Genomic DNA, 229005 nt, shown 5'->3' on the forward strand with positions numbered 1-229005 from the left:
ACCACCGGGTCACGGCTCGCCGCGCGGAGGCACCGGTTCCGGGACGGAGAGGCCGTAGGTCTGTACCGGATATTCCCTCCATGACTACGGTGCCGGTCGTTCTTCAGGCATCGTCGTGGACCCAGAGCCCAAGGTGACGCCCGGGTCCCGGTGGCCGTCGTCAGTAGTAGTCCTCCTGCTTCCGCATGTGCCCCGTGGGCTCGATCTCGTCGCGGAGGAAGGTGTACACCTCCTCCGCTCCGTCGAGCAGCACCGCGTAGGCGGGCGGAGTCGACGCGTCGGGTGGCTCGGTGATGCCGAGGATTCCTCCGACCCTGCCTTCCAGATGGGGTCTGTCGGAGGCCCGGAGCACGCGCACTTCTGCGTAGAAAGGGAGGGGGTCGGGCACCGTGCGGTCAGTCCTTTCTCATCACTTGTGGGTGATCTCGCCGTCGAGTGACACATTAAGGTGGCTGCCGTCCCTGCTGAGCCACCCCAGCTTGGCCTTGCCCAGCTTGCTCAGCTGGACGTCCCACTCGAACGGCTGCCCGGCGGTCCTGGAAGGTCCCTTGATCCATTCGTTACCGAACCGGTCGATGTAGCCCTTCCGGGGGCCGCGCGGCAGGCCCGCACTGATCGACACGCGCTTGTCCGGGACGAAGCGGATGCGTCCCGAGTGGGGAAGCTGTGCGTCCTTGAGGAGTCCCTTGACCCCCGTCCGCGGCGTGCCGACGACCTCTTCGCATTTCAGGCCCAGCGGGTCGACCAGCAGCAGCGGCGCGTCCACGTAGGCGTGGTGGTCGGGAGCGGCGTCGAGCCCGAGCGGGTCCGGGCTGACGTACCGGGCGACTTCCGGGTCGTAGTAGCGGAAGTAGTTGTAGTTCAGGCCTGTCTCGGTGTCGGCGTACTGGCCCGGGAAGCGCAGCGGACAGGTGGCGGTTTCCGGCTCGTCGGTCCCGGCCGGGACGTGGGTGCCCCACAACGTGTTGCGTCGCTGCCACACCACCTCGCCCTCGCCGGTGACCAGCTCCATGGGGGAACCGGCGTTGTCGGTGATGACGGCGAGGAAACGTGAGGTGTTCTCGGGCGCCGTCTGCTCCGCGAGCCGCGCGATGAAGGAGCCTGCTTCGGGGACATGCGACGGTGTGTGGTGGGTCTGGGTGAGCGGACGGTGCGTGTCCGGTTCGTAGTCCCACGTGGTCACGCTGCCGTCCGGACCGGTCTGTTCTGCCAGACGGGTACCGTCCCAGGAGAACTCGACGCGGTCGGCCGGTGATCCGTCGCCCGTCACCCGGTGCTTGGAGATGCGCCGGCCCAGCGGGTCGTAGGCGTATTTCCACCGGTCACCGCTCGGCGTGACCACCTCGGTCAGGCGGTCCTCCGCGTTCCAGGCGTAGGACCACGTGTGCGTCTTCCCACTGAGGAGTTTGCGCGTTCGGCGGACGAGCCGGCCCTGGGCGTCGTGCTCATACGTCGTCCGGCCCGCCCGGCGGACGAGTGTGCCCTCGAAGGCACGCTCGCCGGGGGTGTCGTGGCCGGGGGCCGACGTCTGTCGGACTTTGCCGGTGATGTCGTAGGCGTAGGTCTCGGTCCAGCCGTGCGCCCGTACTTCTGTGACCCGGCCCGTGCCGTCCAGGTGGAAGCGACGTGTGCCCGAGGTCAGCTCCCGGATCTCCGTAAGGTGGCCGTCGACCCGGTAGGCGTACGTGCGGTGCTGGAGGAGGCGGTGCGGGGCGCCGGCGGAGGTCAGGGACTGGGCGGTCATCTGCCCGTTCGGGTTCCAGCTCTGCGTGAGCGTGATTCCTTCTCCGAACCGGCGCTCGATCTCCCGCCCCGCGGCATCGTGCGAGAAGTCCAGCGAGCCCGCCGCCGAGCGCAGGTGCACCGGTCGTCCGGCCGCGTCGTACGTCCAGTCCGAAGCCAGGCCGGATGGTGCGACACGGCGCGTGCGACGTCCGAGGGCGTCGTACTGGAAGACAGACGTGCGATCGTTGACCGTCTCCGACAGGATCCGGCCCAGCGCGTCACGTTCCATGACCATCTCGGCGTCCGCGTTGGCCGCGCGGCACAGACCGCCATCCGGCGTGTACGCGTACGTCGTGCTCTCGCCGTCGTCGGTTTCCTGGACCACGACCCTGCCGCATGCGTCACGGGTGAAGCGCAGGATCTCGCCGGCGCCGTTGGTCCGGGCGGTGAGCCTGCCCGCGGCATCGAGCGCGTACGTCAGTGTGCGGCCGTTGAAATCGGTCTCCGCGATGAGCCGGCCGGCCTCGTCGTAGAGGTAGGACCAGGTTCGGCCCTCGGGGTTGGTGACGCCTGTCAGCCGCAACTCGGTGTCGTACGTGAACGCGTACCGCGTGCCGTCCGGGTCTGTTCGGGTCGCCGGGAGGTCGAAGGGTGCGACGGTCTGCCGGGTCGTGCTCCCGGCGAGGTCGGTGTGTTCGACCAGGTTGCCTTCGCCGTCCCAGGTCCAGGATTCGCGCGTTCCGTCGGCGAACTCGCGCCACTTCGGCTTGCCCTCGACGGTCCATCCCATGCGTGTGGTGTGACCGAAGGGGTCGGTCACCGCGACGATCCGGCCGAACGCGTCGCGGCTCACGGTCGTCTCGTGACCCAACTCGTCGCTGAGCGCGATCGGCAGGCCGGCCGCGTTCGGCACGATCCTCCGTGTGTGGCCGAGCGCGTCCGTGACGGCGACCAGGTGTCCCGAACCGTCATAGGCGTAGCGGGTCTCGGCGCCGGTCGGGTCCACGGTGACCCGCACATTGCCACGGTCGTCGTAGGTGTGCCGCCAGGTCGCGCCGCCCGGCTCCACGACCTTTACCGGCAGGCCGAGCCCGTTGTACTCCGCCCGCGCCTCCGCGCCATCGGGCAGGGCGACTCCGGTGAGGTGGCCGGCGTCGTCGTACGTGTACCGCGTGGCGTGGCCCAGCGGGTCCGTCACCGTGAGCGGCCAGGCCCCGTATTCGTCCCACTCGGTGCGCGTCACGTGACCCAGCGGGTCGGTCTCCTCCACCACCAGACCCTCGGCGTTGCAGCGGTGGACCGAGACATGGCCCTGGGAGTCGGTGTACGTCGTCGTGCGGGTGGTGTCGTCGTACGTCAGGGTGCCGGACAGAATGCCGTCGACGCCTTCGGTGCGCGTGACGCGGCCCCGGGAGTCGTAGACGTAACCGAACCATGTGCCGTTGCGGTCGGTCCAGCGGGTGACGCGGCCTTCGGTGTCATAGGTGAAGCGCAGGGGCTCGCCGCTGGAGTTGATGACCTCGGTGAGGTTGCCGGAGGGGTCGTAGGCGTACCGCATGATGACCGTGCCCTCGTCGGGCACGGTGTCCGGGCGGTAGCGGGACGGGGGTTCGTCCAGCAGGCGCAGGGCCGTGACGCGCGGGCCCCGGGTGTCGACGGCGACGTAGTAGCCGCCGGAGTGGCGGATGCCGGAGGGGATGCCCTGCTCGTTGCGTTCGATGTCGATGCGGTTGCCGTTGCGGTCGGCCTTTGAGTCCAGGGCCAGGTGGAAGACGCCGAAGGTCGGCGAGGGGACGGGGGCCGCGAAGGTGCGGGTCACGCCGGTGGCGGGGTCGGTGACCGTCATCGCGCCGTCCGGCGTGCCGTCCCATTCCAGGGGCCAACGCGGTCCCTTGACCGGGAGGGTCGGTACGCCCGGTTCCGGTACCGGGTACACCAGGCGCATACCGTCGGCCGCCGCGAAGACGACGCCTTCACCGTCGATCTGGAGACACTCGTCCAGGGTCGAGATCCAGGTCGGGCCGAAGCAGACGCCGCCCCGGTAGGAGGAGAGGTGGGTGCGGGTGAACTCGAAGGGGAGAGCGGCCGGCAGAGACAGGTCCGTCTGTGTCATCAGCATCGCGCCGGTCGCCACGTCGATCGGTTCGCCCACGCACGGCGTGCGCTCTGCATTGCGGGCCGCCGGGCCCAGTTCGACCAGGTCGGGACGGAGCGAGGGCGGACGCAGCAGCAACGGGGTGGTGTCGGCGAGCCCGCCTTCCATGCCGGCCTTCAACAGGCCGCCGCCCGCTCCCAGCGCGCCGCCGAAGATCATGCCGTCCTTGGCGGCCTGGTTGACCTCGTCCAGGCTGAAGCCGTCTTGCAGGCCGGTCGCGATCTTCAGCGGCTGGGCCACGGCCAGATCGACCGTGACCGACTCGATTCCGCCGAAAGCGGCGGCGACCAGGGTGCCCGCGGCGATCTCGGCCACGGTCGTGGTGACCGCGACGCCCATGGTGGCGCCGAACTCGATGACCGCCTCGGCTGCCGCGGCGGCGGCCCCGGACGCGATACCCGCGGTGAGGATGGCCAGCGTCACGCCGCCCGCGATCACCGCCGCGTCGATACCGATCTGGGTCCAGAGCTTGTTGATCGCGTCGTCGATGGCGTCGGCGAACTTGTCCAGCGCCTTGGCCATCTCCCGGGAGGACTTCGCGAGATCGCTCAGCCAGCCCCCGTCCTGGTCCTTGGCGTAGCGGTCCCAGAACTTGCGGAACGCCTCGATCGACTCACCGGTGTTGTTGTGGATGATCGACGACGCGCTGCGGTGGACGGGAGCGCGGACATCGTCCACCGAATCGGCGAAGGCGCGCCAGGCCCTTGCCGCGTCCCGCAGTTTCCCGGCGTCGGCCTCCGGCCACCACAGGCCCATCTTGAGAAGGATGTGGCGCGCCTTGTCCTCAACGCTCACCGGCACCGTCGCTCTGCTTGTCGGTCTTCACTTCCGTGAACATCCCGGCGATCAGCTGGTCGTTGTCCACATGTCCGTCCGCCAGGTCTGCCATGGCCTCGTGGATGCTCGTCAGCCCGAGCACCAGGACACCCGCCGCGCTCTCGATCTTCTTCTGCTGCGGCTTGTAGGCGTTGCCGAACTTGTCGCCCTGTTCGTCGTGACCCCAGGGCTCACCGAGCCCGTCCAAGGTCTGGATGAGGGTGGTCAGCGCCTTGCTGAGATCGATGGCCCCCTGCTGGAAGGCCGGTGCCGCCGCCTTGATGTCGGCGGTCTTGATGTCCAGGACCTTGCCGGGGACCTTGCCGTCACCCATCGCTGTTGTCTCCCCCGGTTCGCAACCGTTGCCGCCGACCCTAGGGGAAGCCGGTCAAGAGGAGGTCATGGCCAAGGAACGGCCCGGCAATGCGACGGTGGAGGAAGAATGTGTGGCGTCACGTGACGCCAGGCGGAGCCAAAGTGGCACTTCTTGGCGCGACCGCTCGGCCGCTGACACCGTTCTGGCTTCGGCATGCGCCACTGAGAGTTATCCCGACCAGCAGCCTGACCTGCGCCTCTTAGGACCTGTCGCCCATCCGTGCCACCTGCGTGGCGCCACAAGGTTGCCAATGGCGCCACGATGGTGCCATGATGGCGTCATGGACCTCACGCCCTATGTAGAAACCCTTCGCCGTGAACTCGCGGTGGCCGCTGAAGCCGGTGGCGAGGATGCTCGGGAGCTGGCCGAGAGGCTGACCGCTCCGTTGGAGTCGGCGGCTCGGCTGACCATGCTCAACGTGTTGTCCGCCGCGATGGACGAGGTCACCCGGGAGCTGGCGCCGGGGTCGGTGGACGTGCGGCTGCGCGGGCTCGATCCCGATTTCGTGGTGACCCTGCCGGCCGCCGAGGCGGGCGGTCCGGCCGAGCCGGCTTTGGCCGTCGAGGCCTTCAAGGGGGCGGCCGAAGGGGACGAGGGCGGGACCGCCCGGGTCAATCTGCGGCTGCCCGCCCAGCTCAAGGCCCGGGCCGAGGAGGCCGCGAGCCGCGAGGGGCTGTCGGTCAACGCGTGGCTGGTCCGGGCCGTGTCGGCCGCGGTCGACGGCGGCTCCCGGCCGCGCACGGCGGAGAAGAGCCAGACCGTCGGACAGCGTTTCACGGGCTGGGTGCGCTAGCCGCTCCCCGCCCGGCCCACTTCACTCACACCACGTCCCACCAGCGGGGACGCTCCCAAGACTCACGAGGACGGGACAGCCATGCCTTCTTTCGACACTCCCGCACCGATCTCGGTCACCGCACGTGTGGAGGCCGGTTCCATCCAGTTCGCCGCGGGCGACCGGCTCGACACCGTCGTCGAGGTGCGGCCCCGCAACCCCAAGAAGGACCTGGACGTACGCACCGCCGACCAGACCGAGGTCTCGTACACCGGCGGCACGCTCGTCATCACGACGCCCAAGTCCAACCTGTTCGGCCGCACCGGCGTCGTGGACGTCACCGTGGAGCTGCCCGCGGGCTCACGCGTCGACACCACCGGGGCCTGGACCCAGGTGCTCGGCGAGGGCCGGCTCGGCGAGGTCCGGGTGAAGACCTCGTCCGGTGATGTGCGCCTCGACGCGACCGGGCCGCTGGATGTGACCGCCTCGCACGGCTCGATCACCGTGGACCGGGTCGAGGGCCGGGCCGAGATCAGCACCAGCACCGGCAGCCTGCGCGTCGGCCTCCTCGACGGCCCGGCCGTGCTGAAGAACTCGCACGGCGGCACGACCGTCGACGCCGTGACCGGCGCGCTGCGGGTGAGCAACGCCAACGGCGACATCGAGGTGCGGCGCGCCGAGGACTCGGTCACCGCCACCACCGCCCACGGCACCGTGCGCGTCGGCGACGTGGCCCGCGGCACCGTCCAGCTGGAGACCTCCTACGGCGCCATCGACATCGGCATCCGCGAGGGCACCGCCGCCTGGCTCGACGTCAGTTCCGGTGCGGGGCAGGTGCGCAACGCGCTCACCGCCTCGGGCAGCCCGGACACGGCCGAGGACACCGTCCAGGTCCGTGCCCGCACCCGCTTCGGCAACATCGACATCCGCCGCGCCCGGGCCTGAGCGCCGGGCCTGAGCACCGGGCCCGGCGCCTCCGGCTCCTCGCGCCGCTTCCGCCGCGGTCGCCACTGTCACGTCGGTCAGCACAGTCACCACTGTCACCACTCGCACGGGAGGGTTCCGTCGCCATGTCTGTCATGTCCACATCAATCACAGAGCGGCCGGTCGCCATATCCGCCGCCGGGCTGCGCAAGTCCTACGGCGACAAGACCGTCCTCGACGGCATCGACCTGCACATTCCCGCCGGCTCCGTCTTCGCGCTGCTCGGCCCGAACGGCGCCGGCAAGACCACCACCGTGAAGATCCTGTCCACGCTCGTCGGCGCCGACGGCGGACAGGCCCGGGTCGCGGGACACGACCTCGCCGCCGCGCCGCAGGCCGTGCGCGCCGCGATCGGGGTCACCGGTCAGTTCTCCGCCGTCGACGGGCTGATCACCGGCGAGGAGAACATGCTCCTCATGGCGGATCTGCATCATCTGTCCAGACGCGAGGGGCGGCGCGTCGCCACCGGGCTGCTGGAGCGGTTCGGCCTCGCCGACGCCGCCCGGAAGCCCGCCCAGAGCTACTCCGGCGGCATGAAGCGCCGCCTGGACATCGCCATGACCCTCGTCGGCTCCCCGCGGCTCATCTTCCTCGACGAGCCGACCACCGGCCTCGACCCCCGCTCCCGGCACACCATGTGGCAGATCGTCCGCGAGCTGGTCACGGACGGCGTGACCGTCTTCCTCACCACCCAGTACCTGGAGGAGGCCGACCAGCTCGCCGACCGTATCGCCGTGCTCGACGACGGGAGGATCGCCGCCGAGGGCACCGCCGACGACCTCAAGCGCCTCGTCCCCGGCGGACATGTGCGGCTCCGCTTCTCCGACCCGTCCGCGTACCGGTCCGCCGCCGCCGCGCTGCGCGAGGTCACGCCGGACGACGAGGCGCTGGTGCTGCGCGTCCCCAGCGACGGCAGCCAGCGCGAACTGCGCTCCCTGCTCGACCGGCTGGACGCCGTCGGCATCGAGGCGGACGAGCTGACCGTGCACACCCCCGACCTGGACGACGTGTTCTTCGCCCTGACCGGCGGCACCGGCCGGCCGGCCGCCGCCAAGGAGGATGTCCGATGAGTTCCCTGTCCCTCGCCCTGCGCGACTCCTCCACGATGCTGCGGCGCAATCTGCTGCACGCCCGCCGCTACCCGTCCATGACCCTGAACCTGCTGCTCACGCCGGTCATGCTGCTGCTGCTCTTCGTCTACATCTTCGGCGACGTGATGAGCGCGGGCATCGGGGACGGCGGCGCGGACCGGTCCGCCTACCTCGCGTATCTCGTCCCGGGCATCCTGATGCTGACCATCGGCGGCACCACCATCGGCAGCGCGGTGTCCGTCGCCTCGGACATGACCGAGGGCATCATCGCCCGCTTCCGTACGATGGCGATCCACCGCGGATCGGTGCTGATCGGGCACGTCGTCGGCAGCGTGCTCCAGTGCGTGATGAGCGTGGTGCTCGTCGGGGCGGTCGCGGTGGCCATCGGGTTCCGGGCCACGGACGCCACCGCCCTGGACTGGCTCCTGGCCGTCGGACTGCTGACGCTCGTCTCCGTGGCGCTCACCTGGATCGCGGTCGGGATGGGCCTGTCCAGCCCCAACGCCGAGGCGGCCGGCAACAACGCCCTGCCGCTGATGGTCCTGCCGTTGCTGTCCAGCGCCTTCGTGCCGGTCGACGCGATGCCGGGCTGGTTCCGGCCGGTCGCCGAGTACCAGCCGTTCACGCCGGCCATCGAGACCCTGCGCGGGCTGCTGCTCGGCACCGAGATCGGAAACAACGGGTGGCTGGCCGTCGCCTGGTGCCTCGGGCTGGCCGTGCTCGGCTACCTCTGGTCCACCTCGCTCTTCGCCCGCGAACCGAAGTAGCGTCCGGGGCGCGTTCTCTCACTCGGCCCGCTCCGGGGCGGCGTACGTCCGGCATCGCGCCGGCGTACGCCGCCCCAAAGCCGTTCGGCGTTCCTCGTCGGTCCGGTCCCGGTCCCGCCGCGCCGAAGGGCCGCATGCGAGCGTCAGGGCCGCGTCATGGTTCCCGGCGCCGGCTTGCCCGCGGTGTGCGGGGCGGCTTCGATGGACGGCGTGAACAGCGCCCGGCCCCTCCCCGACCGGCCACCGGGCCCGTCCGGCCACCGAGTCCGCTCGGCCGCCGGCCGCCGTCCGGCCGCCGCGTCATGGCCGGCGCCGACCGGAAGCGTCCGCACCGGACGGACACCGGGTCCCGCCGCCGTGTTCCGTCGGCGCGTCCCGTCCGCCGGTGCCGCGTCCCCGCGACGCCGGCTTCCGTGACCCGAGGGGCGCCGAGCGGCTCCGGCGCCCCTCGGCCTTCACCTCGGGACGTGCGTCAGGCGGTCTTGGTGCCCGTCATGAGGATGGACACCGTCTCGGTCCCGCCGTCGTCGAAGACGCGCTTCGTCAGGCCGCACGCCGTGAAGGCGGTCGGCGACGTCAGGACGCCGTCCAGCTCGACGTAGGCCGTACCGGTGCGCGTGCCCGGCAGCGGGTGGGTGAACTCGTAGTGGAGCGTGCCGCCGTATCCGCTCTCCCACTCGCCCGTGCCGATGAACACCGGCTTGCCGTCGGGGCCGTTGTGCGCTTCCAGCCGCAGGGTGTGGTCGGCGTGGAAGTAGAGGGTGCCCGTTGAGGCCGGGTGGTCGGACTCCTGGGTGGTCACCGACCAGGTGCCCACCGGTGAAGGAGCGGTCGTTACCGTCGCGCTCGTCGCGGCCGGCTCGGCGGCCAGGGCCGCCGCGGGCTGGGGCACGGCCACGGCCAGCGTCAGGAACCCGGCGGCCAGGGCCACGCCCGCGGCGCGCCGTGCGGCCGTTCTGGCTGTGGTGCTCTGCTTCTGCGGCATGTGCGTCCGTCCTTTCGGATCGTTGTCTGCTACACCACGTGGAAATTGGCCATCATCGCCATGTCCTCGTGTTCGAGGTTGTGGCAGTGGAGCATGTAGCGCCCCCGGTATCCGTCGAACCGCACGAGGATCTCCACGACCTCGTACGGGCGCAGGTCGACCGTGTCCTTCCAGCCGCGGTCGCCGGGATCGGGCGCCCCGCCGGCCCGTGACAGCACCTGGAAGTGCGCCAGGTGCAGATGGACGGGATGGTGGAAGTCGCTGGTCAGCAGCCATCGTTCGACGGTGCCCAGGCGAGGTGTCGCCCAGGTGCTCGCCGGGTCGAAGGCGCGGCCGTTGACGGTCCACATGCCGTCCGAGCGGAGCCGGAAGTCGAAGTGTCGGGTGGTCACGGCCTGCCCGGCGCGCAGCGTCCGCGGACGCGACAGGCGCGCGGGGATCCTGCTGTCGTCGCGGCCGCGGCCCCGGCTGGTGACGTGGAAGCGCATGACGTCGCGCATGGCCCCGTCGGCCAGGGTGTTGACGAGGGTGACGGTGGTGTCCGGCGGACACGACGAGAGGTCGACCACGACGTCGTGGCGCTCGGCCGGGGCCATGGTGAGCGTGTCGAGGGTCTGCGGGCGGCCCAGCAGGCCCTGGTCGCTGCCGATCCGTACGAAGGGCAGGCGGCGGCCGTCGGAAGCGGTGAGCGCCAGCCGGTAGCGGCGCGCGTTGGCGGCGTTCAGCAGCCGCAGCCGGTAGCGGGCCGCGCTCACCTCCAGGTACGGCCACGGGCGGCCGTTGACCAGCTGGACGTCGCCGAGCACGCCGTCCATGTAGCCGGACCGGACGCCGGGGGTGCGGGTGAGGGTGGGGTCGAGCGAGGGGTAGCGGAAGGCGCCGTCGGCGTCGAAGGAGCGGTCGCAGAGCAGCAGCGGGATGTCGCGGTCGCCCTTCGGCAGCGGCAGCGCGTCCTCCTCGTCGTCGTCCACCAGGAAGAACCCGGCGAGCCCGCGCCAGACCTGCGGACCGGAGAAGTCCATGCGGTGGTCGTGGTACCAGAGGGTGGCGGCCCGCTGCCGGAGCGGGTACGTGTACGTGCGCGTGCCACTGACGGAGGCGCCCTCGGACATCGTGCCGCCGTGCATGCCCGGCATCGTGGCGGAGTCGCCCCGGTGTCCCGCCGGGTGCAGCAGGTCGGTCGGGTAGCCGTCGGAGCCGGGCGGGGTGACACCGCCGTGCAGGTGGGTCGCGGTCGGCGTGGGCAGGGTGTTGGTCATCCGGAGCCGGACCGGGCGGCCGGAGCGGGCGCGGAAGGTCGGGCCGGGGAACGTGCCGTCGTACGACCAGATCTCGGTGCGGGTGCCGGGCAGGATCTCCACGGAGGCGCGCCGCTGCGTCACCTCGTACACGTCCGTGCCGTGCGCGGGCCGTGCCACGGCGGGCACGGTCAGCGGCAGGGTGAACGGGCGCGGCAGCTCCACCTCGGGGTCGCTGGCGAGCAGCGCGCCGGTCGACGGGCGGTCCGTGCCGCAGCCGGCCAGTCCGCCGAGCGCGACCGCGCCGGCGCCGCCCGCGGCCAGGCGCAGGAAGCCGCGGCGGGAGGAAGCGGGGGCGGTCATCGGCGCAGCGCCTTGAGCGTGCGGACGGGTCGGGTGAGGGTGAACGCCCAGACCGTCATCGTGCACGCGCCGCCGAACAGCGCGACGCCGAGCGGGATGTGCAGCAGCAGGTTGCGCGAGTATCCCGCGATCTGCTGGACGACGATCAGGACGAGGAGGACGGCGCCGAGGGCCGTGGGCCAGACCCGGTTCGCGCGGACGCGCCAGGCGACGGTGGCGGCGGCCGTCTCGGCCACGAGCATCATCGTCAGCACGTGCGCGTTGACGTCGTGCGCGGTGAGGAGCCCCACGTCGCCGTTGACGAACAGCCCGGCCAGCGCGGCCTGGACGAGGGTGTTGACGGTGAAGAGCACGGAGACGACCCGGAAGGCGATCACCGGCCGGTGCGCCCAGCGGGCGGGCGGGCGCTCGCCGGCCGGGCCGGGCCGTGGCGGGTCCCCGGGGCCGGTTCCGCCCGAGTCGGAGGTGGGGGGCGCGGTCTGCGCCGCGGCTTCGGAGGAGGATCGCTGCATCACGTGTTCCGGTGCGGTACGGGCTGACGGGTGGGGGGAGGCATGCGCCGAGGGCACGCGGACCGGGAGGGGCGCGCGAGTGTGGGACGCGGGTCGGAGGGACGCGCGTCCAGGGCAACGCGCGGGCGCGAACGGCGCGCGGGCGCGAACGGCGCACGGGCGCGAACGGCGCACGGGCGCGAACGGGCGTATGAGCGGTGACGGGCGTACGGGCGGTGACGGGCGTACGGGTACCGGGTCGCCGGTGCTAACGGTGTGACGGCGGAAGGGGCGTGCAGGCGCGTACGGCGCGCAAGCCGGAGTGGCACGCGGACGGAAAGCGAGACCGCGCCCGCCGCACACCCCGGAGACGGACCCACGCCCGGCACGCGCCCTTCCGCACGGCGCGGAAGCGCGCCGGTGTCAGTGACCGCGGACGCGGGACAGGTTCAGCGGGTAGTTCAGGCCGCCGGTCACGGGCAGGGTGGTTCCGTTGATCCACTCCGAGGCGGGGCTCGTCAGCAGGGACACGGCGTTGGCGATGTCCTGCGGGGTACCGAGCCGTCCGGCCGGCGTCGCGTTGGCCAGCGCTTCGCGCGCGGGCTGCGGGACCACCGAGGAGGCGTCCGTGAGGACGAAGCCCAGGGCCAGGCCGTTGACGGTCACGCCGTCGGCGCCGAACTCGTCGGCCGCGTACCGTACATAGCCTTCCAGCGCGGCCTTCGTCACGCCGTGCGCGGCGAGACCGGGCGCGGTCGGGCCCCAGGACGAGCCGCTGGAGATGACGACGAGCCGGCCGTATCCGCGCTCCCGCATCGCCGGCACGAAGGCGGTGGTGAGCCGGTGCAGCAGGACGACGTCGTTGCGGACCTTGTCGCCGAGCGCGGTCGGGTCCATGTCGGCCAGCGGCACGCGCGGGTACGAGGCGCACGCGTTGCTGACGACGATGTCGAGGTGGTCCACGCGCTCGCGCACGGCGGTGACCAGTTCCTCGGCGCCGTCGGCCGCGTCCAGGTCGGCCCGCAGTAATGTGGCCTTTACACCTTTTTCCTCACACGTAGCCGCCACGGCCTCGGCCTCGGCCAGCGAACTTCGGTAGGTGAGCACGACATCGGCTCCGAGCCCGGCGAGCGTGGTGGCCGTCGCGGCCCCGATCCCCCGGCTCCCGCCTGTCACCAGCGCGATCCGGCCCTCCAGCGGGCCGGTCGCGGAGACGCTACGAGTCATCGGCAAGGCACCTCTATCCGTCGGCGTCGCTTCCCAGTAGTTAAACGACCAGGAAGATAATTACCAACAGCTAGGGTAGACCCATGGGTGATCGCCAGCAAGCCGTCGATCGCGTCGACGTGATCATGAAGCAGGTCGCGCAGGTCTCCACCGCGCCCGACCTGACGTCCAAGGAACTCTGCCAGCGGTTGCAGCGCGTCGCCCACCATCTGGAGACCCGGCTCCGCCGCGAACTGGGCGTCTTCGGCATCGAACCGTGGGAACTGGAACTGCTCGCCTCGCTGCGCCGGGTGGGCCCGCCGCACCAGGTGACCGCCGGATCGCTGCAGGACATCATGCAGCTGACCACCGGCGCGGTCACCAAGCGGGTGGCCGCGCTGGAGAAGAAGGGCTGGGTGCGCCGGGAGGTCGACGCCGGTGACCGCCGCCAGGTGCTCGTCTGCCTCACGGACGAAGGAGAGCAGCGGGCGCTCGAGGTCTTCGCCACCAAGACGGAGACGGAGGCGCGGGTGCTGTCCGCCCTCGACCTCGCCACCCAGCGCCGGCTCAACGACGATCTGCGCACGCTCCTGATCGATCTGGAGGGAGCGGTACGGAACTGACCGCTCCCTCCTCTCCGCCTCAGTCCTTGATCTCGCAGATGGCGGCGCCGGAGGTGAGGGAGGCGCCGACTTCGGCGGTGAGGCCCTTGACGGTGCCGGACTTGTGGGCGTTGAGGGGCTGTTCCATCTTCATGGCCTCCAGGACGACGACGAGGTCGCCTTCCTCGACCTGCTGGCCTTCCTCGACGGCGATCTTGACGATGGTGCCCTGCATCGGGGAGGCGAGGGTGTCACCGGAGGCGGCGGGGCCGGACTTCTTCGCCGCGCGCCGCTTGGGCTTGGCCCCGGCCGCCAGACCCGTACGTGCCAGGCTCATGCCCAGGGACGAGGGGAGGGAGACCTCCAGGCGTTTGCCGCCGACCTCGACCACGACGGTCTCGCGGCCCAGTTCCTCCTCCGCCTCGGTGCCGGCGGGAGCGGTGAAGGGCTTGATGTCGTTGACGAACTCGGTCTCGATCCAGCGGGTGTGGACCGTGAACGGGTCGGTGGAGCCGGTCAGTTCGGGGGCGAAGGCGGGATCGGTGACCACCTTGCGGTGGAAGGGGATCGCGGTGGCCATGCCCTCGACCTGGAACTCCTCCAAAGCCCGCGCGGCCCGCTGGAGCGCCTCCCTGCGGGTGCGGCCGGTGACGACCAGCTTGGCGAGCAGGGAGTCCCAGGCCGGGCCGATCACACTGCCGGCCTCCACGCCCGCGTCCAGACGGACACCGGGACCCGAGGGCGCGTCGAAGCGGGTGACGGTGCCGGGAGCGGGCAGGAAGCCCCGGCCGGGGTCCTCGCCGTTGATGCGGAACTCGAAGGAGTGACCGCGCAGGACCGGATCGCCGTAGCCGAGTTCCTCGCCGTCGGCGATGCGGAACATCTCGCGGACCAGGTCGATGCCGGCGACCTCCTCGGTGACCGGGTGCTCGACCTGGAGGCGGGTGTTGACCTCCAGGAAGGAGATCGTGCCGTCCTGCCCGACGAGGAACTCACACGTGCCCGCGCCCTCGTAGCCGGCCTCCTTCAGGATCGCCTTCGACGCCCGGTACAGCTCCGCCCGCTGCTCCTCGGACAGGAACGGTGCGGGGGCCTCCTCCACCAGCTTCTGGTGGCGGCGCTGCAGGGAGCAGTCGCGGGTGGAGACCACGACGACGTTGCCGTGCTTGTCGGCCAGGCACTGTGTCTCCACGTGCCTCGGCCGGTCGAGGTAGCGCTCGACGAAGCACTCGCCGCGGCCGAACGCGGCGACCGCCTCACGCACGGCCGACTCGTACAGCTCGGGGACCTCCTCCAGGGTCCGGGCGACCTTCAGGCCGCGGCCGCCACCGCCGAACGCGGCCTTGATCGCGATCGGCAGGCCGTGCTCCTCGGCGAACGCCACGACCTCCTCCGCACCGCTCACCGGGTCCGGTGTGCCGGCGACCAGCGGCGCACCCGCGCGCTGCGCGATGTGCCGGGCGGCGACCTTGTCCCCCAGGTCCCGGATGGCCTGCGGCGGCGGGCCGATCCAGACCAGACCCGCGTCCAGGACGGCCTGCGCGAACTCCGCGTTCTCCGACAGGAAGCCGTAACCCGGATGGATCGCGTCCGCGCCCGACTCCCGGGCGGCGTTCAGGATCTTGTCGATGACGAGATAGCTGGTGGCCGGGGTGTCACCGCCCAGGGCGAACGCCTCATCCGCGGCGCGGACATGCACAGCGTCCCGGTCCGGGTCGGCGTAGACGGCCACGCTCGCGATCCCGGCGTCCCGGCAGGCCCGGGCCACGCGGACAGCGATTTCGCCACGGTTGGCGATGAGCACCTTGCGCAGACTCATTTCGAGATCCCTTCCCCGGCGCTCGGCACCGGCGCCAACGTCGACAGCCACCCGTTCCCCATCCGTACCACCCCGGCGCCGCCCGCGATGTCACCCATTCGGTGACCACGCCGCGGATCGTGGTGCGCCGGAGCGCGGAGCCGCCGGTGCCCGGCGGCGGCGCGCGGCCGTACGCGGCGGTCCGGAAGGACGCCGGAACCGGTGCGGTCGGCGCGTTCGGTGCGTGTGCGAAGGCGGGCGCGCGGCGCCGCCACCTCGTCGGGCGCGTGGGGAGAGGACACGTGCTGCTCCGTGGTTCTGTCGTGGTCCGCGGTGGTACGTGCGTGCCGGGACGGGCCGGCTACGAGGCGGTCTGCCAGCTGTGCGAGGCCAGGAATCCGGCGTTGCGCTCCAGCCGGAACCAGCGCGCGGTGGCCGGACGCCCGGCGGCCGGTTCCGCCGCCGCGCCCGCCCGCTGCGCGAGCGCCGTCAGTACGGCCGTCAGCGCGGCGAGTTCCTCGGCGTCGACCTGTCCCCGGACGATCCGGAAGAGGGGCTCCGCGGTGCTCATGGTCACAAGACCTCCGTTGCCGATGTCACTGGGGCGGGTTGCCGTGCTTGCGCATCGGCAGGTCGGCGTGCTTGGTGCGCAGCATCGCCAGGCTGCGGATCAGGACCTCGCGGGTGTCGGCCGGGTCGATCACGTCGTCCACCAGGCCGCGCTCGGCCGCGTAGTACGGGTGCATCAGCTCGGCCTTGTACTCCTTGACGCGCTGGAGGCGCACGGCCTCCGGGTCGTCGGCGGCGTTGATGTCCCGGCGGAAGATGACGTTGGCCGCGCCCTCCGCCCCCATGACCGCGATCTCGTTGGTGGGCCAGGCCAGCGCCAGGTCGGCGCCGATGGAACGGGAGTCCATGACGATGTAGGCGCCGCCGTACGCCTTGCGCAGCACCAGCGAGATCCGCGGCACGGTGGCGTTGCAGTACGCGTACAGCAGCTTGGCGCCGTGCCGGATGATGCCGTTGTGCTCCTGGTCGACGCCGGGCAGGAAGCCGGGCACGTCCAGCAGGGTCACGAGGGGAATGTTGAAGGAGTCGCAGGTCTGCACGAAGCTCGCGGCCTTCTCGGACGCGGCGATGTCCAGCACGCCCGCCAGGGACTGCGGCTGGTTGGCGACGATGCCGACGACCTTGCCGTCCAGGCGGGCCAGCGTGCAGATGACGTTGGTGGCCCAGCGCTCGTGGACCTCCAGATGGGTGCCGTCGTCGACGATCTCCTCGATGACCGCCCGCATGTCGTACGGCCGGTTGCCGTCGGACGGCACCAGGTCGTAGAGCACCTCGCCGCGCCGGTCCGCCGGGTCGTCGCAGGGAACGGCCGGGGCGCTCTCGCGGTTGTTGGCGGGCAGCATCGACAGCAGGAAGCGGACCTCCTCCAGGCAGGTCTCCTCGTCGTCGTACGCGAAGTGCGCGACGCCCGAGGTCTGGGCGTGGACGTCCGCGCCGCCCAGCCCGTCCTGGCTGATCTCCTCGCCGGTCACCGCGCGCACCACGTCGGGGCCGGTGATGAACATCTGCGAGGTGCCGCGCACCATGAAGACGAAGTCCGTCAGCGCCGGGCTGTAGGCGGCCCCGCCCGCGCACGGGCCGAGCATGACGCTGATCTGCGGGATGACGCCGGAGGCACGGGTGTTGCGCTGGAAGATGCCGCCGTAGCCCGCGAGCGCGGTGACGCCCTCCTGGATGCGGGCGCCGGCGCCGTCGTTGAGCGACACCAGGGGCGCGCCGGCCGCGATCGCCAGGTCCATCACCTTGTGGATCTTCTGGGCGTGGGCCTCGCCGAGCGCGCCGCCGAAGATGCGGAAGTCGTGCGCGTAGACGAAGACCGTACGGCCGTGGACCGTGCCCCAGCCGGTGATCACACCATCGGTGTAGGGCTTCTTGGCCTCCAGGCCGAAGCCGGTCGCGCGGTGCCGGCGCAGCTGCTCGATCTCCTGGAAGGAGTCCTTGTCGAGCAGCAGCTCGATGCGTTCGCGGGCGGTGAGCTTGCCCTTGTCGTGCTGGCGCCGCGTCGCGTCCGGGTCCGGGCCGCCGCGGGCCGACTCCTTGATGCCGATCAGCTCGTCGAGCTGTTTCCTCATGGGTACCCTCCGGTTCCCTTGCCAACTGGTCGGTGGGGCGCGCCGGTTCAGACCGGGCGTCCGGCGGGGGCCTCGGCGCCGAAGGCGTCGAGGACCTCGGCGAGCCGCTGGGCGTCGTCGGTGCGGTAGGTCGGCGCGCCGGGGACGATGCGGCGGCACAGGCCGCCGAGCACCCGGCCCGGGCCCACCTCGACGAACCGGTCCGCTCCGGCGGCGGACATCCGGGCGACGGTGCCGGTCCAGCGGACCCGGGCGGCGAGCTGGGCGCGCAGGCCGGCGACGACCTCTTCGGCGTCGGTGACCGGCTCCGCGGTGACGCTGGAGACGAACGGGACGGCGGGGTCGCGGAAGCGGACGCCGGCCAGCGCCTCGGCGAACCGGTCCTCGATGTCGCGCATCAGGCTGCTGTGGAACGGCGCGCCGACCTTCAGCGCGACGGTCTTGGCCGCGCCCGCCTCGCGGGCGGCGCGGAGCACGCCGTCGACGGCCCCGGCCTGTCCGGACACCACGATCTGTCCGGGCTCGTTGTCGTTGGCGACCTCGGCGAGCTGTCCGGTGTCCGCGGTGACGGCGGCGCAGATCTCCTCGACCCTCGCCAGTTCCAGGCCCATGACCGCGGCCATGCCGCCCGGCACGCGCCGGTTGACGCCCGCCATCAGCTCGCCGCGCAGTCGTACCAGGCGCAGCGCGTCGGCCCAGTCCAGCGCGCCCGCGCACACCAGCGCCGCGTACTCGCCCAGGCTGTGGCCGGCCACGACATCGGGGGCCAGGCCGTGCGCGCGCAGCACCTCCCAGGTGGCGACGCTGGTCAGCAGGATGGCGGGCTGGGTGATCGCGGTGTCGCGCAGGGTGTCGGCGGGGCCTTCCCAGCAGATCCGGGACAGCGGCATGCCGAGGATGTCGTCGGCCGACCGGTAGTGGTCGCCGATCAGCTCCGGCCACCGGTCGTACAGATCGCGGCCCATGCCCACGCGCTGTGATCCCTGGCCCGGGAAGACGTAGGCGACGTCGGCCATGGCAGTACCCCCGTGGTGAATGGTCGTCAGTCGGTGAGGTGAGGTGGCGGCAGGCGCGCGGGCAGCCGGCGTACGGCCGTGACCGGGGGCGCCGTACCGAGGACGGCGAGCGCCGCGGTGTGGCCGGGCGGGGCGGACACGTCGGCGACCGTCCAGCCGTGCGGCCGGGACCGGGTGGCGGCGCCGAGGTAGTCGGCGGACGCGGGACGGGCGAGGCCGGTGCCGATGCCCTTGAGGTACGCCTCCTTGCGCGCCCACAGCTGGGCGAACGCGCCGGGTCGCGCGCCGGGCGGCAGCCGGTCCAGTTCGGCGCGTTCGGCCGGGTGCAGCGAGGGTGCGCAGGCGTCCACGGTGCCGGGGCCCGGTACGCGCTGCACATCGACGCCGACCGGGACCGCCGCCACTGCGATCAGGGCCAGGCCGTGGCTGTGCGAGAGCGAGAAGTGCAGCGGGGGCGGTGTGCCCGGGACCGCGGGACGGCCGTGCGGGCCGCCGCACCCGGGACACGGCTCGCGGACGAGGAGCACCTCGCGCGCGGGAAGCCGCAGGTAGGCGCCGAGCAGGGTGCGCAGGGCGAGATGGGAGGCGACGTAGAGGGCCCGGTCGGCGGGGCGGCGCAGAGCGGCCGCGCGCTTGCGCTCCGCCGCGTCGAGCACGTCGAGGACGTCCGGGCCGGCGAGGGCGCGGGCGTCGGGCGGTGCGTCCGGTTCGGGACAGCGCACCAGCCACAGGTCCACGCGCCGTCCGCCGGGCACGGGCAGCGACTCGGGCACGGGGACCGGCTCGGGCAACGGCTCCAGGACCGGCACCGGTGCCGGCACCGGCACCGTCTCTCGTACCGGTACCGACTCCATCGCCGGCGCGGCTGCCCGTACCGGCCCCGTCTCCACTGCCCGGGGCCGGCCTGGGGACGGCCGTTTCTCAGCCGGCGTGCGCAAGGCGGATCCGGGGCCGCGGCGGGCCCGCCCAGCGGGTCAGGGCGGTGCGGACTGCCGCGGGGTCCGGGGTGTCGGCCGCCCAGGCCACGTACCCGTCCGGGCGGACGAGCAGCGTGGTGCGGACGTCCGCGGTGGCGGGGACGACGCGGTCGGGCCACTCCGCAGCCGCCGAGCGCACCGCCTCGTCCGGACCGACCAGCACGAACCGGCCGGTGCCCAGGGCGCCGTCGAGCCGTCCGCCGGTCAGCCGCCCGTGGAAGAACCGGCCGACGAGCCGGTGGTCGCCGCGCCCGCGCCCGTAGGTGATACCGGTACCGGAGACGGCCAGGCCCTCGCGCCGGCCCAGGGCCTCGCCGAGCGGGCCGAGGTGTCCGGCGCACCAGACCATCGCCTGCTGGGCGAGCCGGGTCCGTCCGCTCTGCCGGATGGCCGCGCGGACCAGGGAGCCCGAGATGCGCAGCACCTCCTCGCCGACCGGGTGCGTCTCCGCCTCGTAGGTGTCGAGGAGGGCGTCGTCGCCGTGGCCGTGCACCGCCGCCGCCAGCTTCCAGGCGAGGTTCATCGCGTCCTGGAGGCCGGTGTTCATGCCCATGCCGCCGGCCGGCGAGTGGACGTGCGCGGCGTCGCCGGCCAGGAAGAAGCGGCCGTCGCGGTACCGGGTGGCCTGGCGCTCGTCGCTGTGAAAGCGCGAGACCCACCGCGGCTCGTGCATGCCGAAGTCCCGGCCCAGGATGGACCGGCACAGCCGGCGCAGCTCCTCGAAGTCCACGGACTCGTCGGCGGAGCTGTCGGTGTGCCGGTTCCAGGCGAGCACCCGGTAGTAGCCGTCGCCGAACGGCGCGACGAAGGCGAAGCCGTGCTCGTTGGCGTCCACGGTGAGCAGGTCGGCGGGCGCCTCCTTCATCAGCACGTCGGCGAGGATCACCGAGCGCAGCACGGAGTCGCCGGGGAAGGGGATGCCCAGCAGCTGCCGCACCGTGCTGCGCACGCCGTCGGTGCCGACCGCGTAGGCCGCGCGGTGGGTTTCCCGGGTGCCGTCGGCGGTGGTGGCGTCCACCTCGACCCCGTGCGCGTCCTGGCGCACCCCGGTCACCTCGGTGTCGTGGCGGAACTCCACCCCGAGCGAGACGGCGCGCCGCTCCAGGATTTGTTCCACGTGAAACTGCGGGGTGATCAGCACATACGGGTAGCGGGTGCGCAGGTGCGCGAAGTGGATGTCCAGTTCGCCGAAGAGCGGCAGGGTGGGCAGCCGGGTGCCGGTGGCGATGATGTCGTCGGCGACTCCGCGCGCGTCCAGCTGCTCCAGGGTGCGTGCGTGCACGGTGAACGAGCGGGTCAGGTTGCTCAGTTTCCGGCCGCGCTTCTCCAGGACCGTGACCCGGGTCCCGGCGGCGGCGAGGTCTCCCGCCAGCAGCAGACCGGTCGGCCCCGCGCCGACGATCAGGACGTCGGGGCCGGTCGCCGCGCGGGTGTCCGCCGGGGACTGCGGTACGGACTTCGACATGTGGGTTACTCCCTCGTACTCGAGACGCCGGTGCGCCGGACCCTCACGACGCCGGTGCGCCGAACCAGCGGTGCAGAGCCGTCGTCAGCCGCTCCGCGCCGGAGTCGGTCCAGACCACGTGACCGTCGGGACGCACCAGGACCGCACGCGCCCCCGAGAGAGCGGAAGGGCCGTCGGCGGTGCGGGACCCGGCCGTGACGACGTCCACCCGGCCCGCCCAGCCGGCGGCGACGGCGCGCCGCTCCGTCCCGGACGGGCCGCCGGGCGCGAGGTCCAGCAGCATCCCGCGGGCCGTCCGGCCGGCCGCGCCGGAGGCCGGGTCCGGCTCGCCGAGCGGCAGGCGCGCGCCCAGCAGCGGATGGTCGCCGGGGCCGACGTCGTACCGGATGTCCAGGCCGCTGATCAGGCCGGCCAGGTGGACGCGGGTGTGACGGGTGTGCGCGGGATCGATCAGCTCGCGGAAGACCTCGCGCAGCGCCTCCACGTCCGGGCCGCCGAGCAGGAACGTCGTCTGGGCGCGGATGTTGCCCAGCACCCGCTCGCCGACGGCGTGCCGCTCGCTGTGATACGTGTCCAGCAGGCCGTCCGGGGCCCATCCGCGGATCTCGGCGGCGAGCTTCCAGCCGAGGTTGACCGCGTCCTGGAGACCGAGGTTGAGGGCCTGTCCGCCCACGGGCATCTGCACGTGCGCGGCGTCCCCGGCGAACAGCACGCGGCCGTCGCGGTAGCGCGCCACCTGGCGGGAGGCGTCGCCGAAGGCGTTGACCCACAGCGGGGTGCCGCCGCCGATGTCCTCGCCGGTGACGCGCTTCCACACGTCCACGACCTCGGCGAAGGCGGGCGCTTGGGTGCGCGGCCGGGCCTCGCGGCCGAACTCGTGCACCATCACCCGGGTGACGCCGTCGGGGCGGCGGGCGGCGATGGCGAGGCCGTGCTCCAGCCGCTCGAAGCGCCGGTTGGGGATGTCGACGCCGGCGACGTCCGCGCGGATCAGCTCGCGCCCGGCGTCCTGTCCGGGGAAGTCGGCGCCGGTCAGGTCGCGTACGGTGCTGCGCTCGCCGTCACAGCCGACGACGTACCGGGCGCTCACCCGGACGGGCCGGCCGTCGGGGCCGGTGGCCTCGGCCTCGACGCCGGTGTCCGTGACGGTCAGCGCGCGCAGTTCGTGGCCGCGGCGGACGATGGCGCCGAGGGACAGCGCCCAGGTCTGGAGCAGCTCCTCGGTGCGGGTCTGCGGGACCTTCCACTGCCCGGGATAGGGCGTGGGCAGGGTGAGGTCCAGCGGGACGCCGCCGAAGTGGCCCATCACGTCGTTCGGCGGAGTGCCGAGCGCCTTCAGCAGACCGCGGGCGGCGAAGATCTCCATGGTGCGGGCGTGCAGGGTCGACGCGCGGGACTCGGTGGTCGGCCGGGGCAGGCGTTCCAGCACGACCACCTCGGCGCCGCCGAGGCGCAGTTCGCCGGCGAGCATCAGCCCGACCGGGCCCGCGCCGACGACGAGGACGTCAGTCCGCATGGTTCCGCTTCGCCTCGGCGTGGTCCTTGGCGTGACCGAGGGTGGCACGGCTGTTGGTGCTCAGCGCGCTGTGCACGTAGGCGCGGGCCTCGGCGATACCGGCGTCGGGGCCGAGGATCCTGGTGATGTTCTCGGTGTTGAGGACCACGGTGTGCTGGGAGGAGGCCGCCACGCCGGCCTCGTTCTCGGTGAAGGTCCAGTAGCCGGTGTGCAGGTTCATCAGCGCGGGCAGCGTGACCTGCTTGTAGGCGATCTTCCGGTGCGGGAAGCACACCCGGTACGACTTGGTGGTGTGGGTCGAGCCGTCCTTGGCCCGGGTGTCCATCTCCAGGGTCTGCAGGCCCGGGTACTCCTCCTCGCAGCGCACACTGGCCACGTGCGGCAGCCGCTCGGACCAGAGGTGCGCCTCGTTGATGAAGTCGTAGACGTCCTTGGCCGAGCCGGCGATCTGGACGGTGTCCTCGAAGGAGAAGGTGATCTCCTGCGCGGCGTGCGCGAACTCCACGTTGGTCTTCAGCGAGGCCAGCTCGGTGCGGGAGTTGCGGTCCACGGCCTCGTCGATCCAGGCCAGGCCCGCCGGGTCGTCGTCGACGGCGCGGTAGTCGTGCAGCAGCCGCACCCGGGACGCCGACTCGCCGGCCGGCTCGATGATCCAGGTGCCGCCCATGGCCGCGACCGGCGGCGCGGAGACCTCCTGGCGGAAGGTGATCCTCAGACCCCGCGGGTCCAGGGTGCGGCGCGAGGTCCAGTTCTTCGCCTCGCCGTTGGCGGTGGCCCAGATCCGGATCCGCTCCTCGCTCTCCCCGCCCTCCAGACGCTCGGCGAAGATGGTGGGCGGGAAGATGCGCGGCCAGTTCTCCACATCGGCCAGCAGCCGGTACACCGCCTCGGCCGGGGCGGCGACGGTGATCTCGTGCTCGACCTCACGGGTGGTCATCGCGATACGCTCCTTGGAAGTCGAGGGATCAGAAGTTGCCGAGGCCGCCGCAGACGTTGAGCGCCTGCGCGGTGATGGAGGCCGCGGTGTCGGAGGCCAGGTAGCCGACCAGGCCGGCGACCTCCTCGGGGGTGGAGTAGCGGCCGAGCGGGATCTTGGACTGGAACTTCTCCAGGATCGCGTCCTCGGTGGTGTCGTAGGCGGCGGCGTAGCCCTGGCGCACCCGCTGGGCCATCGGCGTCTCGACGTAGCCGGGGCAGACCGCGTTGACGGTGATGCCGGTCGGGGCCAGCTCGTTGCCGAGGGCCTTGGTGAAGCCGACCACGCCGTGCTTGGACGCGGAGTACGGGGCGCCCAGGACGACACCCTGCTTGCCCGCGGTGGAGGCGATGTTGATGATCCGGCCCCAGCTCTTGTGCCGCAGCCCGCCGGTGTTGAGCACCTCGCGGGTCAGCCGGAACACGCTGTTGAGGTTGGTGTCGATCACGTCGTGCCACAGCTCGTCGGTGATGTCCGCGGTCACTCCGCCACCGCTGCGGCCGGCGTTGTTCACCAGCACGTCCACCGTGCCGAACCGGTCCACGGCCGCCCGCACGAACGCCTGCACGTCGGCGTCGGAGCGCACGTCCAGCGTGGCGCCGTCCGCCTCCAGGCCCGCGCTCTGCAGCTCCTTCACGGTCTCGGCCACGTTCTCGGCGTTGCGCGCGCCCAGGAACACCCGGTGCCCCTGCTCGGCCAGCAGCCGGGCCACGGCCAGACCGATGCCGCTGGTCGCCCCGGTCACCAGGGCGACCCGCTTGTCCTGCGCCATTGTTTCCTCCTGCGGAACTCGTTGCTGAAAAAGGCCGCCGCCGGACCGGGGTGTCGTCTCCTCCGGTCCGGCGGCGGGGCCGCGACGGTCGTTCGCGACCGGTGTCGGGCGCGGGCGCCCCGGTCAGACGGCGGTGGGCTGGCCGATCTGCTCGTTGACGACCTCGATGAGGGCGCGCGGGGTGGTGGCGTCGGTCAGCGCGGTGTCGTCCAGCGTGATGCCGAACTCGCGCTCGATGCGGCCGCCGGTCTCCAGCAGCGCCAGGGACTCGTAGCCCAGCGCCTCGAACTCGGAGTCGAGGAAGTCGTCGCTGTCGAGGTCGACGCTCTCGTCGGCGCCGGCGCCCTCCAGGAGGATGCGCTTGAGGTCGTCGACGGTGAATTCCTGAGTGGCCATGGCTATTCCTTCTTCCGTGAACAAGCGCGGCGGCCCCGCCGCGGGATTTCCGTGCACGCGCGCGGCGGCCCGCCGCGCGGACGTCAGTGGGCGGCGCGGACCACGAGCGCGGAGTTGAACCCGTTGAAGCCGCGGGCCAGGACGAGCGCCGTGCGCACCTCGGCCGGCCGCGCCTCGCCCGTCACCAGGTCCAGGTCGTAGCCGTCGGCCTGCTCGACGTTCGTGGTGGGCGGGATCAGCCCCTCCTCGATGGCGAGCAGCGCGGTGGCCACGTCCAGCGGGGCGGCGCCGGAGTACAGGCGGCCGGTCATGGTCTTGGGCGCGGTGACCGGGACACCGCGGGCGCCGAAGACGGTGGTGAGCGCGTCGGCCTCGACGCGGTCCAGCTCCGGGATCGCGGCGGCGTCGGCGAACACCACGTCCACCTCGTCGGGCGTCACGCCCGCGTCCGCCAGCGCCAGCTCGATCGCCTTGCGCAGACCCGGCGGACGGCCGCTGCCCGGCCTGGGGTCGAAGGTGGAGCCGTAGCCCGCGATCTCTCCGTACGTCCGGGCGCCGCGCTCCCGCGCGGCCTCGGCGTTCTCCAGGATGAGGATCGCGCCGCCCTCGCCCGGGACGTGTCCGCGCGCCTCGGCGTCGAACGGCAGGTACGCGCGCGCCGGGTCGTCGCTGGTGCTCAGCCGCTTCCCGGCGAGCTGGGCGACCCAGCCCCAGGTGCACACCGACGCGTCCATGCCGCCGGAGACGATCAGCTGGGTGCCCTTGCGGATCTGCCGGCGGGCCTGGGCGAGCGCGTCCAGGCCGCCCGCCTGCTCGCTGACGACGACCCCGCTGGGCCCCTTCATGCCGTTGCGGATCGAGATCTGGCCGGAGTTGACCGCGTAGAACCAGGCGAAGGACTGGTAGGCGCTGACGTGCTGGCCGCCCTTGCTCCACAGGGCCTGCAGTTCGCGCTGGCCGAACTCGAAACCGCCCGAGGAGCTGGCGGTGACCACGCCCATGTCGAACTCGGGCAGCTCCTGCGGCTTCACCCCGGCGTCCTCGAGCGCCCAGTCGGCGGCCACGAGCGCGAGGCGTGTCATGTGGTCGGTCTGCGGCAGCAGCCGGCTGGGCAGGTGGTCCCGGGCGACGAAGCCGGGGACCTCGCCGGCCAGCCGGGAGGGGTACTGGGAGGGGTCGAAGCGGGTGATGCGGCCGATGCCGTTCGTGCCGGACCGGGTCGCCGCCCAGTAGTCCTGGGTGCCCAGGCCGTTGGGGGCCGCGACGCCCAGTCCGGTGACCACCACCTTCGTGGCCGTGCCGGTCATGCCACGCTCCTCTCGGGCCGGGCGAGCACCATCGCGCTCTGGAATCCGCCGAATCCGCTGCCGACCGTCAGGACGGTGTCCGTGCGGTGCTCACGGGCGGTGAGCGGCACGTAGTCCAGGTCGCACTCCGGGTCGGGGGTGTGCAGGTTGGCCGTCGGAGGCACGACGTGGTGCTCCATGGCCAGGGCGGACGCGGCGATCTCGATGGAGCCGATCGCGCCCAGCGAGTGGCCCACCATCGACTTGATGGAGGAGACCGGCGTGCGGTACGCGTGGTCGCCGAGGCTCTTCTTGAACGCGGCGGTCTCGTGCCGGTCGTTCTGCTTGGTGCCCGAGCCGTGCGCGTTGATGTAGTCGATCGCGTCGCCGTCGATCCGGGCCTCGCCGAGCGCGACGCGGATGGCCTCGGCCATCTCCGCGCCGTCGGGACGCAGCCCGGTCATGTGGTACGCGTTGGAGCGGGTGGCGTAGCCCGCGATCTCGGCGTAGACATGGGCGCCGCGCGCCCGGGCGCTCTCCAGCTCCTCCAGCACGAAGAAGGCGGAGCCCTCGCCCAGCACGAACCCGTTGCGGGTGCCGTCGAAGGGGCGGGAGGCGTGCTCGGGGTCGTCGTTGCGCGGGGTCGTCGCCTTGATCGCGTCGAAGCACGCCATGGTGATCGGCGAGATCGGCGCGTCCGACGAGCCGGCGATCATGACGTCGGCCGAGCCCTCGCGGATCAGCTCCACCGCGTGGCCGACCGAGTCCAGGCCGGAGGTGCAGCCGGTGGAGACCACCGTGCTGGGGCCCTCCGCGCCCACCTGCCAGGCGACCTCGGCGGCGAAGGAGCTGGGGACCATGTGGTTGTACAGGTGCGGGACCGCGTAGGTGTGGTCGACCAGGTCCAGCAGGCCGCCGTTGCTGACGACGCGGTACTCCTGGTCCAGGCCCATGGTCGCGCCGACCGCGCTGCCCACGGTGACGCCGATGCGGTACGGGTCGAGGCCGGTCAGCTCGATGCCGCTGTCGGCGACCGCCTCGCGGGTGGCGACGACGGCGAGCTGGGCGGCGCGGTCCATGCGCCGTGTCTCCTGCGGGTTCAGCCCGTGCTCCGCCGGATCGAAGTCGATCTCGGCGGCGACGCGCGAGCGGAACTGGGAGGGGTCGAAGAAGGTGATGCCGCGGGTCGCGGTGCGGCCCTCGCTCAGCAGGCTCCAGAAGTTCTTCACACCGATGCCGCCCGGCGCGAGCACGCCGATGCCGGTGATGACGACGCGCCGGGGCGTCATGCGGAGGCCTCCCAGTGGTAGAAGCGCGTGGCCATCGCGTCCTTGGGCGAGCGCCACGTCTGCGGGTCGTACGCCTCGATGAAGGGCTTGAGGTCCTCGCTGATCCGGACGAAGCGCGGGTCGGTCTTGGCCTCCTCGATCAGCTCGCCGCCGTTGTCGGTGTCGAAGTCCTGGAGGTGGAAGTACAGGCCCCGGTACTTGAACAGCTGGCGGCGGCGGGTGCCCATGAGGTGGGGCATCTCGGTCTCGTCGAAGGCGCCGAAGAGGCGGGCGACGTCGTCACTGGCGTGCGGCTCCATCCGGGCCACGATCAACGTGCTGTGCTTCATGGTGGGTGTCTCCTCACGACGGTTCGCGTCCGGACGCGGCCGGGCGCGGCCGGTGGTGCTCGGGCGGGTGACGCAAGAGGTGGGGCGGTGGGGCGGGCGCGGGGTCAGCGGGACGGGCCGAACCAGCGCTCCAGGGCGGCGGACAGCTCGCCGGGGCCGCCGGGCGCGATCCAGGCCACATGGCCGTCGGGACGCACCAGTACGGCGGCGGCGCCGGCCGTCGCGTGCTCCGGGGTGATGCCGTGCGGGGTCGCGGTGACGGTGTCCACGCGGTCCGCCCAGCCGGCGGCGGTGCGCCGGAGCCCGGGGCCGTCGGCGAGGTCGAGCAGCAGGCCGCGCGCGCTGTGCAGCAGCGCCGTGGTGCCGGTCTTGTCGCCGCCTGCGGTCACGAGTTCCAGGTGCGGCATGCGGCGGCCGGGCAGCGGGTGGTCGGTCGCGCCGACGTCGTAGCGGATGTCCAGGCCGCTGATCATGCCGGCGAGATGGCGGCTGACGTCCTCGTACGCGATCAGCTCGGAGAGCACGTCGCGCAGCGGCTGCATCTCGCTGCCGCTGAGGTAGAGCAGGCCTTGGGCCTGGGTGTTCGTCAGCAGTCGGCGGCCCACCGGGTGGCGCTCGGCGTGGTAGGTGTCGAGCAGTGCCTCGGGGGCCGTGCCGCGCACGACGGCGGCGAGCTTCCAGCCCAGGTTCACCGCGTCCTGGATGCCGGTGTTCATGCCCTGGCCGCCGGCGGGCAGGTGGATGTGCGCCGCGTCGCCGGCCAGCAGGACGCGTCCGCGGCGGTACTCGGTGACCTGGCGGGCGGCGTTGCCGAAGGCGCTGACCCACACCGGGGTGGCGCCGCTGATGTCCTGGTGGGTCAGGCGCTGCCAGGCGGCGGCGACCTCGGCGAAGGGCGGCGGGCCGGTGCGCTCGCGCGGCGGGTTGTCGCGCTCGCAGACGATGATGCGGTGGATGCCGTCGCCGATGGGCACCGACATGGCCATGCCGCCGGGCACGGACTCGCCGATGGGGCGGGGCCGGACCTCGCAGTCGGTGATGTCGGCGAGGTACATCTCCATGGTCGCGGCGGTGCCGGGGAAGTCGAACCCGGCGAGCTTGCGGACCGTGCTGCGACCGCCGTCGCAGCCCACCAGGTAGCCGGCGCGCAGCCGTTCGGGGCCGTCGGGGCCTTCGATCTCGACGACGACGCCGTCCTCGCCGGCCGTCAGGGCGAGAAGTTCCCGGCCGCGCCGCACCCGGACGCCCAGCTCGGCGAGCCATGCGCCGAGCACCGCCTCCGTACGGTGCTGCGGCACGTCCTTGACGCTGAAGTGGGCGCCGTCGAGCACGCTGAAGTCGACGGGGGTGCCGCCGAAGTGGCCGAGCTTGCTGGTGACGATCTCGCCGAAGCGGGGCAGCAGTCCGCGCTGGTCGAAGACCTCCATGGTGCGAGGGGTGAATCCGAGCCCGCGGGATTCTCCGCTGGGCTGGGGAAGGCGGTCGATGACGACGGTCTCGACCCCGGCGAGGCGCAGTTCACCGGCGAGCATCAGCCCCGAGGGGCCTGCTCCGACGATGACCACGGGAACGTCGACGAGGGCAGCGTCCATCCGCGCCTCCTTTCCTGTTGCGTACGTCCCGGTACGGGGAGACGCCGGTGAGTTGGCTGATGGCACGTCATATCGCTTCCGCCAGTGGGCAGTTGCCCACAGGCGGGCGCACGGCGACAGACGGGAGGGAAGGTGAGGGTGAGGGTGAGGGTGATCGAGCGTGTGCGGCTGTACGGCCGCCAAGGGGGCGGCACGGACGGGTGAGGGCCGGTGGGATACGCCGGCGAGGTGGCTCTTCATCCTCGGCTACTGGCGCGAGGCGGAGCGAACACCGACCTGAGGGCACACGTGTGCCGCCCGATCAGCGTGACAGGTCGGCCGGATGTTTGTCAATCGCCCGGTACGAGGGACTCGTTCACGGGGCGCGCGGGGCACCGGTCGCGTCGCCGGGCCCCGGGTGGCGTCGGGTCCGCTCAGCCGGTCACGCGGTGGTACGGGCCCAGCGACAGGCTGAGCTGGGTCGCGGCGGTGGTCGTCGCGTCGATCACGTCCGGGTGCGCGGCCCCGGCGTCCGGCAGCAGCACGAGGACCGCGCCGAAGACCCAGCCGTCCCACATCACGGGCGCCGCGCAGGAGTTCCAGCCGGCGATGCACTCCTCCAGGCCGATGGCGTAGCCCCGGTCCCGTATGTCGCGCAGCGAGTCCCACAGCACGTCGTTGTCCACCAGCGCGCCGGGGCCGGCCTCGGCCACGGCGGGTTCGGCGGCGACCCGTTCCTGGATCGGGCCCGGGAGGTACGCGAGGATCGCGCGGCCCGACGCGCCGACGCGCAGCGAGCGGGTGACGGCCAGCACCTCGCGGGGCGTCATGCCGAGTTCGGACAGGTCGGAGTCGCCGACGGCCATGTCGACGCACTGCCGCTGGGCGCCGCCGAAGGGGGCGAGCGTGTAGAGGAAGGCGAGTCCGCCTCCGGTGGCGGCGCGCAGCCTGAGCAGGACCGACCGGGCGGTGTGGCGGTCGAGGGTGTGCGCCATGGCCTGCATGCCCACCAGCGCGGCCGTGGTGCCGAGCTGGTATCTGCCGCGGCCGACGCGGTCGAAGACGCCCTCGTAGATACCGGACTGCAGGATGCGGTGGACGGCGGAGTCGTCGAGCCCGGACGCCTCGGCCAGCTCGCCGGGGCCGTGCGTCCGGCCGCGCAGCTTCACGAAGGCCTGCTGGACCCGGAAGACGCGCTCGGCGTGACTGGTTCCACCCGTACGGATGCGATCGCCGGACTGTTCCCAGGCCGGATCCGCGTGCATGTTCATGGCGACCCCCGTCTCTCCACCACGCACGATCCAAGCCATCCTAACCAGACGGCTTGGTGACAATCCGTCAACAGCAGCGGTCCCGCCGCCTCCGGTCCGACCCCCCGAACGAGGAACAAGCCGGATTTACGGACGTACGCGGACATGAGCGCACAAAAAGATGTGCGCTTCCAGGGAAATCGTCGTCAAGTATACGGGGACGTATGCCCACAGAGTCGGACACATCTCCTGCGATTTCCCGCTCCATGAGAAATGATCGACACCTTCCACTTTCCCCTTTCTTTGCTTGACTAAGCCTTCCCCGCCTACGCAGACTGTGAGCTGCGAGCCGGGGGCCACAGGCCTGAATTGATACGGTTGCACGGGGGCAGGGCAGACTGATAAACCGCAATTCCAGCGCACATATCCGGTACAGACCAACCATCATTCAGCGCGCGCCGCGCCATGTCCGCCGCGCGGCGTCCTCCTGTGTCGCAACAGGCGCCATCACCTGGCCACATCATGGTCTGCCAGCCATGACCCAACGACGGGTCCGACAAACAGCAATTCCATTTCAAAAAACGGGGAACACGGAATGCGCCAAGCTCTGCCATTGTCAGAAACGTCGGAGGACCAACCCAGCGCGGAAGCGCTGATCCCTGCTCTGCGCGCACTCGCGGAGCTTCACGAGGAATGCGGGCGGGTGTTAGCACACACCCCCTACAGCCTGCGGCAGCGCGTCACCGGAAGCCGTGCCATCGGTATTTCTCTCAATGAGAAAGCGATGGCGCTCCGGACGGAGATGAAGAACACGCTCGCCTCCTGGGCGCGCCTGGTGGTGGACGAGTGCGGCACGGCCGTCCCGTCCCAGGAGGGGGTCCGCCCCCTGGTGTCCTTCCTCGTCCGCCATGCCGGCTGGCTGGCGGCACATCCCGCGGCCGGTGACTTCGCCGAGGAGATCACGGCACTCGTCAGATCCGCCCGCCGTATCGCCGGCCCCGGCCCGGCCCACCGCGTCGACCTGGGACGCTGCGTGCGGTCCGGCTGCTCCGGCACGCTGCGCGCCGTGGTGCACGACGGCGACGACACGGCGCCGGGGCAGGTCTCGTGCGACGCCGGGCACGCGCTGCCGCCGCAGCAGTGGCTGCTGGTCGCGCACCGCATGCGGCGGTCGGCCTCGCGCGGCGAGCGGGCCACCCGGCGCCACGACGGCGAGCGGGCCGGCACGCGTGAGGAGGCCGCCCGATGAGCCACGCGCAGCGGCGGCGCTTCGTGCCCACCGAACTCGCCGCGCTCGCGGCCGGGGTGACGGAGGCCACCATCCGCAAGTGGGCCAGCCGCGGCAAGATCACCCGCTACGGCAGCCCCCGGCGCGCCCAGTACGACCTGGACGAACTCATCGCCATCGTCGCCGACCGGGCCGACGCCCTCGGCTGACCACGGGACGCGTCAGGGCCCGGTCTCCGGCCCAGAGCCGGAGCCGGGTCCTGACCCGGGTCCGGGCTCCGAACCGGGTCCGGGCTCCGATCCGGGTGCGATCAGGGTGCGGAACAGCGGTGCCGCCAGGCGCAGTACGTCGTCCAGGTCGGCCTCGGCCAGGTCCGGCATGCGCAGCAGGTACCGCTGGGTCGCGATGCCGAACATCATCGCCCCGGACAGCGCGGCGCGCAGCCGCGCGTCCGGGGCGTCGACGTTGGCCGCCACCCGCTCGATGGTCTCCTTGGTCACGTGGCGGCGCAGCAGCTCGGCGGCCTCCTCGCTGGTCATGCTGGTCCGCAGCAGCACCGCCATGGGGCTGTCCGGGTCGGCGGCCCAGCTGCTCAGCATGGCGCGGAGGTAGTTGTCGACCGTGCGGGCCGGGTCGGGGGTCGTCAGCTCCTCGATCGGCACGTGCCAGCTGACCGCCTCGCGGAAGAGTTCCTGCTTGGTGCCGAAGTACTGGATGACGGACGCCTTGTCCACGCCCGCCTCGGCGGCGATGGCCCGGATCGTGGCGCGTTCGTAGCCGACCTCGGCGAACTTCCGGCGCGCGGCCTGCATGATCCGCCGGCGCGTGCGCTCGCCCTTGCGCTCGGGTTCCGCGCCGGCCGCGCCGTCCCCGGTGCCGCCGCTCACCCGAAGTCCCCGGCGTGGTGGGCCGCCCACTCGGCGTAGGTGTGCGCGGGGCGGCCGGTCACGTCCCGCACCGCCGTGCTCACCGGCACCGTGGTGCCCGACTGGCGGGCGTACATGCGCAGCAGGGAGTCCACCGTCTCCGGCTCCAGGTGCCGGGTCATCCGCTCCCGCGCCGCCTCGGGCGTCAGCTCCTCGAAGCGCAGTTCCCGGCCGAGCACCCGGCCGAGGATCCGTACGCGCTCGGCCTGGGTCAGCGACTCCGGTCCGGTCAACTCGTGTGCCCGGCCGATGTGTTCGTCGTCCAGCAGGGCGCGGGCGGCCACGGCGGCGATGTCCCGCTCGTCGACGGGCGCGGTGGCGGCGTCGCCGTACGCCGCGCGGACCACGCCCTCCGCCTTGATGCCCCACGCCCACGGCAGGTCGTTGACCATGAACGGGCCGGGGCGCAGGAACGTCCACGGCACGCCGGAGGCGATCACGGCCTGCTCGTCGGCCGCGTTGAGCCGGCCCATCCGCTCCCGCGCCAGGTGCTCGTCCACCACCGACTGCGAGGACAGCAGCACCACCTGCTTCAGCCCGGTCCGGGTCGCGGCGTCCAGGAACGGTCCGAGGCGGCCGTGCACGGGAAAGAGGAACGCCCGCTCCACACCGTCCAGCGCGGCGGCGAGGGACTCGCGGTCGGTCAGGTCGCCCCGGGCCACGTCGACGCCGTCGGGCAGGCCGGCGCGCCGGGGGTCACGGGTGAGCGCGCGTACCCGCGCTCCCGCGTCCAGCAGTTCGCGCACCAGGTTCCGGCCGACGTTGCCGGTCGCTCCGGTCACCAGGATCATCCCTCAGCCTTTCGTCCGTCGCGTGCCGCGGGGAAGGACGGGCGGGCCCCGGCCGACGGGGGTCGCGCAGGGCATGTGGCGCCTGCGCACGGCCGGGACACTCGCCGACTCCCCTTTCAGCAAGGGGCGTTGACGACGCTACGCCCGCCTCCGAAAAAAATCAACGACTGTTTAGTTCTACGTCTTCCGACCTAAGACCGCAGGTCCACCCGCTGATCCATCGATTGAGGACCGCGAAAGAAGTTCGATGTGTATCGTAAATGTCGACCGACATCGCCGCAGCCGCGCGCCGCGGCCCGGCACCGTCGCGCCGGGGCCGGCCGGCCGCGCACTGGGCGTACAGAGGCTGGAGGCAGGATGCGAACGACGGAGGAGACCCGGCTGCCGCAGCCGGACCTCGCCACGGTGGAGATCGGCACCGTGCTGCAAGCCCTCGCGGACCCGGTGCGGCTGCGCATCGTGCGGCTGCTCGACGCCGCCGGCGAAGCGCCCTGCGGCGCGCTGGACCTGCCGGTCGGACGCTCCACCGTCTCCCACCACCTGCGCACCCTGCGCGAGAGCGGCGTCGTCGAGACCCGTCTGCGGGGCAACACCCGGGTGAGCCGGATCCGCGGCGAGGAACTGGACCGGCGCTTTCCCGGCCTGCTCACCGCGGTCCTCGGCGCCGCACCGGCCGCGCGGAAAAACGCGGCCGCGGCCGACGAAGAGAGAGAGCGTTAGATGGGACGGTTCGCACACCTCGCGTACACGGACAGCGTGCGCCGCGTCCAGGAGGAACAGGGCAGTGGCCCATCAGGCCTGCGCGCCCTCGCCCAGCCCGACGCCGGTCCGGACGACCTCGGCCCCGACGAGGCCGCGTTCCTCACCACCCGGGACGGCTTCTACCTCGCCAGCACGAGCGAGACCGGCTGGCCGTACATCCAGTTCCGCGGCGGCCCGGCCGGCTTCGTGCACGTCCTGGACGAACGGCGGCTGGCCTGGGCGGAGGTGCGCGGCAACCGGCAGTACATCACCACCGGCAATGTGCGCTCCGACGGCCGGGTCGCGCTGTTCTTCATGGACTACGCCCGGCGGGCCCGCCTGAAGCTGCTGGGCCGGGCCCGCACGCTGGGCCTCGACGAGGACCCCGCGCTCGCCGAGCGCCTGGAGAAGCCGCGCACCGACGGCCGGGTGGAACGCCTGATGGTCGTCGAGGTCGAGGGCTTCAACTGGAACTGCCACCAGCACATCACCCCGCGCTACTCCGAGGAGGAGCTGGAGACGGCGCTGCGCCCCGTCCGCGCCCGCATGGACACCCTGGAACAGGAGAACGCCCGCCTGCGCGCCCGCCTCGCCGAACTCGGCGAGGCGGACTGACGTCCGCGCCGCGGCCGGGGCGCGCGGCCGGCGCCGGCGGGTCTCTCCGGGCCGTCGGCGAAGCCCGGTCGCCGGCCGGTTCCCCGATTTGCTTCCCGGGCCGCCGCCGTACCGGCCGTCCGGCAGCCGTTCCCTGTGGAGCCGGCCCCTTTGTAAGCCGGCCGCGGCACGGCTATGACAGGTGCCTCACCGCAGGCGGCCTGCCGCCGCCGGTGAGCATCCGCCGCGCGAAGGCGATCGTGCCCGCCGCCGCGGCGGTCGCGGCGAGGCTGCCGAGCGCCACCAGGCCCACGCCGATCGCGAAGAGGCCGCTGGAGTCGTCGGACCAGTCGTAGTACGCGGCGGCGGTCAGGCCGGCCGAGGTGCCGAGGACGGCGGCGAGGGGGTGGCGGCGGGCGGTGGCCCAGTACACCGGCGCCAGCTGGGTGAGGACCAGCCCGAGGATCTGCCAGGCCTGGTACGGGCCGGTCGTCGTGCCGTCGGTCTGTACGTCCGGTCGCTGGTCCCAGCCCAGCCAGGCGGCCCACGCCAGGGGCGCGACCACGGCCGGCGCGAGGACCGGCAGCATGCGCGAGACGGCGTTCTTCGGTTTCTCCGGTCCTTTTCGCATGCCTCCACCGTCGCCCCGCGCGCCGTCCCCGTACAGAGCACGCGTACTCAGCCGCGTCCGAGTACATGCCCGGACGCGTCCCCGGGTACCTGGGCCGGTGCCGCCCGGGTGCATGGCCGGGTCCCGGGCTCCGCGCGGCCGGGATCTAGGCTTCCACCAGGAGGAGATTCGCTTCGTCAGTGCGGTCCGTTGAAATGAAGGAAGCCCCGTTGAACTTCTGGTCGCTCTACAGCCACGGCTTCGCACGCATCGCCGCGTGCACGGGCCACACCGTCATCGCCGACCCGCACGCCAACGCCGAAGCGGTCCTGCGTCAGGCCCGCCGGTGCGCGGACGAGGGCGTCGCCGTCGCCGTCTTCCCCGAGCTGGGTCTGACCGGCTACTCCATCGAGGACCTGCTGCTCCAGGACGCCCTGCTCGACCAGGTCGAATCGGCGCTCCGCACGGTCGTGGCCGGCTCCGCCGAGCTGCTGCCGGTCCTGGTCGTCGGCGCCCCGCTGCGCCACCGCCACCGGATCTACAACTGCGCGGTGATCGTGCACCGGGGCCGCGTCCTCGGCGTCGTACCGAAGTCGTACCCGCCGAACTACCGCGAGTTCTACGAGCGCCGGCAGATCGCCGACGGCCACGACGAGCGGGGCGGCAGCATCCGCGTCGCCGGCGCCGAGGTGCCGTTCGGCGTGGACCTGCTGTTCGCCGCCGAGGACGTCCCCGGGCTGGTGCTGCACACGGAGATCTGCGAGGACATGTGGGTGCCGGTGCCGCCCAGCGCCGAGGCCGCCCTCGCCGGGGCCACCGTGCTGGTCAACCTCTCCGGCAGCCCGATCACCGTCGGCCGGGCCGAGGACCGCGCGCTGCTGTGCCGCTCGGCCTCCTCCCGCTGCCTCGCCGCCTACGTCTACGCGGCGGCCGGCCTCGGCGAGTCCACCACCGACCTGTCCTGGGACGGACAGACCATGATCTACGAGAACGGGATGCTGCTCGCCGAGTCCGAGCGCTTCCCGGCCGGCGACCAGTACGCCGTCGCCGACGTCGATCTCGACCTGCTGCGGCAGGAGCGGCACCGGATGGGCACCTTCGACGACAACCGCCGGGCGCACGCCGCGCGGACCGCCGGCTTCCGGACCGTCTCCTTCGAGCTGGACCCGCCGCTCACCGACCTCGGGCTGCGCCGCCGCGTCGAGCGGTTCCCGTTCGTGCCCGCCGACCCCGACCGCCTCGCCCTGGACTGCTACGAGGCGTACAACATCCAGGTCGCCGGCCTCCAGCAGCGGCTGGCGGCCATCGGCGGACCCAAGGTCGTCATCGGCGTCTCCGGCGGCCTCGACTCCACGCACGCGCTGATCGTCGCCGCCCGGGCCATGGACCGCGCGGACCGGCCGCGCAGCGACATCCTCGCCTTCACCCTGCCCGGCTTCGCCACCAGCGACCACACCAAGGACAACGCGCACAAGCTGATGCGCGCGCTCGGCGTCACCGCCGCCGAGCTGGACATCACGCCGACCGCGCGGCTGATGCTGAAGGAGATCGGCCACCCCTTCGCCGCCGGCGAGCCGGTCTACGACGTCACCTTCGAGAACGTCCAGGCCGGCCTGCGCACCGACTACCTGTTCCGGCTGGCCAACCAGCGCGGCGGCATCGTCCTGGGCACCGGCGACCTCTCGGAACTGGCGCTCGGCTGGTCCACGTACGGCGTCGGCGACCAGATGAGCCACTACAACGTCAACTCCGGGGTGCCGAAGACCTTCATCCAGCACCTGATCCGCTGGGTCATCGCCAGCGGCCAGTTCGACGACGAGACCGGCAAGGTGCTGGCCGCGATCCTGGACACCGAGATCAGCCCCGAGCTGGTGCCCGGCGAGGAGATGCAGTCCACCGAGTCCAAGATCGGCCCGTACGCGCTGCACGACTTCACCCTCTTCCACGTGCTGCGCTACGGCTTCCGGCCGTCGAAGATCGCCTTCCTGGCCTGGCACGCCTGGCACGACCCGGCCGCCGGCGCCTGGCCGCCCGGCTTCCCCGAGGCCAAGCGGGTGGCGTACGACCTGGCCGACATCCGGCACTGGCTGGAGGTGTTCTGCCGCCGCTTCTTCGCGTTCTCGCAGTTCAAGCGCTCGGCGATGCCGAACGGCCCCAAGGTCTCGGCCGGCGGCTCGCTCTCGCCGCGCGGCGACTGGCGCGCCCCGTCCGACGGCAACGCGGAGTCGTGGCTGCGCGACCTGGCCCGCTTCGACTTCGAGGCGGCGGCCGAGGGCCGCTAGCGGTCCCGGCGGGAACCGGGCACCGGTCCGGGCCACTCTTTCCTCTCGTGGCGAGCGTTCCGTATCAAGGGGGGCCGGTGGGCCCGCAGGCGCACATGGTGGTGTGCGGCGACGACGGGCTCGCGCACCGGCTGGCCGCCGAGCTGCGCGGGGTCTACGGCGAGCAGGTCACCCTGGTCGTACCGCCGGACCGGCGCACCGCCGGGCCCCCCGTGGTCGGCCGGGCCCGGGCCGCGTCGGCGGCGCTGTTCGACCGGATGGTCAGCGCCGCGGTGGGGACGGTGGGCCGGGGCGGCGGCACCGGGCCGCCCGCCGGCCCGGCCGCCGGCCAGCGCGCGGACGGCGAGGCGGTCATGGAGGCCGCCGAACCGACCGAGGCGGTGCTCGCGGAGGCCGGGGTGGCACGGGCCGCCGCGCTGGCCCTCGTGTACGACGACGACGAGACCAACATCCGGGCCGCGCTGACCGCCCGCCGGCTCAACCCCCGGCTGCGGCTGGTCCTCAGGCTGTACAACCGGCGGCTCGGCCAGCACATCGAGGAACTCCTCGACCAGGCCGCCGCGCTGGCCGCCGGGGACGCGGCGGACGGCCCGGGCGCCGGCCCGGAGGCCTCCACGACCGTACTGTCCGACGCCGACACCGCCGCGCCCGCGCTCGCGGCCACCGCCGTCGCCGGTACCGGCAAGGTCGTACAGACCGAGGGCCTGCTGCTGCGCGCCGTGGAACGCCCGCCGGCCGGCGAGGAGGGGGCGGGCGCCGATCCCGGCCTGTGCACGCTCGCGTTGCTGTCCGGCGGGGAGCAGCCGCCGCGCCTGCTCCCCGGCGACGAGGAGGTACGGCAGGCCGCCGGACGGCCCGCCGTGGTGCTGGAACACGTCTCCTCCCCCGCCGACGCCGAATCCGCGAGGCCCGCCCGCCGGCTGACCGGTGTCATGCCGCTCGCCTCGCTCTTCTCCCGGCGGCTGCGCTGGTCGCTGGCCGGGCTGGTCGGCTGCGTGGTCGCGCTCGCCGTCACCCTGTCGCTGGTCACCGGCATCCATCCGCTGCGCGCCTGCTACATCACCCTGCTCGACCTGTTCGCCATCGACGACCCGGCGCTGAAGGAACCCCTCGGCCGACAGGTCCTGCAACTGCTGTCCGCACTCGTCGGGCTGCTCCTGCTGCCGGTGCTGCTGGCCGCCGGGCTGGAGGCGCTGGGCACCTTCCGCACCGCCTCCACCCTGCGCAGACCGCCGCGCGGGCTGAGCGGACACGTGGTGCTGCTCGGACTCGGCAAGATCGGCACCCGGGTGCTGACCCGGCTGCGCGAGCTGAACGTCCCCGTCGTGTGCGTCGAGTCCGACCCGGAGGCACGCGGCCTGGCCACCGCCCGGCGGCTACGGGTGCCGGTGGTCCTCGGCGACGTCACCCAGGAAGGCGTACTGGAGGCGGCCCAGATCCACCGGGCGGGGACGCTGCTCGCGGTGACCAGCGCCGACACCACCAACCTGGAGGCCGTCCTCTACGCCCGCACGGTCCGCCCCGACCTCCGCGTGGTCCTGCGCCTGTACGACGACGACTTCGCCACCGCCGTCTACCGCACCCTGCGCGCCGCCCACCCGCACGCCCTGACCCGCAGCCGCAGCGTCACCCATCTGGCCGCGCCCGCGTTCGCCGGGGCGATGCTCGGCCGGCAGGTCCTGGGCGCGATCGCGGTGGAGCGCCGCGTCCTGCTCTTCGCCGCGGTCGACGTCGACGGCCACCCCCGGCTGGAGGGCCGCACCCTGTCCGAGGCCTTCCACACCGGCTCCTGGCGCGCCCTGGCCCGCCTGGGCCACCCCGACACCGCCGCCGACCACGTACTGGCGAAGGGGGACCGGGTGGTCGTGGCGGCAACACGCAGGGGCCTGGCGGAACTCCGCTGACCGCGCCGCGTCACAGGGCCCGGCTGAAGCGCGGCTCTCGAGGACTCGGCCGATCGAGCGCGGAGATACCGCAGTCCGGCGGACCCGGCCACACACGGGCCCGTGGAGTGGCCGGGCACGCCGGTGTGGGAGCAGCGGCCATGGTGGCCGTCCTCGGCCGGCGCGCGTCCGGCACCGGTTACGCGGGCAGGTGCCGGGCCGCGAAGTCCAGTTCCAGGCCGACCTGCTTGATGCGTTCGTCGACCACCAGGGAGCCGTGGCCCGCGTCGTAGCGGTAGACCTCGTGGGGCGCGTCGCGGGTCTCCAGGCGTTTGACGTAGTTGTCGATCTGGCGGATCGGGCAGCGGGGGTCGTTGACGCCCGCCGAGATGTAGACCGGGGCCTTGACCCGGTCGACGTAGGTGAGCGGGGAGGACGCGGCGAAGCGGTCCGGGACCTCCTCGGGCGTGCCGCCGAGCAGGGTGCGGTCCATGGCCTTCAGGGACTCCATCTCGTCGTGGTACGCCGTGACGTAGTCCGCGACCGGGACCACCGCGATGCCCAGCGCCCAGGCGTCCGGCTCGGTGCCGATGCCGAGCAGGGTGAGGTAGCCGCCCCAGGACGCGCCGGTGAGGACCAGGCGGGCGGGGTCGGCGAGGCCCGAGGAGACCGCCCAGTCCCGGACCGCGGCCACGTCCTCCAGCTCGATCAGGCCCACCCGGTGCTTGAGGGCGTCGGTCCAGGCGCGGCCGTAGCCGGTGGAGCCGCGGTAGTTGACGCGGATCACCGCGTAACCGTGGTCGACCCAGGCCGCCGGGCCCGCCGCGAAGGAGTCGCTGTCGTGCCAGGTCGGGCCGCCGTGCAGGTCGAAGACGGTGGGCAGGGGGCCCGTGGCGCCCGCCGGCTTCTGGACGAGGGCGTGGATGCGTCCGCCGGGCCCTTCCACCCACACGTCCTCCACCGGCACCGACGGCGGGCACGCCATGCCCGGCGGGTCCAGCACCGCACCGCCGGACGTGGACCGCACCACCGGCGGCTCGGCGGCCGACGACCACAGGTACTCCACGCTGCCGTCGGGGCGGGCCGTCGCACCGGAGACCGTGCCGGGCGGGGTCGGGATGCGGGTCAGCTCGCGGGCCGCCAGATCGAAGCGGAACAGCTCGCTGCGGGCCTCGAAGCCGTGCACGACGAGCAGCGCCGAACCGTCCGGATACCACTCGGCGCCGACGTCGCCCGGCAGCTCCAGCGCCAGCTCCGTCTCCTCGCCCGTCGCCACGTCCCACACCATGGGCTCCCAGCGGCCCCGGCGCTGATGGCCGACGAGCAGCCGGGTGTCGCCGTCGACCGGGGCGAAGCCCAGCACCTCCAGGCCCAGTTCCTCGACGCCGCCCTTGGTGTCGTCCAGCTCGGCGACCGTCGTGCCGTCCGGGCGGAGCACGCGCAGGGCGGCGTGCATGGCGTCGCCGTGCTCGGTGTGCTCGACCGCGATCAGCGAGCCGTCGTGCGAGAGGTCGCCGACGCCCGCCGACTCGCGGTGCCGGTAGATCTCCACCGGCTCCGCGCCCTCGCGCGCCAGGTGGATCGTCGTACCGTCATCGTCCGTGGAGCGGCCCACGACCGCCGTGCGGCCGTCGCGGGACAGGGCCAGGCCGGCCGGGTAGGACGGGGCCAGGCCGGGCACGGCCGGCTCGTCGGGGCCGCCCGTGAACGGCTGGCGGCGCCAGACGCCGAACTCGTCGCCGTCCTTGTCGTCGAACCACCAGATCCACGCGCCGTCCGGGGAGAGCACGCCGTCCGTCGTGCCGTTCGGCCGGTCCGTCGCCTGCCGCTGCTCGCCCGTCGCGCGGTCCCACGCGTACAGCTCGTACGTCCCCGTCGCGTTCGACACGAACAAGGCGCGGTCCGGCGCGTCCTCCGCCCAGTCGGGCAGGGAGACCCGCGGCGCCCTGAACCGCTTCTCCCAGTCCGGCATGTCCGGTGTGTCCGGTGTCCTGTTTTCACTCATGGCCCCAGTCATGCGCCCATACTGCCCGGCCGGGCCGACAAGTGGGTGACGGGTGTGCGCAGCCTGTGGACAACTTCCGGGCCATGGGCGTTTCCGCCGGTTCCTCGTCCCCGTACGACGGCTCCGCGTCCGGCGCGGCGGAGGCCGCCGGGCCGGCAGGTGCCGCCGGAGCCGGTCCAAGAGCCGACCCGCGCCCCGGACCCCGCGGCGGGCGCCGTACCGTGGAGGGCGTGTACCGGTTTCTGCTGACACCCCGCTGGTGGGGCATCAACGTCTTCGTGCTGCTCGCCATCCCGTTCTGCGTGTTCATGGGGTCGTGGCAGCTGAGCCGGTTCGAGGGGCGCGTGGAGGACCACCGCACCGCGACCGAGCAGGCCACGTCCGGCCGGAGCGAGGCCGCGCGCCCGCTGGACTCGATGCTGCCCGTCGACAAGAGCACCTCGGGCCGGCGGGTCACGGCGAGCGGGCACTACGGCAGGCAGTTGCTGGTGCCCGGCCGGGAGCTGGACGGCAGGAGCGGCTTCTACGTCCTCACCCTGCTGCGCACCGGCTCCGGCAAGGCACTGCCCGTGGTGCGGGGCTGGCTGCCCGGCACGGCGGACCCGGCGAAGGCCCCCGCCGCGCCCGCCGGCGAGGTCACCGTGACCGGCGCGCTCCAGGCGTCCGAGACCCCGGGGGACAACGGGGTCAGCGCGCGGGGCGGGCTGCCGGCCGGGCAGACGGCGGCGATCAGCTCGGCGTCGCTGGTCAACCTGGTGCCGTACCGGCTGTACGACGCGTGGGTGACGCTGGACAAGGGCGACGCCGGGATGAAGGCCGTGCCCGCGAGCGCGCCGACCGGTACGGGCCTGGACCTGAAGGCGTTCCAGAACCTCGGTTACACCGGCGAGTGGTTCGTCTTCGCGGGGTTCGTGGTGTTCATGTGGTTCCGGCTGCTGCGGCGGGAGCTGGAGTTCCAGCGGGACGCGGCGCTGGGCCTGGTACCGGAGGACGCGGAGCGCACCCCGGTCCCGAGCGGCTGACCCACCGGGTCCCGGCGCCGGCCGGCAGGGCTCACGCCCCCGCCAGCAGCCCCGTGTAGTACACCGTCCCCGCGCACGCTCCCGGCACCACCGCGGTCGCCGCAGGCGCGCCGCCCTGAGCCGTGTGGGTGACCGCGACGCTGCCGTCGGCCGTGCCCTCCTCGGTCGTCAGCTGGGTCGTGGCGCCCGGCGTGCCGGTGCTGGTGTCGGTCGTCCCGCCGGTCGCGCTCGCCTCCTGGGTCGGCGACGGATCGGGGGACGGGCCGCCCGTGTCGGAACCTCCGGTGGTGCCGCCGCCCACGGCGGGACAGGTCTCGGACGGCACGAAGGCGAACTTCTCCTCGTACGCCGCCCCGGGCTGCAGGACCAGCGAGGCGACCTCCAGGGAGGGGTCGGGCAGGGCCGCCGCCGCGTCCCCCGCCGAGTGCCGCACGGCGCCGATCTTGGCCGGGTCGGCGGCGCCCTGGGCCGACGGGGCGACGCTGCCGGGGCCGGTCACCTTGCAGGCCCCGGCGGAGACGTTGACGACGCGGAAGGTGCCGTAGACCACGCCCGCGGAGTCGGGGGCGTCCACGGTGCCGACGGCGGAGCCGAGCCGGCCCGGCGAGCACGGCGGGATGCCGGCGGGGGTGGTGGCGGTGGGCTGGGCGCCGCCGGGAATGCCGGGGCGGTGGCCCTGCTTGTGGTCCTTCTCGCCCTCGGCCTCGTCCGGTTCCTTGCCGGGCTTGACCTCGGTGCTCGGGGTGTCCTTCTTGTCGTCCTTGCCGGCGGTGCCCTTGTCCTTGCCCTGGCCGGTGCCGCCCTGGGCCTGGGAGGTCTGGCCGGCCATAGCGGTGTTGGGGTCGGAGCCGCCGGCCTGGGAGACGTGCACCAGGGCGGGGATCGCGGTGCCGATGAACAGGGCCGCCGCCGCCGCGCCGACCAACGCCTGGCGCTTGCGGGCGCGGCGCGCGGGGACCGCCCGGCGCAGGTGCTCCAGGGTGCCGCCGCGCGGTTCGAGGTCGTCCACCGCCGTGTGCAGCAGACGGCGCAGGGCCAGCTCGTCCGAGCCGAGTCCGTCGAGTTCGTCGAGTCCGTCGAGGCCGTCCGGTGAGTCGGTGACCGGGGCGGGCCTCGCGGGGCCCTTGCCGTCGGGGCCGTGGTTCACAGTTCCGTTCCCAGCGTGCGTTGGCGTGTGCGGTTGCCCGTGGTGGCGCGTCGGCTCGTGCCAGGCGTAGGGCTCGTGACGTTCATGGGAGTCGCCCCCTTCGGCGCGGTCGCTCATGCCAGGGCCCTCATGGCCACCCGAAGCGCGGCGATGCCCCGCGAGCCGTACGCCTTCACCGAGCCGAGGGATATGCCGAGCGTCTCGGCGACCTGGGCCTCGGTCATGTCCGCGAAGTACCGCAGCACGAGGACCTCGCGCTGGCGGCGCTGCAGGCCCTTCATCGCCTGGATGAGGTCCCGCCGCTCCAGCTGGTCGTAGGCGCCCTCCTCCGCGCTCGCCGCGTCGGGCATCGGCTTGGAGAGCAGCTTCAGGCCGAGGATGCGGCGGCGCAGCGTGGAACGGGAGAGGTTGACGACCGTCTGCCGCAGATAGGCGAGGGTCTTCTCGGGGTCACGGACGCGTTTGCGGGCCGAGTGGACGCGGATGAATGCCTCCTGGACGACGTCCTCGCAGGAGGCGGTGTCGTCGAGGAGGAGCGCGGCGAGACCCAGCAGCGAGCGGTAGTGCGCCCGGTAGGTCTCGGTGAGGTGGTCGACGGTGGTCCCGGCGGCCTCGGCCGTCACGGCACCGGGCAGCTCCTCGGCACCGTCACGCTGACTGGGTATGCGGGCGGGCCGCGCTGCGGGCATGGGCGCGATCACCGGCATGCCGCCGGACGCGCGGGGCCGGAGCACCGCGGGAGGCCGCAGGGCCGTGCCGCCGCGGGCCACACTGAGTTCGAGTACCTCTGCCACGTCAGTTGGACACGTTTCCCCCCTCGGGGGTTGTACGTGCCGGGCGTCACATGTGCAACAACCGGCCGGGCCTCAAGTGCCGTCATGCGTCCCGCTCTTCCCTTATATCCCATTTGAACGGGCGTCCCCACGCCCCGATCACGGCGTCCCCACGCCAGGATCATCACGTCCCCAGGCCCCGCAAGGGTGACCGCAAAGACGCTCCCCGCCCTCCGTACGGTTGCGGAAGACGGGGAGAGAATCCTCTGCCGCCAAGAGGGACGGTTCAAGTGGTTTCGACCATGCTCCCGGCCACACTTCTTACCCGGATCCTACAAAGCGTCAGACACGGCCGGCCGCCCGCCCGGCTCCCCGCCGGCCGGTCCGGCGAGCAGCTCCGCGAGCTGTACGCAGTTCAGCGCGGCGCCCTTGCGCAGATTGTCGCCGCACACGAAGAACTCCAGCGCGGCCGGATCGTCCAGCGACCGGCGCAGGCGGCCCACCCAGGCCGGGTCGGTGCCCACCACGTCGGCCGGGGTGGGGAACTCGCCGGCGGCCGGGTCGTCGCACAGCACCACGCCCGGCGCGGTCGCGAGGATCTCCCGGGCGCCGTCGACTTCCACTTCGCGCTGGAAGCGGGCGTGCACGGTGAGCGCATGCGTGGTGACCACCGGAACCTGGACGCAGGTCACGGCGACCGGCAGCGCCGGCAGGCCGAGGATCCGGCGGGTCTCCTCGCGCACGGCCAGTTCCTGCGCCGACCGGCCGTCCGCCCGCGGCGGCCCGGTCCACGGGACGACGTTCAGCGCGACCGGCTCCGGGAAGGGCCCGGTGGCGTCCCCGACGGCCCGCCTCAGGTCTCCCGGCCGGGTGCCCAGCTCGGTCCCGGCCACCAGGGCCAGCTGGGTCCGCAGGGCGTCCACGCCGGCCCGCCCGGCCCCGCTCGCCGCCTGGTACGACGAGACCACCAGCTCGCGCAGGCCGTACTCGGCGTGCAGCGCGCCCAGGGCGACGATCATCGTCAGGGTGGCGCTGTCGGGGCTCGCGACGATGCCGCGCGGGCGGGAGCGCAGCGCGTGCGGATTGACCTCGGGCACCACGAGCGGCACGTCCGCGTCGGCCCGGAAGGCGCCGGAGCCGTCGACGACGACCGCGCCGCACGCGGCGGCGACCGGTGCCCAGGCGGCGGCGACGTCCGCGGGGACGCCGAACAGCGCGATGTCGACGCCGTCGAAGGCGTCCTCCGCCAGGGCCGTCACCTCGACCTCCGCCCCGCGCACGGTCAGCTTGCGGCCGGCCGAGCGCGGCGAGGCGAGCAGCCGGATCTCGCCCCAGATGTCGGCGCGCTGGGACAGGATCCGGAGCATGACCGTGCCGACGGCCCCGGTCGCTCCCACGACCGCGAGCGTCGGCCTGCCGGTCATCGGCCCGTACCCCGGCTCATCGGCCGGTGCCTCCGTAGACGACGGCCTCGTCGGAGTCGGAGTCGAGCCCGAAGGCGGTGTGCACGGCGCGGACGGCCTCGGGCACGTCGTCGGCGCGGGTGACGACCGAGATGCGGATCTCGGAGGTCGAGATCAGCTCGATGTTCACGCCCGCGTTGCTCAGCGCCTCGAAGAAGGCGGCGGTGACGCCCGGGTTGGTCTTCATACCGGCGCCGACCAGGGAGATCTTGCCGATCTGGTCGTCGTAGCGCAGCGAGTCGAAGCCGATGCCGGGACGGTTGCGCTCCAGCGCGTCGATGGCCTTGCGGCCCTCGGTCTTCGGCAGGGTGAAGGAGATGTCCGTCAGCCCGGTGGCGGCGGCGGACACGTTCTGCACGACCATGTCGATGTTGACCTCGGCATCGGCGATGGTCCGGAAGATCGCGGCGGCCTCACCCGGCTTGTCCGGCACGCCGACGACCGTGATCTTGGCCTCGGAGGTGTCGTGCGCGACACCGGAGATGATGGCCTGCTCCACCTTCTTGTCCCCAATCGGCTCACTGCTGACCCATGTGCCCTGAAGTCCGCTGAACGAGGACCGGACATGGATCGGGATGTTGTAGCGGCGGGCGTACTCCACACAGCGGTGCAGCAGCACCTTGGACCCGGACGAGGCCAGCTCCAGCATGTCCTCGAAGGAGATCCAGTCGATCTTCCGGGCCTTCTTCACCACACGCGGGTCGGCGGTGAACACGCCGTCGACGTCGGTGTAGATCTCGCAGACCTCGGCGTCGAGCGCGGCGGCGAGCGCCACGGCCGTCGTGTCGGACCCACCGCGGCCCAGCGTGGTGATGTCCTTCTTGTCCTGGCTGACGCCCTGGAAACCGGCGACGATGGCGATGTTGCCCTCGTCCAGGGCCGTCCGGATCCGGCCCGGCGTGACGTCGATGATCCGGGCTTTGTTGTGGACCGAGTCGGTGATGACGCCTGCCTGGCTGCCGGTGAAGGACTGCGCCTCGTGGCCCAGGTTTTTGATCGCCATCGCCAGCAGGGCCATGGAGATCCGCTCTCCGGCGGTCAGCAGCATGTCGAACTCCCGCCCGGCAGGCATCGGAGACACCTGCTCGGCGAGATCGATCAGCTCGTCCGTCGTGTCGCCCATCGCGGAAACGACGACGACAACCTGGTTGCCGTTCTTCTTCGCTTCCACGATCCGCTTGGCGACGCGCTTGATGCCCTCGGCATCGGCTACGGAGGAGCCTCCGTACTTCTGCACGACAAGGCCCACGTGCGCTCCTCGCTCGGTTCGTTTGTGTCGGCTCAGTCTAACGAGCGTCCGAATTCCACCATCCTGCTCCCGCATGGTGAGACATCGTCCGCCCCGGTCGGACCCTGCCCAGCGCGCGGCGCACCACTCCCAAAGTGCCCCGGCTCACAACCGGCGGACGGGCGCTACTGCGCCGGCCGGATGCCCAGCGGAGCGCCGATCTCCTCGGCCATGACCCGGCCCGCCTCGAACTCCAGCGTCTCGTCGCCTATGTCGGCCTGGTCGGTGTCCAGGCCGTCCAGCTCCTCCAGGGGCTGGTTCAGCCGGACGTGGATGAGGACGGACTGCAGGGCGCGCAGCACCGCCGAGGCCATCCCTCCCCAGTTGGAGAAGTACGAGAACTGCCACCACCACAGGGCCTCGGTGGTACGGCCCGCGCGGTAGTGGGCCATGCCGTGCCTGAGGTCGGTGATGATGTCGGCGAGGTCGTCGGAGATCCGGGCCGGCACGGGCGCCTTGCGGGGCTCGTACGGGTCGAAGACCTCGGAGTAGACGTCGACCGGGTCCAGCAGCCGGGCGAAGTTCTCGCGCAGCTCGTCCACGTCCGGCTCGGGGCCCGGGTCGGGCTCGTAGCGCTCGTCGGGGACGAAGTCCTCGTGGGCGCCCAGCCGGCCGCCGGCCAGCAGCAGCTGGGAGACCTCCAGGAGGAGGAAGGGGACCGCCGAGCCCGGCTCGGCGCCCCTGGCCACCTCCGTGACGGCCACCAGGAAGCTCTCCACCTGGTCCGCGATCTGCACCGCGAAGTCGTCCGGGTTCTGCGTCGTGGCATGCAGCGTGGCATCAGACATCTAGCAGTCGTCTCCCCTCGAAGGCGCGGCCGAGGGTCACCTCGTCCGCGTATTCCAGGTCGCCACCCACCGGGAGGCCGCTGGCCAGGCGGGTGACCTTCAGGCCCATGGGCTTGATCATGCGGGCGAGGTACGTGGCCGTCGCCTCGCCTTCCAGATTCGGGTCCGTGGCCAGGATCAGCTCCGTGACCGACCCGTCGGCCAACCGCGCGAGAAGTTCCCGTATACGCAGGTCGTCGGGTCCGACGCCCTCGATCGGGCTGATCGCGCCGCCGAGCACGTGGTACCGGCCGCGGAACTCACGGGTGCGCTCGATCGCGACGACGTCCTTCGGCTCCTCCACCACACAGATGACGGCGGGGTCGCGGCGCGGGTCGCGGCAGATGCCGCACAGCTCCTCCTGCGCCACGTTGCCGCAGGTGGCGCAGAAGCGCACCTTCGCCTTGACCTCCAGCAGGGCGTGCGCGAGCCGCTTCACGTCGGCCGGCTCGGCCTGCAGGACGTGGAAGGCGATCCGCTGCGCGCTCTTGGGACCGACGCCGGGCAGCCGCCCCAGCTCGTCGATGAGGTCCTGGACCACGCCTTCGTACAACGGACTGCCTTTCCTGGAGACCTTTCGGTACGTACGGTAGTTGCCCTGCGCCGCCGCCCGGAAGGCGGCGGCCCGGAGCGGGTCAGAACGGCAGGCCCGGGATGCCGCTGCCGCCGCCCAGCCCCTGCGCCAGCGGGCCGAGCTTCTGCTGCTGGAGCGTCTGCGCGTTCTGGTTGGCCGCCTGGACGGCCGCCAGGATCAGGTCGGCGAGGGTCTCGGTGTCCTCCGGGTCCACCGCCTTCGGGTCGATCCTCAGCGCGCGCAGCTCGCCGGCGCCGGTCACGGTGGCCTTCACCAGGCCGCCGCCCGCCTGCCCGTCGACCTCGGTGTTCGCCAGTTCCTCCTGCGCCCGCGCCAGGTCCTGCTGCATCTTCTGGGCCTGCTGGAGCAACTGCTGCATGTTGGGCTGGCCACCGGGGATCACGATCAGCTCCTCGCCGTCTTCCGCGTCGTCGTCTCCGACGTTTTCTCAGTCGTCAACGAGCCTACGTGGTCCACGCGGTCGCTGCCCTGCCACTCTTTCGAGTGAGAAAGACGGCTGTCCTATACCTGATCAAGGCCCTCTTCCGGGCGGAAAAGCGGGGAAACCTCCCTCTCCGCCACCCGTTGGGCGGTAGGAAGGGGGCCGCGCGTCGGCATGGAATGTCACGCAACGCGACCGGTCGTGATCAGTAGGGAGTGCCGGGTGGGTCAGCCGGAGATGCAGCCCGAGGGTCCGCCTCAGGACGGGCGGGGCGAGGGGGCGGCCGGGCTGCGGCCGGGCGATCTGACCGGGCGGACGTTTCCGCTCGGGGACTGGGGCGAACCGGCCGAGCGGCTGGACGAGCTGTACCGCTGGGTGGAGCGCCGGGGACTGGAGACGGCCGCCTGGTATCTGCGGGACCGGTCCCGGAAGCGGCGCGGGGCGCGCGCGCTGCGGGTCACCACGGCGGCCGGGGCGGTGGCCGGGGCGGCGCTGCCGCTGCTGGACCTCACCGGGGTGGCCGCCGGGACGGCACCCTGGGGCTGTCTGGCGCTGCTGCTCGCGGGGGCCGGCGTGGGTGTCGACCGGTTCTTCGGGTGCACGTCCGGCTGGATGCGGGACGTGGCCACCGCCCAGGCGGTGCAGCGGCGGCTCCAGGCGTTGCAGTTCGACTGGGCCTCGGAGAGCGTGCGGGAGGTGCTGGGCCCGGCGGAGGGCACGGCGAGCGAGGCGGCCGAGCGGTGCCTGGCGGTGCTGCGGCGCTTCTCCGAGGACCTCGCGGAACTGGTGCGCACGGAGACGACCGACTGGATGGCGCAGTTCCGCGCGGGCCCGGCCCCGCTGGACCTCCAGACGGCGGTGGCCGCGGTGCCCCGGCAGGAGACGGGCGGCGCGGGCGGGGCGCGCTTCCCCCTGCCGCCGGCGAGCGGCAGCCGCCCCAACATGCCGAGGCAGCGCCCACCGGAGCCGCGCTGACCCTCGGCCGCAGGGCCGGCGCACCGCCGTCGAGGCCCGGCACCGACCTCCTTCGCCCGCCGTTCGACCACCCGGCCGCCAGAGCGGGTTCGTCACTCCTTGCTGTACGTCAGGCTCTCCCCGCCGCTCGCCTTGGCCCGCTTCAGGCGTCCGTCCGGCAGCAGGGTGATCTCGGTGGCCTCGCCCGGGGTGCAGGAGGAGGCGGGCTCCCCGGTGGTGACGGTGGACGGCCCGATCGCCAACGGCCCGTTCCCGGCGGGTGCTTCGGCCAGCTCGGCCTCGAAGACACAGTGGTACGACCCGCCGCTCTCGGCCGGCCCGTCCGCGACCAGGGTCAGCACGGTGTCCCCGACCTCGCCCTGCCGGATGGTCAGTTCACGGGTGCCGGTGCCGCCCGCGTTGCCGAGGGTCGTCCGCCAGGTGCCCAGATAGGCGTCCGGGACCGACCCCGCGGCGGACGTCCGCGAAGTGCTCGGAGTGGGCGCGGCCGACGTGGCCGTGGGGGCGGCCGAGCCGTCCCGGGGCGTGGCGGCGTGCGTGGGGACCGGGCCGCTGCCCTGGTTCCGGGCGCCGCTGCCGTTCTTCATCAGCGCGTACACCGAGCCGCCCGCGCCCAGCGCCACGACCAGCGCGATCACGACGAGCAGTGCGGTGGACCGGCCGCTGCGCCGCTCCGGCTCCGCCGGTGGGCCGGCGTCCGGCGGGCCGTACGGCGGTGTGGAGCCGAGTCCGCCGGCATAGGGCTGGTACGCCGGCGCCTGCCGCGCCCCGCCCCAGGCTCCGGCCCCGGTCTGCTGGGGGTAGCCGTAGGCGGGGTGGGGGTGCTGGGGATGCGGCTGGGGCTGCGGAGCACCGTACGCCGGGGGCGCGGCGGGCGGAGTCCGGCGGGTGGCGGCGGGGGGCAGGTGGCTGCCGGGAGCGGAGGCGCCGCCGTCGGAGACGGGCGCGTGCTCGGGAGACCCGTCGACGACCGGCCCCCTGTACGGCCCCCCGGCCCCGGCGGACCCACCGGCACCGCCGGACACCGCGGACGCGGTGGGCATCGTCGTACCGGCGGGCTCCCCCGGCCCAGGCGTCCCCGGCCCTCCGGGCGTCTCCGGACCAGCGGGCCACCCCGTGCCGACGGGCGTTCCCGGCCCGGGAGGCGTGCCCGGCCCGGCGGGTGCGCCCGGTCCAGGAGGTGTGTACGGCCCGGCAGGTGCCCCCGGCCCGGCGGGTGCCCCCGGACCATAAGGCGCGTCCGGCCCGGCGGACGTCCCCGACCCATAAGACGTTCCCGGCCCGGCGGGTGCCCCCGGACCATAAGGCGCGTCCGGCCCGGCGGACGTCCCCGACCCATAAGACGTTCCCGGCCCGGCGGGTGCCCCCGGACCATAAGGCGCGTCCGGCCCGGCGGACGTCCCCGACCCATAAGGCGCGCCCGCCCCGGCAGGCACCCCCGGTCCAGCGAGCGCGCCCGACCCGGGAGGCGTTCCCGGCGCTGCGGGTGTCCCCGGCCCATAAGGCGTTCCATGCCCGGCGGGCTCCCCCGGTCCAGCGGGCGCCCCCGGCCTCGGAGGCGTCCACGGCCCTGCGGGTGTCCCCGGCCCATAAGGCGTGTGCGCCCCGGCGGGCATTCCCGACCCATGAGGCGTTCCCGCCCCGGCAGGCGCCCCCGGTCCAGCGGGCGCCCCCGGCCTCGGAGGCGTCCACGGCCCTGCGGGTGTCCCCGGCCCATGAGGCGTTCCCGGCTCAGCGGGCGCCCCCGGTCCAGCGAGCGCGCCCGACCCGGGAGGCGTTCCCGGGCCGGCGGTCCCGCCCGCACCGGCGGGCCATCCCGCTCCGGCCACGCCCGCGCCCGGGTGTCCCCCGCCGGGCTGACTCCCACCCGCGTGCGCCCGGCCCGAGTCACGGTGGCCGTCCCAGCCGACGGGCCCACCAGGTTCACCGGCGAGCCACCCCGCACCGACGGCCGCTCCCGGTCCGTGAGGCGTTCCGGGCCCGGCAGGTGCTCCCGGTCCCGCGGCCCCGCCCATACCGGCGGGCCACCCCGGTCCGGCCGTGTCCGTGCCCGCCGGAGCCGTGCCCGGGTGTCTCCCGTCGGTGGTGCCGTCGTCCTCCTCCGGGCTTTCCGCCTCCAGTAGCCGTACGGCGTGCCGGCCGAGTTGGGCGACCAGGGCGCTGGGCAGCCAGGGATCGCGGGAGCGGCCGCCGGTGACCGTGTCCTCCACCCCGGTCCGCTCCAGGATCGCCTCCAGCGAGGGCCGGTTCGCCGGGTCCTTGCGCAGGCAGTCCCGTACCAGGTCGGCGACGCCCTCCGGCACGCCCGTCAGGTCCGGCTCCTCCTGGGCGATGCGGAACATCAGCGCGTGGACCCCGCTGTCGGCGGTCCCGAAGGGCAGCGACCCGGTCGCCGCGTAGGCGAGCACGGACCCCAGGCAGAACACGTCGCACGCGGGCGTGATCCGGTCCCCGCGCACCTGCTCGGGCGCCATGAACCCGGGCGACCCGACGAGCGCGCCGGTCCGGGTGAGCCCCTCCACGCCCGAAGCCGGGCTCTCCAGCGCCCGCGCGATTCCGAAGTCGATCACACGCGGCCCGTCGATGGTGACCAGCACGTTCGACGGCTTGAGGTCCCGGTGCACGATCCCGGCCGCGTGGATGTCCCGGAGCGCCTGCGCGAGCCCCGCCGCCAGGATCCGTACCGACCGCTCGGGCAGCGCCCCGTGGTCGTGCCCGACGACCCGCTGGAGGCTCGGCCCGGCCACGTACCCGGTCGCCACCCAGGGCACCGGCGCCTCGGTGTCCGCGTCCAGCACCGGCGCGGTCCAGTACCCGCCGACCCGGCGCGCGGCGTGCACCTCCTGCCGGAACCGCGCCCGGAACTCCTCCCGCTCGGCCAGTTCCGCCCGGACGAGCTTCACCGCCACGGTCCGGCCCCGGTCCGACCGGGCCAGGTACACCCGGCCCATGCCGCCCGCGCCGAGCCGCGCCAGCAGCCGGTAGGCCCCGATCGCCGACGGATCCCCCGGTCCCAGCTTCTCCATCCCCGCGCCGCCTTCCCCCCCATAGGTCTGCAACGCCCGACAATAGTGCGCCGGTACGTCACCTCGCCCGGGCCCGGTCCCACGGTTCCGCGACAGGAACCGACCGCGCCGGGAACCGGCCACGCCGGGCATCGCCGGGAACGCGCCACGCCCGCCCGGTGCCGCCGCCCGTCGACAATCTGTCGCGGATTCCCCCTGTCCACGGAACAGGACGCCGATATGCCTTCCGCATCGCGGACATCTACCCTCACCGGCATGACCCCTCAGCCCAGCCCCGAAGCCGGCGCCGCAGTGAAGGCCGCCGACCGCGCGCACGTCTTCCACTCCTGGTCCGCCCAGGACCTCATCGACCCGCTCGCCGTCGCCGGCGCCGAGGGGTCGTACTTCTGGGACTACGACGGCACCCGGTACCTGGACTTCACCAGCGGGCTCGTCTTCACCAACATCGGCTACCAGCACCCCAAGGTCGTCGCGGCGATCCAGGAGCAGGCCGCGAAGCTGACCACCTTCGCGCCCGCGTTCGCCGTCGAGGCCCGCTCGGAGGCGGCCCGGCTGATCGCCGAGCGGACCCCCGGCGACCTGGACAAGATCTTCTTCACCAACGGCGGCGCGGACGCCGTGGAGCACGCGGTGCGCATGGCCCGGCTGCACACCGGCCGCCCCAAGGTGCTCTCGGCCTACCGCTCGTACCACGGCGGCACCCAGCAGGCGGTCAACATCACCGGCGACCCGCGCCGCTGGGCGAACGACAGCGGCTCGAACGGCGTCGTCCACTTCTGGGCGCCGTTCCTCTACCGCTCCCGCTTCTACGCCGAGACCGAGGAGCAGGAATGCGCCCGGGCGCTGGAGCACCTGGAGACGACGATCGCCTTCGAGGGCCCGGGCACCATCGCCGCGATCATCCTGGAGACCGTCCCGGGCACCGCCGGCATCATGATCCCGCCGCCCGGTTACCTGGCCGGCGTGCGCGAGCTGTGCGACAAGTACGGGATCGTCTTCGTCCTGGACGAGGTCATGGCCGGTTTCGGCCGGACCGGCGAGTGGTTCGCGGCGGACCTGTTCGATGTCGTCCCCGACCTGATGACCTTCGCCAAGGGAGTGAACTCGGGGTACGTGCCGCTCGGCGGTGTCGCCATCTCCGGGAAGATCGCCGAGACCTTCGGCACGCGCCCCTACCCGGGCGGCCTCACCTACTCCGGCCACCCGCTGGCCTGCGCCGCCGCCGTCGCCACGATCAACGTGATGGCGGAGGAAGGCATCGTGGAGAACGCCAGGCGGCTCGGCGAGAGCGTCGTCGGCCCCGGCCTCGCCGAGCTGGCCGCCCGCCACCCGAGCGTCGGCGAGGTGCGCGGCACCGGCATGTTCTGGGCGCTGGAGCTGGTGCGCAGCCGCGAGACCCGCGAGCCGCTGGTGCCGTACAACGCGGCCGGCGAGGCGAACGCCCCGATGGCCGCCTTCACCGCCGCCGCCAGGCGGCACGGGCTGTGGCCGTTCGTGAACATGAACCGCACCCACGTCGCCCCGCCGTGCACCGCCACCGAGGCCGAGCTGAAGGAGGGCCTGGCCGCACTCGACGCCGCGCTGAGCGCCGCCGACGAGCACACCGTGTGACCGCACACGACTGCCGCCGCACCGATTCGAACGCGTAAGGTGGCGTGCCCGTAAGGAAGAGGGACCCGCGGATATCGCGGGTCCGTACGAGCACCGCACCCGGACGTGTGAGGAGAGGCACGGAGCATGCCCGGAAACGGCCCCGTGACGCGCAGCACCCTGCGCCAGCAGATCGCGGACGCGCTCCGTGACGAGGTGCTGGCGGGACGGCTGCGCCCGGGCCGGGCGTTCACGGTCAAGGAGATAGCCGACCAGTACGGCGTCTCCGCCACCCCGGTCCGCGAGGCGCTGGTCGACCTGTCCGCGCAGGGCATCCTGGAGGCCGACCAGCACCGCGGCTTCCGCGTGCCGGAGTACTCGGTCACCGACTACCGGCACATGATCGAGGCCCGCGGCCTGGTCACCGACGGCATGTTCCAGGTCCTCACCGCGGGCCATCCCGCCTTCCGCACTCCGCCGGAGGACCCCCGCACCGGCGCGGCCCTGGCCACCGTGCGCCGCCGCGGCGAGGAGGCCCAGCGGGCGGCGACGGCCGGCGACCTGACCGTCCTCATCGGCTACGACCTGCGCTTCTGGCGCGAGCTGAGCGCCCTGTTCGGCAACCCCTACCTCGGCGACTTCCTGCACCGGCTGCGCGTGCAGTCCTGGGTCTGCGCCGTGCAGCACCTGCTGCGCCTGCCCGATCTGCGCGGCCGGCTGTGGGACCGGCACACCGAGCTGGTCGACGCGCTGGCCCGGCGCGAGGCGGAGACGGCCCGCGCGCTCGTCGCCGACTCGAGCGCGCACTCGCTGGCACTGCTGGAACACCTGGCGGCCGGGTAGACGACCGATACGGGCCCACGGGGCAGCGCCCCGGGGCCCGAGCGACTACCCTTCCCTGACCACCCGCTGCCGTGCGTGACGGCGCACCCGCCGATGCGAGGAGCCTTCTTTGGCCTGTGACCTGTGGCTGGTACCGCTCGTGGACGTGTTGTGCCACACCCCGGACAACCCCTTCGCCGAGGAACTCGCGCAGTACGACAAGGCGCTGGCCGAGGCCGGCCTGCCGCCGGTGCCGGTGTACCAGTACATGCCGGGCCTGTCCGGCGACGTCGCCCCGGTCGCCGGTTTCGACTACGACGCCCTGCACTTCCTGCGCCGCGCCCACCTGCTCCAGGTCTGCGGCCTGCCGGTGACGCCGGTGGACGAACTCGGCGGCGACTACGAGCAGTTGCTGGAGATGTTCGAGACGACGGCCCAGCAGTCGCACCTGGTCTGGCACTACGACCACGCGGGCGCCTACGTCCCCGTGGACTTCCCGCACCCGCTGTCCAACGACGAACTCCTGGCGGGCGGCGGCCCCTTGGGCTCCTCGCAGGCCCTGCTGCGGGAACTGCAGCACGTGGCTCCCGCGATCGGCATAGACCCCGCCAACCCCCCGGCCGCCCCCGCCCCGCCCCCGGCCCCCACGGAGCTGGAGGAACCGGCGGTCCCGGCCCCCTACGACCCCAGCCCCTTCGCCCGGGAACGCCACGTCTGGCTCGGCCTCCACGCGGCCGCCACCCGCTCCCTCGCCCAGGGCTCGATGATCGTCTTCAGCTGAGCCGCGGAAAAACGGCGGACGCCCTGCCGGCCGGACCGACAGGGCGTCCCACGAGCGGCGCCCGCTCTACAGGAACGAGTTGATCTCGATCGTCTCGTCGCGGCCCGGGCCCACGCCGATCGCGGAGATCGGGGCGCCGGACATCTCCTCCAGCGCCTTGACGTAGCTCTGGGCGTTCTTCGGGAGGTCGGAGAAGGACTTCGCCTTGCTGATGTCCTCGCTCCAGCCCGGCAGCATCTCGTAGACCGGCTTCGCGTGGTGGAAGTCCGTCTGCGAGTAGGGCAGCTCCTCGACGCGCTTGCCGTCGATCTCGTAGGCCACGCAGACCGGGATCTGCTCCCAGCCGGTGAGGACGTCGAGCTTGGTCAGGAAGAAGTCGGTCAGGCCGTTGACGCGGGTGGCGTAGCGGGCGATGACCGCGTCGAACCAGCCGCAGCGGCGGTCCCGGCCGGTGGTGACGCCCCGCTCGCCGCCGATGCGGCGCAGCGCCTCGCCGTCCTCGTCGAACAGCTCCGTGGGGAACGGGCCCGCGCCCACACGGGTGGTGTAGGCCTTCAGGATGCCGATCACACGGCTGATCTTCGTCGGGCCCACGCCCGCGCCCGTGCAGGCGCCGCCCGCCGTCGGGTTCGAGGAGGTCACGAAGGGATAGGTGCCGTGGTCGATGTCCAGCAGCGTGCCCTGGCCGCCCTCGAAGAGCACGACCTTGTCGTCCTCCAGGGCCTGGTTCAGGACCAGCACCGTGTCGGCGACGTACGGCCGGATCTGCTCGGCGTAGCCCAGCAGCTCCTCGACCACCTGGTCCGCGGCGATCGCGCGCCGGTTGTACAGCTTGGTCAGGATCTGGTTCTTGACGTCGAGCGCCGCCTCCACCTTCTGCTGGAGGATCGACTCGTCGTACAGGTCCTGGACCCGGATGCCCACGCGGTTGATCTTGTCCGCGTAGGTCGGGCCGATGCCGCGGCCGGTCGTACCGATCTTGCGCTTGCCGAGGAAACGCTCCGTCACCTTGTCGACGGTCACGTTGTACGGCGTGATGACGTGCGCGTTACCGCTGATCAGGAGCTTGGACGTGTCGACGCCACGCTCGTTCAGACCGCTCAGCTCGGAGAGCAGGACCGACGGGTCGACGACGACACCGTTGCCGATGACCGGCGTACAGCCGGGCGACAGGATTCCGGAAGGGAGCAGGTGCAGTGCGTACTTCTGGTCGCCCACGACAACCGTGTGGCCGGCGTTGTTGCCGCCCTGATAACGCACCACGTAATCGACGGAACCACCGAGGAGATCCGTCGCCTTTCCCTTGCCTTCGTCACCCCACTGAGCACCGAGCAGCACAAGTGCGGGCACGCGCGTACACCCCTTCCGGGCGGGGCATGTCCAAGGTCGGGGGCATGGGCGTAACGTTCACCGCCGCGTACCACCGCGACCGTCGTCGGTCGCACAACCGTCGGACCGGATGCCCCGGAATAGACGAAGCCCCTGGCGCAATAGCGCAAGGGGCTCTTGCACAAAGATGCTACCCGAGGAAGCGAGGCAGGACCGAGGTGGCGACTTCCGCGATGTCCGAACAGCTGCTGGTGATCATCGATCCGGCGGCACGACAGGCGGACGGGGAGTCCGTACGGATCGCGAAAGACGTGCTCAGCGCGGGTGCGGCGGCCAAGCTCTGTCTGCCGGACGACCCCGAGGAATTCGCCCGCGCCCTGGGCCGCAGGGGGTCGCGGCGGCCGGTCGTGGTGGGCGACGGCCGGGCCCTGGCGCGGGCCGTCGCCCTGCTGCACCGGCAGGGGGAGCTGGGCGGGTGCGCGCTGTCGGTGGTCCCGGTCGGGGACACCTCGCTCGCCGAGTCCCTCGGGGTGCCCGGCGGCGCGGTGGCGGCGGCACGGGCGGTGCTGGACGGTACGGCGCGGCGGCTGGACCTGCTGGTCGACGACGGTGACGACGTGGTGCTGGGCGCGCTGCGCATCCCCTCGGCGCCGGTGCGGCCGCCCGCCGCCGCACCGGTGCCCATCTCCGCGGGCCGGCCCTGGTACCGCTCGCTGGTCCGCACGCTCGCCGCCCGCCCGGCCCGGCCGGCCACCGTGCCGGCGCCGAGCGCGGCCCGGCTGCGGGTGGAGGTCGACGGGCAGCCGGTGGTCGACACGGACCAGCCGGTGGAGGCGGTGTCGGTGACGCCGGGCACGGCCGGGATGGCCTCGGTGGAGGTCCGGCCGATGTCCGTGGGCGCGGAGGCGACCCCGCTGCTGGCCGCCGGCCGCACGGTGACGGTCACCGGGGCGGAGTTCCGCTACCGGGCGGACGCCGTGGTGTCGGGTCCGGTGCGCCGGCGGAGCTGGCGGGTGGCGGAGGGCGCCTGGAGCCTTGTCCTGCCCGCCGGGCACTGAACGCCGCCACGGCTCACCGCACCTCCACGGCGAGCCCCCGCAGCCCCCTGATCACGAAGTTCGGGCGGCGTTCCGGCTCCGCCGCGAGGGCCAGCGTGGGCGCCCGCTCCAGCAGGGCCGTCAGGGAGGCGGCCAGCTCGACACGGGCCAGGGCGGCACCGACGCAGTAGTGGATGCCGGCGCCGAAGGAGATGTGCGGGTTGTCCCGGCGGGCCAGGTCCAGGCGGCCGGGGTCGGCGAAGACGGCCGGGTCGTGGTTGGCGGAGCCGAAGAGCAGGGCCACCTCGGCGCCCCTCGGGACCGTCGTGCCGCCGATCTCGATGTCGTCCAGGACCCAGCGTTCGAAGAGCTGGAGCGGGGTGTCGTAGCGCAGCAGCTCCTCCACGGCGGACGGGACGAGGCTGTGGTCGGCGCGCAGGGCCGCGAGCCGGCCGGGATGGCGGAACAGGGCGTACCAGCCGTTCACCGTGGCGTTGACGGTCGCCTCGTGGCCCGCGTTCAGCAGCAGCACCACCGTGGAGACCAGCTCCTGCCCGGTGAGGCGGTCGCCCTCGTCGTGGGCCGCGATCAGGGCGGAGACCAGGTCCTCGCCGGGCTCGGCGCGGCGGGCCGCGATCAGTTCCCGGAGGTAGTCGGAGAACTCCACCGACGCCCGCACCGCCCGGGCCGCCGTCTCCTCGGACGGGTTCAGCTCGTACATCCCGCAGATGGCCGCCGACCACGGCCGCAGCAGCGCCCGGTCCGCCGCCGGGATGCCGAGCAGCTCGGCGATCACCGCGACCGGCAGGGGTTCCGCCACGTCCGTCAGCAGATCGCCGCCGCCGTCCGCGACCAGGGCGGCCACCAGCTCGTTCGCCAGCCCGTGCACGTACGGCGCGAGCCGCTCCACCGTGCGCGGGGTGAACGCCTTCGACACCAGGCGCCGGATCCGGGTGTGGTCCGGCGGCTCCAGGTCGAGCATCCCGTGGTCGTTGAGGGTGTGGAAGGGCTCGTGCTCCGGCGGGGGCGGGGTCCGGCCGAACTCCTCGTGCGTGAACCGGTGCAGATAGGTACGGCCGAGCCGGCGGTCCCGCAGCAGCGCCGAGACGTCCGCGTGGTGCGGGACCAGCCACTGGTCGGTCGGCTCGTACCGGATCACCCGGCCGCGGGCGCGCAGCTCGGCGTAGGCCGGATACGGGTCGGCGACGAACGCCGGGTCCCAGGGGTCGAAGACGTGGTCCGCAGCAGCTGCCATGGACGGACGCTAGCCCGGCCCGCCCCGGTGTGGCCAGCGTCGCCGCGGCCCGTCCGGGGTCAGCGGACGCCGGGGCGGACCACGCCGGACTCGTAGGCGTACACCGCGGCCTGGGTGCGGTCGCGCAGGCCCAGCTTCACCAGGATCCGGCCCACGTGCGTCTTCACGGTCTGCTCGGCCACGACCAGCCGCTCGGCGATCTCCGCGTTCGACAGGCCGTGCGCGATCAGCGCCAGCACCTCCGTCTCCCGCTCGGTCAGCTCGCCGACGCGGCGCCTGAGCGGGGCCCGGCCGCTGCCGTCCAGGCGGGAGAACTCCGCGATGAGCCGCCGGGTGATGCCGGGGGCGAGCAGGGCGTCACCGGCGGCCACGACCCGGACCGCCTCGGCCAGCTGGTCGGCGGAGGCGTCCTTGAGCAGGAAGCCGGAGGCGCCCGCCCGCAGCGCGTCGTACACGTACTCGTCCAGGTCGAACGTGGTCAGCACCAGCACTCTTACGGCGGGATGGTCCTCGGTGATGCGGCGGGTCGCCTCGATGCCGCCCAGCTCCGGCATCCGGATGTCCATCAGCACCACGTCCGGGGCCAGTTCGGCCGTCCGGGCGATCGCGTCCCGGCCGTCCACGGCCTGTCCGGCCACCTCGATGTCCGGCTGGGCGTTGAGCAGCACGGTGAAGCCCTGCCGGACCATCTGCTGGTCGTCGGCGATCAGGACGCGGATGCTGCCGGTACCGCTCGTCATGAAGTCTGTTCTCCTGTCGGGCGCTTATCGGACGGGCCCGGGACGTCCCCGGGGAGGAAGGCCGTGACGGTGAAGCCGCCGTCCCCGGTGCCGCCCGCCACGAGCCGGCCGCCGAGCATGGCGGCGCGTTCGCGCATGCCGAGCAGTCCGTGTCCGGCGCCCGGGGAGGACGGGGCGGGGTGCGCGGGCGGGGAGTTGCGCACCATCAGGCGCAGGCCGTCCGGGAGGTGTCCGACCTCGACCCGCACCCGGGAACCGGGCGCGTGCCGCAGGGCGTTGCTCAGCGCCTCCTGCACGATCCGGTACGCCGACAGCTCCACGCCCGGCGCGTACGGCCGTGTGCCGCCCACGACCTCGGCGGTCACGTCCAGCCCGGCCGCGCGGGTGTTGTCGATCAGCGCGTCGAGCCGGTCCAGGGTGGGCTGGGGGGCGTCCGGGGCCGCGCCGGTGCCGGGGGCGGCCAGGCCGCCCGGGTCCTCGGGGTTCTCCGACCGCAGCACCCCGAGGACCCGGCGCAGCTCGGTCAGCGCCTCCAGCGCGTTGCCGCGGATGCCGGAGAGGTTCTCCAGCAGCTCCGGCGGCGGGTTCTCCACCAGGTGCGGGGCGACCTGGGCCTGGATGGAGATCACCGACATGTGGTGGGCGACCACGTCGTGCAGCTCGCGGGCGATCCGGCTGCGCTCCTCCAGCAGGGTGCGGCGGGCCCGCTCCTCGACGCTGATCGTCGTCTGCTGGACCAGTTCCCTGCGGGCCTCCTGCCGGCTGCGCAGGGCGGCGCCGGTGACGGCCGTGACGGCGCACAGGGCGACCGCCATCGGACCGGTGGCGGAGTAGTGCTCCGCTCCCATGAGGGCCTGGAGGGCCCAGGTCACCGCGGTGGTCACGGCGAGCGCGGCCACCACGGCTGCCAGCCGGACGCGCAGGGCGAGCAGCAGGAAGACCGCTATGTGGGCCACCAGCGCGGGAGTGGACCAGGGCCAGTTGGGGGCGGGGCCGTGGGCCGGGAGGGCGGCCAGGTGGGGGCGGGCGAGGAGGGCGGAGACGGCGGCGGCGGCCAGGGACAGCGCCCAGGCGGGGACGGGCCGCCAGCCGGCCAGGAGGAGGGCGGCGGCCTGGAGGGCGGTGGTGATCAGGGCGACGGGGAAGGCGATGCCGTAGGAGCCGGAGACCTCCGCGCCGCCGCCCACGGCGATGACCAGCGCGGTCCAGCCGAGGACGACATAGGTGAGCAGGCGGGCCCAGCGGTACCGGGAGTACGGGGGCGAGTTCCGGGTGGGGGCCTCGCCCAGCCAGGTCCGCAGGCGGCCGGGGACACGGGGCGGGGTGCGGGGGCCCTCGGCGGGGGCGGCGGTCGGGTCCTCGGGCTGCACGAGATCAACTTTAGGCATGGTGCGGGGACTTCGTCGGCGGCAGATGCCGGTGGACCACCCGCGACGGCCGGCGGCGCGGGCCCCGCTCGTGGTGGCGGAAGGCCGCCAGGCACAGGGCCAGCGCCAGCGCGAACACGGGCAGCCAGGCCAGGCGGTACGCCACCCAGAGCGGGGAGTCGGGAGCGGTGTGCAGACCGGGCAGGCGGCCGGCCATGAGACCGGTGGCGGTGGTGGCCGCCATCGCCGTCTGGTGCCAGAGGAAGATCGTCGTCGCGGAGAGGTTGACCAGGGCCACCGCCGCCCCGACCAGGGGCCGGGCCGTCGCGCGGCGCAGCCGGTCGCGCAGCAGCAGCGCCAGACCGCACTGGGCCAGGCCGAAGGTGACGACCGCCAGGGTCGGCGGGTCCAGATGGGAGACCGCGCCGCCGGGAACGCCTGCCATGGACGCCGGATAGCCCGCGCAGCCGACGAGGAGCGCCGTGGCCGCCGTACCGCCGAGCAGCAGGACCAGGGCCGCGCGGCGGCTGCGCAGCTCGCCCCGGGCCCATGCGGCGCCCAGGGTGTAGGGGACCAGCCACCCGGCGGCCAGGTTGGTCCAGCCGAGCCAGGACGGGCCGAGGTGCAGGCCGAAGCGGAGCAGGTCCACGTGCAGGACGACGGCGAGCGGCCAGAGCGGGCTCAGCCGGGCGACGAGCGGGGTCGCGGCCGTCAGCGCGGCGAGGACCAGCAGGAACCACAGCGGGGACAGCGCGAGTTCCACCAGGCTGTGGACGGTGGCCGCAGGGGCGCCGCCGAGCAGCAGGGCAACGGTCGTCACCGACCACAGGGCGGCCAGGGCGGCGACCGGGCGGAGCAGCCGGGTCAGCCGGGCGCGCAGCCAGCGGCCGTAGGAGTCGCCTCGGGCCTGGGACGCGGCCAGGCTCCGGGTCGCCGCGTGGCCGCCGACCAGGAAGAGCACGGCCAGTGCCTGGAACAGCCAGGAGACCGGGGCCGGCCAGGGCTGGTGGCGCAGCGGGCTCTCGGTGTGCAGGGCGCCGTCCCGCGCGACCAGGGCGGTGACCAGCCAGTGGCCGAGGACGACACCGAGGATCGCGAGGGCCCGCAGCGCGTCCACCGCGCGGTCCCGGGAGGCGGGAGTGGCGGCGTCCAGGCGCCGGGCGGCCGCGCGGAGGGCGTCCTGGGCGCGGCGCGGGGCGCGGGCCCGGGGGGTGTGCTCAGTCACCGGTCACCTCCGAGGTCTCGCCGAGGGTGATCCGGGCCAGGTTGGCGAGGGAGGCCGAGCCCGGGGTGAAGTAGCCGCTGTGGTCGGCGCCGGCCGCGTCGAAGACCCGGGCGCCGAAGGCGGCGGAGACGGGGTCGGTGCCGAAGCCGACGGTGGTGCCGGTGCCGAACAGGCCGGTCCGGATGTGCGGGACGTGCGCCACCCAGTCGTCGCTGCCGCGGGCCGCCCAGACGCGGGCGCGGGTGCGCAGGTCGGCGGCGGAGTCCGCGCCGGTGCCGGGGCTGCCGATCAGCGCGATGTCGTCCGCGGCGAGGCCGGGGGCGGCTCGGCCGCAGACCACGGAGCCGTAGGAGTGGCAGAGGAGGGTGAGGTGGGTGGCGGCGGGGGCGGCGGTCCGCAGGTGGCGGACGAAGGCGCGGAGGCGCGGCGCGGCCTCGTCGGCCCGGGTGGTGGTGGTCACCGTGGTGCTGACCGTGGCCGGCGTGTCGTAGCCGAGCCAGGCTATGACGGCGACGGGGGTGTTCTCGGGAGTGCGGCCTTCGGTGGGGTGGTGGGTGAGTGCCGTGTACAGGGACGCGGCGGCGCGGTGGAAGCGGGGGTAGGTGTCGAGGGTGGTGTCCGAGCCGGGGACCAGGACGGCGACGCGGCGGGCGTGGGCCAAGTCGCCCATCACCTCGATGACTTGGCCGTTGCCCCGGCCGTCGAAGGCGAGGAGGCGGCGGGCGGGAGCGGCGAGGGCACGGTCGGCGGCGGCGCGGCGCGTGTCGCCGTGGGCGGCGGCCATGCGGGCGGCGTCGGCGGCGTTCTTCCTGTTCGCCGCGTAGGCGGAGGAGAGGGCGGCCGGGGTGAGGGAGGTCGTGAGGTGCGCGGGGGGTGGAGCGGGGATGGCGGGGCGGGCCGCGCCCGCGAGGGGGATGACTATGGCGGCGGTGAGGAGGGCGGCGAGCAGGGCGCGGAGGGGGGTGCGGCGCGCATGGGGATGGGGGCGCGGCGCGCGGGTGTTTCCCGCCCGCACCGACCGTGCGGCCACCGTCGCCGGGTGCGGGTGGCCCTCGCGGGACCCGATCCCCGTCGGCGGTTGCGGGTGCGCGGTGGAACGGGCTTCCACCCGCACGGCCGGAACAGCCCGCACCGACCGTGCGACCGGCGTCGCCGGGTGCGGGTGGCTGTCGTAGAGCCCCGTCACCGTCGGCGGCCGCGAGTCCGTCGTGCGAGGGGTTTCCGCCCGCACGGGGTTCGTTGCCGGGTGCGAGTGGGCGTCGTCGGAGGTGATCGCGCTTGGCGGGTCCGGGTGGGTGGTGGGTCGTGCGTGGTGCCCCATGGTGGCTTCCTCTCGGTCGCCCGGCCATCGGGCTCGACTGTCGAGGAAGTTACGGATCGCCGGCTGTCGCCGGCGTCCCGCCAGGGAGCTGTTGTGGCGCGTAGCTCTCAGGTACTACGGGTACTACCAGGCGAGTTGGGCGATCTCCTCCGCCACCACCGCGCAGGCGTCCGCCGCCGGGTCGATCAGCGGGAAGTGGCCCACGTCCTCCAGCAGCGTCAGCCCGGCCACCTCCCCCGCCTTCGCCGCCGCCTCCGCGTACGACTCGGCCACCTGATGCGGCACGACGATGTCCGCCCGGCCCTGGACCAGCGTCGTGGCGATTCCCGTCGGCAGCAGGAGCACCGGGTCCGCGTACGGACGGCGCCCGGCGAACCCGCCCTGGCCGCCCAGCAACTGCCACGCCGCGTGGTCGCACACCCCGAGTTTCTCCGCCGCCTCGAAGTCCGCGATCGGCGCGAGCGCCACGACACCGCGCAGCGGCGCCGGACGGTCGACGCGCCACGGGGCGTCCGCCGGCAGCAGGTGCCGGGCCGCCGCCCACAGCGCCAGGTGGCCGCCCGCCGAGTGCCCGGTCAGCACCGTACGGCGGGCGTCCGCCTGCGGAAGCGCCGCACGGACCAGCGCGGGCAGGGCGTCCAGGGCCGCCGCCACGTCGTCGAAGGTGTCCGGCCAGCGGCCGGCGGGCGGCACGCTTCCCGCGCCGTCACCGACGTCACCACCGTCACCGCCGGTCCCGTCTTCCGCCCCGCCCCGCCGGTACTCGACGTTGGCCACCGCGAAGCCCCTGCGGGCCAGGAAGTCGGCGAACGGGGTGACATGGCGTCGGTCGTAGCGGGCGCGCCAGGCACCGCCGTGCAGGACGACGACCAGCGGGGCGGCGGCTATGGGGCCGGCGGTCTCCGGGCCGGGGCGCGGGGCGTAGAAGTCGATCACCTGGTCGGGATGGTCGCCGTACGCCGCGGTGACGTCCGGGTCGACCGGCGGATGCGAGAGGGCCGACTCCTCTTCGGCGGCGGCGCGGGCTGCTGCGGCGTCGTCCGGCATGCTTCAACCTCTCAGCGGCGTAACAGGGGTGGCGGACCAGGAGGCAAACGGCCGTTGGCCGGGACGGTATCAGGCCGGTGACGTGCGGGGACACGGGTACATCGCGCACCACCGACGGCCCGTGCCCGGACCGCATCCGATGCGCACCCGCACCATCCGCACCACCCGCACCGCGTCCGCCCCCCGGCCCGCGCGTCCGCCCCCGGCCCGCGCGTCCGCCCCCGGCCCGCGCATCCGCCCCGGCCCCCCGTCCGCTCCCGCTCCCTAGACCAACTCCTCCCCCAGCACCCGAGCCGCCCGCTCCACGTCACGGAAGCCGACGTACAGCGGGGTGAAGCCGAAGCGGAGGATGTCGGGATGCCGGAAGTCGCCGACCACGCCCCGGGCGATCAGGCGCTTCATCACCTCGCCCGCGTCGGGACAGCGCAGCGCGATCTGGCTGCCCCGCTCAGCGTGCCGTTCGGGCGTCACGCACTCCACCCGGCCCGGCTCGGTGTACGCGGCCACGCACCGCAGGAAGAAGTCCGTCAGCGCCAGCGACTTGGCGCGGACGGCGGCGACGGACACCCCGTCCCAGACGTCGAGGGCGGCCTCCAGCGCCAGCAGCGAGAGGATGTCCGGCGTGCCGACCCGCCCGCGCACGGCACCCGGCGCCGGAGCGTAGGCGGAACTCATCCCGAACGGCTCGGCGTGGGAGTTCCAGCCGGGCAGCGGGGAGTCGAAGCGGTCCTGCAGCTCCTCCCGCACATACAGGTACGCCGGCGAACCCGGGCCGCCGTTCAGGTACTTGTAGGTGCAGCCGACCGCGAGGTCCACGCCGTGCTCGTCCAGGCCCACCGGCAGCGCGCCCGCGCTGTGGCACAGGTCCCACACGGCGAGTGCGCCGGAGGCGTGGATCGCGGCGGTGAGCCCGGGGAGGTCGTGCAGCCGGCCGGTGCGGTAGTCGACGTGGTTGAGCAGCACCGCGGCCGTGCGCCCGGTCAGCGCGTCCGGCACCTCGTCCGGCGTGACCGCGCGCAGGGTGCGGCCGGTCAGGCGGGCCGCCGAGGCGGCGATGTAGCCGTCCGTCGGGAAGGTCGTCGCGTCGACCAGGAGTTCGTCACGGCCGTCGCCGGCCATGCGGACCGCCGCGACGAGCGCCTTGAAGACGTTGACGCTGGTCGAGTCGCCGACGACGATGCGGCCGGGCGCCGAGCCCACCAGCGGTGCGATCCGGTCGCCGATCCGCTCGGGCGCCGTCCACCAGCCGCTCTCCTCCCAGGAGCGGATGCGCAGTTCGCCCCACTCGCGGCGGACGACGTCCGCCAACCGGTCGGGAACGTGCGCGGGCAGGGCGCCCAGGGAGTTGCCGTCCAGGTACACGGCGTCGTCGAGGACGAAACGGTCGCGCAGGGACGCGAGTTCGTCCTCCGCGTCCAGTTTCTCCGCGCGCAGGGGCAACTCAGACATGGGACCTCGCCGTCCACAGCTCGGGGAACACGTTCTTGCGGGCGCGCTTCTCCAGCCAGGCCACGCCGGCCGAGCCGCCCGTGCCGGGCTTGGCGCCCATCGCGCGCCGGGTGGCGACCAGGTGGTCGTTGCGCCAGCGCCACACCAGCTCGGCGACGTCCGTCAACGCCTCGCCGAGACGGGCGAGTTCGTCGCTCGCGTCACCCGCGTAGATCGCGGTCCAGGCGGCTTCCACGGCCTCCGAGGGCTCGTACCGGGCGCAGACGTCCCGGTGCAGAACGGCGTCCGGGATCGCGTGGCCGCGGCGCGCGAGGAGCCGGAGCACCTCGTCGTACAAGCTCGGCTCGTGCAGGGCCTTCTCCAGTTCCGCGTGCACGCGCGGAGCGCCGTGGTGCGGTACGAGCATGGAGGCGGACTTCTCGCCGAGCAGGAACTCCAGGCGCCGGTACATCGCCGACTGGAAGCCGGAGCCCTCGCCGAGCGCGCCGCGGTAGGCGTTGAACTGGGCCGGGGTCAGCTGCCCGAGCGGCCTCCAGGAGGCGTTCAGGGCCTCCAGCTCGCGTACGGAACGTTTCAGCGCGGCGAGCGCGGTCGGTACGTCGTCCGAGCGGAGCGCGCGGGCGGCCGTCTCCCACTCGTGCACGAGCACCGTGAACCACAACTCCATGACCTGGGTGGTCACCAGGAAGACCATTTCGCCGGGGTCGTCGGAGAGAGTGCGCTGGAGGTGGGTGAGGACGTCGGCCTTGACGTAGTCCTCGTACGGCGTCGTCCCCGCGAAATCCAGGTTCGGGGTCTCGGGCTCAGCGGCCTGATGAGGGTGGTGAGCCTGTTGGGACATCGCTGTCTCCTGTGTTACTCCGGGTAGCGGTCCGCCCCTGCCGATGCCGGCACGGGGGCCCCGGTCCCCACCCCGCCATCCTCCGCAATGCCCCGGGGGACGGCAAGGCCCGCCTGCTGCCAGACGGGCCACACCGGTGACATCCGTCCTGCTCAGCCCAGGGTCTGGGCCGCCGTCGGCGAAGAGTCCGTCAGGAACTGGGAGCAGCGCTCGTACTCCTCCTGCTCGCCGATCGCCTGGGCGGCGCGGGCGAGGGCGTGCAGGGCGCGCAGGAAGCCGCGGTTCGGCTCGTGCTCCCACGGCACCGGGCCGTGCCCCTTCCAGCCGTTGCGGCGCAGGGCGTCCAGGCCGCGGTGGTAGCCCGTACGGGCGTAGGCGTACGACTCCACGACCGAGCCCCGCTCGAACGCGTCGTCGGCGAGCTGGGCCCAGGCGAGGGAGGAGGTGGGGTGCCGGGCGGCGACGTCCGCCGGCGCGGTGCCCGCGGCGAGGGCCTGGCGGGGCTCCGGGTCGTCGGGCAGGTGGGTCGGGGGCGGCCCGCCGAGGAGGTTCTGATGAATCGACATGCGTCCAGTGTGGCCCACGGGAGCGGGGCGGCGTGGGGCGGCTCCGCGGGCGCCGGACACCGCGCCGGCCCGCACGCGAGAACGCCGGCGTCGCCGGACACCGCCCGGAACGTACGACGTACGGCGGGCCCGGCGGCAACGAAGCCGCCGGGCCCGCCGGAGGTACCCGCAGGTACCGCTTACTTGATCTTGTTGCCTGCCGAGCGCAGGTGCTGCGTGGCCTGGACGACGCGCGCGGCCATGCTCGCCTCGGCCAGCTTGCCCCAGGTGCGCGGGTCGTAGGCCTTCTTGTTGCCGACCTCGCCGTCGACCTTCAGGACGCCGTCGTAGTTCTGGAACATGTGGGCGGCGACCGGACGCGTGAAGGCGTACTGGGTGTCGGTGTCGATGTTCATCTTCACCACGCCGTTCTCCAGCGCGGTCTGGATCTCCTGCTCGGTGGAGCCGGAGCCGCCGTGGAAGACGAAGTCGAACGGGGACTGCTTGCCGAAGCGGGCGGCGACGCCCTCGTTCAGCTCCTTCAGCAGCTCCGGGCGCAGGACGACGTTGCCCGGCTTGTACACGCCGTGCACGTTGCCGAAGGACGCGGCCAGCAGATAGCGGCCCTTCTCGCCCAGGCCCAGCGCCTCGGCGGTGCGGATGGCGTCGTCGACGGTGGTGTACAGCTCGTCGTTGATCTCGTGGGTGACGCCGTCCTCCTCGCCGCCGGTGGGGGTGATCTCCACCTCGAGGATGATCTTGGCGGCGCGGGCCTGCGCCAGCAGCTCCTGCGCGATCTCCAGGTTGTCGGCGAGGGTCTCGGCGGAGCCGTCCCACATGTGCGACTGGAACAGCGGGCCGAGACCGGCGTCGACGCGCTTCTTGGACAGCGCGATCAGCGGACGCACGTACCCGTCGAGCTTGTCCTTCGGGCAGTGGTCCGTGTGCAGGGCGATGTTGACCGGGTACTTCTCGGCGATGACGTGCGCGAACTCGGCGAGGGCGACCGCGCCGGTCACCATGTCCTTGCTGTACTGGCCGCCGAGGAACTCCGCGCCGCCGGTCGAGATCTGGACGATGCCGTCGCTCTCGGCCTCCGCGAAGCCGCGCAGTGCCGCGTTCAGGGTCTGCGTGGAGGTCACGTTGATGGCCGGGTAGGCGAACTTGCCTGCCTTCGCCCGGTCGAGCATCTCGTTGTAGACCTCGGGGGTTGCGATGGGCATCTGTCCGCTCCTTGTGTTGCGGGTAGGGGTTCTGCGTTACGGCCCTGACCTAGACCTTGGGGGCGACGTCATCGTCGGCCCCATCTTTCCAGACATGAACCGATGGTCCACGTGCCGGTCAAGTCCAGGTCAATCCGGACCGTCAGTCCAGCCCCAGTTCATCCTTCGAGAAGGCGAACCGGTAGGGAACACCCGCGCCCGCTTCGATCTTCTCTGCGGCTCCGGTCGCCCGGTCCACGATCGTGGCGACGGCGACGACCTCCGCGCCGGCCTCCCGCACGGCCTCGACGGCGGTCAGCGGGGAACCGCCGGTGGTGGAGGTGTCCTCGACCACCAGGACCCGGCGGCCCGCGATGTCCGGGCCCTCGACGCGCCGCTGGAGCCCGTGCGCCTTGGCCGCCTTGCGGACCACGAACGCGTCGAGCCGGCGGCCGCGCGCGGCGGCGGCGTGCAGCATGGCGGCGGCCACCGGGTCGGCGCCCATGGTGAGCCCGCCGACCGCGTCGAACTCCAGGTCCGCGGTCAGGTCCAGCAGCACCTGGCCGACCAGCGGGGCGGCCTCGCCGTCGAGGGTGATGCGGCGCAGGTCGACGTAGTAGTCGGCCTCCAGACCGGAGGAGAGGGTCACCTTGCCGTGCACCACGGCCTTGTCCTTGATCTGCTGCAGCAGCGCGCCGCGTACGTCCGTCATGCCGACCAGCTTAGAGCCGCCGCCAGCTCCAGGTCGTCCGCGCCTCCAGCGGCTCCAGCGGGGTGACCAGGCGCGGGAGGGTGTTCAGGCCGTTGGGCGGGCCGGTCTGCGGTTCGACGCAGACCGCCTCGGCCTGCTCGTCGTAGACCACCACCCACTCCTCCCGGCTGGCCACCCTCAGCTCCAGCCGGTCCGGCCAGGTGAGGGTGACGTCGACGCCGCCGGGCATGCCGAAGCAGTCGTCCCAGGGGCCGGGCCGGGGGTCGGTCCGGTTGCCGGTGGGCAGGTGGTCGGCGCCGCGCTCCTCCTGCCAGGCGGGCTTGAAGTCCAGCTCCACGCCGACGCCGTCGAGGTCACGGTTGAACCACGGGTGCCAGCCGAGCTGCGCCGGGAAGGAGTCGTCGTACGCCTCCACGGACATGGTCAGCGTCAGGCCGTCCCCGGTGAGGGCGACGACCTGGGTGACGCGGCCGGGGTGCGGCCAGGGGTCGGTCAGCTCGTACGTGATCACCGCCTCGTCCGCCGTGACGCGCGCGGTGCGCCAGGCGCCGTCGCGCGCGGTGCCGTGGATGGCGTGCGGCGGCGAGTTCAGCGGCATCTGACGGACGGTGCCGCCGTCCAGGAAGCGGCCGTCGCGGATCCGGCCGCACCAGGGCACCATCGGGAAGCAGCCGTAACGCGGGCCCTGCCGCAGCAGCTCCAGGGAGCCGACCCTGAGCCCGCTGATCCGGCCGCCGTTCGCGGGACTGACGCGCACTTCCGCTTCGCCTGCGGTCAGCGTGATGTCTTCGTTGCTCACGGGACGACACTACTGGGGCGCTCAAGGGGGCGCGTGCGAACCGTTCAGCCTTTCCTCAGCGTCGTCTGCGCAGGGCGCGGGTGACCACGACGGCCGAGGCCAGCGCGACGGCCGCGGCGGGCGCCGCCCAGCGCAGGGCCGGGTTGCCGGCGACGGTCTGGGGAGCGGGCACGGGGGCGTAGCGGCCGCGCGGCGGCGCGTGGTCGACCTCCTCGGCGCTGCGTCCGATCATCGTCCGGCGCGCGTGCGCGGCCTCGGCGGGCGGCTGTCCGGTATCGGCGAAGTCCTCGACGGGCCGGTCGTCGGCGGAGCCGGTGCCTTCCGTGCCGTCGGTGCCGGTGCCTTCCGTGCCGGTGTCCTCGCTGCCCGCGTCCGCGTCCCGGTCCAGGGAGGGCGGAGGGACCTCGGTGTCGAAGACGGAGGGGCGGGGCGTGCCCGCGGGAGGCGGGGGCCGGTCGTCGGAGGAGGGCGCCGGAGGCTCGTCGGCGTCGGCGTCGGCACGGGGAGCGGGCTGTTCACCGGCTCCGGCCACCGGAGGCTCGTCGGCCGTCACGGCCCCGGCCTCCCCGGCTCCAGCGGGCTCCTCACCCTCTGCCTGCTCCCGGGCCTCCGCCGTCTCCCCGGCCTGCGCCGCCAGGGTCTGCAGGAACCGGTCCAGCAGCCTCGTCGCCGCCGCCGTCACCTGCTCCGGCGGGAGTTCTGTGATCCGGCCGGTCGCGGTCGCCGTGCCCTCGGCCGTGACCGCGCAGCCGCCGTCCGCCGCCGTGAGGCGCAAGGTCAGGGCCAGCTCGACCGTGCCGCTGCCGCGGGCCTCGCCGGCGTCGGCCTCGACGGCGTACGTGCCGTCGGCGCGCGCGGTCACCCGGGCCGTGCCGCGATAGGTGACGGAGTGTCCGCCGACGCGCAGCTTCAGGCGGCCGGTGATCGGTTCGGCACCGGCGTCCTGCTGCAGCCCGGGGACGGCACGGGCGACGCGGGCGGGGTCGGCCAGGGCGGCGCCGAGCCGTTCGGTGGAAGCCTGGACGAAGACCTGGTGCTCCATGGTCCCGGAGCCTACCCACTCGCGGCCGGAACTCACCCGGGCCTGCGCCCGGCTCCGCCCCCGGACCCCCGTTCGCCCCGGCCCCCGCACCCGGCGCCCCCGCCTCCGGCCCTCTTGGGCCCTCTTGGGCCCTCAATACCGGGGATGCACCAGCGTCGACGCCGGCAACCCGTCGACGCGGGTCCGCTCGGCCGCCCGCGCGTCCGCCGTCAGCCGGGCCTGGTCCAGGGTGCGCGGCCGCCAGGCGCCGAGGCGCAGGGGCGGAGGGGTGCGGCCCGGGGCCGCCAGCAGGAAACCCCAGTCGTGCGGGGCCCGGGACGCGCCCGTGGAGCGGTCGGGGCCGGCCGCGAAGCCGCTGTCGTGGCCCGGCACCCGGTAGGGACGGACGCCGTAGCCGGCCGCGCGGAGGGTCGCGGCGACGGTCCAGTAGGCGCGGGGCCGGGTGGTGACGGGCCCGGCGTGCACCACCAGGCGCCCGCCGGGAGCGAGCACCCGGCGGGCCAGGCCGTAGAACTCCTGGGAGTACAGCTTGGTGCTGGCGGTGATGCCGGGGTCGGGCAGGTCGCTGATCACGACGTCGTACGCCCGCCCGCGCGTCCTGCGCAGCCAGCCGAGCGCGTCGGCGGTGGTGACCCGGACGCGCGGATCGGCGAGGGCGTGCGCGTTGACGGCGGCGAGGCCGGGGTCGTGCCGGGCCAGCTGCACCAGGCCCGGGTCCAGCTCGACGAGGTCGAGGCGGCGCACGTCGCGGTGGCGCAGCACCTCGCGTGCGGCCAGTCCGTCGCCGCCGCCGAGGATCAGCACGCGCGCGTGCGGGCCGGACAGGGCCGGGTGGACCAGGGCCTCGTGGTAGCGGCGCTCGTCCCGGCCGTCGACGCGGAGCCGGCCGTCCAGGAAGAGGTCGAGGGGCCGGCCGCGGGTGCCGCCGGCCAGGACGACCTCCTGGACGTCGGTCCGCACGGCCACCCGGACGTCGGTGCCGTACACGGCGCGCCGCGCGGCCCGCTCGAAGTCGCCGGCGAGAGCGGCGGCGGAGGCGAGGACGCCGAGGACGGCGAGGCCGGTGAGCAGCAGGGTCCAGTGGGCGCGGCGGCCGAGGTCGCGGCGGAACAGGCCGAGGACCAGGGCGCCGCCCGCGACCACGTTGACCGTGCCGGTCAGCAGCGCTCCGGTCAACTGGCCCAGGAACGGCAGGAGGAGGAAGGGAAAGGCGAGGCCGCCGACCAGGGCGCCGACGTAGTCCGCGGCGAACAGGTCGGCCACCGCGCCGCCCGCGTCCTGCCGGCGGATGCGCTGGATCAGCTCCATCAGCAGCGGCACCTCGGCACCCACGAGCAGACCGATGGCCAGGGAGAAGGCGACGAGCAGACAGCGTGGCCCGGCGGCCCAGACCCCGCCCCAGCCGGCGGTCCAGGCGAACACGGCGTACAGCGCCATGGCGCTGCATCCGCCGACCAGCGCGAGGGCCGACTCGACGGCGCCGAAACCGGCCGCCGCGTGACAGCGCAGCCGTTTGGCGCCGAGGGAGCCGATGCCCATGGCGAACACCATCACGGACAGCACCACGGACGCCTGGGTGACCGAGTCGCCGATCAAGTACGAGGCGAACGCCACGAGTTCCAGTTCGTACACGAGGCCGCAGGCGGCGCAGACGAAGACGCACGCGAGGACCAGGAACCGCCCGGTGCCGGGCCGGACGGGCAGCCGTGCGGGGCTCGTCCAGGAGGGCGGGGCGCCCGGGGGCGCGGGGGCGTGCGGTTCGATCACGCTGCGACGTTACGTCACATCCCGGCCACGCTTCGTCACCCACACGTGTGGATGCAGGGGCGCTTGACGCATTACGGGTTTATGTCACGGCAGAAGGGCGAGCCCGCGCTCAGCTCGGCCGGGCCGCCCGTGCCCGCTCGCCGACCCGGGTCCGGGTGGCCACCAGCTGTCCGTCCTGCGGGTAGGCGTGCCAGGTACGCCAGTGCACCTGGCCCTCGTGCCGCTGGGCCAGCATCGCGGTGAAGGCGTGCGGGCTGCCGGGGAAGACGCCGGCGAGGCCGTGCGGGTGGTCGGAGACGAGGGCCAGCAGTTCCTGGGCGCGGCCCGCGAAGGAACCCGGGGTGAGCACCTCCACGCGGGCGGCGAACTCGTACTCCCAGTCGCCGACGCGTTTGGCGACGCCCAGCGGCAGCGGGGTGCTGGAGCCGGGGATGCACGCGACCGTCTCCGAACAGGTGCCGCGCCGCTCCTCCAGGAGCACCTGGTGGGAGGCCCCGAGCAGCCGCAACTGGAGTTTGGCGCCGGTGAGTTCGAGATCGAGGGTGGCCAGTGCGGGCAGCGGTTCGCGGCCCAGGGCCCAGGCGAGATCGGCAGCGCGCGTATCGGTGTAGGAGGTATTCAGGGTCGTGAGCATGGATCGGCTCCGCTAACACGCAAGGAGGGGGAAATCAGCCAATCTCAGCCCGGCCGGCCCGGCCGGAATGGGGAGTCAGGGGGCGTTCGAGGGGCTGCGTTGGCGTTTAGAGGGAACCATGAACTAGGGCGCCGCCACAGGGTTTTTACCCAACTTCGTAGCGTTTCCATCCCTCGGGGGGCTCACAGCTCAACTGTTCAACCAAGGCGCGCGCCGGTCGTGAATGAGACACGCCGGGCGCCCGCCGGATGTCTGTCCGGCGAACGCCCGGCGCGGTGCGGCCCGGATGCGGTCCCCCCGCTGTTCCGGAAGCCCGGCTGCCCCGTGTCAGCCGCCTCCCCCGCATCCGCCCCCGCCGCCGCCGCACGACGACCCCCCGCCGCACGAGGAACCCCCGCCGCACGACGAGCCGCCGCCGCAGGAGTGACCGCCGTGCCCGTGTCCCCCGTGGTGCCCGCCGTGGTGCCCCGACGGGCCGGAGTCGCCGCCGGCCCACCAGCTGCCCGCCGCCGACCCGCCGTAGGCCGAGGACGAGGCGGACGAGGACGACCCGCGGCGCGCCGCGCTCCCGCGTCCGCGTCCCGTGCGGCGCGGCGGCCCGGTCCGCCGGTTCCGGCGGGTCCGGCCCGCCGCGATGAACGCCAGCACGATCAACGCCAGGATGATGCCCCCGATCATGGCGCCACCCTCCTTCCCTTCCCCCCGAAGCGGCCCCCCGTGGGCGCCTCGCCGTGTCACCGCGTCCCGCGCGGTGCCGGGGAGATGCCCGGCCGGTGAAGCGCCCAAAGCGGAGTTGAGGAACTCCAGAGCTTGAGCGCAGGATGACCGGCATGACCTCCAGCGCACGCCCTCACCTCAACCGTCGGCTCGCCGAGTTCGGGACCACGATCTTCGCCGAGATGTCGGCCCTCGCCGTGGCCACCGGATCGATCAATCTGGGCCAGGGCTTCCCGGACACCGACGGCCCTCAGGAGATCCGGGAGGCGGCCGTCAGGGCGCTGCGCGACGGGCGCGGCAACCAGTACCCGCCGGGCCCCGGCGTCCCCGAGCTGCGCACCGCGATCGCCGCGCACCAGCTACGCCGCTACGGCCTGTCCTACGACCCCGACACCGAGGTGCTGGTCACGGCGGGCGCCACGGAGGCGATCGCCGCCGCGCTGCTGGCGCTTGTGGAGCCGGGGGACGAGGTGGTGGCGCTGGAGCCGTACTACGACTCGTACGCGGCGAGCATCGCGATGGCGGGCGGCCGGCGGGTGCCGGTGACCCTGCGGCCGCACGAGGGCAGCTTCCGGCTGGACCTGGACGAGCTGCGCGCGGCCGTCACCGACCGCACCCGGCTGCTGCTGGTCAACACCCCGCACAACCCGACCGGCACCGTCCTCACCCGCGCCGAGCTGGCCGCGATCGCGGAGCTGGCGGTGGAACGGGACCTGCTGGTGGTGACCGACGAGGTGTACGAGCACCTGGTCTTCGACGACGCCGAGCACCTGCCGCTCGCCACGTTCCCGGGGATGCGCGAGCGCACGGTGAGCATCGGCTCGGCCGGCAAGACGTACTCGTTCACGGGCTGGAAGGTCGGCTGGGTGACGGCCGCGCCGGAGCTGGTCGCCGCGGTCCGCTCGGCCAAGCAGTTCCTGACCTACGTCGCCTCCGGCCCCTTCCAGTACGCGGTCGCCGAGGCACTGGCGCTGCCGGACTCGTACTACGAGGAGTTCCGCCGCGGCATGCTGGCCCGCCGGGAGATCCTCGCGGAGGGGCTCACGGCGGCCGGTTTCGAGGTGTTCCGGCCGGCCGGCACCTACTTCATCACCACCGACATCCGGCCGCTGGGCGAGAAGGACGGCTTCGCCTTCTGCCGCGCGCTGCCCGAGCGGGCGGGCGTGGTGGCCATCCCGAACGCGGTCTTCTACGACGACCGGGAGGCGGGAGCGCCGTTCGTGCGGTTCGCCTTCTGCAAGCGCGAGGAGGTCCTGCGGGAGGCGGCCGAGCGGCTGCGGGCCATGTGAGCGCGGTGCGCCCGGCCGGGGGCGGGCCCCCGGCCGGGACGCGGGACCGTGTTGCTCGCCGTTACTCGCCGTCGGCCTCGGGCTGCTCGCCCTCGCCGGCCTCCGGCTCCAGGCCGAGCTGCTCCACCAGCCACTTGTCGAACTCGATCGCGGCCCGCACCCAGCTGACCGTGGAGGAGACGAAGTGGTTGATGTCGACGCCCGTGCCGATCAGCATCTGGGCCTCGCCGATCAGCCGGACGGCGCCGTCGTCGTGGGTGTGGGTGTACACCTTGGGCCACAGGGTGCGGCGGTTCCAGTCGTCGATCGTCTCCAGCAGCTGCGGCTTCTCCTCGATCTTGTGCGGACGGTCGAAGAAGGTCCGCACCGAGAAGATGGCCTGCTCGGGCTCGTCGCCGCGGAACATGAAGTAGGTGCGGAACTGCTCCCACGGCGCGACGAGGTCACCCTCCTCGTCGACGACGTACTTCAGCTCCATCTGGTCGAGAAGCTGCTTCACCAGGTCCTGATCCGGGAGGACGGGGCCCGCCGGTCCTTGGGGCTGCGGTTCGGGCTGGCCCCCGAAATTCGGAATCGAGGACGGGTCGATGCTCACCGTGTTTTTCCCTTCATGCGGATTGCCGCCATCCTCCCCCATGCGGGGAGGGGCGTGGCAAGCCCCGACCCACCGCTCAGCCCTGAGCTGAAGCGCCGTGTCGGCGCGGGGTGGGCGCGGCCGGGCGCACGGCGGCCACCGGGCCGGGCCGCCGGGGCGGCCGAACCCGCCCGGACGCCCCGGCGCGGGTGTCCCGTCGCCCGGCCGCGCCGAAGGCCCGCGCCCCCGCGTCCCCGCGCCGGTGAAGGCCGTCCTCCGTCCGGTGCGCCGGGGTGACCGGCCGCTGCGCGCCCTCCGGCCCGGGCACGCGCCTGGCCCGCACCGGCCGGGCCGCCGGCGCCCGGCCCGAGCGGCGAGCGGCGAGCGGCGAAGAAGTCCCGCACCGTCGCCTCCGGCGGCACCTCGCCGCACGCCGGCACCGGCTCCGGTGCCGGACCACGAAGCGCCCCCGCCCGTCCGGGCGGAGCCGGGACGGGCGGGGGCGCTTGCGCGCGAAGAGGCCGGTCAGAGGGTCTTGCCGGTGGCCGGGCCCACCAGGAGACCGTTGCCGAAGCGGTCCACGCGGACCGTGTCGCCGTCCTTGATCTCGCCGGACAGGATCTCCCGGGCGAGGCGGTCGCCGATGGCGGACTGGACCAGGCGGCGCAGCGGGCGGGCGCCGTAGGCCGGGTCCAGGCCTTCCTCCGCGAGCCAGGCCAGCGCCTCGGGCGTGACGTCCAGGGTGAGCCGGCGTTCGGCCAGCCGCCTGGCGAGCCGGTCGGTCTGGAGCCGGGCGATCCGCTCCAGCTCGGGCTTGGTCAGCGCCGAGAAGACCACCAGGTCGTCCAGCCGGTTGAGGAACTCCGGCTTGAACGAGGCGCGCACGACCTCCAGCACCTGCTCCCGCTTCTGCTCCTCGCCGGTCAGCGGGTCCATCAGGAACTGGCTGCCCAGGTTGGAGGTGAGCACCAGGATCGTGTTGCGGAAGTCCACCGTGCGGCCCTGGCCGTCGGTGAGCCGGCCGTCGTCCAGCACCTGGAGCAGGATGTCGAAGACCTCCGGGTGGGCCTTCTCCACCTCGTCCAGCAGCACCACGCTGTACGGGCGCCGCCGTACCGCCTCGGTGAGCTGGCCGCCCTCCTCGTAGCCGACGTAGCCGGGAGGCGCGCCGACCAGCCGGGCCACGCTGTGCTTCTCGCCGTACTCCGACATGTCGATGCGGACCATGGCCCGCTCGTCGTCGAAGAGGAAGTCCGCGAGCGCCTTGGCCAGCTCGGTCTTGCCGACGCCGGTCGGGCCGAGGAAGAGGAAGGAGCCGGTGGGACGGTCGGGGTCGGCGATGCCGGCGCGCGAGCGGCGCACGGCGTCCGACGCGGCGCGCACGGCCTCGCCCTGGCCGATGAGCCGCTTGCCGATCTCCTCCTCCATGCGCAGCAGCTTCTGCGTCTCGCCCTCCATCAGCCGGCCGGCCGGGATGCCGGTCCAGGCGGCGACCACGTCGGCGATGTCGTCGGCGCCGACCTCCTCCTTGACCATGGTGTCCCGGGCGGCCTCCTGCTCGGCGGCGGAGGCGGCCAGCAACTCCTTCTCCAGCTGCGGGATCTCGCCGTACAGCAGCTTGGCGGCGGTGTCGAAGTCGCCGTCGCGCTGGGCCCGTTCGGCCTGTCCGCGCAGGTCGTCCAGCCTCTCCTTCAGCTCGCCGACCCGGTTGAGGGACTGCTTCTCCTTCTCCCAGCGGGCGGTGAGCCCGCGCAGCTCCTCCTCCCTGTCGGCGAGGTCGCGGCGCAGCTTCTCCAGGCGGGCGACGGAGGCCGGGTCGGTCTCCTTGGCGATCGCCAGCTCCTCCATCCGCAGCCGGTCGACGGAGCGCTGGAGCTCGTCGATCTCCACGGGGGAGGAGTCGATCTCCATGCGCAGCCGGGAGGCGGACTCGTCGACGAGGTCGATGGCCTTGTCCGGCAGGAAGCGGGAGGTGATGTACCGGTCGGACAGGGTGGCGGCGGCCACCAGGGCGCCGTCGGCGATCTGCACCTTGTGGTGGGCCTCGTAGCGCCCCTTCAGGCCGCGCAGGATGGCGATGGTGTCCTCGACGGTCGGCTCGGCGACCAGGACCTGCTGGAAGCGGCGTTCCAGCGCCGGGTCCTTCTCGATCCGCTCCCGGTACTCGTCCAGGGTGGTGGCGCCGACCATCCGCAGCTCGCCGCGGGCGAGCATGGGCTTGAGCATGTTGCCCGCGTCCATGGCCGAGTCGCCGCCGGCGCCGGCGCCCACGACGGTGTGCAGCTCGTCGATGAAGGTGATGATCTGGCCGTCGGAGCCCTTGATCTCGGCGAGGACGGCCTTCAGCCGCTCCTCGAACTCACCGCGGTACTTGGCGCCGGCCACCATCGCGCCGAGGTCGAGCGCGACCAGCCGCTTGTCCTTCAGCGACTCGGGCACGTCGCCCTTGACGATCCGCTGGGCGAGCCCCTCGACGACGGCGGTCTTGCCGACGCCCGGCTCGCCGATGAGGACCGGGTTGTTCTTCGTACGGCGGCTCAGCACCTGCACGACCCGCCGGATCTCCTGGTCCCGTCCGATGACGGGATCCAGCCGCCCTCGCGGGCGGCGGCGGTGAAGTCGGTGCCGAACTTCTCCAGGGCCTTGTACTGGCCCTCGGGGTCGGCGGTGGTCACGCGGCGTCCTCCCCTGGCCTTCTTGAAGGCCTCCAGCAGCTTCTTGGCGTCGGCGCCCTGCCGGGTGAGCAGTTCGCCGGCGGCACCGCCCTGCGCGGCGATGCCGATCAGCAGGTGCTCGGTGGACAGGTACTCGTCGCCCAGCTCCCCGGCGCGCTCGCCGGCGTCGGCGATCACGGCCAGCAGCTCGCGGTTGGGCTGCGGCGGCGCCACGGTGGACCCGGCCACGCTGGGCAGCCCGGCCAGCAGCCGCTCCGCGCCCGAGCGCACGGCGGCCTGGTCGGCGTCGACCGCGGCGAGCAGGTCGGTGATGTTCTCGTTGTCCTGCCCCTGGAGCAGGGCCAGCAGCAGGTGGGCGGGGGTGAGGTCCGGGTGCCCCCGGTCACGGCCCGCTGGCTCGCGGCGTTGATCGCGTCCCGGCTCCTGTTGGTCAGCTCGCGCGTCCACGTTGCGTTCTCCTCCTCGACCGCTCTCCAGTTGCTGACTTAACCAGCGTACACAAAGTTGAGTCTATTCCACTCAAGCTTCAGCGGGGAGTGCCGAGGGGTTAGGTTGCGCGCATGACCAGGCACTCCATGGACCCGGCCGCCCTCGACGAGCCGTACCTCGCCTTCTGGCGCGAACGGCACCTGTGCACCCTGACGACCCTGCGCCCGGACGGCAGCCCGCACGTGGTGCCGGTCGGGGTGACGTACGACGCCGGGGCGCGGCTGGCCCGGGTGATCACCAGCGGGAGCAGCGCGAAGGCGCGGTACGTGGCCGCGGCCGGCGAGGCGGGCGCCCGGGTCGCGGTGTGCCAGGTGGACGGCCGGCGCTGGGCGACGCTGGAGGGGTGGGCGCGGGTACGGACCGCGCCGGAGCAGGTGGCCGAGGCCGAGCGGCGCTACGCCGAGCGCTACCAGCACGCGCCCCGGCCGAATCCGGCGCGCGTGGTGATCGAGATCGAGGTCGAACGGGCGCTCGGGAACGGCTGACCTACGGCGATTTTCGGCCAGCATGAAAATATCTGCATACCGCGAAATATCCCCGCAAACAGCAGCGGCGTCACCGTGTTCAGGTCACGGTGACGCCGCTGCGGGGGAAGCGCCTGAGCGATCTTTTACGACGGGGGAATCGCGTCAGGCACTGCGGGGGTGGCCGAGATGGTCCTCAGGTCGGACTCCACCGGCTCGGAGAGCCGGTGGTCCCGCTGGTCCAGGTTCACAAAGATCATTCCGTACCGGATGGCACACCGCACCGGCTGCGGGGCGCCGCGCGGCCTGCGCAGGCACCGGTACGCCCGCACGTCGCCGTCCTCGTCCCGGGTGACGACGACCGGTTCGCCGAACACGGTCACCATCAGCGAATCACCGCTGTGGGGGATGGCGGTGACCAGGTCGATGAAGTGCCAGCCGGACCGGTACGCGGTGGCCATCTCGCGACGGAAGGAGCGGTCGTCGGGTGGAGTGGTCATGACCGCACAGCCCAACTGCTGTCCGCCGGCGGGACCCACGAGCTGTCGCCCGGGACATCGGACGCCACGATCACCCAGCTGCTGTCACCGGCGCCCGCGCAGCAGCGGCCTGTACGCGCCAACTGCTGTCCTGAGCGACAGCGTCCCCCGCCTCCGCATGACCGGTCAGTGCGCCGAAGGCCAAGGCGGCGGAGAAGGCGGCGACAAGCGCCGAGCGAAGCATTGTCTTATGCATAGTCGGCTTCGTCCTCATGTGAAGGTCACCTCTCCCCCGTCCAGATACGACGATGGCCCATTCCGGCACGTCATGGCCACACAAACGATGCATCATGTTCCTGCACGTTCAGGACCCTGGGGGGTGGAGATTTGGCGATAAACGAGATAAAGCGGACACATCCCCATGGTCTGACCGACCTGTGCGAGGAGGGGAGCCGGCTCTACGGGAACGCTCTCCGGACGGGCCGCATAGCCCGTGCGGACGTGGAACCCGCGCCCTGCCTGATGGAGTTCGCCCTCCTCCATCCCGACCCCGACGACCCCAACTGGCTGCGCCCGGTGCCGCCGTCGATCGCTCTGGCCCAGCGGCTGAACCCGATCGAGCAGGAGATCACCCAGCGCCGCCGGGAGTCCATCGAACTCGCCGACGCTTTCGAGCCGTTCATGAGCATCAGTGCCCAGCCGACGGCGACCACTCACTCGATCACCGTGCTGGAAGGCCTGGACCGGATCAACGCGGCGCTGGATCTGGCCACCTCCCAGTGCCAGACCGAGATGCTCACGGTCCAGCCGAGCCGGAAACGTCTCGAACACACCCTCGCCAAGGCCCTGGAGCGCGACCGCCCGCTGATCGAGCGGGGCTGCCGCATCCGCACCCTGTACCAGCACCCCGCCCGCTACAGCCCGGAAACCCTGGCCTACGTGGCCCAGTTCGCCGACGGCAAGGTCGAATACCGGACGATCGACGAACTGGCCGAGCGGCTGATCATCTGCGACGAGACGGTGGCCTTCATCCCGACCCGGGACGACGGCGAGGTCGCGCTCGAACTCCGCCATCCCGGACTCGTCCGCTATCTGATCAAGGTCTTCGAGTTCATGTGGGCCCGCGCGGTCCCGCTGAGCGCCGGCGCACCCTACGAGACCGCCTCCGACGGCATCACCGAGGTCCAGTACTCCATAGCCAAGCTCCTCGTCGAGGGGCACGTGGACGAGGCCATCGCCCGCCGCCTCGGCATGAACGTGCGCACCTGCCGCGCGCACATAGCCAAGCTGCTGGCCCACGCCCTCGGCAGCGGCAGCCGCGCCCAGCTCGGCTATCTCATCGCCCAGTCCGGCATCCTGGACCGGGCCCACTGAGGCCACCCGCCCGGCTCAGCGCGCGGCCGGCGGCTCGGGGTCGGCCCCGGTGAGCGCCCCGGCCGGCCGGGGCGGGCGGTGGCCGTCCAGTCCCACCTGGGCGATGCGCACGCCGAGCTGGGTCCGGCTGGCCGCGCCGAGGGTCTCCGACAGCCGGGCGATGTGCGCCCGGCAGGTGCGCACGCTGATGCCCAGCCGCTCGGCGATCACCGCGTCCTGGTGGCCCTCCGCCAGCAGCTCGGCGATGGACTGCTCCCGGTGCGAGATGCCCTCGATGCCGGTGTCGGGCAGCGGCGCGGTCAGCGGGATGGCGAGCCGCCAGAGCCGCTCGAAGACCGTCACCAGGTACTCCACCAGCGCCGGATGGCGCAGCTCCAGCGCCATCGTGCGGTCGGCGTTGGCGGGGATGAAGGCCACCGTGCGGTCGAAGAGGATGAGCCGGTCGATGACCTCGTCCAGGGTGCGGGCCTCCACCGTGTCGCCCATCAGCTCCAGGTAGTTCAGCAGTCCCTGTCCGTGCCGCGCCACATGCGTGTAGAGGTCGCGCATGCGCACGCCACGGCCGCGCAGCGCCAGCGCCCGGTGCAGGCCCTCGGTGAGCTCCGCCTCCCGCCGGATGCCGCCGGGCTGCACGGTGAGCACCTCGGTGGTGCACGCCTCGGTCGCCTCGTCCATCGCCGCCTGGATGCGGGCGAGCCCGTCCAGGACCCGGATGGCGCTGCCCTCGGCCGGTGCCGTCAGGGCGTCGCGCTGCCGGCCCAGGCCCGCGTACCACTCGAACGCGGCCACCGCCGAGCCCACCCGCCGCTGGCTCGCGCTGACCTCGTCGTAGACCCCGCGCAGCAGCCGGGTCATGACCTCCTGCGGGGAGGTCGGCACCAGCCAGTCCATGTCGTCGGGATCGGGGTGGAGCAGGGCCAGTTCCGAGCAGACAGGGCACCGGCTCGGCGTCCGAGCGCGGCACCCGTCCCCGGCGCACGGCACGGGAGTACACGCGATCCCCGGCCTCACACAGCCGGTCGGCACCGTGAGGGTGCTCCTCCGTCCCGCGCCCGGCCATCGCCCATTTCACCCCCGGTGTGCTGCCACTTCCGCAGCGCAACTATGCGCGGCGCCGACCGGGTCCGCAACACGGCTGCCCGGGCGACGGCGCCCAAGTGGTCCCGCTCTGCCCGGGTTCGGGTGACGCTCCGGCCTTCACATCGCGACACGACGCCGGTGGTGGCGCGGACCCGGCTCCGGCACGGCGGGCCGGACGCCGGTTACGGGTGCCCGCGGCGGCTACTTCAGCCCGAGCGCCGCGCAGTCCGCCTTGTACTTGGCGGTGCAGATGTCGCCGGCCGTGTAGATGCCGTCCGCGATGACGGTGTCCTTGATGGTGCGCTTGGTCAGCGCGGCCACCTGCACCAGCTTGGCCGGGATGTCCTTGGCGGTGGGGCTGTCCACCCGGTCCCGGGTGAGGGCGTCGAACTGGATGTCCTTGCCCTGGAGCTTGGTGACGGCGATCTGCGCGGCGGCCTCGGCCTCGTCCGGGTAGGACTTGTAGACGCTCATGTACTGCTCGCCGGCCACGATCCGCTGCACCGCGTCCAGGTCGGCGTCCTGGCCGGTGACCGGAGGCAGGTCGGTGACGCCCGCCGCCTTCAGGGCCTTGATGACACCGCCCGCCATGCCGTCGTTGGCGGAGTAGACGCCGGCGATGTTGCCCTTGCCCAGCTCGGCGATCGCCTTGGCCATGTTCGCCTCGGCGTTCTCCGGCTTCCAGTCCGTGGTGTCGTAGCTCTCGGCGATCGTCACCTTGCCGTTCAGCTCGGAGAGCGCGCCCTCCTTGAACTGCTTGGCGTTGGGGTCGGTGGGCGAGCCGTTCATCATGACGACCTTGTCGGAGGTGTCCGCGGCCGAGCCCAGGGCCTCCATCAGGGTCCGGCCCTGCACCTCGCCGACGTTCGTTGTCGAAGGAGACGTAGGCGTCGATCGGGCCCTCGGCGAGCCGGTCGTAGGCGATGACCGGGATGCCCGCGTCCTTGGCCTTCTTCACCTGGCCGGCGATGGCGTGCGCGTCCACCGCGTCCAGCAGGATGACGTCGGCCTTGGCGTCGATCAGGTTCTGCATCTGCTCGGCCTGCCGGGCGGCGCTCGCCTCGGCGTTGGCGTACTCGACCTTGCCCTTGTTCCGGGTGAGTTCGGCGACCTTGCGCTTGATGATGGGGTAGTCGAACTTGTCGTAGCGGGTGTTCGCCTTCTCCGGCAGCAGCAGGCCCACGGTGATGTCGTCACCCTTGGTCGGGCTCGCGCTCGCGCCGTCCCCCGTCGCGTTCAGCACGCCGCAGCCGGCGAGCGAGAGAGTCATCGTGGAGGCGGCCACGGACATGGCGATACGACGCATTCGGGGGCTCACTTCAGGTGTGGTACGGAGGGGTGGTGCGCTACGACCCGGGTGTCTGAAAAGACAACGCGGCGCGCCCACCCGGCGTCAAGAAAAATCACTTAACGAGTGCGCAACACCACGCTCAGCAGCAACTGTGAAGATCACGCGAAACCCTCTGCAAAGGGCCGTTACCTCCCCTCCACGCCAAGGAAGTTCCCGGGTGACGAAGATCCGTACAACCAACCCGGTTCACCACGAGTCGTGATCACCGGCGGCCCCAGCCGCACTCGACTCGATCAGAGGAACGAATGAACCCAGCCAGACGCGCGACCGCCACGGCCGTCGTGCTCGCCGCCGCCGGCGCCCTGCTGAGCGCCGTCGCCCCGTCCGCGTCCGCCGCCGTGAGCTGCGCCTCTCCCGCCTACCAGCGGCAGTTCTTCGCGAACACCACCTTCTCGGGCAGCCCGAAGAAGACCGACTGCGACAGCACGGTCGCCGAGAAGTGGGGCACCGCCGCCCCGGCCACGGGCCTGCCCAAGGACAACTTCGGCGTCCGCTGGACCGTGACCCGCGACTTCGGCTCCGGCGGTCCCTTCGCCCTGCCGGTGACCGCCCAGGACGGCATCCGGGTGTACCTGGACGGCAGCCGCAAGGTCGACCTGTGGAAGAACGTCTCCACGACCCAGAAGAAGACCGTCAACGTCACGATCCCCTCCGGCAAGCACACGCTCCGCGTGGACTTCGTCAACTGGACCGGCGCCGCGGACGTCTCCTTCGCCTACACCCCCGCACCACGGCCGACGTGGACAAGGTCAAGCCCCTGGTGCCGTCCGGGGCCTCGGTGTCGTACGACTCCGCGACCGGCCGGGCCAAGGTGAGCTGGTCGAAGAACAAGGAGATGGACCTCGCCGGTTACCGCCTCTACCGGCGGCTCCAGGGCCACCCGTTCGAGGCCGTGCCGCTGGCGACGACCACCGCCACCAGCTACACCGACACCACTCTGCCGGTGACCGGCGAGACCTTCTACTACGAGGTCCGCGCCTACGACAAGGCCCGCAACGAGTCCGCGGGCACGGCCGACAAGCCCGTCACCACCGCCGACCGCACCGCGCCCGGCGCGCCGGCCGGCCTGGAGATCACCGACGCCTCCGAGCGGGACGGCCTGCGCCTCGGCTGGTCCGCCGCATCCGGCGCGGCCTCCTACCGGGTCTACCGGGCGGCGAGCGCCACCGGCACCTACGCCCTCCTCGGCAGCACGGCGGAGCCGTCCTACCGGGACGCCACGGCCGCGGTGGGCACCACCTACTCCTACCAGGTGACCGCGGTGGACGCGGCGGGCAACGAGTCCGCCCGGTCCGCCGCCGTCGCCGGCAAGCGCCGGGACGACACCCCGCCGCCGCCCGTCACCGGGCTGAAGGCCACCCCGACCGACTACGGCTTCGAGCTGACCTGGGACCAGAACCCGGCGACCGACCTGTACCGGTACTCCGTCTACGTGGGCATGGTCCTCAGCGACGGCGAGGAGAGCGTCTGTTCCGCCTCCGAGACCGCCTGGCTGACGCCCGACGTCACCTCCTACCGGCACACCACGGTCCCCGACGGCGATCAGCGCTGCTTCTTCGTCGATGCCGTCGACTCGTCCGGGAACTCCCGCTACAAGCAGACCGGCGAGGCCGACGTGGTGGTCGCCACCGAGCTGGGCACGCCGGAGGAGGGCACCGAGCCCGAGCCCACGGCCGGCGGCGCCGGAGCATAGAAGAAGAGGGCCCGGGTGAACCCGGGCCCCTCTTCGTGCGCCTGTACGCGCCGTCAGTCCTGCTGCTGCCGCTTGGGCCGCCACACCACCAGCGCGCTGGTCTGCTGGACCTCCTGGTACGGCACCAGGTCGCGCCGGTAGGAGGCGTGCACCGCGGCCTCGCGCTGCCGCATCGCCGCCGCCGCGCCGTCCAGGGCCGCCTCCAGCTCCGCGACCCGGGACTGGAGCGCGGCGACCTGGTTCTCCAGCTCGATGATCCGCTTGATGCCGGCCAGGTTGATGCCCTCGTCCTGCGACAGCTGCTGTACCTGGCGGAGCAGTTCGATGTCCCGCGCCGAGTAGCGCCGGCCCCGTCCCGCGGTGCGGTCCGGGGAGACCAGGCCGAGCCGGTCGTACTGGCGCAGCGTCTGCGGGTGGAGTCCGGAGAGCTGGGCCGCCACCGAGATGACGTAGACCGGGGTCTCATCGGTCAGTTCGTACGGTGAGAAACCACCGCGCTGGCGGGGACGACGGCCATCCATCTCTCTCAAGCTCCCTTCGCGGCCTCGAACAGCTCCGCCCGCGGGTCCTCGCCCGCGGTCGCCTCGCGATACGCCTCCAGTGCGTCACGAGCCTTCCCCGACAGGTCCGTGGGGACACGCACCTCCACGGTGACCAGCAGATCGCCGCGGGTGCCGTCCTTGCGGACCGCGCCCTTGCCCCGGGCCCGCATCGTACGGCCGTTCGGGGTTCCGGGGGCAGTTTCAGGGTCACGGGCGGGCCGCCGAGGGTCGGCACCCGCACCTCGCCGCCGAGGGCCGCCTCGGGATACGTCACCGGCACGGTGACGGTGAGGTTGTCGCCCTTGCGTCCGAACACCGGGTGCTCCCCGACCCGCACGACCACGTACAGATCGCCGGCCGGGCCGCCCCGCTCGCCGGGCGCGCCCTTGCCGCGCAGCCGGATGCGCTGGCCGTCGGTCACCCCCGCGGGGATGCGGACCTGCATGGTCCGCGACGACTTGGCGCGTCCGCTGCCCTTGCACTCCGCACAGGGGTGCTCGGCGATCAGGCCGCGGCCCTTGCAGTCGGGGCAGGGGTCGGTGAGCGAGAAGCCGCCGCCGGAGCCCCGCGCGACCTGTCCGGTGCCGACGCAGGTCGGGCACACCCGCGGTGTGCCGTTCTTGTCGCCGGTGCCCGAGCAGGCCTTGCACGGCGCCTGGGAGGACATCCGCAGGGGCACCGTGGCGCCCTCGATGGCCTCCGTGAAGCTCAGCGTCACCTCGGACTCCACGTCCTGGCCACGCCGGGGCTGGGTACGCGGGCCCGCGGTGCCGCCGCGGTTGAACAGGCCCCCGAAGACGTCACCGATCCCACCGCCGAAGCCTCCGCCCTGGGCGGCGCCTCCGAAGAGGTCGCCCAGGTCGAAGTTGAACGAGCCGCCGGCGCCCGGCCCGGGGCGGAAGCCGCCGTTGCCGAAGAGCGCGCGCGCCTCGTCGTACTCCTTGCGCTTCTTGGGGTCGCCGAGGATGTCGTTCGCCTCGGAGATCTCCTTGAAGCGCTCCTCGGCCTTGGCGTTGCCCTTGTTGGCGTCCGGGTGGAACTCGCGGGCGAGCTTCCGGTACGCCTTCTTGATCTCGGCCTCGGTGGCGTCCTTGGGGACGCCGAGGACCTTGTAGTAGTCCTTCTCGATGAAGTCCTTGGTGCTCATCCCCGACGTCCCTCCTTCCCCTCTGTTGTCACGTCAGCCCTCGTCCGGGCCACCGTTCTCCTTGTCGCCGTCCGCCGCGGTGTCCTCCTCGGCGCCCTCCGCCTGGTCCGCCTTGACGGTCTGCGCGCCGGGCTGCGGCTCGGCCACGGCCACCCGCGCGGGGCGGATGGTGCGCTCGCCGATGCGATACCCGGGCTGCAGGATCGCCACGCAGGTCGTCTCGGTGACGTCCGGCGCGTAGGAGTGCATCAGGGCCTCGTGGATCGTCGGGTCGAAGGGCTCGCCCTCCTTGCCGAACTGCTGCAGGCCCATCTTGGCCGCGACGGTCTCCAGCGACTCGGCCACCGACTTGAAGCCGCCGACCAGCTCGCCGTGTTCCCGTGCCCGGCCGATGTCGTCGAGCACCGGGAGCAGCTCGGTCAGGAGGTTCGCCACGGCGATCTCCTTGACCGCGGCCCGGTCGCGCTCGACGCGGCGGCGGTAGTTCTGGTACTCGGCCTGGAGGCGCTGGAGGTCCGCCGTGCGCTCGCCGAGCGCCGTGCGCACCTGGTCCAGCTGGGCGACCAGACCGGCGTTCTCTGCGGGTCCGTCCCCGGCCGGGGCCGCCCCCTCCTCGGAGGCGGCCTTCGGCTCGGCGTCGTCGGAGGTGGCGCCGGAGGACGTCGGGCTTCTCCTCGAAGCCCGGGGTCTCCTCCGTCACGCGGCACCGTCCTTGCGCTCGTCGTCCACGATCTCGGCGTCCACGACGTCGTCGTCCTTGGCGTCACCGGCGGGAGCGCCGCCGGCGGCCTGCGCGCCCTGGGCGTCGGCGTACAGGGCCTGGCCCAGCTTCTGCGAGACGGCCGCGACCTTCTCGGTGGCGGTGCGGATCTCGGCGGTGTCCTCGCCCTTGAGCTTCTCCTTCAGCTCGGCGACGGCGGACTCCACCTCGGTCTTGACCTCACCGGGGACCTTGTCCTCGTTGTCCTTGAGGAACTTCTCGGTCTGGTAGACCAGCTGCTCGCCCTGGTTGCGCGTCTCGGCGGCCTCGCGGCGCTTGTGGTCCTCCTCCGCGTAGCGCTCGGCCTCCTCGCGCATGCGGTCGACCTCGTCCTTCGGGAGCGAGGAGCCGCCGGTGACGGTCATCTTCTGCTCCTTGCCGGTGCCGAGGTCCTTCGCCGTGACGTGCATGATGCCGTTGGCGTCGATGTCGAAGGAGACCTCGATCTGCGGGACGCCGCGCGGCGCCGGCGGCAGACCGGTCAGCTCGAACATGCCGAGCTTCTTGTTGTACGCCGCGATCTCGCGCTCGCCCTGGTAGACCTGGATCTGCACCGACGGCTGGTTGTCCTCGGCCGTGGTGAAGATCTCCGAGCGCTTGGTCGGGATCGTGGTGTTGCGCTCGATCAGCTTGGTCATGATGCCGCCCTTGGTCTCGATACCGAGGGACAGCGGGGTGACGTCGAGCAGCAGGACGTCCTTGACCTCGCCCTTGAGCACGCCGGCCTGGAGCGAGGCGCCGATGGCGACGACCTCGTCCGGGTTCACACCCTTGTTGGCCTCCTTGCCGCCGGTCAGCTCCTTGACCAGCTCGGCGACGGCGGGCATACGGGTGGAGCCACCGACGAGGACGACGTGGTCGATCTCGTTGATGGAGATGCCGGCGTCCTTGATGACGTTGTGGAACGGCGTCTTGCAGCGCTCCAGCAGGTCGGCCGTCAGCTGCTGGAACTGGGCGCGGGTGAGCTTCTCGTCCAGGTGCAGCGGGCCCTCGGCGGACGCCGTGATGTACGGCAGGTTGATCGAGGTCTCGGTGGAGGAGGACAGCTCGATCTTGGCCTTCTCGGCGGCCTCGCGGAGGCGCTGGAGGGCCATCTTGTCCTTGGACAGGTCCACGCCGTGGCCGGACTGGAACTGCTTGACCAGGTAGTCGACGACGCGCTGGTCCCAGTCGTCACCACCGAGGTGGTTGTCGCCGTTGGTGGCCTTCACCTCGACGACGCCGTCGCCGATCTCCAGCAGGGACACGTCGAAGGTGCCGCCGCCGAGGTCGAAGACGAGGATCGTCTGGTCGTCCTTGTCCAGGCCGTAGGCGAGGGCCGCCGCGGTCGGCTCGTTGACGATGCGCAGGACGTTCAGGCCGGCGATCTCGCCGGCCTCCTTCGTCGCCTGGCGCTCGGAGTCGTTGAAGTAGGCCGGGACGGTGATGACCGCGTCCGTGACCTTCTCGCCCAGGTAGGCCTCGGCGTCCCGCTTCAGCTTCTGCAGGATGAACGCGGAGATCTGCTGCGGGTTGAAGTCCTTCCCGTCCAGCGCGATCTTCCAGTCGGTGCCCATGTGCCGCTTCACGGACCGGATGGTCCGGTCGACGTTGGTGACCGCCTGCCGCTTGGCCACCTCGCCGACGAGCACCTCGCCGTTCTTGGCGAAGGCGACGACGGACGGCGTGGTCCTGGCGCCCTCGGCGTTGGTGATGACGGTGGGCTCGCCGCCCTCCAGAACGCTGACGACGGAGTTAGTCGTGCCCAGGTCGATGCCGACCGCACGTGCCATGGTTGATTCCTCCAGCTGACTTGAGTGGAACAGGCTCAAGTGTGTGCACGAGGAGGACGGCGGGGTCAACAGACCTGAGTCAAGCAGGCTCAACTCTTATCCGCTCCTTACACGCAAGTGCCCGCTGACCTGCGTGGATTCCGTCCGCCGCGGCTGCGGGACAGGCACCCGAAGGAGTACGAGGACGACCACGGCGACGACGACCGCGCCGGCCACCCAGAGCGCGGCCTCCTTCCCGGTCCACCCCGCGTGCACCAGTACCCCCACCAGCACCGAGGAGAACGAGGCGGCCCCGAGCAGCACGACCGAACCCTGCGGGGTGAGCCCGGTCCGGCGCAGCCGGTGCGCGAGGTGGTCCGGGCCGCGCCGCAGCAGCGGACGCCGGGCGACGGACCGGGCGAGGACGACCAGCAGGGCGTCGGCGACGGCGACGGCGCCCAGGCAGAACACCACGGCCGCGCTCGGCCCGAGCGCGTACCCCGCGCGCGTGAAGACGACGGCGGAGGACAGCACGAACCCGGTGAACAGCGAGCCGCAGGCCCCGAGGCCGACCCGCGCCGGGTGCCAGTTGTGCATCAGGAAGCCGGTGAGGGCGGCGGCGACCACGCTCAGCAGCACCGCGAGGCCGTCCATCACCTCGGCGGCGGCGCAGGCGCCCACCCCGAAGGCGGTGATCACGCCGACCGTCCCGGCCAGCCCGTCGGCGTGGTCCAGCCCCCGGAAGGCGAGGGTGGTGAGCACGATCCAGCCGACGGCCAGCACCCCGCCCGGCAGACCCGTGTCGTCGTAGGGCACCACCCAGACCGCCGCCACGGCCGTACCGGCGACGAGCACCCGGGCGCGCAGCCGCCACACGTCGGCCACCAGGCCCAGGGCCGCGATCACGGCGGCGGCCGTCAGCAGGTCCCCGACGCCCTCTCCGAGCGGGGCCACCCGGCTCCACTGCCCCACCCCGGCGACCAGGCAGGTGACGACCACGACGGCGAGCCCGCCGAGCAGCGGGAGGGGACGCTGCCGGCGCCGGTCGAGGATCCCGGCCCGCAGGGCGGGCGCCCGGAGCGCCGCGGCGAGCACGGCGGTCAGGAGGAGGGCGGCGGTAGCGGCGGTGATCCCGTAGAGCACGGCTCTAAGGTAGGGGCGAAAGTATCAATTCGGTACGAATAACACGATCCGATTGCCTGGCGGCGATCCAGATCACCCCGCGCTCTGCTGCATCCCGACGGAAGATAGGGGTAGTCTCAGACGGACTACATAAGTTACCGCTTAGTAATGTCCGTCAGCCCAGACAGCTCGTTCCGACCGAGGCCGCTTCAGGAGCCCCAATGCAACTCGCCGCGATCATCGTGTCGCTGGTCCTGATCGTGGTCGGCGTGGCACTGTTCGGCCGCGCCCTCCTCCAGATCTACAACCACATGCGGCTGGGCCAGCCGGTACCGGCCGGTACGCGGACCGACGATCCCGCACAGCGCACCATGACCGTGGTCCGGGAGTTCCTCGGCCACACCCGCATGAACCGCTGGGGCATCGTCGGCGTGGCGCACTGGTTCGTGGCCGTCGGCTTCTTCACGCTGCTGCTGACGATCGTCAACGCGTTCGGGCAGCTGTTCAAGGCGGAGTGGATCCTGCCCGTCCTCGGCGACTGGGCCCCGTACAACGTCTACGTCGAGTTCATCGGCACGATGACCGTCGTCGGCATCCTCGTCCTGATCGCGGTCCGCCAGCTGAGCCATCCGCGCGACCCGGGCCGCAAGTCCCGCTTCGCCGGCTCCAACTTCGGCCAGGCGTACTTCGTCGAGGCCGTCATCCTCATCGTCGGCGTCTGCATCTTCATGCTGCACGCCCTCGAAGGCGCCCAGCACCACGTCGACGGCTACGAGGCCTCGTTCTTCATCTCGTACCCGGTCGTCGCCTGGCTGCGGGACATGGACCTCTCCACGCTCCAGAACCTCACCTACTTCTTCGCCGGCCTGAAGATCGCGACCAGCTTCATCTGGATGATCACGGTCTCCCTGAAGACCGACATGGGCGTGGCCTGGCACCGCTTCCTGGCCTTCCCGAACATCTGGTTCAAGCGCAACGCCGACGGCTCCACCGCGCTCGGCGCGCTCCAGCCGATGACCTCGGCCGGCAAGCCGATCGACTTCGAGGACCCGGGCGAGGACGACGTCTTCGGCGTCTCCCAGGTCGAGCAGTTCTCCTGGAAGGGCCTGCTGGACTTCTCCACCTGCACCGAGTGCGGCCGCTGCCAGTCGCAGTGCCCCGCCTGGAACACCGGCAAGCCGCTCTCCCCCAAGCTGCTGATCATGTCGCTGCGGGACCACGCGCACGCCAAGGCGCCGTACCTGCTCGCGGGCGGCGGCAAGACCATGGAGGGCGAGGAGAAGGCGTCCGAGGAGCAGCTGAAGGATGTCCCCGCCGCCGCCCTGGCCGAGGCCGAGCGCCCGCTGATCGGCACCGTCGAGGAGAACGGCGTCATCGACCCGGACGTGCTGTGGTCCTGCACCACCTGCGGCGCCTGCGTCGAGCAGTGCCCGGTGGACATCGAGCACGTCGACCACATCGTGGACATGCGCCGCTACCAGGTGATGATCGAGAGCGCCTTCCCGTCCGAGGCGGGCACGATGCTCAAGAACCTGGAGAAGAAGGGCAACCCCTGGGGCCTGGCGAAGAAGCAGCGCCTGGAGTGGACCAAGGAGGTCGACTTCGAGGTCCCGGTCGTCGGCAAGGACATCGAGGACCTCACCGAGGTCGAGTACCTGTACTGGGTCGGCTGCGCCGGCGCGCTGGAGGACCGCGCGAAGAAGACCACCAAGGCCTTCGCCGAGCTGCTGCACATCGCGGGCGTGAAGTTCGCGATCATGGGCGGCGACGAGAAGTGCACCGGTGACTCCGCCCGCCGCCTGGGCAACGAGCCGCTGTTCCAGCAGCTCGGCATGGAGAACGTCATGGCCCTGAACACGGCGTTCGGCGAGGAGCTGGACGACGAGGGCAAGGTCACGCCGGAGTCGAAGAAGCCGAAGGCGGCGAAGAAGATCGTCGCGACCTGCCCGCACTGCCTGAACACGATCGGCAACGAGTACCCGCAGCTCGGCGGCGACTACGAGGTCATCCACCACACCCAGTTGCTCCAGCACCTGGTGGACGAGGGCAAGCTGGTCCCCGTCACCCCGGTCGAGGGCATCATCACCTACCACGACCCCTGCTACCTGGGCCGCCACAACAAGATCTACACGCCTCCGCGCGAGATCATCGGCAAGGTCCCGGGTCTCAGGAACGAGGAGATGCACCGCCACAAGGAGCGCGGCTTCTGCTGCGGCGCCGGCGGCGCGCGGATGTGGATGGAGGAGCGGATCGGCAAGCGCATCAACAACGAGCGCGTCGACGAGGCCCTCTCCCTCAACCCCGACATCGTCTCCACCGCCTGCCCGTTCTGCCTGGTCATGCTCACCGACTCGGTGAACGGCAAGAAGAACGACGGCAAGGCCAAGGAGTCCGTCCAGGTCGTGGACGTCGCGCAGCTGCTGCTCGACTCCGTCAGGACGCCGGCCGACCCGGCGGGCGAGGCGGAGACCGAGAGCGCGCCGGAGCCGGAGCCGGTGAAGTAACCCCGCTCCCCGCGCGCGTACGGCGCCCCCTGCTTCGCACAGGCAGGGGGCGCCGTCGTGTGTCAGGGGCCGGGCTTTGGCGGTCTCCGCTACACGGTGCGGCTCAGGCGCTCTTGGGGCCGGCCTGCTGGACCACGTCGAAGGACCACAGGGTCGAGCCGGAGGCCGCGGGCTTCGGGCGCTCGCCGCCTTCTCCGCCGCCCTCGCCGCCGCCTTGGTGCGCGGCCTTCATCGGCCCCTCCATCCAGGCCTGGAAGGACTCCTCGTCCCGCCAGCGGGTGTAGACGAGGTACTGGTCGGTGCCCTCGACGGGCCGCAGCAGCTCGAACCACTCGAAGCCGTCGGAGTTCTCCACCGCGTGGGCCCGCGAGGCGAACCGCTTCTCCAGCACCTCCCGCTGCTCGGCGGGAACGGTCAGCACGTTGATCTTCACTACGCTCATGGACCCATCCTGGACCATGAGGCCCCGCCGAACGGCGCGGAACCCCGAGGGAATTCGGGGTACGGCGCCGGGCGGTCCCTTAGGGGATGTCACAGGTCGGCCGCAAAGCCGGGCCAGGGCCACAGGCCCCGTCACGCGGTCCGCCCGGACCAGGTACGTTCGATGACGTGGCTGGATTCAGGATCGGACGCGGGGACCGGAACGACCGTACCCCTCAAGGACAGCAGGCGCCCCAGGGACCGTCGCACGGCCGCGGGCACGGCCCCGCGCAGCCCGGGGGACCGTCGTACGGGCAGCCGCCGTACGGCCGCCCGGGCCCGTCGGGACCGGCGGGCCCCTCGTACGGCTACCCGTCGGCGCCGCAGCCGCCGTACCCGCACCAGGGACAGTCCTACGGCTACCCGGGCCCCGCGGACGACGGCCCCGAGTACTTCGGCGACGGCGGCCGAGCGGGTGGCGGCCACGGCGGGCACGGCGGGCACGGCGGGCACGACCCCTACGCGGCCGACCAGCCGGGCCACACCCAGGCGTTCTCCGTCGACGAGGCCGCGAGCTACACCCAGGGGGCGACCTACCAGGCCGGCTCGGCCCCCGCTCCGGCCGCCCCGATCGGCCCGCCCCTGCACTGGAAGGAACTGCTGAAGGGCATCGTCCTCGCCCCGAACGACACCTTCCTGCGCATGCGGGACTACACGATGTGGATCCCCGCCCTCATCGTGACCTTCCTCTACGGCCTGCTCGCCGTCTTCGGCTTCGACGGCGCCCGCCACGACGCGATCAGCGCGACGCTGTCCAACGCGGTGCCGATCGTGCTGGTGACGGCGGTCGTGATGGTGCTGGGCCTGTTCGTCCTCGGCGCGGTCACCCACACCCTGGCCCGCCAGCTCGGCGGCGACGGCGCCTGGCAGCCCACGGTGGGCCTGTCCATGCTGATCACGGCCCTCACCGACGCGCCCCGGCTGATCGTCGCCATGTTCTTCGGCGGCGACGCCGGCTTCGTCCAGATCCTCGGCTGGGTCACCTGGATCGCCGCCGCGCCCTGCTGACCCTGATGGTCTCCCGCTCCCACGACCTGCCCTGGCCGAGGGCGCTGGGCGCCTCGGCGATCCAGCTGATCGCGCTGCTGTCGATCGTGAAGCTCGGCACGTTCTGAGCGTGCGCGCACGCGAAAGGGCCCCCGGCTGCCGTGCCGGGGGCCCTTTCGCGTGCGTACCGGGCTCAGGCGTCGAGGACCTGTCCGGCCCGCTTCACGACCGGCGGCTCGACGCTCCACGGGAAGTTGATCCAGTCGTCGGTCCGCTTCCACACGTACTCGCACTTCACGAGGGAGTGGGACTTCTCGTAGACCACCGCGGAGCGCACCTCGGCGACGGTGTCCAGGCAGAAGTCGCGGACGAGCTTCAGCGTCTTGCCGGTGTCGGCCACGTCGTCGGTGATCAGCACCTTCTTGTCGGAGAAGTCGATCACGTTGGGAACCGGGGCGAGCATGACCGGCATCTCGAGGGTGGTGCCCACACCGGTGTAGAACTCCACGTTGACCAGGTGGATGTTCTTGCAGTCGAGGGCGTAGGCGAGCCCGCCGGCGACGAAGACACCGCCGCGGGCGATGCTCAGCACGATGTCCGGCTCGTACCCGTCGTCGGCGATGGTCTGCGCCAGCTCCCGGATCGCGGACCCGAACAGGTCGTAGGTCAGGTTCTCCCGCACTTCTGCGCTGCTCATGCTGTACTGGCCCTCACACCTGGGTCCGATGGAAATTGAGGAAGGACCGCGAGGCGGTCGGCCCGCGCTGCCCCTGGTACCGCGAGCCGTAGCGCTCACTGCCGTACGGGGACTCGGCGGGCGAGGTCAGCCGGAACATGCACAGCTGCCCGATCTTCATGCCCGGCCACAGCTTGATGGGGAGCGTGGCGAGGTTGGACAGCTCGAGGGTGACGTGCCCGCTGAAGCCGGGGTCGATGAACCCGGCGGTGGAGTGCGTGACCAGCCCGAGCCGCCCGAGCGAACTCTTCCCCTCGAGCCGCGAGGCGAGGTCGTCGGGAAGCGTGATGACCTCGTAGGTGGACGCCAGCACGAACTCCCCGGGATGCAGGATGAACGGCTCGTCGCCCTCGGGCTCCACCAGCCGCGTCAGGTCCGCCTGCTCGACGGAGGGGTCGATGTGCGGGTAGCGGTGGTTCTCGAACACCCGGAAGTAACGGTCCAGCCGCACGTCGATGCTCGACGGCTGGACCATGGATTCGTCATAGGGATCGATCCGTACCCGCCCGGCGTCGATCTCGGCCCGGATGTCCTTGTCTGAGAGAAGCACGTAGCGAGGATACGCAAGGCGCGCGGAACCATCGCAATCACGACGGCACCGCGCGCTCCCTGTCACGCTCCGGCTACTGCCGGTACCGCTTTGCCGCCTACCGCCGCTCCAGGACGACAGGCACCGCGCTCCGCAGCCGGGCGCACCGCGGACACCGCACGAGCCGGCCGGGGCCGAGCCGACCGGCCTGCTGCATCGGGAACGAAGCGGTGCTGAAGACGTGCCCGTCCGCGCAGCGGACGACGGTGCGTTCCATCAAGTCCCTCAAGTCCCTTCCCCAAGAGCCGCGTCCGGCGTTCTGCCCGGACGCCAAAAGCCACATTACGGGATCAAAGAGACGACTCTCTAGGCGGCACTCCGGCCCCCACGGTACGCCCCAACTCACCACCACCCACAGCCGGATCCCACCTGCGCCCCTGGAGCCCGGACCACCAGACTTCCGCGATGATGTAGAGTGAGCGAGCGTCCGGACAAGGACTTCTCGGAACTCCATGTCCGTACATACGCGGGTGTAGTTTAATGGTAGAACATCAGCTTCCCAAGCTGAGAGCGCGAGTTCGATTCTCGTCACCCGCTCCAGAGAAAAACCCCAGGTCAGCGGCCTGGGGTTTGTTTGTTGTCTAGTCCAATTCGAGGGTGGCGTGCCCTTCGCGTGCCCTAAGTCGAGGCAAGCGGGCGGGTCGAGGGGCCTTGCGCGGCAGTTGCGGGCCGCGCAACCCCGGATCGTCTCGGATCGCGAGATCGATTTCGCGTGATCCGCGCCATGGCCACGCAGCACGACTGGGACCGCAGCCATGCCCCACCACCCGGATGCGTCCGCTACAGCGCGAACTGCTGAGCCCGCCAGGGGCACCTCCCGACCCTGTTGGACGCACTCCATCCAGCAGCTCAAGCTCGTCACGGCACCTTCAGACCAGTGCGGCGCGACTCTCCCTCTACCGAGCCGTCGGCATCGCTGCCCTACCCGCCCCTGGACCTACCTGGTCAGCCAACAGACTCGCCAGCGCCCGAGGCCCCAGAGTGCTCAGAGCCCACAAGCTGCTGGCGTGCCGCGCCGTCTGCCAGAGGGGATCATCCGTGTCTACAGGGGTGCGGAACGGAACGACGGGGATGCCGTGGGCATCGAAGGGCGCGTGATCGAGGTAGCGCATGCCGCCGGTGCCGCACACGTAGTGGGTGCTGCCGGTGGCGGCCGCGAGGTCGGCGAGGCGCTCGGAGCGGCCTTGGCGGCACGGTATCCCGCTGCTGACGAGTACTTCGCCGTTCCATTCGAGGGCGGTCAATAGGGCGACCGTGGATACCTGGGCGATGCCGGCCACCCGGTCGGTCGTATCGATGCTGTCCAGTACCGCACCGAGGACATCACGCACGACAGGCCAGTGGCGGCTGCGGCGGTAGTACTGGCGCACAAGAAGTTCGATCGACCGGCGGGAACGGTGCCGATCCACGAGCCGGGCCTCGCTGATCAGCGTCGGCCGCCCGCGGGGCAGGTGCGTCGGCAGCGAGAGCCACTGCTGCCGAGCGGGGTCGTCCAGGGCGGCGAGACGGGCGCGGTGCTGGTAGTCGCGGCGGGCGAACTGTACGTCGTCGAGAACGATCCACCGGTCGGCGGCGAAGAGCTTCGCCAGCGTGGCCAGCCGGGGGAACAAGTTCGGCTGGTGGATCGCGCAGCGCCCGCCCGACGCGCCGACACCCAGCAGTTCAGGTACTGATGAGGCGGCTGTCGAAGCCGGCGCCGAGGAGGCGTTCGTAGGCGTCATACACATCCCCCGGTACCTCCTGCTCGACGGCGAAGCCGAGCTTCGGGTACTCGATCACCCGTTGCAGATCGCCGACAAGCATGTCCACGACCAGCTTCTCGTCACCGATGGACTTGATGTAGTCGTCCAGCTCCAGCGGCTCGGAAGCGCACACGACCTCCACCTCGGGCCAGAGCTTGCGGCAGGTGGCGTACGCACGCCGTTCCATGTACGGCTTGGAGATCAGCAGCAGCGACTCGACCGCAATGCCGGCCTCGGCCAGCAGCTCCCGCGAGAAGGTGATGTTCTGCCCGGTGTTCGCGGCCTTCGGCTCGACCAGGATCGCCTCGTCCGGCACGCCCAGGTTCAGCGCGTGCTCGCGGTAGTGGACGGCTTCGCCGCGTGGGAAGCGGGCACGGGTCGTGGGGCTGTTGCCACCGCTGAAGACCAGGACCGGGAACAGGCCGGCGCGGTAGAGATCGGCGGCCGTGGTCGCCACTCCGAGATCATGGCTTCCCAGGCCGATCGCCGCCGAGCAGGGCCGCTGTTCGTGGCCCATCTGGTGGTAGTCCCAGATCAGCGTCGCGTCGTGGAACTGCTCGTCGGTGATCTGGCGCTGCTCGTGCTGCGGCACTGGCACTCCCTGGCTCATCCCTGCTGGCCCTTCCGGATGCCCTCGATGCTGCGCAACTGGTGGCTCAGCCCGTACTGCCGGGCCACCTGCGCCGCCTGATCGAGGACGGACAGCCCATCATTCCGGGTCGCCGCGTCGGACAGAAGGATGTGCCCGTAGGCGGTGTCCAGCCGTACGCGCTGCATCGGGGAGTCGACCGTGCCGGTGGTGCGTGCGATGTCGATGTGGTGCAGGGCCTGGGTCAAGTCACCGGCTCCGCGGTGGGCCAAGGCCAGCTTCTGGTGGGCGACCGACCAGTCCTCCGGCTCGCCCAGGTCCTCGAAGGCGCGGGTCGCGGCCGTCATGACCCGGGTCGCGTACTCGTTGTCGCCGTCCTTGCTGAGGGCCGTACCCACCCAGAGCCGGGCCCTGGCCCGGTCGCGGAGGCTGAGACGCTCGTCATCGGCGAGGACTTCGTACTGGCGGGCGGAGGGCTGAAGCCGGCCCGACATCTCCTGGACGACCGCGAGCGAAAGCTCGATCTGGGCGACGCGGCGCGGGATACCCAGCTCCGTGAACATTCCTCGGGCGGTCAGGTAGGAGTGCCGGGCGGACAGCGGGCCGAGGATCGCTCCCTGGTCGCGCTGCACATCACCCAGCAGCACGAGGGAACGGCCGTAGAAGTAGAGGCCCTTGTGATCGAGCTGGTGTGGGTCAAGGCGTCCCAGCCAACGGTTCAAGAGGGTCGTGGCGAAGGGGAAGTTCTGGCGGCTGATGCAGACGACGGCGCGCTCGATGTCCTCGGTCCACGTCTCGTAGTCCGCCGGCCGCGTGCTCTTGCGGTCGGGATAGAGGAAGTTCTCGAACCGGGCCTGGGCGGCGGCGTCCGCACGGGCGAGCGCGGTGTCCAGAATGGCCTGCGTGTCCGGTCGGGGCTGGGTCTCCGTTCCGAGGCTCTCCCACTTTGCGACCGTACGCAGCGCGACACCTAGATGCTCGGCGAAGGCGCGCGTGCTCATGCGCAGCGCGGCGCGCAGGGCACTCGCTTCCCGGCCGGTCCACTGCTGCACACTGACCACGGATGACCTCCCTCCGTCATGTATGGAAGCACTCTCTGTGACCGCAAGGGGCGCAAAGTGCAACGGAAGTGCAACAGCAGGTCATTTCGTGGCCGTTCGCGGAAGCCGACGCTGTAACCATGGACGACGAAGTCATCACGGAACAACGCCCCGTCGCCTTCCCAAAGGTCTTCGGCTACCTGCGCTACGCGGCGGCGGCCCGGCCCGCCACGCCGCTCTCGTCGACTGCCTCGCCGAATACTGCCGACAGCACGAACTGACACTGTGCGGCGTCTTCACAGACCGCCAAGCGGCAATGGCCGTCCACTCCCCCGCCTTCGTCGGCTTGCTGGACGCGCTCGAACTGCCCGACACCTACAGCGCCGTGGTCCCGGCCCTCAGCCACCTCGGCCCGAAGCGGCTCGTCCCCGAACGGATGCGGCAGATAGCGGAGAAGGGCACCCGCCTGATCGTGATCCGCTCCACCGGGATGTCGGCGTTCCCGACGCGTTCCGGACACGCAAAGCCGCATCATCACCCAGGAGGCGCCTGATGTCCGTACGCGACGCCCTGAGGCGCGCTCCCATGGTCGCCGACGTGCCCGCCCTGCGACTGCTGCGGGTCGGCGATGGCTGGGACGTGCTGCGTACCCCGGCAGACATCGGGCTGCCGGCCCTGGCACACCTGCGGACCAGCGGGGTGAAGATCGGACCGGTGCTGTACGACGGCCCCAACGATCGCCTCTACTACGCGATCGGAACCGGCACCGCCGACACCTGGGAGGGTCTGCCGGTACGGCATCTCTCCAGCGACACGTGGCTCGTCGCGCCCAGCCTGGAACAGATCGACGACTGGTTCGGCGGCTGGTACGAGCTGCCCTACGACGACACCCTCACCGATGCCGACGCCCTCCGGGCCGCGCTGCGGCACCCGTACGTCAGCGCGGCCGTGAGGAAGGTGTACCGGTGAGTCCCCGAGCGTCGTGTGCCACAAGGAGTGGACCCTCCAGCCCGACCGGGAGCCGGACGCCGCGTCCATCACCTACGCGATGCAGTGCGGGGTCTGCGACGAGAGCTCTCCGACCAGTACCGACTTCGCCGAACCGCAGCGCTGGGTGTTCGAGCACGGTGGCCGTAATCCCTCACACCACACCTACCGGGAGATCATCACTCGGCCGTGGCGGGCGTGGTGGAGGCCCTGATAGCCGGACACTCGCACTGGCGCGCTTCGGCAGGCAAACCCAGCCGCACCTCCGAAGCACGCGCCGCCGACGGGTCGCTTCAGGGACTCCTTCGGCGGCCGAGGTATCTCGCTTCGTTCCGCGCCGCCGCGTCCATCGCGGCGTTACACCGACCGCTACCGCCCGCCCGGTAGCGTCACAATCCACCACCTGAGCAGGGAGAACACGTTGCAACCCATGCCTCTGAACAGGATCGCCAACGTCGTCGGTGGTCGCCTCGCCGACGTCCTCGATCCCGAAGCCCAGGTCACCCAGCCCGCGGTGTTCGACTCACGTGAGGCCACCACCGGGTCACTGTTCCTCGCCCTTGAGGGAGAGCACACCGACGGCCATGCCTACGCCGAGGCCGCCATCAACAAGGGGGCCACCGCCGCGCTCGTCACCCGGCCGGTCGGTGTCCCCGCGATCGTCGTGGACGACGTCCTGCGGGCGCTCGGCCGACTCGGGCACTTCCTGCTGCACGACGGGCTCGCCGCGGCAAAGGTGGTGGCCATCACCGGCTCGGCCGGCAAGACCAGCACGAAGGACCTGATCGCTCAAGTGCTGCCGGGCAACGTCGTATCCACTCCGCAGTCCTTCAACAACGAGATCGGCCTCCCGCTGACCATCACCATGGCCGACAGGCACACCGACTACCTCGTGCTGGAGATGGGCGCACGCCACATCGGCGACATCCGCGACCTCACCCGGATCGCACCGCCGGGCATCAGCGTCGTCACCAACGTCGGTACCGCTCATGTCGGCGAGTTCGGGGGCCGCGAGAACATCGCGGAGGCCAAGGGGGAGATCGTGGAAGCGGTCCAGCCGGGCGGGCTCGCCGTTCTCAATGCCGACGACGACTTCGTGGACGTGATGCGCAACCGCACCCAGGCCCGCGTCGTCACCTACGGCCTCGCAGCGGAGGCGACCATCCGCGCCACCGGCATCAAGATCGACGGGCAGGGCCGCGCCTCCTACACCCTCGTCACCCCGGAAGGACGAGCCGGCGTACGGCTCCAGTTCGTCGGCGACGTCCAGGTCCACAACAGCCTCGCTGCCGCCGCCGTCGCCCGGGAAGCCGGCCTCGACGTGGAGAGGATCGCCGCCCGCCTGTCCGAAGCCCTGCCCCGCTCCCGCTGGCGGATGGAGACCACCACCAGGCCGGACGGCGTCACGATCATCAATGACGCCTACAACGCCAACCCGCACTCGATGCGCCACTCTCTGGACGCCCTGGCAGCCATGACCCGCGGCCAGGACCAGCGTTCCGTCGCCGTACTCGGCCGGATGAACGAGCTGGGCGACGACGCCCGCAGCGCACACGAGGAGATCGGCCGGTACGCGGCCGGACTGGGGCTCGATCACATCATCCTGGTGGGAGGGGACGAAGCCGGATGGATGCAGCAGGGTGCCGGCGGGGTCGACGGAAGGGCCGTGCACCTGCCCGACCAGGACGCTGCCCTCGAACTGCTCCACAGGATCCTCCGCGCCGGGGACGTCGTCCTGGTCAAGGCGAGTCGCGGGGTCCAGCTGCAGCAGCTCGCCGACGCGCTGCTGCAACCGAACCCCTGACCCCTGAGCGGTCAGACAGCCGTACCGACGGTGTCGCCAAGCACGGTCCGCAGTACTTGGCCCGCCTCGGCGATGTCACCAGGCCCCATCAGCACCACCACGTCCCCGGGCCGGGCCAGCGACGCCGTGCGGACGGCGGCCTCGGCCCGGTCGGGCTCCACGTGCCGGCATGTGCCACCCGCGGCGTTGATGCGGGCGGACAGCGTCTCCAGCCCGGCCACGGCGAAGGGCTGGGCGCTGCCAGTGACCACCACCTCGTCACTGGCCGACAGGGCCTCCCCGAACCTCCGGCCGAAGACCGTCAGCCGGGTGGGGCCGGACGGCTGGAACACCGTGATCACCCGGCCCTGCTCCCCGGCCACCGAACGCGCGGCGGCGAGGTCCGCGCGCACCTCGTCGGGGTGATGGGCGTAGGAGTCGTACACCCGGACGCCTCCCGCCTCGAAGGCAGACGTCATGCGGCGCACCACACCGTCGAAGTACCGCAGCTGCTCCACCGCCTGGCCGCAGTCCTGGCCCAGCACGTGCAGCGTGATGACGGTGGCAGCGGCGTTCAGCAGTTGGTGCCCGCCTACGGTGCGCAGGTCGAGCGCGTACCCCGCCCCTCCCGGTCCGACGAGCACCGCACTGTTGCCCCGGCCCTTGGTGGACACCTCGGTCAGCCGCCAGTCCGCAGACGTAGAGAAGCCGAACGTCACCACCCCCGGTCCGTTCTCGGCCGCGGTCAGGCGGGAGGCGAGTTCCAGACCGCCCGACGAATCGATGCCGACCACAGCCGTGCCGCCTTCGCGCAGACCCAGCGCGAGGCCGCTCTCGAAGACGTCGACGACCTGCTCCTCGTCGTCGTAGACCTCGGGATGGTCGTAGCCGATGTTGGTGATCACGGCCACGTCCATGTTCATACCGACGTGCGAGCGGTCCGACTCGTCGACCTCCGCGACGAAGAAAGAGCCCTGCCCGGCGTGACCGCCGCTGCCCGGCACGTCGAGGTCCGCTCCGACCGCGTACGACGGTTCCTGCCCGAGGCGCGCGAGGGCGAAGGCGAGCATGCCCGCGGTGCTCGACTTGCCGTGCGTCCCCATCACGGCGACCTTCTTAGGCTGTGCGGCCATCAACGCGTTCAGGACCGTCGACCGGTGCACGACCGGCACGCCGAGCGCTCGCGCCGCACGGATCTCCGGGTTGTCCGGTCCGATGGCGTGCGGAACACGACCGCAGTCGCGTCAGCCGGGACGTGCTCGGCCGCGTGACCCGTGTGCACCCGCACGTTGAGACGAGCCAGCGCCTTCAGGGCCTCCGTGACCCAGACATCGCTGCCCGACACGGTGAACCCCCGCTCGGCGCACACCCGCGCCACCGGGAGCATGCCGGTGCCTCCGACACCGACGAAGTGCACCCGGCTCAGGTCGATCGGCCCGCCGGCCGACAGATCCGGTGTGATCGTGGGGACTGCGGTTTCTGCCATGAAACAGCCTCCTCCGAGGCGACGACCGCCGCCTCTGACAACCAGCGCGCCCGTGTTGCCGGGCGCACGGCAACAGTCCCGCCAGGCCCCTCGGACCGTCTACGACCTGCGGCGTTGCGGATGCGTTCGCAACACGACCCCCGGGCTCACGCAGGACCATGGTGTTCGGAGAGCACCAGATGAGGGCCCCGAACTACGCGCTCGCGCTGGCCTTAGCTGAGGCGGGCTGGAACAACAGCGAGACCGCCCGACGGATCAACGCCTTGGCCCAGGAACGGGGCCACCACGGCGTCGCTGCTGATCGGTCACGGGTCAGCCGATGGATACGGCGAGGCGAGAAGCCACGCCCACCTGTCCCGGAACTCCTCGCCGACTTACTCACTGGGCACCTGCACCGGCCCTATACGCCCGGACTCCTCGGGATCGGCCCGTCCCACAGCGTGTTGATCCACTTGGACCCGACCGAACACCGCGCCTTGGCCAGGAACGCGGCCGTCGCCAATATGTCCGCCGAACAGTACGCCCAAGTGCTTCTTCGGCTTGCCCTCACCCAACGTGACATTAGGTAGCCATTTGGGGGCATTGCTCCCGATCTGCATGGTGGTCTCGTGGCCATGACGTCATGCGAGTCCAAGTGCTGGGCAAGAAAGGTAGGGGACCCAAGTGCCCTGGCCCACGATAGGCGGCCGCGCGACAGCCAACCCGTCGATGCCTGATCTACGCAGTGAGGGACCATGACAGTGCGGGAGCGGAGTGCACAACGGGTGTTCAGTACTCCGGACCCCAGCTAATCTGATCAAGTGCCATCGGGGAGGGTGGCCGGCGGTTCAAGGGGAGGGGGCCCGTGAACGGTGCCCAGCGCATGTACGCATATGTCAAGTTCATGGAGAAGCTGGCCGAGTTACATGGCGAAGCTTTTGAGGGTTTCTTCCACGACGTGATGTGCGCCCGGTATCCAGACTTTCTCGATGTGCGAACGCACGGCAACCTCGGGGACCAGGGCTCCGACGGCCTCAGTCTGCACGGCGGTAAGTTGTACGCCTGCTACGCGCCTGCAACCTTCGATGTCGCCAAGGTCCGCAAGAAGTTCCATGACGACCTGGACTCCGCGCGGCGACAGCGACCGGGCCAGTTCAGCACGTTCGTCTTCGTCCACAATGACCTCCGCGGGATCCATCCCGAGGTCGCCACCATGTTGGCCGAAGCGCGCACCGCGCACACCCCCTCCGGTTCGAACAGATGGGACGCAGGCGCCTGTGGACCGAGTTGCTGCCCCTACCTCGTGAGACAGTCGAGTACGTTCTTGGCTGCGAGATACCCATCGAGGAACAGATATACGGGGTAGGCATGGGCGACCTCGCCCCACTGCTCGGCCGGTTGAAGGAGCAGCGTCGGACCGCTGATCCGCTGATGAGCCTGGCCGAGGTCAGCGACAGAAAACTCGACTTCAACGGGATCACCGGAGAGGTACGGGATGACCTGGTAGATGGCATGCGGTACACGCATCTCGTAGCTCAGTACTACGCCGGCGTGTATGACCCGTTCGAGCACGACGAGGTGGCCGCTGCATTCACTCAGGAGTACTTGGTCGCACGTGAGCGCAACAGTGACCCCGACCTGATCCTTCTCGACCTCCAGCACTACATCCACGGCAACCGCCTCCAGAGCTCACGAGAACTGAGTGCAGGCTGGGTCGTTCTGGCCCACTTCTTCGAGCACTGCCACATTTTCGAGAACGCCCCGGAGCGATGGTTCCAGCGGACTACCCAGTGGGCCGGGGAGCGGCTGACATGCTGACCCCAACCAAGGGCATCGCCCCCGATCGGTCCCTGCTCGCTGTCGGCGCCCAAATTCTCCAGGAACTGGACAGTCCCCTGACTGTCAGCCAGGCGTGGGCGCGGCTCAAGACGCGTCGCTCTGAACTCGGTCACGGTTCGCCCGTCTCCTTCGGCTGGTTCGTGCTCGCTTTGGATGTCCTGCACGCCCTCGGGGCGGTTGAGATGCGTGACGAGCTGCTGATGCCCAGGAGGCCCTGATGCTCCGCCGACTGAGCGCCGATGACCCGAGGTTCCGCCGCATTGACTTCTCCGCTGGCCTCAATCTCCTTGTAGCGAGCACTGCCGATGGTTCTGGCGACAAGGACAGCCGAAACGGCACTGGCAAGTCCAGCATGATTGAGCTCCTGCATTTTCTCCTCGGCGCACGCGCCGACAAGCGGAGCCTGCCGACACGCAAGGCTCTCCGGAAAATCGCCTTCAGTCTCGAACTGGACTGGCCGAGTGCGGACGGTGGACTACTCACCGTCACCCGGAGCGGAGCACACCCGGAAGTCGTGCGGCTGAGCCAGGACGTCGGTGCGAACGAGCCAGAACACGAGTCTCTCTTCGACGTCGATGACGCGGGTCCTGTGGATATCCCGGCATCTCGATGGACAAAATTGCTCGAAAAAGAACTTTTCAGGCTAAGTGGGACGCATACTGGGCTGAGTGGGCGCACAATGCTTTCCTTTTTGATCCGTCGAATCTCCTCTCACGCCTTCAATGCACCAACACGTACGAACAGCCAGCAATCGGAGGCTGACGCGGCCACCAACCTCGCGTATCTCCTCGGCCTCGACTGGAAGCTCGCTGGCGGTTACCGCGAGATCTCTGCGCGGGAAGCCACCCGTCGTCAACTGCGCCAGGCCGTCAACGACCCGGTGTGGGGACGGATCGTGGGCAGCACAGCAGAGCTCCGGGGCCAGATCACCATCGCCGAGGAGGACGTACGACGACTTGAGGAGCAGATCAAGGCGTTCCGCGTAGTGCCGCAGTACGAAGAGCTGAAACAACGTGCCGACGAGATCGACCGTGAGATTCGAGCCCTCAACTCCCAGGACTCCATCGATCGACGGAACCTGTCAGACCTGCAAACGGCGGTGCGGGACATCACCGACAGCGACGTCAGATATCTGGAACCCGTCTACCGAGAGCTGGGCATCTTGCTGGGTGACCAGGTCAAACGACGCTTTGATGACGTGAAGGACTTCCACAGGTCGATCATCCGCAACCGACAGCGCTACCTCGCCGAAGAGGTCGAGTCCCTCGAGAACAGGCTCGCTGAACGCGCAATGCGGCGCGAGCGACTGGGCGTCGAACTCCAGCAGGTCCTGCGCACTCTCAACGACGGTGGCGCCTTGGAAGCCCTGACCGCGCTGCAACAAGCCCTGGCACAAAAGCAGGCATCGGTGGAAGCCCTGCGTCACCGCTACGAGGCAGCCCAGACACTGGAAGCCAGTGCCCTGGAGATCAAAGCCAAGCGCCTCGACCTTCAGCGTGCTCTCAAGGACGATCTGGACGAACGAGCCACACAGACCAGCGAAGCTACGGTCCTCTTCTCCGAGTTCGCCCAACGGCTGTACGGCTCAGGACGTCAGGCGTATCTAGAATTCGACGCCGGCCCCAGCAGCTTGCGGATCGTCCCACACGTCGACAGTGACGACAGTCGCGGTATCGGCAACATGGTGATCTTCTGCTTCGACCTCACCATGGCCGTCGTCGCACACAGGCACGGACGAGGTCCTGACTTCCTCGTCCACGACAGCCATCTCTTCGACGGTGTCGACGACAGGCAGCTCCGTGACGCCCTGGAATTGGCAGCGGAAGTAGCGGAACGCGAAGGGATGCAGTACATCGCCACGCTCAATTCCGACGACTTGGAGAAGGCGCAGCGCAGAGGGTACGACGCGTCGGGCAAGACGCTGCCGGTGCGCTTGGACGACGAGTATGACGACGGAGGGCTGTTCGGGTTCCGCTTTTAAAGTCAGCGGCGCCATGCGCGGCGCCCTTTCGCGAGGACTTGTGGGTGATGCGGCCGCATCTAAGCACCCACGACGATGCGGTCGAGCGCCCGTAGACGGCCTTCGGACGGTACCTCCGACCCCCACCCGATCAGCAAACGAGAGGACGCACCGGTACCGCGATGCGCGAGTTCACCAACCACAAGGCACAGCACACGGTCGACATTCTGCGCGCCTTCTACCTGGAGACCCTGAACTTCTCCGAAACCAATCCTGAGGCGACGCTGACCGACTTCGAGCAACACTTGCGTCAGCGGGTCGACGCCTTGGAGGCGGAAATGGAGGCGGGTAAGAAAGCAGCCCAGGCAGCCGTCGGGACCAAGCCCCTGTCCGGCCCCCTGGCCGACCCCGAGCGCCAGCGAGCGTTCCGTCAGCTACAAGACGCGGGGCCACCGGCGACAGAGCCCGAGAGGGAAGCCTGGTGGGAGAAACGCAGGGCGGTGATCGACGAGATCAGAGCGCAGGGGCTGGCGGAGGCCCTCGACTGGGTGTGCCGTGACTGCGGCGCCCCGGTTGGGGTCGCTTGCCGCACGGCCGGCGGCAGGCCCACGAAGAAGCCTCACTTCCTTCGGGCCACTGACGCCGAAGCGCCGTACAACCACGCGTACGGCTTGCGCTGAACGCCGGATCATCGGCCTCGCCTGACCGAGCCACGTCCCCTCAGGACGGCGGGGCGTGTGGCGTAGTGCCATACGCCCCCGCCGGCCGTTTCAGGCTTCGCGCGCCTGCAGCTGATTAGCCGCCGCTTGTCGCTCTCCGTAGAAGCTTTCAGTGCGCTACGCCTTGGGTCTTTTCGTTGCCGCGCGAGCCGCCTTCGCGTTGGCAGCCCCGTTGAGTCGTGCCAGATGGGCGCGTTGCGATACTTTGCCACCGAAGGAGGACCAGCCGTAAAGGGACGCAATCAGTTCGGCTGCGACGGCTGCCGCCGAGGCTGATGCGGCGGTGGCCCTGGACATTATTGCAGGGGGCCTGGCCGCCCACCGACCTCTGCTCTGTACGGCCGTGATGGCACATTGCTCAGACCAGATCTCGAAGACCTGGGTGAGCCGGGCAAAGAAGGCAGCCACAGCGGCCAAGCATCCGTAGAAGGCGATGAGCCCTCCACCAATGCGGGCCGGGACACCCGGAGTCGGTGCGTGGTCGGTCCAAGGCCAGCCCATGACTGAGTACACGACGGCCAGGCCGGCCGTAGCGCCGAGCCATGCAGACCCGATCAGACACTCAGGAATGCCGTCGTAATCATCCGACTCATCATCGCCCTTGTCGGGCCGTCGTCCAGCGCGAGTCGGATTACTTGACGTCTTCTTCCCGTAGGGAGGGAGAATGACCTGCCACAGGCCGCCGTGAACGTCACCGCCCACAAACGTGCCGGATCCGTGGTTGTGCTGCTCCCGGTGCTCAGTGTCCGCCATCTGGAATCCCGCCATAGTGCACGGTCATGCCACCATGAACGTCACCGCCGATGAACGTTCCCGTTCCGGTGTTGTACTGGTTCCAGACCTTCGACGCCAGCGGAGTGACTACTCCGAGGTCGCCCACCTCGCCCATGGCGTCGCGATGCTCGTCAAGGTACCGAGCGATGAGCTGCATCCAGACGGTCGCCGCTAGTTCGTGGGCCTCTGGAGAGGACGAGGCGAGAGCCGCGGCAGTGTCATCGACTGCCTGAACGGCCGACCTCTGTTGGTCCGGATCGGCCCGGCGAAAGAAGTGCGCGACCTTCTGGCGTATCTGCTCGGCACCAGACGTGGCGATGGCCGCAACAAGCGTGGCGGCCGCACCCGTGGCCACTGCAGTTAATTCGGCGTCGTACATGATCGAGTCGTCTCCCCGCGCGTGGTGATGCACTCCAGGAGAACTTACCGTGCAGGACTGACACTTCGAGGGGACAATGCACGCACACCTCGCGGCCCTTGCCTACCCCTTCCCGGAGCGCTCGCCGCGACGGGTCGGTGGGCTTTAGCTCAGCCAGCCGGCAATGGCGTGGACGAGTGCTTCGCCACCTTGCTCGACCACGGTCCCCGCTACCAGCGCGGGCAGTGCCTGTACGACTCCTCGGAGCGCTTCGACGCGTGCCTCGGGATTGGGCTCGGCCAGCGAGGCATCGACTGTGTCGGTCATCGCGCGCAACGCCACCGCGTGCGCCAGATTGCCTTGGTTGCGGTCGACTTCGGTGCGAAAGGAGACGAGGAGCCCACGGACGGTGTCGATGTCGACGGCTCCCTGGACAGAAGCTGACTGGTGTACATGGGAGATGTTCTGACCCACCACGTTCTGGTTCGGAGCGTTGTTGTTGCCTCCGATGTGAATGCCCGAGCCGCGCATCGAGTGCTCGTCTTCTCGGCGACCGCGTCCCCTGATCATCATTTGCCTCCCTGGCTTCCGTTGCTTTGGCCCACGTCGCGGATGTCACTGCCCGCGACGTTTTGGATGGGAGCGTGATTGTCGCCGTACACCTGGATGTTGGTAATAACCGCGGCGACCTGACGCTCGTACGGTGCTGTGTCGACGCCCAGTTCCTCCAGGTACTCGGCGACGGACCGGAAAATGCATGTCTGCATCAACACCACGTGCCGTTTGGCGTCATCGCTCTGGTGCATGTCGGTGACTTCCTCGATGGAGTACCGGTCACGCAGGCTGACCGGGTCCTTCTCCTCTTCGCGGTCCTTTTCACTCTGCTGACCCCGCCCGAGCCGGGTCACGGTTCGCCAGACAGCCAGCGGCCCCGCCGCGGCGTCAAGGAGCGCTTGTGTGGCAACCCAGCCGAGCAGGCGGATCCCGCGCTTGGAGACCGGAGTGGAAGTCCCCCGCAGTTCGTTGTACAGGGGCGTCATGACGTGCGGTCGGACGGTGAGTCGTAGTTCTCCCGCCTCCAGCGCAGCGTGCACGAAGACGCTCACTACGACCTGACCGCCCCAGCTGACACACTGTGCACGCAGATACAGCCGGTCTGGCACGCTCGACGGCGACCGGCGTCCCCTGCCACGCAGGTTCGGCAGCTCCCGCTTCGCCACACGGGTGCGCTGTAGCCACAGCGGGGCAGGCAGTCCCTGCACCTCTGTCACGGTCAGACCTGGCAACGGATCAGTGATCTCACGCGCTCCGCGTCCGAGCTCTCTCAGAGCCGAGCCCATCCGCCGTAGCAGCTCCCACTCCCCGAACCGCCGGACCGACTCCTCCGGATCCTTGGGTACGAGCGGAATGCCAAGATCGGCGGCGCCCCAGACGTCACGTCCGGCGCCGACGAAGCGCTCCGGATGGTCGTACGGCAATTCCAGCCCCGTCTGCTCGCTCCCCAACTGGGACACGCGACGCGCGGCTTTCCAAGCCACCCACGGCAACCGGTCGGACGACACTCCCTCACGCATGATTCGCGCTAGGGCCGCCCGGGCCGCCAACCGGTCACCAGCATGCACCAGCGCCGTCGCCATCGGGAACGCGAAGGGCAGCAGGAGCAGCCCGAGCCGTAGACCCACCACCTCGCTTCCGGTTGGCTCGTAAGGAACAACCGCGAGCGCCCACGGCACGCACAGGACGATGTACGCGGACCTGGGAGAAGGCGCCAAACGTGACTTCTTCACCTTCCGCGCCGCCCTCAGCGCGGCCCACCGCATCAGCAGAGCGACCAGGACCGCACCGCCCCAGACAACGGCAGCCCGTGGCGTGAGACACACCAAAGCTGCGGCTACGAGCAGCACACCCAGCCACCGCATCCACCACCACTGCCTTCTCGCGCGGAGACTATGCGCCACCACCGGCACGAGGTCGAACCCGTACGACGGGACAGGCAGCGGCGGCCCGTGCAGGACGTGATCCATCACCCACCGTGCCATCGGCTCTCCCAGCGGCGGACAGTCGTCACTGCCCTCCAGGTAGATGCGCCGACGTGTACTGCGTCGTGGTTTGTCCGTCTTGCTGCCCTTGCCTCGAACTTTGCGCCACCACTCCTTGACCGCTCTGACGCGGTCAGGGCGCGCGTACACGGCCTGGCACAGCAACCTGGTCACTTCCGACGAGGTCGGATCCACCTGACCGTGAGTTTCCTCCGCAGCGGGAGGGCTGGCCTGAACCGGTACCTCTGGTCCGTCGACCTCCTGCTCCGCGCCCCGCTCCCGGACACGCGTCCCCCGTCCGAACCCCATTGCCCGCCCCCCGGTTCCTCCGTACGGCGGGCAATCCTCACGGCGCAGCTGGGACAGCACCAGATCACAAACGCGACAATCTACTCAAGCAGCCGGTCTAGGACGAGCTTTGGCCGATTTGCGTTCACCCCAAAGACGTAGAACGGTTCCGACTCGGCCACGTTCACTCCCGCAACGGCAGCCTCCAGGTAAACGCCCACTTCCAGATCTCGGCCGCTCGTCAGCCGCTAACAGGGATGCTCTGCACCTCCATCCCGACGGCGTGCCCATAGCGTGCCCATAGGGCCGGTAAGCCACGGCCAACAAGGGCGCGATCCTGTGCTCCAGGGCCCCAGACCGGAGACCATATCCACAGGTCAGAAGCTATCCGGCTCTCCGAGCGCCGTCGCTTCCCAAGCTGAGAGCGCGAGTTCGATTCTCGTCACCCGCTCCATGAGAAACCCCCAGGTCAGCGGCCTGGGGGTTTGTTTGTTGTCTAGTCAATCCGGGGGCGGCGTGCCCCGAAAGATCCCTGTCGGCCCGTCGCGACAGACATGGTGCTGGAGCATCTCGAAGAGCGAGCTGCTCGTCGTCAATACGGGAGTGGATGATGCCGACCCGGCTCCTACCGCGGCGGTGAGCGTTGCGATGTCCTCCACGTCGGACGTCAGGATCGTGACCGGGCCCGAATGCTGGAGCGCGGTCGCGCACAGCATGGTGTCGATGGCGTACTTGTGGCCGTGTAGCCCGGCGGTCCGCAGCAGGTCGGCCTCGGACTGCGCGACCGGCAGGTGGCGTACGAACGCCGCAAGGGATGAGCTCCGGCATGGCCCTTGGCCGGAGCCTCATGCCAGACGACGACGGGGTCGCTACGCCTCGCCTGCCTGTCGCCGCCCCGCACCGGGCCGCGGGCTTCGTCGTCGGCGACCGTATGGCCACCCGCCCGTGCTCAGGAGCCGCACACTCCGGCCCCGCGCCGGGCTGACTCCAAGCGGTCGTCCGGCGCCCGTCGGTCTGCTGCGATCGCAGTAGAGCCGAGTGTCTGCGTTCGGCCGACGACGAGAGACCGGGGCGATGCGAGCGTGAGGGGGGCCCGGGGGCTGCCGGCCCGGCCCGGCCCGTGTGGCGTACCCGTGGAAAGGCTTGTCGATGTCCCTTCTTGCCCGTTGGTGCCATAGGCACCGGCTTGCCGTGGTCCTGGCCTGGGTGGGCCTGCTGGTCGCTCTCGGCGCCGCGGTCGGCGCGGCCGGCAGCGACTTCGGCAACAGCCCGACCGCGCAGAACACCGACTCCGCCAAGGCCACGGCGCTGTTGCGGAAAGGGCGCCGGCAGTGCGGCGGGCAAGAGCGGCCGGATCGTCTGGCGGGTCGAGGACGGCACGGTCACCGACTCCGCTGCCGGACAGCCGATGGCCGACGCCGTCAAGAAGATCGAGACCGCTCCGGGCGTCACCTCCGTGAGCAGCCCGTTCACGGCGACCGGGGCCCGGCAGATCAGCAGGGACGGTACGACGGCCTACGCCACCGTCTCGTTCGAGGAGGACGTCAGCGACGCCCAGGTCGCGCAGGTGAAGCAGCTCGCCACCGCCCGGGAGTCGGCGTCACTGCACATCGCGCTGAACGGGCAGGCGTTCACCGTCAACCCCGAGCCGAACCCGGTCGCCGACGCCATGGGCATAGCGCTCGCCTTCGTCGTGCTGCTCTTCGTCTTCCGGGCGCTGTGGGTGGCCGCGCTGCCCATCATGACGGCCATCGTGGGCGTGGGCGGCTCCGCGATCGCGGTGATGCTGCTCAGCCACCTGGTCACCCTGTCCGACACCACTCTGACCCTCGGTTCGCTGATCGGCCTGGGCGTGGGCATCGACTACGCCCTGTTCATCGTCAACCGACACCGCACCAACCTCATGGCGGGCATGGGCGTCGGCGAGTCGATCGCCAAGTCCCTCGACACCTCGGGCCGGGCGGTGATCTTCGCCGGACTGACCGTCGTCGTCGCCCTGCTCGGCATGCTCACCCTGAACGTCGGCATCATCAACGGCATGGCTGTCGGCGCCGCCGTCACCGTGGTCCTGACCGTGCTGGCCGCCATCACCCTGCTGCCGGCGCTGCTCGGCCTGATCGGCCCGCGGATTCTCAGCCGCCGTCAGCGGCGCGCTCAGGCCGGCCCGCGTGCGCAGGACGCTTCCGGGGCGGGGACGGGTCTGTGGGGCCGGTGGGCCGGGCGGGTGCAGGCCCGGCCGAAGACGTTCGGTCTGGTGGCCCTCGTCGTCCTGGCGGCGCTCGCCCTGCCGACGCTCACCCTGCGCCTGGGCGCGGCCGACGACGGCAACCTGCCCGCGACCTCGACCAACCGCCAGGCGTACGACATGATCGCGAAGGGTTTCGGTCCCGGTTTCAACGGCCCGCTCGTCCTCGCCGTCGACGCGCCCACCGCCGCCGACAAGGCGGCCGCGGCCGCGCTGGCGCGCACGATCGAGCGGGTCGACGGCGTGGCCGGCGTCAGCACCGCTCCCATGGACGACGGGCAGAACGTCGGTGTGATCTCCGTCGTCCCGACGACCTCCCCGCAGTCGGCGGAAACGTCCCGCCTGATCGACCGCCTGCGCTCGGACGTCATCCCGCCGGCCGAACAGGGCACGTCCATGAAGGTGTACGTCGGCGGCCCCACCGCCGGCAACGACGACTTCGCCTCGGTTCTGCTGGGCAAGCTGCCGCTGTTCGTGCTCGTGATCGCCGCGCTCGGCTTCCTGCTGCTGACCGTCGCCTTCCGCAGCCTGCTCATCCCCGCCGTCGGCGCCCTGCTGAACATCCTCAGCATCGGTGTGGCCTTCGGCGCGATCGTCGTCGTCTTCCAGTACGGCTTCGGCGCCTCACTCCTCGGCCTCGGCGCCGCCGGACCCATCGAGTCGTTCGTGCCCGTTCTCGTCGTCGGCATCATGTTCGGTCTGTCCATGGACTACCAGGTGTTCCTGGTCAGCCGGATGCGCGAGGAGTGGGCCCGCACCGGGGACAACCAGCGCGCCGTCCGGGTCGGACAGGCCGAGACCGGCAAGGTGATCGCCGTCGCGGCCACCATCATGGTCTGCGTCTTCGGCTCGTTCGTGTTCGGCGGCATGCGGGTGATCTCGGAGTTCGGTGTGAGCCTGGCGGTGGCCGTCGCACTCGACGCACTGCTGGTCCGCATGATCGTCGTACCGGCGCTCATGCACCTGTGCGGACGCGCCAACTGGTGGCTGCCCCGCTCGCTGGACCGGGCGCTTCCCCGCGTGTCGGTGGAGGGCCCCGCGGAGGAGCCGGCGCGGTGGGCCGGTCCCGGCCACGAGCCGGAGACGGCCGGAATCGGCCGCTGACGTCATCCACCGAGAGCACGGGCCGGGTCGAGGAAGGGCACACACCGCGCCCGGTCCGTGCCGCGCCGGTGTGGCGCATAGTGAAGGGATGCAGGTGAGAGCCGTGTTCCGACGATGGTGGGCCCATCACGCGCGGCTGCGCGACGCGCTCCCCGGCGTGCTGACGGTCCTGGTGGCGGTGGCGGCCAGTGCCGTGGGAACGGGAGGCTCCGGGTGGCACGCCCCGAGGATGGACGGCGTCGCCTGGACCGCGCTGGCCTGCGCGCCCCTCGTCGTCCGCACCCGGTGGCCGCTGCCCGTCGTCCTCGTCACACTGGCCGTGGACCTCGCCCACATGGCCCGCACACCGGACTTCTCGCTGTCTCCGGCGGCGAGCCTGGTCGCTCTCTATACGCTCGCCACCCGCGCCAGCCGGCGTACCGCGTGGGCCGCCGGCGTGACCGCCTCGCTCGTGATCACGGCGGTGTTCGCGGTCACGCACGCCCAGTCACCGTTCTCGGGCGAGAGCCTCCTCCGCTTCGACCTCGCGATCGCTGCCACGGCGCTGGGTGACGTCAGCCGCAGCCGGCGTCTCCGCCTGGCCCAGGTCGAGGCACGGGCGGAACGCGCCGAACGGACCCGCGAGGCGGAGGCCCTCCGCCGGGTCACCGAGGAGCGGGTCCGCATCGCCCGTGAACTCCACGACGTCGTCGCCCATCACATGACCCTGGTCAACGCGCAGGCCGGCGTGGCCCACCACCTGCTGCGCACCGACCCGGATCTGGCCTACCAGGCACTCGCCCACATCAAGGACAACAGTCGCACCGCGCTCGATGAACTCCGCGCCACCGTCGGTCTGCTGCGCCAGCCCGACGACGCGCCGGACTCCCCGGCGCCCATTCCGGGTCTGGCCGACCTCGACTCCCTGGTCGCCACTCTCCGGGCGAACGGCCTGCCCGTGAAGCTGGAGCGCACGGGCCTGGCCCGGCCCGCGGCACCCACCACCGAGCTGACGGCGTACCGCATCGTCCAGGAAGCCCTCACCAACACCCACAAACACGCCTCCGCCAAGCGGGTCGAGGTGACGCTTGACTACGGAGCCGACACCTTGCGGGTCACCGTCACCGACGACGGCCTCCCCGGCACCGGCCATGACTCCGGCACCGGCCGTGGTCCCGGCACCGGTCATGGCCTGATCGGCATGCGCGAACGCGCCACCGCCATCGGCGGGACGGTCACCGCCGGCCCGCGGCCGGAGGGCGGCTTCCGGGTCCACGCCGAACTGCCCCTCGCGCTCACCCCGCAGACCTGAACCGCCCTTGTGAAAGGCTCCCGATGACCATTCGCGTCCTGCTCGCCGACGACCAGGCCCTGCTGCGCGGCACCTTCCGGCTGCTCATCGACGCGCAGCCGGACATGGAGGTCGTCGCCGAGGCGTCCAACGGGCGCGAGGCCGTGGAGCTGGCCCGGTCCCGGCGGGCCGACGTGGTGGTGATGGACATCCGCGCACCCGAGGTCGACGGCATCGAGGCCACCCGGCTCATCGGCCGGGACGAGGACCTGGCCGGGGTGAAGGTGCTCGTCCTCACCACCTTCGAGATGGACGAGTTCGTCGTCCAGGCCCTGCGCGCAGGCGCGAGCGGTTTCCTCGGCAAGGGCGTCGAGCCGGGCCAGCTCCTCGAGGCCGTCCGCCTCGTCGCCGCCGACGAGGCCCTGCTCTCGCCCGCGGCGACCAAGGGACTGATCGCGCGCTTCCTCGCCCAGCCCTCCCCAGGCGGCCTCGCCGACCGCGAACGGCTCGCCTCCCTCACCCCACGGGAGCGGGAAGTGATGGCCCTGGTCGCCACCGGCTTGTCCAACGACGAGATCGCCGAACGCCTCTTCGTCACACCGGTCACCGTCAAGACACACGCGAACCGCGCCATGGCCAAACTCGGCGCCCGCGACCGCGCCCAACTCGTCGTCATCGCTTACGAGACCGGCCTCGTCCGTGCCGGAGAGACACGGGCCTGAGCCCGGTGGGACGTGCCGGAGCACCCGTGGCTCCCGCATACGCCGGGGCGCCTTCCGTTGCACTCCATGGGGTGAGTTTGAGCATATTGCCCCGAGCTGTCTCGTTGTGGTCGCGATGGTCGTCCCATGAGTGAGACGCGAGTACTGCGTGATGGGGCTCCGGCGGAGGTCCGGGGCGGCGTGCGCCGATTGCCGGGGGAAGGCCGGGACAGCCCACGCCCGCGCTTCCGGCTCCCCTCACCGGCCCTGTGGGTCCTCGCGGTTCTGCTCGCCCTGGTCACGACCGCCGTCCCCGCCCAGCGCGCCGGCGCCGTCAACGGGAGCACCTCGCCGTGTGCGCTGCAGGGGCAGGGGACCACGGTCAACGAGGGCCAGAACACCGACTACACCCAGTTCCTGAATCCGCTCGGGATCAAGAACATCGGCGTGGTCTACGTGGACTTCCCCGACGCGGCCGGCGCCGGCGAGGTCGCGGACTACTACAACCTGCTGTCGCCGGCCGCCGACTGGGTGTGGAACGCCTCGTACGGCAGGACCGGGCTGAGCATGCGGCCGGTCGTGAACCGGTGGATCCGGATGCCGTCGGCCTCCGACGCCTACGGCACCTCCGGTCCCACCTACCAGCAGCACACCCGGTACGTGACCGACGCGCTGCGCACAGCAGCCGGCGCGGCGCCGATCTGGCCAGGTACGACCTGTTCTACATCGTCTCCACCGCCCGCTCCCGGGTCAGCGGCTCCCACACGTGGTACTGGACGCCCACCCGGCCGATCGTCATCAAGGGCACGACGATTCGCTGGGCGGTGACGTTCGGCACCGACATGTGGCACTGGGGTCACAAGGTGGCCGCCCACGAGACCGCTCACGTCTTCGGAGCACCGGACCTGTACGCCTTCGGCGGTGAACAGCACCGGTACGTCGGCGGCTGGGACATCATGGGCCACGTGGCCGGAGCCGCACCGCAGTACTTCGGCTGGCTCTCCTGGAAGTTCGGCTGGACCGGCGACGACCAGGTCGTGTGCGTGTGGCAGAACAGGACCCAGAACACCGCCGCCTTGAACGGTGTGGAGTACGTCGGCGGCACCAAGTTGCTGGTGGTCAGGACCGGCACCACCACCGCCTACGTCGCCGAGGCCCGCAGGAAGGCCCACAACGATGCGGGAGCCTGCTCCTCCGGCGTCGTCATCTACAAGGTCGACACCTCCGTCGCGAACGGCCAGGGACCGATCCGGGTGGTGCCCAACCCCGGCGCCCGCGGCGCCGGCGGGCTGCGGCACGCTGGACATGGCCACCTGGCAGCCCGGCCAGACCTTCTACGACCGAGCCGCCAACGTCCAGTTCACCGTCCGGTCCGCCGACGCCCACAACAGCACGGTGAACGCCATCAAGTGGTGACCACCGGGCGTCGCCCGGCCGGCCGGCGGTCCGCACGGGCCCGGCCGCCCACGACGACCGCGTTGGTGGGCGGCTCGGAGCCGGTGGCGTCGGACGGCGTGTGCGGCACGCCGGCCGACGCGCGTCACCTCGTCGTCCCGTCGCCTCGTCGTCCCGTCGCCTCGTCGTCCCGTCAGCCGAGAACCGAGGACGAGTCGCAGCCGAGACTGGCGCGGCCGGCGACGGCGAAGGAGATGCTTCCGGTGTTCTCCCACAGGTTGTTGATATTGGCGAACAGCCACCTCGTGGTCAGGCTGTGGTCGGCCGAGGAGAGGGTGGCCGTCCGGCCCTCCGTGCCCGGCCTGATCCGGAACCTCACCACGGTGTCCCCCAGCTTGTGCGGCGGCGTCTCCTGGGCGCTCAGCGTCGTGCCGGAGAAGGTGCCCGGCCCCGTCACCGATTGCACGTCGGCCACCGCCATGACCGAGGCCAGGTTGACCCGGTGGACGTGGTACTGCGATCCCACGGGATTCCGTGTGGTGTCCGGACGCCACCTGAAGGTGAACGTCGAGCCCGGTGCGATCCGGCCGCCGAACGGGTTCGGCCACGCCGATTCGTTGATCACGCCCTCGCCCAGCCGGGTGCCGAACGCGTTCCGCCAGTAGAAGCGCGGGTTGAGCCGCGCGTTCCCCGGCTGGATGCACTCCGGGTCACGCGCTGCCGCGACCTGCGGCGGCGCGGCCGGCCGTGGCTGTGCCGTGGCGGCGTTCGCGGGCAGTGACGACGCCAGCAGCATCGCTGCGGCCAGCGTGCCCAAGGCCCACGTGCCCCGCTCGCCGCGCCGCAGCCGCGGCACTGCCGAGGCGACGCGCCTGATACGGCCCGGCAGACCGCTTTCTGCTCCGTGCATTCTCCAGCCTTTCTCTTCCGCGTGACCCGTCGGTGGCTCCGGGTCGAGCCGGCGGAGCCACCGACGGGCTGGTTCGTCGGGAGGGTCAGTCCTCGTCGGGGTCGAGGACGCGGCCCTTGAGCTTGATCGGACTGGCGGCGCCCACCTTGAGCTGGCCGTCGGTGTAGCGGCCCGGCGTCGCGCCGTCGACGGCGGTCACCTGGGCGCCGTAGCCGATGCACTCCTGGTTGGTGGACAGGTACGGGTTGTGGGTGAAGGTCAGGGTGCGGCCTCCGTCGCCGAGGGTGCCCTGGGTGGTTTCCAGGTTGCCTTTCGCCTGGAGCGTGTTGACGTCGTGGTAGGCCCAGGACAGCCAGCCGGTGAAGACGAATCCGGTGGGTGCCTTCAGGGTGAAGGTGATGTCTCCGGGGTTCACCGGGTCGGGAACGGTGCTGAGGATGCCGAAGCTGAGGTGGGCGGGGACTCCGCCCGGCGCGTCCTCGACGATGCCCTGCTGGAGGATGTAGAGCTTGTTCTCGGAACCCGGCTGGACGGGGGTCTGGGTCTGCGTGGCCATCGTTTTCCCTTCTGTGGATGGGTGTGTCCGCGTGAGCGGATCCGCCGGTGGCGGGCTTGGGGACCGGGCCCGCTCATGGACCGTCGAAGGCGGGGACGGCTGCCGTGGGCTAGGCGGACGGCGCGGGTTCGGTCGGTGCGTGGTCGGCCAGGAGCGGGCCGAGGACGGACAGGACGCCGAGGGCGATGTCCTCGTAGAGGTAGAAGCCCGCTTCCAGCGGCGGCAGTTCGGTGGCGGTGTCGTCGGCGACGGGTTCCGGGTCGGTGGCGTGACCCGCGTCGTCGTCGGGGGCGGGGTCGGGTCGCGGTCCGAGCAGGTCGGTGAGGTCCTGCGCGGCGTTCAGGAGGGCGCCGCGGGCGCTGGTGGCCAGCAGGCGCAGGGGGAGGTCGAGGGCGGCGGTCATGCGCTGGCCGGGAACCAGCTTCGTCACCACCGGTGTCTCCTCGGCGGCCGCGGCGATCAGCCGCACGGGGAGCGTGCAGGCGGCGACGATCCGCTCGGTGGACATCACGGGCGGAGGATCGCCGTCGACCATGAGGTCTTCCCACTCCATCAGGTCGAAGAGGAACTGGCCGCCCTTGTACAGCGGCCAGGGCCGGACGGTGTCGAGCAGGATGCGGGCGCGTTCGGGCGCGTCGCGGCGCAGCGCCACGCCGTGCCTGGCCAGGGTGCACAGGCACTGGCGCAGGCCGTTGTTGACGTGGCCGAGGAAGGCGAAGGCGCGGTGGTCGGTGGAGGTCAGCGGGCCGGGCTCGGTGGTGCCGGCCGGCGGGGGCGGGGGCGGGGTGGTGGTCACAGTGGCCTTGAGGTGACGTAGTGGGCGATCTGGCGCAGGACGGCTTTGCCTTCGTTCTCGGGGATGAACCGGAGGTCTTCCTCGAAACGGGTGATGCCTTCGGCGGCGAGCCGGTCGGCGAGGTCGGTGGCGTACTCGATGGAGCCGTGCCGGCGCATGGCGGCGAGGAGTTCCTCGGCGTGCTGCTGGGTCTTGTCGGTACGGCGCTGTCGCAGGACGTCGAAGAGGCGGGGCCGCTCGTGGGCGTACGCGCTGCGGAAGAGGTGGATCAGCATCACCGTGCGCTTGCCTTCGAGCAGGTCGCCGAGAGGCTCCTTGCCGTAGAGGGCCTCCTCGCCGACCAGGTTCAGGATGTCGTCCTGGATCTGGAAGGCGATGCCGATCAGGCGGAACGCCTCGTCGAACCGGTTCAGCACGGCGGGGTCCGTGACGCCGGCGCAGACGGCGCCGATGCGGCACGGGCTGATGCAGGTGTACCAGCCGGTCTTCTTGGTGCTCATGGTGAAGTAGGCGTCGTCGGTCCCGGGGACGACCTCGTGGCGGATCCAGCCCAGTTCCATGGCCTGTCCCTCGATGGACTCCCGGCACATGTGCACCGCCTCGTGGATGAGGCCGAGGGTGCGGACGAGGCCCAGGGTCTCGAGGTTGGACAGGACGGCGTCGACGGCGAGCAGGTTGAGTCCGTCGCCGACGTTGACGGCCAGGCCCAGGCCGTGTTCCTCGTGCATGGTGGGCAGGCCGCGCCGGTGGGTGGACTCGTCGGCGATGTCGTCGTGGACGAGGAAGCCGTTGTGGAACAGTTCCAGTGCGGCGGCGGCGCGTACGGCGTCGTCGGGTCGCCCGCCGAAAGCGGCGCAGGCCGCGATGGTCAGGGTGGGCCGCAGGCCCTTGCCCTGGCGGGCCGGGTAGGAGCGCATGAGGTCGTACAGCTCGGCCCGCGGTTCGCGGTCCGGCAGCAGCCGTTCGATCTCCTCGTTGGTGCGGGCCCGGCACCGGAGCATGGTCTCCAACAGGTCCGCGTCCTGGACGGCGTCCTCCAGCGACCAGTCGGTGCTGGTGCGGCCGTCCCACAGCGGGCGCGGCGCGGTGATGGTGGTGTCGCCGATCAGCGCGGGCGGTGCGGGCGCGTCCTCCGGGGAGCGCCGGGCGAGGAAGTCCAGGGCCGTCCAGTCGACCGGGTCGGCGGCCGGTTCCCGGGCGGCGGGTGTCGCGCCGCCCCACAGCTGGGGCGCCTGTTCGCGGTAGGCCCCCCACAGTTCCTGCATGCTGCGCAGGCCCGCCGCGCGCTGGGACAGCAGGGTGAAGGCCCGCCAGACGGCGAGGGCGTCGTCGCGGGAGCCGCGGACGTCGAGGCTGTCGGGCAGGACCTGGTCGACGGGCGGGCGCTGGAGGTCGAACAGCAGGTTCATGGCCCGGTTGTCGAAGGCGACCTCGACGTCGGGGTCCGGGCAGTGGTCCCGGTCCACCACGATGCGGCTGTGCCGTGCGGTGAGTGTGGCGTGGCTGCCGTCGTTGAAGTGCAGGCCGAGCCGGATGCCGCGCAGGTGGTCGGCCGCGGCGGCGAGGATCGCCGGCGCGCGCTCGGACAGGGCGGTGACGGTCTCGTCCAGCAGCCGGGCCCCGGTGAACGCGGGGACGGTCTCAGTCACGGGCACCCCCGGCGAACTCCACGATGCCCTCGGTGCGGAAGCCGATGCGGCGTCCGCCGACCCGGCCCTCCACGGTGCACGGACCGAGGGTCTCGTGCACGCTGAACGGGTGGAGGCTGGTCTCGGACGGGTTGGCGATGCGGCCCGCCGTGTGCGAGCGGAAGTCGAGGACGAGACGGTCGTCGCCGAGTCGTGCGGTGATCAGCAGCCGGCCGGGTACCGCGGCCATCGGCGGAGTGCCCAGCAGGCCCGCCAGCGGCGGCACGATCGCCACCCGGTCGCGGTCCAGGCTGCCGCTCACCGCGACCCGGAGGTTGCGCCGCGGGAAGTGACGGATCATGCGCCCGTCGCGCCACAGCATCACCGACCCGTTGGCCGCGTCCGCGGGGTAGGCGGGCTGGATCAGGGTGAAGACGACGGCCGAGGGCGGGGCCTGGTCGGCCGGACCCGAGGGGTCGTTGACGAACCCGAACACCCAGCCGCCGAGTGTGGGCCAGGACCACCGGCCGCGGACCCGCTCGTGGTAGCCGAGCAGGTCCGTCTCCGTCGCCGTACCGTCGCCGTGCCGCAGGGTTCCGGTGCCCAGGACGCCGGGCTCCGACTGCCACCGCAGATGCTCGTCGTCGCCGAACGGCGCGCACTGCGAGGTGCACGGCCTGCTGGTCCGGCTCAGCCGTACGTCCGCCGCGGGCGCCGCCGAGCGGGCCGCCACCCGGAACGCGCCGGGCTCTCCGTGCGGGTGCGGCAACCGGAAGGCCGACCACGGCAGTTGTGGCTGCTCGGCGTTGAACTGCGTCGCACTCCAGCCGTGCCCCTCGCCGTAGAGGAGCAGGATCGCCATGTGCTGTCCCTCGGCCGCCGTGCCGGTGCCGCTGCGCCGGCCGGTGGCGGGGGCGCCGGGGTCCGCGAAGACCGAGCCGGTGGAGGAGCCCAGGACGGAGAGGTTCGCGATGAGTGCCTGTCGCCCGCACCGCGACAGGAACGCGTAGTGCAGCCACTTGCGGTCGAGCGGGTGGGCGAGCGGGGCATGCGGGAAGGGGCCCTGCGGACCGAACCTCGGGAGGGCGGGCGTGAACACGTTTCGAACGCTAACTCAAGGTAGCCGATCATCTGCAACTCGTGATGATCGTGAGGGTGACCTGGGAGCACAAAAACGATTACCTCCGCATTCAAGGTTTGAGAACGCAAAGAGCCGCCCGTGGCGGGTGGGCCCGCCACGGACGGCTCCGGACTTCGGGCTTGCCCCCCGTGAGTCGTCGTCAGGCCCCTCGTCCGTCCTCGTCGTCAGGCCCTTTGTCCGTCCTCGTCGTCATTCCTCGTCGTCTCCGAGAACGCTCGCCTTCAGGCGGACTTCCGGCTGGCCCGCGATCACGGCGCGCCCATCGGTGTACCGGCCCGGCCCGGCGTCGGCCAGGGCGCGGACGCCGAGCGTGTAGACCAGGGCCGCCGCCGGATGACCCGCGGTGTTCAGGCGGGGCTCGTCCGTGACGACCAGTGACCGGCCGTCGTCCCCGACCGCCCCGGTCGGGCTCCCGCCGGGGATGACCGTGCGATCCGCGCGGTAGTACGCGCAGGTCACCCGGCCGTCGAAGACGAAACCCGTCGGAGCCGTGAAGCGGTGCTCCACCCGTCCCGGGGCCCAGGGGTCGGTGGAGGAGACCCGTACGTGGATCAACTCGCTCTGTCCGCGCCGGATCTCCAGGCCGACCTCCTGCCGGACCAGCAGCCGGGCGGGCCCCGCGGACGGGGCGCCGCCGTCGCCGTACGGCGGGCCGGCGGCTCCTCGGTCCGGCTCCGGTTCCGGCCGCGGCTTCCGCTCCGGCTCCGGCTCCGGCTCCGGTTCCGGCTCGGGTTCGCGGTCCGGCTCCGGCTCCGGCTCCGGTTTCTGGTCCCGTACCGGCCCGGTGTCCTCGGAGGGAGCGGTGGTGAGGGGCACGGCCGCGATCCGGTGGTGGAAGTTGTCCACCACGAGCAGGCGTCCCGCCGGATCCACGGCGAGACCGCACGGGTAAGCCAGCTCGGCGTGTACGACGGCACCGGCGGCTCGCCGGACGCGCTGGTCTCCCGGGCAGCCGGGTCCGGCCGGCCCGCGACGATACGGGCCGCTCCGCCGGCCAGCCGCCACACGCGGTGTCCGGTCTGGTCGGCGACGTAGAGCACGCCCTCGCCGTCGACCGCCACCGCGCACGGCGCGCCCCAGTCGACCGCCGTGCCCCCGGCGCTCCCGTCCGGCGGTCCCGCCAACGCCCGAAGCGCCCCGTCCGCCGGCCGAGCAGCAGTACCCGCCGGCCCTCCGGGTCGGCGATGTACAGCCGGCCGTCCCCGTCGACCGCCAGCCCGGCGGGCAGGAAGGCCTCGCCCGCGTCGGCCGCTCCGGAGCCACCGGCGCGCCCGGATGCCGCGACGACCGTGCTGATGACACCGTCGCCGTCGATCCTGCGCACGCGGAGAGCGCCCGCCTCCCCGACGTACAACCGGCCCGCCGCGTCGACGGCCACGGCGCACGGGGAGTCCAGCCGGGCGCGGCCGGCCGGCCCGCCGTCGCCGTCACCGTCGCCTTCACCGCGCGAGCCGTCTCCCACGACGGTGCCGATGACACCCGAGGAGTCGATCCGGCGGATGCGGTGGTTCATCTCGTCGGCGACGTACACGGCCCCGTCCGGGGCGACCGCGAGCGCGGACGGGAAGCCGAGGCGGGCGCGCACCGCGTCGGCGCCGTCCCCGGAGAAACCCCGCAGTCCGTCCCCGGCGATCGTCGTCAGGGTGCCGGTGCCGTCAATCCGACGGATGCGGTGGTTGGCGTGGTCGGCGACGAGGACCGCGCCGTCTGCCACGGCCACGTCCGCGGGGAAGGCCAGCTGTCCGTCCGGCGCGGGCCCGCCGTCCCCGGAGAACCCGGCCATGCCGTTGCCCGCCACGGTGCCCGGCAGGCCGCCTCCGTCCGGCGCCTCCGGCGGACGGCGCGGCGCGGTGTCCCTGGCCGTCACGCCGCCACCACCCGGCTCCGGCGCGGCCGGACCGTGACGACGCCCGCCACCTCACCCGTCCACAGTTTCGTTTCCCGCATCCACGTCTCCTTCCGCACCGTCGTCGGCATTTCTCCTGCATACCGGTCGGAGGTGCCTCGCAGGAGCAGCCACCGCGCCGGCCACTCGCACGAGGGAGGAACCGGGAGGGACGGACGGCGAGGCGATCCGTACGGGAGGAAGGGAGGAAGGAAGGGAGGAAGGGAGGAAGGACCGGCGGACGCCGACGGCTTCGGCAGGACGCGGATGGATGCGCTCCGGTGCGCCTCCATCCGCCGTTTCACGCCGCGGCTGCACTCGAACAAGTGACACAGAATCGATTCGGCATCCCAAACGGGGGAACGGCGGCATACCACCGGCGGGTCCGGGCTAACGATGGACCCGGATGAAAGTCCGGTGCGTGCCGCGATGCCCGCGCGAACGCCCCGCTCGAAGCCACGGGCGGCGTGCCGCGTTCCGTCTTCCGGCCGCGGCCTTCATGACGACCGCGTCCGGTGAACCGCGCGGCGTGCGGTGCCGCGCTCCGGCCGCCTCCCGCGGGCCCGGCGACCCGCACCAGGACGTCTCCCTTTTCCGTCGCACGCTTCGACCACAGCCCCAGGAGGACCCGGAGATGAGCACCGACGTGCAGACCAAGAAGGAAGCCTACAAGCGGGGGAGGAACAGGGACGCGCCGATGCGCTCGCCGGAAAGCCGTACGCGGATCCGCCGCGCGACGGCGCACGCGGGGAGCGGGACCAGTACGCGAACGGCTATGACTGGGGTTACGAGCAGGGCCGGGCCCAGAAACTCGACCTCGTGGTGTGGCAGGAGGGCGGGGTCGAGGACGCTCCCGGCGGGCTCGGCACCACCATCAACGTCTGCGTCCGCACGCCGAACTGGAGCGAGACGGTCGACGCCGGCGAACGCGAGCACGTCTTCACCGCCCCCACCGGATTCCGCTGGAACGGCACGGTGGGCGCCCAGTACAAGCGCATCAACCAGACCACCGGCGGCAGCCTGCCCCCGTGCGGGCCACCGTCAGCGACGACGGGCGCACCCTGACCTTCACCTATCACGTGCACCTGAACACGAGCGACCAGGACAAGGACTGCATCGTCTACACCTGCGGCCTCGAAGCCGTCGACGGAGCCGGGGCCGGCCGCCACACCGACGGCGTCGCCCGGATCGGCACCGCACCGCCGGCCAAGCTCAAGGCCGAGGTCATCGAGGACGAGGACTGAGAGAGCGGGATCCAGACACCATGACCACCGTCGTCACCCCGGCGTGTTCTCGTCCACCAGCCCCGCCATCTCACCGGTCAACGGCGTGGGCACCGACTACATCCAGTGGGGCAGCGCGGGCAGCCAGAGCGGGTACCAGTTCCGCGGTGAGGCCGCGGACGTCCAGCTCGGCGGCACCGAGTTCGTCGTCGGCACCTTCGTGCACCGCAACAAGCCCACGAACGTCAGCCCCAGCCAGTTCGTCGTCCAGCTGACCATCAACGTCATGTTCGAGGACGGCACCACGACCGACCTCACCTTCGGCTTCCGCCACAACGAGACGCCGAACAACACCGGCACCAGTCCCGCGGACGACGACCTGGTCGACCTGGAGACCTTCGTCCACCCCCAGCCCGTCACGGTCGACGGCAAGCAGTACCGGGCGGTACTGAGCGGGTTCGAGCGCAACGGCCAGATCGTCCGGCAGTTCCGCAGCCCGGAAGGCGGCATCAACTTCGCCGACGTGGTGTGCATGTTCACGCTCGACGAGCCCGACGTGATCATCTCCGGCCTGCGCTACCAGGGCACGAGCGCCGGCCAGGCGGACGAATACGTCGAGATCCTCAACAAGGGCGGCGGACCGCAGGACCTGACCGGCTGGAAGGTGGAGGCCAAGCCCACCGGCCACGCGTTCCCCTTCCCTCCGGGAACGGTCATCCAGCCCGGCCAGCGCTACCGCGTCTACACCAACGAAAGCCACCCGGAGTACGGCGGCTTCTCCTTCGGTTCCTCCACCGAGGTCTGGCGGGACCAGGGCGGCATCGCCCGCCTGGTCGCGGACGACGGTTTCGTCGCCGACCAGTCCCCGTACCTGGACAAGGGGTTCAACAAGACCGGCACTCCCTGAGCCGGACCCGTCGGCCCTTCGATGACAGGTGAGGAGGCGGTACGCCTCACCTGTCGTCGTCGGCGCGGCACCGGACGGTCAGCCCCGTTCGGTGCGGGCGGGGCCCGACGAGGCGATCGCCCGGGAACGGCCCGGCTCCGGAGCAGGAGACGGGTGGTGGTGCGGGGAAGGGGGCTGGGCGGGAGGAACAGTTCGCCGGCGTCGAGGAGGACGAGCAGCCTGGCGACCGGTGGGCCGACCGTGTCGATGGTGATGGTCTTGCTCTGGCTCACCGCCCGTCTGCGCAGGTCCAGGAGGAGGTTGAAGCCGGCGCAGTCGCAGAAGCCGACGCCGGTGAGATCCAGGTCCAGGCCGGTGGCCGAGTCGGCGAGCGCCTGGAAGAGGTCGGGCCACAGGGAGCGGGCGGAGTCGAGGTCGAGTTCGCCGAGGACCGTCACCCGGGTCCGGCTTCCGCGCGGAGCGTACACGGCGGTCGCCGCGCCGTGGGGGCCCGTGGAGCCGGGCGCCGCGGCGGGCGGGCCGCCGTGGACAGGGCCGTGCATGGTTCACTCCCGCGTCTGGTCGCCGACGTCTACGGCAACGCTTCCCCACCCGCTCGAGACACGTCCACCGATACATGAACGGTAATACGTGTTTATGGATGCGTGAAAGTCGGGTTGGGTAAACTCGGGGCATGGACGGAGTGCCCGAGTCACACACTGGTTGGACCTTCCTGACGAACCACGCCCGCGTACTCGCCGCCATCGCGGACAACCAGAACGCGCGCATCCGCGACATCGCCGCGCACTGCCGGCTCACCGAGCGTGCCGTGCAGAAGATCATCGCCGACCTGGAACGGGACGGTTACCTCTCGCACAGGCGAGAGGGCCGCGGGAACACCTACCGGATCGACCCCACGAAGGTCCTCCGTCATCCCACCGAGGCGAACCAGGGCCTGACCGTGGCCGCGCTCCTCTCCCTGCTCGCCCAGGACGAGGCCGACCGCAGCGACCAGCCCGGCCGGCAGCACGCGACGGCCTGACCCTGCGGCGGAGCCCCCGCGGCCGAACACGGCCGGCGACGCGTAAGGTCCGTCCTCAGGTCCGTACTCCGCGCAGCCGATCCGGTGACCGGCTGCGGCCTCCACCGCCCGCGGCCACCGGAAGCCCCACCGCGCGGCGTCTTCGGCGCCGACCGGCTCGCGACCCTGTCCGCCACCGCCTTCCCGCGCTCCGTCGGCTTTCCTGAACAGTGAGCCCCCAGGGCGGCGACAGGACCGGGGCGGTGGTGTGGGCTGTGTCTCCTTATGGGGATTCGGCGGGTTTGTGCGGAGGCTGTCCGGAGAGGACGGCAGCGAGGGCGTGCGGGGCATCGTACGAGGTCAGAGCGCTGCGGGCGGGTCGATCGGCGGTAATGCGCCAGGCCCGCGAGGCAATATCTGTGGTGGCAACATGAGAAATCGGATCGGCGCGCGATACATATTCCTCAGGCCATCGACAGGGGTGGAATTGTGGACCGTACAGGGTCCGCTTCGGCGTGCTAGTGTCGTCATCAGTTGCAGGTGTGGTTGCCAGAAGGTTTTTCCGACGGCTGATCATCACGGCGACACGGAATGCGCACAGGGCGCGTTCCTGGCACCGTCTCCGAAGGAGAAACAAAATGGCTACGACCGGTACCGTCAAGTGGTTCAACGCGGAAAAGGGCTTCGGCTTCATCGAGCAGGACGGCGGCGGCCCCGACGTCTTCGCCCACTACTCGAACATCGCCACCCAGGGCTTCCGTGAGCTGCTGGAAGGCCAGAAGGTGTCGTTCGACATCGCGCAGGGCCAGAAGGGCCCGACGGCCGAGAACATCGTCCCCGCCTAATCCGCGGAAGCGACACGTCTTTCGCAGCTGGGGCCCGCACCTTGGGGTGCGGGCCCCGGCTCGCTTTATTTCCAGGGCAATTCGACCCTGACATTTTCGGCCCGTTCTCGCGATTCTCTGCGCTGCTCCTCCTGCCGCGGAAACTCCTTGATACGCGCCCGCATCGAGGAAGGTTCCGCATGAACCGCACACCCACCACTCGCGCACGCACTTCCCGCACATACGACCGCTTCGGCGGAAGCGGCTCCGGCCGCTCCGGCGCTCCGCGCCGCTCCGGCGGTTCCGGAAGCCGGCAGCCCCTGCGGGGCGAGTTCGCGCTGCCGAAGACTGTCACGCCCGCGCTGCCCGCCGTCGAGGCGTTCGCCGATCTCGGCATGCCGGCGCCCCTGCTGGACACGCTCCGCCAGGAAGGCGTGACCGTGCCGTTCCCGATCCAGGCGGCGACCCTGCCGAACTCCCTGGCCGGCCGGGACGTCCTCGGCCGCGGCCGTACCGGGTCGGGCAAGACCCTCGCCTTCGGCCTCGCGGCACTGGCCCGTACGGCGGGCCGGCGCGCCGAGCCGCGCCGTCCGCTGGCCCTGATCCTCGTCCCCACCCGTGAGCTGGCCCAGCAGGTCACCGACGCGCTCGCGCCCTACGCCCGCTCCGTGCGCCTGCGACTGGCGACCGTCGTCGGCGGGATGTCCATCGGCAGGCAGGCCGGCGCGCTGCGCACCGGCGCCGAGGTGGTCGTCGCCACGCCCGGCCGGCTCAAGGACCTCATCGAGCGTGGGGACTGCCAGCTCGCCGACGTCGGCATCACGGTGCTCGACGAGGCCGACCAGATGACCGACATGGGCTTCATGCCCCAGGTCACCGCCCTGCTCGACCAGGTCCGCCCCGAGGGCCAGCGCATGCTGTTCTCGGCCACCCTGGACCGCAACGTCGATCTGCTGGTGCGCCGCTATCTGACCGACCCGGTGGTCCACTCCGTCGACCCGTCGGCCGGTGCCGTCAGCACGATGGAGCACCACGTGCTCCACGTGCACGACGCGGACAAGCACCGCACGACCACCGAGATCGCGGCCCGGGACGGCCGGGTCATCATGTTCCTGGACACCAAGCACGCGGTGGACCGGCTGACCAAGCACCTGCTGAACAGCGGCGTCCGCGCCGCGGCCCTGCACGGCGGCCGCTCCCAGCCGCAGCGCACCCGGACCCTCGCGCAGTTCAAGGACGGTCACGTCACCGTCCTGGTGGCCACGAACGTCGCCGCGCGCGGCATCCACGTCGACAGCCTCGACCTGGTCGTCAACGTGGACCCGCCGAGCGACCACAAGGACTACCTGCACCGTGGCGGCCGTACGGCCCGCGCCGGCGAGTCCGGCAGCGTCGTCACCCTCGTGACCCCCGCCCAGCGCCGCGGCATGACCCGGCTGATGGCCTCGGCCGGCATCACCCCGCACGTGACCCCGGTCCGCTCGGGCGAGGCGGAGCTGAGCCGCATCACCGGTGCCCAGGCGCCCTCCGGGGTCCCGGTGGTCATCACCGCGCCCGTCGTGGAACGCCCCCGCCGCGCGTCCGCGCCGTCCCGGAGCCGTCGGGGCCGTGGCGGCCAGGGCCGGTCCGGACAGGGCCGACCCGTCGGCGCCGGCATGCGGCGCGGGGCCCAGCCGGCCGCCTGAGTCCGCGGCAGCCCCCGCCCGGAGGCCCGTGGTCTCCCGGGGGGCGCGAAGGCCCCATGTCGTCCAGCCCCCATCGAAGGAGACACCTTGACGCCAGCACGGACGCAGCACCGCATGCCTAACCCCGCTCCCGTGGCGGCGGGCGAGGACGTCGAAGGGCACGGCCCCCGGGTCTGGGACGACATGACCGTCGAGGTGGCACTGGCCGTCATGGCGGGTGCCCGGGTCGAGTACCTGACCGTGTGCGACGGCGACGACCGGAGCACGGGTCTGATCACCCGGGTCCGGCTCGCCGGCCTCCGCGACAGCTCCACGTACACGGACCGGATCCGGCTGCGGGACGTCCTCGACGGATCGCTGTGCACGGCCGGCGCCCGCCCCGGTGACATCGGCGCGTACGGCCGGTCTCCGGGCGCGCTCGCCCTGTCGCGCTGATCCGGCCGTCCCCGGGCGCCCCGCTCGCCCCCTCCCCCTCGTCTTTCTCCCCTGTGAGGCATCATGCGCTGTGTCATCGCCCGGTACCCGTTCGACCTGACCCGGACCGGGGTGCTGGAATCGATGAAGGGCGTCAAGCCCGAGCTGGTCACGGGTGCGTCCGTGACCATCGGCCGCCGCCGCTACCCCGTCAAGCAGGTGGGCCGGGTACTCACCCGGCAGGACCCGCGTGACTTCAGCGCCGGCGAGGTCACCCGGGCCATGGCGCGCCTCGGCTTCACCTGCCACGACGGCCCTCAGGCCGCGGCCGTGAGCGGTCCCACTCCGCTCGAGGCCGCGTCGGCACTGCTCGGTGGCGAAACCGGCCCCGTGGCCGTGTGAGGACGGGCGGGAAACCGCTCTAGGGATGATGAAGGGGCCCTGCCGGCGTATGCCGGCAGGGCCCCTTCTGCTGTGTCGCCGTCCGCTTGCGAACCGCCGGCCGGGCGGCCGGGCCGGGCCGGGGCGGCGGCTCGGGGCGGGAGCGGACGGCTCAGGGGATCGGCGGGCGGGTCACTGGTCGGAGTAGCTGATGTCGCCCACGGTCCATGCGCTGACGTCCTTGATCGCGACTCGGTACATTCCTCCCGTCTCCGGGATGCCGAGGCTGCCTTGCAGGATCCGGGCGAGATGGAAGTGCAGATGTGTGGGAGCCTCGCCGCGATCGGCCCGGGGCCCGCGCGGGCCCCGGTGAAGACGTTCGAGAACGGGCCGAGACGGTCCGAGTCCTTCAGGACCTCCGCCACCCGCTCCCTCCATACCGCCTCCGGCGCCAGCCGGCCGGTGATGACGGCACCGCCGACGACCACGGTCAGCGACATCTGATTGCTTCGCTCGGACTCCACCGCGGCGGAAATGGCGACGAGCAGCTCATCAGGGTTCGACATGACACCAGAGCTTATTCGGCCCGCCCGCCTCTGAACCTCCCGCGGGGCATGAAGTGACCGCGCGGACGGCCGGACGCGGCCCCCTCCGCCCGCCGTCCGACCGGGCCGGGACAGGCCCCTCCTCCGCCAGAAGAGTGAAATCTCTTCTTGTCGCAGTAGATTTTTGTCGCTGGTGTGGGTACGCTTTCTCTCGTAGACGAGGTCGAGGAGACCCGCCAGACACGAACTGGCGGGTGGCGGCCACAGCGTCCCCGGACGCACGCAGAGGGGCCGCCGACAGCAGTACCAGTTCATTCAGTGGTTGGTCCGGAAAGGAACGGAGGAGCAGACGCCATCAGGATCGCCCGGCCCGAGAGCACTCGGCCCGGGTACCGCAAGACCCCGGAATGGATGGTGGTCCCCGGTCAAGCAGCTGCGATCCCCCGCTCCGCCCTGCCGGGCCGGGTAGCGGAAACAGAAGGTCGGCACAGCAGTAGGGCCGACAGATGGTGTTGAATTTCCTTCGGGGCCCTGGTGCCGTACGGCACCAGGGCCCCTCGACGCGTTGCACAGCGAGGTGACATGACATCGGACAACCCTCTGAATGATCGTCTGGACGACGACGACTACCCCGCGTACACCATGGGCAGGGCAGCCGAGATGCTCGGCACCACCCCGGCCTTCCTCCGGGCCATCGGTGAGGCCCGGCTGATCACTCCGCTCCGCTCGGAGGGAGGACATCGCCGGTACTCCCGCTACCAACTGCGGATCGCCGCTCGCGCTCGCGAGCTCGTCGACAGAGGGACCCCGATCGAGGCCGCGTGCCGCATCGTCATCCTCGAGGACCAGCTGGAGGAGGCACAGCGCATCAACGCCGAGTACCGCCGTGCCGCCAGCGGATCGGCGGGCGGCCCCGGCGCCGGCTGACCACGCGGGCACGGGCCCGTCCGAGGACCGCGCGCGGACAGCAGGGGAACGCCCGCCTGTCCTGTGCGGGCCGGCCGTGCTCCGCGGCGACCGCGGACCGGACCGGGCAGGCGGCCACGGCGGGACCGGCTCCCGTCACGCGGAGGAAGGACCGTAGGCCGCCGTGAGGAGGGACGGCAGGGCGGCGGGGTCGGGTTCGTAGGTCTGGGGACCCACCGCGGCCAGGGCCAGGGACGCCAGGACCGAGCCCGTGCGGGCGGCGTCGGATGCGGGCCGGCCGGCCGCCAGGGCGGCGAGGTAGCCCGCGCGGAACGCGTCGCCGACGCCCGTCGGATCGGTGACCTCGGTCACCGGGGCCGCGGCCACCTCCACCGGGGGCTCCCCGGCGCGGTCGATACGGCTGCCCTTCGCGCCGAGCGTGGTCACCACGTGCCGACCCGGTCCAGGACCTCCTCCCGGGTCCAGCCGGTCTTCCGCAGCAGCAGTCCGTGTTCGTACTCGTTGGTGAACAGGTGGTCGGCGCCGTCGACCAGTGCGCGGATGCCGTGGCCGTCCAGCCGGGCCAGCTGCTGGGACGGGTCGGCCATGAAACGGACGCCCATCGTCCGGCAGGCGCGGGTGTGGCGCAGCATGGCCGCCGGGTCGTCCGCGCCGATCAGTACGAGGTCCGCGTCTGCGGCGACCTGGGTGAGGTCGATGCGCGACGCCTCCGTCATCGCGCCCGGGTAGAAGGACGCGATCTGGTTGCCGTCCGGGTCCGTGGTGCACAGGAAGCGGGCCGTGTGACGGGTGGCGGAGACGAGGACGGCGCCGGTGTCCACGCCCAGCGCCGACAGCCGGGCGCCGTACTCCGCGAAGTCGGCGCCGACCGCCCCCACCAGCAGCGGGCGGTGTCCCAGCCGGGCCAGCCCGTAGCCGATGTTGGCGGCGACCCCGCCCTGGCGGATCTCCAGCGTGTCCACCAGGAACGACAGCGACACCCGGTCCAGCCGGTCGGCCAGCAGCTGGTCGGTGATGCGGGCCGGGAACGTCATCAGGTGGTCGGTGGCGATGGAGCCGGTGACGGCGATGCGCATCTCACACTCCCGCCGCGGCGCGCAGCGCGTCGACGCGGTCGGTGCGCTCCCAGGTGAACTCGGGCAGCTCGCGGCCGAAGTGGCCGTACGCGGCGGTCCGGCCGTAGATCGGGCGGAGCAGGTCCAGGTCGCGGATGATCGCCTTCGGGGAGAGGTCGAAGACGTCGCCTATGGCCTTCTCCAGGACGGCCTGCGGGACGCGTGCGGTGCCGAAGGTCTCCACGAACAGCCCGACGGGCTCGGCCTTGCCGATGGCGTAGGCGACCTGGACCTCGCAGCGGGAGGCCAGTCCGGCCGCGACGACGTTCTTGGCGACCCAGCGCATCGCGTACGCGGCCGAGCGGTCCACTTGGACGGGTCCTTGCCGGAGAAGGCGCCGCCGCCGTGGCGGGCCATGCCGCCGTAGGTGTCGATGATGATCTTGCGGCCGGTCAGGCCGGCGTCGCCCATCGGGCCGCCGATCTCGAACCGGCCGGTCGGGTTGACCAGCAGGCGGTAGCCCTCGGTGTCCAGCTTGATGTCCTCCTCCAGCAGCGCCTTCAGCTCCGGCTCCACCACGAACTCGCGGATGTCGGGCGCGAGCAGGGTCTCCAGGTCGATGTCGGAGGCGTGCTGGGAGGAGACGACCACCGTGTCCAGGCGGACGGCCTTGTCGCCGTCGTACTCGATGGTGACCTGGGTCTTGCCGTCCGGGCGCAGGTAGGGGACCCGGCCGTTCTTGCGGACCCGGGAAAGGCGGTGGGAGAGGCGGTGGGCGAGGCGGATCGGCAGGGGCATCAGCTCGGGGGTCTCGTCGGTGGCGTAGCCGAACATCAGGCCCTGGTCGCCGGCGCCGCCGGTGTCGACACCCTGGGCGATGTCCGGGGACTGCGCGCCGATGGACACCGACACGCCGCAGGAGGCGCCGTCGAAGCCCTTCTTGGAGGAGTCGTAGCCGATGTCCAGGATCTTGTCGCGGACGAGGGTCGCGATGTCGGCGTAGGCGGTGGTGGTGACCTCGCCGGCCACGTGCACCTGGCCGGTGGTGATCAGGGTCTCCACGGCGACCCGGGCCGTGGGGTCCTGGGCGAGCAGGGCGTCGAGGACGGCGTCGCTGATCTGGTCGGCGATCTTGTCGGGGTGGCCCTCGGTCACGGACTCCGAGGTGAACAGACGACGGGACATGGTTCGGGCGTCTCCTTACCCGGGGAAGGGGCGGCGGGGCACCGGCCCCGCACCGCCGCGCGAGCGGCGGCGGTGCGGGGCCGACGAGCGGTGCGGAGATCAGCTCTCCGGGTGGTGGACGGCGAACACCGTGTACGCGTGCGGGTCGGGCTGGGCCAGCGCGGCGGCCCGGTCCCGGTACACCTGCACGTCCGGGTCGCCCATGGTGGCCTTGATGTCGGCCTTGCTGCGCCACTGCGCGTAGTAGACCAGGCGCTTGCCGTCCAGGCTGGTCAGGATGTTCACGGAGATGCAGCCGGGCCGGTGCCGGATGAACTTCTCGGCGCCCTCGCCGAGCACCTCGGCCAGCTCCTGCTGCTTCTCCGGTTCCACATGGAAGACGTTGATCATGGCGTAGGTGCCGTCGTTCTCACGGATCACGGTCTCTGACACGACAGGGGTTCCTTTCATCGTCGGCATGGCGGTGGTACGTGGATCAGGCGGCCGGGGCCGCCCAGGCGCGGGCCACCTCCAGCGCCTGCTCGGGGTTGAGCCGGGGGTCGCACAGGGTGGCGGGCGCGTCCCCGGCCGGTCGGGCGCCGAGTTCGGCCGGATCCGTCCGGACGCACTCGGCGACGTCGTACGGAGTGGTCTCCAGGTGCAGGCCCGCGGGCGTGCCGCCGGCCTCGGCGACCACCTCCAGGAAGGCGCGGACCTCCTCCACCACCGTCCGCACCACCCGGACCTTGGCCCCGGACGGCGCCTTGACGGTGTTGCCGTGCATCGGGTCGCACAGCCACGCCACCCGGTGCCCGGCCTCGCGGACGGCGCCGACCAGCGGCGGCAGCGCGGTGCGCAGCGCCGGCGCGCCCATCCGGGAGATCAGGGTCAGCCGGCCCGGCTCGCGGTCCGGGTCCAGCCGGGCGCACAGGGCGAGCAGGTCCGCCGGGCGGGTCGCCGGGCCGACCTTGCACGCGACCGGGTTGGTGACCTGCGCCAGCATCCGGGCGTGCGGGCCGTCCGGGTGCCGGGTGCGTTCGCCGATCCACGGCAGATGGGTGGAGGCCAGCAGGACGTGGCCGGCCGTGGTGCGCCGCAGCAGCGGCAGCTCGTAGTCGAGGACGAGCGCCTCGTGGCTGGTCCACACCGGGGCGCCGGTGGGCAGCGCCCAGTCACTGGTGCGCTGGCGCAGATACGTCACGGCGCGATGGGCGGCGTAGTAGCAGTCCAGCATGCGGCGCGGGTCCGCGCGGCGGGCCGCCGGTGTCGGTTCCGGCGCGTTGACCAAGTGGCCGCGGTAGACCGGCAGTTCGCGCCCGTCGACCATTTCGGTGGGCGCGCTGCGCGGCTTGGCGAACTGCCCGGCGATCCGGCCGATGCGCACCACCGGCCGGCCGGTGCCCGCCAGCATCACCCCGGCCAGCGCGTCCAGCAGGCCCGCCTTGCGCAGGACCGCCGACGGGGTGCACTCGGCGGGGTCCTCCGCGCAGTCGCCGGCCTGGATCACCAGGTAGTGTCCGGCCGCCGCCTCGGCCAGCAGGGTCCGCAGCAGGCGCACCTCCTCCCCGGTCACCAGGCCCGGCAGCTGGGCGAGTTCGGCGCGGGCCGCCGCGGCCTGGACGGGGTCGTGCCAGGCGGGCTGCTGCGGGGCCGCGCCGAGGTCGCGGGGGAAGTCCTCGTCGAGATCGTCCAGGGGCACCTCGACGGCGAGCGGATGCAGCGGATATCCGGGGCGCGTGAGCCCGGTCACGGTCGTCCTCCTGGGGTCGGCGCGATCGCGTACGGCGCGGTGGCGGGTGCCATCAGAACGGCGACTCGTCGGCGGGCAGCCGGCGCGCAAGCGTCAGTCCGTCGGCGACCGGCAGCAGGACCAGTTCGACGCGCTCGTCCTTGCGGGCGTGCTCGTTGAAGGCGTGGACGGCGGCGGCCTTGACCCCGGGGAACTCGTCGATCACCTGGCCGCTGAACAGGGTGTTGTCGACGAGGATCAGGCCGCCCGGCCGCATCCGGGGGACCAGCTCCTCCCAGTAGTCGATGTAGCCGGGCTTGTCGGCGTCGATGAAGGCGAGGTCCAGGTGCGGCTCGGCGGGCAGGGCGCGCAGGGTCGACACGGCCGGGCCGAGGCGCAGCTCGATGCGGTCGGCGACACCGGCCCGGGTCCAGAACTCGCGGGCCAGCTCGGTCCATTCGGCGGAGACGTCACAGGTGATCAGGGAGCCGCCGGGGGCCAGGCCGCGGGCCAGGCAGAGCGAGGACGAGCCGGTGAAGGTCCCGACCTCGACGACGGTGCGGGCGCCGAGCAGCCGCACCAGGAAGGTCAGCAGGGCGGCCTCCTCCGGGGCGACCACCATGTGCGCCTGGTCCGGGATCGCCTCCCGGGTCCGCTCCGCCAGCTCCGCCAGCAGCGGGTCGGGAATCATCCTGCCCTGGGTCAGCAGGTAGTCGTGGAGTTCGGGCGTGAGCGCGATGTTCCTGAGCGTTTCGTTCCGCAGCACGGGTACTCCCGGTGGTCTAGGGGATGGGTGCGCAGGGTGGGGCGACAGGGCACGCGGGGCCGGCGGCCCCGTGGGTCCCGGCTCAGGCGTCCGGGTGGTCCGGGGCGGCCGGCCACGCCTCGTAGGCGCGGCGGACCGCCTCGGCCGGGCGGGGCAGGCCGGCGACGGCGGCGCGCAGGTCGCCGGCGCAGTGCAGCTCGAAGCGGCGCCGGCGGGCGGGACGCCGGTGGTCGCGCACGAAGTACGTCACGGTCGATCCCTGCGGGCCGCCCTCGTGCGGGTTGTGGCCGCCGCCCTCCCACAGCAGTCCCGCCTCGGTGTGCCAGGCGGTGACGACGAGCCGGCCCAGCAGGGGCGCGGAGGGACGGTCGACGACGAACGCGGTGTGGTTCTCGAAGCCGTACGCCGACTCCGCCGCCGCCACGCGCTCGTCGAACCCCTCGCTGTCGCGCGGGAAGAGGAAGACCTCGACGGCCGCGTGGCGCCGCCCGTCCGGCAGCCGGAGCCGCAGGCGGGTGATGTGGACCTCGCAGCGCGCCGGGTCCAGCCGGTGGCGCGTGCTGAGCCGGGCCCGCACCACGGTGCTGGGCACGGTGGGAAGCGGCGCCAGTCCCCTCTCCTCGAGGTGGCGCAGGCCCGCCTCGAGGGTCACGGGAAACAACAGGACGGCGCAGTGGTCGAACGTGCACTCCCGTTCGGTCAGCGCGGCCGCCGTGCCGTCCGGCCGCAGCGGTGCGAGAAGTTCGGACGCCGGCGCGGTACTGGCGTGCCGGGCGTCTCGGATCGCCTCGTCCAGGCGGCGCAGGTCTGCCGCGCGGAACGCGCCGTCGGCGGCCGGGTCGGCGGCCTGCCGGAATGGCGAATGGGTGGTGCCGGAGGATTGAACGAAGGCCATTGATACCTCCTGCCTCAGGGCCGCCGGAATTCTGTGCAGCTCTTCGGTTTCCGGGCAAGAGCGATCTGACGGCGCGGAGTTCGGAGAAGGGGCCCAACGCGGGTTACCGGCGCGTAGCAACGCCGCGACCAGCGAAAACGCGATGATTCGGTCTTATAGATGACCCATATCGGGGGTGGCGATCGATCCGGGTGAGGCTTTTTCCGGACTCTCCTGAAAGCGGAACACGTGCATTCCTTATTGATGTTTCCTATCGTCGGGGAAACCCGGGTTCGCCGCTCCCGATGGAAGCCATCGGCGGTGCCGAACCACACCGCTGGGCCTACGACGGCACACCCTGGGCGACCGCGGAGGTCTTCGCTCTTCATTGGGCTTTCTTATCGAGTCCGCACGCCCGTACGAGATCGGAATTCCTTATCGGGCGAAGCTGGACGAGGCGATCGGGCGCCCCGCAGAATCCCCTCTCGCAAGGCAGCACCTGTTTCGTTCTGCCGCAACGGAGGTTTCCTCGTGAACGCTCCACCCACGGATTTCCCTGCTCCGCCCGGCACCTTCACCGACGCCCTGGTCCGCGCGGCCGAACGCCGCTCCGCCCCCGCCGTGTGGGACGGCGACCGCCGGTGGACCTGGCGGGACCTGCTGCACCAGTCCGAACGCACCGCGGCGGCCCTGCACCGGCACGGGCTCGCGGCCGGCGAGGTGCTGGCGGCCCAACTGCCCAACTCCTGGGAGCTGGTGGTGCTGCACGCGGCCACCGCCCGGCTCGGCGTGCTGTTGCTGCCCCTGCACTCCGCCTACGGCACCCGCGAGACCCGGGCGCTGATCGAGCAGTCCGGCGCGGTCGCGCTGGTGGCCGCCACCGGCCGGCGCGGGCACGACCGCCTCCACGAGATCCGCGCCCTGCGCGAGGACTGCTCCGGGCTGCGGCACGTCTGGGTGTCCGCCGCCACCGGCACCGGCGACACCGGCGGGCTGCCGGACCTGGCCCGCCTGCTCGACCCGGCACCGGACCCGGCCGCCGTCCGGCTGCCTCCCCCGCCCGCCGATCCCGCGGCCCCCCTGGTGCTGCTGGCGTCCTCCGGGACGACCTCCCAGCGGCCGAAGCTGTGCGTCCACAGCCACGGCGGACTCCTCGGCAACGCCGCGGCCGTGGCGGCGGACGGCGGATTCGGCGCGCGGGACACCGTCGTCTCCGCGAGCCCGCTCAGCCACGCCTTCGGGCTGCTCTCGGTGCACCTCGCCCTGGTCACCGGCGCATCGGTGGGCCTGTTCGGCGCCTGGGAACCCCGCGCCTTCGCCGCCGCCCTGCGCGGCTGCGGCGCCACCGCCGCCTTCGCCGTGCCCGCCCAGCTGCGCGACCTGCTCGCGCTGCCGGCCGACGGCTCGCCGGCCGCCCCGCCCACGCTGCGCGAGGTGCGCACCGGCGGCGCCCCCGTGCCCCGCGAACTGGCCGACGCCGTACGGCGCGTGCTCGGCGCCCGGCTCATCGTGCAGTGGGGGATGACGGAGATCGGCGCCGGTACGTACACCCGGCCCGGCGACCCGCCCGAGGCGACCGGCACCATCGGCCGGCCCGCCCTCGGCGCGGCGGTACGCGTCCGCCGCGACGACCGTCCGGCCGCGCCCGGCGAGACCGGTGAGCTGCAGTACCGCAGCCCCTGGATGTTCTCCGGCTACCACCGCGCCCCCGAGCCGACCCGGGCCGCGTTCACCCCGGACGGCTGGCTGCGCACCGGCGACCTGGCCGAGCTGCGGCCGGACGGCTCGGTCGTCTACCGCGGCCGCGCCGACGAGCTGATCAACAGAGGCGGGCTGAAGTTCAGCGCGCTGGAGGTGGAGGAACTCCTCGACGACCTGCCGCAGCTGGCCCAGCACGCCGTCGTCGCCCGCCCCGACCCCCGCCTCGGCCAGCGTTCCTGCCTGGTCGTCGCGTTGCGCGAGGGCACCCGCCTCACCCTGGAGGACGTCACCGGGCACCTGGCCGGCAAGGGCCTGGCCACCTACAAACTCCCCGAACAGCTGGTCGTCGTGGACCGGCTGCCCACCACCGTGACCGGCAAGATCGCCCGCGCCCGGCTGCGCACCATCGCGCTGCCCCCGCTGCCCCCGCGGCGGCCCCGGCGCACCCCGGTGGCGCCCGCGAGCCGTACGGAGGCGGGAACGTGACCGGCGGCGCGCGGCCCGCGTCAGCCGGCCAGCTGCCCGCGCAGCACCGTCTGGAGACCGACCAGGTTGGGGTTGGCCGAGTTGCGGTCCAGCCACGTCATCGTGACCGCCGTACGCAACCGGGCGTCCTCCACCTCGATCACCGCGACCTCGCGCCGGTCCGCCTGGGCCCGCACCGCGACGTGCGGCAGCAGGGCGCACCCCATTCCCGCGGCCACGCACGCGCCGAGGGTGCCGATGCTCGACACCTCGGCGACCGGTTCCTTGGCGGCCGCGCCGGAGAACGCGCCGTCGTACATCTCCCGGAAGCCGCAGCCCCGTTCGGTGGCCAGAAACGGTTCCTTGACAAGCTCGGCGAGCGGTGCCCGCCCGCGCTCGGCCAGTGGATGGTCCGGCGGGGCGATCACCACGAGCGGCTCCTCGGCCAGTGTCTCGGCCAGCAGCCCCGCCTCCGGCGGCGGAGCGCCGAAGGTCAGGCAGACGTCCACGTCGCCGCGGCGCACCGCTTTGTACAGCTCCCCCGGTTGCCCTGCGTCACCCGGACCCGCGCCTCCGGATACAGCGCGCGGTACCGCGAGAGCACCGCCGGCAGCAGATGCAGGCCCACCGTCTCCAGCGCGCCCACCGCCACCTCCGCGCCGGGCCGGGACACCGCCCAGCGTGCCTCCTCCAGCAGCTTGAGGATCCGCTCGGTGTACTCCGACAGCGCCACGCCCTGCGGGGTCAGCCGCACGCGCCGCTGGGAACGGTCGAGCAGGTCCACGCCCAGCTCGCGTTCCAGTGCCTGGATCTGATCACTGACGCTTGACTGCGCGTAATGCAGTTCCCTGGCCGCCTGGGTGACGCTGAGCGTCCGGGCGACCGTCTCGAACGTCCGAAGATGCCGTAGCTCCACGTCGTGGTTCCCCCTAGATCGACCCATCGGCTCAACCGATGTTACCCATAGGGCATTCCCGTCGTCACCAGCGGCAATTCGCCTTTCCAGTCCGCTTGAATGGTTTGTGCCGCCCCCGCAACTTCCTCTTCTATGGCGGTAATTCACGCAATCGAACGAAGGAGAATTACATGTCGACGCAGGCGGAACCGCAGCGGGCTTCCGTCGCACCGGCACGAACCGACAAGCCCTCGCGGACCCTGCTGGTCGGGCTCTCGCTCGGCTACTTCATGGTCCTGCTGGACATGACGATCGTCTCGGTGGCACTGCCCGCCATCTCCACCAGCCTCCACGTCGGGCTGAGCGGTCTGCAGTGGGTCACCAACGGCTACACCATCACCTTCGCCGCCCTGCTGCTGACGGCCGGCTGGCTGTCCGACCGGCTCGGCGGCCGGCGGGTGTTCCTCTGGGGTCTGGCGGCCTTCGGTGTGCTCTCCGGTGTGTCCGCCGCCGCGAACACCCTCGGTGCGCTGGTCGCCCTGCGCCTCGCGCTCGGTGTGGCGGGGGCGCTGCTGCTGCCCGCCTCCCTGGCGGTGATCACCAACGCCTACAGCAACCCCGCCGACCGCGCCCGCGCCGTCGGCAACTGGGCGGCCATCACCGGACTGGCGCTGGCCGCCGGTCCCCTGGTGGGCGGCGCGCTCACCGACACCGTCGGCTGGCGCGCGATCTTCCTCATCAACGTGCCGCTGGCCCTGGTCAGCTTCGTGATCACCCTGCGGCTGGCCCCGGAGACCGCGATCAAGCAGCGCAGCGGCCTCGACGTCACCGGCCAGGCCGGCGCGGTCGTCGCCCTGGGCGCCCTGTCGTACGCGCTGATCGAGGGCCCGGCCAAGGGCTGGGGTGACGCGTGGGTCGTCGGCTCCCTCGTGCTGGCCGCCGTGGCCGCCGCGGTGTTCCTCGCCGCGGAGTCGCGGGCCGGGGACGCGGCGATGCTGCCGCTGCGCATGTTCCGCAGCCGCGGTTTCTCCGCCGCGCTCGGTTCGGGTCTGCTCGCCAACTTCGGCCTGTCCGGGCTGCTGTTCGTGCTGTCGCTGTTCTTCCAGGAGAGCCGGGGCTACTCCTCCTTCAGCGCCGGCCTGGCCTTCCTGCCGCTGACCCTGCCCACCGCCTTCAACCCGATCTACACCGGGCGCCTCGTCGGCCGTATCGGCCCGCGCCGCCCCGCCACCATCGGGTTCGTCCTGATGGGTGTCGGCGCGCTGCTCCAGGCGCCGTTCACCGGCGACTCCGCCCTGGCGCTGACCGCCACCGTGATCGGTCTGCTCGCCTTCGGCTTCGGTGTCTCCTTCGCCCTGCCCGCGCTGGTCGCCGGCATGGCGAGCTCCGTACCGCCCGAGCTGGCCGGCATCGGGGCCGGCGCGCTCAACTCCGCACGCCAGGTCGGCGCCTCCCTCGGTGTCGCCGTCCTCGGTGTGGTGCTCAACCTGTCCTCGACCAACGCCGGCGGCACCAAGTGGGCGCTCGTCGTCGGCGGGCTGGCCCTGCTGTTCGGGGCGGTCGTCACCGGGACGGGCCTGCGGGGGCGTCCCGCGAACTGAACCGGTCCCGGCCCCACGTGCAGCGCCCCTGCCCCAACCACTGGAGGAGCATTGGCAACCGCATCACCGCCCGTCCGTCCCCCGGCCGGTTCACCGGTCCTGCACGTGGACGGGGTCGACCACCTCGCCTTCGTCACCTGGAAGCCCCGCGCCACCGTCGAGTTCTACACCCAGGCCCTCGGCCTGCCGCTGGTGCACGCCATCACCGCCACCGGCTGGGTCACCGAGGACTACCCGGACTTCGTGCACTTCTTCTTCGACATGGGCGCGGGCAACCGCATCGCCTTCTTCTACTACTTCGGCCTGCCGCAGGAGGACGCCCCGAGCGACCTGATGCACCGCTCGCGGCACCTGGCCTTCCACGTCGACACCGAGGAGGAACTCCACGCCTGGCGCGAGCGCCTGAAGAGCCACGGAATCCGGGTCACCCGGCCGCTCGCCCACGAACTGATCGAGTCCATCTACTTCGACGACCCCAACGGCATCCAGCTGGAGATCACCCGTCCGCTGCGGCCCATGACGGAGATCGACGCCCGGGACGCCGAGCTGACGGTCCGGGCGCTCGCCGACGTCGCCGAGTCCCCGCGCCCGTCGGTGGAGGCGCTGTGGCGGCGCAAGGCGGAACTGATCCGCAAGGAGACGGAAGGAGCCGGCCGGTGAGTCTCGCCCTGTACGTGCTGGACGTGCCCGAGTTCCAGCCCGTGGCCCGCGCCGCCGAGGACGCCGGGCTGACCGCCCGGCGGGCCGGCGACTACCTCGAACTGAGCACCGACGCCGACGAGGCCGTGCTGCGCCGGGACGAGTCCGCGATCCGCACCGCGGTGTGGCACGCGGCCCTGACCGGCGGCCTCGACGGCCGCATCGTCCGCTTCACTTCCGGCATCCTCCACCTCGCCAAGGAGGCGGCATGAGCACGAGCACCGGTCCCACCCCTGCCACCCGGTCCTCGTCGTGGGCGGCGGACCGGCCGGCCTCAGCGCGGCCCTGGCGCTGCGCGCCGCCGGGCTGCCCGCGGTCGTCCTGGAACGCCGTACGGAGAGCACCGTACGGCCCGGCAGCCGCGCCGCCTATCTGCACGGCGCCTCGCTGCGCGAGCTGGAGCGGCTGAGCCCCGGTCTCGGACACGAGATAGCGGGCCGCGGCGTGATGTGGGCGACGAAACGCTCCTTCTGGGCCGGCAAGGAGGTCTACACCCGCACCTATCCGCCGGTCACCCGCGAGGGTCTGCCGCACTTCACCAGCCTGCCGCAGGTGATCACCGAGGACCTGATGGCGGCGGCCTGCCGCAAGCAGGGCGTGGAGTTCCACTGGGGAGTGGAGATCACCTCGGCGCTGAGCACTCCCGAGGGCGTCCTGCTCAAGGACTCCGCCGGCCGCGAGTGGCAGGCCGAATACGTGGTCGCGGCCGACGGCTCCCGTTCCGCGCTGCGCTCGGCGATCGGCAGTCCCCTGGAGGGACCGCGGTCCCGGAACACCTTCGTGGTCGTCGACCTCGACGACGACCCGGAGCACCATCCGCTGCCGATGGAGCGCGTCTTCCACTACCGCCATCCGAACGTCGGCGGCCGCAACGTCCTGACCGTGCCGTTCGCGGGCGGCTGGCGGGTCGACCTCAACCTGCTGGTGAACGACGACCCCGAGCGGTTCGTCTCGCCGGAGGGCCTGCGCCGCTGGATCCCGCGGATCCTGCCCGAGGCGTACGGCGACCGGGTCCGCTGGGTGTCGACGTACCGCTTCGCCCAGCAGGTCGCGGAGCGCTTCACCGACGCCCACCGCCGGGTCCTGCTGACCGGCGAGGCGGCCCATCTGTTCGCGCCGTTCGGCGCGCGGGGCATGAACTCCAGCGTCCCGGACGCCGTGCGGGCGGTGGAGGCGGTCACCGAGGCCCTGGAGAAGGAGGGCGACCGGGCCGCCGCCGGCGCGGCGATCGCGCGGTTCGCCCAGGAGCGCAAGGAGGCGGCCACCTACAACCGCGCCTGCGCCAGCGCCGCGCTGGAGCACATGCTGGCCCACCGTCCCTCCCTCTGGCTGCGCCAGCGCGCCGCCGCCGCGGTGGCCGAGGGCCGGCCGCAGGGCGGGCGAGTGGCTGGACTCCGCGCCGTACGGCCCGAAGCTGACGGCGCGGGGAGCGGGCCGCGGCTCGTACTGAGCGGCCGCCCCCGTCCCCTCCGACGGCGGCCCGTGCCCGGGCGGCGAATCCCCCGGGCCGGTCCCGCGGCACGGGCCGCCGCCGGAGGTTCCGCACCACCCGCCGCTCCGCGTTGGGAAAACGTCTCTGCACTCGGTCAGGGCGGGTCGACCGGCGTACCGGCCAGGATCATCCGTGCCACCGCCCGCACGGCGTCCACGACGGAGTCGCGCAGGGCGGGCGAGAAGGCCAGATAGACGGGGAAGGGCGAGGGGGCGGGGCCCAGGACACCGGGCGGGGTCGGGCGGATCCCGGGGTGCTTCTGGTGGGAGTTCTCGCACAGCGCCGTACAGGCGAGACCGGCCTGGACGGAGGCCCGCACGGTGTGCGGATCGCTGCACCAGGGGATGGCGTACCACGTGACGCCGTTGCGGTCGAGCGTCTCGGCGATGTGCAGGCTCAGCGCGGAACTGCCGCCGAGCTGGGCGATGGGCACCCCGCGGCCGGCCGTGGGCGGCGGGCTGCCGAACCAGTCCAGCCGCACCCGCCCCAGCATCTCCGCGCGGGCCGTCCTGGTGCCGAGCAGCAGGGCCGCGTCGATGTCGCCCTCGGTGACCCGGTCGGCGAGCGGGGCGCTGAGGTCGGTGACCATCGCGCACCGCAGGTGGGGCATCTCGGCGTCCAGCCGGGAGAACATCCGGCCCAGCCCGTCCGCGAAGTGGATCGAGCAGCCCATGCTCAGCGTCTCCTGGCTGCACAGGGCCGACACCCGGTCGAGCACATCGCCGTTGAGCCTGATCACATGCCGGGCGTGGATCACCAGCTCCCGCCCGGCCGGTGTCAGCCGCAGCGGGCGCTTGGTGCGGTGGAACACCGGTGTCTGGACGATCGATTCGAGCCGCTGCACCTGCTGGCTGACGGTCGGCTGGGTGACGTGCAGCGACTGGGCGGCCCGGGCGAAACCGCCCTCCTCCACCACGGCCAGCAGGGTGCGCAGGAGTTTCACTTCGATGTCACGCTGCATGGCTGTGTCCCACCCGTTCCGTTGAGACCGACCGTGGGGGGCGTCAGACCGACGGCCGAGGCCGGACGGGTGGAAGCACGTTTCCGGACATGTCTGGACGACAGAACACAGGACCCCCCGAACACCCGCGCTCCCGGACCGAGATAGGGCTCATTGTTACCTCATTGGCCGGATCCATCCAATAAGGAGAGAAGGAAAGGAAAGTTAAACGAACAAGGGAGCGTCCTGTGAACGTGTCGTGGAAGCCGCACGGCCGCCGGTGTCACCGCGGACGCGCCGGGAAGCAACTTGTTCCGAAGACGGGCGCATGATGTTTCGCGCCCCGGGTAGGCGGCGCCCTGAGAGCCCGCTCGTCGGAGTGGGCGTGAACGGCAGGGAGGGCCTGGGATGACGACGGGACTCGTCGGTATGACGACCGGCGCCGGCACGGAGCTGCCGGACATCGCGGATCCGCAGAAGATCGCACCCCAGGACGCCCGGGAGCTGACCAAGACGTTCCTGGACCGGCTCGCCGTGCTGGAGGAAGGCACGCACGAGTACCAGTACGCGCGCAACACGCTCATCGAGATGAACATGTCCCTGGTGCGCTTCGCCGCGCGCCGGTTCCGCAACAGCGGCCAGGACATGGAGGACGTCGTCCAGGTCGGCACGATCGGCCTGATCAAGGCGATCGACCGGTTCGAGATCTCCCGTGACGTGCAGTTCACCAGCTTCGCGGTGCCGTACATCGTCGGCGAGATCAAGCGGTTCTTCCGGGACACCTCCTGGTCCGTGCACGTGCCGCGGCGGTTGCAGGAGGCGCGGACCGAACTCGCCAAGGCCAGCGAGGAACTGCGCAGCCGGCTGGGACGCGCGCCCCGGGTCTCGGAGCTGGCCGCCCTGATGAACCTCACGGAAGAGCAGGTCGTCGAGGTCCAGATAGCGGCGAACGGCTACACCTCCGCCTCCCTCGACGCCGCGATCACCGGTGACGCCGAGGAGGGCGAGGCGGCCCTCTCCGAGTTCATCGGCGAGGAGGACAGCGCCCTGGAGCTGGTGGAGGACTTCCACGCCCTCGCCCCGCTCGTCGCGTCCCTGGACGAGCGTGAGCGGCGGATCCTGCACCTGCGCTTCGTCGAGGAGCGGACCCAGGCGGAGATCGGCCAGGAGCTGGGCGTCTCGCAGATGCACGTCTCCCGGCTCATCTCCCGCATCGTGGCGCGACTGCGCGCGGGGATGCTCGCCACCGGGTGACCCGGCCCGCCCCGCGCCCTGCCCCGGCTACGACATGTTCGGCCGGGGCAGGCGCACGACCGTCACGAAGAACTCGTCGATCTGCCGGACCGCCGCGATGAACTGGTCGAGGTCGACGGGCTTGGTGACGTAGGCGTTGGCGTGGAGCTTGTAGCTGCGCAGGATGTCCTCCTCGGCGGAGGACGTCGTCAGGACCACCACGGGGATGTGGGCGAGGTCCGGGTCGGACTTGATGCGTTCGAGGACCTGCCGGCCGTCGTACTTGGGCAGGTTGAGGTCGAGCAGGATCAGGTCCGGGGTCGGGGCCCCGGCGTAGTCCCCGCGGCGGTAGAGGAAGTCGAGGGCCTCCTCGCCGTCGCGGACGACGTGCAGCGTGTTGCCGATCTTGTTGTCCTCGAACGCCTCCCGGGTCATCAGCTCGTCGCCGGGGTCGTCCTCGACGAGGAGCACCTCGATGGGCTCTGCGGGGGCGTGGTCATGCGGGTCGTCCTTCCGGGGTGGTGCGGGCGGGCGCCGTCGCGTCGGGTGACGCGGGGCGGCCGGCCGCGGTGGCGGGCAGCGTGAGGCTGAAGCGGGTGCCGCCGGTGTGGGCGGTGTCGATCCAGATCCGGCCGCCGTGGAACTCCACGATCTTCTTGCAGAGGGCCAGGCCGATGCCCGTGCCGCTGTAGGCGTCCCGGCCGTGCAGGCGCTGGAAGATCACGAAAACCTTTTCGGCGAACTCCTCGGGTATGCCGATCCCGTTGTCCGTCACGCTCAGCCGCCAGGCCGCGCCGTCCTCGCCGGCGCCGGGATCGGGCTCGCAGGTGACGACGACGCGGGGCGCGCGTTCGGGGTGGCGGAACTTGACGGCGTTGCCGAGCAGGTTCTGCCACAGCATGACCAGCAGCGTCGGGTCGCCCGTCACCTCGGGCAGTTCGTCCGGGCGCTCGATCACCGCGCCGGACTCCTCCGCCGCCGCCGCGAGGTTGGCCACCGCCTTGTCCAGGGTCTTGTCCAGGGCCACCGGGACATGCGCGTCGTTGACCCGGCCGACCCGGGAGAAGGTGAGCAGGTCGTTGATGAGGATCTGCATGCGCTTGGCGCCGTCCACGGCGAACGCGATGTACTGCGTGCCGCGTTCGTCGAGTTTGTCGCCGTAGCGCTTCTCGAGCAGCTGGCAGAAGGAGGCGACCTTGCGCAGCGGCTCCTGGAGGTCGTGGGAGGCGACGTAGGCGAACTGCTCCAGCTCGGCGTTGGAGCGGCGCAGCTCCACCGCCTGTGCGTCCAGGTCGGCGGCCTGCCGGGTGAGGTGCTCCTGCTGGACGCGGGAGGCGTCGAGTTCCGTCACCAGGCGCCGGCGCATGGCCTCGACGTCACCGGACACGGCCCGGATGTCGGCGGGTCCCGCGGGGACGATGCGGTGCTGGAACTCACCTTGGGCGACCCGGCGCGACGCGGTGCGCAGGGCGGCCAGGGGCCGGGCGACCAGGGTGTGCACCAGGACGGCCAGGACCACGGCGGTGAGCAGGAAGGCGGCGACCATGCCGCCGAGCACCCAGTTGCGCACGGTGCGGATGCGGGACAGCTCGCCGCGGCTGTGCTCCCGGGCCTGCGACAGGTGCCGGTTCTGTGTGTCGAACAGCGCGCGGATGTGGTCGAAGGCGGCCTTGCCGCCTTCGGTGGTGGCCCGGTCGGCGGGCCGGGCGGCACCCGGGGTGACGCCCGCGATCAGGGGATCGGCGTACCTGCGGCGCCAGTCGGCCGCCGCGCGCTCGATGGTGTTCACGTCGTCCCGCAGCACCGGCCGGTCGCCGACCAGCCCGCGCAGCCTGCTCGCGGCGTCGCGTTCGGCCTCCCGTCCCTCGGTGTACGGGGCGAGGAACTGCCGGTCCGTGCCGAGCACGTAGCCCCGGACGCCGGTCTCCTGGTCCAGCAGGGCGTTCTGGAGGCGCAGTGCCTCGGCGCGGGCCGGCTGGATGCTCTCGGTCAGCCGGTCGGAGACGCGCGAGGTGCGCGCCAGCAGTTCCGCGCCGACCACCGAGCCGGTCAGCACCAGCGCGATCATCACGGCGAGGGCGAGCCGGAACCAGCCCTGCACGGTGAGCCGGCCGCGTCGGCGGGGACTGGGTGTTGCGGGGGTGTCGTCACCGTCACATTTCCTCGTTCACTCGGGCTGCCGGTGCCACCGCAGGTGCAGCACGGCCACGTCGTCGGCGAGACCGCCGTGGTCCTCCGCCAGTGTCTCGGCACGGCCGATCAGTTCGTCCACGAACGCCTCCGCGGGCAGGGTCGCGATCGAGCGGGCCACCTCCAGCAGGCCCTGCTCGCCGAGGCGCTGGTGTCCGGGGCCGGTCCGTCCCTCGAACAGGCCGTCGGTGAACAGGACGACTCCCGCGCCGGGCGGCAGGGCGAGGTCGGCGACGGGCCAGCGGGCCAGGCCGTCCGGCAGCAGCCCGAGCGCCGGTCCCCCGGGCACCTCGATCCAGTCCACGCGGTCGCCGGAGCGCAGCAGCATCCCGGGATGGCCGGCCCGCGTCACCCGCGCCGAACGGCCGTCCGGCGGCAGCTCGATGCTGGTCAGCGTGGCGAAGATGTGCTCGCCGGTGCGCTCGGCGACGAGGATCTCCTCCAGTGTGCTCAGGCGCCGGGCGCCGGGGGCACCGCTGACCACGAGCGTGCGCCAGGCGATGCGCAGCCCCACGCCGAGCGCCGCCTCGTCGGGTCCGTGTCCCGAGACGTCGCCGACCAGGACGTGCACGCAGCCGTCAGGGGTCTGCACGACGTCGTAGAAGTCGCCGCCCAGCAGCGCCTGTTCGCGGCCCGGCAGATAGCGGGCGACGATGTCCAGGCCCGTCGCGTCGCGGAGCAGCGGGGTGGGCAGCAGCCCGCGTTCCAGCCGTCGGTTCTCCTCGGCCCGCAGCTGGCCCGCCTGCAGGGCCGCGGCCGCCTGTTCCGCCAGCTTGCGCTGGATGGCGTACCGGACCGCGCGGCCGAACAGTTCCGCGTCGACGCGGCCCTTGACCAGGTAGTCCTGCGCGCCGGCGGCGACCGCGGCCAGTCTGCGTTCCTCGGCGAGGCCCGTGAGCACCACGACCGCCACGTCCGCGTACCGCCGCACCCGGGCCACGCCCTCCAGGCCGTGGGAGTCGGGCAGGTGCAGGTCCAGCAGGACGCAGTCCGGTGCCTCCGCCGCCAGCGCGGCGCGCGCCTCGGCCAGGGAGCGGACCCACGTCAGCCGCATTCCCGGAGAACAGTCGGCGACCAGTTCCTCCACGAGGAGGGCGTCCGCCTCGTCGTCCTCGATCAGGAGCACCGACGGCTCGTGCCAGGCCCCGGCCGCGTCCGCCACGGTGGTGGGGTCACGGGGAACCGGTACGCCGGCAAGCCCATGCTGTGTTGGGAGCATCCGTCCCTGCTTCCCCTCCAACGCCTTGGCCGAGCCTCTCGGAGCCGCTTATTGCCATGCGGCAATGAATGAAGCCTACTTGCCGCGATCGGCCCGGTCCCAGGCGGAGGGGACCGGACGGCAGGGACGGGCCGGTTTCGGCCATTATGCGGAAATCCGGACAGACGCACGGGCCGGACCGGGCGTCCCGTGACGGCGGGGAAGTCCCTACGATGGCCCGGCCGGTGGTGGTTGTGCGGCGGCTCGTCGGGTACCGCGTTTGAATGAGGGTGGTATCGGTTTGGGCAGGCCATTACTGAAAGTGACGTATTCGTGACTCGTCTCAGCGGCTCCGGGGACGACCAGCCGAACGGACCGGGTGACGATCCCCTGTCCGTCGCGCGGGAGGTCGCCGATGCCGTGGACGGTCTGGCGAATCTGTGGTCGGTGGCCGCCCAGGGCGCGAGTCTCAGGCTGTCGCCGCATCAGCTGCGGGCCCTGCGCATCCTGGAGGCCGAGCCGGGGCTCAATCTCACGGCGCTGGCCGAGGGCATGGAGATAGGCCCGCCGACCGCCAGCCGGCTGTGCGACCGGCTGGAGGCGGCCGGTCTGCTGGAGCGGCTGCTGCATCCGCACAAGCGGCGCGAGGTGCAGCTGGTTCTCACCGGGCGCGGCCGGCAGGTGCTGAACGAGGTGGCCGAACTGAGGTCCCAGGCGCTCGCCGCGGTCCTGGCCGGCATGCGGCCCGCCGACCGGGAGGCGCTGAGCCGGGGCATGCGGGGCTTCCTGACCGCCCGCGACGGCACCGGCCGGCCGCACCTCTGACCGGCGGGGCGGGCCGCCGGCCGTGCGTCAGGCCGTCCCGCGCCCGGGCCGCCCGGTCACGCCAGGGTGTGGCACAGCAGCAGGCAGACGTCGTCGTCCCGGGCGCAGTCGCGCAGGAGCGGCTTGAGCAGGGCGTCGGCGGCGGCCTGCGGGTCCTGCTCCAGCTCCGGGGCGCTCAGCCCGGCCAGGGCCCGGCCGAGGCGCTCGATGCCCGGATCGATGCCCAGTGCCCGGCGTTCGACCAGGCCGTCGGTGTACAGCACCAGGGACGAGCCGGGAGCCAGGCCGGCCCGGTGGTCCGTGTGGACGTACGGCACCGGCATGCCCAGCATCACGCCCGGTCTGGCGTCCAGCACCCGCACGGTGCCGTCGGCTCCGCGCACGACGGCGGGCGGATGGCCGGCCGAGGCCCAGACCACCTCCGGCTCGCCGGGTCGGAAGCGGGCGATCAACGCGGTGGCGTACAGCTCGGGTTGCAGGTGCCGGAGCATGCGGTGCAGCCGCGTGAGGATCTCCGCGGGGCTGTCGCTCTCGACGGCGTAGGCGCGCAGGGCGGTGCGCAGCCGGCCCATGACGACCGCGGCGTGCAGGCCGTGCCCGGTGACGTCCCCGATGACGGCGAGCACACCGCCGTCGGGCTGGAGGAAGGCGTCGTACCAGTCGCCGCCGATGTTCAGGCCCCGGGTGGCGGGCAGGTACCGCGCGGCCAGCAGCAGTCCGGGCGGGGCGGGCAGTTCGGTCAGCTGGGCGCGTTGCAGGGTCTCGGCCGTGTCGCGGTGCCGTTCGTAGCGGCGGGCGTTGTCCAGGGCGATGGCGGCGCGGCGGGCCAGTTCGACCAGCATCACCGAGGTGTCCGGGTCGAAACGGGGACCCGGCGCGGAGAGCGTGAGGACGCCCAGCGGGCGGCGGGCCGTCAGGGGGATGGCCAGCTGCGGCCGGCGCGGGTACGGCGCGCGGAGCGGAAGGTCGTCCACGCCGGGCAGCTCCCCGGGGTGCGCGGCGGCGTGCTGGGGACGGCCGGTACGGGCGGCGGCCACCGTGGCGGCGGAGCGTTCCGGGACGCCCGCGCGGTTGCCGCCGTCGTCCTCGGCGCGGAGCGGGACGTCCTCCTCGTCGAAGAGCCAGACGTCGAGGTGCCCGGCGTACCGCGGCACCAGGAGCCCGGACAGGCGGCGCAGGACGGCCGAGGGGCTGAGGGAGGACGTGACGGTGGCGCTGGCGTCGCCGAGGAAGGCCAGCAGGTGCCGGGCCCGCTCGGTCTCGGTGCGGGCGGCCCGCTCGGCGTCCAGCAGGCCGCGCTGCACCAGGGCCGCTGCCTCCAGGTCGGAGTGCAGGGCCAGGACACCCTGGTCGGTCCGGTGCAGTTCCTCCCGGTGCAGCCGGACGAGGCGCTCCTGCTCGTCCAGGCGGCGCAGGACGGCCGCGGTGTCCTCGTCGGCGCGCAGCAGGGCCTCGGCGAGCGGCGGCCGGCGGGCGCCGGCCGCCCTGCGGGGCCGTGGGGCAGGGGGCAGCTGAGGTCGGGGTCGTCGCCCGGGTCCGGCGCGGGCGAGCCGGCCGGGCGCAACGACACGTCGAGCCGGGCGTCGTGCCCGGCGGTGGCCCGCCGGACGCGCAGCAGCAGTTCCCATCCGCCGCCCGCGCCGAGGCAGCGGCGCAGCCGTGCCGTCAGCGAGCTGAGGAAGCGGGCCCGGTCCAGCGCCGGCGCCTCCGTGGTGGCGCGGGCGGCGGCGGCCCGGGCCAGGGCCGCGTCGGTGACCGACGCGATGGTCCACAGGGCAGGGGTTCCCATCATGCATCCGTCCGGTGGGTAGGAGGTGTCCCGGGCCGCGTTCATGGCGTGGCCGCGCGGGGCGGGGGAGGCCGCAGACCCAGTCGGTGATGGTGACGGTGGTGCCCCGGCCGGGACGGCTGTCGAGGACGAACTCCTGGACGAGCCGCCGGACGCCGCTCAGGCCCAGCCCGGGGCCGTCGCCGGAGGTGTAGCCGTCGGTCATGGCCAGGCCGACATCGCGGATGCCGGGGCCGGCGTCGACGAAGGACAGCCGCAGACCGCGCCGGGTGCCCTCGCCGAGCCGGGTGATCTCCATGTGGCCGCCGCCGCCGTGGACGAGGGTGTTGCGGGCCAGTTCGCTGACGGCGGTCACCAGCTTGGTCTGCTGCACCAGACGGAACCCGAGGTCGGCGGCGACGAGGCGCACATGCCGGCGCACCTGGGCCAGGTCCGCGTCCGAGCCGATGGGCAGACGGGTGGCCGGGGCGGGCGGGGCATGCATCACGCACCCTCTTCCGGGTGGTCGGGCGGGGTCACCGGAGGGCCGCGGCGCGGCAGGGTCCCCGCCGTTCCGGCGTCCGGACGGCGGCGCGGGCGAGTCCCGGACCGGACGGGGCGGCGACCACGGCGCGGCGTACCGCCTCCGGCACGGCACGGCACGGCGGCGGCAGACGCGCACCCGCGACGATCCCGGCCGGAACGATGCGAGCGAGCGGCCGGGCGCGCACCCGCGACGACCCGGGCCCGGACGGTAAGGACGTCCGACCGCCGTACGCCGCTTCCGGCGCTCTCGGCCCGGACGGGAACGGCGTCGCGTCCGCCCGGCGCCGCGCGAGCCGCTCCCGGTACCGTTGTGTGCACGCGCCCGGCCGCTCGGCCGTCCGGGATGTCGATTCGTGCTCCGGCACCTGCATCGTCTCCCTGCTGCGCGTGTCCGGCCGACCTCGCGCTGAGCCATCACAATCATTGCCACATGACAAGCGTCAACGCGAGGGCATGGGCCGGCCAACACGCGATCGTCACAATCGGGCGGTCCCGCCGCTCACCCGCCGGCCGGCTTCCCGTGCCAGTCCAGGCACAGGACGAGCGCGTCGTCGTCGGGTACGGGCTTGCCGCGATGACCGGACAGTTCCCGCAGGATCGCGCGCGGTACGTCGGCGGCGGGCAGCAGCCGGGTGGACTGGATCGCCCGGGCCAGGGCCGCGTCCCCGTACGTCTCGCCCTTCGGGGAGGCCACCGCGTGCACCCCGTCGCTGACGAAGACCAGGCGGTCACCGGGCTCCACCCGGAAGTCCTGGGCGACGTAGTCGGTCTCCTCGAACATGCCCAGCGGGAGCTGCGCGTCGAAGTTGACGTGCTCCACGGAGCCGTCGCGCAGCCGCAGCAGCCGGGGGAGCCCGCGTCCACGACACTGGCCCGGCCGGTGGCCAGGTCGAAGTCGAACATCAGGACCGACAGATAGCAGCGGCCCCGGTAGTGGGCGTAGACGGCCTGGTCGGCGAGGGCCGCCTGGTCGGCGATGGAGATGCCGGCGCGCCGGGCGTTGCGCAGCGCGTTGATGGCCAGGTTCGTCAGCAGCGACGCCTCTATGCCCTCGCCCATGCCGTTGGTGACGTACAGCATGAGGTGGTCGGCGGTGGCGGACCAGTCGAAGTTGTCGCCGAAGATGGCGTACGCCGGTTCCAGCTGCGCTCCCAGCTCGTACTCCGGGCGGGAGCAGGAGCGGCCGGGCAGCAACTGCCACTGCATCTCGGCGGCCAGGGTGAGCCGCTCCTTGCGGCGCGCCTGGAGATACAGGTCGGTGTCGCGTTCGGCCACGATCACCTCGTGTCCGAGCACGTCGGCGATGTCGGCCAGTTCCGGTTCCCAGTGGCGCACGGCCTCGCCGCCGGGCAGGGTCACGCTCAGCACGCCGAGCCGGTCGCCGCGCACACTGACCGGGAGGTGCAGGCGGATCCGTCCGTCGCGGCCGTCCTCGCAGTACGGCCGCTGCGAGCCGAAGGCGCGGCGCGGCCGGCCGGGCTGTTGTGCACCGGGACCGGCTCCAGGGTGTGCGGCAGGACCGACACCGGTTGCAGGACGCTCAGGCCGTAGTCGGCCATGTACAGCTCGACGTCCTCCGCGCCGTACTGCTCCGTCAGTACGGCACGGGTGGCGTCGAGCAACGCGTCGGGAGCCGCTGTTCGCAGTGCGCGTTCAGCGGCCACGAATCTGTTCATAAGGGATTGATCACCTATCCTTTGCCGGACTATGTACATGCCTCGTCCACGAGGCCGGTCTGCCGAGCGAGCCGCGTCGGTCCCCTTGGGCCGCCTGGGGCCGGAGCGCGTGCCTAGTACGCTGACAGGCGCCCCAGTGCCTGCGAGAGTGTGACCGTGACTGCCTTCCGCCGCCGCCCAGAGCCCGACGAGGTCGCGCGTGTGACCACCACGGCCGTCGAGCTGCTGGAAGTCGTGTGGGGCCGCGCTTCGACGGCGCCCACCTCCGCGTCCCAGCTGCGCGTGCTGCACATCCTGGAGCACCACGACGGCATCAACCTGCGCACGCTCGCCGAGACCCTGGCGTCCACCCCGCCGTCCACCAGCAGGCTGTGCGACCGGCTGCAGGCCGCCGGTTTCGTCGAGCGGGTGGCGAGCCCGGAGGACCGGCGGGAGGTGCGCCTGCACCTCAGCGGCCGGGGCCGCGCCTTCCTCGCCGACCTGCGGGCGCGCAGGGAGCGGGAGTTGCGCAAGGTGCTGGCGGATATGCCGGCCGCCAAGCGGATCGCGCTGCTGGAGGGACTGGAAGCGTTCTGCGCCACCGCGGCGACGCAGATACTCGACGACGCCTCGGACCCGGGCAGCCAGACCGCCTGAGCCACCGTTCGCGGCACCGGTGCCACCGTTGCCTCTCGGCGATGGTGGCCGGCACACGGAGCGACCTCCGTCCACCGGAGCATTCCAGGTCCTTCCCCGTGCACGTCCGACACGGTTACTTTGTTGCCTCGCGGCTATTGTTGTCAAACAGCAACAGTACGTCTGACAGCCCTCGGTGGAATCCGGATACCCCGTGGCGGGCCGTTCTGCCGGGGGGTGTGCGCCATGTCTCCGATGGAGGGGAATGACGCATGCACGGGGCCGATGCGGGAATCAGCGCTGCTCGCGGGAGGGAGCGGCGGGGCCCGGCGGTCAGGCGGTCAGGCGGCGTCGGCGGATCGCCGGCCGTCACGTGCCGGGGTGCGGCCTTGCGTCCGCCGCCCCGGATCACCCGCAGGCGGCCGGCGGCGGCGTGCCGGGCCCGACGCGGCGAGCGCGTCAGCCAGTCCTCGACACGGTCCATGCCGTAGAGCAGCAGTCCCGCGATCGGCAGCAGAAGGCAAGCGACGACGACCACGTCCGGACTCCCTCCGGCAGGCGGACAGTTGTGTCCGGGTGCCCAGCCGGCGGGCGGCTGCACACACGCGTCCGCCGCGCTACGCGACGCACGCGGCAAGCACGTCAGCGAGTATCGCCCGGGCCGGGGGCGTTGAAGGTGATCGCGGAGAAGTCACGGCCCTGGAGGACCGGGCCGTTCTGCGTCCCGCCGCTGATCGTGTTGCTCGTGTCCCCCTGGCCGGTGTCCAGCCGCTGCGCCTGCCGGTGCCATTGGGCCAGTTCGGCCAGGAACCAGGGCTCCTGCTGCGCGCGCCGCCCGAGGGCCTCGCTCAGCGCCCGCGCTCGTGCGGCGTCATGAGGAGCCTCGGACAGCGCGGCCAGCTCGATCTCGCCGGTGGCCTGAACGGGCGTTCCCGCGGCTTCCGCCGCCGGCCCTCTCCTCACCAGGCCGCTCAGCGCCGTCCACAGCTGCCGGCCCGCCTCGCCGGCCGCTCCGGTCGCCATCGTCATCAGGAGGCTCGCCGAGATCGAGTCCATGCCTGCACTCCCGCCGCTCGACGAAGCAGAACCGGTCGGAGCGCCATGGTGCCAGACCTCCGGCCCACCGGGGAGAGCGCGAACGGCCTCTCCCTGCATGGGGAGAGGCCGCTTCCGGGATGCGCCTGGGTCCGTTGTCCCGCACCGGGCCGCGGGACTACGGCCTGATAACGGAAATTGCGTCTGTCATATGCCAGTGCCTGACGAGTAGGCACCGTTCGCCATCACAAAATAAGCTATACAGGTTAGGGTGGTGATGACGAATATTGCTCTCACTCTGACGATGTACCTTTCACGTCGCAAAAAGGGCGAATCGAAGAAGGAACGCGGGCATGCGCGACTCGGCCATGAGGCCATGGGGTCGGTGCCATCGCTGAAACTATCGTAGCCGGTCACAGGACTGATCCCGCACGCCAACAGGGCCGAATGCAAAGGCGGTTCGCCAACGCTTTCCGCCCGCGGCGGTCGGCCCGCACCGCTTCGCGGCGACACATCTCAATGCCGAGTGCGGGCGCGACTCCTACTGCACAGGCTCATTCAGCGTTCCGCGCAACTCCGCCAAGGCGCGGGCGGCACGGGCCTCCTCGGCCGGGGCCCCGATGCGCCGGCTGACCGAGAGGCTCTCCTCCAAGTGCGTCACGGCCTGGTCCGTGCGTCCGGTGTCGCGCTCGGTCAGGGCCAGGTCGTAGAGGACGTCGGCCTCTTCACCTGCGGCGTGGATACGGCGGATCACCTCCAGGGCGGCGAGGTGCCGGGGCAGGGCCTGCTCGCCGCGGCCGGCCGCGCGGTGGGCCCGGCCGATCCCGTTCAGCGCGATGGCCTCGCCGCGCCGGTCGCCCACGGCTCGCAGCACCGGCAGGACCTGTCCGTACAGGACGAGGGCCTCCTCGGCTTTCCCGAGCGCGTCCAGCACGCTCGCCAAATTCATCTGAAGAGTGGCCCTGTCCCTTTTGTTTCCCATTCCCTCAGCCACGCCTATCGCCTCGCGATAGGCGCTTTCGGCCGCCCGCAGATCACCCATCCTCTGGCACAGTTGCGCAATGTTGTTCAGCGTGCTGTATCTGCCTCGCCCGTCCGCTATTTCCGTGAAACCGGCCAGCGCCGACGTGAAGCATTCCAATGCCTCACTGTTCTCGGCGAGGTGGAGATGGGTGATCCCGAGCAGGTTCCGGCTCCGCGCGATCTGCCGCTTGTTGTCCGTTCGCAGCAGGAAATTGAGAGACCTTTTCTGGAGTTCCTGGGCCTGGGCGTACTGGCCCGTCTGCCAGAGGGGGATCGACAGCTGGTGGACACATTCGCTCTGCAGCTCCCATTCCCCGAGGGAACGTGCGACGTCCAGCGCCTCACTCGCGGCCGAGATCGCCTCCGCGTACCGGGAACTGTGGGTGTGGACGGCGCCGAGGTCGAGCAGGGCGCGCGCCCTGGCAGCGCTGTCACCTGCGGCGTCCCAGTGGGCGACGGCTCGTCGCAGCAACGGCTCGGCCGTGACGGCGTGCCCCTCCATGTCCAGGAATCCGGCCAGCACATGGACGGAGAAAGCCAGTTGCCGTTCCGATCCGTGGTGTACAAGCCAGTCCAGTGTGTCCAACAGATTGGCGCCTTCGCTGATCAGCCATTGCTCGGCCGCCTGGGCGTCGGCGAGTTCGGGACATGACAGACCGGGGTCGGCCGCCTGGTGATCTATGCGCGAGCGAAAGGGATAGGCCAGCCGGTCCGCCCGGTCCGCGGTCCGAACGTAGTGCTCCACCAGGGCGCGTTCGGCCCGCCGGCAATCATCCTCGGACTCGGTGTCACCGGATTCGATCAACGATCGCGCGTAGTCGCGCAGGAGATCATGCATGGTGAACCGGTACGGAGACTTCTCGGAAACCAGGTGGTGGGCCAGGAGTTCCTCCAGCACGCGCCCGGCCACCGGGGCGGACAGGCCGGTGAGTGCCGCCACCGCGTGCGGGGTGAATTCCGTGCCGACATGCAGCCCGATGCGCCGGAAGACCAGTTGCTGCTCCGCGCTGAGCGCACGGTACGACAGCTCGAAGACATGGGTCATCGACCGTTCCCCGTCGCGCAGCTGGGTCAGATGCGCGCCGCCGGTGCGCAGCTGGCGCAGCAGGTCGGACGTGCCCCACGAGGGCCGGGCGAGCAGCCGACTCGCGACGATCTCGATGGCCAGGGGCAGGTGGCCGCACATCCGGACGATCTCGGCGATGTCCGTTTCGTCGGCACCGGACCGCACCCCCAGCCGCCGCGCGAAGAGCGCCATCGCGTCCGCGCGCGGCAGCACGTCGAGGGAGACCGGCCGCACTCCGGGAAGTCCGGGAAGCCGCGGCGGCGGCTGGTCACGATCACGGCCGTCGGCGAGGCGCCGGGCAGCAGCGGACGGACCTGCTCGGACCCGGCCGCGTCGTCCAGGATCACCAGCATGCGGCGGTCCCGGGTGGCCGTACGCCACAGCGCGGCCAGCGCGTCGGTGTCGTGGGACAGTTCCTTTGCTTCCATGCCGAGCAGCCGCAGCAGTTCGGTGAGGGCCCGGGCCGCGGTGGTGGCCGTCCGGCCGGGATGGCCCCCGCCCAGGTGCAGGAAGAGGCGCCCGTCGGGGAAGCGGTCCCGTAATCGGTGTGCCAGGTGGACGGCCAGCGCGGTCTTGCCGACGCCTCCCATCCCGTCGATCGCCTCCACCGTGACGACCACGGCCGAGCCGTCCTGGCCCTCGCAGAGCGCCGAGGTGAGCCGTCGCAGTTCGTCGCGCCGTCCGACCCACGGGACGTCCCGCGGGAGATTGTCCGGGACGCCGGGGGCCGGCCGGGCCGGCTTCTTCCCGCCGCCACCGGTGCTCCCGAGCAGGGCCGCGGCCGGCGTGCCGGCCAGGATGCCCTGGTGGACGCGGTGCAGGCCGCGGCCGGCGTCGAGGCCGATGTCGCGGACCACGCGCTGCCGCGTCCGCTGGAGCAGTCTGGTGGCCTCGGCCGTGCGGTTGCTCCCGTACAGCGCGACGGCCAGCCGCTCGGCCAGCGCCTCGTCCACGGGATGCTCCCGCGCCAGCGGCAGCAGGACGGGAACGGCGTCGGCGAACCTCCCCTGGCCCAGGAGGATCTCGGTGCGGGTCATCGCGGCCACGAGGCCGGTCTCACCGACGGCCGTCCGCAGGTGCTCCGCCCAGGAACCGGTGATCCCGGCCAGCGGTTCGCCGCGCCACAACCCGTCCGCCCGGTCCAGCAGACCGAGGACGGATTCCGGGTCGTCGCTGTCCTTGAGGGCGCGTGCCTGGTCGACGCAGTTCGTGTAACAGCGCAGGTCCACCCGGTCGGGATCGACGTGCAGCACGTAGGAGTTGGTGCGGCTGACGATCGCGGGCGCGTCGCTCCCGGCGAACCGCAGGCAGGCCCGGATCCGTGAGATGTGGGCGTGCAGCGCCTCCCTGGCCTTGCCGGGCGGATGGTCGTCCCAGATGCGGTGGATCAGCGTGTCCACGCTCACGGTGCGGCCCGCGTCCCAGGCGAGGGCGGCCAGGGTGAGCCTGGTCTTCGTCGATCCGAGATCACCACGCCGGCCGGCCGCTCGTACCTCGACCGCCCCTGAGAGCCGAATCTCGAACTCCACCAGCGTCCTCCGGCCGGTAGGGCCTCCTCCGAGTATTCGAGAGTGTCACGGTCCTGCTGCCAGGGGCCATAAGCGGACCTGGCCAGCTCAAAATTGACCGATAAATTATCTCTTTCGTTCCCACCCCTCCCAAAGCGGGGAGTGATTCCCGAGGAGGCGAAAGGAGTCACTCACGTGGGAGCTTCCCCTTCGGACACGCTCAAGGCGCTGCTGTCGGCCTTGGCCGCCTGCTCCGCCGACCCGGAGTCCCCCGCCTGGCGCGACCTGGCCCATGTCGTGGACACCGCGGCCCGCGCGGACGCGGCGGTGGCCCGGTTCCGGCCTCCGGGCAGCGCGGAACCACGGCTCGCGGAGCCGGCGGCCTGGCAGGAACTCGCACAGGAGCTGACCGCCGCGGCCCTGCGCGACGCGGTGACGCGGAGCGCGCTGACCGACTGGTTACGGCGTCACGGCCCGACTCCGCCACGGCCCGCGGCACCCGGTCCGGCACCGGGCACGACGGCCAACGTCATCGGCGGAAGCGCGGTCCTCCACGGCCCCAGTGTGCAGGCCCGTGACATCCACGGAGGACTCCACTTCCACCCGCCCGCCGAAACACCCCGCCCGCGTCCACCGGTGCCCCGCCAACTGCCGCCGGTGACGGCGCGGTTCATGGACCGGGAAGCGGATCGCAGAACCCTGGACGCGCTGCGCGCCGGCATCCCGCGCACGCGCCCCAGGTCGTGGTGTCAGCGGGCTCGCGGGGGTCGGGAAGACCACGTTCGCCTGCCACTGGCTGCACGAGCACGCCGACAGCTTCCCCGACGGCCAGTTGTACGCCGACCTGGCCGGAGGGTCCGCCGACGGGGAGAGCGGTCCGGCCTCTCCCGCCACGGTCCTGGAGGCCTTCCTGATCGCGCTCGGAGTGCCGTCGGTACCGGCCGGAACCGCGCAGCGGAGCGCACTGTGGCGGTCGATGACCTCGGGGCTGCGGTTGGCCGTACTGCTGGACAACGCCTTCACAGCCGCCCAGGTACGTCCGCTGCTTTCCGGTTCACCGACCGGTATCACCGTGGTGACCAGCAGGAACACCCTGACCGGGCTGCGCGTCGACGGAGCGTCCGTGCACCGGCTGGAGGGACTGCCGGCCGAGTCGGCCGTGGCGCTGCTGGCCGTCGGCGGCGGGGCGCGCGTGGCGCGGGAGCCGGCCGCCGCGCACGAAGTGGTCCGGCTGTGCGGCGGCCTGCCCCTGACCGTCGGCCTGGCGTCCGCGCAACTCGCCATCCGGCCGCACCATTCCGTGTCCGCCCTGGCCGACAGTCTGTCCCGGGGACAGGGGGTGGTCGAGCTGCTGCGGGTCGACGGGGAGGCCGTGATGCGTACCGCGCTGGACATGGCGTACGACGTGCTGCCGGAGGCGGGCGCCCGGCTCTACCGCCGGATGGGCCTGGTGCCCACGGACCGGCACGACCTCAGGATGCTGACCGCCATAGCCGTCGACGCCGAGCGGGCGCAGGACGCGGAGCACGTGACCGCCATCGCCGTCCACGCCCTCGTGGAGGCCAACCTGGTGGAGGAGACGGGCCCGGACACCTACCGTTTCCACGACCTCGTCCAACCCCACGCCCGGCGGCTGGGCGAGGAGAAGGAGGAGGCCGGCCGGCGCGCGTACGTACTGCGCCGGTTCGTCGACTGGTGCCTGTCCACCGCGGCGTCGGCGGAGGAGATCCTCACCCCGAGCCACCGTCTGCCGGGCCACGACCTCCCGGCCGGTTCCGTCGAGCCCACACCGCTCGGCGGCCCCGACGAGGCGCTCGCCTGGCTGGACACGCACCGCAACGGGCTGCTGGGTGCCGTCCGGCACTGCGCGCGGCCGGCTGGCACACCCGCTGCTGGAGACTGACGGATCTCATGTGGCCCCTCTTCGTCCGGCTCCGCCCCTCACAGATGTGGACGGAGGCGCATCACCTCGGCCTCGAAGCGGCGCGCCGGAGCGGTTCGCGGCCCGGTGAGGGCCGCATGCTCACCTCCGGTGCGATCGGTCTGCGCAACGCCGGGCGGTACGCGGAGGCGGCCGACTGGTACCGGCAGGCACTGGAGATGGCCACGGCGGACGGCGATGCCCGGCAACGGGCACAGGCCGTGAGCGGCCTCGGCCACATCAGTCTGCTGACCGACAGGCTCGACGAGGCACGCGGCCACTTCGAGGAGGCGCTCCGGCTGCGGGAGTCGGTCGGCTACCGGCGCGGAGCGGCCTCACCCGGCGGCGCCTCGGCGAGACCGCGCTGGCCGCCGGCGACCTGGCCACGGCCGCCGCGCAGTTGCGGCGCGCGGAGGCGGAGCTGGACGCACTCGGGGAGACCTACGAAGCGACCCGCGTCCTGGCTCTCCTCGGCCACGTCCTGGTCCGTGCCGGTGACCTCGAAGGAGGCACCCGGCGGTTACGGGAGGCGCTGCCCCGCTTCCGCGCGGGCAGCGCCCGGTCGGAGCACTGGGAGGCACGCTGCCTGGAATGGCTGGGCCTGGCCGCCGAGTCACGGGGCGAGGCGGAGGACGCGGCCGGCCATTACGCGGCTGCCCGGGATCTCTTCCGGCGGCTGAGCCCCGAGGACGCCGACCGCCTGGACAGCCGGCTGCGGCAGCCGTGATGCCGCCGCAGCCGGCTGGTCCGGCCGTCCCTGGATCAGCCGTGACACGCCGGCACGACAGCGCACAGCGCGCCCGGCGATCCTCCGGCCGCCACCCAGGCGTGCACCACCGAGGCGACCGCCTGCGGCGGGACGGGTGCCCGGGGTCCGCCCCGTTCCAGCCAGGCACACCAGACGTCACCCGGCGCCCGCCGCACACCGACGGCACATCCCGCGCCGAAGCCGGGCACCGCGGCGGCGAGACATCCCGGATGTTCCACGAGCAGGTCCCGCACCCGCCGCCGCGCCTCCGAAGCCGCCGCCGGCACCCGGCTGACCAGGACGTCGGCATGCTCCCGGAGAACCGCCGGCCCGTCCGCGTCGGCCCACAGATGCGTGTCGCACGGGAGCCGGCCGGGCGGGTGCGGACACGGGGAGGGGGCCTGGTACGGACGGCCCTGTGCCGTGACCGGCAGCGCGTCGGAGCGGACGAGGGCCGGACCGCGCGCCGCGTGCGTGCGCCAGAGGACGCGGACCGGCGGCCCCGGAAGCCGGCACTTCGGGACAGGACGCCGGTGTGCGACGGGCAAAAGCACACGGTCGCCCACGCGGCGTCCGGCTCCGCTCCCCGCGCCGGTGCGGAGCAGCGAGGCGACGCGCTCGTCCGGAGCATCGGTGACCGATGGATCACTGGACCGCCCCCCAGCCCGCGGAGACCTCCCACTGCCGCAGCGAAGGAGGCGGCGGAGGCGGAGAGACGAGCGGCGCGAGGGCCGGTTCGCCGAGGCCGAGCAGGCGGTAGACGACGGACCGCATCCGCTGGTGGAACTCGCCCGGTGCCGAGGACAGCGCGGCGGTCACCTCGTCGTACTGTCCCCGGCGGCGCGACCGTGCCGCGTAGTCCAGCTGTCCGGCCAGCGGATATCCCGGCGCGATCACGGGCGCGACCGCGGACAGCAGCGCTGTCGGCGAGTAGTCCGACACCTCCCGTCGCGGGCCGGGCGTGAGCAGCAGCGTCGCTTCCGTGAGCGCGCCGTACACGGTCAGCGATCCGTGATCGCCGATGATCCAGTCGGCCGCGATCAGCGGTGCCTGCCAGTCGGCCTCCGGGGGCACGAGCGCCAGTCCCCGATCGCGGCAGCCGGCCAGCCAGCCGCGCACCTGCCGGGTTCCGTGGCCCGCGAACACGTTGGGATGGACCAGCATCGCGATGCGGTGGCCGTCGCCGGACAGCTGGCCGAGCAGTTGCGGCAGCAAGGCGTCGAGCCGCCCGAACGTCGAGGTCGGCCCCCAGGTGGAGGTGACGACCACCAGGCGCTCTCCGCTCCCGATCCCCAACGCGCGGCGGTACTCCGCGCGCCGTGGCAGGCCCGCCGTGATCCGGTCGACGCACGGATCGCCGACCACATGGGCCGCCGGGAGCGCCTCCGGGCACCACCGCGCCAGTTCCGCCAGGTCGCGTTCATGGGCGTAGGCGATCGCCGCCGGGACCAGACGGCCCTCGTGCAGCAGGTGCCGGCGGCTCAGCATCCCCGGCGGACGCCGCTCGCCCGGTGCGAGCGAGCCGATGTCGGTGAGCGGTTTGATGTGCCCGGCCCCGTGCGAGACGCGTACGACCGGAGCCCGCAGTTCGTGCACGCCGCGGGAGCCCGCGGCCAACGCGAGGTCGAAATCGGTCCGTAGGGCCTCCTCCCAGGGCACCGTGACGATGCCCAGTTCCTGCAAATACTGCGTGACCCCGCTGCCGAAGGCGTGCGGGGCGGCGGTGAAGACCAGCTGGATGCGCAGGTCGGACTCCAGCAGACCGAAGACTTCCTGCAGGCGTTGGGCGAACGTCACGGTGTGGACGACCACCAATACCCTTTTGCAGTCTCGTACGGTCAGCCAGTGTCCCTGCTCGATCAGTGCCGGTTTCGTGGTGCTGACGGACATGCGATCCCCCATCGCTCGTCGCCGCGTTCGGCGGTCGACAGGGGACTTCCCGGCGGGAACGGCACTTTCCTTGCAGGCTCCTTGCAGCTCCCTTGCCGGGGCGGCCGCCGTGGACGGCGGCCGGTGTCCGCTCAGCTGCGGGCGAAGAACTCCACCTCCGCCAGGGCCAGGTGGTGGCCCCGGTCCAGGCCGGCCGGGGAGTTCAGGGAAGGCGGATCGTGGTGACGTCGCTGAAGGCGGTGGGGATCGTCTGCGGGCCCGGTTTGTCGCTGAGGACGAGCTGCTTGTGGTGCCGCTCACCGTCCCGCGTCGTCACCTCCAGGTCCATCCGCAGCGCGCGGCCCTGGTCGGCGTAGGCCTCCGGCGACTTGGACGCGCCGTTCGTGATGATCATGTCCACCAGCCGGAACGGCTCCTGGAACGTGTACGTCACCGACGCGCCGGCCGCCGGCGCGCCCCAGTAGTGGTTGCTCACCCCGTCCGTGGTGTTCTTCGCCGGGTGCCCGGGTACCTCCGCGCTCGCCCTGATGCTCACCGGCGTCACGGGCTTGGTCTTGCTCAGCTTGTCCCGGGTGTCCTCGAACAGGGCACGTCCGGCCGGCAGCAGGAACAGGCCGGCCGCGCACAGCGCCACCAGCACCGCCAGGATCACCAGGAACCGCACGCCCCGGCCCGAACTCGCCCGCACCCGGCGGCGCAGCGGCCACACGGTCCGCCACCACGGCAGCGGGGCCGGCTTCGCCTCCGGCTTCAGCGGGGCCGCGCAGCGCCGGCAGAAACGGCGGCCCGGCGGGTTGGGCGTGCCGCAGGCCGGGCAGGGCGTCCCCGCCACCTCGTCCGGCGCCTCCACGGGCCGTACGACCGGACGACGCGGGGCCACCGGCTTGCCCGGGCGTACGGGGAGCACGGCATCCGGCTCCGGCGCCGGTGCCGGTGTGCCGGGGGCGGACGGAGAGCGGGGGCCCGGGGTGTCCCGGGGCGCCGGGACGCGGGGGGCGGCGGGGGGCTGCGGCGCCGCCGGGGGCGGGGCCGCGCCGGGGGTGCGGCGGGCGCGGGCGCCGGACGGCTCGCGGTCGGGCGGGGTTCGGCGGGCGTCGGCGCGGGCGGGTCGGCGGGCGCCGGACGGGGCGCGGTTGTGCGGGGTTCGGCGGGCGCGGGCGGGTCGGCGGGCGCGGGCGCCGGACGCGGCGCGGGCGCCGGGCCTTCGGCGGGCGCGGACGCCGAAGCGGACGTGGGCTTGGGGGGCTCGGGGGCGGCCTCGTCCCGGGGGGTGTTCGCCGGGTCCGGCCGGGTGGGAGCGGAGGGCTCGTCCGCGGGGCGGCGGGTCTCGGCCGGCCCCGGTTCCTCCTCCCTCGTCTCGCCGCGGGTCCGGGACGTCAGGCGGAAGCGCAGGGACGAGACGCGGGGCGGCGGTGCGGTCCGCGTCGGCTCGTCCGCCGGCGCGGGGTCCGGTGCGGGGGCGGGGGCGGGGTCCGGTGCGGGCGGGGGCTCGGCGGCCGGGCCGGGGTCCGCGGGAGCGGGCCGCGAGGGCCCGCTCGTCGCCGATCCCGTGTCCGACCAGCCCAGGTACGTGCCGCAGTTGCCGCAGAAGTCGTCCGTGGGGCCGTTCGACGCCCCGCACGAGGGACACGCGCGCATGGCGTCACCTCCCTTCGTCGGTGGGCGGGCCGGGCAGGATCTCCACCCGGCAGACGGTGTGCACCGGGCACATGACCCGGACGATCTCGCGGACCCTGTCCGGATCCACCGGCGGCCGGACCGACGCGTCGTCGCCGGCCTCGTACGGGTGCGCCGCCGTCCGCCGCTCCCCGTTCGGACCCGTCCTCCGGTCGCCTGTCGTCGCGTCCGCCGGCCACACCCGTACCAGCGGACCCTCGGCAGACGGCGCGGGCAGGTCCGCGCCCGGGGTCGCCGACCAGGTCGCCGCGCCGGCCCCGGTGACCTCCGCGTCGACGCCCAGGGCCAGGCGCAGCGCCTCGGTCAGCCCCCTGGCCGTGCCGCGCCGGCGGTGGAGTTCCACGGCACGGGTGACGGCCTCGCGGCGCCGGTCCTCGGGCCACTCCGGGTCGTCGGTGGCGCCCACCCAGGAGGCCAGCCAGGTGAGGAAGTCGGCGGGGGCCAGCCGGGGATCGAGGTAGGCGGGAAGGGTGTCGAGGGTCAGGAAGACCGGGGCGAGGACGGTGTCCAGGCCGGCGGTGAAGCGCTGGGCGAAGTCGTCGTCGGCGTACAAAGCCGGCAGCTGTTCGCCGATCGGGTGGCGGCTCGGCAGGCCGGGGACGGCGGCGCGGCTCATCGCCGTCCCTCCGGGTCCACGGCCGTGACGACCACCTGGTGCTGGTAGGAGAAGACCAGCGCGCCCCGGTCCACGTCGATGCGGTCCGTCGGGGCGCCGCGCCGGCCGGTGATCGGGTCGGCGGGGAAGAGGCGGATCTCCTCCACCAGCGCGTTGCCGGTGGCGCGTTGCAGCACGCCGAACAGCTCGCCGTACTGCACGGGCCGGCCGAACGGCCAGCCGGTACCGTCGACGCCGCCGTGCAGCGGGTTGAGGTGCCGGTACAGCGCGGCGAGCGCCGCGTCGCGCACCCGGTCGGTGTCGCCCGGCGCCGCGGCGAGCCGGGCCACCACGGTGACGCCCTGGTAGACCGGCGGCTCCACCACCAGCCGGGTGCCGATCAGGCGCCGCTCGTCGAGGGACTCGGTGATCGCCCGGAGCACCTGGTCGGAGGGGATCAGCTGCTCGAAGCGGAGCCGGTCGTCGCCCTCGTCGGCCACCGCGTCCGGCACCACCAGGACCCGGACCGCGCCCGCGTCCTCGGCGGCGGGCAGACAGCGCACCCGGCGCACCGAGGGCGCGGCCTGGCGGCTGATGATCTCGTAGTCCTCGGCGGTCACCGCGCGCTCCTGCATGCGCAGCGCCTGCGGCGCGCGCAGCTTGGCGTTCTCGACGGTCTCCCCGGCGACACCGCCGCGCGCCGCCTCCCGGTTGACGACCCGGGCGACGTACGGCACGGAGCTGCGCAGCACGGAGATCGCGCCGCGCGCGACGTTGCCGGCCGGGCCGCCGCCGGTGCGGTAGCGGGCCACCCGGATCTGGGCGCCCTTGGGCGGTACGGCGCCGCACTGCCGCAGCGTGCCGTCCGGTTCGCGCAGCGCCGGCGGGAAGGCGAACTCGCCGGTCGTGGCGTCGACCGTGACGTGCCGGTCGGCGGGCCCGGAGCGGCCGAAGTGCTCGACCAGGTCCCAACGCTGCCAGCCCTCGGCCGTGGACACCTCCACCACCGGGGGCTCGCGGTCCAGGAGGACCGGCGGGCGGCCGAGCCGGAACGTCTGCCCGGGCACCCCCTCCGAGGTGCCGAGCGGTACGTCGGTGACGGTCTCGGCGTGCTCCACGGCCATCGTGCCGCCCACGGTGAACACCGCCGCCTCGCGCACGGTCGGGGACTCCGAGTAGAACGGCTGGCCCGGCTCGGGCTCGGTGACCCGGCAGCGCAGCCAGCCGGCCCGGGTGCCGCCGATCACCGACGCGGTGTGCCCGGCCGGGACGTACACGGTGACCTCGCCGGGCCGGTTCAGCCCGCCGGTGGTGTCCGTGCAGGTCTCGCACACCCGCCAGCCGCCGCCGTCCCACGCCTCCCACACCAGCGGCGGCTGGCGCGGGTCGACGCCGACGCCCTCCACCCGGCTGTCCAGGCGTATGGCGACGATGCACCGCGGCACCGCCGTCGGCAGGCCGAACAGCAGCGCGTCGCCGGGCTCGGGCGCGGCCTGGAAGCAGGGGATGTCCCGGCCCTCGGAGAGCGTCCCGGTCCGGTCGGTCTGCTCGCCGGTGCGGTGCGCGGTCACCAGCCGCGTCAGCTCGCTCGGCAGGATGTCCAGGTGGTCGGTGGTGGTGAACACCACGGCCTCGTCGTTCTCGCCGCGCGCGCTGGTCACCTCCGTGCCCGCGGGCAGCGCGACCGTGTCCGGCTGCGGCGCCGACAGCCAGAAGTCGACGTCGGCGACGGCGGCGGCCGGCGGGAACAGGCGGATGCCGAGCAGGTCGAGGAAGGCGGTGTAGTTCTTGTCAGGGACCCGGTTCAGCCGGTACAGCAGCTGGTCCACGAGGTAGGCGAACGTCTCGATCAGGGTCACGCCCGGGTCGGAGACGTTGTGGTCGGTCCACTCCGGGGCGCGCTGCTGCACGTAGCGCTTCGCCTCGTCGACGAGTTGCTGGAAGCGCCGGTCGTCCAGGTTCGGGGAGGGCAGTGCCATCAGTTTCCGCTCCCGTCCTCGGCCCCCTCCTCGGAGGGGATCGTGTAGAAGGGGAAGACCAGGTTGCGCCGGTCGTTGGTGGAGCGCACGGTGTAGTGCACGTCGATGTAGAGCGTGCCGTCCTCGACGGCGTCGAAGGCGACCACCACGTCCTCCACCGCGATGCGCGGCTCCCACCGCTCCAGCGCCTCGCGCACCTGCTGCGCGATGCGTCCGGCGGTGGCGCCGTCGCCGGGCGCGAAGACGTAGTCGTGGATGCCGCAGCCGAACTCGGGGCGCATGGGGCGCTCGCCGGGCGCGGTGCCGAGCACCAGGCGGATCGCCTCCTCGATCTCCCGCTCCCGTTCGACCAGGGCGATGCCGCCGGTCGGCCCGACCCGCAGCGGGAACGCCCAGCCGCGGCCGATGAACCGCTCGCTCATCACAGGCCCCCGATCAGGACGTTGGGGGCGCCGGTCACGACCATGGCGCCGCAGGCGATCTTGTCGCGCGCCCGCGCGGCCGGCAGCCCGCCGATGAGGACGGTGGCCGCGAGCGGGTTGGGCAGGATCACGTTGGCCGGGCCCATGAGCGCGTGCGGCGGCATCGGGCAGGTGTGCAGGCTGCCGACGACGGCGGCGGGCCGGCCGCCGATCAGCACACGGGCCACGGCCGCGGCGGCGCCGGGCGGCGGGGTGGCGATCACCCCGCCGTGACTGGTGGGGTCACCGGTACGGGCTGCGGCCGGCATGTGTCGCTCCTAGGGAACTCGGGGAACTGGTGGTGGTCTCGGGTCAGTTGATGCGGATGAGCTTGGCCTTCAGGACGCCGAGCAGGCCGCCGTCCACGGTGACGTCCGAGCTGCCGGTGACGCTCACCGACCGGCCGCCGACCTTCACCCCGACCCGTCCCTGGATGTCGACGTTGCGGCCCGACACGCTCACGTCGCCGCGACCCGCGTCCAGGGTGATGCCCTTGCGGTCGAGCACGACGGAGGTGAGGGGTTGCCGGCTCTTCCCGGCGTACACCGTCAGCTCGATCCGGTCCCGCCGGTCGTCCAGGAACACTTCCAGGCGTTCGTCGGCGGTCCGCAGCCGCACCCCGGAGGGGCCCGGGGCCCGGGCGTCCAGCAGCTCCACCCGGTGCCCGGAGCGGGAGACGACGGAGCGGCGGTTGACCTTCCCGGTGGTGCCGTCGATCAGCGGCACGTCGTGCGCGGAGGGCTTGTCGACGCCGTTGTACAGGCCGCCGATGACGTACGGGCTGTCCAGCAGGCCCTGTTCGAAGCCGACCAGGACCTCGTCGTTGACCTCGGGGCTCACCACGCCTCCGCCGCCCTTGCCGCCCCACTGCACGGTGCGCACCCAGTCGGTGGTGTACGTGTCGTCCAGCCAGGGGAACCGCAGCTTCACCGCGCCGCTCTCGGCGCCGCCCGGCTCCCGTACGTCCGTGACCACGCCGATCGCCAGCCCCGGCATGCGCGGACCGCGGCTCGGCGCGTTGGCGCCGGTCACCAGGCCGGTCAGGGAGCGGTCCGGGCTGGCGCTCACCCACACCGTGGTCCGGTACCCGCCGTGCGGCTCCAGGACGTGCTGCACGGCCGTCGCCGTGTACTTGCCGGAGAACGCCGGGCCGACGTTGCCGAGCGCCACCGGCTTGCCCGCCCGCAGCCGCGGGTTGCCCTCGGCGACCGCCTCCAGCTCGCCGAAGCCGGCGCTCACGTCCGCGGCCACGGCGCCGGCGACCGCGGTCGTCTCGGCCTGGGTGCGGTACGGGGTGTCGGTGACGGTCAGCTTCGACGACGTGCCGAACCGGGCGGCGAACGCCGGGCTCAGCCCCGGCACCACCGTGTCGCTCTCCACCGACGGCTGCCGGGCCACCAGCGGGCGCTTGGTGGTGACGTCCCAGCCGCGCACCTCCACCTGCGACGCGCCGTCCGCCGCGGACAGCGAGGCGCGCAGCGCCAGCAGGTTCCGCCCGTACTCCAGCACCATCGGGTTCCGGGTGGCCGGGGTCGACGGCGCGGGCGCCCCGGATGCCTTCTCCGGCTTGGTGAACTGAAGCAGCCCTTGGTCGTCGACGCGGACCTGCGCGCCGCTCTCCGCCGCCAGGTACTGCAAGAAGTCCCAGTCGGACACGTTCGCCTGCGACAGCTGCTGGTACGTGACCGGCGCCGCCTCCACCTTCCCGCAGGCCAGCCCGGCGCCGGCGGCCACCTTGCGGACGATCGCCGCCGCCGTCATGTTCCGGTACGCCACCACCTTCCGGCCGCGCTGGAGGCGGTGCGCCTTGGAGTAGGCGCGCACCACGGTGAACGAGCCCGTACGGTCCCGGTCCACCTCCAGGGCGGTGACCTCGCCGTTGAACAGCCGCTCGCGGGCCTGCCCGTTCACCGTCACCACCGACACCCTGAGCGGGGTGCCGATGGTGATGCCGGCCGCCCGCAGGAACTCGTGGTCGGGGTCGCGGAAGGTGAGCTGTGCCGCGTCGGGCAGGCCCACGTTCTCGTCCACCACGCAGCTGACCAGCTGGGCGGCCCAGACCAGCGGCAGCTCGCCGGGCGTCTCGATGACGGGGTCCGCCGCGAAGGACCGGCCGCCCCGCGCCTCCGGTGTGGTCACCGCTCCTCCTCGCCGCCGGCGTCCCGCAGCCCCGGCACCACCAGTTCGGTGCCGGGCACGAGCGCCATCGGGTCGTCGATTCCGTTCGCCTCCGCGATGACCCGCCAGGCCGTCGCGTCGCCGTACTCCCGCCAGGCCAGCATCGCCAGGCTGTCGCCCGCCACCACGGTGTGCGTGCTGCGGGCGGTGCGCGCGCCGGACGTCGGGTTCTGGCCCGCCGGGTCGACGCTCGCCTCCTCGATGGACAGCGCGCAGGTGGCCCTGAGCGGCCTGCCGTCCACGTCGAAGAGCGTGTACGACACCGAGAGGCTGGAGAGCACCCCGTCGAACGAGGTGGTCCGCGCGGTGCCCCACTCGAACCGCACCCAGGGACTCGCCGGCTTCTTCCGGCCCAGGCTGGCCGGGGTCGGCACGCAGCCCTTCATCAGCTTCTCCACCGCCTGCTCCACGGAGTTGTCGTGGGTGGCGGTGGCGTCCAGGAAGACCTCCAGGCTCAGCTCGCGCGGGCCGCTGCCGACGAACTCGGGCAGCGCCGACTGCCCCGCCATCCGGGACGGGGTGCGCCGCCACTCGGTGGTCTTGCGCAGCTCCAGGGTGGAGGGGTTGAACTGGAGGTCGAGCCGCGCGATCGTGCCGCCGGGCTTGGCCCCGACCGACGCGGGCGGCTCCATGAGGGTCAGCTGGGCCCTGGCCCGGCTGGAACGGAACGCTGGTGACATGCCGGGTCTTCCTTTCTTACGGGCGCGGGCGGGTACGGCTCAGGAGGCGGGCGGACGGGTCAGGACGGGCGCAGGCCCTCGTGGGCGATCTCCAGGGTCTCCACGGCCGCCTCGGAGCTGCTCGGGTCGAACGACGGCCCCTGCCAGCGCACCGGGACGATCCCGAACACCTGCCAGCTGATGATCGGGGTCCGGTCCGGCCTCAGCGCCACGATCTCGCCGTCCTTGGGCTCCACCCGCTTCAGCGTCTCGTCCAGCCAGCGGCCGATCTTCGCCGTGTCGGCGGTGACCGGCCGGGTCAGCGTGATGTTGGACCAGGTGACGCGGCCGGGCAGCTGCCAGGTGAAGCCGTTGTTGCCGCCCTCGGCGTAGCTCTCGATCTCCACCTCGGCGCCCATACCCGAGCAGGTGTGGAAGGCGCCCAGGTCGTTGCCTCCGATCGCGAGCCGGAAGAACACGCTCGTCGCGAAGATGCTGTCCGTCATTGGTCCGTCATCCGTTCCGTGGCCTCATGCCTCATCCGTGGCGTGGCGTCGTTCATGGTCGCCTCATCGGTTCCGTGGTCTCAGCGGCGTCCGTCGTGCGGACGGCCCGTGCGGTCCCGGCCGCGCCGCAGTTCGGCGCGCAGCAGCCGGGCCACCGGGTCGAGCAGGCGGCGCGCCAGGTCGTCCAGGTCGAGACCGGGGTCGGGCGGGGCCTCGGAGGACCGGCGGTCCGCGTCCTTGCCGGAGGCGGACGACGTACGGGACGACGAGCCGGACGACGTACGTGACGACGTACCGGAGGACGTACCGGACGGCGTACCGGACACGGTGGCCGACCGGTGGCGGCCGCGTTTCGTTGCGGCCGGGTCCGCGGCCTCGCCGGCGCGCTGCACCACGGGCGCCGCGCCTCCGCCGGCCCCGGTCCGCGCGGGGTTCTTCCACCGGACCACGGGCACGGGAGCCGCCGGGGCCGGTGCCGGTGTGCCCGCCGGGCGGTCCGCGAGCGGCGGCGCCTGCGGGGCGGTCACCGGGAGGGACCGCGCGGGAGCGGAGGCGGCGGGTGCGGGCGACTGCGCGCGGGGCGGGGCGGGACGGACGACGGGGACGCGCTGGACCGCGGGCGCGGACTGGTGACCGGTCCGCACGGCGGCGGGAGGGTCGTACGCCCGCCGGGCCGGGGGCGCGGTGAACCGGGTGCGCGGAGGCCGGGGCCGGTGCGGCCGGGGCCTGCGGGCCGGGGTGGGCGAGCGCGGCCCGCTGGACCGGCGGCGCGGCGGGGGCGGACCCGGGCCGGGCGGGGGCGGCCGGGCCGTTGGTGTGCGCGGGGGCCGGGGTGCCGGGCCAGCGGGCGGGCACCACGGGACGTCCGGCGGGACGGGGGGCGGCGGGCGCCGCCGCTCCTGCCGGGGGCCGGGTGTTCAGGGTGAGCGGGCGCGCGGCGAGCAGGGAGAGGGTGGGGGGCGCCGCCGGGGCGGAGCGGGCCACGGTGAGCGGGGGCTGCCCGGCCGGTCCGGGACGCCGTGCGCCCGGGGTGCCGGACGAGCCGTCGGCCACGGCCCGGGCGACGACGACCGGTGTCCCGGCGGTGCCCGGCCGGGCGCCCGGGCGTCGCGGGTCTCCCGCGCGGCCCGCGGCCGGTGCCGGGGACCCGCTCACGGCGGCGGCCGGGCCCGGGGAGTCGGTGGTGGTCCGGGGCGCCGTCACCAGCGGCGTGGCGGGACCGTTCCCGGAGTGCGGCGGAGTCTCGCCGGGCCTCGGGGTGCTCCCGTCGGCGGAATCGGCCGCCAGGCCGCGCTGTACGGCACCCCTCCCCAACAGCGGCGCGTCCGCACCGCTGCCGGAACGCGCCGGACGACCCGACTCCGAGGCGCCCGTGTCCGCCGCCGCACTCCTGCCGGAACGCGACGGACCGCCGGACTCCGGCGTGCCCGGGTCCGCCACCGCACTGCGCTGCACGGCCGGCTTCCCCAGCAGCGGCGCGTCCGCACCACTGCCGGAACGCGCCGGACGACCCGACTCCGGCGTGCCCGGGTCCGCCACCGCACTGCGCTGCACGGCCGGCTTCTCCACCAGCGGCGCCTCCAGACCACTGCCGGAGTGCGACGGACGACCCGACTCCGGCGTGCCCGGGTCCGCCACCGCACTGCGCTGCACGGCCGGCTTGCCCAACAGCGGCACGTCCGCACCACTGCCGGAACGCGACGAACGACCCGACTCCCGGCGTGCCCGTATCCGCCGCCGCACTGCGCCGCACGGCCGGCTTCTCCACCAGCGGCGCCTCCAGACCACTGCCGGAGTGCGACGAACGGCCCGACTCCGGGGCGCTCGTGCCCTCCGGGTCCGCCGCCGCACCGCGCTGCACGACGTCCTTGCCGAGCAGCGGCGCGTCCGAGCCGGTGCCGGGCCGCGACGGTGCGGCGGCCTCGGCGGGGCCGCGGTCGGCGGACTCCGCCGCCGGGCGGCGCTGTACGGCGCCGGGGCCCGGCAGCGGTGTGCCCGTGCCGTTGCCTCCGGTCGCGCGGGGCGTCGCCCCGGTGGGCGTACGTCCCTGGTCCGGCGTGGTTCGGAGCCTCGCTCCGGTCGTATTCCGGCACGCCGGCCGCCGGGTCCGGAAGCGCCCGGGACGGCGGCGCTCGGCGGCAGTTCGGGCAGCGGCGCGCCCAGGCCGCCGCGTGCGCGAGCCCCGCCGCGGGCCGGGGGCCGGTTCGGGGCGCCGGGGCCGTCCGGGGTGCGCTGGACCGGTCCCCTCGTCCCGCCGTCGTACGCACCCGAGGTGCCGGACGCGCCGTCGGTCTGGCGCTGGACGACGGGCAGCGCCGGTCCGGACGCGGCGCGCTGGACCGGGTTGCCGTCCGTCAGCGGGCGTGCCGTGGGCGGGAGTTCCGTGAGCGGCGCGCCGAGAGGCGCACGAGTCGCCGTACCCGGCGCGGGGTCGGCCGGGCGCGCTTGCGCACCGGTCCGGGAGGCCGTGCCGACGGAGGTCTCGGGGTCCTTGGCGGCAGGACGAACGGGGGTCCCGGGCGCGGCGCGGTCCGGGGCCGGGGCCGTGGGCCGCAGCGCGGGAACGCGGCGCGCGGGGCCGGACGGGCGGCGGGCCACGGTCAGGGAGGGGCCGGCCGGGCGGGCCCGGACGACCGGACGGGGCGCGTCGGCCCCGGCGGTACGGGACGCCTGCGGCCGGCCGTCGCCCGCTCGGCCGGACCGCGCCTCGCCGGTGACCGCACCCGGGACCGGCGTCACCCGCCGTACCAGCGGGATCTCCGGCGCGGCGGGCCTGCGGCCGGGGCCGGCCGGGGTCACCACCGGACCGGTACCGGGCTCGGCCGAACGCTGGACGGCGGGAGCCGAGGAGGACGGCACGGCGGGTGGTTCCGTGGACACGAGGGCACGGCTCGGCGAGCCGCCGCCCGGACGCCCCTCTCCCGTACTCCGGCCACGGGAAGCCCGGGAAGGCCGTACGGCCGCGGAAGCCGGGCCGGACGAGGCGGAACCGTCCGGCGCACCGTCCGCCGGTTCCTGGTCGCCTTCCCGTCGCAGCGCCCGCAGCAGCAGCGGGCCTCCTTCGGTGCGGTCGGACCGAGGGGCGGCCGGGCGGTGGGTGACGCCGTGGACCAGGCCCGTGGGGGCCGTGGGCAGCAGGGCGTGGGCGAGGCCGGAGTCGAACGACGGGTTCTGCCAGGCGGCGAGGCCGGACCGGAAGGCCAGGCCGTCGCTGACGGCGAGCGGCGCGCGGGACACGGTCGGCTCCGGCGGCGCGGTACGGCGCCAGCCGCCGTCCCAGTCGGCGGGCACGGCGGCGGCCGGAGCGTCCGGCGCGGCGGAAACCGGGGCACCGGACACGGCGGCGGCCGGGGCGCCGTCGTGTTCACCGCGCCGCGGGCCCTCCGTTCCGGCGGACCGGCGGCGCAGCCTGTCCCGCCATGCCATGTGCTAACCGCCTTCGTTCACGCGGGTGTTGATACGGGCGATCTCGGCCACCCACTGCCGTCGTTCGTCATGGGTCAGGTCGAGGATCTCCTCGCGCGCCCAGTGGAAGTGATAGGCGATGTACGCGATCTCCTCCCGGAGCCGGGGAAGGGCGTACGTCACGATTCCCCCAGGCGCCCACCCGAGAGGTCGACCTCGAAGCCGCCCTCGCAGTGCGGGCAGGTCACCGCCGCCCGGGTGTGGCCCTCGCTGTTGACGCGGCGGTAGAAGTCCTGGAGGAAGGCGACGTCGGTGGCGTACATCCGCTCCACGATCCCGGCGTGCACGTCGGTGATGGAGCCGATCCGGGTGATCACCTGGCTCAGCAGCACCACGCTCAGGTACGCCGGGTTCTCCTTGACCCGCAGGTCGATCTGCGGCCGCAGTTCGTCCCGGGCCGTGGCCAGGCGCATCGCGCCCTCGCGGTGCACCGTGCCCGCCTCGTCGACGTAGCCGCGCGGCAGCACGAACTCGAACTCGGTGCGCAGCCCGTGCTGCTCCTGACGGGGCGGCGGCGGGGGGGCCGGGGCGGCGGCGGGGGGTGCCGCCGCCTGCTCGGTCGCCGGGGCGGGCGCCGTCGCCTGGAGGATCTCCTCCAGGTTGCCCGCCGTCACGGTACGGCGCCTCATTCGACGATGATCTCCTCGAACACGATGGTGACGGACTCGGTGGCCGCGGCCGAATCGCCCGCCTTCAGCGACGGGCCCTCCCACTTGGAGGCCCAGCCCTGCATCAGCTGGATGCGGCGGACCGTGTTGCCCTCGGTGTCCTTGATCTCGATCGTGAGGTTCTGCCGGGCGGCGTTGACGGCGCCGTTGTTCAGCGTCTCCTTGATCCAGTTGGTGAACTCGCTGCTCTGGTCGAGTCCCCGGGTGATCGTGATCTCACCCGCCTGCCGGCCGCCGGGCTGCTTGCGGATGATCTGCTTGCCCTCCGCGGTGACCTGCTTGACCTCGACGACGTCCTCCTCGACGGTCAGGCCGCTGATCTCCTGGATGGACTCGACCAGGTAGCCGCCGAGCTGCACGCCGAAGACGTGGGTGGAAAGAGCATCGCCCGTTGCCATGACTGTCTGTCACCTTCCGTTGCCGACCCGCGGGTCGTTGTTCTGGCTCGATCTCACTCGTCGATGAGGCTGGTGCTGTCGGAGAACTGGGCCAGCCGGAACACCACGAACTCCGCGGGCTTGACCGGCGAGACGCCGATCTCGCAGACGACCCGGCCCTGGTCGATGGACTCCTGCGGGTTGTTGTCGCGGTCGCACTTGACGTAGAACGCCTCTTCGGCGGTGCGGCCGAACAGCGCGCCCCGGCGCCACTCCTCGGTGAGGAAGGCGGTGACGTTGCGCCGGATGCTCGACCAGAGCCGGTCGTCGTTCGGCTCGAAGACGACCCACTGGGTGCCCAGGAGGATCGACTCCTCCAGGTAGTTGAACAGCCGGCGCACGTTCAGGTAGCGCCAGGCCGGGTCGGAGGAGAGGGTGCGCGCACCCCACACCCGGATGCCCCGGCCGGGGAAGGCGCGTACGCAGTTGACGCCGATCGGGTTGAGCAGGTCCTGCTCGCCCTTGCTGAGCCGCAGCTCCAGGTCGACCGCGCCGCGGATCACCTCGTTGGCGGGCGCCTTGTGCACGCCGCGCTCGTGGTCGCTGCGCGCCCACACGCCGGCGATGTGCCCGCTCGGCGGGACGGCGGTGTTGCGTCCGGCGGCCGGGTCGAAGACGCGCACCCACGGGTAGTAGAGGGTGGCGTACCGGGAGTCGTAGCCCGCCTCGTCGTTGCGCCAGGTGCGCACCTGCTGGGCGTTGAGCCCGGGCGGGGTGTCCAGCACCGCGACCCGGTCGCCCATCTGCTCGCAGTGCGAGATCACGGCGAGCTGGACGGTGCGCACGCCCTCGGCGTCGATGTCGCCGCGCTGGTAGGCGCTCATCAGGTCCGGCACCGCGACCATGGTGATCTCGTCGATGGTCTCCAGGCCGCCGAACCCGGTGCGGGCCGCGGCGTCGCCGACGTACTCCGACGGGTCGAGCCGGGCCACCGCGCCGGAGGCGGACGGGGCGGGAGCGGCGGCCGGGGCCTCGGCGAGCGGCACGGTCTGGTTGGCGGGCCGGGTCTGGGCGGCGCCCTGCTGCTCGGTGACCTCGATCAGCCGGGAGCCGCGGGCCTGGGTGACCAGGTATCCCTTGACGTTCTTCCGGGTGGAGGCCTCGTACGTCTCCGCCACCTGGTCGCCCTGGCGGACCAGCACCTTGAAGCGGTCCTCCGGCGGGTTCTCTCCGTCGGCGTCGGCGATCTCCACCGACACACCGGAGGCGCCCGGCCGGGCCGCGACCAGGAAGCCGCCCAGCTCGACGGGCTGGGCCGCCCGGTTCTCGCGCCGGCCGCCGGTGCCGGCCGCCGGTGCGGAGGCGTCCTCGGCGGAGCCGCCGACGCGCACCACGTACGCGGCGCCGCCGCCGTTGGCGAAGTAGCCGTAGACCGAGTGCGGCAGGTAGGCGCCCTCGGTGAAGCCGCCGAACAGCTGGGTGTACTGGTCCCAGCTGGTGACCAGCGTCGGAGTGTGGAACGGGCCGGTCTCGGCGAACCCGACGAACGCGGCGACGGCGGTGCCGACCCCTTCGATCGGTCGGGCACCGGACTGCACCTCCTCCACGTACACGCCCGGGGTGAGGTACGTCGGCATGCTCGCTCCTTCGGGTCCTTGCGGGTGGTTCACCTGTGTCCAGGCCGAGTCTGCGGGGCCGACGCACCGAGGGGACAGGTACGTGCGGACCGGACCGGGGGCAGGGACACTGCCTCTCCCAACGCGCCCCGAGGGCCCCACCGCCACCCCGGCTTGCCCCCGCGCTGCCCCTACGCCCCTGGACGCCCGCACGGGCCCCTGGGGCCGGCGGGGAGAACGTCCGCGAGGAGGCGGCGGCCGCGGACGTGGATCCCGCGCGCGGCCACGAGCCCACCCCTCGCACGGCACCTGCTTCCCCGTGCGGGCCGTCGTCAAGCACGGCAGCGGGCGATCCGGCGCCGGCGCGGTCCCTCAGGCGCCCACGGCCGACGCCAGATACGGCCCGAACTCCGTCTCCAGGACCAGCCGGCCCAGCTTGCGGTACTCCTGGGCGATCGCCGTCACCACCTGGCTCATGGTCAGGGGCGCCCCGGACTCCGCCGCGAGGTAGGCCGCGGTCACCGCGCAGGCCCGGATCGAGCCGCCGGCCAGTTCGAAGCGGTCGGCGCAGAAGCCGAGGTCCAGGTCGTCCGCCCGGGGCAGCCGGTCGCCCAGGCAGCGCTCCCACAGGGCGAGGCGCTGGGTGGCGTCGGGCACCGGGAAGTCGGCGATCACGTCGAGCCGGCGGGTGAACGCCTCGTCCAGGTTGGCCCGCAGATTGGTGGTCAGCACCGCGATCCCGTCGAAGGACTCCATGCGCTGGAGCAGGTACGCCGACTCGATGTTGGCGTGCCGGTCGTGCGCGTCCTTCACCTCCGAGCGCTTGCCGAAGATCGCGTCGGCCTCGTCGAAGAGCAGCACGGCGTTGACCGCCGACGCCTCGGTGAAGATCCGCTCCAGGTTCTTCTCGGTCTCGCCCACGTACTTGTCGACGACCGTGGACAGGTCCACCACGTACAGGTCCATGCCGAGGTCCGCCGCGACGACCTCGGCGGACATGGTCTTCCCGGTACCCGACTCGCCCGCGAACAGCGCGATCACCCCGCGCCCGCGTCCGCCGCCGGGCCGCATCCCCCACTGCCCGAGCACCTGCTCGCGGTGCCGGGCGCGCAGCGCGAGTTCGCGCAGCCGCCGGTGGGTGAGCGGCGGCAGCACCAGGTCGTCCCAGCCGACCGTGGGCTCCACCCGGCGGGCCAGCCGGTCCAGGCCCGCGCCGTTCTGCGCGCGTACGGCGGTGCGCAGGTCGTCGGGACGGACCGGGCGGCCGGTCAGGGCGGCCGTGCGCACGGCCACGTCGGCGGCGCGGCGCACCTGGCCGGAGTCCAGGCGGTGCGCGGCCACGGCCCGGGCGAGCGCCTCGGTGTCGCCGGGTACGGAGCCGTCGCCTGCGGCCCGCTCCAGGGCGTGCCGCCAGCGCACGGCCTGCCGCTCGGGCGAGGGCGCCGGCACGGTCAGGACGACGGGGGTGTCGGCGGCCCAGCCCGGGTCCCAGCCGACGGCGCCGTGCGTCAGCAGCGGGATGCCCCGCAGCGCCGTGCACAACGCGCGGAGCGTGCGGGCGCGTTCGGCGGGTTCGTCGGGCAGGGCCTCCAGCGGGCCGAGGACGACCCCGGCACCGGTCAGCCGGGCTTCGAGGGCGGCCACCCGGGCCAGCTCGGGGACGTCGCCGGTGCGCCGGGCGAGGGCCGCCGCGTCCAGGACGAGCGGACGCGTCCCGGCCGCGCCCAGTGCCGCGACGGCCAGGCCCTCGGCGTCGCCGCCCCGGCCGCGCAGATGGACCAGGCCGGTACCGGTGCGGGCCGCCGCCGCCGTGCGGCGCACCTCGGCGGGCTCGGCGGTCGGGTCCTCGCGGGCCTCGTCGAGCACACCGGCGAGCCGGGCGTCGGGCCACGCGTGGCCGAGGAGGTGGGCGGTGACCCGGTCGGGGACCACCAAGGCGCGGGACAGCGGCGGCCGGTCCGGCTCGGTGACCTCCACCAGACCGCCCGCGACCAGCGGCGCGCCGGGCGCGAGCCGGAACCGTCCGGGTGCCGCGCCGGCGAGCCCGCACAGCTCCAGGGCGAGGCCGACGGTGGGGCGGCGGCGGGTGAGGTCGTCGTTGAGGTAGCCGTAGAGCCGCTCGAACCGCGCGTCCAGATCCGGCGCCACCGCGACCAGGAGCAGGTCCAGGTCCAGCGGTGTCAGCCCGAACCGCGCGGCGAGAGCGCCGAGCACGGAACCGGCCGGCGGCTGCCAGGGCCCGGGCCCGGGTACGCCGAGCCCGCCCGGCTCGTCCAGGATGCGCGCCGCCGCCTCCGGGGTCAGGTACTGCCCCCGGTACGGATCGTCGGGATCGGGATCCCCGGCCCGCCGCACCCCCACCGCCCACCGCACCCGCTCCTCGACGGCCCGCAGCCGGTCCCAGAGAGGGTCGGCACCGTCCACGGCACGCGACGGGGAAGGCTCATCGGCGCTCTCCGCTCGCGCGGGCACTGCGGCACTCGGCTCGTCGCCCGGCCCGGCCGTCCCGGCGGCGGTCTCGGGGCCGGGCTCTCCGGACGGCTCGGCGGTGGTGCGGCCGGGCATGGGCGGTTCGGTGGTGCGGGTCACGGCTGGCGGTCTCCACGGTGGCGGCGGCGGGCGGGGGCCGGGCCCCGTTCGCGGGGGCCGGCGAAGCCCTGCGGGCCCGGGTCGGTCGTCTCCTTGTAGCGCAGCCGGCGCCCCGGCTCCGCCTCCCCGTCCGCGCGCCGGGCGGCGGAGCGGACGACGAGGCCCTCGGTGACCGGCGGCGCGACCTCGGTGACCGCCCCGGCGAGCGGTGCCCGTACCCGTACGCCCAGCGACGCCTTCAGCTCACCGCCGAGCGCCGACCACACATCGGCGGCGGCCGGTACGTCGGCGGCGGTCCCGGCGACGTCCAGGCCCACGGTCAGCCCCAGTTCGGCCAGCGTGCCGGTGAGCAGCCGCGCGGGCAGGGTGTCGGCGGAGACCAGGCAGGCGAGCACCTGCGACAGCAGCCGGTGTTCGTCCTGCGGACGGCTCGCCCACGCCGTGACCAGGTAGGTCAGATCGAACCAGCGGGGCGGGGTGCGGCGCGCCACGAGCTGCCCGTCCGCGTCGTACACCTCCCCGGCGCCGCTGCCGCGCCGGGCGGCGTCCTCGCGGATGTCGTACAGGAAGACGCAGACCGTGGGCGCGCTGCGGCGCGCGGCCCAGTCCCGGGTGGGCGCGTCGAAGACGACCTCGACGCCCGACGCCTCCAGGCCGGACTCGCCGAGCAGCCGGCGCAGGCCCTCGTCGACCTCGTGGATCACCGGCGGGTCACCTCGTCGGGCGGCTGGATGCTGCCGTTGACCACCAGGAAGTCGGTCTTGACCGGGGAGAAACCGGGGCCCTTGGCGAAGATCTCGCGCGGCCCGGTCTGGTCCTTGGCGAGGATGAGCAGCTGGCCGATGAAGGTGCCGTCCGGCTTGGGCACGGTCGGCGCCGCCGCCGCGGTGATCCCGGGCTTCCAGGTGAACCGCACCGGCGCTCCGGGCGGGAAGTCCTTGCCGCGCACGGAGGTGACGAAGCCGGGCTTGCCGATGCCGGGTACGGCGACGATGCGCGGCTGGAGGATGCGCAGCCGCTGCCGCGCGGTGTTGTCACCGCGGTCGGCGTCGGTGCCGGTCGTGGTGAGCACGCCGGTGACCTGGCCGGTCATCGCCTTCTTGGGGCTGAGGACGACACGTACGACGGTGTCCGCGCCCGGTCCCAGGTCCGGCAGCGCGCACACCCAGGAGGCGTCGCAGCCCGGCGGTGGCCCGCTGTCGGGGATGCCGGCGGGCAGTCCGATGCGCAGCCGCAGCCCGGTGGCCAGCGCGTCGCGGCCGTTGCGGACGGTGTACGTCACCACGACCCGGCCGCCGACGTAGCCGGGGTTCGGCTGGGCCGTGACGCGCACGCCGGGCCCGGCCTTCGGCGCCGGCGGCTGCGGCGGCACCGGCGGAACGGTGGGCGGCGGCGTCGGAACCGGCGGCGGGGTCGTGGGCGGAGTCGTGGGCGGAGTCGGGGTCGGTGTCGGAGTGGGAGTCGGGGTCGGGGTCGGGGTCGGGGTGGGCGGCGGGGCCGTGCGCACCGGCACCACGGTCCGGCCGTCGTTGTCGCTGGGCCGCGGGTCCAGGACCGTGCCGGTGACCGACCAGCCGACCGGCGCGTCACCCGGGGTGAGCCCGGTGAGGGTGACGTCCACCGGGACCGTCGTACCGGGCGGCACCAGGCCCAGGTCGCACAGGAGGGACGCGGCGTCGCAGCTGCCGCCGGGCCAGGTGATCCGGGTGACGTCGACACCGGCCGGGGGCGCGATGGTCAGCCGGGTGCCGGGGGAGGTGGCGGGGCCGTTGTTCACCACGTCGACGCGGACCGTGGTGGAGTCGCCGACGGTCACGTCGGGAACGGTGCCGGGCGCCCGGACGGCGAGGTCGACGGACTGCTGGACGCTGGGCTCCTTGTGCCGGCCCGGGAGGTCGTTGGTGAGCTTGGTGAGTTCGCCGGTCGCCACGTCCAGCATCTTGAGCTTCTCGGGGCTGTTGGCCGGCCGGCTCGGGCGGGCGCTGATCACCAGGGACTTGCCGTCGGGCGTCCAGGCGGCGTCCCGGGGCTGGAACGGCCCGGGGTTCTCCGGCAGTTCCCGGCGGCAGGCGCCGGGGACGTCGCGGGCGGAGCCGGGCAGGAGCACCCGGCAGTCGTCGCCGGACACCGACGTCAGGATGATGCCGTTGCGCTCGTCGGTCACACCGCCGCCGTTCTTGCGGTTGAAGGCGATGCTGCGGCCGTCCGGGGAGAACGCGGGGCTGTCGTCGATGACCGCGCAGGTGCCCGGGCAGTTCCTGGCGCTCAGGTCGGTCTGCCGGCCGAGGTTGTTCACGGGCACGGTCCAGATGTGCTTGTTGCCTCCGCCGCCGTAGACCAGCTCGTTGCGGGTGAAGGCCAGGATGTTGCCGTCGGCGGACCAGGTGGGCTGCGCGTCCTGGCCTTGCAGCTCCCCGGCGGGCGGGGTGATCTTCCCGGTGATCGCGCCGCTGGCGGCGTCCGCGATGAGGATCTGGCTGGCGCCCGCGGTCCCGTCGGCGCCGCCCGGCGAGATCCGGGTGAAGGCGAGGTACTTGCCGTCCGGGGAGAACGCCGGGTCGGTGTCCCGGTCGCCCGGTCCGCGTCCGTCGAGCGGCAGCCTCGCCTCGTGGGTGCCGTCGGCGTCCGCCAGCCAGATCTCCTCGACGCGGTTGCCGCGGGGGCCCAGGAAACGGGTCACGACGATGCGGCGGCCGTCCGGTGTGTAGCTCTGCCGCTCGGTCCACGGGTCGTAGTCGGCCCGGGGCTGGAAGAGCGGGTCCTTCGTGGGGTCGGTGTTGGTGTCGGCCTCCGGGTCCTCGTTCAGGATCGTCAGGTTCAGGTCGCGGGGGTCGGCCCCGTCCGCCCGGATGTCCTGGAGCGTCACCGTGTGCGGGCCGTCGGCCGAGACGTGCTCCACCACCGCCCGGCCGCCGTCGCGCGGGCCGAGCCAGGTGGGCGAGCGGATCTCCCGGTCCTCGTTCAGCACCAGCCCGGGCGTCCCGCCGTCGTGCGGCACCGCGCGGAACACGTGGTCGTAGTTGCCCTCGCACTGGCAGGTGATCTCGGGGCTCAGGAACAGCACCTCGTTGCCGCCCGGGATCCAGGCCGGCGCGTGGGCCCGCCACTGCTCCCGGTCACCGCCGAGCAGCGGCCGGTCGGTGCTCCCGTCGGTGCCGTCCGTCACCCGCAGCCGGGGCACGCCGTCCTTGGTGGCGGTGTACGCGATGAGGTCCCGGTGATCGCCGTCGCCGGCCGGGTTCCACACCGGTTCGGTGGCCGTGCCGTTCGCGGGAGAGGTGACCCGGGTGGCGGTGCCGCCGTCCAGGGGCCGTACGTAGATCTGCGCTCCGGCCGCCGAGTCGCCGTCGCCGGAGTACGCGAGGCGCTTCCCGTCCGGGGAGACCGTGGGGTACTCCTCGTCGGCGGGGGTGTTGGTGAGCCGGGACAGTTCGCTCTTGTCGGTGCGCACCTGCCACAGGTCGCGCTGGTCCTTGCCGTCCGGACCGCCGGGCGCGGCCGCGTCGAAGACCACGGACCGGCCGTCCGGCGTCAGCCGGGGGTGGGCCGCGTTCATGCCGACGGTGAGGCGGATCAGGGAGCCGTCGGCGTGCCGCAGATAGACCTGCGGGTCCTTCTCGTCGCGGCGGCTGGTGAAGACCAGCTGGTTGCCCAGGGCGGACGGCTGCATGTCGTTGTGGACCGGGCCCTGGCCAAACAGCGCGGCGCTGGTCTTGTCGGAGGTGACCTCGCCGAGACTGCGGTGCCGGGTGCCGGCGAACGCGATCCTGGTCTCCGCGGCGGTGGCGGCCACCCGCGGCGAGGCGTCCGCGGTGCCGTCCACACCGGAGGCCGCGGTCGCCCCGAGCAGCGGGATCAGCAGCAGTGCCGACGCGCCGAGCCGCCCCAGGCGGTACCGCCCGCCGGGGCCAGCGGTTCCCATCAAGGTCCCCCTCGCAGTCTGGTGCGGCAGTCCGGGTCTACCCCTGCGGCAATCCGGGTGCGCCCCCGCCACCCTGTCCGGGCCGTGCGCGGCCCGGGAGGGCGGCGGGGCCATACCCGGGGGAAACGCGCGGTGTGCTTTGGGGCAGCGCGCGTTCCCGTCCGGGCCGCGGCCGTGACCGCGGCGGACCGTCAGATCAGCCCGTTGCGCAGCGCGTAGCCCACCGCGTGGGCCCGGTTGCGCAGCTGGAGCCGGGTGATGACCTCGTGGAGGATGTTCTTGACGGTCCGTTCGGAGTACGAGGTCTTGCGCGCGATCTCGGCGGTGTCCAGGCCCTCCGACACCATGCGCAGCATGTCCGCCTCGCGGGTGGTCAGCGTGGACAGGGACAGCCCTCGCGGGTCGAGCGCCGAGCGCTGGAGGCTGCCGACGTGGCTGAGGAGCTTGCCGAGCAGGTCGCCGGGCAGGACGCCCTCGCCGTTGGCTATGGCCAGGACGAGCCGCAGCAACTGGTCCTGGTCGGCCTCGGCACGCCGCAGCACCGCCGCCACCCCGCACTCGATGACGCGTTGCAGCGAGCCGGAGCCGAGGGTGGCGACGACCAGGCCGGTCCGGGTGGCGGTGTTGTGCCGCAGGCGGTGCAGCAGGGCCGCCACGTCGTCGTCGACGTGGTCCACGACCACCAGCGACACCTGGGCCCGCTCGGCGTCGGCGTCGGCGAGCAGGTCGATCTCGGGACGCTGCCGCAGCTGCTGTACGACGCCCAGGCGCAGTACGGGGTCGGCGGCGTAGACGGCGACGGTCGCCCGGTCGGGCCGGTCGGTACGGGAGGTCCGGTGCGTGGTCCAGGCCGGGGCCGGCCCACCGGACGGGGTGGTGGGCGTGACCGGCCCGGCTGTCTCAGTGCTGGACATAGCGATTTACCTGTCTCAAGAGTGCTGGTCGGGGTATGCGTGAGTGGGGACGAGCGCCGCCGAACGGCGCACCCGGGGCGACGGCGGCCTCAACCGTTCGTCGCCTTCGGGGAGTTGACGGGTGACTTCCGGGGCACCGCGACTGCCCGGGCATTGCCCTCGCGCTTCTCGCGGCGTGTCCCGGGGCGGCCTACTGTGCTGGCGTGACGCCTTCTGCAGCCTCTTCCAGCCCCGGCGCTCCCGGCCTCGACATCCCGGAAGTGACCGTGGCGCCGGGAGACATCGCCACGACCACCGTGACCGTGCGCAACGACAGCGACATCGTCGAGGCGTACAGCCTGGAGGTCGTGGGGGACTGCGCGGCCTGGTCCACCGTGGAGCCCGCACGGGTCTCCCTGTATCCGGGCACCTCCGAGACGGTGACGGTACGTCTGGAGCCCCCGCGTTCCCCGGAGGTGCGGGCCGGCGAGGTTCCCCTCGGTGTGCGGGTGCTGCCGGCCGAGCACCCGGAGTCGGTGCGGGTCCTCGAGACCGTCGTGCACATCGGGGCGTTCCACGAGCTGCACAGCGAGCTGGCCCCGCGCCGGCGGCGCGGCTGGCTGCGCGGACGCTACCGGCTGGCGGTGCGCAACCAGGGCAACACCCCGGTGCGGGTGGGCTTCACCGCCGGACAGGCGGGCGAGGAGCTGTCGTTCGCGTTCACTCCGGCGGAACAGGCCCTGGAGCCCGGCGAGTCGACGGAGATCGGCCTGCGGGTGCGCACGGGCAAGCCGGTGTGGTTCGGCGCCCCGGTGGTGTGGCCGTTCACCGTGGACGCCGCGGAGACCGGCGAACAGGACGAGCCCCGGCGGGACGAGCCCGTCGTGCGGGCGCCGCTGGACGCGGAGTTCGTCCAGATACCGATCTTCCCCAAGTGGCTGCTCGCCCTGCTCGCGGCGCTGCTCGCGCTGCTGCTGGCCTGGTTCATGCTGGTCCGTCCGGCGGTGCGCAGCGCCGCCAAGGAAGCGGCCACCGAGGCGGTCCAGCCGCGGCCCACGCCCGCCGGGGAGGAAGGCGACGCCGGGCAGAGCCCGGGCACCGGTCCCGGCACGGGTACGGGCAAGGGCACCGCTCCCGGCGGCGGGCGATCGAGCGCTCCGGGTACGGGCGGTGACGGCACGTCCGGTGAGGACGGCACGTCGGCCGACGGCGGCACCGTGGTGGGCGGCGGCCGGCAGCTGTCGCAGACCATCGACGTGCAGTCGACCCGCGGGGAGACCAAGCCCGGTATCTACCAGGTGCCCAAGGACAGCGTCTTCGGTGTCACGGACATCGTCGTCGCCAACTTCCAGGGCGACGAGGGACTGGTGACGATCTCCTTCGGGGACCGCAAGATCACCACCATCGCGCTGGAGACCTTCCGCAACCAGGACTACCACTGGGTGACCCCCATCAAGATCCCCGAGAACGACACCGTGACCGTCGAAGTGACGTGCGAGAAGCCCGGCACACCGGCGTCCGGACGTCAGGCGCAGGGATGCCACGAGATCCTGAACGTGAGTGGCGTACTCAGCCGTACCAGTCAGTAACTCCAGCCCCATACTCCGACGTATTGTCGGACGATATTGGGTGTATCTGCCAAGAGTTGGCGCTTGCTCCGTCCGGAAACAGCCACCAAAGGACCGAAAAGCGCCACCCCGCCCCGGCTGAAGCGGTCCCGCCCGACGGGTCCCGCCCGGCCGGGACGGCCGGCCCGGCACCCTCCCCGGTGCCTCGCGCGCCTCGCGCGCCGCCTCCCGCACACCGGCGCGCCAGGCGGCCCGCCCGCACCTGCGGACGTGAGGCGCCTCACCCCGCCGCCCGGCCCCACGCACCCCGGCACCGCCCTGCGCCCGGGCCCGTCGGCGGGAAATCTGCCGCGGCGGCACCACATACGCGCACACACCGACGTTAGGGTTGGGACACCGGGGCACACATGGCCCGTGTCCTTGAAACGAAGGTGCCATGCCCGCCGACAACCCGCCCGCCGGCAACCTCCACGACGACGACTACCCCGCCTACACCATGGGCCGGGCCGCCGACCTCCTCGGCACCACGCCCGCCTTCCTCCGGGCCGTCGGCGAGGCGGGGCTGATCACACCCCTGCGCTCGGAGGGCGGCCACCGCCGGTACTCCCGGCACCAGTTGCGCGTCGCCGCCCGCGCCCGCGAACTCGTCGGCCAGGGCACCCCCATGGAGGCCGCGTGCCGCATCATCGACCTGGAGGACCGCCTTCGAGAGGCGCTGCGGCAGAACGCGGACATGCGCCGCGGGCCCGGCGGACCCGGCCCCGGTGACGACCGTTGAGCCCGGGCGACCGGACCATATCTACTCCGGCCACTGGAGAATTGCCCGCAGCGCGCCGAAAGGTTTTCCGGTGAGGACGCCTCAGAATATCCGCCCCGACGACACTGATTGACAGAAAACCTGGGTGTGCCGGGCCGGTCCGTGTTACCGTGATAACAGTTGCAGTTTTGATTGCCGGAACTTTTCCGGGACCCCTGAGGGGCGATCATCGCGGCGACTCGGGATCCGCACAGTGCGGATCACGGCACTGCCCCTAGGGAGAATCAATATGGCATCTGGCACCGTGAAGTGGTTCAACGCGGAAAAGGGCTTCGGCTTCATCGAGCAGGACGGCGGCGGCGCCGACGTGTTCGCGCACTACTCGAACATCGCCACCTCCGGCTTCCGCGAGCTTCAGGAAGGCCAGAAGGTTACCTTCGACGTCACGCAGGGCCAGAAGGGCCCGCAGGCCGAGAACATCGTTCCCGCCTGACGCTGACGCGTTCTACGAGGCCGGGGCCCGCGCTCATGGGGCGCGGGCCCCGGTCCGTTTTCCTCTTCCGGGAAACCCCGGCCCGTTTACCCGCCGTCCGGCCTCCCCAGGCCCCTTTCGGCTTCTCCCTTCGGCTCATTCTTGCGAATTCTGCCGCGGCTGCGCACCGCCGAAAGGAATTCCTCGACACGTGCCGCGCACATCGAGGAGGTTCCTCAGCATGAACCCCACCCGTCGTACCCGGGGCGCCGCCGGCACCGGTGGCACCGGCCGCCGCGGCGGCAACGACTCCGCGCCCTTCCGGTCCTCGCGGACCACCGCGCGCGGCAAGGGCCCGCAGGGCAAGGGCCCGGGCGCCCGACGCGCGCCCCTCGGCGAGTTCGCCCTCCCGGTCACCCTCACCGAGGCACTGCCGCCGGCCGAGACGTTCGCCGAACTGGACCTGCCCGCGCCCCTGCACGACGCGCTGCGCACCGAAGGCGTGACCGCTCCCTTCCCCATCCAGGCGGCGACGCTGCCGAACACACTGGCCGGACGCGACGTCCTCGGCCGCGGCCGTACCGGGTCGGGCAAGACGCTCGCCTTCGGCCTGCCCCTGCTGGCCCGGCTGGCCGGACAGCGGGCCGAGCCCCGGCAGCCGCTGGCCCTCGTCCTCGTCCCCACCCGGGAACTGGCCCAGCAGGTCACCGACGCCCTCACCCCTTACGCGCGGGCGCTGCGCCTGCGCCTGGTCACCGTCGTCGGCGGCATGTCCATCGGCCGCCAGACGTCCGCGCTGCGCGCCGGAGCCGAGGTCGTCGTCGCGACCCCCGGCCGGCTCAAGGACCTCATCGACCGCGGCGGCTGCCGGCTGGACCGCGTGGCCGTCACCGTCCTGGACGAGGCCGACCAGATGACCGACATGGGCTTCATGCCCCAGGTCACCGCCCTGCTCGACCAGGTCCGCCCGGACGGCCAGCGGATGCTGTTCTCGGCCACCCTGGACCGCAACATCGACCTCCTGGTGCGCCGTTACCTGCACGACCCGGTCGTGCACTCGGTCGACCCGTCGGCGGGCGCGGTCACCACGATGGAGCACCACCTGCTGCACGTCCACGACGACGACAAGCACACCACCGCCACCGAGATCGCCGCCCGCGACGGCCGCGTGATCATGTTCCTGGACACCAAGCACGCGGCGGAACGGCTGGCCAAGCACCTGCTGTCGGTCGGTGTCCGGGCCTCGGCGCTGCACGGCGGCAAGTCCCAGCCGCAGCGCACCCGCACCCTCGCCCGGTTCAAGGACGGCGAGGTCACGGTCCTGGTGGCCACCAACGTCGCCGCCCGCGGCCTGCACATCGACGACATCGACCTCGTGGTGAACGTCGACCCGCCCGCCGATCACAAGGACTACCTGCACCGGGGCGGCCGCACCGCCCGGGCCGGCAAGTCCGGCACCGTCGTCACCCTGGTGCTGCCGCACCAGCGGCGGTCGGTGGACCGGCTCATGAGCGCCGCCGACATCACCGCCCGCACCACCCGCGTCCGCCCGGGCGAGCCCGAGCTGACCCGGATCACCGGCGCCCGGACCCCCTCCGGCGTCCCCGTCGTCCTCGCCGCACCGGCCGCCGAACGTCCCCAGGGCCCCGGTACCGCCGGGCGCGGCCGGGGCGGGCGGTCGCGGCGGGCCCGGGGGGCGCGGCGCGCCCCGTCCGGGCGTCCCGCTCCCGAGACAAGCCGATGACCGTACCCATCCCCGTGGCCGTCGAGCGGCTCCCCGCCCTCGGCGTCCTCATTCGCATCCCGACCGCTCAGCTGGAGGCACCATGCGCTGTGTCATCGCCCGTTTCCCCTTCGACCTGACCAAGTCCGAGGTCGAGCGGTCGATGGAGGGCGTCCCTCCGGAGCCCGCCGTCGGTATCTGCGCGACCGTCGAGGGCCGCGTCTACCCGGTCAAGCAGATCGGGCAGATCATCACCGGCCAGGACCGCCGTGACTTCACCGGGGCCGAGGTGAGCCGGGCGCTGACCCGGCTCGGCTTCACCTGCCACGAGGCCGCGGTCGCGCCCCCGGCGGAGCAGCACGCGTCCGCGTCGCTTCCCTGGGCGGACAACCCGCTGGCCTAGTCCGCGCCGGCGCCACGACAGAAACGGGCGGCGGAGTCCGTCCGGGACGGGATCGCACGCATGGACAGGAACGGAAGCCCTGCCGGGCACGTCTTTCCGGCCGGAGCGCACACCTACCGGATGCCCCTCCCCCGCCTCACCCTGACCCCGGACGGCGGCCACGGCCCGCTGGACGGGGCCTGGTGGCCCCGCTGCGACGCGCTGGAACTGGAGCTGCCGGCCCTGGTCGGCGCGCTGGCCGCCGGCCTCGGCGCGGTCACCCACGTCACCGTGGACACCGCCGCCTGGCCGGACGCCCCGCCCCACGTGCCGGCGCCCGGCCGGGTCATCCTGGTGTCCCTGTCGGCCGTCGACACCGAGGCCCACACCATCAGCCTCGGCTACGGCACCGGGGAGCAGCGGGAGCTGCTGGTCGTCCCGCCCGCCGAGGTGGCCGACGCGGCGCGCTGGCTGCTGACCACCGCCGCCGACCCGGGGAACGCCCTGAGCGCCCCGCACATGCTGGCGCTCGCCGACGCCACCTGGGAGCGCTGAGGAGCGCCGCCCTTCACCGGCCGCCCGCTCCCAGGGCCGCCAGCAGCACGAGCACCAGCGTCGCGGCGCCCAGCAGCCCGTGGGCCACGACCACGGGCACGGGCAGATGCCGTTCCGCGGGCGCGGTGCCGTCCCCCGACGGGTCGGTGACGGGCGCCCGGACCGCGGGAATCCACCGGGCGAACAGCGCGAAGCCCAGCAGCGCCACGGCGACGAGAACGCCGAAGGACACCCAGGCGAGAACGGTGCGGTCGGCGACCAAGTACACGATCCAGACGACCAGTCCGGCCGCCGCGAGCAGGAAGTGGCCGAAGACCAGGGCCGTGGGGAAGCGGGTCCGCCTGGTCTGCTGCTGCCGCAGGCCGCCGCGGGAGATCCAGCGGGCCAGGAGGACGAATCCGCCGAGGGCGGTGACCACCCAGGCGACGAGAGCGGCGATGTCCATGACGTGCTCCAGTGGTGGTGAGAGGAAGGCCCCGGGGCCCGCCGGGCGGGAGGAAGCCCGTCGGTGCCGGAAGGGCGGCGGTCAGGTGGGACGCCGGACGCGGTATCCGTCCGCCTGCACGGACTCCTCCGCGACCCGCACGCCGTAGCGGTAGGCGAGCTTGCCGCCGAGGTGGCCGGACACGCCGAGGACGACGAGCGTGACGGCGGAGAGCGCCAGCTGCCCGTATCCCACGCCGTGCCCCTGCGGATATCCGCCGCCGTGCCGCCAGGCGAAGCCGGCCGCGTACCCGGCGGTCACGGCCAGGTTCAGCCCCATGTGCAGCAGGCCCGTGCGGAAGGCCGGCGTGCCGGTGGGCACCGCGCACAGGTCGAGGAACCCGACGCCGGCCGCCGCCAGCGCGCCCAGCACGCCGATCGCGATCAGCCAGGCCGAGCCGTGGGTGAGGAAGGCGGGCCGGTGCACGATCCGCGACGCGATGTCGAAGACCAGGCTCGCCACCCAGGCCCCGATCGGAACCGTGACCAGGATCGGATGGAACGGATGTCCGTAAGGTCCCGCCAACGCGCCGCTGACGGGCTGTTTCGCCTGGCGCAGCAGGCCGGGATCGCTGTTCGTCGTCATACGGCACCTCGCCCGTGCGCTGCCCGTCGGCTATTTCACCAACGATTGTTGGCGTTATTCGAGGGCAGGGTCAAGACGAGCCTCACCCTCCGGGGTGAGGCTCGTACAGCGGAGCGACAGTGAGGCGGGCCGCGGGCTCAGCGCTCGCAGGCGGCGTCCGTCCGCGGGGAGCCGCCCGGCGGCCGGGCGCCGCGCAGTTCGACGCAGCACGCGCCGGGACGCGGGGCCAGCACCGCGGTGGTCCGGTCGCTGCCCAGGCCCCGCAGGTAGCCGGTGAGGAAGGACTGGTTGACGGCGCAGATCAGGTCCGGGGCCTTGGCGGCCAGCGGATGGAAGGGACAGTTGCGCAGCCGCAGCAGGGCGGGCGCGGCGCGCTCGGGCTCGTAGCCGAGGCCCTCCAGCGCCTCGGCGGCCAGGCTCAGCCCGCGCTCGGCGCCGAGCCGGCCGGGACGGACCCGCTCGCGGTCGGCCTCGCCCAGAAACCGTCCGCGCCCGTGTGCCACGCGCAGCGCCGCCTCGCGCGCCGACTCCCCGGCGGCCTCGGTCAGCACCGCTTCGGTGAGGACGTCGGCCAGCATCTCGTAGCGGCGCTCGGGGACGCTGACGGCGATCGCCTCGTCCACCGGCTCGTACACCTTGGGGCGGCGGCCGACCTTGCGGATGCCGGCGGGCGCTTCGTAGCGGGTCCGGAGCAGGCCCGCGTCCACCAGCTTGTCGAGGTGGAAGGCCGCGAGCTTGCGGGAGATTCCCAGGGTCTCGGCCGTCTCCTCGCGCGTCACCGGCCGTCGCGCCCGCCGTATGAAGTCGAACATCCGGCGCCGGGTGGCGTCACCGAGGGCCGCCAGGGCCGTCAGCGAGGCTTGGTCGAGTCCCACGCGGGCAGTGTATCGACCATGAACATGGGCGAAAAGACCGCAGCGGCCGGCCGCGCGGCTTCCGGCGCTCAGCTGTAGTAGGCGATCTTCTCGTCGAGCACCCGCATGGCCCGGCGCAGCGCCTCCGCCCGCTCCTCCAGGGCGGCACGGCGTTCGCGGAGGAAGGCGACGCGCTCCTGCGGGGCGTGCTCGGCGCGCAGGACGGCGACGAACCCGCGCAGGTCCGCGATGCCGAGACCGGCCTCGCGGAAGCACGTGACCAGGCCGATCCAGAAGACGTCGTCCTCGGTGTACTCCCTGCGCCCGCCGGCGGAGCGCCGGATCGGGCCGATCAGCCCTTCGCGTTCGTAGTAGCGCAGGGTGTCGATGGAGACACCGGTGCGGTCGGCGGCCGCCGCCGGGGTCAGGGTGGTCATGGCGCTCCTTCGGTGGGGGCCGCTACCGCGCTTCGGCGAAGCGCGCCAGGTGCTCGTCGTCCAGCCGCACACGACGTGCGGCGAGCGCCTGCTCGACGTGCTCCACCCGGCTCGCGCCGACGATGGGATCGATCCCCTGCCGCATCAGCCAGGCGAGCACGACCTGGTTCCTCCTGGCCGCCAGCTCGGCGGCGATGTCGTCCAGGACCGCGAGCACCCGGGCGGTCCCGGGGTGATCGTAGGTGTGCGGGAGCGGCTTGTCCGCGCGCTCGTAGGAGCCCCACAGCAGCGAACTGTACGACCACACGGCGAGCCCCTCCGACCGCGCGAGGTCCAGGTCCTCGTCGGCGAGCATCCGGTGACCGGCCTCCGCGACGGCGGTGGACGGGCGCGGCCGGACGAGCGAGTGGCGCAGTTGCAGGGCCGTCCACGGTTCCACGCGCTGCTCCCGCGCGAGCGACCGGGCCCGCTCGACGCGCCAGGCGGCGTGGTTGGCCGCCCCGATCCGCAGGGCCACTCCCTTCGCGGCCAGTTCCCCGAAGGCGCCGACCGTCTCCTCCAGCGGCACCGTGCGGTCCTCGGCGTGGGCCCAGAGCAGATCGACGTGATCGACTCCCAGGCGCTCCAGGCTCTCGGCCACACCGGCGTGGACGGCGCGCGCGGACAGCCCTTCGGCGCTCTTGGGCCAGGAGTGCGGTACGAGCGGGTTCTGCCGGACCTTCGTCGCGATCCGCACCGCGTCGCGCGCACCCGGACGGGCCCGCAGCCACGCGCCGATCACGCGCTCGCTGGCGCCGCCGACGCCGCTGGGGTCGGCCCAGAAGGAGTAACAGTTCGCGGTGTCGAGCCAGACACCGCCGCCGGCGACGAAGGCGTCGAGGATCGCGAAGGCCCGGTCGGGATCGACGCGGGTGCCGAAGTCCATCGTTCCGAGGACGATCTGCGGGTCGGTCGTGTTCATGCCGCCGATTCTTGGATCTGGAGCGCGCTCCAGGTCAAGAGCCGTCGTGGCCGGCGTTCCGGAGCCGGTCCGAGGAGCCGGCGGGCAGGGGCCGGCCGAACGCGCGCATCCCGGGCCCGCGGCCGGGTACCCGGCGGTCGCTGGAAGTCCGGAGCTCTGGCACACAGAGCCCAAGCGACAGGAGTCGGAGGCCGGAAAACGATGCCTGGTCCGGCACACACCACCACGGCGGACCCGCCTCGGCGCCGCCGTACCGCCGCCCGGTCCGCCCGTCCGCGCAGCCGGGTCCCGGAGGCCGGTGACGAGGCCGATCTGCTCGGCCGGTATCTGAACCAGATCGCCGCGACCCCGCTGCTCGACGCCGAGGACGAGGTACGGCTGGGCCGGCTCGTCGAGTCCGGTCAGCACGCCGTCGCCGAACTGGAGGGCGCGGGAGCGGACCTCGCCGCGCACCGGCGCCGGGAGCTGGAGGCGGCCGTACGGGACGGACGGCACGCCAAGGACCACATGATCCGGGCCAATCTGCGGCTCGTGGTGTCGATCGCCAAACGGCACGCCCACCGCGGAGTGCCCCTGCTGGACCTGATCCAGGAGGGCAACCTCGGACTGATCCGGGCCGTGGAGAAGTTCGACCACACCAAGGGCTTCAAGTTCTCCACGTACGCCACCTGGTGGATCCGCCAGGCGATCGAACGGGGACTGGCGCAGCACGCCCGTACCGTCCGGCTGCCGATGCACGTCGTGGAGCAGCTGCACAAGCTGGCGAAGGTCGAGCGGCAGCTGCGGCCGCGCGTCGGGCACGAGCCGACGGACGGCGAGGTGGCGCGGGAGAGCGGCCTCGCCGAGGACCGGGTCGCCTGGCTGCGCCGGGTCGGCCGGCACACCCTCAGCCTGGACACGCCCGTGGACGACACCGGGGAGACCGTGGTCGGGGACCTCATCCCGGCCACCGACGTGCTCCAGGCGCCGCAGGTCGCCGAGTACCGGGCGCTCGCCGAGGAACTCAGGGACGCGCTGGGCGTGCTGGCGCCGCGCGAGGCCATGATCCTCAGCCTGCGCTACGGCCTGCACGACGGGCACCCGCGCACCCTGCAACAGGTGGCCCGGGAGGTCGGGCTGACCCGGGAACGCGTGCGCCAGCTGGAGAAGGAGTCGCTCGGCCGGCTGCGGGCCCCGGAGGCCGGCGAGCGCCTGCTGGACTGGACGGGCTGACCGCGCCCGCCCCTTCGCGCCTCCCTTCGTGCGGTATCCCGGGCTCACTCCGGTGAGTGCGCGCGCGTCACACCCGGGACGCCTCCGCTTTCGCCGTCGGCTCCCCGGTGGTCGCCGGGGACGCGGCGGCGCGGCGGGAGCGCCCGCCGAGGACGCTGACCGCGGCGGCGAGGAGGGCCGCCGCGAACGGCACCAGCAGGCCCGCGCGGTAGCCGGCCAGCCGCCCGGCCGTGGTGCCGGCGTGGGTGGCGGCCGCGGCGACGGCGGTGACGGCGGAGAGACCGAGTGCGGCGCCGAACTGGAAGGCGGTGTAGAGCAGGCCGCCCGCCAGGCCCTGCTCCTCCTCCGCGACGCCGTCCGTGGCGGTGATCGTCAGCGGCCCGTACGCCAGGGAGAAGGCCAGGCCGAGGAGGAGCAGGCCGGGGAACATCGCCGCGTAGGTCCAGTCGGCCCGCACCGGCAGGAACAGCCCGTAGGCCAGCGCCGCGAGGAGCAGGCCGCCGGTGATCACCCGGGCGTTGCCGAAGCGGCCGGCCAGGCGCGGGGTGAGGGTCGGCGAGAGCACCGCGTCGATGCCGACGACCAGCATCGCCAGGCTGGTCTGGAGCGTGGACCAGCCGCGCAGTTCCTGGAGATAGAGCACGACGAGGAACTGGAAGCCGAAGAAGCCGCCGGAGAACAGCAGCGCCGCGAGGTTGGCCCGGACCAGCGTGCCGTCGCGCAGGATGCCCAGGCGTACGAGGGGCTCGGGGACCCGGCGCTCGATCAGGACGAAGGCCGCGAGGAACGCCAGCCCGGCCAGCAGCGTGCCCGCGGTGACGGCGGCCGGGGCGTGGGCGGCGCGCTCCACGCCCAGCACGATCAGCACCAGGGCGGCGGTCACGGTGAGCGCGCCGGCGAGGTCCACGCGCCGGACGGGCCCGTCGGGGCGAACGTCCCGGGGGACGCAGACGACGGCCGCGGCCAGGATCAGGGCGGCGAGCAGGACCGGCGCGAAGAACACCCACCGCCAGTGGACGGCGGCCAGCAGTCCGCCGGCGACCAGCCCGACGGTGAAGCCGCCGGCGGCGGTGCCCGAGTAGACGAGCAGGGCCCGGTCGCGCTCGGGGCCCTCGGCGAAGCCCGTCGTGATGACGGACAGTCCCGCCGGGGTCATGAAGGCGGCGGCGACGCCCGTGACGAACCGGGCGAGGACGAGCGTCCAGCCGTCCGTGGCCAGTCCGCCGAGCCCGGAGAACAGCAGGAACACGGCGAGCCACAGCACGAACATGCGCCGGCGCCCGAACAGGTCGGCCGCCCGGCCGCCGAGCAGCATGAAACCGCCGTACCCGAGGACGTAGGCGCTCATGACCCATTGCAGCTCGCCCGTGGACATCCCGAGGTCGGAACGGATCGACGGCAGGGCCACGTTGAGCATGGCCACGTCGACGCCTTCGAGGAAGATCGCGCCGCACAGCACGAGCAGCACGCCCCGGCGGCGTGCGCCCGGCCCGTCCGTGGCGCGCGAGGTGGAGACCACGATGAACTCCTCCCGGAGCAAAGGGGTTTGGTGGATGCGTCCAGCCTTCGCCGGGGCCCGTCCGGGAACAACAGCGATGATCGCGACGTTCGTTCAGCCAGGCTTACCGATCGATGCCCGGCTTCCGTCCGCAGCCCCCGGAGAGGTACGTGGACCACAACGAACTCGCCTGCTTCCTCGTCCTCGCCGAGGAACTGCACTTCGGCCGCACCGCCGACCGGCTGCGGCTGTCCCGGGCCCGGGTGAGCCAGCTCGTCCAGCGGCTCGAACGACGCGTCGGCGCGCCCCTGTTCACCCGGACCAGCCGGCGGGTGGCCCTCACCGACCTGGGCAGCGGACTGCGCGCGGAGCTGGAACCCCACTACCGCGGCATCCAGGACGCCCTGGCACACGCCGTGGCCGCGGCCCGCGCGGCGACGGCGGTCCTGCACGTCGGCTTCTCCACCCCGCTGGCCGGAGAGATCGCGCTGAAGACGGCCGAACGGCTGCGCGCCGCCCGTCCGGGGCTGACCGTCGAGGTGTGCGAGGTGCCGTTCGGCGATCCCTACGGCCTGCTGCGCCGCGGCGACTTCGACGTCCAGCTGACCGACTTCCCGGCGCGGGACACCGATCTGCGCCAGGGGCCCGTCCTGCTCACCGAGGGCCGGGTGCTCGCCGTCGCGGCGGGACATCCGCTGGCCGGACGGGACGCGGTGACGCCGGAGGACCTGGCCGGGGTCGCCCTGCTGGACGTCGAAGGAGACGTCCCGGAGCACTGGCGGCGGCACCGGACGCCGGACCGCACGCCCGGTGGCCGGCCGATCGGGCGGGGACCGTCCGTGACCTCCTTCCAGGAGGCGCTGACGCTCGTGGCCGGCGGCCGCGGCGCCCTGCTCACCGCGGCCCACACCGCCGTCTACCACGGCCGGCCCGGCGTCTCGTACGTACCGGTCGTCGGCGAGGAGCCGCTGCGCTACGGCGTGATGTGGCGGGCCGGCGACACCAACGGCACCGTACGGCTCTTCGCGGCCCTCGCCCACGAGGCCGCCCGGCACACCCCGCCGCCCTCTCCGTCCGCCCACCGCGTCCACGCGGCGTAGACACCCGGCGGACCGCGACACCCGGCGCGAATCCGCGGCGGCCCGCGACACGCGCCGTGACGCGCCGCCGGTTACTGCGTCCGGGTGCATCCCTCACCCGTACGGCCGCCCGGTGGCCTCGCCCAGGGCCCCCGGGGTGCGCCCGGGCGGTGAGGATGGCCGGTGACACCGCCGTCGTGGCACGGGCGGACGCGAGCATCGGGAGTGGGACGACTTGTGAGCATCCTGAACGAACCCCAGGGCGGTGGCGCGGCAGCCGAGGACTCCTACGAGAACGAGCTGCCGGTCCGGCGCAAGCAGCCCGGCAACGTCGTGGTGAGGTGGCTGACGACCACCGACCACAAGACGATCGGCACGCTCTATCTGACGACGTCGTTCGCGTTCTTCCTGATCGGCGGTGTGATGGCGCTGCTCATGCGCGCCGAGCTGGCCCGGCCGGGCCTGCAGATCATCTCCAACGAGCAGTTCAACCAGATGTTCACGATGCACGGCACCGTGATGCTGCTGATGTTCGCCACCCCGCTGTTCGCCGGATTCACCAACTGGATCATGCCGCTCCAGATCGGCGCGCCCGACGTGGCCTTCCCGCGGCTGAACATGTTCGCCTACTGGCTCTACCTGTTCGGCTCGCTCATCGCGGTCGGCGGCTTCCTCACCAACAACGGCGCGGCCGACTTCGGCTGGTTCGCCTACACCCCGCTGTCGGACGCCACCCGTACCCCCGGCGTCGGCGGCAACCTGTGGATCCTGGGCCTGGCCTTCTCCGGTTTCGGCACGATCCTCGGCGCCGTCAACTTCATCACCACGATCGTCTGCATGCGCGCCCCCGGCATGACCATGTTCCGCATGCCGATCTTCACCTGGAACGTGCTGCTGACCGGTGTGCTGGTCCTGCTCGCCTTCCCGGTGCTGGCCGCCGCCCTGTTCGCGCTGGCCGCGGACCGCATCTTCGGCGCCCACGTGTACGACCCGGCCAACGGCGGTCCGCTGCTCTGGCAGCACCTCTTCTGGTTCTTCGGCCATCCGGAGGTGTACATCATCGCCCTGCCGTTCTTCGGCATCGTCACCGAGATCATCCCGGTGTTCGCCCGCAAGCCGATCTTCGGATACATGGGCCTGGTGGCCGCCACCATCGCCATCGCCGGGCTGTCCGTGACCGTGTGGGCCCACCACATGTACGTCACCGGCGGCGCGCTGCTGCCCTTCTTCGCCTTCATGACCTTCCTGATCGCCGTACCGACCGGGGTGAAGTTCTTCAACTGGATCGGCACGATGTGGAAGGGCTCGCTGTCCTTCGAGACACCGATGCTGTGGGCGGCCGGCTTCCTCGTGACGTTCCTCTTCGGCGGACTGACCGGCGTCATCCTCGCCTCGCCGCCGATGGACTTCCACGTCTCCGACACCTACTTCGTGGTGGCCCACTTCCACTACGTGGTCTTCGGCACGGTCGTCTTCGCGATGTTCGCCGGATTCCACTTCTGGTGGCCCAAGTTCACCGGCAAGATGCTCGACGAACGCCTCGGCAAGATCACCTTCTGGACGCTGTTCGTCGGCTTCCACGGCACCTTCCTGGTCCAGCACTGGCTGGGCGCCGAAGGCATGCCGCGCCGCTACGCCGACTATCTGTCGTCCGACGGCTTCACCGCGCTGAACACGGTGTCCTCCATCAGCTCCTTCCTGCTCGGCCTGTCCATGCTGCCGTTCCTGTACAACGTCTGGAAGACCGCCAGGTACGGCCGCCCGGTCGGCATCGACGACCCCTGGGGCTACGGCCGTTCGCTGGAGTGGGCGACCTCCTGCCCGCCGCCCCGGCACAACTTCGTCACCCTGCCCCGGATCCGCAGCGAGTCCCCCGCCTTCGACCTGCACCACCCGGACATCGCGGCGCGGGAGCAGGAGGGCTACGAGATCGCCACCAGCGACCGGCCCCGCGGATGAGCGGCCTGCGCAAGCGGGGCGCCGGCACGGGCGGCGACCTCGGCAACGAGGCCGAGGGCTATCTGCTGTGGCAGGCCAGGATCGCCGAGGCGGAACAGCGCGCCCGCGAGTTCACCGGCCCCCTGGAGTGGCTGACGACGGCCCAGCGCGAGGAGGTCGAGCGGCACTACGCCGCCGACTGCCTGCGCCGGGCCCGGGCCGACCTGGAACGCGTCGCGGCCCGGTGCGTATCGCTGCGGGCCGAGTACGAGCACCGCTACCAGGAGCTGCGGCGGCGCTGTCTCGCCGTGGTGCTCGCGGTGTGCGCCGGCTGCACGGCGCTGGCCGCGCTGCTGCTCTCGCTGTGAGACCTCACCGGGCCGCGCCGCCCGGCCGGCCGGCGCCGTGGGCGAGCCACTCGGACCAGGTGAGGTTCCAGTCGCCGTAGCCGTTACCGGCCTCGACCGTGTCCTTGGAGCCGGTGACCCGGATGACATCACCGGCGACGACCCGCCGATCGGTCTGCGCCCCGGCGACGCCCGCTGGCTGTACGAACACACCGAGGCCGGCGCCCGGGTGGTGATCACGGGCAGCGGCACGTAGCTGGCCGGACCGGGTCAGCAGGCGGCGGCCGGGGCCACGCTCACCGCGTCGCGCTCCCAGGTGAGATGGCGGATCGAGGCCGCGTCGCCGCCCCCCTTGCCGCCCTTCGGCGCGACCTTGATCGTGACGCCGGAGCCGTCGACGGCCAGGAGTTCACCGCACAGGGACTGCCCCCGCGTGTGCACCCGTACCGTCGGCGCCGGGTCGTCCGGTCCCGGGGCCACCCAGGTGAGCAGGATGCCGGCGGCGGTGGCCAGCACGCCGAGCACCGCCGCCCAGCGCGCGGCGCCGATCCGCGACACGATCCGGTCCAGCTCCCGCGCCTCCCAGTCCAGGAGCCCCGCGGCATGGGCGTAGCGCAGCACGTCACCGGGCCGGCCGTGCGCGGCGGACACGGCGAGGAAGGCGGCGCCGAGCAGCAGCACCAGTCCCGCCGCCACCAGGACGACGACCGCCGGCCGGTAGCCGCCGGGGAGTTCGGCGACGTTCTCCCGGCCCTTGAGGACCAGCACCGCGGCCAGCAGCCCGGTCGCGGCGCCGAGGAAGTTCCGCCAGCCCTCCGCCTGCGCCCGCGCGATCTCCAGCTGGGCCTGCGCCATGGCGTCCAGCCGCTGCTGGGCGCGCTCCAGTTCCTCGGGCTCGTACCGGCGCGCCGGTGTCATGAGCCGGTGCCCCGCCGGCGGACCGCCACCCACTTGGCCCCGCAGCCGCCGGTCTCCTGCTGGTCGCCGGGATGAGGCAGCCGGCACCGGCAGCGCATGTACACCTCGTCCGGCGTCTCGTCCCGCCCGGACCTGCCGAGGGGCAGTCCCTTGGCCACCGAACCGGGCCTGATGTCCGGCACCGGATGGCTGGTCGCGCCGCCGCAGGCCGGGCAGGTGCCGGTGATGACGAGCCGGCCGCCGGATATCTCCCAGACGAATCCGCTCTGGTCCGGCAGGTGCCGGGACTCGAAGGGCTTGGGGTCGTGCGACATGCGGTCAGGTCCTCTCGTGCGGCGGCGGACGGAAGCCGAACAGGGGTGCGTAGTCGGCGAGCCGGGCGCGGACCTCGTCCACCGTCAGGTCCGTCTCCTCGGCCGCCAGGTCCAGGTGGTCCAGGCGGATCTCTCCGGACAGCACCGGTTCCCTGCCGGTGAGCCGGACGGTGAGCAGGACCACGTCCCGCCAGTCGGGGACGCGGTCGCGGTCCGGTTCGGGATACGGCAGCTCCAGCCCGACGCCGGTGAACGGCCCGAGCCGCCGGTACGTCTCCCGCAGCCCGCAGCCGAGCCGCGCGGCCGCGACGACCAGGCCGAGCGGAGGCAGCGTCCAGGAGCCCTCCAGGCAGGACTGGAGGAGGGCGTGTTCGGCGGCGGTGTCGCGTTCCCCGGGGTACGCCGGGCGCACGAAGCCCGGCGGTACCGGGACGGTGGGGGCGCCCAGCGGGGCGTAGGCGTTCAGTTCGGCGGCGGCCGTGGCGAGGTCGAGGCCGTGGCTGTCGGCGATGACGGTCAGGTCCCTCAGCGAGACGAACGATCCCCATCTCCCGCCGTCGCACAGCACGTCGCGCACGGAGCCGTTCGGTTTCAGTCCGGCGACGGCCTCGGGTACCTCGGGCACCTCGAAGCCGTAACCGGGTGCCTGGCTCCGCAGTAGTTCCGCGATGGTGCCGACGCTCTCCTGGTAGGCGGCGGCCAGCCCCACGAGGGAAGCGGGCGACAACCGGTCGTGCCGCCCGATGCTTCCCGCCAGGGTGGGGAACCTCCACCGATTGCGGACCATGTTCAGCAACTGCGGCTGCCCCTGCCGGAGCAGCGGTCGTGCGGAGCCCGGCCCGGCGTACCACGCGCGGACCGTGTCGACCGCCCGGCGCTCGACCAGACCCGCGTCCGCCAGCGCTTGGACCGCGGGGAGGTCTCCCGGCGGTACGACGGTGTTCCCCAGCCTCTCGAAGACCCGCAACAGCTCCCAGACCGTCATCACCGCGTCCCCGGCACCGGGCCGCTGCGCCGGGAGGGGCCCGCACCAGGCGGGCGGCGGGAACGAGGCGAGCGGGCCGGGATCCGCCACCTCGACGCCCAGCGGACCCGCCCATTCGGTCAGCCAGGACGCCGTGGCCCCGACCGTCTCCTCGCGCCGGGCGGCCAGCCGGACGAGGTGCCGCAGGCCGATCGGGTCGGGCGGCAGGAAGGGCGGCTGCGCGTCCACGTCACGGCTGAGCGCGGCGAGCTGCGGCTCGTCCAGGAGATACGGCAGTTCCGGTCCGGCGAGCCGGTAGCCGAGGGGAGCGAAACGGCGTACGACCGCCTCGATCTCGGCCGGCGGGATCCCCGTGGTGTGAGCCCTCCAGGCGACGTCCACCGGCCGCACGAGCGTGGAGAACGGCGAGGTCTCGAAGGGCACGCCCGGCCGGTCTCCCAGCAGGACCCGTGCCTCCCTCGCGTCCACGCGATGGGTTGCGAACTCGCCGAGGTCCGGTGGCGCGGGAAGCGAGGGGTCGAGCCGCGCCAGCTGTACGAACAGCTCCAACAGGGCCCCCAGGCTCACCTTCTCCCGGGCGGAGACCCGCACCAGCGCCTGCTGCACCGCGTGCCGCCCGGCCGGGCCCGTCTCCCCCGGCCCCGGTCCGGACGCCTGCTCGAACTGTTGGTACAACGTGGCCGCCAGGCGACTCGGCACCAGGCCGGCCAGGGCCCGGATGTCCGCCGCCTCCGGGACGCGCACGCCCACGACGGCGTACCGGCGCAGGCGCCGCGTCGCCTCCCGCAGCGAACACCCGGTGTTCGCCGCGGCGTGCAGCGGTTCCCCGAAGGACCCGCCCGGCACATCGCCGAACAGTGCCGCGTCGAGGGGCTCGGGCCGTGGCAGACCGGGCGGCGTGGGGAACGGCTCCACCTGCCGGTCGGCGCCCAGCACACTGCAGCGCCAGGCCTCGAAGAAGTACGCGTCGAGGGTGGTGATCTCGAACTCCTCCTCGACGATGTCGGCGTCGGAGGGCAGGCAGCCGACGTCACGCAACGCGACGACCGACCGTCCCCCCGCCCTGTCGATGCGCCGTTGCGGCACCGCCACCCGCACGTCCTTCGCCATCAGCCCGGCGAGGACGTCCTGGGCGAGCCGGGGCCAGGAGTTGGCGAGGTCCCACAGCCAGTCCAGCGGGAACGGCTGCCATGCCGAGCGGACCAGCTCGGGCACGGCCTCCTTCAGATCCTCCTCCACGCGGCGCTCGTCGTACCCGAGGAAGCGGTTGCGGTCGACGCTCAGCTCCGGCCGGTGCCTGCCCCGCAGGTTGACGACGTATCCCTCCGGGCGCTCGGTTCTGGAGACCAGCAGCCCGTCCGCCAGCAGCATGCCCTTGCCCCGCACCCACCAGACCCCCTCGGTGGCGGCGATGCGCGCCCCCGGCACGGACGAGTCGCCGTACAGCTCCCCCGGCCGCCACTGCGCCGGATCGCCGCCGTACTCCGTGGCGGTCACCCGCACCGGGCTCACCCACAGGAACTCGCGCAGCGCCGCGATCAGGGACGGGCGTCCCTCGTCCGTCTCCTCGGGGTCGTCGTGCAGGTACAGCCGGACCCGGGTGCCGCCGCCCAGCAGTGCGCCCTGTTCCCGGCTCAGGTGCATCAGGCCCGAACCGGCGGTGACGCTGGCCCGGTGGCCGTCGAGCGGGAGGCCGCCGGTCATGTCGACCGGCCGGGTGGTCACCTCGACCTCCTCGGCCAGCATGAAGTAGCTGAAGACGCCGATGCCGAAGCGGCTGTTGAGTTCCGTGGTGATGCCCCGGCGGCGCCAGCGGCGTATCTCCCGCATCCGGGCCGCGGACTGCTCGGAGCGGCGGCCGGCCTGGGCGAAGAGGTCCCGCAGCTCCTCGGCCGTCATGCCGACGCCGTTGTCCTCGCACTGGATGTAGGTCCGGCCGGTGTCCGGGTCGGTGCCCTGGGTGAAGACGATGTGGCATCCGGCGAGCTGCTCGCGCTCCGTGCGGCCGACGGCCCGCGGGTCGTGCTCGGTGTACCGGCGGCGGGCCTGGCGCACCCGGCAGGCGTCCAGGGCGTTCTGGTACAGCTCGCGCACCGCCAGCATCCGGTCGCCGTAGAGCTGGGTGCCCATGATGAGCGGCTTGACCTCGTCCTCGGCGAGCCGGAACCGGGGCGGGGGCTTGTCGAAGCCGCGCTGGCGCGGCAGCAGGCCCTCGGTCTTGACCAGCTGGGGCAGGCCGTGGAGGAGGTCGCCGTGGCGCAGGGTGCCCTGGGTGCGGCGGATGGAGTCCGAGACGGCGGCGATGCGCGTGGCGAGCCGGTCCAGCGCCGTGTACAGGGCCGCGCTGCCGCATTTGAACACCAGCCGCCAGACGGTGCCCGGCGCGGGACGGGGCGTTCCGCTCCCCGGCGGCCAGGGGCCGGTGGCGGGCTGGAAGCCGTCGTTCGCGGCGATCTCGGCCTTGACGCCCTCGGGCCGGACCTGGGTGGGTTCGCGCGGGCCGAGGTGGTCGACGAGGACGCCGTCGAGGCGGCGCGGGTCGATCGCGAGGAGTCCGGCGAGGGGCAGCAGCGTGGCCAGTTCGCGCGGGCGCCAGCTCCACCGGTCCGCCTCTCCGCACAGGTAGGCGCACAGGTCGGTGTCCCAGGGCGTGCCGTCGGGGGCGACGGTGTCGGCCGGGGCGCCGGTGCCGAGCTGGGAGACGACGTGGACGACGGCGCGCCGCAGCACACCGCGCTCGTCGGCGCTCAGGGTGAGGCCGGCGGCGCTCTCCGCGGCCCGCACCAGCAGGTCGGTCGCGGCGCGCAGGCTGTCCAGCTCGGCGTCCTGGCGCTGTTCCCACAGCAGGTCCCAGTCGGCGAGGAAGCGGTGCCGCAGCCAGTACTCGGCGCTGCGGGCGTCGGCCTTGTGCCCGCGGCGCAGCAGGGTGCGGCGGGTGGCCTCGGTCTGCCGGTGGGCGCGCCGTACGTCGCCCATGTCCCGGTCGAGGTGGGCCAGGAAGCCGTCCTCGGGCAGGTCGTGCGCGGGGGCGGGGTCGTCCGGGCCGTCGCCGTACAGGGTGCGCAGCGCGGCCAGGCCGCAGGAGAGCGCGGCCTCGCGCAGGAAGGGCGCGCCGAGCAGCACCACGGTCTCGACCAGGCTGAGCCGGGCGCCCGCGGCCTCGACGAGCTGGTCGAGCCGTTCGATCAGCCGTCGCGGGACGAGCGGGTCGTCCCACGGGTCGGCCTCGGGCTCCCGCCGCGCGCGGATGGCGATGGTCTTCTGCACCACCTGCGACAGGTGCTCCTTGGCCCGGCCGCGCCGGGCCGCCGTGGTGCCGTCGGTGCGCTCCCACAGGCCGGAGCTGAGGACGGCGTCCGTCCAGGGCCCGGCGGACTCCACGGCCTCGCACAGCGGTACGTCGGCGTGGGCGCCGCCCGTCCGGTCACGGCCCAGCCACCGGGCGTCGACCGTGGGCGGCCTGCGGTGGGTGTAGTTGGCCGCGATCTCCTCCGCGCGCCGCTCGACCCGTGCGATCACCTGGCCGAAGGTGCGGGCGGGGGACTCCGGGGCCAGGGTCTCGCTCAGGGCCGTGGCCAGGAGGCTGCCGGTGTCGGTGTGGCCGAGGGCCTCCTCGCCGGGGGCGCAGGCGCTCAGCAGGGCGACGTTGTCCCAGTGCCGGCCGATCGTGATCGCGTCGAAGGCGGGCGGCGGGACGTCTCCGCTGCTGCGGCAGGCGTCGAGGCAGAGCAGCACCGTGGCGCTGGAGCGCAAGGGGGCGAGCAGGTCGTCGGGGGCGATCTCGATGAGGCCGTGCGGGCCGAGAGTGCGCTCTCCGGCACGGCCCCAGCCCGCGCGGATGTCGCTGGGCACGAGGTAGTCGGTCTCGCCGAACCGGACGCCGTGGCCGGAGAAGTAGACGAGGCCGGTGTCGCCGTCCTCCAAAGAGTTCAGGAACCGGCCCAGTTCGTCGCGGACGCCGCCCTCGCCGGTCGTGTCCTCGTCGTCGAGCACGGTGACGTGCTCGGGCGGGTAGCCGCTGCGCAGCAGGGTGGCGCGCAGGGTCGCGACGTCCTGCACGGTGAAGGGCAGGGCCGGGAAGTGGTCCTTCAGCTCCTCCACCCGTTCCAGCTGTGGGTAGCCGGGCACCGCGATCAGCAGGGCCCGCCGTCGCCCGGCGGTCATCGCGCCTACTTCCCCCGCTCAGCGGCGAGTTGACACCTTGTCACGCATGGATGGCGATTATCGCAGAAGTACGCGCGCCGCTCGGGGGCCCGTCAGCCCTTGGCACCCCATACCGTGACGTCCATGCCCGGCACGGGGGCGTGGGCCGTGCCCGGCCGGTCGATGGCCGTGGCCTTCGAGGCGACGCTCCTGCCCTGGTCCGTGACGGTGCTCAGGGTCGCTCCCTCCACCACTCCGTTGGTCCCGGCCCTGGCCGCGTCCTCCATCCGGGTCGACGACAGCGGTGCCGTGCCCGCGGCCTCCCGGCAGGAGCCCGCGGTCGCCGCCTGCCCGGGAGCGAGGATGCCCGGCGCGCGTCTGCCGGCGGGTTCCGGACAGCCCCACAGCGGGGTGGGCGAGGGCGTGGACCGGCTCGGCGTGGCGTTCACGACGGGCGCGGTGCGCGCGGGCGGCTGCCTCGGCGTGCCGCCGCGCGCTTCGCCCGAGGGCGTACGCGAGGAGTCGCCGTTTCCGGCCTGCACATACGCGACGGCGCAGGCTGCGGCCACGACGGCGACGGCCGCCGCGGCGATCGTCCACCTGCGGCGGTTGCGGCGGGACGGCCCGGCGGCGGTCCCGGTGGGACGGGCGGGAACGGCGGTGCCGGGTAGTAGTTGTTCGTCCGGGTGCGGATGCTCTGATCGCGCTGAGCGGACTCGGACGCGTGACCGCTTCTCAGAACGGTCCGGGCAGCGCGGCGATGAGCGAGCCCAGCGCCGTGGCGAGCGAGGCGGCGGGGCCGATGCCGTCGAGGAGCGCCCGGCCCCGGCCGGGCCGGCGGCCCACCGTGTCCGCCGTGGCGTCGGGGTGCCGCGCGGCCTGCGCGGCCCGGCTCAGCCCGTGCCGTACGTCGGCGGCGGTCTCCGCGTCGAGCGCGCCGTGCGCCTCGGCCCGGCCGGTCCCCTCGGCCGGCGCCCGGAGCCGGCCCACCGGTTCCTCCCGGCCCGGCCGGTACTCACTCCTCGTGGGTGGTCCGCGTCGGGGTGGACCGGCCCGGCGGGGGCAGCTGGTCCAGCCGGGTGCGGGTGAGCAGCACGTCACCGATGAAGAGGTCGTACACGAGGATGCCGAGCGCGCCACCGATCAGCGGGCCGACGATCGGGATCCACCAGTAGCCGCTGAAGGCGCCGGACACGCTGCCCGGGAACGCCAGGCTGCCCCAGCCCGCCGCGTAGGTGAACAGACGGGGGCCGAAGTCGCGGGCCGGGTTGATGGCGTAGCCCGCGTTGGCGCCGTAGGACATGCCGATGGCCGCGACGACGAGGCCGACGATCAGCGGGCCGAGGTTGGCCTGCACGGCCTGGTTGCGCAGGTCGAGGACGGCGGCGATCAGCATCAGCAGGAAGGCCGTGCCGACGATCTGGTCGATCAGCGGGCCCCAGACGCCGCCGTGGAAGTAAGGGGCCGGGAAGGTGGCGAAGATGGAGAACGTGGTGTTCGTGTGCCCGTTCACCTTCGGCCCGGTCACGGTGCTGTCGAAGGCGTTGATCGCGGCGTGGTAGACGAGGTAGACCAGCGCCGCGCCGGTGAGGGCGCCGACGACCTGGGCGAACCAGTACGGCAGCACCTTGGCCCAGGAGAAGCCCCGGCGCAGGGCCATGGCCAGGGTGACCGCCGGGTTGAGGTGGGCGCCGCTGATCCCGCCGGCTACGTAGACGCCGAACATGACGGCGAAGGCCCAGCCCCAGGCGATGAGCAGCCAGTCGCCGGCCGCCAGGAAGATCGTGGTCGGCGTGGCGGCCCGCCCGGAGCCCGGCAGCGCCGCGACCGCCATCGCGACCACGCCGCAGCCGAAGGAGATGAGGACGAAAGTCCCGAGGAACTCCGCCATGCACTCGCCCAGCAGACCGCCCCGGCTTCTGAGACGGGACGGCTTGACGAGCGGAGGGATGTCCACAGCCATGAGGCCCCCTTTGACGAGAGCAATGCGGCCAATGTCACCATATTGACGCACAACGTCACTCGCCGCAGGACGAACGCTCCCGGCCACCCGCAAGGGTGGCCCACGAGGACGACTCGCGTGGACGACTCGCGAGCGTGAGTGGCCCGCGAGTGCGGCCCGCGAAGAGAGACGTCGCGGTCTCAGCCGCCCGTCGGCCGGGCGGCCGATGCCGGTGCCGGTGGACTGTCGGCCGCTCCGGCCGGGCCCGCGTTGGCCGCCAGGAGGAGGCCGGACGCGGCGATCACGGCCGCGGCGACGCCCCGGGCGGCGGAGACCCGTCCAACCGGCCGGACGGGAGTGCGGGTGTGGGGTGCGTAAGGTGCGGATGTACGTCCGGACACGGCGACCTCGCAACACGACAGCGGAGTGTCAAGCATGCTTAATCCGCCGTTTAACCTAGGTGCTGTCGCGGCCCAACGGCAAGGGCGGCCCGGGGAGTTGGGGGGCAGGACAGCATGCGCGAGCGAGACGATCCGGAGGTCATCGGGCGGCGGGTGCAGCGGCTGCGCGCGCAGCGGGGGCTGACCCAGCGGCAGCTGGCCGAGCCCGCGTACACGCCCGCCTACATCTCCACCGTGGAGGCGGGCCGGGTCCGGGCCTCCGACGAGGCGCTCCGGCACATCGCGGACCGGCTCGGGGTCGCCTTCGAGGAACTGACCGTCGGCCGTCCCGCCCACCTCGCCACCGGCCTGCGGCTGCGGCTCACCGAGGCCCAGCGCGTCCTCGCCGACGGCCGGGCCGAGGAGGCCGCCGCCCGGTACGGCGCGGTGCGCGCGGAGGCGGAGGCCCACGGACTCGTCCGCGAACAGGCCGCCGCGCTGCTCGGACTCGGCGAATGCGCGCTGGAGACGGGCGAGCTGAGCAAGGCCCGGGACTGCTTCGAGCGGGCCGAGGAACACCTGGCCGACCAGGCCCTGCCGGTACGGGTCCCCGCGCTGCGCGGCCGTGCCGTCGCCCATTACCTCGCCGGCGAACTCCGCTACGCCGTCTACCTCTTGGAGTCCACCCTCGACGAGCTGAACCGCGGCGGACTGCACGACCCCGACGCGCTGCTGCTGCTCTACGCCAGCGTCATCGGCCCGTACATGGACATGGGCGCCCACGCCCGCGCCGCCCAGGCCGCCGAGTTCGCCCTCGCGCTCGCCCCGCGGGCCGGCGATCCCGCGCTGATCGCCCGGATGCACCGCTCGGTCGCCCGCACCCTGCTCGCCGAGGGCAAGCTCGCCGAGGCCGACGCCTCCCTGGCCAAGGCGGCCGAGCTGTACCGCCAGCTGCGGCTGCGCACCGAGCTGGCCAACTGCCACTGGATGCGCGGCTACGTCTACGCGCAGAACGGCGAACTGGACCGCGCGGAGGAGGAGTTGCGCAAGGCGTACGGCATGCTCGCGCGGTCCCGGGCCGCCCTGTACCGCAGCCAGGCCGCCGTCGAACTCGCCGACGTGCTGCACCGCCGGGGCCGGTCCGAGGAGGCCGCCGAGCTGCTCCGGGACGTCCTCGGGGACTTCTCCTCCGAGCGCGGCGCCGTGCACGCCGCCGCCGCGCACCGCCTTCTCGGCATCATCGCCGAGGACGCCCGGGACACCGAGACCGCCGAGGAGCACTACGTCCGCGCCCTCAGCCTGCTGGAACGCGCGGGCGCCGCCGGCGATCTCGCCGACCTGTGCCGGCTGCTGGGCGACCTGCTGCGCCGCACGGGCCGGACCGAGGCCGCCCTGGACGCCTACCGCACCGGCCTCGGCCACCGCACCGCCCCCGGCACCACCACCCTGGGCCCGGCCCCGGCCCAGCCCCCGCTGTGACCCCACGCCCGCGCACCGGCACCCACCGCACCCCGCCCGTTCACACCTGCGCCCTGCCCTGCCTGCGGATGTCCGCGAGCCGCAGGGCGCCGATCTGGACGGCCGCCTGGGTCGCCTCGTTCGGCACGTCGCCGAGGCCGCCGTTGGTGAGCGCGAAGGCGTCCTCGCCGACCCGGACGGCGGCCACGTCCATCGTCAGCAAAAACCGCTGCCCGTCGGGCCGGGTCGTCGCGCAGGTGACGCGCAGGCCCTGGCGGGCGTCCCCGACCTCCGGCAGCGCGGCGGCCGTCACCTGCACGTCCTCCACCAGCCCCAGCTCCGTGGTGGCCGTGAACCGGGCGCAGCGCACCGGCATCTCCCCCAGCCACTCCAGCGTGGCGTCGACGTCCGCCGGACGGCGCGCACCGATCTGGAACCGCAGCTGCGCCTCGGTGTCGGCGTCGTCCAGGCCGACGGCGACGCGCGCCGGCGCGCCGAGGAGTTCGTCGCTGTAGAGAGCGTCCAGCAGCCGCTGGCACTCACCGGCCGCCGTGCGGCCCTTCAGCAGCCCGTCCCGCCAGGTGGCCGCGCCGCGCGTGGCGGTCCAGGGGGCGCCGAGGTCGGTCTGGTTGATCAGCGCGGCCTCGGCCTGCTCGTCGCTGAGCGTGGAACCGTCGGCCCGCCGGGGCGCCACGGACGTCACCGCCTGCCGGTCCACCGTGGGCAGCGGGTGCGGCGCGCTCGCCGGGTGGTGCAGCCCGAGGGCCGCGCAGCCGCCGCCGAGCAGCAGGCCGGTGGCGAGGAGGGGGCGCAGGACGGCACGGGGGAGGCGGGGGACGCGCGGGGATATCGCGGGGGACATCGGTGCCTCCTGTGCTGTGTGCGGCCGGCGGGACCCTGGTCTCACGGCACCACCGGGCCGGTCCGGGCACCAGCGCTCGGGGCCGTACGGGTGAGCGGGCCGACCCGGCGGGAGCGGGCGCCGGCGGAAATCCCGTGGAACGGGCCGTAAAAGGGCCGTACGGCGCGGTTTCCGTCCCCTCCACGCGGCGCGCCCCGCAGGGCCCGTCGAGCACGACGACACCGCGGACCGTCCCGGCGCGCCGACACCTGAACCGGCGTCCGAGCCGCCTCGCCGCGAACTCGGCCTGTCCGGCACCGCTGTGCCGACGGGCGCCGGACCGCCGTAGAGATCCACGGCGGCGCGTTCCCGGCCCGGCAGGCTGATCGTGCTGCCGGGGAGCGGCCGGAGCGGGCGGAGGCGGTGGTGCGGGAGGCGGCCGCAGCCGGTCGGCGCGCCGAACCGGCCGGCCCCGCCGAGGGCACTCCCGGGGCCGGGGTCCGGACCGCGCGGCCGGTGCCGTACCAGGCGGTGACCGGCGCCCGGGAGACCGGCGCCGGACCGGGCGCCGTACGGCTGCGGGACGGGCCGCGGCCGGGTGCGCTGCCGGTGGTGCCGGAGCTGCCGCGCCGGAGCGCCGCTCGGGTGGCGGCCCGCTCCATCTCGCTCCGGGACGAACCGGCCGGCTCCGCTGCCCTGTCCTAAGGTCGGCACGACGGAAGGAGTCCGCCGTGACCGGACAGCCCATACCCGTGATCATCGACTGCGACACCGGCGTCGACGACGCCCTGGCCCTGCTCTTCGCCGTCCGCCACCCCGGACTCGACCTCCGCGCCGTGACCTGCGTGGCCGGGAACACCGACGTGGACGGGGTGGTCCGCAACACCCTGACCGTGCTGGACCGGGCGGGCGCCCCCGGCATCCCGGTGGCGCGGGGAGCCGAGCGCCCGCTGATCGAGCCGGCCCGCCCGGCGCCGGTGCACGGCGCCGACGGCATGGGCGACCTGGGCCTGCCGGCGCCCGCCCGGCTCCCGGCGGACGTGGACGCGGTCACCCTGCTGCGCCGGGAGATCCTCGCCTCCCCGCGCCCCGTCACGCTGATCCCGACCGCCCCGCTGACCAACATCGCGCTGCTGCTGCGCACTCACCCGGAGGTCACCCGGAACATCGAGCGGATCGTGTTCATGGGCGGGGCGGTGACCACCGGGAACGCCACCCCGGTCGCCGAGTTCAACGTGTGGCACGACCCGGAGGCCGCGGCGGTGCTGCTCACGGCCGGGGTGCCGATCACCATGTACGGCCTGGACGTGTTCCGGCGGGTCGTCGTCCCCGGCGCCGAGGTGCGCCGGCTGCGGGAGAGCGACGAGCCCGGCACCCGGCTGGCCGGCGACCTCCTCGCCCACCGGCCGGCCCACCAGGGCGAGCCGCCGCAGGCCGAGGAGGCGGGCGGGCTCGGCGACGCGGGTGCGGTGTGCGCGGTCGCCGACCCGGCGGGACTCACCACCCGGCTGCTGCCGGTCGAGGTCTCGCTGGCGCCCGGCCCGGCCCGCGGCCAGACCGTCGTGGACCTCCGGCCCCGCCCCGGCGAGTCCGAGATCCACGGCGACGGACGCGAACGGGCGCTCGTGGACGTGGCGTTGGACGTGGACGTGGACCGGTACGTGCGGCTGTACCTGGAGACGGTGGAACGGCCCTGAGGGAGCGCTCCCGCCCCGGACGGCCGCCCTCGGCCCGTACAAAAAGGGGGTCCGGATTCCGCGGGGAGGGCTTTTTAGGTCATCGTCCGGCCCGCCCGTACGGCCCCGTCCCCGGCGGTCACATGGGTGAGCGTGCGTTCACGGCCCTGAACCAGGGGTGGCGCGGCGCCGCGTTTCGGCCCGGAACCGCAAAGGGATGGTTGTGACTCGGCAAAACCTTTTTTACTCTGCGGCCACCGGACCGGACAACGAAAAACCGGGTGCCTCTCCGAGGAAGGGCACCCGGCCGGTCTGGTGCGGAACACGCCGCGCGGCCAACGGCTTTGGCGGGCAGAGGGTCGCAGCGGCACCACGCCCACGCAACCAGTGACCCCGGAGGATACCGTGAGCCACCCCAACCGGCTACGCGATGCCATCCACGCGGACGGGACCACGCCGCTCATCGGCGTGTTCGACATGTTCTCCGCGTCCGTGGCGGCCCGGCACTACGACGGCATGTTCGTCTCGGGCTTCGGCTTCGCCGCGTCCCACTACGGCCTGCCGGACATCGGCTTCATCGCCTGGCCCGACATCATCGCCTTCGTCCAGCGCCTGCGCATGGCGTTCCCCGCGCAGCACCTGCTGGTCGACATCGACGACGGCTACGTGGACCCGGAGACCGCGTGCCACGTCGTACAGAACCTGGAGGCCGTCGGCGCCTCCGGCGTCATCCTGGAGGACCAGAAGCGGCCCCGGCGCTGCGGCCACGTCGACGGCAAGCAGGTGCTGCCGCTGGAGGAGTACCTGGAGAAGCTGGACATGGTCCTGCGGTCCCGCCGGGACCTGGTGGTGGTGGCCCGCACCGACGCCACCGAGGAGGACGAGATCCTGCGCCGCGCCAAGGCGCTCGCCGCGACCGACGCCGACGTGGTGCTGGTCGACGGGGTGCGCAGCGTGGACTGGATCCACAAGGTGCGGCGGGTCATCGGGGACAAGCCGCTGCTGTTCAACCAGATCGCCGGCGGCAAGTCGCCGCGGCTGTCCCTGAGCGAACTGACCGAGCTGGGCGTCGACGTCGCCATCTACAGCACGCCGTGCCTGTTCGCGGCGCAGACCGCCATCGACCGGGCGCTGACCGACCTGAAGGAGGCCGACGGCCGCCTGCCCCGGACGGGCCCGGACAGCGTGGGGGTCGCCGAGTGCCTGGCCCTGCTGGAGAAGAACATCAGCCGCCACCACGTCCACGTCCCGGCATGACCTGACCCGCCCCAGGGGACCGCGCACCCACCACGCGCGGTCCCCACCACCCCGGCACCCGCCACGGTCCGGGCCCCGCCACCGCCTTGGTCCACGACCGCCTTGGCCCGCCACCGACCGGGACCCACGACCGGCTCGGGGCCCGCCCCCGTCCCATGCCACCCGCTTCCAAGGCAGGAGCGCATGTCTCAGACGTCCACCGGAACGGTCCGCGGCCTGGCGCGCCGTGTCGACTGGTACATCGTCGCGCTGTTCGGCGCGATCGGGATCGCCGCGCTCGTCCCGGCCGAGGACACGGCGGCCGAGGCCGTCTCGTGGCTGACCAAGCTGGCGATCGGCCTGCTGTTCTTCCTCTACGGCGCCCGGCTCTCCCCGCAGGCCGCGCTGGACGGCGTACGCCACTGGCGGCTGCACCTGCCGGTGCTGGCCCTGACGTTCGCGGCCTTCCCGCTGCTCGGGCTGGCGGCGCGGCTGCTGCCGGACGCGGCGCTCGGCGCCGAGCTGACCGCCGGCGTGCTGTTCCTGGCCGTGCTGCCGTCCACGGTCCAGTCCTCCATCGCCCTCACCTCCCTGGCCCGCGGCAACGTGGCCGCCGCACTGTGCTCCGCGTCGTTCTCCACGGTGCTGGGCGTGCTGCTCACCCCCGTACTGGCCGTCGCGCTGATCGGCGGCGGCAAGGGCGGCGGCGTTCCGGTCGGGTACGGCCAACTGGGCGACATAGCCGTCCAGTTGCTGCTGCCGTTCCTCGCCGGGCAGGCGGTGCGGCGCTGGATCTCCGGCTGGCTCGGCCGGCACCGCAAGGTGATCGGGCGCTGCGACCGGGGCTCGATCCTGCTCGTCGTCTACGCGGCGTTCAGCCAGGGCATGACCACCGGCATCTGGCAGCGGGTGTCCCCCGGCCGCCTCCTCCTGCTCGGCGCACTCGTGGCGGTGCTGCTCGCGCTCGCCCTGCTGCTCGCCGACCGCTCGGCGCGGGCGCTGCGGCTGCTCCGCGAGGACCGGGTGACGGCGGTCTTCTGCGGGGCGACCAAGAGCCTGGCGAGCGGGCTGCCGATGGCCTCCGTGCTGTTCCCGGCGGACGAGGTCGCCATGACCGTCCTGCCGCTGATGCTCTACCACACCCTCCAGCTGGTGGTCTGCGCCGCGCTCGCCCGCCGGCTCAGTCGGACGGCGCCGCCCGCACCGACCAGCGCTCTTCGACCCGCGCCAGCCGCCAGTACCCCAGCGCCGCCGCCCACACCGCCACGAACAGGCCGACGATGAGATAGCCGACGTTGCCCAGGTCCAGGCCGGCCACCCAGCCGGTGACCGGATCGCTGAGGTGGAACTTCTCGTGCAGGACGCCGACCAGTTCGATGGTGCCGATGAAGAAGGCCACGGCGATGGACAGGCCGGTGATGGCGAGGTTGTAGAAGACCTTGCGGACGGGGTTGGCGAACGCCCACTGGTAGGCGAAGTTCATGAACGTGCCGTCCAGGGTGTCGAACAGGCTCATCCCGGCGGCGAACAGCAGCGGCAGGCACAGGATGGCGTACCAGGGCAGGCCGGCCGCCGCGCCCGAGCCGGCCATCACCATCAGGGTGACCTCGGTGGCCGTGTCGAAGCCGAGCCCGAAGAGGAAGCCCAGCGGGTACATCTGCCCCGGCCGGGACACGGACCTGGTCAGCCGGCCCAGCAGCCGGTTCATGAACCCGCGCGAGTCCAGGTGCCGTTCCAGCTCCGTCTCGTCGTACGCTCCCGCCCGCATCGCCCGGAAGACCTTGAGGATGCCCGCCAGGGCCATCAGGTTCAGCGCGGCGATGAGATAGAGGAACGACCCGGAGATCGTCGTACCGAGCACCCCGAGCACCTGGTGGGTGGCGGAACCCTCGTTCATCACCTTCCCGGCCAGCGAGGTGCCGCCCGCGATCAGCAGCGCCAGCAGCACGACCACGCTGGAGTGCCCGAGCGCGAACCAGAACCCCACCGACACCGGCCGCTTGCCGTCGGCCATCAGCTTGCGGGTGGTGTTGTCGATCGCCGCGATGTGGTCGGCGTCGAAGGCGTGCCGCATCCCGAGGGTGTAGGCGGTGATCCCGAGCCCCACACCGAACACCTCGGTCCCGACCTTGTAGTGCCGGGGCGCGACCAGCAGATAGAGAATCCCGAACGCGACGACATGCAGGGCGAGGATCACCACCAGCAGCCCCGCCGTCTTGACGGTGTCCTCGCGTCGCCAGCGGAAAGAAGCAGCATCGGCCATCGGGTTCACGCTCCAGCACCTCGTGGATCACTTCGTGAGTTGCCGTGGCCGGTCTCCTGGCTTACGGGTCGTACGTCCGCCGTTCCTGCCTTCCCGGTCCTGCGACCAGTGGCCCGGCGGTGTGCCGGACGGAACGGGAACTCCCCGATCACAGTGGCGAGGGCCGCGTCGACCTTGCATCGACTTCCCGAGCACCACGGCCCGCCCACCGTAGAGGGGCTCGCGCTTTCCTGCATAGCTGCGCAGTCGGGCAGGTATTCAAGATCACATCGGCGCCTGCCAGGATGGGCCCATGCATCTCGTGCCTGCCGACCGTGCCGATCGTCGGACCATCGACGGTCACCGGGTGTGCGAGGCGATCGCCGCCATCGGCGACGCGGGGCGTCTGCGCACCTGGGCCGACCGTTTCTCGCTGCTGGCCGACGCCAACCGGCTCGCCCTGCTGCTCGCGCTGCACCGGACCGGGCCGCTGGCCGTCTCCGACCTCGCGATCGCCACGGGCATGAACGACCCGGCCGTCTCCCAGGCCCTGCGGCTGCTGCGCGCGGCGGGGGTCGTGGCGGGGGAGAAAGAGGGGCGCGTGGTGCGCTATCGGGTGGTGGACGAGGACGTACGGGGCCTGTTGGAGCACTGCGCCGCCTGAGCGCCCCCGAAAAGGTTCCCTTCCGGGCAATGTGGACAGATACAGATTCCCTACTGTCGTCCGTCCCTTGGGAGCCCGTATGGCAGACCGGCCGCCGGACCTCTCGTCCAGGAACCCCGACTGGTGGCGCCAGGCCGTCATCTACCAGGTCTATCCGCGCAGCTTCGCCGACGCCGACGGCGACGGCCTCGGTGACCTCCGGGGCCTGACCGAGCGGTTGACCCACCTCGCCGCGCTCGGCGTCGACGCCCTGTGGCTGAGCCCCTTCTACCCCTCCGAACTCGCCGACGGCGGCTACGACGTCATCGACCCGCGCGGTGTCGACGAGCGCCTGGGCACCTCGGACGACTTCGGCGCCCTGGTCGCCGAGGCGCACCGGCTGGGCCTGAAAGTCGTCGTGGACCTCGTGCCCAACCACACCTCCCATCTGCACCCCTGGTTCCAGGAGGCGCTGCGCGCCGGGCCCGGCTCGGCGGCCCGGGAGCGGTACGTCTTCCGGGCGGGACGCGGCGCGCGCGGTGAACTGCCGCCCACCGACTGGCAGTCGGTGTTCGGCGGCAGCGCCTGGCGGCGGGTGCCCGACGGCGAGTGGTACCTGCATCTGTTCGCTCCCGAGCAGCCCGACCTGAACTGGGACAACGAGGAGGTCCGCGCCGACTTCCGCACCACGCTGCGGTTCTGGTCCGACCGGGGCGTGGACGGTTTCCGCGTGGACGTCGCGCACGGCCTGGCCAAGGACCTCAACGAACCGCTGCGGGACCTCGGCGCCCTCGGCACGACCGGCGAGGCCGCCTTGCGGCACCTGCCGCCGGGCAGCCATCCGTACTGGGACCGGGACGAGGTGCACGAGATCTACCGCGACTGGCGCAAGATCTTCGACGCCTACCGGCCGCCGCGCATGGCCGTCGCCGAGGCCTGGGTGCCGGGCGAGCGGCGCGCGCTGTACGCCCGTCCCGACGAACTCGGCCAGGCGTTCAACTTCGAGTACCTGGAGGCCGGCTGGGACGCGGAGGAGCTGCGCGGGGTCATCGCCGACGCGCTGGTCACGGCCCGCGCCGCCGGGGCGCCCGCGACCTGGGTGCTGTCCAACCACGACGTCGTACGGCACGCCTCCCGGCTGGTGCTGCCGCCCGGCACCGACCCGGACGCCTGGCTGCTCACCCACGGCACGGCGCCCGCGGTCGACCCGGCGGCCGGGCTGCGGCGGGCGCGGGCGGCGACGCTGCTGATGCTGGCGCTGCCCGGCTCGGCGTATCTGTACCAGGGCGAGGAACTCGGCCTGCCCGAGGTCGCCGACCTGCCCGCGGAGGTGCTCCAGGACCCGATCTGGGAGCAGACCGGCCATACCCGCAAGGGCCGCGACGGCTGCCGGGTGCCGCTGCCGTGGACGACGACCGGGCCCTCGTACGGCTTCGGGCCCGGCGCCGGCTGGCTGCCGCAGCCGCCGTCCTTCGCGGCGTACGCGGTGGAGGCGCAGGCCGGTGTGGAGGGCTCCACGCTGGAGCTGTACCGCACGGCCCTGCGGCTGCGCCGCAAGCTGCTGGACGGCGAGACGCTGACCTGGACCCCGGACGCGCCCGCCGGGGTGCTGGACTTCAGCCGCAGCGCGACCTGGCGCAGTGTCACCAACCTGGGCACCGAGCCGGTGCCGCTGCCGGGCGGCGAGGTCCGTCTGAGCAGTGCACCGCTGCCGGGCGGCGGGGGGCTGCCACCGGACACCACCGTGTGGCTGGCCTAACCGGCCGGTGGGGCCGGGCTCGTTCCGGCCCCGGCTCCGGCTCCCGTGGTGCCGCCGCCCGCGATGCCGTCGATGTCCACCGGGGTGGAGGTGGCCGACGGCGGCGGGGTGAGGACCACCTCCGGCCGGCCGGCGGCCGGGGGCGGCGGGGTCAGGTCGGAGTCGGGCAGTTTCGGCGGGGTGGTCTGCTGGAACAGGGTCTGGTCGAAGTCGACCAGACCCGTCTTCTCCATCACGCTGATGTGGTCCAGCACGGTGTCGTTGGCCTGGTCGGCGAGGGCCCGGACCAGCGAGTTCTTCGTGGTGGAGCGGATCTTCGCGACCGTGTTGAAGATGGAGCCGTGGGTCATCCGCAGGATGTTGGCGAAGTCGGTGTCGAACTGCCTGCCGCTCTCGCCGTTCAACTGGCGGACGAAGCCCTGCTGTTGAGGGCTGGCCTCGTCGGGCAGCGTGATGTTCAGCATCGGGGCGATCTTCCGGCAGGTGGTGTCGAGCGCCGCGTGCCCGTCGACCAGGTGCCGGCTCGCCGTGACCACCGCCTTGGAGCCGCCCTTGCGCAGCCCGATCCGCCCGACCGGGTACTCCCACAGCCCGGCCGCCCGGACCTTCACCACGAAGTCCCGGTCCTGCTCGGTCAGCGGCCCCCACTGCGTGCTCGCGATGACCCGGTCCTGCGCACTGGAGACCTTGCTCAGGCCGAGCATGCCCGGATAGGCGAGCGCGGCGAGGGTCAGGGCCATCGCACCGCCCACGAACAGCGTTCCCGTCGCGTTCCGCGAAAAGCGCACCGTGCCTCCTGCCGAGGGTCTTTCCGTCCACGTCCGGACGCACGGGGGTGCGCGGGTCCGGTACGCACAAGCAGTACGGACGCGCGGCCCGTCGCTCTCAGCGGTGACGGGTAAAGATTGCTCCGGGCGCCGTTGGCCGAAGATTGACCACCGCGCGGCCGAAGGTTGACCTCCGCCCGGGAGAAACCGGACCAGGGGCGCGCCTAGATTCACCGCATGCCCGCACCGCCCTCCCCCCGCACCCCCGCCGCGCTGCCCGTCCTGCCCTACCGCAAGCCCACCGAGGGCCGCGACTACTGGGTGCTGGACGACGTCCTGCCCGACGTCGACGCCGTACGGCAGCGGTGCCTGGCCAAGGACGACTGGGTCCGCGGCCACCCGTACACCTCCGAGACCTGGCCGGGACTGCGCGCGGTGCCGGGCCTCGAACCGGATGAACTGGCCCGGGTGGAACGGCTGGTGAAGCGGGCGACCGGGGCGAAGGAGCTGTGGGTGCGGCGGGCGCCCGGCGGCGGCACCCTCGATCACAACTGCGTCCAGGTGGTCGGCGAGGGCGAGGGCGAGCCCCGCCCGCACACCGACTCCCGCGCGCTGTGCCGGTACGCGGCCGTGCTCTATCTCGGCCCCGACGCCCCCGAGGAGTGCGGAACCGCCTTCTACCGCCAGTCACTGCCCGGCGGCCGGCTCGGCGGCAACATCGTCCGGGCCCCGCACACCAACCTCGTCGAGGCGCTCGGCACCCGCTACGTCCCGGCGGACCACTTCGAGGAGGACGTCCGCGTCCCCCACCGCTACAACCGCCTGCTGCTCTACCACGCCAACCTGGTCCACAGCGCGATCGCCTACACGGGCCGCACCCTGCCGGACAAACGCATGACCGTGGTCTTCTTCTGGATGGCCTGAGCGACGCGTCCCTCCGCGCGTCCGAAAGCCGCCCCTGCCCACCGGAACCCGTATGCCTGTTGTCAGTGGCATGACCTACGCTTCGCACACGCCACGCGCGGCCCACGGCTCACGCACGGAGGGCCCGCAGACAGTCGTGTCCGCGCGGGCACCCTTGTCTTTCATTCGTCTCGGGGGGTTCGAATCAGCGTGCGCAAGCGCTCTCTCACGGCCGCCACCGCCCTGGCCGTCCTGATCGGTTCGGCGGCCCTGGCCGCCGCCCCGGCGTTCGCCGACTCCAGCGCCGTCCTGCCGGTGCGGCAGACCGGTGACATCGTCGTGGACGCCGTGCACCAGCAGGTCTTCGTCAGCGACCCGCTGAACGGCAAGATCGTCGTCACCGACTTCGCCGGCCAGGTCGTCAAGCAGCTCACCACCCGCCTGTCCGGCGTGCACGGCCTGGAGCTGTCCGCCGACTCCGGCACGCTCTACGCGGCCGTGCAGGACCTCGACGCCATCGCGGTCTTCGACACCGCCACCGACACCGAGACCACCCGCTACGAGGTCGGCGACAAGCCGCTCAGCATCGCCCTCGCCGGCGGCAGGCTGTGGTTCGGCTACGGCGGCGCCGCCGCGGGCGACCTCGGCTCCGTCGACCTGACGTCCGAGGACCACAAGGTCACCCTCGGCCAGGACGGCGACTGGTACGCGGCCCCGCTGCTGGACGCCGCGCCCGGCTCGGACACGCTCGTCGCGGGCGCGCTCGGGCAGAGCCCGGTCGAACTGGCCTCGTACGACGTCTCCTCGGGCACCGCCGTGAAACGGGCGAGCACCCGCGAGGCGGGCAGCAATCTCGGCGACCTCCAGGTCACTCCCGACGGCAAGGACGTCGTGGTGGCCAGCGGCGCGCCGTACTACCAGCAGGTGTTCCGCACCGCCGACCTGAACGAGGACGGCAAGTACGTCACGGACGCGTACCCGAACTCGGTCGCCGTCGCGCCCGACGGCACGGTCGCGGGCGGCATCGACGGCTCCTACGACCCGGACGTGTACATCTTCCGGCCGGGCAGCAGCGAGGCGGTGCGCTCCTACGACTTCCCGAACACCGGCACCGGCTCCGGCTCCGACCTGCTGGTGCGCGCCGGACTGGCCTGGGCCCCGGACGGCTCCCGGCTGTTCGCGGTGACCCGCAACAGCCAGGACGTGGTCTCCCTGCGCGTGCTCACCGCGCCCGCCAAGGCGGCCACCACCGTCACCGTGGACGCGCCGGCCACCGCGACCCGCGCCAAGCAGCTCACCGTCAAGGGCAGGGCCACCGCCACGGCCGCCCTGCCCGCCGGGACCGAGCTGACCGTGACCCGCACCGACCTGGAGTCGCCGAAGGGCAAGGCGCTGCCCGCGGCGGTCACCGGGGCCGACGGCACGTTCTCCTTCACCGACACCCCGCCGGCCGGCGGCAAGGTGGAGTACACGGTGGCCTACGCGGGTGACGCCGGGCACACGGCGGGCTCGGGTTCGGACTCCGTGGACGTCTCCCGCGCCAAGCCCGCGCTGACCGTCGACAACAACGGCAAGGTGTACGCGTACGGCAAGGACGTGAAGTTCACCGCGCACCTCGGCAAGACGTACAAGAACCGCACGGTGGAGATCTGGGCCGACCCGTTCGGCTCCGACAAGCCGAACAAGCTGGTGAAGTCCGGCGAGGTCGACGCCGACGGCAACCTGTCGGTCACCGTCGGCCTGAAGCGGGACGCCAAGATCACCGCGAAGTTCTCGGGCGACTCCCGGTTCGCGTCTGCCTCCGCGTCCAGCACGGTCGGCGCCAAGGTCGGCGTGTCCACCTCGCTCTCCGGTCACTACAAGAAGAAGTCGACGTGGGGTCACACGTACTACTTCTTCCACAAGAACAGGGACCCGCTGGTCACGACCAAGATGTCGTACTACCGGGACCGGGCGCAGAAGTTCGAGTTCGAGACGTACTACCAGGGCCGCTGGCACTCGGACGAGCCCGCGTACTTCAAGCTGGGCTCCGACGGCGTGTCCGAGGTCGGCATCACCGGCGACCACGGCGGGGACGTCGGCCGGCGCTTCCGGGTCCGCTCGTCGTACGTCAACGGCGCGTCCGGTGACACCGTGAACTCCACGACCCACGGCGCCTGGAAGTACTTCACCTTCACCAAGTGAGGCTAGGGAGCGGCCTGGAGGCGGCCCAGCTGGCGTCGGATGTTCTCCAGCGCGCCGCTGCGGCGGCCGGGCACCCTCAGGCGCAGCTCCGCGAGCGCGGGCCCGAGTTCGCGGGCCCGCGCCGTGTCCTCGATGCGGCCCCACTGGTGGTGGGCGCGGTCCACGGCCGCCTCCACGGCGGGCGCGTCCGCCGCCTGGCCGGCGGCGAGGCGGGCCTCGGCCACCGCCAGCCAGGCCCGGCAGCTGCGCGCCGGGTCCCCGGCGAACATCGCCAGGTCGGCCCGGACCTCCCGCCAGTGCAACGCCTGCTCGGAGCCGGCGCCGTGGGCCCGCACGGCGTCCTCCTCGTACCGCGCGGCCAGCCCGTCCGCCTCCTGGTGCCGTCCGCCGCGCACGGCCGCGCTGATGGCGGCGTGCGGATCGGCGGGGGCCGCCGGCGGCACCGGAGCGCCGGAGCCGCCGGCGGGCACGGACGGCTCCGCCTCGCGTCCCGGCGCGGCCGCGGCCGGCCCCCACGGCGCCGGAGCCGCCGCCACCCGGGCCGGCGGCACCGGTCCGGGTGCCGCGTGACCTCCCGCGTGCGCCAGCAGCAGGTTGCCCCTCGTCTCCTGCGGGATGCGGCTCAGGGCCTGTTCGTGGAGGGTGTCCAGCGCGGGGCGGCGGCCGCTGCGCAGGAGGGTGGCGACCGTCTTCATGTACGCCGGTTCGGCCGGGCGCCGGCCCGCGGGCGGGGCGAGACGGCCGTAGACGGCGGTGTGCGGGCCGCAGTCGAGGCCGCGCTCGGTGACGTGCCGCCAGGCCTCGGCGTCCGCGTGCAGGTCGACGACGAGCGCGGTGTCCGCGGCCGAGCGCAGGCGCAGTTCCTCGCGGATCCAGTGCCAGGGCAGCGCGGTGTAGCGGACGGTGGCCGGGGTGGTGCGGGCCAGGGCCAGGTGGGGCCGGTGCTGGCGCCGGTCCAGGTGCAGCTGCCCGGTGAGGTACACGGTGAGCGGCCCGGGCGTCGCCGCCGCGGCCCGCAGCCGGGTGAGGACGGCCTGCGGTTCCAGCGGGTCGGCGAGTTCGACGACGTTCGCGGTGTCGGTGCCGGACAGCACGGCGGGGGCGACGGCCGCCAGCACCGGCAGGACGCCGGCCGCGTCCACCAGGCGCCCGCGGCCCACCGGTGAGGCCGCGAGCAGCAGCACGGTTCCGGGCATCGTGCCTCCCCCTGTCACCCTGGCGGAGCCCGTGGGGCCCTCCGGTCCCGAGGCCCTCGTAGATCCGCTCTCCAGCCAGCACCGTAACCGCTGGCGCCGCGCACCGGGGCCTCAGTACCGCAAACGTCCCTGTTCGGGGTCTTCGCCCGGCGGCCCTCCGCCGCCCGGCAGCCGCCGCACCGCGAAGATCGTGGTGTCGTCCGCCAGCCGGCCCCCGCTGTGCCGCAGCACGCCGTCGCGGACCCGGCGGACCAGCCGGTGCGGGGCGGCCCGGCGCGGGTCGGCGCGGACCGTGCGGACGACCTCGCGGGTCAGGTCGTAGAAGTCGCCGGGTCCGTCGCGGGCCTCGGTCACCCCGTCGGTGACCAGCAGCAGCGTCTCGTCCGGGCCCAGCGGCACCCGTCGCACGGGCGGCAGGAGCCCGCCCGCGAGGTCGGCGCAGCCGAGCGGCATCCCGTCGCCGCTCGGCAGCTCGCGCACCCCGTGCGGGCCGACGGCGAGCGGCGGTTCGTGGCCGAAGTTCACCAGCTCCACCATCCCGGGCGTGTCCGCCGGGAACGCGATCAGCGCGGCCGTGGCGAACCGGTCGCCGTCGGCCCCGCCGAGCGCGACGGTGTGGGAGCGGTGGCGCAGCATCCGGATCTCCAGCCGCTCGGCGACGGTCGCGAGATCCTTCTCGTGGTACCCGGCCTCGCGGAAGGTGCCGAGCAGCGCGGCGGCCGCCTCCACCGCGCCGAGGCCCTTGCCCTGTACGTCGCCGACCAGGACGCGGGTGCCGTGCGGACTGGGCTGGATGTCGTAGAAGTCGCCGCCGACCCGGGCCTCGACGTCGGCCGCCAGATACACCCCCGCCTGCTCCAGCCCGGCCCAGTCGGGCGGCAGCGGGCGCAGCACGGTGCGCCGGGTGGTGTCGGCGATGTCCCGGATGTGCACGACCTGCCGTTCGCGGCGCACGCGCACGGCGGCGGCGAGGGTGGCCAGGGCGCCGCCGACGGCGACCAGGATGAAGTCACCCAGCCCGGCCTGGTACTGCTCGGGCCAGGCGCTGTCCACGAGGACGTACGTCGTCACCGCCAGCAGCCCGTACCCGGCCGTCGTCCACGCCCCGCAGATCGCCGAGGAGATGCCCGGGACCAGGACGATCCAGGAGATCATCCGCAGTCTCTCACCGGTGGAGAAGTCCAGCAGGACGACGCCGGCGAGGAGCAGCAGCGGGAGCAGCCAGGCGACGCTCCGCCCGCGCACCCGCAGCAGCGGTCGCCGCCCGTATTCCATCCACGTCACGGCCGGCAGCCCTCCATGCCCTCAGCGAAGCACGGGGGGACACCGCGCGCATCCGGGCACCCGTCCGGCCGAGTTGCCGGGCCCTGTCCGCCGTTGTGCCCTGGTAGCGGAGGCAGATCGGGGGCGAGGAGAGAGGAGTGCTCCCATGGCTCAAGCGGCACCCGCGCCCGGCGGCGCGTCCCGGCCCGGCCGCACGCCCGAGGTGGAGGGCCGGGCGACCGATGTCCGCGCCCGCCCGCCCGACGTCTTCGACGCCCGCGCCCACCGGGTGGCCCGGATCGCCGTACCGGTCGTGCTGGGTCTGGTCTACGGCTACTGGGCGGCGGCCAACAACCGCTCCGGCGGCCCGATCACCGGCTGGAACCTGCTGCTCGGCTTCGTCAGCGCGCTGGTGTTCGCGGTGCTGTGCATGGCGCTGCTGGCGCTGGCGCCCCGCATGCCGCGGGAAGTGCACGCGCTGCTGTGGACGGCGTTCACCGGCTGCGCGTTCGGCTTCCTGTACGCCCAGACCGACAAGCCGGTGCTGCGTACCGTGCTGATGTCGCTGCTGGTCTCGGCGGCCACCTTCATGGCGTTCTTCTACCACTACTACACGCGGGAGGACGCCTTCGGGCGCCGGATCCGCTGAGCGGCGTACGCCGGATGCCCGCCGGCGTACGCCTGGGTGCGGAACATTCCCTACCGCCGACCAGGGCC

Annotated in this window: 194 protein-coding genes, 1 tRNA gene, 18 pseudogenes and 1 riboswitch; of the genes and pseudogenes, 77 read left to right on the forward strand and 136 right to left on the reverse strand. The window is 72.7% G+C overall.

The window, feature by feature from the left end; translation table 11 throughout:
* Nucleotides 1-160 precede the first annotated feature (160 nt).
* Genes SCK26_RS17115 through SCK26_RS17125 form a run of 3 tightly spaced genes read right to left on the reverse strand, consistent with a single transcriptional unit; the run spans nucleotide 161 to nucleotide 5030 of the window.
* Entirely contained in the window at nucleotides 161-388 is a 228-nt protein-coding gene (locus SCK26_RS17115) for a hypothetical protein (protein WP_318202173.1), read from the reverse strand.
* A 21-nt stretch (nucleotides 389-409) separates the two neighbouring features.
* On the reverse strand, nucleotides 410-4636 hold the full coding sequence (locus tag SCK26_RS17120; protein WP_412080854.1) for a polymorphic toxin type 17 domain-containing protein: 4227 nt from the start codon (nucleotides 4634-4636) through the stop codon (nucleotides 410-412).
* A gap of 28 nt (nucleotides 4637-4664) precedes the next feature.
* Nucleotides 4665-5030: a hypothetical protein gene (locus SCK26_RS17125; RefSeq protein ID WP_318202175.1), complete on the reverse strand. Its 366-nt coding sequence runs from the start codon at nucleotides 5028-5030 to the stop codon at nucleotides 4665-4667.
* Between the two features lie 322 nt (nucleotides 5031-5352).
* Between SCK26_RS17125 and SCK26_RS17130 the strand changes: the two genes are divergently transcribed.
* The 4 genes from SCK26_RS17130 (at nucleotide 5353) to SCK26_RS17145 (ending at nucleotide 8686) form a co-directional block, all read left to right on the forward strand.
* On the forward strand, nucleotides 5353-5865 hold the full coding sequence (locus tag SCK26_RS17130; RefSeq protein WP_318202176.1) for a toxin-antitoxin system HicB family antitoxin: 513 nt from the start codon (nucleotides 5353-5355) through the stop codon (nucleotides 5863-5865).
* An 81-nt stretch (nucleotides 5866-5946) separates the two neighbouring features.
* The gene (locus tag SCK26_RS17135; protein ID WP_318202177.1) at nucleotides 5947-6789 is read left to right on the forward strand and encodes a DUF4097 family beta strand repeat-containing protein; all 843 of its coding nucleotides are present in this window, start codon (nucleotides 5947-5949) and stop codon (nucleotides 6787-6789) included.
* Nucleotides 6790-6923: 134 nt separating this feature from the next.
* Nucleotides 6924-7898 (forward strand): ATP-binding cassette domain-containing protein, encoded by a 975-nt coding sequence (locus tag SCK26_RS17140; protein WP_318202178.1) that lies wholly within the window; start codon nucleotides 6924-6926, stop codon nucleotides 7896-7898.
* Nucleotides 7895-8686 (forward strand): ABC transporter permease, encoded by a 792-nt coding sequence (locus SCK26_RS17145; protein ID WP_318202179.1) that lies wholly within the window; start codon nucleotides 7895-7897, stop codon nucleotides 8684-8686. Before SCK26_RS17140 ends, SCK26_RS17145 begins: the two co-directional genes overlap by 4 nt.
* A 472-nt stretch (nucleotides 8687-9158) precedes the next feature.
* Here SCK26_RS17145 and SCK26_RS17150 read toward each other — a convergent pair whose 3' ends face one another.
* The 4 genes from SCK26_RS17150 to SCK26_RS17165 form a co-directional block, all read right to left on the reverse strand.
* A complete protein-coding gene (locus SCK26_RS17150) occupies nucleotides 9159-9671 on the reverse strand; it encodes a hypothetical protein (RefSeq protein ID WP_318202180.1) in 513 nt (170 codons plus the stop codon).
* Between the two features lie 29 nt (nucleotides 9672-9700).
* Nucleotides 9701-11272 (reverse strand): multicopper oxidase family protein, encoded by a 1572-nt coding sequence (locus SCK26_RS17155; protein ID WP_318202181.1) that lies wholly within the window; start codon nucleotides 11270-11272, stop codon nucleotides 9701-9703.
* On the reverse strand, nucleotides 11269-11784 hold the full coding sequence (locus SCK26_RS17160) for a hypothetical protein (RefSeq protein ID WP_318202182.1): 516 nt from the start codon (nucleotides 11782-11784) through the stop codon (nucleotides 11269-11271). Before SCK26_RS17160 ends, SCK26_RS17155 begins: the two co-directional genes overlap by 4 nt.
* Before the next feature lie 402 nt (nucleotides 11785-12186).
* Nucleotides 12187-12990, reverse strand: a complete 804-nt coding sequence (locus tag SCK26_RS17165; RefSeq protein WP_318202183.1) for an SDR family oxidoreductase — start codon at nucleotides 12988-12990, stop codon at nucleotides 12187-12189.
* A gap of 83 nt (nucleotides 12991-13073) precedes the next feature.
* On the opposite strand from SCK26_RS17165, the gene SCK26_RS17170 reads away from it, so the two are divergent.
* Complete coding sequence (locus SCK26_RS17170; protein ID WP_318202184.1) at nucleotides 13074-13592, forward strand: MarR family winged helix-turn-helix transcriptional regulator; 519 nt, start codon at nucleotides 13074-13076, stop codon at nucleotides 13590-13592.
* A gap of 19 nt (nucleotides 13593-13611) precedes the next feature.
* On the opposite strand, the gene SCK26_RS17175 is transcribed toward SCK26_RS17170, so the two are convergent.
* From SCK26_RS17175 to SCK26_RS17245, 15 genes are all read right to left on the reverse strand, one after another.
* Nucleotides 13612-15384 carry an acetyl/propionyl/methylcrotonyl-CoA carboxylase subunit alpha gene (locus SCK26_RS17175; RefSeq protein WP_318206030.1) on the reverse strand — a complete coding sequence of 591 codons (1773 nt, stop codon included), beginning with the start codon at nucleotides 15382-15384 and terminating at the stop codon, nucleotides 13612-13614.
* A 346-nt stretch (nucleotides 15385-15730) separates the two neighbouring features.
* Entirely contained in the window at nucleotides 15731-15940 is a 210-nt protein-coding gene (locus SCK26_RS17180) for an acyl-CoA carboxylase subunit epsilon (RefSeq protein WP_318202185.1), read from the reverse strand.
* Between the two features lie 25 nt (nucleotides 15941-15965).
* Nucleotides 15966-17510, reverse strand: a complete 1545-nt coding sequence (locus SCK26_RS17185; protein ID WP_318202186.1) for an acyl-CoA carboxylase subunit beta — start codon at nucleotides 17508-17510, stop codon at nucleotides 15966-15968.
* Between the two features lie 47 nt (nucleotides 17511-17557).
* Nucleotides 17558-18526 carry an ACP S-malonyltransferase gene (fabD, locus tag SCK26_RS17190; RefSeq protein WP_318202187.1) on the reverse strand — a complete coding sequence of 323 codons (969 nt, stop codon included), beginning with the start codon at nucleotides 18524-18526 and terminating at the stop codon, nucleotides 17558-17560.
* 26 nt (nucleotides 18527-18552) lie between these two features.
* Entirely contained in the window at nucleotides 18553-19380 is an 828-nt protein-coding gene (locus SCK26_RS17195; protein ID WP_318202188.1) for a 4'-phosphopantetheinyl transferase family protein, read from the reverse strand.
* Between the two features lie 67 nt (nucleotides 19381-19447).
* The gene (locus SCK26_RS17200) at nucleotides 19448-20968 is read right to left on the reverse strand and encodes an FAD-dependent monooxygenase (protein ID WP_318202189.1); all 1521 of its coding nucleotides are present in this window, start codon (nucleotides 20966-20968) and stop codon (nucleotides 19448-19450) included.
* 43 nt (nucleotides 20969-21011) lie between these two features.
* A complete protein-coding gene (locus SCK26_RS17205; protein ID WP_318202190.1) occupies nucleotides 21012-22484 on the reverse strand; it encodes an FAD-dependent monooxygenase in 1473 nt (490 codons plus the stop codon).
* On the reverse strand, nucleotides 22474-23421 hold the full coding sequence (locus tag SCK26_RS17210; protein WP_318202191.1) for an aromatase/cyclase: 948 nt from the start codon (nucleotides 23419-23421) through the stop codon (nucleotides 22474-22476). The genes SCK26_RS17205 and SCK26_RS17210 overlap by 11 nt, the downstream gene beginning before the upstream one ends.
* A gap of 28 nt (nucleotides 23422-23449) precedes the next feature.
* A complete protein-coding gene (fabG, locus tag SCK26_RS17215; RefSeq protein WP_318202192.1) occupies nucleotides 23450-24232 on the reverse strand; it encodes a 3-oxoacyl-ACP reductase FabG in 783 nt (260 codons plus the stop codon).
* 123 nt (nucleotides 24233-24355) lie between these two features.
* Nucleotides 24356-24628 (reverse strand): acyl carrier protein, encoded by a 273-nt coding sequence (locus tag SCK26_RS17220; protein WP_318202193.1) that lies wholly within the window; start codon nucleotides 24626-24628, stop codon nucleotides 24356-24358.
* Between the two features lie 83 nt (nucleotides 24629-24711).
* Nucleotides 24712-25935 (reverse strand): ketosynthase chain-length factor, encoded by a 1224-nt coding sequence (locus tag SCK26_RS17225; protein ID WP_318202194.1) that lies wholly within the window; start codon nucleotides 25933-25935, stop codon nucleotides 24712-24714.
* Nucleotides 25932-27203 carry a beta-ketoacyl-[acyl-carrier-protein] synthase family protein gene (locus tag SCK26_RS17230; protein ID WP_318202195.1) on the reverse strand — a complete coding sequence of 424 codons (1272 nt, stop codon included), beginning with the start codon at nucleotides 27201-27203 and terminating at the stop codon, nucleotides 25932-25934. The genes SCK26_RS17225 and SCK26_RS17230 overlap by 4 nt, the downstream gene beginning before the upstream one ends.
* Entirely contained in the window at nucleotides 27200-27532 is a 333-nt protein-coding gene (locus tag SCK26_RS17235; RefSeq protein WP_318202196.1) for a TcmI family type II polyketide cyclase, read from the reverse strand. Before SCK26_RS17235 ends, SCK26_RS17230 begins: the two co-directional genes overlap by 4 nt.
* Before the next feature lie 104 nt (nucleotides 27533-27636).
* Nucleotides 27637-29124: an FAD-dependent monooxygenase gene (locus tag SCK26_RS17240; protein ID WP_318202197.1), complete on the reverse strand. Its 1488-nt coding sequence runs from the start codon at nucleotides 29122-29124 to the stop codon at nucleotides 27637-27639.
* A gap of 413 nt (nucleotides 29125-29537) precedes the next feature.
* On the reverse strand, nucleotides 29538-30374 hold the full coding sequence (locus SCK26_RS17245) for an IclR family transcriptional regulator (protein ID WP_318202198.1): 837 nt from the start codon (nucleotides 30372-30374) through the stop codon (nucleotides 29538-29540).
* Nucleotides 30375-31137: 763 nt separating this feature from the next.
* On the opposite strand from SCK26_RS17245, the gene SCK26_RS17250 reads away from it, so the two are divergent.
* On the forward strand, nucleotides 31138-31602 hold the full coding sequence (locus SCK26_RS17250; RefSeq protein WP_318202199.1) for a hypothetical protein: 465 nt from the start codon (nucleotides 31138-31140) through the stop codon (nucleotides 31600-31602).
* Nucleotides 31599-31790: a hypothetical protein gene (locus tag SCK26_RS17255; RefSeq protein WP_318202200.1), complete on the forward strand. Its 192-nt coding sequence runs from the start codon at nucleotides 31599-31601 to the stop codon at nucleotides 31788-31790. Before SCK26_RS17250 ends, SCK26_RS17255 begins: the two co-directional genes overlap by 4 nt.
* Nucleotides 31791-31802: 12 nt before the next feature.
* On the opposite strand, the gene SCK26_RS17260 is transcribed toward SCK26_RS17255, so the two are convergent.
* The gene (locus tag SCK26_RS17260) at nucleotides 31803-32468 is read right to left on the reverse strand and encodes a TetR/AcrR family transcriptional regulator (RefSeq protein WP_318202201.1); all 666 of its coding nucleotides are present in this window, start codon (nucleotides 32466-32468) and stop codon (nucleotides 31803-31805) included.
* On the reverse strand, nucleotides 32465-33298 hold the full coding sequence (locus tag SCK26_RS17265; RefSeq protein WP_318202202.1) for an NAD(P)H-binding protein: 834 nt from the start codon (nucleotides 33296-33298) through the stop codon (nucleotides 32465-32467). Before SCK26_RS17265 ends, SCK26_RS17260 begins: the two co-directional genes overlap by 4 nt.
* 357 nt (nucleotides 33299-33655) lie before the next feature.
* Between SCK26_RS17265 and SCK26_RS17270 the strand changes: the two genes are divergently transcribed.
* Together SCK26_RS17270 and SCK26_RS17275 are read left to right on the forward strand one after the other, a co-directional pair.
* Nucleotides 33656-34018 (forward strand): metalloregulator ArsR/SmtB family transcription factor, encoded by a 363-nt coding sequence (locus SCK26_RS17270; RefSeq protein ID WP_318202203.1) that lies wholly within the window; start codon nucleotides 33656-33658, stop codon nucleotides 34016-34018.
* Entirely contained in the window at nucleotides 34019-34654 is a 636-nt protein-coding gene (locus SCK26_RS17275) for a pyridoxamine 5'-phosphate oxidase family protein (protein WP_318202204.1), read from the forward strand.
* Between the two features lie 172 nt (nucleotides 34655-34826).
* On the opposite strand, the gene SCK26_RS17280 is transcribed toward SCK26_RS17275, so the two are convergent.
* The gene (locus tag SCK26_RS17280; protein WP_318202205.1) at nucleotides 34827-35264 is read right to left on the reverse strand and encodes a hypothetical protein; all 438 of its coding nucleotides are present in this window, start codon (nucleotides 35262-35264) and stop codon (nucleotides 34827-34829) included.
* Between the two features lie 194 nt (nucleotides 35265-35458).
* Here SCK26_RS17280 and SCK26_RS17285 point away from each other — a divergent pair, with 194 nt between their 5' ends.
* Both SCK26_RS17285 and SCK26_RS17290 read left to right on the forward strand, forming a co-directional pair.
* Nucleotides 35459-37525 (forward strand): NAD(+) synthase, encoded by a 2067-nt coding sequence (locus SCK26_RS17285; protein WP_318202206.1) that lies wholly within the window; start codon nucleotides 35459-35461, stop codon nucleotides 37523-37525.
* A gap of 95 nt (nucleotides 37526-37620) precedes the next feature.
* Nucleotides 37621-39429 carry an NAD(P)-binding protein gene (locus SCK26_RS17290; protein WP_318206031.1) on the forward strand — a complete coding sequence of 603 codons (1809 nt, stop codon included), beginning with the start codon at nucleotides 37621-37623 and terminating at the stop codon, nucleotides 39427-39429.
* Between the two features lie 178 nt (nucleotides 39430-39607).
* On the opposite strand, the gene SCK26_RS17295 is transcribed toward SCK26_RS17290, so the two are convergent.
* Nucleotides 39608-41413 (reverse strand): prolyl oligopeptidase family serine peptidase, encoded by a 1806-nt coding sequence (locus tag SCK26_RS17295; RefSeq protein WP_318202207.1) that lies wholly within the window; start codon nucleotides 41411-41413, stop codon nucleotides 39608-39610.
* Between the two features lie 230 nt (nucleotides 41414-41643).
* Between SCK26_RS17295 and SCK26_RS17300 the strand changes: the two genes are divergently transcribed.
* Nucleotides 41644-42435 carry an SURF1 family protein gene (locus SCK26_RS17300; RefSeq protein ID WP_318202208.1) on the forward strand — a complete coding sequence of 264 codons (792 nt, stop codon included), beginning with the start codon at nucleotides 41644-41646 and terminating at the stop codon, nucleotides 42433-42435.
* Nucleotides 42436-42466: 31 nt separating this feature from the next.
* On the opposite strand, the gene SCK26_RS17305 is transcribed toward SCK26_RS17300, so the two are convergent.
* The 7 genes from SCK26_RS17305 to SCK26_RS17335 all read right to left on the reverse strand — a co-directional run bounded on the left by SCK26_RS17305 (nucleotide 42467) and on the right by SCK26_RS17335 (nucleotide 48910).
* Nucleotides 42467-43582: a hypothetical protein gene (locus SCK26_RS17305; RefSeq protein WP_318202209.1), complete on the reverse strand. Its 1116-nt coding sequence runs from the start codon at nucleotides 43580-43582 to the stop codon at nucleotides 42467-42469.
* Between the two features lie 113 nt (nucleotides 43583-43695).
* The gene (locus tag SCK26_RS17310) at nucleotides 43696-44376 is read right to left on the reverse strand and encodes a SigE family RNA polymerase sigma factor (protein WP_318202210.1); all 681 of its coding nucleotides are present in this window, start codon (nucleotides 44374-44376) and stop codon (nucleotides 43696-43698) included.
* A 311-nt stretch (nucleotides 44377-44687) separates the two neighbouring features.
* On the reverse strand, nucleotides 44688-45779 hold the full coding sequence (locus tag SCK26_RS17315; RefSeq protein ID WP_318202211.1) for an aspartate-semialdehyde dehydrogenase: 1092 nt from the start codon (nucleotides 45777-45779) through the stop codon (nucleotides 44688-44690).
* 16 nt (nucleotides 45780-45795) lie between these two features.
* Nucleotides 45796-47067 (reverse strand): aspartate kinase, encoded by a 1272-nt coding sequence (locus SCK26_RS17320; RefSeq protein ID WP_318202212.1) that lies wholly within the window; start codon nucleotides 47065-47067, stop codon nucleotides 45796-45798.
* Nucleotides 47068-47231: 164 nt separating this feature from the next.
* Entirely contained in the window at nucleotides 47232-47894 is a 663-nt protein-coding gene (locus tag SCK26_RS17325) for a DUF5063 domain-containing protein (protein WP_318202213.1), read from the reverse strand.
* A complete protein-coding gene (gene recR, locus SCK26_RS17330; protein ID WP_318202214.1) occupies nucleotides 47887-48486 on the reverse strand; it encodes a recombination mediator RecR in 600 nt (199 codons plus the stop codon). The genes SCK26_RS17325 and recR overlap by 8 nt, the downstream gene beginning before the upstream one ends.
* Before the next feature lie 82 nt (nucleotides 48487-48568).
* Nucleotides 48569-48910 carry a YbaB/EbfC family nucleoid-associated protein gene (locus SCK26_RS17335; protein ID WP_318202215.1) on the reverse strand — a complete coding sequence of 114 codons (342 nt, stop codon included), beginning with the start codon at nucleotides 48908-48910 and terminating at the stop codon, nucleotides 48569-48571.
* Nucleotides 48911-49171: 261 nt separating this feature from the next.
* On the opposite strand from SCK26_RS17335, the gene SCK26_RS17340 reads away from it, so the two are divergent.
* Nucleotides 49172-49924, forward strand: coding sequence for an SLATT domain-containing protein (locus SCK26_RS17340; protein ID WP_318202216.1), 753 nt, complete (start codon nucleotides 49172-49174; stop codon nucleotides 49922-49924).
* Between the two features lie 92 nt (nucleotides 49925-50016).
* On the opposite strand, the gene SCK26_RS17345 is transcribed toward SCK26_RS17340, so the two are convergent.
* A complete protein-coding gene (locus SCK26_RS17345) occupies nucleotides 50017-50967 on the reverse strand; it encodes a hypothetical protein (RefSeq protein WP_318206187.1) in 951 nt (316 codons plus the stop codon).
* A gap of 585 nt (nucleotides 50968-51552) precedes the next feature.
* Nucleotides 51553-52950, reverse strand: a pseudogene (locus SCK26_RS17350) (serine/threonine-protein kinase); the annotation flags it as partial.
* Between the two features lie 255 nt (nucleotides 52951-53205).
* Here SCK26_RS17350 and SCK26_RS17355 point away from each other — a divergent pair.
* The 3 genes from SCK26_RS17355 (at nucleotide 53206) to SCK26_RS17365 (ending at nucleotide 56143) form a co-directional block, all read left to right on the forward strand.
* Nucleotides 53206-54561 carry an aspartate aminotransferase family protein gene (locus SCK26_RS17355; RefSeq protein WP_318202217.1) on the forward strand — a complete coding sequence of 452 codons (1356 nt, stop codon included), beginning with the start codon at nucleotides 53206-53208 and terminating at the stop codon, nucleotides 54559-54561.
* Nucleotides 54562-54687: 126 nt separating this feature from the next.
* Nucleotides 54688-55383 (forward strand): GntR family transcriptional regulator, encoded by a 696-nt coding sequence (locus tag SCK26_RS17360; protein WP_318202218.1) that lies wholly within the window; start codon nucleotides 54688-54690, stop codon nucleotides 55381-55383.
* A gap of 109 nt (nucleotides 55384-55492) precedes the next feature.
* Nucleotides 55493-56143, forward strand: coding sequence for a hypothetical protein (locus SCK26_RS17365; protein ID WP_318202219.1), 651 nt, complete (start codon nucleotides 55493-55495; stop codon nucleotides 56141-56143).
* Between the two features lie 66 nt (nucleotides 56144-56209).
* On the opposite strand, the gene SCK26_RS17370 is transcribed toward SCK26_RS17365, so the two are convergent.
* On the reverse strand, nucleotides 56210-57493 hold the full coding sequence (locus tag SCK26_RS17370) for an adenylosuccinate synthase (protein WP_318202220.1): 1284 nt from the start codon (nucleotides 57491-57493) through the stop codon (nucleotides 56210-56212).
* 212 nt (nucleotides 57494-57705) lie between these two features.
* Between SCK26_RS17370 and SCK26_RS17375 the strand changes: the two genes are divergently transcribed.
* Nucleotides 57706-58530, forward strand: coding sequence for a diacylglycerol kinase (locus SCK26_RS17375; protein WP_318202221.1), 825 nt, complete (start codon nucleotides 57706-57708; stop codon nucleotides 58528-58530).
* A gap of 13 nt (nucleotides 58531-58543) precedes the next feature.
* Here the strand turns inward: SCK26_RS17375 and SCK26_RS17380 are convergent, their stop codons facing one another.
* The 15 genes from SCK26_RS17380 to SCK26_RS17450 all read right to left on the reverse strand — a co-directional run bounded on the left by SCK26_RS17380 (nucleotide 58544) and on the right by SCK26_RS17450 (nucleotide 74455).
* Nucleotides 58544-59764 (reverse strand): cytochrome P450, encoded by a 1221-nt coding sequence (locus SCK26_RS17380; protein WP_318202222.1) that lies wholly within the window; start codon nucleotides 59762-59764, stop codon nucleotides 58544-58546.
* Nucleotides 59765-59823: 59 nt separating this feature from the next.
* A complete protein-coding gene (locus SCK26_RS17385; RefSeq protein ID WP_318202223.1) occupies nucleotides 59824-60504 on the reverse strand; it encodes a response regulator transcription factor in 681 nt (226 codons plus the stop codon).
* A complete protein-coding gene (locus SCK26_RS17390; protein ID WP_412080755.1) occupies nucleotides 60501-61892 on the reverse strand; it encodes a sensor histidine kinase in 1392 nt (463 codons plus the stop codon). Before SCK26_RS17390 ends, SCK26_RS17385 begins: the two co-directional genes overlap by 4 nt.
* On the reverse strand, nucleotides 61885-63096 hold the full coding sequence (locus SCK26_RS17395; RefSeq protein ID WP_318202225.1) for an acyltransferase family protein: 1212 nt from the start codon (nucleotides 63094-63096) through the stop codon (nucleotides 61885-61887). Before SCK26_RS17395 ends, SCK26_RS17390 begins: the two co-directional genes overlap by 8 nt.
* The gene (locus tag SCK26_RS17400) at nucleotides 63089-64417 is read right to left on the reverse strand and encodes an alpha/beta hydrolase (protein WP_412080756.1); all 1329 of its coding nucleotides are present in this window, start codon (nucleotides 64415-64417) and stop codon (nucleotides 63089-63091) included. Before SCK26_RS17400 ends, SCK26_RS17395 begins: the two co-directional genes overlap by 8 nt.
* A gap of 123 nt (nucleotides 64418-64540) precedes the next feature.
* Nucleotides 64541-65464, reverse strand: a complete 924-nt coding sequence (locus SCK26_RS17405) for an alpha/beta hydrolase (RefSeq protein ID WP_318202226.1) — start codon at nucleotides 65462-65464, stop codon at nucleotides 64541-64543.
* A gap of 264 nt (nucleotides 65465-65728) precedes the next feature.
* Nucleotides 65729-66913, reverse strand: a complete 1185-nt coding sequence (gene kynU / locus SCK26_RS17410; protein WP_318202227.1) for a kynureninase — start codon at nucleotides 66911-66913, stop codon at nucleotides 65729-65731.
* On the reverse strand, nucleotides 66906-67754 hold the full coding sequence (locus SCK26_RS17415; RefSeq protein WP_318202228.1) for a tryptophan 2,3-dioxygenase family protein: 849 nt from the start codon (nucleotides 67752-67754) through the stop codon (nucleotides 66906-66908). Before SCK26_RS17415 ends, kynU begins: the two co-directional genes overlap by 8 nt.
* Nucleotides 67755-67906: 152 nt before the next feature.
* Nucleotides 67907-68320, reverse strand: a complete 414-nt coding sequence (locus SCK26_RS17420; RefSeq protein WP_318202229.1) for a DUF3151 domain-containing protein — start codon at nucleotides 68318-68320, stop codon at nucleotides 67907-67909.
* Between the two features lie 179 nt (nucleotides 68321-68499).
* Nucleotides 68500-69522 carry a class II fructose-bisphosphate aldolase gene (gene fbaA / locus SCK26_RS17425; RefSeq protein WP_318202230.1) on the reverse strand — a complete coding sequence of 341 codons (1023 nt, stop codon included), beginning with the start codon at nucleotides 69520-69522 and terminating at the stop codon, nucleotides 68500-68502.
* A 142-nt stretch (nucleotides 69523-69664) separates the two neighbouring features.
* Nucleotides 69665-70213 carry an orotate phosphoribosyltransferase gene (pyrE, locus tag SCK26_RS17430; protein WP_189981938.1) on the reverse strand — a complete coding sequence of 183 codons (549 nt, stop codon included), beginning with the start codon at nucleotides 70211-70213 and terminating at the stop codon, nucleotides 69665-69667.
* Nucleotides 70214-70223: 10 nt separating this feature from the next.
* The gene (locus SCK26_RS17435) at nucleotides 70224-71012 is read right to left on the reverse strand and encodes an aldose 1-epimerase (protein WP_318202231.1); all 789 of its coding nucleotides are present in this window, start codon (nucleotides 71010-71012) and stop codon (nucleotides 70224-70226) included.
* Nucleotides 71013-71067: 55 nt separating this feature from the next.
* Entirely contained in the window at nucleotides 71068-72054 is a 987-nt protein-coding gene (locus SCK26_RS17440; protein ID WP_318202232.1) for an SRPBCC family protein, read from the reverse strand.
* Between the two features lie 132 nt (nucleotides 72055-72186).
* Nucleotides 72187-73821 carry a polyamine aminopropyltransferase gene (locus SCK26_RS17445; RefSeq protein WP_318202233.1) on the reverse strand — a complete coding sequence of 545 codons (1635 nt, stop codon included), beginning with the start codon at nucleotides 73819-73821 and terminating at the stop codon, nucleotides 72187-72189.
* Nucleotides 73822-73930: 109 nt separating this feature from the next.
* Nucleotides 73931-74455, reverse strand: coding sequence for a DUF2617 family protein (locus SCK26_RS17450; RefSeq protein ID WP_318202234.1), 525 nt, complete (start codon nucleotides 74453-74455; stop codon nucleotides 73931-73933).
* 821 nt (nucleotides 74456-75276) lie between these two features.
* Here SCK26_RS17450 and SCK26_RS17455 point away from each other — a divergent pair.
* Nucleotides 75277-76461, forward strand: a complete 1185-nt coding sequence (locus tag SCK26_RS17455) for a pyridoxal phosphate-dependent aminotransferase (protein ID WP_318202235.1) — start codon at nucleotides 75277-75279, stop codon at nucleotides 76459-76461.
* Between the two features lie 61 nt (nucleotides 76462-76522).
* Here SCK26_RS17455 and SCK26_RS17460 read toward each other — a convergent pair whose 3' ends face one another.
* Both SCK26_RS17460 and clpB read right to left on the reverse strand, forming a co-directional pair.
* On the reverse strand, nucleotides 76523-77056 hold the full coding sequence (locus SCK26_RS17460; protein WP_318202236.1) for a YbjN domain-containing protein: 534 nt from the start codon (nucleotides 77054-77056) through the stop codon (nucleotides 76523-76525).
* A gap of 504 nt (nucleotides 77057-77560) precedes the next feature.
* Nucleotides 77561-80144: pseudogene (gene clpB / locus SCK26_RS17465) on the reverse strand (ATP-dependent chaperone ClpB).
* 126 nt (nucleotides 80145-80270) lie between these two features.
* On the opposite strand from clpB, the gene SCK26_RS17470 reads away from it, so the two are divergent.
* Nucleotides 80271-80684 (forward strand): TIGR03618 family F420-dependent PPOX class oxidoreductase, encoded by a 414-nt coding sequence (locus SCK26_RS17470; protein WP_318202237.1) that lies wholly within the window; start codon nucleotides 80271-80273, stop codon nucleotides 80682-80684.
* Between the two features lie 125 nt (nucleotides 80685-80809).
* Here SCK26_RS17470 and SCK26_RS17475 read toward each other — a convergent pair whose 3' ends face one another.
* A complete protein-coding gene (locus SCK26_RS17475) occupies nucleotides 80810-81163 on the reverse strand; it encodes a hypothetical protein (protein ID WP_318202238.1) in 354 nt (117 codons plus the stop codon).
* A gap of 405 nt (nucleotides 81164-81568) precedes the next feature.
* Between SCK26_RS17475 and SCK26_RS17480 the strand changes: the two genes are divergently transcribed.
* Complete coding sequence (locus tag SCK26_RS17480; protein ID WP_318206033.1) at nucleotides 81569-82516, forward strand: helix-turn-helix transcriptional regulator; 948 nt, start codon at nucleotides 81569-81571, stop codon at nucleotides 82514-82516.
* A gap of 15 nt (nucleotides 82517-82531) precedes the next feature.
* Here SCK26_RS17480 and SCK26_RS17485 read toward each other — a convergent pair.
* Nucleotides 82532-83576, reverse strand: a pseudogene (locus SCK26_RS17485) (LuxR C-terminal-related transcriptional regulator).
* Nucleotides 83577-83797: 221 nt separating this feature from the next.
* A pseudogene (locus SCK26_RS17490) lies at nucleotides 83798-84902 on the reverse strand (sugar ABC transporter substrate-binding protein).
* Nucleotides 84903-85192: 290 nt separating this feature from the next.
* On the opposite strand from SCK26_RS17490, the pseudogene SCK26_RS17495 reads away from it, so the two are divergent.
* Nucleotides 85193-86010, forward strand: a pseudogene (locus SCK26_RS17495) (PA14 domain-containing protein); the annotation flags it as partial.
* A 683-nt stretch (nucleotides 86011-86693) separates the two neighbouring features.
* Here the strand turns inward: SCK26_RS17495 and SCK26_RS17505 are convergent.
* The 5 genes and pseudogenes from SCK26_RS17505 to SCK26_RS17525 all read right to left on the reverse strand — a co-directional run bounded on the left by SCK26_RS17505 (nucleotide 86694) and on the right by SCK26_RS17525 (nucleotide 91983).
* Nucleotides 86694-87161: a heat shock protein transcriptional repressor HspR gene (locus SCK26_RS17505; protein WP_030790825.1), complete on the reverse strand. Its 468-nt coding sequence runs from the start codon at nucleotides 87159-87161 to the stop codon at nucleotides 86694-86696.
* 5 nt (nucleotides 87162-87166) lie between these two features.
* Nucleotides 87167-88329, reverse strand: a pseudogene (gene dnaJ / locus SCK26_RS17510) (molecular chaperone DnaJ).
* A 33-nt stretch (nucleotides 88330-88362) separates the two neighbouring features.
* Nucleotides 88363-89029 (reverse strand): annotated as a pseudogene (grpE, locus tag SCK26_RS17515) (nucleotide exchange factor GrpE).
* Complete coding sequence (dnaK, locus tag SCK26_RS17520; RefSeq protein WP_318202241.1) at nucleotides 89026-90861, reverse strand: molecular chaperone DnaK; 1836 nt, start codon at nucleotides 90859-90861, stop codon at nucleotides 89026-89028. Before dnaK ends, grpE begins: the two are co-directional and overlap by 4 nt.
* A 96-nt stretch (nucleotides 90862-90957) precedes the next feature.
* Nucleotides 90958-91983, reverse strand: coding sequence for an MraY family glycosyltransferase (locus tag SCK26_RS17525; RefSeq protein ID WP_318202242.1), 1026 nt, complete (start codon nucleotides 91981-91983; stop codon nucleotides 90958-90960).
* A gap of 200 nt (nucleotides 91984-92183) precedes the next feature.
* Here SCK26_RS17525 and SCK26_RS17530 point away from each other — a divergent pair, with 200 nt between their 5' ends.
* A complete protein-coding gene (locus SCK26_RS17530) occupies nucleotides 92184-94466 on the forward strand; it encodes a (Fe-S)-binding protein (protein ID WP_318202243.1) in 2283 nt (760 codons plus the stop codon).
* Nucleotides 94467-94569: 103 nt separating this feature from the next.
* Here SCK26_RS17530 and SCK26_RS17535 read toward each other — a convergent pair whose 3' ends face one another.
* A complete protein-coding gene (locus tag SCK26_RS17535) occupies nucleotides 94570-94908 on the reverse strand; it encodes an antibiotic biosynthesis monooxygenase family protein (RefSeq protein WP_318202244.1) in 339 nt (112 codons plus the stop codon).
* 167 nt (nucleotides 94909-95075) lie between these two features.
* Between SCK26_RS17535 and SCK26_RS17540 the strand changes: the two are divergent.
* Nucleotides 95076-96061: pseudogene (locus tag SCK26_RS17540) on the forward strand (YIP1 family protein).
* A gap of 65 nt (nucleotides 96062-96126) precedes the next feature.
* Here SCK26_RS17540 and SCK26_RS17545 read toward each other — a convergent pair.
* Together SCK26_RS17545 and dcd are read right to left on the reverse strand one after the other, a co-directional pair.
* Nucleotides 96127-96630, reverse strand: coding sequence for a phosphoribosyltransferase (locus SCK26_RS17545; RefSeq protein WP_318202245.1), 504 nt, complete (start codon nucleotides 96628-96630; stop codon nucleotides 96127-96129).
* 13 nt (nucleotides 96631-96643) lie between these two features.
* Nucleotides 96644-97219: a dCTP deaminase gene (gene dcd / locus SCK26_RS17550; RefSeq protein WP_318202246.1), complete on the reverse strand. Its 576-nt coding sequence runs from the start codon at nucleotides 97217-97219 to the stop codon at nucleotides 96644-96646.
* Nucleotides 97220-97724: 505 nt separating this feature from the next.
* Between dcd and SCK26_RS17555 the strand changes: the two genes are divergently transcribed.
* Nucleotides 97725-97798 (forward strand) — tRNA-Gly (locus SCK26_RS17555).
* A gap of 356 nt (nucleotides 97799-98154) precedes the next feature.
* On the opposite strand, the gene SCK26_RS17560 is transcribed toward SCK26_RS17555, so the two are convergent.
* From SCK26_RS17560 to SCK26_RS17570, 3 genes are read right to left on the reverse strand one after another with little or no spacing between them, the layout of a single operon-like run.
* Nucleotides 98155-98979 (reverse strand): WbqC family protein, encoded by an 825-nt coding sequence (locus tag SCK26_RS17560; RefSeq protein ID WP_318202247.1) that lies wholly within the window; start codon nucleotides 98977-98979, stop codon nucleotides 98155-98157.
* Nucleotides 98921-99610, reverse strand: coding sequence for a YdcF family protein (locus SCK26_RS17565; RefSeq protein ID WP_318202248.1), 690 nt, complete (start codon nucleotides 99608-99610; stop codon nucleotides 98921-98923). The genes SCK26_RS17560 and SCK26_RS17565 overlap by 59 nt, the downstream gene beginning before the upstream one ends.
* Nucleotides 99607-100650: a hypothetical protein gene (locus SCK26_RS17570; protein WP_318202249.1), complete on the reverse strand. Its 1044-nt coding sequence runs from the start codon at nucleotides 100648-100650 to the stop codon at nucleotides 99607-99609. Before SCK26_RS17570 ends, SCK26_RS17565 begins: the two co-directional genes overlap by 4 nt.
* A 119-nt stretch (nucleotides 100651-100769) precedes the next feature.
* On the opposite strand from SCK26_RS17570, the gene SCK26_RS17575 reads away from it, so the two are divergent.
* The 5 genes from SCK26_RS17575 (at nucleotide 100770) to SCK26_RS17595 (ending at nucleotide 103420) form a co-directional block, all read left to right on the forward strand.
* A complete protein-coding gene (locus SCK26_RS17575; protein ID WP_318202250.1) occupies nucleotides 100770-100910 on the forward strand; it encodes a hypothetical protein in 141 nt (46 codons plus the stop codon).
* 35 nt (nucleotides 100911-100945) lie between these two features.
* Nucleotides 100946-101182 carry a hypothetical protein gene (locus tag SCK26_RS17580; RefSeq protein ID WP_318202251.1) on the forward strand — a complete coding sequence of 79 codons (237 nt, stop codon included), beginning with the start codon at nucleotides 100946-100948 and terminating at the stop codon, nucleotides 101180-101182.
* Entirely contained in the window at nucleotides 101182-101598 is a 417-nt protein-coding gene (locus tag SCK26_RS17585; RefSeq protein ID WP_318202252.1) for a hypothetical protein, read from the forward strand. Before SCK26_RS17580 ends, SCK26_RS17585 begins: the two co-directional genes overlap by 1 nt.
* 13 nt (nucleotides 101599-101611) lie before the next feature.
* Nucleotides 101612-101830 carry a hypothetical protein gene (locus SCK26_RS17590; RefSeq protein ID WP_318202253.1) on the forward strand — a complete coding sequence of 73 codons (219 nt, stop codon included), beginning with the start codon at nucleotides 101612-101614 and terminating at the stop codon, nucleotides 101828-101830.
* Between the two features lie 207 nt (nucleotides 101831-102037).
* Nucleotides 102038-103420 carry a UDP-N-acetylmuramoyl-tripeptide--D-alanyl-D-alanine ligase gene (locus SCK26_RS17595; protein WP_412080757.1) on the forward strand — a complete coding sequence of 461 codons (1383 nt, stop codon included), beginning with the start codon at nucleotides 102038-102040 and terminating at the stop codon, nucleotides 103418-103420.
* 11 nt (nucleotides 103421-103431) lie between these two features.
* Here SCK26_RS17595 and SCK26_RS17600 read toward each other — a convergent pair whose 3' ends face one another.
* The 3 genes from SCK26_RS17600 to SCK26_RS17610 form a co-directional block, all read right to left on the reverse strand.
* Nucleotides 103432-104532: a glutamate ligase domain-containing protein gene (locus SCK26_RS17600; protein ID WP_318202255.1), complete on the reverse strand. Its 1101-nt coding sequence runs from the start codon at nucleotides 104530-104532 to the stop codon at nucleotides 103432-103434.
* A gap of 8 nt (nucleotides 104533-104540) precedes the next feature.
* Nucleotides 104541-104885, reverse strand: coding sequence for a Mur ligase domain-containing protein (locus tag SCK26_RS17605; RefSeq protein WP_318202256.1), 345 nt, complete (start codon nucleotides 104883-104885; stop codon nucleotides 104541-104543).
* A gap of 901 nt (nucleotides 104886-105786) precedes the next feature.
* On the reverse strand, nucleotides 105787-106041 hold the full coding sequence (locus tag SCK26_RS17610; protein ID WP_318202257.1) for a hypothetical protein: 255 nt from the start codon (nucleotides 106039-106041) through the stop codon (nucleotides 105787-105789).
* A gap of 191 nt (nucleotides 106042-106232) precedes the next feature.
* On the opposite strand from SCK26_RS17610, the gene SCK26_RS17615 reads away from it, so the two are divergent.
* The 4 genes from SCK26_RS17615 to SCK26_RS17630 all read left to right on the forward strand — a co-directional run bounded on the left by SCK26_RS17615 (nucleotide 106233) and on the right by SCK26_RS17630 (nucleotide 109343).
* Entirely contained in the window at nucleotides 106233-106682 is a 450-nt protein-coding gene (locus SCK26_RS17615) for an ABC-three component system protein (protein WP_318202258.1), read from the forward strand.
* Entirely contained in the window at nucleotides 106676-106921 is a 246-nt protein-coding gene (locus SCK26_RS17620) for an ABC-three component system middle component 6 (RefSeq protein ID WP_318202259.1), read from the forward strand. The genes SCK26_RS17615 and SCK26_RS17620 overlap by 7 nt, the downstream gene beginning before the upstream one ends.
* On the forward strand, nucleotides 106921-108684 hold the full coding sequence (locus SCK26_RS17625; protein WP_318202260.1) for an ABC-three component system protein: 1764 nt from the start codon (nucleotides 106921-106923) through the stop codon (nucleotides 108682-108684). The genes SCK26_RS17620 and SCK26_RS17625 overlap by 1 nt, the downstream gene beginning before the upstream one ends.
* A gap of 161 nt (nucleotides 108685-108845) precedes the next feature.
* Nucleotides 108846-109343, forward strand: a complete 498-nt coding sequence (locus tag SCK26_RS17630) for a hypothetical protein (protein WP_318202261.1) — start codon at nucleotides 108846-108848, stop codon at nucleotides 109341-109343.
* A 778-nt stretch (nucleotides 109344-110121) separates the two neighbouring features.
* Here the strand turns inward: SCK26_RS17630 and SCK26_RS17635 are convergent.
* The 4 genes and pseudogenes from SCK26_RS17635 to SCK26_RS17650 all read right to left on the reverse strand — a co-directional run.
* Nucleotides 110122-110535 carry a hypothetical protein gene (locus SCK26_RS17635; RefSeq protein ID WP_318202262.1) on the reverse strand — a complete coding sequence of 138 codons (414 nt, stop codon included), beginning with the start codon at nucleotides 110533-110535 and terminating at the stop codon, nucleotides 110122-110124.
* A gap of 144 nt (nucleotides 110536-110679) precedes the next feature.
* Nucleotides 110680-111087, reverse strand: coding sequence for a hypothetical protein (locus SCK26_RS17640; RefSeq protein ID WP_318202263.1), 408 nt, complete (start codon nucleotides 111085-111087; stop codon nucleotides 110680-110682).
* Entirely contained in the window at nucleotides 111084-112727 is a 1644-nt protein-coding gene (locus SCK26_RS17645) for a hypothetical protein (protein WP_318202264.1), read from the reverse strand. The genes SCK26_RS17640 and SCK26_RS17645 overlap by 4 nt, the downstream gene beginning before the upstream one ends.
* 749 nt (nucleotides 112728-113476) lie before the next feature.
* A pseudogene (locus tag SCK26_RS17650) lies at nucleotides 113477-113626 on the reverse strand (DNA-binding protein); the annotation flags it as partial.
* Nucleotides 113627-114249: 623 nt separating this feature from the next.
* Between SCK26_RS17650 and SCK26_RS17655 the strand changes: the two are divergent.
* The 4 genes from SCK26_RS17655 (at nucleotide 114250) to SCK26_RS17670 (ending at nucleotide 118989) form a co-directional block, all read left to right on the forward strand.
* Nucleotides 114250-116190 (forward strand): MMPL family transporter, encoded by a 1941-nt coding sequence (locus tag SCK26_RS17655; protein ID WP_318202265.1) that lies wholly within the window; start codon nucleotides 114250-114252, stop codon nucleotides 116188-116190.
* 103 nt (nucleotides 116191-116293) lie between these two features.
* On the forward strand, nucleotides 116294-117481 hold the full coding sequence (locus SCK26_RS17660; RefSeq protein WP_318202266.1) for a sensor histidine kinase: 1188 nt from the start codon (nucleotides 116294-116296) through the stop codon (nucleotides 117479-117481).
* A gap of 23 nt (nucleotides 117482-117504) precedes the next feature.
* Entirely contained in the window at nucleotides 117505-118182 is a 678-nt protein-coding gene (locus SCK26_RS17665) for a response regulator transcription factor (protein WP_318202267.1), read from the forward strand.
* Between the two features lie 126 nt (nucleotides 118183-118308).
* The gene (locus SCK26_RS17670) at nucleotides 118309-118989 is read left to right on the forward strand and encodes a hypothetical protein (protein WP_318202268.1); all 681 of its coding nucleotides are present in this window, start codon (nucleotides 118309-118311) and stop codon (nucleotides 118987-118989) included.
* 760 nt (nucleotides 118990-119749) lie between these two features.
* Here SCK26_RS17670 and SCK26_RS17675 read toward each other — a convergent pair.
* The 7 genes and pseudogenes from SCK26_RS17675 to SCK26_RS17705 all read right to left on the reverse strand — a co-directional run.
* Entirely contained in the window at nucleotides 119750-120466 is a 717-nt protein-coding gene (locus tag SCK26_RS17675; protein WP_318202269.1) for a hypothetical protein, read from the reverse strand.
* Nucleotides 120467-120551: 85 nt separating this feature from the next.
* The gene (locus SCK26_RS17680) at nucleotides 120552-121022 is read right to left on the reverse strand and encodes a hypothetical protein (protein WP_318202270.1); all 471 of its coding nucleotides are present in this window, start codon (nucleotides 121020-121022) and stop codon (nucleotides 120552-120554) included.
* Nucleotides 121023-121131: 109 nt separating this feature from the next.
* The gene (locus SCK26_RS17685; RefSeq protein WP_318202271.1) at nucleotides 121132-121818 is read right to left on the reverse strand and encodes a hypothetical protein; all 687 of its coding nucleotides are present in this window, start codon (nucleotides 121816-121818) and stop codon (nucleotides 121132-121134) included.
* On the reverse strand, nucleotides 121815-123467 hold the full coding sequence (locus tag SCK26_RS17690) for a polyprenyl synthetase family protein (protein WP_318202272.1): 1653 nt from the start codon (nucleotides 123465-123467) through the stop codon (nucleotides 121815-121817). The genes SCK26_RS17685 and SCK26_RS17690 overlap by 4 nt, the downstream gene beginning before the upstream one ends.
* On the reverse strand, nucleotides 123460-124545 hold the full coding sequence (locus SCK26_RS17695) for a hypothetical protein (RefSeq protein ID WP_318202273.1): 1086 nt from the start codon (nucleotides 124543-124545) through the stop codon (nucleotides 123460-123462). Before SCK26_RS17695 ends, SCK26_RS17690 begins: the two co-directional genes overlap by 8 nt.
* A 231-nt stretch (nucleotides 124546-124776) precedes the next feature.
* Nucleotides 124777-125460 (reverse strand): hypothetical protein, encoded by a 684-nt coding sequence (locus SCK26_RS17700; protein WP_318202274.1) that lies wholly within the window; start codon nucleotides 125458-125460, stop codon nucleotides 124777-124779.
* 658 nt (nucleotides 125461-126118) lie between these two features.
* A pseudogene (locus SCK26_RS17705) lies at nucleotides 126119-126370 on the reverse strand (hypothetical protein); the annotation flags it as partial.
* Nucleotides 126371-127291: 921 nt separating this feature from the next.
* Between SCK26_RS17705 and SCK26_RS17710 the strand changes: the two are divergent.
* From SCK26_RS17710 to SCK26_RS17720, 3 genes are read left to right on the forward strand one after another with little or no spacing between them, the layout of a single operon-like run.
* On the forward strand, nucleotides 127292-127537 hold the full coding sequence (locus SCK26_RS17710; RefSeq protein WP_318202275.1) for a hypothetical protein: 246 nt from the start codon (nucleotides 127292-127294) through the stop codon (nucleotides 127535-127537).
* Entirely contained in the window at nucleotides 127501-127716 is a 216-nt protein-coding gene (locus tag SCK26_RS17715; RefSeq protein ID WP_318202276.1) for a hypothetical protein, read from the forward strand. Before SCK26_RS17710 ends, SCK26_RS17715 begins: the two co-directional genes overlap by 37 nt.
* A 43-nt stretch (nucleotides 127717-127759) precedes the next feature.
* Nucleotides 127760-128602: a lamin tail domain-containing protein gene (locus tag SCK26_RS17720; RefSeq protein WP_318202277.1), complete on the forward strand. Its 843-nt coding sequence runs from the start codon at nucleotides 127760-127762 to the stop codon at nucleotides 128600-128602.
* A gap of 197 nt (nucleotides 128603-128799) precedes the next feature.
* Here the strand turns inward: SCK26_RS17720 and SCK26_RS17725 are convergent.
* Nucleotides 128800-129144, reverse strand: a pseudogene (locus SCK26_RS17725) (STAS domain-containing protein); the annotation flags it as partial.
* Nucleotides 129145-129275: 131 nt separating this feature from the next.
* Here SCK26_RS17725 and SCK26_RS17730 point away from each other — a divergent pair.
* The 5 genes from SCK26_RS17730 to SCK26_RS17750 all read left to right on the forward strand — a co-directional run bounded on the left by SCK26_RS17730 (nucleotide 129276) and on the right by SCK26_RS17750 (nucleotide 132927).
* Nucleotides 129276-129623 (forward strand): helix-turn-helix domain-containing protein, encoded by a 348-nt coding sequence (locus SCK26_RS17730; protein ID WP_318202278.1) that lies wholly within the window; start codon nucleotides 129276-129278, stop codon nucleotides 129621-129623.
* 617 nt (nucleotides 129624-130240) lie between these two features.
* On the forward strand, nucleotides 130241-130447 hold the full coding sequence (locus SCK26_RS17735) for a cold-shock protein (RefSeq protein WP_318202279.1): 207 nt from the start codon (nucleotides 130241-130243) through the stop codon (nucleotides 130445-130447).
* 179 nt (nucleotides 130448-130626) lie between these two features.
* Entirely contained in the window at nucleotides 130627-132111 is a 1485-nt protein-coding gene (locus tag SCK26_RS17740; protein ID WP_318202280.1) for a DEAD/DEAH box helicase, read from the forward strand.
* Between the two features lie 114 nt (nucleotides 132112-132225).
* Entirely contained in the window at nucleotides 132226-132546 is a 321-nt protein-coding gene (locus SCK26_RS17745) for a CBS domain-containing protein (RefSeq protein WP_318202281.1), read from the forward strand.
* A 63-nt stretch (nucleotides 132547-132609) separates the two neighbouring features.
* Nucleotides 132610-132927 (forward strand): SCO5918 family protein, encoded by a 318-nt coding sequence (locus SCK26_RS17750; protein ID WP_318202282.1) that lies wholly within the window; start codon nucleotides 132610-132612, stop codon nucleotides 132925-132927.
* A gap of 171 nt (nucleotides 132928-133098) precedes the next feature.
* On the opposite strand, the pseudogene SCK26_RS17755 reads toward SCK26_RS17750, so the two are convergent.
* Nucleotides 133099-133472 (reverse strand): annotated as a pseudogene (locus SCK26_RS17755) (hypothetical protein).
* 561 nt (nucleotides 133473-134033) lie between these two features.
* Here SCK26_RS17755 and SCK26_RS17760 point away from each other — a divergent pair.
* Nucleotides 134034-134378 carry a MerR family transcriptional regulator gene (locus tag SCK26_RS17760; RefSeq protein WP_318202283.1) on the forward strand — a complete coding sequence of 115 codons (345 nt, stop codon included), beginning with the start codon at nucleotides 134034-134036 and terminating at the stop codon, nucleotides 134376-134378.
* Nucleotides 134379-134513: 135 nt separating this feature from the next.
* Here the strand turns inward: SCK26_RS17760 and SCK26_RS17765 are convergent.
* The 6 genes and pseudogenes from SCK26_RS17765 to SCK26_RS17790 form a co-directional block, all read right to left on the reverse strand.
* Nucleotides 134514-135454 (reverse strand): annotated as a pseudogene (locus SCK26_RS17765) (carbohydrate kinase family protein).
* A 1-nt stretch (nucleotide 135455) separates the two neighbouring features.
* Nucleotides 135456-136618 (reverse strand): annotated as a pseudogene (gene metK, locus SCK26_RS17770) (methionine adenosyltransferase).
* A 99-nt stretch (nucleotides 136619-136717) separates the two neighbouring features.
* A complete protein-coding gene (locus SCK26_RS17775; protein ID WP_318202284.1) occupies nucleotides 136718-137050 on the reverse strand; it encodes a putative quinol monooxygenase in 333 nt (110 codons plus the stop codon).
* A 43-nt stretch (nucleotides 137051-137093) separates the two neighbouring features.
* Nucleotides 137094-138290 (reverse strand): 3-deoxy-7-phosphoheptulonate synthase, encoded by a 1197-nt coding sequence (locus SCK26_RS17780; protein WP_397955820.1) that lies wholly within the window; start codon nucleotides 138288-138290, stop codon nucleotides 137094-137096.
* Nucleotides 138291-138399: 109 nt separating this feature from the next.
* On the reverse strand, nucleotides 138400-139092 hold the full coding sequence (locus tag SCK26_RS17785; protein ID WP_318202285.1) for an O-methyltransferase: 693 nt from the start codon (nucleotides 139090-139092) through the stop codon (nucleotides 138400-138402).
* Nucleotides 139093-139174: 82 nt separating this feature from the next.
* On the reverse strand, nucleotides 139175-139987 hold the full coding sequence (locus tag SCK26_RS17790; RefSeq protein ID WP_318202286.1) for a hypothetical protein: 813 nt from the start codon (nucleotides 139985-139987) through the stop codon (nucleotides 139175-139177).
* Nucleotides 139988-140497: 510 nt separating this feature from the next.
* Between SCK26_RS17790 and SCK26_RS17795 the strand changes: the two genes are divergently transcribed.
* Nucleotides 140498-142153 (forward strand): class I adenylate-forming enzyme family protein, encoded by a 1656-nt coding sequence (locus SCK26_RS17795; protein WP_318202287.1) that lies wholly within the window; start codon nucleotides 140498-140500, stop codon nucleotides 142151-142153.
* Nucleotides 142154-142173: 20 nt separating this feature from the next.
* On the opposite strand, the pseudogene SCK26_RS38000 reads toward SCK26_RS17795, so the two are convergent.
* Nucleotides 142174-143075 (reverse strand): annotated as a pseudogene (locus SCK26_RS38000) (LysR family transcriptional regulator).
* Between the two features lie 143 nt (nucleotides 143076-143218).
* Between SCK26_RS38000 and SCK26_RS17810 the strand changes: the two are divergent.
* The 4 genes from SCK26_RS17810 to SCK26_RS17825 are packed head-to-tail and all read left to right on the forward strand — an operon-like array spanning nucleotide 143219 to nucleotide 147013.
* Nucleotides 143219-144628 (forward strand): MFS transporter, encoded by a 1410-nt coding sequence (locus SCK26_RS17810; RefSeq protein ID WP_318202290.1) that lies wholly within the window; start codon nucleotides 143219-143221, stop codon nucleotides 144626-144628.
* 51 nt (nucleotides 144629-144679) lie between these two features.
* Nucleotides 144680-145288 carry a VOC family protein gene (locus tag SCK26_RS17815; RefSeq protein ID WP_318202291.1) on the forward strand — a complete coding sequence of 203 codons (609 nt, stop codon included), beginning with the start codon at nucleotides 144680-144682 and terminating at the stop codon, nucleotides 145286-145288.
* Nucleotides 145285-145539 carry a hypothetical protein gene (locus SCK26_RS17820; protein ID WP_318202292.1) on the forward strand — a complete coding sequence of 85 codons (255 nt, stop codon included), beginning with the start codon at nucleotides 145285-145287 and terminating at the stop codon, nucleotides 145537-145539. The genes SCK26_RS17815 and SCK26_RS17820 overlap by 4 nt, the downstream gene beginning before the upstream one ends.
* Before the next feature lie 40 nt (nucleotides 145540-145579).
* Nucleotides 145580-147013 (forward strand): FAD-dependent monooxygenase, encoded by a 1434-nt coding sequence (locus tag SCK26_RS17825; protein WP_318202293.1) that lies wholly within the window; start codon nucleotides 145580-145582, stop codon nucleotides 147011-147013.
* Here the strand turns inward: SCK26_RS17825 and SCK26_RS17830 are convergent.
* Entirely contained in the window at nucleotides 146914-147780 is an 867-nt protein-coding gene (locus SCK26_RS17830) for a LysR family transcriptional regulator (RefSeq protein WP_318202294.1), read from the reverse strand. The genes SCK26_RS17825 and SCK26_RS17830 overlap by 100 nt on opposite strands.
* A gap of 387 nt (nucleotides 147781-148167) precedes the next feature.
* Here SCK26_RS17830 and SCK26_RS17835 point away from each other — a divergent pair, with 387 nt between their 5' ends.
* On the forward strand, nucleotides 148168-149013 hold the full coding sequence (locus SCK26_RS17835) for an RNA polymerase sigma factor SigF (RefSeq protein ID WP_318202295.1): 846 nt from the start codon (nucleotides 148168-148170) through the stop codon (nucleotides 149011-149013).
* A gap of 27 nt (nucleotides 149014-149040) precedes the next feature.
* Here the strand turns inward: SCK26_RS17835 and SCK26_RS17840 are convergent, their stop codons facing one another.
* From SCK26_RS17840 to SCK26_RS17850, 3 genes are all read right to left on the reverse strand, one after another.
* Nucleotides 149041-149469 carry a response regulator gene (locus tag SCK26_RS17840; protein ID WP_318206035.1) on the reverse strand — a complete coding sequence of 143 codons (429 nt, stop codon included), beginning with the start codon at nucleotides 149467-149469 and terminating at the stop codon, nucleotides 149041-149043.
* Between the two features lie 19 nt (nucleotides 149470-149488).
* A complete protein-coding gene (locus SCK26_RS17845; RefSeq protein ID WP_318206036.1) occupies nucleotides 149489-151060 on the reverse strand; it encodes a sensor histidine kinase in 1572 nt (523 codons plus the stop codon).
* A 99-nt stretch (nucleotides 151061-151159) separates the two neighbouring features.
* On the reverse strand, nucleotides 151160-152401 hold the full coding sequence (locus SCK26_RS17850) for a PP2C family protein-serine/threonine phosphatase (RefSeq protein ID WP_318202296.1): 1242 nt from the start codon (nucleotides 152399-152401) through the stop codon (nucleotides 151160-151162).
* 312 nt (nucleotides 152402-152713) lie between these two features.
* Here SCK26_RS17850 and SCK26_RS17855 point away from each other — a divergent pair, with 312 nt between their 5' ends.
* Nucleotides 152714-153205 (forward strand): MarR family transcriptional regulator, encoded by a 492-nt coding sequence (locus tag SCK26_RS17855; protein WP_318202297.1) that lies wholly within the window; start codon nucleotides 152714-152716, stop codon nucleotides 153203-153205.
* A 56-nt stretch (nucleotides 153206-153261) separates the two neighbouring features.
* Here the strand turns inward: SCK26_RS17855 and SCK26_RS17860 are convergent, their stop codons facing one another.
* From SCK26_RS17860 to SCK26_RS17870, 3 genes and pseudogenes are all read right to left on the reverse strand, one after another.
* Nucleotides 153262-155001: a PP2C family protein-serine/threonine phosphatase gene (locus SCK26_RS17860; protein ID WP_412080855.1), complete on the reverse strand. Its 1740-nt coding sequence runs from the start codon at nucleotides 154999-155001 to the stop codon at nucleotides 153262-153264.
* 51 nt (nucleotides 155002-155052) lie between these two features.
* Nucleotides 155053-155478, reverse strand: a pseudogene (locus SCK26_RS17865) (anti-sigma regulatory factor); the annotation flags it as partial.
* Between the two features lie 540 nt (nucleotides 155479-156018).
* Nucleotides 156019-157195: pseudogene (locus SCK26_RS17870) on the reverse strand (PP2C family protein-serine/threonine phosphatase).
* A gap of 201 nt (nucleotides 157196-157396) precedes the next feature.
* On the opposite strand from SCK26_RS17870, the gene SCK26_RS17875 reads away from it, so the two are divergent.
* Entirely contained in the window at nucleotides 157397-157831 is a 435-nt protein-coding gene (locus tag SCK26_RS17875; protein ID WP_318202298.1) for a MarR family winged helix-turn-helix transcriptional regulator, read from the forward strand.
* A gap of 621 nt (nucleotides 157832-158452) precedes the next feature.
* Here SCK26_RS17875 and SCK26_RS17880 read toward each other — a convergent pair.
* From SCK26_RS17880 to SCK26_RS17890, 3 genes are all read right to left on the reverse strand, one after another.
* On the reverse strand, nucleotides 158453-158866 hold the full coding sequence (locus SCK26_RS17880; RefSeq protein WP_318202299.1) for a hypothetical protein: 414 nt from the start codon (nucleotides 158864-158866) through the stop codon (nucleotides 158453-158455).
* Nucleotides 158867-159386: 520 nt separating this feature from the next.
* Complete coding sequence (locus SCK26_RS17885) at nucleotides 159387-161054, reverse strand: tetratricopeptide repeat protein (protein WP_318206037.1); 1668 nt, start codon at nucleotides 161052-161054, stop codon at nucleotides 159387-159389.
* Nucleotides 160940-162463, reverse strand: coding sequence for a BTAD domain-containing putative transcriptional regulator (locus tag SCK26_RS17890; RefSeq protein WP_318202300.1), 1524 nt, complete (start codon nucleotides 162461-162463; stop codon nucleotides 160940-160942). The genes SCK26_RS17885 and SCK26_RS17890 overlap by 115 nt, the downstream gene beginning before the upstream one ends.
* A gap of 811 nt (nucleotides 162464-163274) precedes the next feature.
* On the opposite strand from SCK26_RS17890, the gene SCK26_RS17895 reads away from it, so the two are divergent.
* The 3 genes and pseudogenes from SCK26_RS17895 to SCK26_RS17905 all read left to right on the forward strand — a co-directional run bounded on the left by SCK26_RS17895 (nucleotide 163275) and on the right by SCK26_RS17905 (nucleotide 165090).
* Nucleotides 163275-164345 carry a hypothetical protein gene (locus SCK26_RS17895; RefSeq protein WP_318202301.1) on the forward strand — a complete coding sequence of 357 codons (1071 nt, stop codon included), beginning with the start codon at nucleotides 163275-163277 and terminating at the stop codon, nucleotides 164343-164345.
* 197 nt (nucleotides 164346-164542) lie between these two features.
* Nucleotides 164543-164614, forward strand: a pseudogene (locus SCK26_RS17900) (hypothetical protein); the annotation flags it as partial.
* A gap of 149 nt (nucleotides 164615-164763) precedes the next feature.
* Nucleotides 164764-165090: a hypothetical protein gene (locus tag SCK26_RS17905; RefSeq protein WP_318206188.1), complete on the forward strand. Its 327-nt coding sequence runs from the start codon at nucleotides 164764-164766 to the stop codon at nucleotides 165088-165090.
* A 666-nt stretch (nucleotides 165091-165756) separates the two neighbouring features.
* Here the strand turns inward: SCK26_RS17905 and SCK26_RS17910 are convergent.
* The 18 genes from SCK26_RS17910 to SCK26_RS17995 form a co-directional block, all read right to left on the reverse strand.
* The gene (locus tag SCK26_RS17910; RefSeq protein ID WP_318202302.1) at nucleotides 165757-167001 is read right to left on the reverse strand and encodes a hypothetical protein; all 1245 of its coding nucleotides are present in this window, start codon (nucleotides 166999-167001) and stop codon (nucleotides 165757-165759) included.
* Nucleotides 167002-167203: 202 nt separating this feature from the next.
* Nucleotides 167204-167908, reverse strand: coding sequence for a zinc ribbon domain-containing protein (locus SCK26_RS17915; RefSeq protein ID WP_318202303.1), 705 nt, complete (start codon nucleotides 167906-167908; stop codon nucleotides 167204-167206).
* A gap of 735 nt (nucleotides 167909-168643) precedes the next feature.
* Entirely contained in the window at nucleotides 168644-169294 is a 651-nt protein-coding gene (locus SCK26_RS17920) for a phage tail protein (protein ID WP_318202304.1), read from the reverse strand.
* Nucleotides 169291-171252 carry a putative baseplate assembly protein gene (locus SCK26_RS17925; RefSeq protein ID WP_318202305.1) on the reverse strand — a complete coding sequence of 654 codons (1962 nt, stop codon included), beginning with the start codon at nucleotides 171250-171252 and terminating at the stop codon, nucleotides 169291-169293. Before SCK26_RS17925 ends, SCK26_RS17920 begins: the two co-directional genes overlap by 4 nt.
* Nucleotides 171252-171674: a GPW/gp25 family protein gene (locus SCK26_RS17930; protein WP_318202306.1), complete on the reverse strand. Its 423-nt coding sequence runs from the start codon at nucleotides 171672-171674 to the stop codon at nucleotides 171252-171254. Before SCK26_RS17930 ends, SCK26_RS17925 begins: the two co-directional genes overlap by 1 nt.
* On the reverse strand, nucleotides 171674-171982 hold the full coding sequence (locus tag SCK26_RS17935; protein WP_318202307.1) for a PAAR domain-containing protein: 309 nt from the start codon (nucleotides 171980-171982) through the stop codon (nucleotides 171674-171676). Before SCK26_RS17935 ends, SCK26_RS17930 begins: the two co-directional genes overlap by 1 nt.
* Nucleotides 171983-172025: 43 nt before the next feature.
* The gene (locus SCK26_RS17940; RefSeq protein WP_318202308.1) at nucleotides 172026-173852 is read right to left on the reverse strand and encodes a VgrG-related protein; all 1827 of its coding nucleotides are present in this window, start codon (nucleotides 173850-173852) and stop codon (nucleotides 172026-172028) included.
* A complete protein-coding gene (locus SCK26_RS17945; RefSeq protein ID WP_318202309.1) occupies nucleotides 173849-174571 on the reverse strand; it encodes a LysM peptidoglycan-binding domain-containing protein in 723 nt (240 codons plus the stop codon). The genes SCK26_RS17940 and SCK26_RS17945 overlap by 4 nt, the downstream gene beginning before the upstream one ends.
* A 59-nt stretch (nucleotides 174572-174630) precedes the next feature.
* Nucleotides 174631-175056: a phage tail protein gene (locus SCK26_RS17950; protein ID WP_318202310.1), complete on the reverse strand. Its 426-nt coding sequence runs from the start codon at nucleotides 175054-175056 to the stop codon at nucleotides 174631-174633.
* A gap of 80 nt (nucleotides 175057-175136) precedes the next feature.
* The gene (locus tag SCK26_RS17955) at nucleotides 175137-175700 is read right to left on the reverse strand and encodes a hypothetical protein (RefSeq protein ID WP_318202311.1); all 564 of its coding nucleotides are present in this window, start codon (nucleotides 175698-175700) and stop codon (nucleotides 175137-175139) included.
* A gap of 2785 nt (nucleotides 175701-178485) precedes the next feature.
* Nucleotides 178486-178644 carry a DUF6760 family protein gene (locus SCK26_RS17960; RefSeq protein ID WP_318202312.1) on the reverse strand — a complete coding sequence of 53 codons (159 nt, stop codon included), beginning with the start codon at nucleotides 178642-178644 and terminating at the stop codon, nucleotides 178486-178488.
* Nucleotides 178641-179150, reverse strand: a complete 510-nt coding sequence (locus SCK26_RS17965) for a hypothetical protein (protein WP_318202313.1) — start codon at nucleotides 179148-179150, stop codon at nucleotides 178641-178643. The genes SCK26_RS17960 and SCK26_RS17965 overlap by 4 nt, the downstream gene beginning before the upstream one ends.
* Entirely contained in the window at nucleotides 179147-179587 is a 441-nt protein-coding gene (locus tag SCK26_RS17970) for a phage tail protein (RefSeq protein ID WP_318202314.1), read from the reverse strand. Before SCK26_RS17970 ends, SCK26_RS17965 begins: the two co-directional genes overlap by 4 nt.
* Nucleotides 179588-179640: 53 nt before the next feature.
* Nucleotides 179641-181203: a phage tail sheath family protein gene (locus SCK26_RS17975; protein ID WP_318202315.1), complete on the reverse strand. Its 1563-nt coding sequence runs from the start codon at nucleotides 181201-181203 to the stop codon at nucleotides 179641-179643.
* A 351-nt stretch (nucleotides 181204-181554) separates the two neighbouring features.
* Nucleotides 181555-183771 carry an ATP-binding protein gene (locus SCK26_RS17980; RefSeq protein ID WP_318202316.1) on the reverse strand — a complete coding sequence of 739 codons (2217 nt, stop codon included), beginning with the start codon at nucleotides 183769-183771 and terminating at the stop codon, nucleotides 181555-181557.
* Complete coding sequence (locus tag SCK26_RS17985) at nucleotides 183768-184475, reverse strand: DUF4255 domain-containing protein (protein WP_318202317.1); 708 nt, start codon at nucleotides 184473-184475, stop codon at nucleotides 183768-183770. The genes SCK26_RS17980 and SCK26_RS17985 overlap by 4 nt, the downstream gene beginning before the upstream one ends.
* The gene (locus SCK26_RS17990; RefSeq protein ID WP_318202318.1) at nucleotides 184472-187693 is read right to left on the reverse strand and encodes a hypothetical protein; all 3222 of its coding nucleotides are present in this window, start codon (nucleotides 187691-187693) and stop codon (nucleotides 184472-184474) included. The genes SCK26_RS17985 and SCK26_RS17990 overlap by 4 nt, the downstream gene beginning before the upstream one ends.
* Before the next feature lie 191 nt (nucleotides 187694-187884).
* Nucleotides 187885-188607, reverse strand: a complete 723-nt coding sequence (locus SCK26_RS17995) for a response regulator transcription factor (protein WP_318202319.1) — start codon at nucleotides 188605-188607, stop codon at nucleotides 187885-187887.
* 203 nt (nucleotides 188608-188810) lie between these two features.
* On the opposite strand from SCK26_RS17995, the gene SCK26_RS18000 reads away from it, so the two are divergent.
* From SCK26_RS18000 to SCK26_RS18025, 6 genes are all read left to right on the forward strand, one after another.
* Complete coding sequence (locus SCK26_RS18000) at nucleotides 188811-190175, forward strand: hydrolytic protein (RefSeq protein WP_318202320.1); 1365 nt, start codon at nucleotides 188811-188813, stop codon at nucleotides 190173-190175.
* A gap of 415 nt (nucleotides 190176-190590) precedes the next feature.
* Nucleotides 190591-190932, forward strand: a complete 342-nt coding sequence (locus tag SCK26_RS18005; protein ID WP_318202321.1) for a MerR family transcriptional regulator — start codon at nucleotides 190591-190593, stop codon at nucleotides 190930-190932.
* Nucleotides 190933-191200: 268 nt separating this feature from the next.
* Nucleotides 191201-191404, forward strand: a complete 204-nt coding sequence (locus SCK26_RS18010; protein ID WP_007383480.1) for a cold-shock protein — start codon at nucleotides 191201-191203, stop codon at nucleotides 191402-191404.
* 220 nt (nucleotides 191405-191624) lie between these two features.
* Entirely contained in the window at nucleotides 191625-193127 is a 1503-nt protein-coding gene (locus SCK26_RS18015) for a DEAD/DEAH box helicase (RefSeq protein WP_318202322.1), read from the forward strand.
* An 82-nt stretch (nucleotides 193128-193209) separates the two neighbouring features.
* A complete protein-coding gene (locus SCK26_RS18020) occupies nucleotides 193210-193509 on the forward strand; it encodes an SCO5918 family protein (protein ID WP_318202323.1) in 300 nt (99 codons plus the stop codon).
* A gap of 120 nt (nucleotides 193510-193629) precedes the next feature.
* A complete protein-coding gene (locus tag SCK26_RS18025; RefSeq protein WP_318202324.1) occupies nucleotides 193630-194043 on the forward strand; it encodes a DUF5994 family protein in 414 nt (137 codons plus the stop codon).
* Between the two features lie 13 nt (nucleotides 194044-194056).
* On the opposite strand, the gene SCK26_RS18030 is transcribed toward SCK26_RS18025, so the two are convergent.
* The 5 genes from SCK26_RS18030 to SCK26_RS18050 all read right to left on the reverse strand — a co-directional run bounded on the left by SCK26_RS18030 (nucleotide 194057) and on the right by SCK26_RS18050 (nucleotide 197364).
* The gene (locus tag SCK26_RS18030; RefSeq protein ID WP_318202325.1) at nucleotides 194057-194488 is read right to left on the reverse strand and encodes a hypothetical protein; all 432 of its coding nucleotides are present in this window, start codon (nucleotides 194486-194488) and stop codon (nucleotides 194057-194059) included.
* An 81-nt stretch (nucleotides 194489-194569) separates the two neighbouring features.
* Nucleotides 194570-195112, reverse strand: coding sequence for a DUF2231 domain-containing protein (locus tag SCK26_RS18035; RefSeq protein WP_318202326.1), 543 nt, complete (start codon nucleotides 195110-195112; stop codon nucleotides 194570-194572).
* Between the two features lie 137 nt (nucleotides 195113-195249).
* Nucleotides 195250-195987, reverse strand: a complete 738-nt coding sequence (locus tag SCK26_RS18040) for a helix-turn-helix transcriptional regulator (protein WP_318202327.1) — start codon at nucleotides 195985-195987, stop codon at nucleotides 195250-195252.
* A 68-nt stretch (nucleotides 195988-196055) separates the two neighbouring features.
* Entirely contained in the window at nucleotides 196056-196403 is a 348-nt protein-coding gene (locus tag SCK26_RS18045) for a MerR family transcriptional regulator (RefSeq protein WP_318202328.1), read from the reverse strand.
* A 22-nt stretch (nucleotides 196404-196425) separates the two neighbouring features.
* Nucleotides 196426-197364 carry an aldo/keto reductase gene (locus tag SCK26_RS18050; RefSeq protein ID WP_318202329.1) on the reverse strand — a complete coding sequence of 313 codons (939 nt, stop codon included), beginning with the start codon at nucleotides 197362-197364 and terminating at the stop codon, nucleotides 196426-196428.
* 201 nt (nucleotides 197365-197565) lie between these two features.
* Here SCK26_RS18050 and SCK26_RS18055 point away from each other — a divergent pair, with 201 nt between their 5' ends.
* Nucleotides 197566-198576, forward strand: coding sequence for an RNA polymerase sigma factor RpoD/SigA (locus tag SCK26_RS18055; protein WP_318202330.1), 1011 nt, complete (start codon nucleotides 197566-197568; stop codon nucleotides 198574-198576).
* A 67-nt stretch (nucleotides 198577-198643) separates the two neighbouring features.
* On the opposite strand, the gene SCK26_RS18060 is transcribed toward SCK26_RS18055, so the two are convergent.
* On the reverse strand, nucleotides 198644-200095 hold the full coding sequence (locus tag SCK26_RS18060; RefSeq protein ID WP_318202331.1) for an MFS transporter: 1452 nt from the start codon (nucleotides 200093-200095) through the stop codon (nucleotides 198644-198646).
* A gap of 149 nt (nucleotides 200096-200244) precedes the next feature.
* Here SCK26_RS18060 and SCK26_RS18065 point away from each other — a divergent pair, with 149 nt between their 5' ends.
* The 3 genes from SCK26_RS18065 to SCK26_RS18075 all read left to right on the forward strand — a co-directional run bounded on the left by SCK26_RS18065 (nucleotide 200245) and on the right by SCK26_RS18075 (nucleotide 203459).
* Complete coding sequence (locus SCK26_RS18065; protein WP_318202332.1) at nucleotides 200245-201174, forward strand: LysR family transcriptional regulator; 930 nt, start codon at nucleotides 200245-200247, stop codon at nucleotides 201172-201174.
* 216 nt (nucleotides 201175-201390) lie between these two features.
* On the forward strand, nucleotides 201391-203112 hold the full coding sequence (gene ctaD, locus SCK26_RS18070; RefSeq protein WP_318202333.1) for a cytochrome c oxidase subunit I: 1722 nt from the start codon (nucleotides 201391-201393) through the stop codon (nucleotides 203110-203112).
* A complete protein-coding gene (locus SCK26_RS18075) occupies nucleotides 203109-203459 on the forward strand; it encodes a cytochrome C oxidase subunit I (RefSeq protein WP_318202334.1) in 351 nt (116 codons plus the stop codon). Before ctaD ends, SCK26_RS18075 begins: the two co-directional genes overlap by 4 nt.
* A 4-nt stretch (nucleotides 203460-203463) precedes the next feature.
* On the opposite strand, the gene SCK26_RS18080 is transcribed toward SCK26_RS18075, so the two are convergent.
* The 7 genes from SCK26_RS18080 to SCK26_RS18110 all read right to left on the reverse strand — a co-directional run bounded on the left by SCK26_RS18080 (nucleotide 203464) and on the right by SCK26_RS18110 (nucleotide 211761).
* Complete coding sequence (locus tag SCK26_RS18080; protein WP_318202335.1) at nucleotides 203464-203649, reverse strand: hypothetical protein; 186 nt, start codon at nucleotides 203647-203649, stop codon at nucleotides 203464-203466.
* A 59-nt stretch (nucleotides 203650-203708) separates the two neighbouring features.
* Nucleotides 203709-204356 carry a hypothetical protein gene (locus tag SCK26_RS18085; RefSeq protein ID WP_318202336.1) on the reverse strand — a complete coding sequence of 216 codons (648 nt, stop codon included), beginning with the start codon at nucleotides 204354-204356 and terminating at the stop codon, nucleotides 203709-203711.
* Complete coding sequence (locus SCK26_RS18090) at nucleotides 204353-204670, reverse strand: hypothetical protein (protein ID WP_318202337.1); 318 nt, start codon at nucleotides 204668-204670, stop codon at nucleotides 204353-204355. The genes SCK26_RS18085 and SCK26_RS18090 overlap by 4 nt, the downstream gene beginning before the upstream one ends.
* Before the next feature lie 4 nt (nucleotides 204671-204674).
* Nucleotides 204675-209819 carry a caspase family protein gene (locus SCK26_RS18095; RefSeq protein WP_318202338.1) on the reverse strand — a complete coding sequence of 1715 codons (5145 nt, stop codon included), beginning with the start codon at nucleotides 209817-209819 and terminating at the stop codon, nucleotides 204675-204677.
* Nucleotides 209820-209911: 92 nt separating this feature from the next.
* Nucleotides 209912-210367, reverse strand: coding sequence for a hypothetical protein (locus SCK26_RS18100; RefSeq protein WP_318202339.1), 456 nt, complete (start codon nucleotides 210365-210367; stop codon nucleotides 209912-209914).
* Nucleotides 210368-210533: 166 nt separating this feature from the next.
* The gene (locus tag SCK26_RS18105; protein WP_318202340.1) at nucleotides 210534-210788 is read right to left on the reverse strand and encodes a hypothetical protein; all 255 of its coding nucleotides are present in this window, start codon (nucleotides 210786-210788) and stop codon (nucleotides 210534-210536) included.
* Nucleotides 210789-210813: 25 nt separating this feature from the next.
* On the reverse strand, nucleotides 210814-211761 hold the full coding sequence (locus SCK26_RS18110) for an MIP/aquaporin family protein (RefSeq protein ID WP_318202341.1): 948 nt from the start codon (nucleotides 211759-211761) through the stop codon (nucleotides 210814-210816).
* Nucleotides 211762-212255: 494 nt separating this feature from the next.
* On the opposite strand from SCK26_RS18110, the gene SCK26_RS18115 reads away from it, so the two are divergent.
* Nucleotides 212256-213599, forward strand: coding sequence for a tetratricopeptide repeat protein (locus tag SCK26_RS18115; protein ID WP_318202342.1), 1344 nt, complete (start codon nucleotides 212256-212258; stop codon nucleotides 213597-213599).
* 40 nt (nucleotides 213600-213639) lie between these two features.
* Here SCK26_RS18115 and SCK26_RS18120 read toward each other — a convergent pair whose 3' ends face one another.
* Entirely contained in the window at nucleotides 213640-214440 is an 801-nt protein-coding gene (locus tag SCK26_RS18120; protein ID WP_318202343.1) for a hypothetical protein, read from the reverse strand.
* A gap of 405 nt (nucleotides 214441-214845) precedes the next feature.
* Here SCK26_RS18120 and SCK26_RS18125 point away from each other — a divergent pair, with 405 nt between their 5' ends.
* The 4 genes from SCK26_RS18125 to SCK26_RS18140 all read left to right on the forward strand — a co-directional run bounded on the left by SCK26_RS18125 (nucleotide 214846) and on the right by SCK26_RS18140 (nucleotide 218615).
* Nucleotides 214846-215124 (forward strand): hypothetical protein, encoded by a 279-nt coding sequence (locus SCK26_RS18125; protein ID WP_412080758.1) that lies wholly within the window; start codon nucleotides 214846-214848, stop codon nucleotides 215122-215124.
* 26 nt (nucleotides 215125-215150) lie between these two features.
* Nucleotides 215151-216116 (forward strand): nucleoside hydrolase, encoded by a 966-nt coding sequence (locus tag SCK26_RS18130; protein ID WP_318202344.1) that lies wholly within the window; start codon nucleotides 215151-215153, stop codon nucleotides 216114-216116.
* A 384-nt stretch (nucleotides 216117-216500) separates the two neighbouring features.
* The gene (locus tag SCK26_RS18135; protein ID WP_318202345.1) at nucleotides 216501-217352 is read left to right on the forward strand and encodes an isocitrate lyase/PEP mutase family protein; all 852 of its coding nucleotides are present in this window, start codon (nucleotides 216501-216503) and stop codon (nucleotides 217350-217352) included.
* Between the two features lie 183 nt (nucleotides 217353-217535).
* Entirely contained in the window at nucleotides 217536-218615 is a 1080-nt protein-coding gene (locus tag SCK26_RS18140; RefSeq protein ID WP_318202346.1) for a bile acid:sodium symporter family protein, read from the forward strand.
* Here the strand turns inward: SCK26_RS18140 and SCK26_RS18145 are convergent.
* The gene (locus tag SCK26_RS18145) at nucleotides 218512-219594 is read right to left on the reverse strand and encodes a HoxN/HupN/NixA family nickel/cobalt transporter (protein ID WP_318202347.1); all 1083 of its coding nucleotides are present in this window, start codon (nucleotides 219592-219594) and stop codon (nucleotides 218512-218514) included. The two genes, SCK26_RS18140 and SCK26_RS18145, sit on opposite strands and share 104 nt — an antisense overlap.
* 28 nt (nucleotides 219595-219622) lie before the next feature.
* A riboswitch (cobalamin riboswitch) is annotated at nucleotides 219623-219808 on the reverse strand.
* A 78-nt stretch (nucleotides 219809-219886) separates the two neighbouring features.
* Here SCK26_RS18145 and SCK26_RS18150 point away from each other — a divergent pair.
* A complete protein-coding gene (locus SCK26_RS18150; protein WP_181797697.1) occupies nucleotides 219887-220237 on the forward strand; it encodes an ArsR/SmtB family transcription factor in 351 nt (116 codons plus the stop codon).
* A gap of 79 nt (nucleotides 220238-220316) precedes the next feature.
* Nucleotides 220317-221975, forward strand: a complete 1659-nt coding sequence (locus SCK26_RS18155; protein ID WP_318202348.1) for a glycoside hydrolase family 13 protein — start codon at nucleotides 220317-220319, stop codon at nucleotides 221973-221975.
* On the opposite strand, the gene SCK26_RS18160 is transcribed toward SCK26_RS18155, so the two are convergent.
* On the reverse strand, nucleotides 221972-222715 hold the full coding sequence (locus SCK26_RS18160) for a DUF4142 domain-containing protein (RefSeq protein ID WP_412080856.1): 744 nt from the start codon (nucleotides 222713-222715) through the stop codon (nucleotides 221972-221974). The two genes, SCK26_RS18155 and SCK26_RS18160, sit on opposite strands and share 4 nt — an antisense overlap.
* A 264-nt stretch (nucleotides 222716-222979) precedes the next feature.
* Here SCK26_RS18160 and SCK26_RS18165 point away from each other — a divergent pair, with 264 nt between their 5' ends.
* Both SCK26_RS18165 and SCK26_RS18170 read left to right on the forward strand, forming a co-directional pair.
* Nucleotides 222980-223666, forward strand: a complete 687-nt coding sequence (locus tag SCK26_RS18165; protein WP_318202349.1) for a DUF6445 family protein — start codon at nucleotides 222980-222982, stop codon at nucleotides 223664-223666.
* 189 nt (nucleotides 223667-223855) lie between these two features.
* Nucleotides 223856-225829: an Ig-like domain repeat protein gene (locus SCK26_RS18170; protein ID WP_318202350.1), complete on the forward strand. Its 1974-nt coding sequence runs from the start codon at nucleotides 223856-223858 to the stop codon at nucleotides 225827-225829.
* A gap of 2 nt (nucleotides 225830-225831) precedes the next feature.
* Here SCK26_RS18170 and SCK26_RS18175 read toward each other — a convergent pair whose 3' ends face one another.
* A complete protein-coding gene (locus SCK26_RS18175; protein ID WP_318202351.1) occupies nucleotides 225832-227025 on the reverse strand; it encodes a hypothetical protein in 1194 nt (397 codons plus the stop codon).
* A 111-nt stretch (nucleotides 227026-227136) separates the two neighbouring features.
* On the reverse strand, nucleotides 227137-228300 hold the full coding sequence (locus tag SCK26_RS18180) for a PP2C family protein-serine/threonine phosphatase (protein ID WP_318206039.1): 1164 nt from the start codon (nucleotides 228298-228300) through the stop codon (nucleotides 227137-227139).
* Between the two features lie 154 nt (nucleotides 228301-228454).
* On the opposite strand from SCK26_RS18180, the gene SCK26_RS18185 reads away from it, so the two are divergent.
* Nucleotides 228455-228937 (forward strand): hypothetical protein, encoded by a 483-nt coding sequence (locus SCK26_RS18185; protein WP_318202352.1) that lies wholly within the window; start codon nucleotides 228455-228457, stop codon nucleotides 228935-228937.
* Nucleotides 228938-229005: the final 68 nt, after the last annotated feature.

Source organism: Streptomyces sp. SCL15-4, assembly GCF_033366695.1.
Taxonomy (GTDB): domain Bacteria; phylum Actinomycetota; class Actinomycetes; order Streptomycetales; family Streptomycetaceae; genus Streptomyces.

Coding starts and splice junctions, on each gene's coding strand:
- SCK26_RS17605 (WP_318202256.1), bottom strand. CDS start 104,885: ATGGCAGAAACCGCAGTCCCCACGATCACACCGGATCTGTCGGCCGGC.
- SCK26_RS17860 (WP_412080855.1), bottom strand. CDS start 155,001: ATGCATGATGGGAACCCCTGCCCTGTGGACCATCGCGTCGGTCACCGA.
- kynU (WP_318202227.1), bottom strand. CDS start 66,913: ATGTCTGAGTTGCCCCTGCGCGCGGAGAAACTGGACGCGGAGGACGAA.
- SCK26_RS17665 (WP_318202267.1), top strand. CDS start 117,505: ATGACCATTCGCGTCCTGCTCGCCGACGACCAGGCCCTGCTGCGCGGC.
- SCK26_RS17145 (WP_318202179.1), top strand. CDS start 7,895: ATGAGTTCCCTGTCCCTCGCCCTGCGCGACTCCTCCACGATGCTGCGG.
- SCK26_RS17995 (WP_318202319.1), bottom strand. CDS start 188,607: ATGTCCAGCACTGAGACAGCCGGGCCGGTCACGCCCACCACCCCGTCC.
- SCK26_RS17185 (WP_318202186.1), bottom strand. CDS start 17,510: ATGAGGAAACAGCTCGACGAGCTGATCGGCATCAAGGAGTCGGCCCGC.
- SCK26_RS18175 (WP_318202351.1), bottom strand. CDS start 227,025: ATGCCCGGAACCGTGCTGCTGCTCGCGGCCTCACCGGTGGGCCGCGGG.
- SCK26_RS17200 (WP_318202189.1), bottom strand. CDS start 20,968: ATGTCGAAGTCCGTACCGCAGTCCCCGGCGGACACCCGCGCGGCGACC.
- SCK26_RS17130 (WP_318202176.1), top strand. CDS start 5,353: ATGGACCTCACGCCCTATGTAGAAACCCTTCGCCGTGAACTCGCGGTG.
- SCK26_RS17990 (WP_318202318.1), bottom strand. CDS start 187,693: ATGGGAACCGCTGGCCCCGGCGGGCGGTACCGCCTGGGGCGGCTCGGC.
- SCK26_RS18035 (WP_318202326.1), bottom strand. CDS start 195,112: ATGACGACGAACAGCGATCCCGGCCTGCTGCGCCAGGCGAAACAGCCC.
- SCK26_RS17275 (WP_318202204.1), top strand. CDS start 34,019: ATGGGACGGTTCGCACACCTCGCGTACACGGACAGCGTGCGCCGCGTC.
- SCK26_RS17400 (WP_412080756.1), bottom strand. CDS start 64,417: ATGGGGCACCACGCACGACCCACCACCCACCCGGACCCGCCAAGCGCG.
- SCK26_RS17140 (WP_318202178.1), top strand. CDS start 6,924: ATGTCCACATCAATCACAGAGCGGCCGGTCGCCATATCCGCCGCCGGG.
- SCK26_RS17625 (WP_318202260.1), top strand. CDS start 106,921: ATGCTCCGCCGACTGAGCGCCGATGACCCGAGGTTCCGCCGCATTGAC.
- SCK26_RS17675 (WP_318202269.1), bottom strand. CDS start 120,466: ATGCACGGAGCAGAAAGCGGTCTGCCGGGCCGTATCAGGCGCGTCGCC.
- SCK26_RS18120 (WP_318202343.1), bottom strand. CDS start 214,440: ATGTCCCCCGCGATATCCCCGCGCGTCCCCCGCCTCCCCCGTGCCGTC.
- SCK26_RS18145 (WP_318202347.1), bottom strand. CDS start 219,594: ATGGCCGATGCTGCTTCTTTCCGCTGGCGACGCGAGGACACCGTCAAG.
- SCK26_RS17250 (WP_318202199.1), top strand. CDS start 31,138: ATGGCGCTCCGGACGGAGATGAAGAACACGCTCGCCTCCTGGGCGCGC.
- SCK26_RS18030 (WP_318202325.1), bottom strand. CDS start 194,488: ATGGACATCGCCGCTCTCGTCGCCTGGGTGGTCACCGCCCTCGGCGGA.
- SCK26_RS17585 (WP_318202252.1), top strand. CDS start 101,182: ATGTCCGTACGCGACGCCCTGAGGCGCGCTCCCATGGTCGCCGACGTG.
- SCK26_RS18165 (WP_318202349.1), top strand. CDS start 222,980: ATGCCCGCACCGCCCTCCCCCCGCACCCCCGCCGCGCTGCCCGTCCTG.
- SCK26_RS18095 (WP_318202338.1), bottom strand. CDS start 209,819: ATGACCGCCGGGCGACGGCGGGCCCTGCTGATCGCGGTGCCCGGCTAC.
- SCK26_RS17135 (WP_318202177.1), top strand. CDS start 5,947: ATGCCTTCTTTCGACACTCCCGCACCGATCTCGGTCACCGCACGTGTG.
- SCK26_RS17120 (WP_412080854.1), bottom strand. CDS start 4,636: ATGGGCCTGTGGTGGCCGGAGGCCGACGCCGGGAAACTGCGGGACGCG.
- SCK26_RS17170 (WP_318202184.1), top strand. CDS start 13,074: ATGGGTGATCGCCAGCAAGCCGTCGATCGCGTCGACGTGATCATGAAG.
- SCK26_RS17735 (WP_318202279.1), top strand. CDS start 130,241: ATGGCTACGACCGGTACCGTCAAGTGGTTCAACGCGGAAAAGGGCTTC.
- SCK26_RS17165 (WP_318202183.1), bottom strand. CDS start 12,990: ATGACTCGTAGCGTCTCCGCGACCGGCCCGCTGGAGGGCCGGATCGCG.
- SCK26_RS17470 (WP_318202237.1), top strand. CDS start 80,271: ATGACCAGGCACTCCATGGACCCGGCCGCCCTCGACGAGCCGTACCTC.
- SCK26_RS18115 (WP_318202342.1), top strand. CDS start 212,256: ATGCGCGAGCGAGACGATCCGGAGGTCATCGGGCGGCGGGTGCAGCGG.
- SCK26_RS18075 (WP_318202334.1), top strand. CDS start 203,109: ATGAGCGGCCTGCGCAAGCGGGGCGCCGGCACGGGCGGCGACCTCGGC.
- SCK26_RS18155 (WP_318202348.1), top strand. CDS start 220,317: ATGGCAGACCGGCCGCCGGACCTCTCGTCCAGGAACCCCGACTGGTGG.
- SCK26_RS17670 (WP_318202268.1), top strand. CDS start 118,309: ATGAGTGAGACGCGAGTACTGCGTGATGGGGCTCCGGCGGAGGTCCGG.
- SCK26_RS17270 (WP_318202203.1), top strand. CDS start 33,656: ATGCGAACGACGGAGGAGACCCGGCTGCCGCAGCCGGACCTCGCCACG.
- dnaK (WP_318202241.1), bottom strand. CDS start 90,861: ATGGCACGTGCGGTCGGCATCGACCTGGGCACGACTAACTCCGTCGTC.
- SCK26_RS17910 (WP_318202302.1), bottom strand. CDS start 167,001: ATGTCCGTCAGCACCACGAAACCGGCACTGATCGAGCAGGGACACTGG.
- SCK26_RS17835 (WP_318202295.1), top strand. CDS start 148,168: ATGACGACGGGACTCGTCGGTATGACGACCGGCGCCGGCACGGAGCTG.
- SCK26_RS17920 (WP_318202304.1), bottom strand. CDS start 169,294: ATGAGCCGCGCCGCCGTCCCCGGCCTGCCGAGCCGCCACCCGATCGGC.
- SCK26_RS17155 (WP_318202181.1), bottom strand. CDS start 11,272: ATGACCGCCCCCGCTTCCTCCCGCCGCGGCTTCCTGCGCCTGGCCGCG.
- SCK26_RS17535 (WP_318202244.1), bottom strand. CDS start 94,908: ATGAGCGTAGTGAAGATCAACGTGCTGACCGTTCCCGCCGAGCAGCGG.
- SCK26_RS17640 (WP_318202263.1), bottom strand. CDS start 111,087: ATGATGATCAGGGGACGCGGTCGCCGAGAAGACGAGCACTCGATGCGC.
- SCK26_RS17745 (WP_318202281.1), top strand. CDS start 132,226: ATGCCTAACCCCGCTCCCGTGGCGGCGGGCGAGGACGTCGAAGGGCAC.
- SCK26_RS17575 (WP_318202250.1), top strand. CDS start 100,770: ATGGACGACGAAGTCATCACGGAACAACGCCCCGTCGCCTTCCCAAAG.
- SCK26_RS17760 (WP_318202283.1), top strand. CDS start 134,034: ATGACATCGGACAACCCTCTGAATGATCGTCTGGACGACGACGACTAC.
- SCK26_RS17850 (WP_318202296.1), bottom strand. CDS start 152,401: ATGCTCCCAACACAGCATGGGCTTGCCGGCGTACCGGTTCCCCGTGAC.
- SCK26_RS18045 (WP_318202328.1), bottom strand. CDS start 196,403: ATGACCACCCTGACCCCGGCGGCGGCCGCCGACCGCACCGGTGTCTCC.
- SCK26_RS17880 (WP_318202299.1), bottom strand. CDS start 158,866: ATGGACTCGATCTCGGCGAGCCTCCTGATGACGATGGCGACCGGAGCG.
- SCK26_RS17790 (WP_318202286.1), bottom strand. CDS start 139,987: ATGGCCTTCGTTCAATCCTCCGGCACCACCCATTCGCCATTCCGGCAG.
- SCK26_RS17315 (WP_318202211.1), bottom strand. CDS start 45,779: ATGACCGGCAGGCCGACGCTCGCGGTCGTGGGAGCGACCGGGGCCGTC.
- SCK26_RS17530 (WP_318202243.1), top strand. CDS start 92,184: ATGCAACTCGCCGCGATCATCGTGTCGCTGGTCCTGATCGTGGTCGGC.
- SCK26_RS17150 (WP_318202180.1), bottom strand. CDS start 9,671: ATGCCGCAGAAGCAGAGCACCACAGCCAGAACGGCCGCACGGCGCGCC.
- SCK26_RS17975 (WP_318202315.1), bottom strand. CDS start 181,203: ATGCCGACGTACCTCACCCCGGGCGTGTACGTGGAGGAGGTGCAGTCC.
- SCK26_RS18110 (WP_318202341.1), bottom strand. CDS start 211,761: ATGGCTGTGGACATCCCTCCGCTCGTCAAGCCGTCCCGTCTCAGAAGC.
- SCK26_RS17925 (WP_318202305.1), bottom strand. CDS start 171,252: ATGGCACTGCCCTCCCCGAACCTGGACGACCGGCGCTTCCAGCAACTC.
- SCK26_RS17280 (WP_318202205.1), bottom strand. CDS start 35,264: ATGCGAAAAGGACCGGAGAAACCGAAGAACGCCGTCTCGCGCATGCTG.
- fbaA (WP_318202230.1), bottom strand. CDS start 69,522: ATGCCCATCGCAACCCCCGAGGTCTACAACGAGATGCTCGACCGGGCG.
- SCK26_RS17420 (WP_318202229.1), bottom strand. CDS start 68,320: ATGTCGATTCATCAGAACCTCCTCGGCGGGCCGCCCCCGACCCACCTG.
- fabG (WP_318202192.1), bottom strand. CDS start 24,232: ATGGCGCAGGACAAGCGGGTCGCCCTGGTGACCGGGGCGACCAGCGGC.
- SCK26_RS17580 (WP_318202251.1), top strand. CDS start 100,946: ATGGCCGTCCACTCCCCCGCCTTCGTCGGCTTGCTGGACGCGCTCGAA.
- SCK26_RS17220 (WP_318202193.1), bottom strand. CDS start 24,628: ATGGCCACTCAGGAATTCACCGTCGACGACCTCAAGCGCATCCTCCTG.
- SCK26_RS17360 (WP_318202218.1), top strand. CDS start 54,688: ATGCCCGGAAACGGCCCCGTGACGCGCAGCACCCTGCGCCAGCAGATC.
- SCK26_RS18005 (WP_318202321.1), top strand. CDS start 190,591: ATGCCCGCCGACAACCCGCCCGCCGGCAACCTCCACGACGACGACTAC.
- SCK26_RS18050 (WP_318202329.1), bottom strand. CDS start 197,364: ATGAACACGACCGACCCGCAGATCGTCCTCGGAACGATGGACTTCGGC.
- SCK26_RS18180 (WP_318206039.1), bottom strand. CDS start 228,300: ATGGAATACGGGCGGCGACCGCTGCTGCGGGTGCGCGGGCGGAGCGTC.
- fabD (WP_318202187.1), bottom strand. CDS start 18,526: ATGGCCGACGTCGCCTACGTCTTCCCGGGCCAGGGATCACAGCGCGTG.
- SCK26_RS17385 (WP_318202223.1), bottom strand. CDS start 60,504: ATGACGAGCGGTACCGGCAGCATCCGCGTCCTGATCGCCGACGACCAG.
- SCK26_RS17545 (WP_318202245.1), bottom strand. CDS start 96,630: ATGAGCAGCGCAGAAGTGCGGGAGAACCTGACCTACGACCTGTTCGGG.
- SCK26_RS17655 (WP_318202265.1), top strand. CDS start 114,250: ATGGCCGACGCCGTCAAGAAGATCGAGACCGCTCCGGGCGTCACCTCC.
- SCK26_RS17505 (WP_030790825.1), bottom strand. CDS start 87,161: ATGGATGGCCGTCGTCCCCGCCAGCGCGGTGGTTTCTCACCGTACGAA.
- SCK26_RS17390 (WP_412080755.1), bottom strand. CDS start 61,892: ATGCCTAAAGTTGATCTCGTGCAGCCCGAGGACCCGACCGCCGCCCCC.
- SCK26_RS17210 (WP_318202191.1), bottom strand. CDS start 23,421: ATGACCACCCGTGAGGTCGAGCACGAGATCACCGTCGCCGCCCCGGCC.
- SCK26_RS18015 (WP_318202322.1), top strand. CDS start 191,625: ATGAACCCCACCCGTCGTACCCGGGGCGCCGCCGGCACCGGTGGCACC.
- SCK26_RS18020 (WP_318202323.1), top strand. CDS start 193,210: ATGCGCTGTGTCATCGCCCGTTTCCCCTTCGACCTGACCAAGTCCGAG.
- SCK26_RS18085 (WP_318202336.1), bottom strand. CDS start 204,356: ATGACACCGGCGCGCCGGTACGAGCCCGAGGAACTGGAGCGCGCCCAG.
- SCK26_RS18055 (WP_318202330.1), top strand. CDS start 197,566: ATGCCTGGTCCGGCACACACCACCACGGCGGACCCGCCTCGGCGCCGC.
- SCK26_RS17620 (WP_318202259.1), top strand. CDS start 106,676: ATGCTGACCCCAACCAAGGGCATCGCCCCCGATCGGTCCCTGCTCGCT.
- SCK26_RS17945 (WP_318202309.1), bottom strand. CDS start 174,571: ATGTCACCAGCGTTCCGTTCCAGCCGGGCCAGGGCCCAGCTGACCCTC.
- SCK26_RS17225 (WP_318202194.1), bottom strand. CDS start 25,935: ATGACCGGCACGGCCACGAAGGTGGTGGTCACCGGACTGGGCGTCGCG.
- SCK26_RS17440 (WP_318202232.1), bottom strand. CDS start 72,054: ATGGAGCACCAGGTCTTCGTCCAGGCTTCCACCGAACGGCTCGGCGCC.
- SCK26_RS17205 (WP_318202190.1), bottom strand. CDS start 22,484: ATGCGGACTGACGTCCTCGTCGTCGGCGCGGGCCCGGTCGGGCTGATG.
- SCK26_RS18025 (WP_318202324.1), top strand. CDS start 193,630: ATGCCCCTCCCCCGCCTCACCCTGACCCCGGACGGCGGCCACGGCCCG.
- SCK26_RS17680 (WP_318202270.1), bottom strand. CDS start 121,022: ATGGCCACGCAGACCCAGACCCCCGTCCAGCCGGGTTCCGAGAACAAG.
- SCK26_RS17970 (WP_318202314.1), bottom strand. CDS start 179,587: ATGGCAACGGGCGATGCTCTTTCCACCCACGTCTTCGGCGTGCAGCTC.
- SCK26_RS17750 (WP_318202282.1), top strand. CDS start 132,610: ATGCGCTGTGTCATCGCCCGGTACCCGTTCGACCTGACCCGGACCGGG.
- SCK26_RS17830 (WP_318202294.1), bottom strand. CDS start 147,780: ATGCAGCGTGACATCGAAGTGAAACTCCTGCGCACCCTGCTGGCCGTG.
- SCK26_RS18010 (WP_007383480.1), top strand. CDS start 191,201: ATGGCATCTGGCACCGTGAAGTGGTTCAACGCGGAAAAGGGCTTCGGC.
- SCK26_RS17240 (WP_318202197.1), bottom strand. CDS start 29,124: ATGGACGCTGCCCTCGTCGACGTTCCCGTGGTCATCGTCGGAGCAGGC.
- SCK26_RS17740 (WP_318202280.1), top strand. CDS start 130,627: ATGAACCGCACACCCACCACTCGCGCACGCACTTCCCGCACATACGAC.
- SCK26_RS17195 (WP_318202188.1), bottom strand. CDS start 19,380: ATGGAGTCGGTACCGGTACGAGAGACGGTGCCGGTGCCGGCACCGGTG.
- SCK26_RS17125 (WP_318202175.1), bottom strand. CDS start 5,030: ATGGGTGACGGCAAGGTCCCCGGCAAGGTCCTGGACATCAAGACCGCC.
- SCK26_RS17565 (WP_318202248.1), bottom strand. CDS start 99,610: ATGAGCCAGGGAGTGCCAGTGCCGCAGCACGAGCAGCGCCAGATCACC.
- SCK26_RS17455 (WP_318202235.1), top strand. CDS start 75,277: ATGACCGGCATGACCTCCAGCGCACGCCCTCACCTCAACCGTCGGCTC.
- SCK26_RS17730 (WP_318202278.1), top strand. CDS start 129,276: ATGGACGGAGTGCCCGAGTCACACACTGGTTGGACCTTCCTGACGAAC.
- SCK26_RS17600 (WP_318202255.1), bottom strand. CDS start 104,532: ATGGCCGCACAGCCTAAGAAGGTCGCCGTGATGGGGACGCACGGCAAG.
- SCK26_RS17355 (WP_318202217.1), top strand. CDS start 53,206: ATGACCCCTCAGCCCAGCCCCGAAGCCGGCGCCGCAGTGAAGGCCGCC.
- SCK26_RS17965 (WP_318202313.1), bottom strand. CDS start 179,150: ATGAGGCGCCGTACCGTGACGGCGGGCAACCTGGAGGAGATCCTCCAG.
- SCK26_RS17415 (WP_318202228.1), bottom strand. CDS start 67,754: ATGTCCCAACAGGCTCACCACCCTCATCAGGCCGCTGAGCCCGAGACC.
- SCK26_RS17245 (WP_318202198.1), bottom strand. CDS start 30,374: ATGAACATGCACGCGGATCCGGCCTGGGAACAGTCCGGCGATCGCATC.
- SCK26_RS17295 (WP_318202207.1), bottom strand. CDS start 41,413: ATGAGTGAAAACAGGACACCGGACACACCGGACATGCCGGACTGGGAG.
- SCK26_RS17290 (WP_318206031.1), top strand. CDS start 37,621: ATGGTGGTGTGCGGCGACGACGGGCTCGCGCACCGGCTGGCCGCCGAG.
- SCK26_RS17230 (WP_318202195.1), bottom strand. CDS start 27,203: ATGACGCCCCGGCGCGTCGTCATCACCGGCATCGGCGTGCTCGCGCCG.
- SCK26_RS17810 (WP_318202290.1), top strand. CDS start 143,219: ATGTCGACGCAGGCGGAACCGCAGCGGGCTTCCGTCGCACCGGCACGA.
- SCK26_RS17885 (WP_318206037.1), bottom strand. CDS start 161,054: ATGTGCGGCCACCTGCCCCTGGCCATCGAGATCGTCGCGAGTCGGCTG.
- SCK26_RS17450 (WP_318202234.1), bottom strand. CDS start 74,455: ATGCTCACGACCCTGAATACCTCCTACACCGATACGCGCGCTGCCGAT.
- SCK26_RS17845 (WP_318206036.1), bottom strand. CDS start 151,060: ATGATCGCGCTGGTGCTGACCGGCTCGGTGGTCGGCGCGGAACTGCTG.
- SCK26_RS17235 (WP_318202196.1), bottom strand. CDS start 27,532: ATGAAGCACAGCACGTTGATCGTGGCCCGGATGGAGCCGCACGCCAGT.
- SCK26_RS17475 (WP_318202238.1), bottom strand. CDS start 81,163: ATGACCACTCCACCCGACGACCGCTCCTTCCGTCGCGAGATGGCCACC.
- SCK26_RS17375 (WP_318202221.1), top strand. CDS start 57,706: ATGTCCGAACAGCTGCTGGTGATCATCGATCCGGCGGCACGACAGGCG.
- SCK26_RS17265 (WP_318202202.1), bottom strand. CDS start 33,298: ATGATCCTGGTGACCGGAGCGACCGGCAACGTCGGCCGGAACCTGGTG.
- SCK26_RS17180 (WP_318202185.1), bottom strand. CDS start 15,940: ATGAGCACCGCGGAGCCCCTCTTCCGGATCGTCCGGGGACAGGTCGAC.
- SCK26_RS17930 (WP_318202306.1), bottom strand. CDS start 171,674: ATGAGCGAGCGGTTCATCGGCCGCGGCTGGGCGTTCCCGCTGCGGGTC.
- SCK26_RS17950 (WP_318202310.1), bottom strand. CDS start 175,056: ATGACGGACAGCATCTTCGCGACGAGCGTGTTCTTCCGGCTCGCGATC.
- SCK26_RS18160 (WP_412080856.1), bottom strand. CDS start 222,715: ATGGCCCTGACCCTCGCCGCGCTCGCCTATCCGGGCATGCTCGGCCTG.
- SCK26_RS17560 (WP_318202247.1), bottom strand. CDS start 98,979: ATGACGCCTACGAACGCCTCCTCGGCGCCGGCTTCGACAGCCGCCTCA.
- SCK26_RS17935 (WP_318202307.1), bottom strand. CDS start 171,982: ATGCCGGCCGCAGCCCGTACCGGTGACCCCACCAGTCACGGCGGGGTG.
- SCK26_RS17630 (WP_318202261.1), top strand. CDS start 108,846: ATGCGCGAGTTCACCAACCACAAGGCACAGCACACGGTCGACATTCTG.
- pyrE (WP_189981938.1), bottom strand. CDS start 70,213: ATGACGGACGTACGCGGCGCGCTGCTGCAGCAGATCAAGGACAAGGCC.
- SCK26_RS17405 (WP_318202226.1), bottom strand. CDS start 65,464: ATGCCGGACGACGCCGCAGCAGCCCGCGCCGCCGCCGAAGAGGAGTCG.
- SCK26_RS17325 (WP_318202213.1), bottom strand. CDS start 47,894: ATGTCTGATGCCACGCTGCATGCCACGACGCAGAACCCGGACGACTTC.
- SCK26_RS17380 (WP_318202222.1), bottom strand. CDS start 59,764: ATGGCAGCTGCTGCGGACCACGTCTTCGACCCCTGGGACCCGGCGTTC.
- SCK26_RS17285 (WP_318202206.1), top strand. CDS start 35,459: ATGAAGGAAGCCCCGTTGAACTTCTGGTCGCTCTACAGCCACGGCTTC.
- SCK26_RS17635 (WP_318202262.1), bottom strand. CDS start 110,535: ATGTACGACGCCGAATTAACTGCAGTGGCCACGGGTGCGGCCGCCACG.
- SCK26_RS17345 (WP_318206187.1), bottom strand. CDS start 50,967: ATGCCCACCGCGTCCGCGGTGTCCGGCGGTGCCGGTGGGTCCGCCGGG.
- SCK26_RS18185 (WP_318202352.1), top strand. CDS start 228,455: ATGGCTCAAGCGGCACCCGCGCCCGGCGGCGCGTCCCGGCCCGGCCGC.
- SCK26_RS18150 (WP_181797697.1), top strand. CDS start 219,887: ATGCATCTCGTGCCTGCCGACCGTGCCGATCGTCGGACCATCGACGGT.
- SCK26_RS17615 (WP_318202258.1), top strand. CDS start 106,233: ATGGGCGACCTCGCCCCACTGCTCGGCCGGTTGAAGGAGCAGCGTCGG.
- SCK26_RS17160 (WP_318202182.1), bottom strand. CDS start 11,784: ATGCAGCGATCCTCCTCCGAAGCCGCGGCGCAGACCGCGCCCCCCACC.
- SCK26_RS17255 (WP_318202200.1), top strand. CDS start 31,599: ATGAGCCACGCGCAGCGGCGGCGCTTCGTGCCCACCGAACTCGCCGCG.
- SCK26_RS18090 (WP_318202337.1), bottom strand. CDS start 204,670: ATGTCGCACGACCCCAAGCCCTTCGAGTCCCGGCACCTGCCGGACCAG.
- SCK26_RS18140 (WP_318202346.1), top strand. CDS start 217,536: ATGTCTCAGACGTCCACCGGAACGGTCCGCGGCCTGGCGCGCCGTGTC.